Annotated in this window: 195 protein-coding genes, 2 tRNA genes and 2 pseudogenes (2 of these 199 running past the window's edge); 92 read left to right on the top strand and 107 right to left on the bottom strand. The window is 62.9% G+C overall.

What is annotated here, in order from left to right:
• Positions 1-224, bottom strand: the 5' portion of a protein-coding gene (locus CAL12_RS19920; protein WP_086066210.1) for a helix-turn-helix transcriptional regulator. Its footprint begins 673 nt before the window's first position; the window shows 224 of its 897 coding nt (coding positions 1-224); its start codon is at positions 222-224; its stop codon lies off the left edge, out of view.
• Positions 225-352: 128 nt separating this feature from the next.
• Here CAL12_RS19920 and CAL12_RS19925 point away from each other — a divergent pair, with 128 nt between their 5' ends.
• A complete protein-coding gene (locus CAL12_RS19925; RefSeq protein WP_086066211.1) occupies positions 353-1,243 on the top strand; it encodes an SDR family oxidoreductase in 891 nt (296 codons plus the stop codon).
• Between the two features lie 119 nt (positions 1,244-1,362).
• Positions 1,363-2,862, top strand: a complete 1,500-nt coding sequence (locus CAL12_RS19930; protein ID WP_086066212.1) for a catalase — start codon at positions 1,363-1,365, stop codon at positions 2,860-2,862.
• 106 nt (positions 2,863-2,968) lie between these two features.
• Here CAL12_RS19930 and CAL12_RS19935 read toward each other — a convergent pair whose 3' ends face one another.
• Positions 2,969-3,766: an ABC transporter permease gene (locus CAL12_RS19935; protein ID WP_086066213.1), complete on the bottom strand. Its 798-nt coding sequence runs from the start codon at positions 3,764-3,766 to the stop codon at positions 2,969-2,971.
• Positions 3,763-4,362 (bottom strand): ABC transporter ATP-binding protein, encoded by a 600-nt coding sequence (locus tag CAL12_RS19940; RefSeq protein ID WP_086066214.1) that lies wholly within the window; start codon positions 4,360-4,362, stop codon positions 3,763-3,765. Before CAL12_RS19940 ends, CAL12_RS19935 begins: the two co-directional genes overlap by 4 nt.
• A gap of 186 nt (positions 4,363-4,548) precedes the next feature.
• Between CAL12_RS19940 and murJ the strand changes: the two genes are divergently transcribed.
• The gene (gene murJ / locus CAL12_RS19945) at positions 4,549-6,129 is read left to right on the top strand and encodes a murein biosynthesis integral membrane protein MurJ (protein WP_198298273.1); all 1,581 of its coding nucleotides are present in this window, start codon (positions 4,549-4,551) and stop codon (positions 6,127-6,129) included.
• A gap of 25 nt (positions 6,130-6,154) precedes the next feature.
• Here the strand turns inward: murJ and CAL12_RS19950 are convergent, their stop codons facing one another.
• Together CAL12_RS19950 and CAL12_RS19955 are read right to left on the bottom strand one after the other, a co-directional pair.
• Positions 6,155-7,141 carry a Bug family tripartite tricarboxylate transporter substrate binding protein gene (locus tag CAL12_RS19950; RefSeq protein ID WP_086066215.1) on the bottom strand — a complete coding sequence of 329 codons (987 nt, stop codon included), beginning with the start codon at positions 7,139-7,141 and terminating at the stop codon, positions 6,155-6,157.
• A gap of 69 nt (positions 7,142-7,210) precedes the next feature.
• Positions 7,211-10,762 carry an indolepyruvate ferredoxin oxidoreductase family protein gene (locus CAL12_RS19955; protein ID WP_086066216.1) on the bottom strand — a complete coding sequence of 1,184 codons (3,552 nt, stop codon included), beginning with the start codon at positions 10,760-10,762 and terminating at the stop codon, positions 7,211-7,213.
• A gap of 121 nt (positions 10,763-10,883) precedes the next feature.
• On the opposite strand from CAL12_RS19955, the gene CAL12_RS19960 reads away from it, so the two are divergent.
• On the top strand, positions 10,884-11,336 hold the full coding sequence (locus CAL12_RS19960; protein WP_086066217.1) for an Lrp/AsnC family transcriptional regulator: 453 nt from the start codon (positions 10,884-10,886) through the stop codon (positions 11,334-11,336).
• Between the two features lie 48 nt (positions 11,337-11,384).
• Here the strand turns inward: CAL12_RS19960 and CAL12_RS19965 are convergent, their stop codons facing one another.
• The 9 genes from CAL12_RS19965 to CAL12_RS20005 all read right to left on the bottom strand — a co-directional run bounded on the left by CAL12_RS19965 (position 11,385) and on the right by CAL12_RS20005 (position 19,522).
• Entirely contained in the window at positions 11,385-12,107 is a 723-nt protein-coding gene (locus CAL12_RS19965) for a ChrR family anti-sigma-E factor (protein ID WP_086066218.1), read from the bottom strand.
• A 4-nt stretch (positions 12,108-12,111) separates the two neighbouring features.
• Positions 12,112-12,669: a sigma-70 family RNA polymerase sigma factor gene (locus CAL12_RS19970; protein WP_198298274.1), complete on the bottom strand. Its 558-nt coding sequence runs from the start codon at positions 12,667-12,669 to the stop codon at positions 12,112-12,114.
• A 179-nt stretch (positions 12,670-12,848) separates the two neighbouring features.
• Positions 12,849-13,367, bottom strand: coding sequence for a lipocalin family protein (locus tag CAL12_RS19975; protein WP_086066219.1), 519 nt, complete (start codon positions 13,365-13,367; stop codon positions 12,849-12,851).
• A gap of 2 nt (positions 13,368-13,369) precedes the next feature.
• Entirely contained in the window at positions 13,370-14,458 is a 1,089-nt protein-coding gene (locus CAL12_RS19980; protein WP_086066220.1) for an SAM-dependent methyltransferase, read from the bottom strand.
• A 22-nt stretch (positions 14,459-14,480) separates the two neighbouring features.
• Positions 14,481-15,248 (bottom strand): DUF1295 domain-containing protein, encoded by a 768-nt coding sequence (locus CAL12_RS19985; protein WP_086066221.1) that lies wholly within the window; start codon positions 15,246-15,248, stop codon positions 14,481-14,483.
• Complete coding sequence (locus CAL12_RS19990) at positions 15,245-16,519, bottom strand: SAM-dependent methyltransferase (protein ID WP_086066222.1); 1,275 nt, start codon at positions 16,517-16,519, stop codon at positions 15,245-15,247. Before CAL12_RS19990 ends, CAL12_RS19985 begins: the two co-directional genes overlap by 4 nt.
• Positions 16,516-17,301 (bottom strand): DUF1365 domain-containing protein, encoded by a 786-nt coding sequence (locus CAL12_RS19995; RefSeq protein WP_086066223.1) that lies wholly within the window; start codon positions 17,299-17,301, stop codon positions 16,516-16,518. The genes CAL12_RS19990 and CAL12_RS19995 overlap by 4 nt, the downstream gene beginning before the upstream one ends.
• Complete coding sequence (locus tag CAL12_RS20000) at positions 17,298-18,578, bottom strand: NAD(P)/FAD-dependent oxidoreductase (protein ID WP_086066224.1); 1,281 nt, start codon at positions 18,576-18,578, stop codon at positions 17,298-17,300. Before CAL12_RS20000 ends, CAL12_RS19995 begins: the two co-directional genes overlap by 4 nt.
• 2 nt (positions 18,579-18,580) lie before the next feature.
• Positions 18,581-19,522, bottom strand: coding sequence for an acyl-CoA desaturase (locus CAL12_RS20005; RefSeq protein ID WP_086066225.1), 942 nt, complete (start codon positions 19,520-19,522; stop codon positions 18,581-18,583).
• 172 nt (positions 19,523-19,694) lie between these two features.
• On the opposite strand from CAL12_RS20005, the gene CAL12_RS20010 reads away from it, so the two are divergent.
• Complete coding sequence (locus CAL12_RS20010; RefSeq protein WP_086066226.1) at positions 19,695-20,630, top strand: cation diffusion facilitator family transporter; 936 nt, start codon at positions 19,695-19,697, stop codon at positions 20,628-20,630.
• Between the two features lie 106 nt (positions 20,631-20,736).
• Here CAL12_RS20010 and CAL12_RS20015 read toward each other — a convergent pair whose 3' ends face one another.
• Positions 20,737-21,684 carry a Bug family tripartite tricarboxylate transporter substrate binding protein gene (locus CAL12_RS20015; protein WP_232464943.1) on the bottom strand — a complete coding sequence of 316 codons (948 nt, stop codon included), beginning with the start codon at positions 21,682-21,684 and terminating at the stop codon, positions 20,737-20,739.
• A 151-nt stretch (positions 21,685-21,835) separates the two neighbouring features.
• Between CAL12_RS20015 and CAL12_RS20020 the strand changes: the two genes are divergently transcribed.
• Positions 21,836-22,513 carry a GntR family transcriptional regulator gene (locus CAL12_RS20020; RefSeq protein ID WP_086066228.1) on the top strand — a complete coding sequence of 226 codons (678 nt, stop codon included), beginning with the start codon at positions 21,836-21,838 and terminating at the stop codon, positions 22,511-22,513.
• A 57-nt stretch (positions 22,514-22,570) separates the two neighbouring features.
• Here the strand turns inward: CAL12_RS20020 and pdxR are convergent, their stop codons facing one another.
• Positions 22,571-24,037: a MocR-like pyridoxine biosynthesis transcription factor PdxR gene (pdxR, locus tag CAL12_RS20025; RefSeq protein WP_086066229.1), complete on the bottom strand. Its 1,467-nt coding sequence runs from the start codon at positions 24,035-24,037 to the stop codon at positions 22,571-22,573.
• Between the two features lie 190 nt (positions 24,038-24,227).
• Here pdxR and gabT point away from each other — a divergent pair, with 190 nt between their 5' ends.
• The gene (gene gabT / locus CAL12_RS20030) at positions 24,228-25,490 is read left to right on the top strand and encodes a 4-aminobutyrate--2-oxoglutarate transaminase (protein ID WP_086066230.1); all 1,263 of its coding nucleotides are present in this window, start codon (positions 24,228-24,230) and stop codon (positions 25,488-25,490) included.
• A 123-nt stretch (positions 25,491-25,613) separates the two neighbouring features.
• Here the strand turns inward: gabT and CAL12_RS20035 are convergent.
• The 4 genes from CAL12_RS20035 to CAL12_RS20050 form a co-directional block, all read right to left on the bottom strand.
• Positions 25,614-25,698 (bottom strand) — tRNA-Leu (locus CAL12_RS20035).
• Positions 25,699-25,822: 124 nt separating this feature from the next.
• Positions 25,823-26,332, bottom strand: a complete 510-nt coding sequence (gene secG / locus CAL12_RS20040; RefSeq protein ID WP_086066231.1) for a preprotein translocase subunit SecG — start codon at positions 26,330-26,332, stop codon at positions 25,823-25,825.
• 20 nt (positions 26,333-26,352) lie between these two features.
• Positions 26,353-27,147, bottom strand: a complete 795-nt coding sequence (tpiA, locus tag CAL12_RS20045) for a triose-phosphate isomerase (protein ID WP_086066232.1) — start codon at positions 27,145-27,147, stop codon at positions 26,353-26,355.
• A 204-nt stretch (positions 27,148-27,351) separates the two neighbouring features.
• Positions 27,352-28,335, bottom strand: a complete 984-nt coding sequence (locus tag CAL12_RS20050) for an NAD(P)H-quinone oxidoreductase (protein ID WP_086066233.1) — start codon at positions 28,333-28,335, stop codon at positions 27,352-27,354.
• Positions 28,336-28,503: 168 nt separating this feature from the next.
• Between CAL12_RS20050 and CAL12_RS20055 the strand changes: the two genes are divergently transcribed.
• The 3 genes from CAL12_RS20055 to CAL12_RS20065 all read left to right on the top strand — a co-directional run bounded on the left by CAL12_RS20055 (position 28,504) and on the right by CAL12_RS20065 (position 31,836).
• Entirely contained in the window at positions 28,504-28,818 is a 315-nt protein-coding gene (locus CAL12_RS20055; protein ID WP_420042731.1) for a putative signal transducing protein, read from the top strand.
• A gap of 201 nt (positions 28,819-29,019) precedes the next feature.
• Positions 29,020-30,816 (top strand): thiamine pyrophosphate-requiring protein, encoded by a 1,797-nt coding sequence (locus CAL12_RS20060; protein ID WP_086066234.1) that lies wholly within the window; start codon positions 29,020-29,022, stop codon positions 30,814-30,816.
• Between the two features lie 15 nt (positions 30,817-30,831).
• Positions 30,832-31,836 carry an SDR family oxidoreductase gene (locus CAL12_RS20065; RefSeq protein WP_086066235.1) on the top strand — a complete coding sequence of 335 codons (1,005 nt, stop codon included), beginning with the start codon at positions 30,832-30,834 and terminating at the stop codon, positions 31,834-31,836.
• Between the two features lie 18 nt (positions 31,837-31,854).
• On the opposite strand, the gene CAL12_RS20070 is transcribed toward CAL12_RS20065, so the two are convergent.
• The 7 genes from CAL12_RS20070 to CAL12_RS20100 all read right to left on the bottom strand — a co-directional run bounded on the left by CAL12_RS20070 (position 31,855) and on the right by CAL12_RS20100 (position 42,284).
• Positions 31,855-32,838 (bottom strand): dipeptidase, encoded by a 984-nt coding sequence (locus CAL12_RS20070; protein WP_157793039.1) that lies wholly within the window; start codon positions 32,836-32,838, stop codon positions 31,855-31,857.
• Positions 32,831-36,706: a hydantoinase B/oxoprolinase family protein gene (locus CAL12_RS20075; protein WP_086068007.1), complete on the bottom strand. Its 3,876-nt coding sequence runs from the start codon at positions 36,704-36,706 to the stop codon at positions 32,831-32,833. Before CAL12_RS20075 ends, CAL12_RS20070 begins: the two co-directional genes overlap by 8 nt.
• A gap of 49 nt (positions 36,707-36,755) precedes the next feature.
• Entirely contained in the window at positions 36,756-37,610 is an 855-nt protein-coding gene (locus tag CAL12_RS20080) for an ABC transporter ATP-binding protein (protein ID WP_086066237.1), read from the bottom strand.
• Positions 37,597-38,646: an ABC transporter ATP-binding protein gene (locus CAL12_RS20085; protein ID WP_086066238.1), complete on the bottom strand. Its 1,050-nt coding sequence runs from the start codon at positions 38,644-38,646 to the stop codon at positions 37,597-37,599. The genes CAL12_RS20080 and CAL12_RS20085 overlap by 14 nt, the downstream gene beginning before the upstream one ends.
• Before the next feature lie 42 nt (positions 38,647-38,688).
• Complete coding sequence (locus CAL12_RS20090) at positions 38,689-39,588, bottom strand: ABC transporter permease (RefSeq protein ID WP_198298275.1); 900 nt, start codon at positions 39,586-39,588, stop codon at positions 38,689-38,691.
• Positions 39,585-40,592, bottom strand: a complete 1,008-nt coding sequence (locus CAL12_RS20095) for an ABC transporter permease (protein WP_086066239.1) — start codon at positions 40,590-40,592, stop codon at positions 39,585-39,587. Before CAL12_RS20095 ends, CAL12_RS20090 begins: the two co-directional genes overlap by 4 nt.
• A gap of 81 nt (positions 40,593-40,673) precedes the next feature.
• Complete coding sequence (locus CAL12_RS20100; RefSeq protein WP_086066240.1) at positions 40,674-42,284, bottom strand: ABC transporter substrate-binding protein; 1,611 nt, start codon at positions 42,282-42,284, stop codon at positions 40,674-40,676.
• Between the two features lie 202 nt (positions 42,285-42,486).
• On the opposite strand from CAL12_RS20100, the gene CAL12_RS20105 reads away from it, so the two are divergent.
• Positions 42,487-43,473 carry a LysR family transcriptional regulator gene (locus CAL12_RS20105; RefSeq protein ID WP_086066241.1) on the top strand — a complete coding sequence of 329 codons (987 nt, stop codon included), beginning with the start codon at positions 42,487-42,489 and terminating at the stop codon, positions 43,471-43,473.
• 105 nt (positions 43,474-43,578) lie between these two features.
• Positions 43,579-45,048 carry an aspartate ammonia-lyase gene (locus CAL12_RS20110; protein ID WP_086066242.1) on the top strand — a complete coding sequence of 490 codons (1,470 nt, stop codon included), beginning with the start codon at positions 43,579-43,581 and terminating at the stop codon, positions 45,046-45,048.
• 354 nt (positions 45,049-45,402) lie between these two features.
• Here the strand turns inward: CAL12_RS20110 and CAL12_RS20115 are convergent, their stop codons facing one another.
• From CAL12_RS20115 to CAL12_RS20130, 4 genes are all read right to left on the bottom strand, one after another.
• A complete protein-coding gene (locus CAL12_RS20115; RefSeq protein ID WP_086066243.1) occupies positions 45,403-46,932 on the bottom strand; it encodes an aldehyde dehydrogenase in 1,530 nt (509 codons plus the stop codon).
• Between the two features lie 25 nt (positions 46,933-46,957).
• Positions 46,958-47,953, bottom strand: coding sequence for a Bug family tripartite tricarboxylate transporter substrate binding protein (locus tag CAL12_RS20120; protein WP_157793040.1), 996 nt, complete (start codon positions 47,951-47,953; stop codon positions 46,958-46,960).
• 119 nt (positions 47,954-48,072) lie between these two features.
• Positions 48,073-49,737, bottom strand: a complete 1,665-nt coding sequence (locus CAL12_RS20125) for a hydantoinase B/oxoprolinase family protein (protein WP_157793041.1) — start codon at positions 49,735-49,737, stop codon at positions 48,073-48,075.
• Entirely contained in the window at positions 49,737-51,824 is a 2,088-nt protein-coding gene (locus tag CAL12_RS20130; protein ID WP_198298276.1) for a hydantoinase/oxoprolinase family protein, read from the bottom strand. Before CAL12_RS20130 ends, CAL12_RS20125 begins: the two co-directional genes overlap by 1 nt.
• Before the next feature lie 126 nt (positions 51,825-51,950).
• Between CAL12_RS20130 and CAL12_RS20135 the strand changes: the two genes are divergently transcribed.
• The 32 genes from CAL12_RS20135 to CAL12_RS20280 all read left to right on the top strand — a co-directional run bounded on the left by CAL12_RS20135 (position 51,951) and on the right by CAL12_RS20280 (position 83,694).
• On the top strand, positions 51,951-52,982 hold the full coding sequence (locus CAL12_RS20135; protein WP_086066247.1) for a LysR family transcriptional regulator: 1,032 nt from the start codon (positions 51,951-51,953) through the stop codon (positions 52,980-52,982).
• Between the two features lie 65 nt (positions 52,983-53,047).
• A tRNA-Leu gene (locus tag CAL12_RS20140) sits at positions 53,048-53,136 on the top strand.
• A 151-nt stretch (positions 53,137-53,287) separates the two neighbouring features.
• Positions 53,288-54,316 carry a tyrosine-type recombinase/integrase gene (locus CAL12_RS20145; protein WP_086066248.1) on the top strand — a complete coding sequence of 343 codons (1,029 nt, stop codon included), beginning with the start codon at positions 53,288-53,290 and terminating at the stop codon, positions 54,314-54,316.
• A 485-nt stretch (positions 54,317-54,801) separates the two neighbouring features.
• A complete protein-coding gene (locus tag CAL12_RS20150; protein WP_086066249.1) occupies positions 54,802-55,149 on the top strand; it encodes a hypothetical protein in 348 nt (115 codons plus the stop codon).
• Positions 55,150-55,185: 36 nt separating this feature from the next.
• On the top strand, positions 55,186-56,124 hold the full coding sequence (locus tag CAL12_RS20155; RefSeq protein ID WP_086066250.1) for a TcpQ domain-containing protein: 939 nt from the start codon (positions 55,186-55,188) through the stop codon (positions 56,122-56,124).
• Between the two features lie 24 nt (positions 56,125-56,148).
• Complete coding sequence (locus CAL12_RS20160) at positions 56,149-57,861, top strand: type II secretion system protein GspD (protein WP_086066251.1); 1,713 nt, start codon at positions 56,149-56,151, stop codon at positions 57,859-57,861.
• 68 nt (positions 57,862-57,929) lie between these two features.
• Positions 57,930-59,213: a hypothetical protein gene (locus CAL12_RS20165; protein ID WP_157793042.1), complete on the top strand. Its 1,284-nt coding sequence runs from the start codon at positions 57,930-57,932 to the stop codon at positions 59,211-59,213.
• A complete protein-coding gene (locus tag CAL12_RS20170) occupies positions 59,197-59,745 on the top strand; it encodes a hypothetical protein (RefSeq protein ID WP_086066253.1) in 549 nt (182 codons plus the stop codon). Before CAL12_RS20165 ends, CAL12_RS20170 begins: the two co-directional genes overlap by 17 nt.
• The gene (locus tag CAL12_RS20175; RefSeq protein WP_086066254.1) at positions 59,742-61,535 is read left to right on the top strand and encodes an ATPase, T2SS/T4P/T4SS family; all 1,794 of its coding nucleotides are present in this window, start codon (positions 59,742-59,744) and stop codon (positions 61,533-61,535) included. Before CAL12_RS20170 ends, CAL12_RS20175 begins: the two co-directional genes overlap by 4 nt.
• The gene (locus CAL12_RS28125) at positions 61,532-62,632 is read left to right on the top strand and encodes a hypothetical protein (protein WP_157793043.1); all 1,101 of its coding nucleotides are present in this window, start codon (positions 61,532-61,534) and stop codon (positions 62,630-62,632) included. Before CAL12_RS20175 ends, CAL12_RS28125 begins: the two co-directional genes overlap by 4 nt.
• A gap of 89 nt (positions 62,633-62,721) precedes the next feature.
• Positions 62,722-63,351: a type 4 pilus major pilin gene (locus CAL12_RS28130; RefSeq protein WP_157793044.1), complete on the top strand. Its 630-nt coding sequence runs from the start codon at positions 62,722-62,724 to the stop codon at positions 63,349-63,351.
• Positions 63,352-63,496: 145 nt separating this feature from the next.
• On the top strand, positions 63,497-64,714 hold the full coding sequence (locus tag CAL12_RS20185) for a hypothetical protein (protein WP_086066255.1): 1,218 nt from the start codon (positions 63,497-63,499) through the stop codon (positions 64,712-64,714).
• Between the two features lie 112 nt (positions 64,715-64,826).
• On the top strand, positions 64,827-65,612 hold the full coding sequence (locus tag CAL12_RS20190; RefSeq protein WP_157793045.1) for a hypothetical protein: 786 nt from the start codon (positions 64,827-64,829) through the stop codon (positions 65,610-65,612).
• A 15-nt stretch (positions 65,613-65,627) separates the two neighbouring features.
• A complete protein-coding gene (locus CAL12_RS20195) occupies positions 65,628-66,239 on the top strand; it encodes a TrbM/KikA/MpfK family conjugal transfer protein (RefSeq protein WP_232464574.1) in 612 nt (203 codons plus the stop codon).
• A 4-nt stretch (positions 66,240-66,243) separates the two neighbouring features.
• On the top strand, positions 66,244-66,948 hold the full coding sequence (locus CAL12_RS20200; RefSeq protein WP_086066257.1) for a lytic transglycosylase domain-containing protein: 705 nt from the start codon (positions 66,244-66,246) through the stop codon (positions 66,946-66,948).
• A 117-nt stretch (positions 66,949-67,065) separates the two neighbouring features.
• Positions 67,066-67,359: a TrbC/VirB2 family protein gene (locus CAL12_RS20205; protein WP_157793046.1), complete on the top strand. Its 294-nt coding sequence runs from the start codon at positions 67,066-67,068 to the stop codon at positions 67,357-67,359.
• Positions 67,356-67,748, top strand: coding sequence for a type IV secretion system protein VirB3 (locus CAL12_RS20210; protein WP_086066258.1), 393 nt, complete (start codon positions 67,356-67,358; stop codon positions 67,746-67,748). Before CAL12_RS20205 ends, CAL12_RS20210 begins: the two co-directional genes overlap by 4 nt.
• Before the next feature lie 41 nt (positions 67,749-67,789).
• Complete coding sequence (locus tag CAL12_RS20215) at positions 67,790-70,204, top strand: VirB4 family type IV secretion/conjugal transfer ATPase (RefSeq protein ID WP_086066259.1); 2,415 nt, start codon at positions 67,790-67,792, stop codon at positions 70,202-70,204.
• A 1-nt stretch (position 70,205) separates the two neighbouring features.
• Entirely contained in the window at positions 70,206-70,955 is a 750-nt protein-coding gene (locus CAL12_RS20220; protein ID WP_086066260.1) for a type IV secretion system protein, read from the top strand.
• A complete protein-coding gene (locus CAL12_RS20225; RefSeq protein WP_086066261.1) occupies positions 70,955-71,845 on the top strand; it encodes a type IV secretion system protein in 891 nt (296 codons plus the stop codon). The genes CAL12_RS20220 and CAL12_RS20225 overlap by 1 nt, the downstream gene beginning before the upstream one ends.
• 62 nt (positions 71,846-71,907) lie before the next feature.
• Positions 71,908-72,219 carry a hypothetical protein gene (locus CAL12_RS28530; protein WP_232464575.1) on the top strand — a complete coding sequence of 104 codons (312 nt, stop codon included), beginning with the start codon at positions 71,908-71,910 and terminating at the stop codon, positions 72,217-72,219.
• Positions 72,220-72,772: 553 nt separating this feature from the next.
• On the top strand, positions 72,773-75,190 hold the full coding sequence (locus CAL12_RS20230; protein WP_086066262.1) for a restriction endonuclease: 2,418 nt from the start codon (positions 72,773-72,775) through the stop codon (positions 75,188-75,190).
• Between the two features lie 420 nt (positions 75,191-75,610).
• On the top strand, positions 75,611-76,291 hold the full coding sequence (locus CAL12_RS20235; protein ID WP_086066263.1) for a virB8 family protein: 681 nt from the start codon (positions 75,611-75,613) through the stop codon (positions 76,289-76,291).
• A 5-nt stretch (positions 76,292-76,296) separates the two neighbouring features.
• Positions 76,297-76,872, top strand: coding sequence for a hypothetical protein (locus tag CAL12_RS20240; protein ID WP_086066264.1), 576 nt, complete (start codon positions 76,297-76,299; stop codon positions 76,870-76,872).
• Positions 76,869-77,735, top strand: coding sequence for a TrbG/VirB9 family P-type conjugative transfer protein (locus CAL12_RS20245; protein WP_086066265.1), 867 nt, complete (start codon positions 76,869-76,871; stop codon positions 77,733-77,735). The genes CAL12_RS20240 and CAL12_RS20245 overlap by 4 nt, the downstream gene beginning before the upstream one ends.
• Positions 77,732-78,895 (top strand): type IV secretion system protein VirB10, encoded by a 1,164-nt coding sequence (virB10, locus tag CAL12_RS20250; protein WP_086066266.1) that lies wholly within the window; start codon positions 77,732-77,734, stop codon positions 78,893-78,895. Before CAL12_RS20245 ends, virB10 begins: the two co-directional genes overlap by 4 nt.
• A gap of 62 nt (positions 78,896-78,957) precedes the next feature.
• Positions 78,958-79,986 carry a P-type DNA transfer ATPase VirB11 gene (virB11, locus tag CAL12_RS20255; protein WP_086066267.1) on the top strand — a complete coding sequence of 343 codons (1,029 nt, stop codon included), beginning with the start codon at positions 78,958-78,960 and terminating at the stop codon, positions 79,984-79,986.
• Positions 79,987-80,006: 20 nt separating this feature from the next.
• On the top strand, positions 80,007-80,279 hold the full coding sequence (locus CAL12_RS20260; protein WP_086066268.1) for a hypothetical protein: 273 nt from the start codon (positions 80,007-80,009) through the stop codon (positions 80,277-80,279).
• 69 nt (positions 80,280-80,348) lie between these two features.
• Complete coding sequence (locus CAL12_RS20265; protein WP_086066269.1) at positions 80,349-81,395, top strand: helix-turn-helix domain-containing protein; 1,047 nt, start codon at positions 80,349-80,351, stop codon at positions 81,393-81,395.
• A gap of 727 nt (positions 81,396-82,122) precedes the next feature.
• On the top strand, positions 82,123-82,575 hold the full coding sequence (locus tag CAL12_RS20270; protein WP_086066270.1) for a hypothetical protein: 453 nt from the start codon (positions 82,123-82,125) through the stop codon (positions 82,573-82,575).
• 12 nt (positions 82,576-82,587) lie between these two features.
• Entirely contained in the window at positions 82,588-83,295 is a 708-nt protein-coding gene (stbB, locus tag CAL12_RS20275; protein WP_086066271.1) for a StbB family protein, read from the top strand.
• A 9-nt stretch (positions 83,296-83,304) separates the two neighbouring features.
• The gene (locus CAL12_RS20280; RefSeq protein ID WP_086066272.1) at positions 83,305-83,694 is read left to right on the top strand and encodes a hypothetical protein; all 390 of its coding nucleotides are present in this window, start codon (positions 83,305-83,307) and stop codon (positions 83,692-83,694) included.
• Positions 83,695-83,913: 219 nt separating this feature from the next.
• On the opposite strand, the gene CAL12_RS20285 is transcribed toward CAL12_RS20280, so the two are convergent.
• Positions 83,914-84,306 carry a hypothetical protein gene (locus CAL12_RS20285; RefSeq protein ID WP_086066273.1) on the bottom strand — a complete coding sequence of 131 codons (393 nt, stop codon included), beginning with the start codon at positions 84,304-84,306 and terminating at the stop codon, positions 83,914-83,916.
• 120 nt (positions 84,307-84,426) lie between these two features.
• On the opposite strand from CAL12_RS20285, the gene CAL12_RS20290 reads away from it, so the two are divergent.
• Together CAL12_RS20290 and mobF are read left to right on the top strand one after the other, a co-directional pair.
• Entirely contained in the window at positions 84,427-86,130 is a 1,704-nt protein-coding gene (locus CAL12_RS20290; RefSeq protein ID WP_198298278.1) for a type IV secretion system DNA-binding domain-containing protein, read from the top strand.
• A 21-nt stretch (positions 86,131-86,151) separates the two neighbouring features.
• On the top strand, positions 86,152-89,136 hold the full coding sequence (gene mobF / locus CAL12_RS20295; RefSeq protein ID WP_086066274.1) for a MobF family relaxase: 2,985 nt from the start codon (positions 86,152-86,154) through the stop codon (positions 89,134-89,136).
• Between the two features lie 98 nt (positions 89,137-89,234).
• Here mobF and CAL12_RS20300 read toward each other — a convergent pair whose 3' ends face one another.
• From CAL12_RS20300 to CAL12_RS28770, 21 genes and pseudogenes are all read right to left on the bottom strand, one after another.
• Positions 89,235-90,131: a HEPN domain-containing protein gene (locus CAL12_RS20300; protein ID WP_086066275.1), complete on the bottom strand. Its 897-nt coding sequence runs from the start codon at positions 90,129-90,131 to the stop codon at positions 89,235-89,237.
• 30 nt (positions 90,132-90,161) lie between these two features.
• Positions 90,162-91,364, bottom strand: a complete 1,203-nt coding sequence (locus CAL12_RS20305; protein ID WP_198298279.1) for a hypothetical protein — start codon at positions 91,362-91,364, stop codon at positions 90,162-90,164.
• Positions 91,342-94,014, bottom strand: coding sequence for an ATP-binding protein (locus CAL12_RS20310; RefSeq protein ID WP_086066277.1), 2,673 nt, complete (start codon positions 94,012-94,014; stop codon positions 91,342-91,344). Before CAL12_RS20310 ends, CAL12_RS20305 begins: the two co-directional genes overlap by 23 nt.
• A 1,032-nt stretch (positions 94,015-95,046) precedes the next feature.
• Positions 95,047-95,343 (bottom strand): NadS family protein, encoded by a 297-nt coding sequence (gene nadS, locus CAL12_RS20315; protein WP_066671150.1) that lies wholly within the window; start codon positions 95,341-95,343, stop codon positions 95,047-95,049.
• Between the two features lie 2 nt (positions 95,344-95,345).
• The gene (locus tag CAL12_RS20320) at positions 95,346-95,657 is read right to left on the bottom strand and encodes a type II toxin-antitoxin system RelE/ParE family toxin (RefSeq protein ID WP_066671154.1); all 312 of its coding nucleotides are present in this window, start codon (positions 95,655-95,657) and stop codon (positions 95,346-95,348) included.
• 135 nt (positions 95,658-95,792) lie between these two features.
• Positions 95,793-97,763 (bottom strand): ParB/RepB/Spo0J family partition protein, encoded by a 1,971-nt coding sequence (locus CAL12_RS20325; RefSeq protein ID WP_086066278.1) that lies wholly within the window; start codon positions 97,761-97,763, stop codon positions 95,793-95,795.
• A 29-nt stretch (positions 97,764-97,792) separates the two neighbouring features.
• Positions 97,793-97,942 carry a hypothetical protein gene (locus CAL12_RS28325; RefSeq protein WP_198298280.1) on the bottom strand — a complete coding sequence of 50 codons (150 nt, stop codon included), beginning with the start codon at positions 97,940-97,942 and terminating at the stop codon, positions 97,793-97,795.
• Positions 97,943-98,040: 98 nt separating this feature from the next.
• Entirely contained in the window at positions 98,041-98,457 is a 417-nt protein-coding gene (locus tag CAL12_RS20330) for a hypothetical protein (protein WP_086066279.1), read from the bottom strand.
• Positions 98,458-98,531: 74 nt separating this feature from the next.
• A pseudogene (gene ssb, locus CAL12_RS20335) lies at positions 98,532-98,891 on the bottom strand (single-stranded DNA-binding protein); the annotation flags it as partial.
• A gap of 1,004 nt (positions 98,892-99,895) precedes the next feature.
• A complete protein-coding gene (locus tag CAL12_RS20340; RefSeq protein ID WP_086066281.1) occupies positions 99,896-100,150 on the bottom strand; it encodes a hypothetical protein in 255 nt (84 codons plus the stop codon).
• On the bottom strand, positions 100,147-100,794 hold the full coding sequence (locus tag CAL12_RS20345) for a DNA methyltransferase (protein ID WP_086066282.1): 648 nt from the start codon (positions 100,792-100,794) through the stop codon (positions 100,147-100,149). The genes CAL12_RS20340 and CAL12_RS20345 overlap by 4 nt, the downstream gene beginning before the upstream one ends.
• Positions 100,795-101,096: 302 nt before the next feature.
• Positions 101,097-101,978 carry an N-6 DNA methylase gene (locus CAL12_RS20350; RefSeq protein ID WP_086066283.1) on the bottom strand — a complete coding sequence of 294 codons (882 nt, stop codon included), beginning with the start codon at positions 101,976-101,978 and terminating at the stop codon, positions 101,097-101,099.
• Between the two features lie 308 nt (positions 101,979-102,286).
• Entirely contained in the window at positions 102,287-102,610 is a 324-nt protein-coding gene (locus tag CAL12_RS20355) for an antirestriction protein (RefSeq protein ID WP_157793047.1), read from the bottom strand.
• 291 nt (positions 102,611-102,901) lie between these two features.
• Positions 102,902-103,258, bottom strand: a complete 357-nt coding sequence (locus tag CAL12_RS28640; protein WP_082988331.1) for a JAB domain-containing protein — start codon at positions 103,256-103,258, stop codon at positions 102,902-102,904.
• A gap of 1,151 nt (positions 103,259-104,409) precedes the next feature.
• Entirely contained in the window at positions 104,410-105,690 is a 1,281-nt protein-coding gene (locus tag CAL12_RS20370) for a cation:proton antiporter (RefSeq protein ID WP_086066284.1), read from the bottom strand.
• A gap of 221 nt (positions 105,691-105,911) precedes the next feature.
• Positions 105,912-106,328: a PRC-barrel domain-containing protein gene (locus tag CAL12_RS20375; RefSeq protein WP_198298281.1), complete on the bottom strand. Its 417-nt coding sequence runs from the start codon at positions 106,326-106,328 to the stop codon at positions 105,912-105,914.
• A 64-nt stretch (positions 106,329-106,392) separates the two neighbouring features.
• Positions 106,393-106,848 (bottom strand): DUF2934 domain-containing protein, encoded by a 456-nt coding sequence (locus CAL12_RS20380; protein WP_082988332.1) that lies wholly within the window; start codon positions 106,846-106,848, stop codon positions 106,393-106,395.
• A 1,048-nt stretch (positions 106,849-107,896) separates the two neighbouring features.
• Positions 107,897-108,448, bottom strand: a complete 552-nt coding sequence (locus CAL12_RS20390) for a sensor histidine kinase (RefSeq protein ID WP_086066285.1) — start codon at positions 108,446-108,448, stop codon at positions 107,897-107,899.
• A 1-nt stretch (position 108,449) separates the two neighbouring features.
• Positions 108,450-109,040 carry an RsbRD N-terminal domain-containing protein gene (locus CAL12_RS20395; RefSeq protein WP_086066286.1) on the bottom strand — a complete coding sequence of 197 codons (591 nt, stop codon included), beginning with the start codon at positions 109,038-109,040 and terminating at the stop codon, positions 108,450-108,452.
• 767 nt (positions 109,041-109,807) lie between these two features.
• Positions 109,808-110,011, bottom strand: a complete 204-nt coding sequence (locus CAL12_RS20405; protein WP_066672932.1) for a cold-shock protein — start codon at positions 110,009-110,011, stop codon at positions 109,808-109,810.
• A 151-nt stretch (positions 110,012-110,162) separates the two neighbouring features.
• Positions 110,163-110,522 carry a response regulator gene (locus CAL12_RS28770; protein WP_086066288.1) on the bottom strand — a complete coding sequence of 120 codons (360 nt, stop codon included), beginning with the start codon at positions 110,520-110,522 and terminating at the stop codon, positions 110,163-110,165.
• A gap of 750 nt (positions 110,523-111,272) precedes the next feature.
• Between CAL12_RS28770 and CAL12_RS20415 the strand changes: the two genes are divergently transcribed.
• The gene (locus CAL12_RS20415; RefSeq protein WP_086066289.1) at positions 111,273-113,132 is read left to right on the top strand and encodes an AI-2E family transporter; all 1,860 of its coding nucleotides are present in this window, start codon (positions 111,273-111,275) and stop codon (positions 113,130-113,132) included.
• On the opposite strand, the gene CAL12_RS20420 is transcribed toward CAL12_RS20415, so the two are convergent.
• The 12 genes and pseudogenes from CAL12_RS20420 to CAL12_RS20480 form a co-directional block, all read right to left on the bottom strand.
• Positions 113,127-121,619, bottom strand: a complete 8,493-nt coding sequence (locus CAL12_RS20420) for a GH36-type glycosyl hydrolase domain-containing protein (RefSeq protein WP_086066290.1) — start codon at positions 121,617-121,619, stop codon at positions 113,127-113,129. The two genes, CAL12_RS20415 and CAL12_RS20420, sit on opposite strands and share 6 nt — an antisense overlap.
• 714 nt (positions 121,620-122,333) lie before the next feature.
• Positions 122,334-122,480, bottom strand: a pseudogene (locus tag CAL12_RS28540) (integrase core domain-containing protein); the annotation flags it as partial.
• 400 nt (positions 122,481-122,880) lie between these two features.
• The gene (locus CAL12_RS20435) at positions 122,881-123,252 is read right to left on the bottom strand and encodes a DUF7673 family protein (RefSeq protein WP_086066292.1); all 372 of its coding nucleotides are present in this window, start codon (positions 123,250-123,252) and stop codon (positions 122,881-122,883) included.
• Positions 123,253-123,727: 475 nt separating this feature from the next.
• The gene (locus CAL12_RS20440) at positions 123,728-123,928 is read right to left on the bottom strand and encodes a cold-shock protein (RefSeq protein ID WP_086066293.1); all 201 of its coding nucleotides are present in this window, start codon (positions 123,926-123,928) and stop codon (positions 123,728-123,730) included.
• A gap of 117 nt (positions 123,929-124,045) precedes the next feature.
• Positions 124,046-124,645: a TetR/AcrR family transcriptional regulator gene (locus CAL12_RS20445; RefSeq protein ID WP_086066294.1), complete on the bottom strand. Its 600-nt coding sequence runs from the start codon at positions 124,643-124,645 to the stop codon at positions 124,046-124,048.
• 156 nt (positions 124,646-124,801) lie between these two features.
• Positions 124,802-126,094, bottom strand: a complete 1,293-nt coding sequence (locus CAL12_RS20450; RefSeq protein WP_232464577.1) for an MFS transporter — start codon at positions 126,092-126,094, stop codon at positions 124,802-124,804.
• Positions 126,095-126,157: 63 nt separating this feature from the next.
• Complete coding sequence (locus CAL12_RS20455) at positions 126,158-126,550, bottom strand: nuclear transport factor 2 family protein (protein WP_086066295.1); 393 nt, start codon at positions 126,548-126,550, stop codon at positions 126,158-126,160.
• A gap of 217 nt (positions 126,551-126,767) precedes the next feature.
• On the bottom strand, positions 126,768-127,247 hold the full coding sequence (locus CAL12_RS20460; protein WP_086066296.1) for a DUF4437 domain-containing protein: 480 nt from the start codon (positions 127,245-127,247) through the stop codon (positions 126,768-126,770).
• 47 nt (positions 127,248-127,294) lie between these two features.
• Positions 127,295-128,086, bottom strand: coding sequence for a type 1 glutamine amidotransferase domain-containing protein (locus CAL12_RS20465; RefSeq protein WP_086066297.1), 792 nt, complete (start codon positions 128,084-128,086; stop codon positions 127,295-127,297).
• 154 nt (positions 128,087-128,240) lie between these two features.
• On the bottom strand, positions 128,241-128,942 hold the full coding sequence (locus CAL12_RS20470) for an isochorismatase family cysteine hydrolase (RefSeq protein ID WP_157793050.1): 702 nt from the start codon (positions 128,940-128,942) through the stop codon (positions 128,241-128,243).
• 607 nt (positions 128,943-129,549) lie between these two features.
• Entirely contained in the window at positions 129,550-130,218 is a 669-nt protein-coding gene (locus CAL12_RS20475; protein ID WP_086066299.1) for an antibiotic biosynthesis monooxygenase family protein, read from the bottom strand.
• A gap of 14 nt (positions 130,219-130,232) precedes the next feature.
• Positions 130,233-130,625, bottom strand: coding sequence for a RidA family protein (locus tag CAL12_RS20480; RefSeq protein WP_086066300.1), 393 nt, complete (start codon positions 130,623-130,625; stop codon positions 130,233-130,235).
• A gap of 294 nt (positions 130,626-130,919) precedes the next feature.
• On the opposite strand from CAL12_RS20480, the gene CAL12_RS20485 reads away from it, so the two are divergent.
• The 3 genes from CAL12_RS20485 (at position 130,920) to CAL12_RS20495 (ending at position 134,071) form a co-directional block, all read left to right on the top strand.
• Entirely contained in the window at positions 130,920-131,666 is a 747-nt protein-coding gene (locus tag CAL12_RS20485) for an SDR family oxidoreductase (RefSeq protein ID WP_086066301.1), read from the top strand.
• Between the two features lie 108 nt (positions 131,667-131,774).
• The gene (locus tag CAL12_RS20490; protein WP_086066302.1) at positions 131,775-133,307 is read left to right on the top strand and encodes an MFS transporter; all 1,533 of its coding nucleotides are present in this window, start codon (positions 131,775-131,777) and stop codon (positions 133,305-133,307) included.
• Positions 133,308-133,492: 185 nt separating this feature from the next.
• The gene (locus tag CAL12_RS20495) at positions 133,493-134,071 is read left to right on the top strand and encodes a TetR/AcrR family transcriptional regulator (protein ID WP_232464949.1); all 579 of its coding nucleotides are present in this window, start codon (positions 133,493-133,495) and stop codon (positions 134,069-134,071) included.
• A gap of 36 nt (positions 134,072-134,107) precedes the next feature.
• Here CAL12_RS20495 and CAL12_RS20500 read toward each other — a convergent pair whose 3' ends face one another.
• Both CAL12_RS20500 and CAL12_RS20505 read right to left on the bottom strand, forming a co-directional pair.
• Positions 134,108-134,365, bottom strand: coding sequence for a DUF1272 domain-containing protein (locus CAL12_RS20500; RefSeq protein WP_086066304.1), 258 nt, complete (start codon positions 134,363-134,365; stop codon positions 134,108-134,110).
• 71 nt (positions 134,366-134,436) lie between these two features.
• On the bottom strand, positions 134,437-135,567 hold the full coding sequence (locus CAL12_RS20505) for an alkene reductase (protein ID WP_086066305.1): 1,131 nt from the start codon (positions 135,565-135,567) through the stop codon (positions 134,437-134,439).
• 482 nt (positions 135,568-136,049) lie between these two features.
• Between CAL12_RS20505 and CAL12_RS20510 the strand changes: the two genes are divergently transcribed.
• The 5 genes from CAL12_RS20510 (at position 136,050) to CAL12_RS20530 (ending at position 141,585) form a co-directional block, all read left to right on the top strand.
• Entirely contained in the window at positions 136,050-136,964 is a 915-nt protein-coding gene (locus CAL12_RS20510) for a LysR family transcriptional regulator (protein ID WP_157793051.1), read from the top strand.
• A gap of 196 nt (positions 136,965-137,160) precedes the next feature.
• A complete protein-coding gene (locus CAL12_RS20515) occupies positions 137,161-138,129 on the top strand; it encodes a Bug family tripartite tricarboxylate transporter substrate binding protein (RefSeq protein ID WP_086066307.1) in 969 nt (322 codons plus the stop codon).
• Positions 138,130-138,132: 3 nt separating this feature from the next.
• The gene (locus CAL12_RS20520; protein ID WP_086066308.1) at positions 138,133-140,211 is read left to right on the top strand and encodes an acetate--CoA ligase family protein; all 2,079 of its coding nucleotides are present in this window, start codon (positions 138,133-138,135) and stop codon (positions 140,209-140,211) included.
• Complete coding sequence (locus tag CAL12_RS20525; RefSeq protein WP_232464578.1) at positions 140,208-141,008, top strand: enoyl-CoA hydratase/isomerase family protein; 801 nt, start codon at positions 140,208-140,210, stop codon at positions 141,006-141,008. Before CAL12_RS20520 ends, CAL12_RS20525 begins: the two co-directional genes overlap by 4 nt.
• A gap of 55 nt (positions 141,009-141,063) precedes the next feature.
• Complete coding sequence (locus CAL12_RS20530) at positions 141,064-141,585, top strand: gamma carbonic anhydrase family protein (RefSeq protein WP_086068015.1); 522 nt, start codon at positions 141,064-141,066, stop codon at positions 141,583-141,585.
• A 140-nt stretch (positions 141,586-141,725) separates the two neighbouring features.
• Here CAL12_RS20530 and CAL12_RS28135 read toward each other — a convergent pair whose 3' ends face one another.
• From CAL12_RS28135 to CAL12_RS20555, 5 genes are all read right to left on the bottom strand, one after another.
• Complete coding sequence (locus tag CAL12_RS28135) at positions 141,726-142,394, bottom strand: DUF7002 family protein (RefSeq protein ID WP_157793052.1); 669 nt, start codon at positions 142,392-142,394, stop codon at positions 141,726-141,728.
• Between the two features lie 131 nt (positions 142,395-142,525).
• Complete coding sequence (locus CAL12_RS20540) at positions 142,526-143,326, bottom strand: isocitrate lyase/PEP mutase family protein (RefSeq protein WP_086066310.1); 801 nt, start codon at positions 143,324-143,326, stop codon at positions 142,526-142,528.
• 93 nt (positions 143,327-143,419) lie between these two features.
• Complete coding sequence (locus CAL12_RS20545) at positions 143,420-144,889, bottom strand: efflux transporter outer membrane subunit (RefSeq protein ID WP_086066311.1); 1,470 nt, start codon at positions 144,887-144,889, stop codon at positions 143,420-143,422.
• Positions 144,886-148,047: an efflux RND transporter permease subunit gene (locus tag CAL12_RS20550; protein WP_086066312.1), complete on the bottom strand. Its 3,162-nt coding sequence runs from the start codon at positions 148,045-148,047 to the stop codon at positions 144,886-144,888. The genes CAL12_RS20545 and CAL12_RS20550 overlap by 4 nt, the downstream gene beginning before the upstream one ends.
• 14 nt (positions 148,048-148,061) lie before the next feature.
• Complete coding sequence (locus CAL12_RS20555; protein ID WP_086066313.1) at positions 148,062-149,297, bottom strand: efflux RND transporter periplasmic adaptor subunit; 1,236 nt, start codon at positions 149,295-149,297, stop codon at positions 148,062-148,064.
• A 382-nt stretch (positions 149,298-149,679) separates the two neighbouring features.
• Between CAL12_RS20555 and CAL12_RS20560 the strand changes: the two genes are divergently transcribed.
• Together CAL12_RS20560 and CAL12_RS20565 are read left to right on the top strand one after the other, a co-directional pair.
• A complete protein-coding gene (locus CAL12_RS20560) occupies positions 149,680-150,336 on the top strand; it encodes a TetR/AcrR family transcriptional regulator (RefSeq protein ID WP_086066314.1) in 657 nt (218 codons plus the stop codon).
• Positions 150,333-150,854, top strand: a complete 522-nt coding sequence (locus CAL12_RS20565) for a methylated-DNA--[protein]-cysteine S-methyltransferase (RefSeq protein WP_086066315.1) — start codon at positions 150,333-150,335, stop codon at positions 150,852-150,854. Before CAL12_RS20560 ends, CAL12_RS20565 begins: the two co-directional genes overlap by 4 nt.
• Positions 150,855-150,997: 143 nt before the next feature.
• Here the strand turns inward: CAL12_RS20565 and CAL12_RS20570 are convergent, their stop codons facing one another.
• Positions 150,998-152,110 carry a DUF7673 family protein gene (locus tag CAL12_RS20570; RefSeq protein WP_086066316.1) on the bottom strand — a complete coding sequence of 371 codons (1,113 nt, stop codon included), beginning with the start codon at positions 152,108-152,110 and terminating at the stop codon, positions 150,998-151,000.
• Positions 152,107-152,856 carry a ParA family protein gene (locus CAL12_RS20575; RefSeq protein WP_086066317.1) on the bottom strand — a complete coding sequence of 250 codons (750 nt, stop codon included), beginning with the start codon at positions 152,854-152,856 and terminating at the stop codon, positions 152,107-152,109. The genes CAL12_RS20570 and CAL12_RS20575 overlap by 4 nt, the downstream gene beginning before the upstream one ends.
• 482 nt (positions 152,857-153,338) lie before the next feature.
• On the opposite strand from CAL12_RS20575, the gene CAL12_RS20580 reads away from it, so the two are divergent.
• The 3 genes from CAL12_RS20580 (at position 153,339) to CAL12_RS20590 (ending at position 156,117) form a co-directional block, all read left to right on the top strand.
• Entirely contained in the window at positions 153,339-153,716 is a 378-nt protein-coding gene (locus tag CAL12_RS20580) for a hypothetical protein (protein ID WP_232464579.1), read from the top strand.
• Between the two features lie 792 nt (positions 153,717-154,508).
• Positions 154,509-155,792 carry a DUF1173 family protein gene (locus tag CAL12_RS20585; RefSeq protein ID WP_086068016.1) on the top strand — a complete coding sequence of 428 codons (1,284 nt, stop codon included), beginning with the start codon at positions 154,509-154,511 and terminating at the stop codon, positions 155,790-155,792.
• A gap of 52 nt (positions 155,793-155,844) precedes the next feature.
• Positions 155,845-156,117: a helix-turn-helix domain-containing protein gene (locus tag CAL12_RS20590; RefSeq protein ID WP_086066319.1), complete on the top strand. Its 273-nt coding sequence runs from the start codon at positions 155,845-155,847 to the stop codon at positions 156,115-156,117.
• Positions 156,118-156,228: 111 nt separating this feature from the next.
• Here CAL12_RS20590 and CAL12_RS20595 read toward each other — a convergent pair whose 3' ends face one another.
• The 3 genes from CAL12_RS20595 to CAL12_RS20605 all read right to left on the bottom strand — a co-directional run bounded on the left by CAL12_RS20595 (position 156,229) and on the right by CAL12_RS20605 (position 159,155).
• Positions 156,229-157,035 (bottom strand): aspartate dehydrogenase, encoded by an 807-nt coding sequence (locus tag CAL12_RS20595; RefSeq protein WP_086066320.1) that lies wholly within the window; start codon positions 157,033-157,035, stop codon positions 156,229-156,231.
• Between the two features lie 90 nt (positions 157,036-157,125).
• A complete protein-coding gene (locus tag CAL12_RS20600) occupies positions 157,126-158,133 on the bottom strand; it encodes a LysR substrate-binding domain-containing protein (RefSeq protein WP_086066321.1) in 1,008 nt (335 codons plus the stop codon).
• 35 nt (positions 158,134-158,168) lie between these two features.
• Positions 158,169-159,155: a Bug family tripartite tricarboxylate transporter substrate binding protein gene (locus CAL12_RS20605; RefSeq protein WP_086066322.1), complete on the bottom strand. Its 987-nt coding sequence runs from the start codon at positions 159,153-159,155 to the stop codon at positions 158,169-158,171.
• 329 nt (positions 159,156-159,484) lie between these two features.
• Here CAL12_RS20605 and CAL12_RS20615 point away from each other — a divergent pair, with 329 nt between their 5' ends.
• The 4 genes from CAL12_RS20615 (at position 159,485) to CAL12_RS20620 (ending at position 163,242) form a co-directional block, all read left to right on the top strand.
• Positions 159,485-160,372, top strand: a complete 888-nt coding sequence (locus tag CAL12_RS20615; RefSeq protein WP_086066324.1) for a cupin domain-containing protein — start codon at positions 159,485-159,487, stop codon at positions 160,370-160,372.
• 38 nt (positions 160,373-160,410) lie between these two features.
• Entirely contained in the window at positions 160,411-160,773 is a 363-nt protein-coding gene (locus CAL12_RS28140; protein WP_157793053.1) for a hypothetical protein, read from the top strand.
• A 32-nt stretch (positions 160,774-160,805) separates the two neighbouring features.
• The gene (locus tag CAL12_RS28145; protein WP_157793054.1) at positions 160,806-161,249 is read left to right on the top strand and encodes a hypothetical protein; all 444 of its coding nucleotides are present in this window, start codon (positions 160,806-160,808) and stop codon (positions 161,247-161,249) included.
• A gap of 346 nt (positions 161,250-161,595) precedes the next feature.
• Positions 161,596-163,242, top strand: coding sequence for a methyl-accepting chemotaxis protein (locus CAL12_RS20620; RefSeq protein WP_086066325.1), 1,647 nt, complete (start codon positions 161,596-161,598; stop codon positions 163,240-163,242).
• Between the two features lie 29 nt (positions 163,243-163,271).
• Here the strand turns inward: CAL12_RS20620 and nhaA are convergent, their stop codons facing one another.
• On the bottom strand, positions 163,272-164,423 hold the full coding sequence (gene nhaA, locus CAL12_RS20625; protein WP_086066326.1) for a Na+/H+ antiporter NhaA: 1,152 nt from the start codon (positions 164,421-164,423) through the stop codon (positions 163,272-163,274).
• Between the two features lie 157 nt (positions 164,424-164,580).
• Positions 164,581-165,513, bottom strand: coding sequence for a LysR family transcriptional regulator (locus CAL12_RS20630; RefSeq protein WP_086066327.1), 933 nt, complete (start codon positions 165,511-165,513; stop codon positions 164,581-164,583).
• 313 nt (positions 165,514-165,826) lie between these two features.
• On the opposite strand from CAL12_RS20630, the gene CAL12_RS20635 reads away from it, so the two are divergent.
• From CAL12_RS20635 to CAL12_RS20650, 4 genes are all read left to right on the top strand, one after another.
• A complete protein-coding gene (locus tag CAL12_RS20635; RefSeq protein ID WP_086066328.1) occupies positions 165,827-166,822 on the top strand; it encodes an N-carbamoyl-D-amino-acid hydrolase in 996 nt (331 codons plus the stop codon).
• A 99-nt stretch (positions 166,823-166,921) separates the two neighbouring features.
• Positions 166,922-167,956 (top strand): threonine ammonia-lyase, encoded by a 1,035-nt coding sequence (locus tag CAL12_RS20640; protein WP_232464580.1) that lies wholly within the window; start codon positions 166,922-166,924, stop codon positions 167,954-167,956.
• A 129-nt stretch (positions 167,957-168,085) separates the two neighbouring features.
• Positions 168,086-169,069 carry a Bug family tripartite tricarboxylate transporter substrate binding protein gene (locus tag CAL12_RS20645; RefSeq protein ID WP_086066329.1) on the top strand — a complete coding sequence of 328 codons (984 nt, stop codon included), beginning with the start codon at positions 168,086-168,088 and terminating at the stop codon, positions 169,067-169,069.
• 67 nt (positions 169,070-169,136) lie between these two features.
• A complete protein-coding gene (locus tag CAL12_RS20650) occupies positions 169,137-170,612 on the top strand; it encodes an N-acyl-D-amino-acid deacylase family protein (protein ID WP_086066330.1) in 1,476 nt (491 codons plus the stop codon).
• Positions 170,613-170,665: 53 nt separating this feature from the next.
• Here the strand turns inward: CAL12_RS20650 and CAL12_RS20655 are convergent, their stop codons facing one another.
• Positions 170,666-171,493 (bottom strand): oxidoreductase, encoded by an 828-nt coding sequence (locus CAL12_RS20655; RefSeq protein WP_086068018.1) that lies wholly within the window; start codon positions 171,491-171,493, stop codon positions 170,666-170,668.
• Between the two features lie 122 nt (positions 171,494-171,615).
• On the opposite strand from CAL12_RS20655, the gene CAL12_RS20660 reads away from it, so the two are divergent.
• The 4 genes from CAL12_RS20660 (at position 171,616) to CAL12_RS20675 (ending at position 176,551) form a co-directional block, all read left to right on the top strand.
• Positions 171,616-172,548 carry an AraC family transcriptional regulator gene (locus CAL12_RS20660; protein ID WP_198298283.1) on the top strand — a complete coding sequence of 311 codons (933 nt, stop codon included), beginning with the start codon at positions 171,616-171,618 and terminating at the stop codon, positions 172,546-172,548.
• Between the two features lie 133 nt (positions 172,549-172,681).
• Positions 172,682-173,182, top strand: a complete 501-nt coding sequence (locus CAL12_RS20665; protein ID WP_086066332.1) for a (2Fe-2S)-binding protein — start codon at positions 172,682-172,684, stop codon at positions 173,180-173,182.
• Positions 173,169-174,158: an FAD binding domain-containing protein gene (locus CAL12_RS20670; protein ID WP_086066333.1), complete on the top strand. Its 990-nt coding sequence runs from the start codon at positions 173,169-173,171 to the stop codon at positions 174,156-174,158. The genes CAL12_RS20665 and CAL12_RS20670 overlap by 14 nt, the downstream gene beginning before the upstream one ends.
• Positions 174,155-176,551, top strand: a complete 2,397-nt coding sequence (locus CAL12_RS20675; RefSeq protein ID WP_086066334.1) for a xanthine dehydrogenase family protein molybdopterin-binding subunit — start codon at positions 174,155-174,157, stop codon at positions 176,549-176,551. Before CAL12_RS20670 ends, CAL12_RS20675 begins: the two co-directional genes overlap by 4 nt.
• Before the next feature lie 36 nt (positions 176,552-176,587).
• On the opposite strand, the gene CAL12_RS20680 is transcribed toward CAL12_RS20675, so the two are convergent.
• The 3 genes from CAL12_RS20680 to CAL12_RS20690 form a co-directional block, all read right to left on the bottom strand.
• Entirely contained in the window at positions 176,588-177,583 is a 996-nt protein-coding gene (locus CAL12_RS20680; RefSeq protein ID WP_157793055.1) for a Bug family tripartite tricarboxylate transporter substrate binding protein, read from the bottom strand.
• Positions 177,584-177,671: 88 nt separating this feature from the next.
• The gene (locus tag CAL12_RS20685; RefSeq protein WP_086066336.1) at positions 177,672-178,394 is read right to left on the bottom strand and encodes a maleate cis-trans isomerase family protein; all 723 of its coding nucleotides are present in this window, start codon (positions 178,392-178,394) and stop codon (positions 177,672-177,674) included.
• A gap of 54 nt (positions 178,395-178,448) precedes the next feature.
• The gene (locus CAL12_RS20690; RefSeq protein ID WP_157793056.1) at positions 178,449-179,801 is read right to left on the bottom strand and encodes an MmgE/PrpD family protein; all 1,353 of its coding nucleotides are present in this window, start codon (positions 179,799-179,801) and stop codon (positions 178,449-178,451) included.
• Positions 179,802-179,933: 132 nt separating this feature from the next.
• Between CAL12_RS20690 and CAL12_RS20695 the strand changes: the two genes are divergently transcribed.
• Complete coding sequence (locus tag CAL12_RS20695; protein WP_157793057.1) at positions 179,934-180,842, top strand: LysR family transcriptional regulator; 909 nt, start codon at positions 179,934-179,936, stop codon at positions 180,840-180,842.
• A gap of 57 nt (positions 180,843-180,899) precedes the next feature.
• Here the strand turns inward: CAL12_RS20695 and CAL12_RS20700 are convergent, their stop codons facing one another.
• Both CAL12_RS20700 and CAL12_RS20705 read right to left on the bottom strand, forming a co-directional pair.
• Entirely contained in the window at positions 180,900-182,096 is a 1,197-nt protein-coding gene (locus CAL12_RS20700) for an aldo/keto reductase (RefSeq protein WP_086066339.1), read from the bottom strand.
• Positions 182,097-182,203: 107 nt separating this feature from the next.
• Complete coding sequence (locus CAL12_RS20705; RefSeq protein ID WP_086068019.1) at positions 182,204-183,172, bottom strand: LysR substrate-binding domain-containing protein; 969 nt, start codon at positions 183,170-183,172, stop codon at positions 182,204-182,206.
• A gap of 200 nt (positions 183,173-183,372) precedes the next feature.
• Between CAL12_RS20705 and CAL12_RS20710 the strand changes: the two genes are divergently transcribed.
• From CAL12_RS20710 to CAL12_RS20720, 3 genes are read left to right on the top strand one after another with little or no spacing between them, the layout of a single operon-like run.
• Positions 183,373-184,347, top strand: a complete 975-nt coding sequence (locus CAL12_RS20710; RefSeq protein WP_232464581.1) for a Bug family tripartite tricarboxylate transporter substrate binding protein — start codon at positions 183,373-183,375, stop codon at positions 184,345-184,347.
• A gap of 51 nt (positions 184,348-184,398) precedes the next feature.
• Entirely contained in the window at positions 184,399-186,450 is a 2,052-nt protein-coding gene (locus tag CAL12_RS20715) for an alpha/beta hydrolase domain-containing protein (RefSeq protein WP_086066340.1), read from the top strand.
• A gap of 9 nt (positions 186,451-186,459) precedes the next feature.
• On the top strand, positions 186,460-187,473 hold the full coding sequence (locus tag CAL12_RS20720; RefSeq protein ID WP_086066341.1) for an Ldh family oxidoreductase: 1,014 nt from the start codon (positions 186,460-186,462) through the stop codon (positions 187,471-187,473).
• Positions 187,474-187,482: 9 nt separating this feature from the next.
• On the opposite strand, the gene CAL12_RS20725 is transcribed toward CAL12_RS20720, so the two are convergent.
• From CAL12_RS20725 to CAL12_RS20735, 3 genes are read right to left on the bottom strand one after another with little or no spacing between them, the layout of a single operon-like run.
• Positions 187,483-188,256, bottom strand: coding sequence for a pyrroline-5-carboxylate reductase (locus tag CAL12_RS20725; RefSeq protein ID WP_086068021.1), 774 nt, complete (start codon positions 188,254-188,256; stop codon positions 187,483-187,485).
• A 31-nt stretch (positions 188,257-188,287) separates the two neighbouring features.
• The gene (locus tag CAL12_RS20730) at positions 188,288-189,349 is read right to left on the bottom strand and encodes a proline racemase family protein (RefSeq protein ID WP_086066342.1); all 1,062 of its coding nucleotides are present in this window, start codon (positions 189,347-189,349) and stop codon (positions 188,288-188,290) included.
• A 54-nt stretch (positions 189,350-189,403) separates the two neighbouring features.
• Positions 189,404-191,239, bottom strand: a complete 1,836-nt coding sequence (locus CAL12_RS20735; RefSeq protein ID WP_086066343.1) for a gamma-glutamyltransferase family protein — start codon at positions 191,237-191,239, stop codon at positions 189,404-189,406.
• A gap of 107 nt (positions 191,240-191,346) precedes the next feature.
• Here CAL12_RS20735 and CAL12_RS20740 point away from each other — a divergent pair, with 107 nt between their 5' ends.
• The 3 genes from CAL12_RS20740 to CAL12_RS20750 all read left to right on the top strand — a co-directional run bounded on the left by CAL12_RS20740 (position 191,347) and on the right by CAL12_RS20750 (position 194,398).
• Complete coding sequence (locus CAL12_RS20740; RefSeq protein ID WP_086066344.1) at positions 191,347-192,303, top strand: LysR family transcriptional regulator; 957 nt, start codon at positions 191,347-191,349, stop codon at positions 192,301-192,303.
• Between the two features lie 163 nt (positions 192,304-192,466).
• Complete coding sequence (locus tag CAL12_RS20745; RefSeq protein WP_086066345.1) at positions 192,467-193,435, top strand: Bug family tripartite tricarboxylate transporter substrate binding protein; 969 nt, start codon at positions 192,467-192,469, stop codon at positions 193,433-193,435.
• Positions 193,436-193,495: 60 nt separating this feature from the next.
• Complete coding sequence (locus CAL12_RS20750) at positions 193,496-194,398, top strand: dihydrodipicolinate synthase family protein (RefSeq protein WP_086066346.1); 903 nt, start codon at positions 193,496-193,498, stop codon at positions 194,396-194,398.
• 49 nt (positions 194,399-194,447) lie between these two features.
• Here the strand turns inward: CAL12_RS20750 and prpF are convergent, their stop codons facing one another.
• Positions 194,448-195,599 carry a 2-methylaconitate cis-trans isomerase PrpF gene (gene prpF, locus CAL12_RS20755; RefSeq protein WP_086066347.1) on the bottom strand — a complete coding sequence of 384 codons (1,152 nt, stop codon included), beginning with the start codon at positions 195,597-195,599 and terminating at the stop codon, positions 194,448-194,450.
• 123 nt (positions 195,600-195,722) lie between these two features.
• Between prpF and CAL12_RS20760 the strand changes: the two genes are divergently transcribed.
• The 4 genes from CAL12_RS20760 (at position 195,723) to CAL12_RS20775 (ending at position 199,343) form a co-directional block, all read left to right on the top strand.
• Positions 195,723-196,640 (top strand): LysR family transcriptional regulator, encoded by a 918-nt coding sequence (locus CAL12_RS20760; protein ID WP_086066348.1) that lies wholly within the window; start codon positions 195,723-195,725, stop codon positions 196,638-196,640.
• Positions 196,641-196,763: 123 nt separating this feature from the next.
• The gene (locus CAL12_RS20765) at positions 196,764-197,831 is read left to right on the top strand and encodes an aldo/keto reductase (protein WP_086066349.1); all 1,068 of its coding nucleotides are present in this window, start codon (positions 196,764-196,766) and stop codon (positions 197,829-197,831) included.
• A 123-nt stretch (positions 197,832-197,954) separates the two neighbouring features.
• Entirely contained in the window at positions 197,955-198,917 is a 963-nt protein-coding gene (locus CAL12_RS20770; protein ID WP_086066350.1) for a Bug family tripartite tricarboxylate transporter substrate binding protein, read from the top strand.
• 69 nt (positions 198,918-198,986) lie between these two features.
• Positions 198,987-199,343: an EthD domain-containing protein gene (locus tag CAL12_RS20775; protein WP_157793058.1), complete on the top strand. Its 357-nt coding sequence runs from the start codon at positions 198,987-198,989 to the stop codon at positions 199,341-199,343.
• A gap of 93 nt (positions 199,344-199,436) precedes the next feature.
• Here CAL12_RS20775 and CAL12_RS20780 read toward each other — a convergent pair whose 3' ends face one another.
• Together CAL12_RS20780 and CAL12_RS20785 are read right to left on the bottom strand one after the other, a co-directional pair.
• Positions 199,437-200,408: a Bug family tripartite tricarboxylate transporter substrate binding protein gene (locus CAL12_RS20780; RefSeq protein ID WP_086066352.1), complete on the bottom strand. Its 972-nt coding sequence runs from the start codon at positions 200,406-200,408 to the stop codon at positions 199,437-199,439.
• Between the two features lie 60 nt (positions 200,409-200,468).
• On the bottom strand, positions 200,469-201,167 hold the full coding sequence (locus CAL12_RS20785) for a hypothetical protein (protein ID WP_086066353.1): 699 nt from the start codon (positions 201,165-201,167) through the stop codon (positions 200,469-200,471).
• A 134-nt stretch (positions 201,168-201,301) separates the two neighbouring features.
• Here CAL12_RS20785 and CAL12_RS20790 point away from each other — a divergent pair, with 134 nt between their 5' ends.
• The gene (locus CAL12_RS20790) at positions 201,302-202,162 is read left to right on the top strand and encodes an SDR family NAD(P)-dependent oxidoreductase (RefSeq protein ID WP_157793059.1); all 861 of its coding nucleotides are present in this window, start codon (positions 201,302-201,304) and stop codon (positions 202,160-202,162) included.
• Here CAL12_RS20790 and CAL12_RS20795 read toward each other — a convergent pair.
• Together CAL12_RS20795 and CAL12_RS20800 are read right to left on the bottom strand one after the other, a co-directional pair.
• A complete protein-coding gene (locus tag CAL12_RS20795) occupies positions 202,156-203,043 on the bottom strand; it encodes a fumarylacetoacetate hydrolase family protein (RefSeq protein ID WP_086066355.1) in 888 nt (295 codons plus the stop codon). The two genes, CAL12_RS20790 and CAL12_RS20795, sit on opposite strands and share 7 nt — an antisense overlap.
• 3 nt (positions 203,044-203,046) lie before the next feature.
• Positions 203,047-204,126 (bottom strand): cupin domain-containing protein, encoded by a 1,080-nt coding sequence (locus CAL12_RS20800; protein WP_086066356.1) that lies wholly within the window; start codon positions 204,124-204,126, stop codon positions 203,047-203,049.
• A 185-nt stretch (positions 204,127-204,311) separates the two neighbouring features.
• Between CAL12_RS20800 and CAL12_RS20805 the strand changes: the two genes are divergently transcribed.
• A complete protein-coding gene (locus CAL12_RS20805) occupies positions 204,312-205,106 on the top strand; it encodes a FadR/GntR family transcriptional regulator (RefSeq protein WP_086066357.1) in 795 nt (264 codons plus the stop codon).
• Here the strand turns inward: CAL12_RS20805 and CAL12_RS20810 are convergent, their stop codons facing one another.
• From CAL12_RS20810 to CAL12_RS20825, 4 genes are all read right to left on the bottom strand, one after another.
• A complete protein-coding gene (locus CAL12_RS20810) occupies positions 205,107-206,738 on the bottom strand; it encodes an FAD-dependent monooxygenase (protein ID WP_157793060.1) in 1,632 nt (543 codons plus the stop codon). It abuts the gene before it with no gap.
• 10 nt (positions 206,739-206,748) lie between these two features.
• On the bottom strand, positions 206,749-208,176 hold the full coding sequence (locus tag CAL12_RS20815; RefSeq protein ID WP_232464582.1) for an FAD-dependent oxidoreductase: 1,428 nt from the start codon (positions 208,174-208,176) through the stop codon (positions 206,749-206,751).
• Between the two features lie 69 nt (positions 208,177-208,245).
• Positions 208,246-208,443 carry a hypothetical protein gene (locus CAL12_RS20820; RefSeq protein WP_157793061.1) on the bottom strand — a complete coding sequence of 66 codons (198 nt, stop codon included), beginning with the start codon at positions 208,441-208,443 and terminating at the stop codon, positions 208,246-208,248.
• Between the two features lie 122 nt (positions 208,444-208,565).
• The gene (locus CAL12_RS20825; RefSeq protein ID WP_157793062.1) at positions 208,566-209,939 is read right to left on the bottom strand and encodes an MmgE/PrpD family protein; all 1,374 of its coding nucleotides are present in this window, start codon (positions 209,937-209,939) and stop codon (positions 208,566-208,568) included.
• A 175-nt stretch (positions 209,940-210,114) separates the two neighbouring features.
• Here CAL12_RS20825 and CAL12_RS20830 point away from each other — a divergent pair, with 175 nt between their 5' ends.
• Positions 210,115-211,101, top strand: coding sequence for a Bug family tripartite tricarboxylate transporter substrate binding protein (locus tag CAL12_RS20830; RefSeq protein ID WP_086066362.1), 987 nt, complete (start codon positions 210,115-210,117; stop codon positions 211,099-211,101).
• Here CAL12_RS20830 and CAL12_RS20835 read toward each other — a convergent pair.
• On the bottom strand, positions 211,082-211,987 hold the full coding sequence (locus CAL12_RS20835) for a LysR family transcriptional regulator (protein ID WP_086066363.1): 906 nt from the start codon (positions 211,985-211,987) through the stop codon (positions 211,082-211,084). The two genes, CAL12_RS20830 and CAL12_RS20835, sit on opposite strands and share 20 nt — an antisense overlap.
• A 102-nt stretch (positions 211,988-212,089) precedes the next feature.
• Here CAL12_RS20835 and CAL12_RS20840 point away from each other — a divergent pair, with 102 nt between their 5' ends.
• The 4 genes from CAL12_RS20840 to CAL12_RS20855 all read left to right on the top strand — a co-directional run bounded on the left by CAL12_RS20840 (position 212,090) and on the right by CAL12_RS20855 (position 216,489).
• Positions 212,090-213,514, top strand: a complete 1,425-nt coding sequence (locus CAL12_RS20840; protein WP_086066364.1) for a CoA transferase — start codon at positions 212,090-212,092, stop codon at positions 213,512-213,514.
• Between the two features lie 66 nt (positions 213,515-213,580).
• Positions 213,581-214,582, top strand: coding sequence for a Bug family tripartite tricarboxylate transporter substrate binding protein (locus tag CAL12_RS20845; protein ID WP_086066365.1), 1,002 nt, complete (start codon positions 213,581-213,583; stop codon positions 214,580-214,582).
• Between the two features lie 38 nt (positions 214,583-214,620).
• Positions 214,621-215,613, top strand: coding sequence for a Bug family tripartite tricarboxylate transporter substrate binding protein (locus CAL12_RS20850; protein ID WP_086066366.1), 993 nt, complete (start codon positions 214,621-214,623; stop codon positions 215,611-215,613).
• A gap of 72 nt (positions 215,614-215,685) precedes the next feature.
• Positions 215,686-216,489, top strand: coding sequence for an SDR family NAD(P)-dependent oxidoreductase (locus tag CAL12_RS20855; RefSeq protein ID WP_086066367.1), 804 nt, complete (start codon positions 215,686-215,688; stop codon positions 216,487-216,489).
• On the opposite strand, the gene CAL12_RS20860 is transcribed toward CAL12_RS20855, so the two are convergent.
• The 5 genes from CAL12_RS20860 to CAL12_RS20880 all read right to left on the bottom strand — a co-directional run bounded on the left by CAL12_RS20860 (position 216,476) and on the right by CAL12_RS20880 (position 223,529).
• Complete coding sequence (locus CAL12_RS20860; protein ID WP_086066368.1) at positions 216,476-217,393, bottom strand: LysR substrate-binding domain-containing protein; 918 nt, start codon at positions 217,391-217,393, stop codon at positions 216,476-216,478. The two genes, CAL12_RS20855 and CAL12_RS20860, sit on opposite strands and share 14 nt — an antisense overlap.
• A 353-nt stretch (positions 217,394-217,746) precedes the next feature.
• Positions 217,747-219,852 (bottom strand): glycosyl hydrolase family 28-related protein, encoded by a 2,106-nt coding sequence (locus CAL12_RS20865; protein WP_157793063.1) that lies wholly within the window; start codon positions 219,850-219,852, stop codon positions 217,747-217,749.
• A gap of 138 nt (positions 219,853-219,990) precedes the next feature.
• On the bottom strand, positions 219,991-221,091 hold the full coding sequence (locus CAL12_RS20870) for an ornithine cyclodeaminase family protein (RefSeq protein ID WP_086066369.1): 1,101 nt from the start codon (positions 221,089-221,091) through the stop codon (positions 219,991-219,993).
• 64 nt (positions 221,092-221,155) lie between these two features.
• Complete coding sequence (locus tag CAL12_RS20875) at positions 221,156-222,151, bottom strand: Bug family tripartite tricarboxylate transporter substrate binding protein (protein ID WP_157793064.1); 996 nt, start codon at positions 222,149-222,151, stop codon at positions 221,156-221,158.
• Between the two features lie 106 nt (positions 222,152-222,257).
• The gene (locus CAL12_RS20880; protein WP_420042732.1) at positions 222,258-223,529 is read right to left on the bottom strand and encodes an MFS transporter; all 1,272 of its coding nucleotides are present in this window, start codon (positions 223,527-223,529) and stop codon (positions 222,258-222,260) included.
• Positions 223,530-223,634: 105 nt separating this feature from the next.
• On the opposite strand from CAL12_RS20880, the gene CAL12_RS20885 reads away from it, so the two are divergent.
• Positions 223,635-224,591, top strand: a complete 957-nt coding sequence (locus tag CAL12_RS20885) for a LysR family transcriptional regulator (protein WP_086066371.1) — start codon at positions 223,635-223,637, stop codon at positions 224,589-224,591.
• 17 nt (positions 224,592-224,608) lie between these two features.
• On the opposite strand, the gene CAL12_RS20890 is transcribed toward CAL12_RS20885, so the two are convergent.
• Entirely contained in the window at positions 224,609-226,234 is a 1,626-nt protein-coding gene (locus tag CAL12_RS20890) for a glucan biosynthesis protein D (RefSeq protein ID WP_086066372.1), read from the bottom strand.
• A 295-nt stretch (positions 226,235-226,529) separates the two neighbouring features.
• Between CAL12_RS20890 and CAL12_RS20895 the strand changes: the two genes are divergently transcribed.
• Entirely contained in the window at positions 226,530-227,171 is a 642-nt protein-coding gene (locus CAL12_RS20895) for a PIN domain-containing protein (RefSeq protein ID WP_086068024.1), read from the top strand.
• On the opposite strand, the gene CAL12_RS20900 is transcribed toward CAL12_RS20895, so the two are convergent.
• The 3 genes from CAL12_RS20900 to pnp form a co-directional block, all read right to left on the bottom strand.
• Entirely contained in the window at positions 227,119-228,336 is a 1,218-nt protein-coding gene (locus CAL12_RS20900; protein WP_086066373.1) for a threonine ammonia-lyase, read from the bottom strand. The two genes, CAL12_RS20895 and CAL12_RS20900, sit on opposite strands and share 53 nt — an antisense overlap.
• Before the next feature lie 49 nt (positions 228,337-228,385).
• Entirely contained in the window at positions 228,386-229,117 is a 732-nt protein-coding gene (locus CAL12_RS20905) for a hypothetical protein (RefSeq protein WP_086066374.1), read from the bottom strand.
• Between the two features lie 202 nt (positions 229,118-229,319).
• A protein-coding gene (gene pnp / locus CAL12_RS20910; protein ID WP_086066375.1) for a polyribonucleotide nucleotidyltransferase crosses the window boundary here: on the bottom strand, positions 229,320-230,686 show its 3' portion. 799 nt of this gene lie beyond the right edge of the window; only the last 1,367 of its 2,166 coding nucleotides appear in the window; its start codon lies off the right edge, out of view; the stop codon is at positions 229,320-229,322.

The raw sequence follows: 230,686 nt of genomic DNA on the forward strand, positions 1-230,686 counted from the left end.
GTGTACCAGGTCGGGCTGATGTTCGCGCGTTGCGCGACTTCTTCCCGCCGCAGGCCCGGCGTACGCCGGCGGCCGCCGGGGAAACCGAAGGCCGCCGGATCCAGTCTGGCGCGCCGGTCTTTCAGGTACGTGCCCAGCTGATTCGGTGCGATGGCGCGCGACGGCGGGCCCGACGACTCGGGACCCAGAACCGCCGCGCGCAGAAGAGTGCTGTGGATCGACATCCGGTTAGCTTTTATACCCTGATAACACCACTACTTTACCAGGATAACCACAGGGTGCAGGCTATCTCCCTGGGCGCAGTGCCCACCCTCATATCCACCCTCCAGCGATCCACGGGAGACGCTTCACCATGCGTATTTTCATCACCGGCGCCACCGGCTTCATCGGCTCCGCCGTCGTCAGGGAATTGATTTCGGCGAGCCACCAGGTCATTGGCCTCTGCCGCTCCGACAGCAAGGCCGCGGCGCTTGCCGGGGCGGGCGCCACCGTCCATCGCGGGTCGCTCGAAGATGCCGACAGCCTAAGGGCCGGTGCGGCCCGGTCGGACGGCGTCATCCACCTGGCCTTCAATCACGACTTCTCCAGGTACAAGGACAATTGCGAAGACGACCGCCGGGTTATCGACACCCTGGGCGCGGCGCTGGCCGGCACGGCCAAACCGCTGATCGTCACCTCCGGCACCGCGCTGACCCGCACCGAGCCTGGGCACGCCGCGATGGAAGACGACCCCACGGTCAGCTCGTCCGTCATCCCCCGCGCCGCGTCCGAAGAAGCCGCCGCCGCGGTCGCCGCGATGGGCGTCAATGTTTCAATCGTACGATTGCCGCAAGTCCACGACACCGTACGGCAGGGCTTGATCACTTACCTCATCGCCATGGCCCGCGAGCGCGGCAGCCTCGCATATATCGGCGACGGCAGCGCCCGCTGGCCGGCGGCGCATGTCGACGACGTCGCGCGCCTGTATCGACTGGCCCTGGAAAAAGCCGCTCCCGGGGCGAAATACCACGCCGTTGCGGAAGAAGGCGTGGCCATGCGCGATATCGTCGAAACGCTGGGACGCCGCCTGGCGCTGCCGGTCGAAACCGTCGCGCCCGGGGAAGCCGAGGCGCGCTTCGGCTGGCTGGCCCACTTCGTCACGAGGGACCTGGCCGCATCGAGCCAGCAGACGCGACGCATATTGGGGTGGCAACCCACCGGTCCTGGCCTGCTTGCTGATCTCGCGCGCCTGGCCGAAATGTAAGCTTCTCCGTCATTGCATGGCGTCCCGACTCTGTGGCACGCTATCCTGGTGCTCATCCGCTTTCGCGCGTGCCCCGCTTTTCGTGCACGCGCCCAACCGCACAGGGAGAGAAGATCACCATGACCGACAAGCCATTCGATACGTCCGCGCCATCGACCACCACCACGGGCGCGCCCGCGGTCAGCGATCGCAATTCATTGACCGTGGGCCCGGACGGCCCCATCTTGCTGCATGACGTGCACTTTCTCGAACAGATGGCGCACTTCAACCGCGAAAAAACGATAGAACGCCAACCCCACGCCAAGGGATCGGGCGCCTTCGGTGTGTTCGAAACTACCGAGGATGTCTCCCGGTACACCAAGGCCGCCCTGTTCCAGCGCGGCGCCAAGACGGAAATGCTGGCGCGCTTCTCCACGGTGGCCGGCGAACAAGGCAGCCCAGACACCTGGCGCGACGTGCGCGGGTTTTCGCTGAAGTTCTACACGACTGAAGGCAACTACGACCTGGTCGGCAACAACACGCCGGTTTTCTTCGTGCGCGACCCGATGAAGTTCCCGCATTTCATCCGCAGCCAGAAGCGCCTGCCGGACCGCGGGCTGCGCGATAACAACATGCAGTGGGATTTCTGGACCAACAACCCGGAAAGCGCGCACCAGGTCACCTATCTGATGGGTCCGCGCGGCCTGCCCCGCACCTGGCGGCAGATGAACGGCTACGGCTCGCATACCTATATGTGGGTCAATGCGCAGGGCGAGCGTTTCTGGGTGAAGTACCACTTCCATACCCGACAGGGCATGGCTTTCTTCAGCAATGCCGAAGCCGCCACCATGGCCGGCTCCGATGCGGATTTCCATCGGCGCGACCTGTTCGAAGCCATCGAACGCGGGGACTGTCCGTCCTGGGAGCTTTCGGTGCAGATCATGCCCTATGCCGACGCCAAAAACTACCGCATCAACCCCTTCGACCTGACCAAGGTGTGGCCGCACAAGGATTACCCGCTGATCAAGGTCGGCACGATGACCTTGAACCGCAATCCGGTGAACTTCTTCGCCGAAATCGAGCAGGCGGCATTCTCGCCGGGCAACACGGTGCCGGGTATCGGGCTGTCGCCGGACAAGATGCTGCTGGGCCGCGCCTTCGCCTACAACGACGCGCATCGCAACCGCATCGGCGCCAACTTCCACCAGTTGCCTGTGAACCAGCCCAAGGTGCCGGTCAACACCTACATGATCGATGGCCCCATGACCTACCACCATACGGGCGCGGCGCCGGTATATGTCCCCAACAGCGGCGATCGCCCCTGGGCGGATGAAACCGGCAAGGTCGACAACGGCTGGGAAGCGGACGGCGCAATGGTGCGCAGCGCCTATACCTTGCATGCCGAAGACGACGACTTCAGCCAGGCCGGCACCATGGTGCGCGAGGTATTCAGCGACGCCGATCGCACGGCGCTGGTCGATACGGTGTCGGGCAGCCTGTTGGGCGGTGTGCGCGAACCCGTCCTGAGCCGCGCGTTCGACTACTGGAAAAAAATCGACGCGGATGTCGGCGCGCGCATCGAGGAAAAGGTGCGCAAGGGTCAGGCGCCCAAGCCCGCGGAAGGCCAGGGCCAGGGCTGAGCGCGACGGACGCACGGCACGTCGTCAGGGGCGCGTGAGGCGCACTGCGGCGGGTTGGGGCCGCCATCGCCGCCCCAACCCACCGCGGCGTCTGCCGATACCCGCCCTACCTGTCGCGCAAGCGATCCAGCCGCAGCCTGTCGCGACCGTCCGTCAGGCGTTTCATCGCAAGATATCCCGCGCCCATCGCCGCCAGCGCGCTGGCCCCGCACAGCAGGAACATCAGCAGGATCTGGTATTTGGCCGCTTCGACGGGGTCCATGCCCGCCAGTATCTGCCCCGTCATGATCCCCGGCAAGGTGATGATTCCCGCCGCAGACATCTGGTTGATCGTCGGCACTATCCCACGGCGCACGGCCTCGCGGAGCAAGCCGGCAAAGGCCTGGCGCGCCGTCGCGCCCAGCGCCAATCTTGCCTCGATACCCGCGCGCTCGCGCCGCACGCCGGAGAGCACGGTATCCAGGCTCAGGCTCGCGGCGTTCAACACACTGCCCAGGACAATACCGACGAGCGCGATGGAATAGCGCGGGTCGTACCAGGGCGCGGGGCGCAGCGCCGTGTGCAGGATGAACATCGCCGTCACCAGCGTGGCGGTGATCACCGTGATCGCGGCCACGATGCCATTGCCGTGGCGAACGATGCGCTCGCGCGGACGCGCGGCAACTTCACGCGCGGCCAGTGCCATCATCACCAGCAGCACCAGGATGGTCGCCGCAGCCGAGGCATGCGCGAAGACCAGCCGCAGGATGTGGCCCACCAGCAGCAGCTGCACGACCGTCCGCGCCGCGGCCCACAACACCTGTCCATGCAAGGCCAGGCGCAGCCCCAGCGAGATCAGCGCGGCCAACGCCACCAGGCTTGCCGCCAAGGCCAGGTCGGCGGTCGTCAGATAGATCACATTCATGCGCGCCGCTCCAGGCGGCCTTGCTCCATGCGCCAGGAATGGGTCGCCATACGCTCCGCCTGCTCCGCGCTATGCGTGACCAGCAGCACGGCACGGCCATCCTGCAGGCAGCGCCGCATTTCCTGCTCGACCTGCATCGTCGACTGCGCGTCCAGCGATGCCGTGGGCTCGTCCAGCAGCAACACCGACGGCCGCAGCAGCAAGGCCCGTATCAGCCCCAAGCGCTGGCGTTCTCCGGTGGACAGCTCATGCACCATGGCGTCCAGCTTGCCGGCGGCCAGGCCCAGCCGGCTCATTGCCGCGGTCGCGGCCTCCCGGTCGGGAAAGTGCTCGGCGACACGCTCATGCCACCAGCCGGCCTCGGCCTGGCAGTACACGACCTCTCGCCGCCACTGCGGACCTGACATCCGCGAGCGGGGCACGCCGCGCAGGGAGGCCTCGCCGTCGCCAGGGTCCAGATCGGCGATCAGCCGCAGCAGCACGGATTTTCCCGAGCCGGACGGCCCCAGGATGGCGTGGCATTCGCCGGGCTGGCATTTCAGGCTGACGGGCGACAGGCGTGCCGAAGAAAGGCGATCCAGGGTGAGCAAGGACATGGATGGATGATCCCCATGCTGGCAATGTGGGCGATATGGGCGGCGATGATGGCACCGCCGGTGTCGGGTGACGGCGGCCATTGTCGCCGGAGCGGGCTGTCTTCTCCAGGCCCTTCCCGTTGCCGCGTGGCCCACCACGCGATGTGCCCCGTCTTGCTAGAATCAGCGCCTTTCCCGGGCGCATTCATGGCGAAGGACAATAGCGCGCGGCACGCCATCATGGTGGCGGCCGGCATCCTCTGCAGCCGCCTGATGGGCCTGGTCCGTCAGCGGGTGTTCTCCCATTACTTCGGCCTGTCGGACATCGCCGACGCCTTCAGTTCGGCGCTGCGCGTGCCGAACTTCCTGCAGAACCTCTTCGGCGAAGGCGTGCTCTCCGCGTCCTTCATCCCGGTGTACGCGCGCCTGCTTGCCCAGGGCCGGCAGGAAGAAGCCGACCGGGTGGCCGGCGCCGTCGCCGCCGTGCTGTCGCTGGTGATCTCCCTGATCGTATTGGTCGGCATCCTGGCCACGCCGTGGCTCATCTGGGCGGTCGCGCCGGGGTACACGGGAGAAAAGCGCGAGTTCACCATCCTGCTGGTGCGCATCCTGTTTCCCGGCCTGGGGCTGCTGGTGGGCTCGGCATGGTGCCTGGGCATCCTGAACAGCCATCGCAGGTTTTTCCTGTCCTATGCGGCGCCCGTGATCTGGAATCTTTCCATGATCGCGACCATGGTGATCTTCCGGAACTCGAGCCTGCCCGACCTGGCGGTATGGCTGGCATGGGGCACGACGTTCGGCTGCCTGCTGCAGTTCATCATCCAGTTGCCGCCGGTGCTGCGGCTGACGGGCAGGCTGCCTCTGCGGCCGGATGGCGCCAACGCCAACGTGCGCGAGGTGTTTCGCAATTTCGGCTCGGTGGCCATCAGCCGGGGCGTCGTGCAGATCAGCTCCTACGTCGACCAGGCCATCGCGACGCTGCTGGGTCCCGGCGCCATGGCCGCGATGACCACGGCCGCTTCCATCAACATGCTGCCCGTCAGCCTGTTCGGCATGGCGATATCGGCATCCGAATTGCCCGCGATGGCGCGCTCGCTGGGCGACGATGGCGCGACGGACGCCAGGGAAGCCCTGCGCTCCCGCCTGGATCGCGGTATGCGCCGCATTGCATTCTTCGTGGTGCCCTCCGCGATGGCCTTCTTCGTATTGGGCGATGTCATCACGGCGGCGCTGTACCAGTCCGGCCGCTTCACGCATGACGATGCCGTGTTCGTGTGGGCCATCATCGCCGGCTCGGGCGTGGGGCTGCTCGCGTCCACGCTGGGCCGCCTGTATTCGTCCACCTACTACGCCTTGCTGGACCCGCGCACGCCGCTGCGATACGCCCTGGTCCGCCTGCTGCTGACCACCGTGCTGGGCCTCGCCTGCGCCCTGGTGTTGCCAGCGCGACTGGGCATCGCGCCCCAATGGGGCACCGTCGGCCTGACCGCATCGGCCGGCGTCGCGGCCTGGGTGGAGCTGTTCCTGCTACGCCGCACCTTGAATGCGCGGATAGGCGTCACGGGATTGCCACGCGCGCTGCTATTGCAGCTATGGACCGCCGCCGGCCTGTCGGCCGCCGCCGCCTACGCGCTGAAGATCACGCTGGCGTGGCAACAGCCGGTGCTGTTGGGCATCGTCGTGCTGGGCCTTTATGGCGTCCTTTATTTCGCGATGACCTACGTGGCGCGGGTCGACGAATGCCGCAGTTTCATGCAGGCGCTGGGTCGACGCCTGAAGCGGCGCTAGGCTAGGGCCTTCGATGGCCGTTCGCCTATTCCAGCTTGATATTGGCCTCAACCACGACCGTATGCCACTTGTCGATCTCGGCCAGCAGCGCGCGGCTGAAGTCGGCCGGCGAACTTCCCACCGTCTCGATGCCGTCCTCCGCCAGCCGCGCCTTCAGGGCGGGATCCGCCAGCACCTTGGCGATCGCTTCCTGCAAGGTGCGGATGACCGGTTCCGGCGTGCCGCGCGGTGCCAGCACGCCGTGCCACGCTGAAGCCTCATACCCCGGCACGCCCGCCTCGGCGACCGTCGGGACATCGGGCAGCAGCGGCGAGCGCTTCGCCCCCGTGACGGCCAGCGCCTTCACGTTCTTCGCCTGCGCCTGCTTGGACGCGGACGCCGCGTCGCCGAACGTCATATCGACGGTGCCGCCGACCACGTCCAGCAAGGCCGGACCGGCGCCCTTGTACGGGACCGGGTTGATGGAGATCCCCGCCTGCCGCATGAACAGCTCGATCGCCAGGTGCGATGAACTCCCCTGCCCCGCTGTCGACACGGTCAGCGTCCCGGGCTGGCGTTTCGCCAGGGCGATCAGTTCCTTCAAGTCGTTCACCGGCAATTGCTTCTTGACGGCCACGACGTAGGGGTAACGGGTGAGCTGCGTGATCGGCGCGAAGTCCTTGCGCGCATCGTATGGAAGCTTGCTGTACACCGACGGATTGATGGCGTTGGGACCGCTCTGTCCCAGCAGCAGGGTATAGCCATCGGGCTCCGCCTTGGCGACCGCGTCCGTGCCGATGATCCCGCCTGCACCGCCGCGATTGTCGATGATGAAGGCCTGGCCCAGTTGCTCGCCCACTCCCTTGAAGACCAGCCTCGCGACGATGTCGGCGCCACCGCCCGCCGCGAACGGCACGATCACGCGCACCGCGCGATCCGGATACGCGGCGTCGGCGCGTACGCCGGACAGGCTTGCGCAGGCGAACGAAAACAGCGCCAGGGCCAGCGCCCCGCGTCGACGTAGCTGGGTCATTGCTTGTCTCCACCCCGCGGGATGCCGCGCCAGGGCGACTCGCGCAGCTGGCCCCGCAATCGATTTGTTTTATATGGCAGAGGAGACTGTAGGCGCTTTCGTCGGTGGCGTCTCTGTAAACGTATTCCAGAACGTTGAGTTAATTTCAACGTTATGCGCCGCCAGCGCATCGCGATAGCGCGCCACGCTGGCCCGCTTGATGTGGCCATAGCCACGAATCTTTTCCGGCAAGGCGGCGATCTTGACGGCACGATCCAGGTTGTCCGGACTCAAGGTGGCCAGCAAGGATTCGACGACCTCGCGATACTGACGGATCAGCTCGCGTTCCATCCTGCGCTCGCGGGTATGGCCGAAGGGGTCCACCCACGTTCCCCGCAGTCCCTTCATGCGTGCCAACACCTTCATCGCCGACAGCGTCCACGGGCCCAGCGTCATCTTGCGTGGCGATCCGGTCGTGGGATCCTTGCGTGCGAATATCGGCGGCGCCATGTGGAAACGCAATCGGTAGTCCCTGCCCGGCACGCCTTCGAACTGGCCTTCCAGCTGCCGGGTGAAGTCGCCGTTGGTGTACAGGCGCGCGACTTCGTATTCGTCCTTGTAGGCCATCAGCTTGAACAGGTTGCGGGCGACGGCCAGCGCCAGGCGCGGCGACGTTCGCGTGCCCGCGCGTTCGGCCAACTCGCGTTCGCGCGCCGCGACCCGGTCCACGAACGCGCGATACGTGGCGGCATAGCGGGCATCCTGATAAGAGGCCAGTTCCGAGGCGCGCCGCGTCACCGCGGCATCCAGGGTTTCCGGCAGGTTCAGTTGGACCACCGACTCGCGCGGGCGCAGCACGTCCCCCAAGGCCCGCGGCTGGTGCGCGGCCAGGCGGCCGGCGTCGAACGCCGCGCGATTTGAAGCCACTGCCACGCCGTTCAGCTCGATCGCGCGCAACAGCGCCGGGTGCGTCAGGGGCACGTCGCCGCGCTGCCATGCGTAGCCCAGCATGAACACGTTCGCCAGGATGCTGTCGCCGAACAGGGCCAGGGCCGCCGCGCGCGCGTCGATGGCGGCGGTCCTGTCCTCGCCCGCCGCGTGCCGCACCTTGGCGAGCAAAGCCTCGGGCCGCATGGCCGCATCCGGATTCCGCGTGAACTCGGACACGGGCGCGACATAGGTGTTGACCGTCACCCGCGTGGCGCCCCGGCGCAGTGCGCCCAGGGCGTCGGCCGACGTGGACGCCACGAGATCGCAGAGGATGGCCGCGTCCGCCTGCTGCCAGTCCAGGCGCACGGGGCCGGCCGCCATGTGACGCGGCGCCAGGCGGATATGGCTGATTACGGTGCCGCCTTTTTGCGCCAGGCCGGTCAGGTCCAGCACCGACGCGGACAGGCCTTGCAAATGGGCGGCCATGGCGACCAGCGCGCCGATGGTGATGACGCCCGTGCCGCCCACGCCCGCGACGAGCAGGCGATACGGCGCTTCCACGGCCGCGATGGCAGGCATGGGCAAGGCGGCGATCGACGCCTGCAAAGCCTCCCGGTCGCGCGTGGACGCCCCGCTCGCGCGCGGCTTGGCGTCCATGACGGAAACGAAGCTGGGGCAGAACCCGTCCGCGCAGGAATAGTCCTTGTTGCAGCTCGACTGGTCGATCGCGCGCTTGCGGCCGTATGGCGTTTCCAGGGGCACCACGGACAGGCAGTTTGACGTCGAACCGCAATCGCCGCAGCCCTCGCAGACCGCGCTGTTGATCACCATCCGCCGCGGCGGATCCGGAAATTCGTTTTTCTTGCGGCGACGGCGCTTTTCGGCGGCGCAGGTCTGGTCGTGGATCAGCACCGTCACGCCTTTCATTTCACGCAGTTCGCGTTGCAGGGTGTCCAGTTCGCGGCGGTGGTGCACGCTGGCGCCCGCGACGTCCACCCCTTGGTACTTCTCGGGCTCGTCGGTAGTGATGACGATGCGCTCGACACCTTCGCCCCGCAATTGCCGGCAGATCCGCGGCACCGAGAGTGGCCCGTCCACGGGTTGTCCGCCCGTCATCGCCACAGCGTCGTTGAACAGGATCTTGTAGGTCATGGTGGCCTGGGCCGCCACCGCCTGGCGGATGGCCAGATACCCCGAATGGAAATACGTGCCCTCGCCCATGTTCTGGAAAACGTGCGGCGTGTCGATGTAGCGCGACAGGCCGATCCAGTCCGCGCCTTCGCCGCCCATCTGTGTCAGGCCCGCGGTATCGCGGTCCATCCACGCCGCCATGTAATGGCAGCCGACCCCCGACAGGGCCTGGCTGCCTCCCGGGACCTTGGTGGACGTGTTGTGCGGACAGCCGGAGCAGAAGTAAGGACGGCGACGCATGCCGTCGGCTTCGTTGGACAAGGCATCCGGACAGGCGAACGCCGCGGCGTCGATCTTCACCAGCCGATGCGCCGCGCGGGCCAGCCAGGCCGCCAGCTGACCTGCCAGCAGGGACGGACGCAACTGGCCGGCGGAAGGAATCAAGGGTTCGCCATCCAGGCCGGTCCTGCCGGCCACGGTGGGGCGCTCGGCCTGGTTGAACAACAGATCCTTGATCTGCGTCTCGACCACGGTGTTCTTCTCCTCGACCACCAGGATGTGGCCGAGGCCACGCGCGAATTCCTGGAAACGGCCGGCGTCCAGCGGCCAGGCCAGGCCGGGCTTGTAGACGCGCACGGGCGCATCGGGCGCCTGGACGTCGATGCCGAGCCGCGCGAGCGCTTCCATCGTATCCAGATGAGCCTTGCCGACGGTGACGATCCCCACCGTCGCATGGGGCGCCGCGCAGACCAGCTTGTCGATGGAGTGCCGCGCGACGAACGCGCGCACGGCCTTCATGCGCGTATTCATGCGCTTTTCCACAGCCAGCGAAAGGAAATCGCGCGCCGTGTATTCCAGTTCTTCCGCCGGCAATTCCGGATCTTCGGGCATGGAATAGGACGGCGTGGGCGCGGGCAGGAAGGACTGCCCGCTTTCCACTGTCTCCGACACGGCCTTGAACGCCACCCAGGTGCCGGCGTGGCGGGAAAGCGCCCAACCATACAGGCCGAAGGTTTCGTATTCATCCACCGACGCCGGATGCACGATGGGCATCTGCCAGGCGATCAGCGAGGCCTCGCTGGAGTGCGGAATCGACGAGGACGCGGCGGTGTGATCGTCGCCCACCACCACCAGCACGCCGCCGTGGCGCGACGCACCGGCGGCGGTGCCATGGTGCAGCGCATCGCCGGCGCGATCCACGCCCGGGCCTTTGCCGTACCACAGGGAGAAGACGCCATCCACCTTGCGATCGGCGCGCACGCCGGCCTGCTGCGTACCCATGATGACCGTGGCGGCCATGTCCTCGTTGATCGCGGGCAGGAAGCTGATCTGGTTGGCGTCCAGGATTTTCCTGGCTTTCCACATGGCCATATCCACGCCACCCAAAGGCGATCCGCGATATCCCGACGCAAACCCGGCCGTATTCAGTCCCCGCTCGCGGTCCAGCCGGCGCTGCGTCAGCAGCATGCGCAAGAGCGCCTGCGTCCCGGTCAGGAAGACGCGTCCCTCCGTGCGGGTGTAGTTGTCTTCCAAGCGGTAGTCCAGGTCCAGCCCCAGTTCCGCGATCGGTGTACCGTCCATGATTGCTCCTCCTCGCAACATGATAGGAGCGATGGACAGCGGGTTTATTGCGTTATTGGATCGTGCTTTCCCTATAATGCGAAATGAACGTTTCGTTTTAGCCGGAATAATCGGAAAAACCATGGACAAGACCGATGTCGCGATCCTGAAGGCCCTACAGGAAGACGGACGGGCGTCGGCCCAGCAGCTGTCGGACCGGGTCGGCTTGTCGGCCGCGCCGGTGTGGCGGCGCGTCAAGGCGCTGGAATCGGATGGCACGATCGTGGGATACGCCGCGCAGGTCGATCGCACCAAGGTCGGCCTGCACGGCTGCATGTTCGCCCAGATCAGCCTGGAGCGGCATTCCTCGGACACCGTGGAAAACTTCGAACGCACGGTACGCAGCGCACCGGAAATCCTCGAGTGCTATGCCGTCACCGGCGATTCGGATTATCTGCTCAAGATACTGGTCGAAAGCCCGGAAGACTACGACCGCTTCCTGCACCGTTTCCTGTTCAATCTGCCAGGCATCCGGCAGACGCGAACCATCGTGGCCCTGCGCGAAATCAAGCACGAGCAGCGGCTGCCTCTCTAGCGTCCGCCTTGTGGCATAACGATAGACTGGAGCACGCGAGCCAGGGCCTTACATGCCGAACCAGGGCTGGAGCAGCCTCAGCCCCCAGCTCTTGAAACGGATGGGCGCATCGGTGGCGCCCAGGGTGATGCAGATGCCCTCGTCGGTCACGATGGGCTGATGCTCCACGTCGCAGTCCAGATCCGCGATGTCGCCGGCGCGGAAGATGCCGAAGCGGTCCTCGTAGGCGCCGCGCAGCACCAGGCTCAGCTCGGCGCTGCCGTGGCCATGTTCGGGCATGCGCACGCCGGGCGACAGCATCAACAGGAAAAGCCGGCCCTGCGACACGCGCGCCTTGGCCATGCGTACGCCCGGCGCCAGGAAGCGCCATTGCAGGCCGCTGTACCGGGTCCCGAAGTACGGGCGCAGGGCGGCGGGCAGGCAGTCCTCGTCGCCCTGCGCCGGCGCGGCCGCGTAAGCTCCCATGCCCGCGACCTGCCCGGCAACGACATGTCCGGCAACGGCCGGCATCCCCGAACCGTCGGCATCGAGACGTTGCAGCATGGCCGCGCGGGCCTGGGGCTTCAACAAAGAAGCCGCTTCGTCCGGGCTACCCTCGCCCGCCCGCGCTTCCAGCAACGCGCCGCCCACGGCGTCGGCTTGCCGCAGCCGCGCCCGGCAATGCGGACACATCTCCAGATGCGCGCCGACGGCCACCGAGAGGGCCTCGGGCAAGGCGCCGGCGCTGTAGCTGACCAACGTCGCGTCATCCAAGTGATGTTGAGGTTTCATGGCATCAATCCGTCAACAACGTACGTAGTTTCTTGAAGGCCAGGCGGATGCTGGACTTGACCGTCCCCAAGGGCATACTCAGGTCCTCCGCGATCTGGCCGTGGCTCTTCGCCTGGAAATAGCACATCTCGACGATCCTGGCCTGCTGCGCGGGAAGGCTGGCAAGCGCGGCACGCAAGGCCTGTTCCGAGGCTTCCTCTTCCGCGCTGCTGGTATCGGTCGCCTCGAATTCATCCAGGACCACCTGCACCGCCGTCCAGCCTTTTTCGTTCCGGTAGTGGTCGATGTACAGGTTGCGGGTGATCCGGTACAGCCAGGTACTCAACGTCGAGCGCGCGGGATCGTACTGGTCGGCCTTCTGCCACAGCTTGAACAATGCTTCCTGCACCAGCTCCTCGGCCAGGCCGGCCGGCACGCCCAGGCCTTCCAGGTAGCGGCCCAGCCGGGGCGCGTAATAGTCGTAGATACACATGAAGCTGGCACGATCGCGATCGCGCGCGACCGCGCGCACCAGCGGCGCCCAATCCGGCTGCCCGGCACACCCCTGATCGACGTCATCCACTGCGTTTCTCAAACCCGTCGCAAGCTCCGTGATTGCGGTTGTTTCCGCGGCGTCCGCCGCGGGGCCGGCGGCGCGCGCGGAATGCCGTCCGCGCGCGGCATAAACCGGCATCGAGAAGGCGAGCATAGCGGATGCGCACATCGCGCGGTCACCCGAGCGTCGATCAGGCCGTCACGGCGCTACTTCGCGCATTGCTGCGGCACCTTGCGCAGCGGTTCCGTATAGCCCAGCTCGCTCACCCTGCGTACCAGCCCCGCATAGACGTCGTCGGGCAGGCAAGGTACCCGCGCCATGATCCACACATAGTCCCGCTTCGATCGACCGACGATAGTGGTCTGGTAGTTCTCGTCCAGGTACGCGATGACGTACTCCGCCTTGATGGGCCAGACGAACTGCATGCCCCAGACGGCATTGCCGGTATCCGGCGTCACCGTCCCCACCGGATGCATGGTTTCCACCTTGGCGTCGAAGCTGCCGTCCCGATACCGGAAGTCGGTCTGGATCCGGCCGTCCGGCAACAGGCGGTAGCTTTCCACCGCGTCATAGGCATTGCGTTCCGGAAAACTGGGAATATGCGCGATGACATACCAGTCCCCCATGAAGCGGTGCAGGTCCACATGATTGACGGGCGGCATGGGCGTGGGGGTACTGCATCCCGCCAGCAGGCCCGCGATACCGGCACAAAGCGCGCGCAACATGGTCATTCTCCCCGCGGGTGGCTGAACAGGTAATGGCCCACGCCCCATTGCTGGCCATCGTCATAGCCGAACAATTCGGCGCAAGCCATCCAGAACATGCGCCATCGCTGGTGCCACAGGCCCGCGAGCGGCCCGTAAGCGCCAGCCAGCGCCTTCCTGGCCCGGTCGGCACGGGCGTCCTGGTTGGCCAGCCAGTGATTGGCCGTGCGCTGGTAATGCGTCCCGTCCAGGAACCATCTGTCTTCCAATTGCAGGTCGCCCTGGAAATGCAGCAGTGTCGAAGCCGCCGGCATGATGCCGCCCGTGAAGAAATGCCTGCCCATCCAGTTGTCGGCCCCGGCGGTCTCGAACGGATACGCGCGTTCGCGATGGGCGAAGATATGGACGAACAGCTTGCCCGCGGGGTACAGCCATCGGGCGATGTTGGCCATCAGGGCCTGGTAGTTGCGCATGTGCTCGAACATCTCTATCGACACGCAGCGGTCGTAGGCCCCGTGGGGCAGCGACAGCACGTTCACGTCGCAGGTCAGCACACGGACATGCCGCCAGCCCCGCTCGCGGCAACGGGCCTCGATGTGCTGGCGTTGCGTGACGGAATTCGAGACGGCGGTAATGCGCGCGTGCGGAAACTGCTCCGCCATCCATAGCGTCAGCGAGCCCCAGCCACAACCCAGTTCGAGAATATCCTGCCCGTCCGCGAGTTCCGCCCGCTCCGCATAGAGGCGCAACATGGCTTCCTCCGCCTGGTCCAGCGTTTCGTCGCCCGTGGGGTAGTAGCAACTCGAGTACTTCATGCGGGCGCCCAGGCAGAGCTGGAAGAATTCGGTGGGCAGCTCGTAATGCTGGGCGTTCGCGGCATCGGTATGGATGGCGACCGCGCTTTCGCGCAGGCTGGCGATGAGCTGCTGTTCGCGCTCAGTCCAGGCCTCAATGCCGCCCGCATACTCCTGGGCCAGGCGCTGTCCGCAAAGGCGGCGTATGCCCAGGCGCAGGAGCGGATCCGGAACCAGGCCGCGCTCGGCCAGCCCCAGCAGTCCGGGCGCGGGACGATCGGCGGCGAGTTCCGTCGCCTGCAGGGTCGCTGTCGTCATGGCGTGCCTCGTCGTATGGAAATCAGGATTTGGGAAACCAGGGAAAGAAGGCCGGCGTACGGCCCTGGTAATCGCGATAGTCGTCGCCGCGGCTGCGCAGCGCCTGCTTCTCGGTATAGGGCACGCCGCTGATCCAGCGCAGGAATACGAACATCAGCACCGGCCCCAGCCAGGCAAGCCAGGCCAGCGGCGATCCCCAGGCCAGCGCCACATACGCGAACCACTGGCACCATTCGAAGAAGTAATTGGGATGGCGCGAATAGCGCCACAGGCCGTCGCGGCAGGTCCGGCCGCGATTCGCCGGGTCGTCGCGAAATCGGTCCAGCTGGAGGTCGGCGACGATCTCGCCCGCCGCCGCGGCGACCCAGATCAGCAGCGCCAGGACCACCGGCATGCCCGCGGCCGGACTCGCACCGACGGCAAGGAATGGCAGGCAGAACAGACCCACGAGCCCCGCCTGGAACATGAACAAGCCGAAGAACTTTCCCTGGTGGCCATGCCAGTGCTCGCGGAGCGCGCGATAACGGCCGTCCTCTTCCTGCCGCACGCGCCGCCAGATATGCCATGCCAGGCGCGCCGCCCACACGCCGGCCATGACGGCCAGGCAGATCCTGGCGATGCCCGAACCCTGGCCGGTCGCGGCGATCAGCAGCGCGCTGGCCCCCATCCCGAGCGACCAGATGACGTCCACGATCCCCGCATTGCGGTGGCGGGACTGCCAGCGCCATCCCAGGGCCATGGCGACGACCATGCACATGACGATGACCAGCCATTGCTGCGGCGGCGTCATGGCTGCTCCGGTACCCAGCGATCGCCCGCGACGCGCGCCTGGGGATGGGTCAGCAGCAGGTGCGATACGCCGATCGAGCGCTCGCGGAAACCGCCTTCGCAATAGGCCAGGTAGAACTCCCACATGCGGCAAAAGCGCTCGTCGAAGCCCTGAGCCCTGACCAGCGGCAGGTGCGCCAGGAACTGTTGCCGCCAGGCTTGCAAGGTGCGCGCGTACGACAGCCCGAAGTCCTCCAGATGGACCAGCGCCAGGTCACAGGCCCGCGTCTTGGCCCGCAACATGGCCTCGATGGACGGGATGAAGCTGCCGGGAAAGATGTACCGCTTGATGAAATCCACCGACCGCAGGGCCTGCGCATAGCGATGGTCTTCGATCGTGATGGCCTGGACCAGGGCGCGTCCGCGCGGTTGCAGCAGGTCGGAGATCTTGCGGAAGTAACCTTCCAAAAAGCGCGCGCCGACGGCCTCGATCATTTCGATGGAGACCACCTTGTCATATTGGCCCTGCAGGTCGCGATAATCGCGCAGGACCACCTTGACGCGATCCTGCAGGCCGGCTTCGCGCACCCGCGCGACCGCCAGGGCATGCTGCTCCTGCGAGATGGTGGCGGTCGTCACATGGCAGCCGTAATGGCGCGCCGCATGGATGGCGAAGCCGCCCCAGCCACTGCCGATCTCCATGACCTGGTCGCCGGGCTGCAGGTCCAGCTTGCGGCAGATCAGGTCCAGCTTGCGCCTGGACGCGGCTTCCAGCGTATCGTCCGCGCCCTCCCACAGCGCCGAGGAATACATCAGGTCCTGGGAAAGGAACAGTGAAAAGAAATCGTTGCCCAGGTCGTAATGGGCGGCGATGTTGCGGCGGCTGCCCGCGCGCGTGTTGCGGTTGCCGGCATGCCAGGCCTTCAATACCCAGGCGGCCAGCCGCGCCAGCCCCGACTCCATATCGTCCAGCGTGTCGCGGTTGCGCACCAGCAGGCTCACCAGGCCGACCAGGTCGTCGCAGCCCCACATTCCCGCGCCGTAGGCTCCGCCCGCCCCCACGCTGCCGTGCGTGGCAACCAGGCGATAGAACGCCATATCGCCGACAGCCAGGTGGACGGTGGGCTCGCCGTCACCCAGCGTGGTGCTTCCCAGGCAGTCCTGGATCACCAGCCGACCATGGCGCAAGCCCGCCAGCCCGGCGAAAAGGCGCTTGCGCAGCAGGCGATCGACCTTGCCGACGCGGCTCACGGCCGTGATGGCGGCATGATCGGACGATGTCATGGGTTTCATTCGGGTTCTCCGTTCGGCGTGCCGGGGTGGTCGTAGACGGGATTGCGCTTGAGCCACAGGCGCAGCGCCTGCCAATGGATGGCACCGATCACCTGCAGGGTCATCAGCGGGAACCGCCACAGCACGCGGGCGAGCGCCGCGCCATCCAGCGTCCGGCGCCGCAGATACAAGTGGGCGTCGAACTGCGCCCGGTCCTGGTGGCTGACGCGCATGTGCACGCGCAAGTCCTCGGCCGGAGCGGTCAGCGTCCAGTCATAGGCGCAATCCATCGGCATGAAAGGCGACACGTGGAAGCGCTTGTCGAACGCCCAGGTGTAGAACTCTCCGCGCCTGCGGGCGGCGTCGACCGGCAGCACGATGCAATGGCGCTGTTTCCATGGCGTGTTGGTGATCTCGGCGACGATCGCGGCCAGGGTGACGCCGTCGGCCTCATAGCAGTAATAGAAGCTGACGGGGTTGAACACATGGCCGGCGTAGCGAGCGTGGGCCAGCAGCCGGATGGGCCCGGCGGGCACGCTATCCATGGCTTGCCCCAGGCGCGCGCGCACCGCGTCCTTCAGCGACAGGCTCGCGGCGCCGTCCGTCGCCGCACCGTCGAGATAATCGGCGCGCCGCCATTGCGCCAGGTTGGGACGGTCGGTCGACCACAGCCAGCGTCCGCGGAACACCTCGTCGATCTCGTCCAGGTCCAGATAGAGCTGCGCCATGCGGAAATCGAAGGCGTGCATATGCGGCAGATGCCGTTTGTGCATGACCCGGCCTTCATAAAGCGCGCTCTTCATGCCGCCACCTTGGCCGCGGCCGCCGTGGCCTCCGGCCGCGACTGGATTTGCCGTACGACGTCGAGCGCGCTGGCCACGCCGTCCTCATGGAACCCCCACCCCCAATACGCGCCCGCGTACCACGTACGCTGGTGGCCGGAGATGTCCTGCCGGCGAGCCTGCGCGGCCACCGACGCCACGGTGTAGACAGGATGGTGATAGCGCATGCGCGCCAGCACATGCGCCGGATCGATGGCGTCGTCGCGGTTCAAGGTGACGATGAAAGGCAGGCGCGATTCCAGGCCCTGGAGCAGATTCATGCAGTAGCTGACCGAACAGGGCGCGCCTGGATCGGCCGGCACATAGGCGTTCCACGCGGCCCAGGCCTTGCGGCGCCCCGGCAGCACGCGGGCATCGGTGTGCAGCACGACGTCGTTGTCCTGGTAGGCGATCGCTCCCAGGACCTCGCGTTCGGCGGGCGTGGGATCCGCGAGCAGGGCCAGGGCCTGGTCGCTGTGGCAGGCCAATACCACATGGTCGTAGGCGTCGCGCTCGTCGGGCGTCACGACCGTGACCGAATCGGTGTGCCGCACGACGGCGCGGACCGGACACTGCAGACGCACGCGCACGCGCCAGCGCTGCCGCAAGGCCTGGATATAGCTGTTGGAACCGCCCTGGACGACGCGCCACTGCGGCCGCTGGCTCACCTGCAGCATCTGATGGTTGGCCATGAACCGCACCAGGTAGCGGGCGGGAAATTCCAGGATGCGAGCCGCCGGCGATGACCACAGGGCCGACGCCATGGGGATCAGGTGATCGTCCCGGAACGCCGCGCCGTAGCGATGCTGGTGGAGATAATTGCCCAACGTCGGGCCGGGCCCGTCCCCCTGAAGCAAGCCCGGCGCCTCGCGGTAGAAGCGCATGATGTCCCGCACCATGCCCAGGAAGCGCGGCGACACCAGGTTGCGGCGCTGGCAGAACAGCGCATCCAGCGACGTGGCGTTGTATTCGAGGCCGCCGGCCTGCTTGTGGACGGAGAAGCTCATGGTCGTCGGCTGCGACGCCACGCCCAGCTCGTCGAGCATGGCCGTGAAGCGGGGATAGTTCACCGGGTTGTGAACGATGAAGCCGCTGTCCACCGCGTACTGGCGGCCATCCTGTTCGACCGCATGGGTATGCGTATGTCCGCCCAGGTAGTCGTTCGCTTCGTAAAGCGTCACGTCGCAGTCGCGCTGCTGGCCCAGCTTCCAGGCACAGACCATACCCGCGATGCCCGAACCGATGACGGCCACGCGCATGTTCACTCCTTGGCGCGCGCCAGCACCCAGGCCGGCACGGGCTTCAGGTCCCAGATCAGTCCAGCGGCCGCCAGCAGCCGCAGGCCATACCAGGTGATATCGATCTCGCCGGCGCGAAAGCCCTGGCGCGCCGAGCCAGGATAGAAATGATGGTTGTTATGCCAGCCTTCCCCGAAGGTCAGCAGCGCCAGCCACAGGTTGTTGCGGCTGGCGTCCGAGGTATCGTAGCGGCGCTTGCCATAACGGTGCGCCAAGGAGTTGATGGTCACCGTCGCGTGGAATAGCGCCACCGTGGAGATGCAGAAGCCCCATACCAGCATCTGCGGACCATCGGTACCCAGGCCGGGGGCGTAGTGCTCAAGGGCGGCGCCCAGGGCATAGCAGCCCAGCGCCAACACCGCCGGCACGGCGACATCGTAGCGGTCCAGCCAACGCAATTCGGGGAAATTCCTGAGATCGGGCACGCGCTGCATGTCGGTGGCGAAAGCGCGCGGCGTCAGGAACCAGCCCATGTGGCTCCACAGGAAGCCGTGGCGCATGGGCGAATGCAAATCCAGGGCGTCATCCGCATGGCGATGGTGGTGACGATGATGCGCCGCCCACCACAAGGGCCCCCGCTGCGCACAGGCGGCGCCCGCGAGCGCGAACACGAACTGCATGGGCCGCGACGTGCGGAAGGTGCGGTGGGAAAAATAGCGGTGGTAGAAGGCGGTAAGGGCGAACATGCGCAGCGCGTACAGCCCCGCCGCCACCGCCAACGCCACCGGCGATACGCCCGTCCAGAACACCCCCAGGCAGGCCAGGTGCAGTAGCAGGAATGGCAGCGCCCGGGCCACGTCGATACGATCCAGGTCGCCGCCCGGCGCGCCCTGCGCCTGCGTGTCCACCCACCGCCGTATCGACGTGGTCCAGCCACCGATGCCACCTTCCGAGTCCCCGCGCATTATCCTGTCCTGTCCTGTCCAAGCCGTGTCCCTTCATACGGGGCCTGGATGGGTTTGGATCACCTAGGGATAACCCGCAGAAGCGCCGTTCCCGCTTGGGAATGAAATTGGCTGTGCCCCGGAACGGTGACGAGCCCGACCTTATCCCGCCGACCTCATACCCAGGAGACTCATGGCTACCGGCAGCAAGAAAGTCATTTATGTGGCGCTGGCTGGCAACTTGCTCATCGCCCTGACGAAGTTGTTCGCCGCCATGTACACCGGCAGCTCCGCCATGCTGTCCGAAGCGGTCCATTCACTGGTGGACACCGGCAACGGCGGATTCCTGCTGTATGGCATGCGGCAGGCGCGGCGACCGCCCGACAAGCGCTTTCCCTTCGGCCACGGCAAGGAAATCTACTTCTGGAGCTTCATCGTGGCGCTGCTGATCTTCTCGCTCGGCGCCGGCATCTCGATCTACGAAGGCGTCCGGCACTTGCGTGAGCCCGTCCGGATCGAAGACCCCGTCGTCAACTACATCGTGCTCGGACTGAGCATGTTGTTCGAAGGCAGTGCGTGGCTGGTGGCGCTCAAGGAATTCAGGCGGCAAAAGGGCAAGCAGGGGTATCTGGAAGCAGTCGAAGCCGGGAAGGATCCCACGGCATTCGCGGTGCTCCTGGAAGACAGCGCCGCCATGTTGGGCCTGCTGTTCGCACTGGCGGGGCTCACCTTGAGCGAGGTCACCGGCAACATGATGTATGACGGCGCCGCGTCCATCGTCATCGGGGTGATCCTCGCGTCCGTGGCGATATTGCTGGCCCGCGAGACCAAGGGCCTGCTGATCGGCGAAAGCGCCTCGCCGGAGGTGGTGGACGGTGTCCGGGCGCTGATGGAAGAAACCCCTGGCGTCGATCGCGTCAACGAAATCCTGACCATGCATATGGGCCCGGACTACATACTGGTCAACGTCAGCCTGATGCTATCGCCCACTCTGGATCGCGCACAGGCGCATGAGATATTCGACCTGATCGATGCGCGCATCAAGTCGCGCTACCGGCGGGTCAAGCGCGTCTTCATCGAATCCGAAACGCGGCTACAGCGTACGGGCAGCGACCAGCCCTCGAATTAGGCGACCTGAACAAAAAAAGCCCGCAAGGCATTCGTGCTTGCGGGCTTCTGGCCCAGGCGGTTGCCCGCCCTGCCGTGAACGGTGGCTCAGACCTGGAACGCCAAGCTCATTTGTCGACGAAGCCGGCTTGCTCCAGGAGCTTGCGGGTGCGCGGGATTTCCTTGGCGATCAATTCCTTGAAGGATTCGCGGCTTCCACCGTAAGGCTCCGCCCCTGCCTCCGCGAGCTTGGTCCGCAGCTCGCCGCTTTGCAGGGCCTTGTTGATCGCGGCATTCAGTTTGTCCAATATCGGTTCCGGCGTACCGGCCGGGGCCACGATCCCATACCACGGCGCGATGTCATAGCCAGGGTAGCCCTGTTCCGCGATGGTGGGGATGTCCGGCGCCTGATCGGAGCGCTTGGCGGTGGACATACCCAGGGCGACCAGCTTGCCGGACCGTACCTGCGGCAGTCCCGTCATGATCGTGTCGAAGTACAGGCTTACCTGTCCGCCCAGCAGCGCGGGAATGGCTTCGCCGGCCCCTTTGTAGGGCACGTGAAGAATGTCGGTGCCGGTGGCTTGTTTCAGCAGTTCGCCGGCCAGATGGGACGTGGTGCCGGTGCCGAAGGACGCGTATGTCAGCTTGCCCGGGTGGGCGCGCGCGTAAGCCACCATCTCCGGCAGGGTCTTGAACGGCTGCCCGGGCGTGGTCAAAAGGATATTCGGCGTGTAGGCCACCATGGAGACAAGCTCGAACTTGTCAGGATCGTAGCCAAGGTTTTTTTGCGTGAACCGGTTGGTGACGACCGCCGCCGGTCCCCCCATCAACAAGGTGTAGCCATCCGGAGCGGCCCGGGCGACGATGGAGCTTCCGATGGCGGCCGCGGCGCCGGGGTGTGCCTCCACCACGAATGGCTGGCCGAAGTCCCGCGATAGCACCAGCGCGACTTGCCGCGTGATCAGGTCAGTGGCGGATCCCGCCTGGAATGGAACGACGATTTTGACCGGCCGGTCTGGCCAGGAGGCGGGCTGAGCCCATCCGGCATTAGGCAGGACTGACGCGATAGCGAGCATCAGGCCCGATACGGCTTTCTTCATGTGTACCCCTTGCATGTTCGATTGGCGGTTTATCAACGACGCCGCCTATACTAGGAAAAACTGGACAACTGTATAACTGTATCCAGTTTTACCGTTTTTAGCACGAAAACCGCCAGGGTGCGACCACATGGAAAAACTGCTGCTGCCCAGAAGCGCGTTGAACGCGGAAGAGGAGGCGTATCAGCACATACAACGCCAGATCGTGCAGGGAGCCGCGCGGCCCGGCAGCCGCCTCGTCCCGGAGATCATCGCCGGCGAAATCGGTATCAGCCGCACCCCTGTGCGGGTGGCGCTGCGACGCCTGGCCTCCGAAGGTCTGGTCACGATACGCACCAATCGCAGCGCGGTGGTGCGCCGGCTGAATCGCCGCGAAATGCTGGAGGTATTCCAGATACGATCGGTCCTGGAGGGCCTCGCATTGCGCAACGCGATGGAGAACATGGGCCCCGTCCAACTGCACCGCCTCGACGCCATGCTGGATCAACTCGACGGCACCGCGCCCGCGGCCGTGGACCAGACCAGCACCCATCGCGAATTCCACGAGTACCTGTGCGGCTTCTGTCGGCAACCCAGGCTGCAACAGCAGATCGCGGACCTGCACGCGGTGGTGGAGCCCTACATGCGCCTGTGGGCCTCAGAGCCCGGCCGCGTCGCGGTCCGCATGCGAGAGGCGCACCAGGAACTGATCGACGCCATACGCGGCGGCGATCCGGCACATTGCGAAGCGACGATGCGCAAGCACGTGATGGCCACCGTGTCGGCGCTCGCACCGTTTCTGCCGGATGACGACGGGCGCGCTGAGTAGCGCATCGCTATCGGCGCCGCCTGGCCTGCGGAGGGCAGCCCTTGCCTCGCGGCGCATCTATGCCGCATCTATCACGTCGCGGAGCACCGCGAACGACGAAGGGATGCGGGCCTGCGGTACGCATGCATAGCCGAGGATGAGACCTTGGCGCGCGCCGCGCCGCGTAGCGTAATAGCCGCTGAGCGCGCGCACCATGATCCCCGCGGCCGCGGCGCGCCCCGCCACGTCGCTGTCATCGCGTATCCCGGGGAGCGCCAGCACGAGGTGCAGGCCGGCGTCGTCGCCTAGGACCGGAAACCGGTCCCTGTAACTATCCCGGATCGCCGCAAGCAGGGTGTCACGGCGCTGCTGATACAGCGCGCGCATGCGGCGAATATGCGAGGCCAGGTGGCCCTCATCGATGAATTCGCCCAGTGTCGCCTGCGCCATCATCTGGCCTTCCCGGTATAGCTCGGCAATGCCTTTGGCGAACAGCTCGGCGATGGCTTCCGGGACGACCATGTACCCCACGCGCATGCCGGGAAAAAGGACCTTGCTGAAGCTGCTGACGTAGATGACCTGTCCGTCCTGGTCCAGTCCCTGCAAGGACGCCAGAGGGCCGATGCCGTAGCGGAACTCGCTGTCGTAGTCGTCCTCGATGATCCAGCAGCCGTGCATGCGGGCGTACTGCAATAGTGTGCGCCGGCGTTGCAGGCTCATCACGCAACCCAGCGGATACTGGTGTGACGGTGTGCAGATGATAAGGCGTGGCGGACGGCCAAGCTGGCGAGCAGATGGGTTCATGCCTTCGGCATCGACGGCGATCGGCACGGGCTTCAAGCCCGACGACAGCAACAGGGTGCGCACACCCCAGTAGCAGGGGTCTTCGACCCAGACCTCGTCACCGACGTCGCACAGCAGACGGATCGCCAGGTCCACGGATTGGTGGATTCCCGTGGTGACGATGATCTGCTCCGGCGCGCATGTCGCCGCCCGCGATACGCGCAGATAACTGGCGATCGCGCGCCGCAAGGGCGGATACCCGCCGCCCGGCGCGTAGGTCATCAGCTCCTGCCGGCCATGGCGCCAGATCCGGTTTTGCAGCCGGCTCCATATGCGGCTCGGGAACTCCGTGACGTCCGGCACGCCAGGCATGAAGGCGCCCCATTGCGTGCGGGCCACGCTGGCCATTTCGATGGTACGGCGGCCCCGTTCCGATAGCCGCCGCATGCCGCTGGCCGGGCGGCGCAACGGTGCCCGCGCCGGCAGGGATACGGGGGGCCTGGTATCGGCGACATAGGTGCCGCTGCCGGTTCGCGATTCCACATAGCCCTCCACCTGCAACTGCTCGTAGACCTGGATCGCGGTATTGCGCGCGATGGACAAATCCGCGGCCAGTACACGGGAGGCGGGCAGCCGGAGCCCTGGCGCGAGTCGGCCTTCCAGGATGGCTGACTGCAACAGCCGGGCCAGCCGGCGATAGGCCGGTTCGCTCGAAGGCTCCGCCATCTGGGCCTTCAACCATTCGCTCAGCATGGCGTCCAATCGGTGCTCCCTGTTGTCGGTGGAATGGCGGCAGTCGTGCCCTCGCGCCGAAGTGGTTCCATGAACTTTCCAGGAATGGCTCTACCGCCAGGGGCCAATGCGGATGATACTGCATGCCGCATGGCGGCCCGGGTGCCGCGGCTCATCGGCGCCAGCCCTGGCGCCGGCCACTGTCGTACAGGGAACAGAGATGAAGAACGAATCGTTGCAACAGCGGCGCCTGGCAGCATCGCCGCGCGGCATCGGCGTCGCGTGTGACTTCTACGCGGCCAAGGCGCTGAATGCCGAACTGTGGGATGTGGAGGGGCGCCGATACATCGACTTCGCCGCCGGTATCGCCGTCCTGAATACCGGCCATCGCCATCCGCGGGTGACCCGGGCGGTCGCCGCCCAGCTCGAGTGCTTCACGCATACAGCCTACCAGGTCGTTCCCTACGAATCCTATGTCTCCCTGGCCGAACGCATCAATGCGCTGAGTCCTGGCGCGCACGCCAAGAAGACCGCTTTCTTTACCACGGGCGCCGAAGCGGTCGAAAACGCCGTCAAGATCGCGCGCGCAGCCACCGGCCGTCCGGCGGTGATCGCTTTCGGCGGCGCCTTTCACGGCCGGACCTTGCTGACGATGGCGCTGACGGGAAAGGTCGCGCCCTACAAAGTCGGTTTCGGGCCGTTTCCCGCCGATGTCTACCATGTGCCCTTCCCCAACGCCCTGCAGGGCGTCACGCCCGATGACTCGCTGCAAGCCCTGCAGCGCCTGTTCAAATTCGATGTGGAGCCCAGCCGCGTGGCCGCGATCATCATCGAGCCGGTGCAGGGCGAAGGCGGCTTCAACCCCGTGCCCGCGGCGCTCATGCAGGCGCTGCGTACGCTCTGCGACGAGCACGGCATCCTCCTGATCGCGGATGAAGTCCAGACCGGTTTCGCTCGAACGGGGAAACTGTTCGCCATGGAGCATTTCGGCGTGGTCCCCGACATCATGACCTTCGCCAAGAGCCTGGCCGGCGGCTTGCCGCTATCCGGCGTGTGCGGTCGCGCCGAGATCATGGACGCGCCGGCGCCGGGCGGGCTGGGCGGCACCTATGCGGGTAATCCGCTGGCCATCGCGGCAGCGCATGCCGTGCTGGACGTCATTGCCGAAGAAGACCTGGCCGGGCGTGCCCAGGCCTTGGGCGACCGGCTCAAGACGCGCCTGTCCGCCTTGCGTCCGCGGGTCCCGCAGATCGCTGAGATACGAGGTCTGGGAGGCATGGTGGCTGTCGAGTTCAACGACGCGTCCGGCGCGCCGGACGCGGAATTCACAAGTGCATTCCAGCAGCGGGCACTGCGCAGCGGACTGCTGCTACTGACCTGCGGCGTGTATGGCAACGTCGTACGCTTTCTTTTCCCGTTGACGATCGAAGACGCAATATTCGAAGAAGCGCTGGACATCCTGGAAGCGAGCCTGCTGGCCTGATCGAAGGCTGGATCGGTCGGCGGTACCTCGCCTCGGAGGCAACAAAAAACCCGCGGAAGCTGATGCTCATGCGGGTTCGGTACGCTCTGGGACTATCTGGAACTGTACTTTCTGAACAGATCTTGGTGCCGACGGCGAGACTCGAACTCGCACAGCTTTCGCCACTACCCCCTCAAGATAGCGTGTCTACCAATTTCACCACGTCGGCTAGGTTTCGCGACGCACCGGGATCGACTCGGAGCCGGGGCTCCATGCCGCCCATCCGGGGCGTGGAAAGACCGAGATTCTAGCACGCCCGGCGACGTGACGCCGCCGGGCGGATAGCACCAGACTTACTTCGCCGGCGTGGCCGGTTTGACGGGCGCGGCGGGCGTGGCCGGCGCGGCGGGGGCTTGCGGCACAGACGCGTCGGGCTTGGCCGGCGCGGTCTGCGCGGGCGCGGCGCCGCCGGTCGACGGGACGCCGCTGCCGGGCACAGACGCATCGCCCTGCGTGGCCGGGGCCGGCACGGACGCGCCACCCGGAGCCTGAGGCACGGACTTGTCGGCGGGCGCCTGGTAACCCGACATCACGCCCGAATCCAGCGTGGTGGGCTGTTCGACACCCTTGTGGGTGACATAGGCCAGGCCGGCCGTCGTGACGAAGAAGACCACGGCGGCCCATTTGGTGGTCCGCGACAGGAAGTTGGCCGCGCCCGAAGCGCCGAACAGGCTGCCGGCGGAGCCAGTGCCGAAAGCCGAACCCATATCGGCGCCCTTGCCTTGCTGCAGCAGGACCAGAACGATGATGGCCAGTGCCGAAAGCACCTGCACGATCATCAGCGCGGAAAGCATGAAAGACATTACTTGCTCCAGACGGAAACTTAGATTGCGGCTATGCGCAGGAATTCATCGGCCACCAGCGACGCGCCGCCCACCAAGGCGCCGTCGATATCGGGCATGGCGAACAGTTCGGCGGCATTGGCGGCCTTGACGCTGCCGCCGTACAGGATGCGGACCCCGGGCACGCCCAGGCCGCGCAGCGCGACGCGGATGGCGCCGTGCACTTCCTGCGCCTGCTCCGGCGTGGCGGTGCGGCCGGTGCCGATGGCCCAGACCGGTTCGTAGGCCAGCACGACGTGGATCAGGGATTGGGCGCCCAGCGCCAGCACGGGTTCCAGCTGGCGCTCGATCACGCCCAGCGTGTTGCCGCCTTCGCGCTCGGCCAGCGTTTCGCCGACGCAGACGACCGGGGTCAGGCCGGCGGCCAGCGCGGTCTTGGCCTTCTCCGCGACCAGCTCATCCGTTTCGCCGTGCATGGCGCGGCGCTCGGAATGGCCGGCCAGGGCCCAGCGGCAGCCGAAATCCTTCAACATGGCGGCCGAGACTTCGCCGGTATAGGCGCCCTTGTCGTGCACGCTGATGTCCTGCGCGCCCCAGGAAACGGCACTGCCGTCGAGCAGGGCCTGGGTCTGCGCCAAATAGGGAAACGGCACGCAGACGCCAACCTGGCAGGTGCCGGCCCCGGCGCGGGCGCGCAAGGCATCCAGCAGCGCGGCGTTTTCGGCCAGGCTGCCGTGCATTTTCCAGTTGCCCAGGACGAGGCGCGCGCGGGCGGCGCCGGCGGGCGTCTGGCTGGCGGCATCGGCCGGCGTGTCACGGCGATCGTCTGTGCTCATCGTTATGGGCGTCGCGTAATGGGCGTCGCGTTATGGGCGTCGCGGTAGGGTTGGCCGCGCGGGTGACCCGCGCGACGGGATTCAAGGTCAGCCACCGGAAAAATCCGGGTCAAACCCGCGATTGTATCGTGTTTGGCGGCTATCGGGATACTTGACGTCCGTGGGCCGGGGCACGGGCTTGCCCGACGCCCCGGCGGCTGGGCGTCAATGCTGGATGGTCAGGATGATCTTGCCGATCTGTTCGCCCGCTTCCATCATGGCGTGGGCCTTGGCGGCTTCCTCCAGCGAGAAGGTGGCGTGGATGATGGGCTTGATCTTGCCGCTTTCCAGCAGCGGCCAGACGTGCTGGCGCAGGCGGGCGGCGATTTCGCCCTTGAAGTCCACCGGGCGGGGCCGCAGCGTCGAGCCCGTGATGGTCAACCGGCGGCGCATGACCTGTCCGAAATCGACATTGCCGTGGTTGCCGCCCAGCGTGGCGATCAGGACGATGCGGCCTTCGTCGGCCAGGCATTGGATATCGCGGGCGATGTAATCCCCCGCAACCATGTCCAGGATCACGTTGACCCCGGCGCCGCCGGTGGCATCCAGCACTTCCTTCACGAAATCCTGGTCGCGGTAATTGATGCCCTTGGCGGCGCCCAGTTTCTCGATCGCGCGGGCGCGGTCGTCGCTGCCGGCGGTACCGTAGACCTTGTGGCCCATGGCGCTGGCGAGCTGGATGGCCGTGGTGCCGATGCCGCTGGCCCCGCCATGCACCAGCAGGCTTTCGCCGGCGCCCAGATGGCCGCGATCGAAGACGTTGCTCCACACGGTGAAATAGGTTTCCGGCAGGCCGGCGGCTTCGATTTCCGACAGGCCGGCCGGGACGGGCAGGCATTGCTGGACGGGGGCGACACAGTACTCGGCGTAGCCGCCACCCGCGACCAGGGCGCAGACCTTGTCGCCGATGGCATAGCCGCCCATGGCCGCGTCGCCACCGACGATCTCGCCGGCGATTTCCAGCCCGGGCAGGTCGGATGCGCCGCGCGGCGGCGGATAGCTGCCCTTGCGCTGGAAAGTGTCGGGCCGGTTGACGCCGGCCGCGGAGACCTTGATCAATACCTCTCCAGGGCCGGGCTCGGGCGTGGGCCGCTGGACGGGAACGAGCACTTCGGGTCCGCCGGGGCGGGAGATTTCAACGGCGAGCATAAGGCGGGCTCCTGGTTTGTCCTGGACGAAAACTTCGATTATCGCGCCTCGGGCCGCTGATGGTGCAGGGAACGCGCGCCTTCAGCCAGACGGGCGGCATCGGCCGACCCACGCCATGCGGTCGAGCTTGGTCTATCATTCCGACCACTTGTATCGGTTCCCGTTCCCATGATCCGGCTCACGCGCGCGCCTGATTTGCTGATGGCCCAGCACTGGATGAACCTGCTGGCGCAGGCTCGCATCGCCTGCGAGCTGCACAATCAATATCTGACCGGGGCGATCGGCGAGATTCCCGTCGACCAATGCGGACCTGAGATCTGGCTGAAAAACGAACGCGATCTCGAACTGGCCACGCGCATCATCGACGCCAGCTGGCGCGAACCTGGCCAGTCCCTGGCGAACTGGTGTTGTACATCCTGCGGTGAATGGTCGGAAGCGCAATTCACGCTGTGCTGGCAGTGCGGCGCGACACGCGAAGACTGAAGCCCAGCCCCGCCCGAGGCGCGCCTCGCCGCGCGCGCAAGGTCTTCTGCTCATCGTACGCACGCGCACAGGAACAAGGCTTGCGTGGTCCACGCTTCTATCAGGGCGTCGACGGCCAAGGATGAACCGCCGCGCGCCCGCACATGACGCGAACGCACGGCCAATGGATATTCCGGGCGTTCACCTTCCCGGAGCAAGCCCATGTCCACGACCGTCGGAGACTTCATCGTCGAACGTTTGCACGCCTGGGGCGTGCGCCGCATCTACGGCTATCCCGGGGACGGCATCAACGGCGTATTCGGCGCCCTGAGCCGCGCCCAGGGGAAAATCGAATTCATCCAGGCCCGCCACGAGGAAATGGCGGCCTTCATGGCGTCCGCCCATGCCAAGTTCACGGGCGAACTGGGGGTGTGCATCGCCACTTCCGGCCCCGGCGCCTCGCATCTGATCACCGGCATGTATGACGCGCGCATGGACCATATGCCGGTGCTTGCCATTGTCGGCCAGCAGGCGCGCGCCGCGCTGGGCGGCCATTACCAGCAGGAGCTGGATCTGGTGTCCATGTTCAAGGACGTGGCCGCCGGCTTCGTGCAGCAAGCCAGCGTGCCCGCGCAGGTCCGGCATCTGGTGGACCGGGCGATCCGCACCGCCATCGGGCAGAAGCTGGTGACCGCGCTGGTGCTGCCCAACGACCTGCAGGACCTGCCGTATGAGGAGCCCGCGCGCAAGCACGGCACCGTCCACTCCGGCGTCGGTTATCGCGAACCGCGTACCGTGCCCTACCCCGAAGACCTGCGCCGCGCCGCGGAAGTACTGAACGCCGGCAAGAAGGTCGCCATCCTGGTCGGCGCCGGCGCCCTGCATGCCACCGACGAAATCATCGCGGTGGCCGACAGGCTGGGCGCGGGGGTCGCCAAGGCCCTGCTCGGCAAGGCCGCCCTGCCCGACGATCTGCCGTGGGTCACCGGCTCCATCGGCCTGCTGGGCACGGAGCCCAGCTACAAGCTGATGACCGAGTGCGACACGCTGCTGATGATAGGCTCGGGCTTCCCCTACTCCGAATTCATGCCCAAGGAAGGCCAGGCGCGCGGGGTACAGATCGACATCAAGCCCGACATGCTCAGCTTGCGCTATCCCATGGAAGTCAACCTGGTGGGCGACAGCCGGGAGACGCTGCGCGAACTGTTGCCGCTGCTGCAACCCCGCGCCGACAACAAGTGGCGCGAAACCATAGACAAATGGACCACCGATTGGTGGAAGAAGCTGGAGGAACGCGCGCTGGCCGATGCGGAAGGCGGCGTCAATCCGCAGCGCACGATATGGGAGCTGTCGCCGCGCGTTCCCAGCAATGCGATCGTGACCAGCGATTCCGGCTCGGTCGCCAACTGGTATGCGCGTGACCTGAAGGTGCAGCGCGGCATGATGTGCTCGCTGTCCGGCGGACTGGCGTCCATGGGTGCCGCCGTGCCGTATGCCATCGCGGCCAAGTTCGCCTATCCGGAACGTCCCGTCATCGCGCTGGTCGGCGACGGCGCCATGCAGATGAACAATATGGCCGAACTGATCACCGTGGCCAAGTACTGGAAGCAATGGCGCGATCCGCGCTGGATCTGCATGGTCCTCAACAACGGCGACTTGAACCAGGTGACGTGGGAGCAGCGCGTCATGGAAGGCGACCCCAAGTTCGAGGCATCGCAGAACATCCCGTCCGTGCCCTATCACCAGTTCGCCGAGTCCATCGGCCTGCGGGGCATCCTCGTCGATCGCGCCGATGCCATGGGCGCCGCCTGGGACCAGGCCCTGGCTTCGGACCGCCCCGTGGTCATCGAGGTCAAGAGCGACCCCAACGTGCCGCCCCTGCCGCCGCACATCACGATGGCGCAGGCCAAGGCCTTCGCCACCACGCTCATGAAAGGCGACCCCGACCAGGGCCACGTGCTGTTGAACACGGCCAAACAGGTGTTGGGTAGCGTGCTGCCCGGAAACAAGGACAAGTAAACCTGGAGGTCGCCTATGTTCCGACGCACAAATGCCATACACACGGTCGTGATCACCGGCGCCAGCGCCGGCGTGGGCCGCGCCACGGCGCTGGAATTCGCGCGCAGGGGCGCGAACGTCGCGCTGCTGGCGCGCGATGCCGAAGCCCTGGCCGCCGCCGCCGAAGATGTACGCAAGCTGGGCGTGCGCGCCCTTCCCATCCCGGTCGACGTCAGCGACGCCAAGGCCATGCACCACGCGGCCGATCAGGTGGAAGCCGAACTGGGACCGATCGACGTGTGGGTGAACAACGCCATGCTGACGGTGTTCTCGCCTCTTTCCAAGCTGACGCCCGAAGAGTTCGCGCGCGTGACCGAGGTCACCTACCTGGGCCAGGTCTATGGCACGATGGCCGCGCTGCGCCACATGCGTCGGCGCGATCGCGGCACCATCGTGCAAGTGGGTTCGGCCCTGGCCTATCGCGCCATCCCACTGCAATCCGCCTACTGCGGCGCCAAGCACGGCGTGCGCGGCTTCACCGATTCGCTGCGCAGCGAGCTCATGCATGACCGCAGCCGCGTGCACGTGACCATGGTGCAGATGCCGGCGCTGAACACGCCGCAGTTCGACTGGGCGAAGTCGCACGTGCCCTACGCGCCGCAGCCGGTGCCGCCCATCTTCCAGCCCGAGGTCGCGGCGCGCGCCATCGTCTGGGCCGCGCACCATCGCCGTCGCGAGCTCTACGTCGGCATGCCTTCGATCAAGGCCATCGTCGCCAACAAGTTCTTCCCCGGACTGCTGGACTGGTATTTGGCCCGCACCAACTACGAGGCCCAGCGTCGCAAGCCGCTGGCGCCGGCAACGCGGGTGGACAATCTCTGGCGGCCGGTGTCCGGCAGGCACGGCACCCACGGATCGTTCGACGACCAGGCCCAGTCGCATAGCGCCGCGCTGTGGGCGTCGACACACCGGCCGCTCGTGGTCGGCGCCGGCGTGGCCTTGGGCGCCCTGCTGTGGACGCTGTGGAAAAACAGGGATTGAGGCCCCCGCGCCGCCTGCCTATTTCCAGACGGCGCGGGCGATTCTCAGGTAGTTGCCGCCGTAGATGGCGGCGATGTCCCGCTCCGTATAGTTCCGGCGCAGCAGCAGCTCCGTGATCTCCGGCAATTGATGCGGCCCCAGGTAAGCGAACTTGCCGGTGTAGTGCTGCGACGGCCAGAACGCCGGCGCGCGTGCTGGCCCGCCAGGCGCCCAGGTGTAATCCAGCCCGATCGCCACGCTGCCGACACCGATCTGTTCCACCGTCATATCGATGGCCCGCACGAACGCCGCCGATGACGCCTCGGGGTCTCCGAGGAAACGCCCCACCCCCGTCACGCCGACCAGGCCGCCCTGGCGCGCCACCGCCTGTATCTGCTCGGTCGTGATGTTGCGCGGATGATCGGTATGGGCCTTCGGATTGGAATGCGAGAACACCACCGGCTGGCTGGACATCGCGATGATGTCCATGCTTGTGGAATAACTGACGTGGGACAGATCGATCAATATGCCCAGGCGGTTGCACTCGCGGACCAGTTCACGGCCGAAATCGGTCAGGCCGACATCGACATCGTGGCAGCCGCCGCCCGCATCGTTGTTCAGGTTGTAGACGAAGTGGGCCTGCCGCACGCCCAGTCGGTGGTAGAGCGCCAGCATCTCGACCTGGCCCGCCAGGGACACCGCGCCCTCCAGATCGAAGGCCACGGCAAGCTTGCCTTCCTGCCGCGCCCGCAGGATGTCGTCCACGCCGTCTATCATCACGAAGCGCTCCGGCCGCCGCGCCAGCCAGTGCCGATAGGCGGCCAGCACCCGGATGGTGTGCTCCCAGGGGTGAATGTCGAACCCGACATTGATGGACAGGAAGTCGACGCCGACTTCTTCCCAACGCGACAACTGCGACAAGTCCTGGTCGGGCTTGGGCGTGAAGCCGCCGTGGGCGTCCCACACCAGCACATCACGCAGTATTGCGCGGGCGCGCTCGGAAACCGCCACTTGTTCATTCATCGTAGGCAGCCTCCGTTTGTGCCAACCTGGTGTAGCCATAATCGCGTGCGGCACCAGCTTCGCTGACCAGTCCCAACGCGATATCCCGCTCGACCGCGGCACGCGGGCGCTGCGCAGGATCGCCAAACCCCGATCCCCCCGCCAGCACCACTTCCACGATTTCGGAGGATTTGGTCAAGGTCAGCAGGTTGCCCGTCCCGCAATCATGCAACGTCGCACCGGCGGCATCCATCACGCGGCCGGACCCGGGCAGGCCCGGCTTGCCGCCGAACAGCCCGGGCTGCAATACCGTATCGGGGAAGAAGGAGATCAGCGTCTCCAGGCCATCGTCATGCAGCTTGCGCATGCGCACCCGCTGGCCCAGTCCGCCGCGGTACTGCCCGGCTCCGCCCGAATCCGTGACATAGGCCTTTTCCAGGATAAGGACAGGCACGCGCGACTCGAACAGTTCCGTCGACGTATTGGCGGCCGACGTCGGCCAGAGCAGGCCGGACTTGCCATCGCCATTGGCGCTTCCACCCTGCCCGCCTCCGCAGAAGAACATATCGGAATAGGCCTGCATCTCGGCATCCCGCCCGTACACCCGCGGATTGACCGAGATGCCCGTAAAGGCCTGGACCTGCGACGGCACGGCCTGCGCCAGCGCACGGAATACGCTGGGCGCGATGTACCACCCCGTGCGGGTACGCTGGCTGACGGCCGCCGGTCGGCGGCAGTTCAGGATCGAGCCTTCCGGCGCCTTGACGGTGAACGGCCGGTAGCAGCCCGCGTTGCCACGCACCTGCGGCGTCAGGATGCACTTGAGCGGATAGGTAGCCTGTGCCGCCGTGTAATTCAACGTCGAGTTGAAGGCGCCCTGCGCCAGCTGCGGCGGCGCGCCTTCGAAGTCCAACTCGATGGCATCGCCGCGCACGGTCAGCTTGAGCGGAATGCACAGCTCGCCGTCGATGGGATTGGTCCAGGATTCCGCGCTGTAGACCCCATCGGGTATCTTGCGGATGGCGTCGCGCATGGCGCGTTCGGAGCGCCCCTGGACCACGGTTGTCAGGGCCCGCAGGTCTCGCATTCCGTAATCGTCCATGAATGCCAGCAGCCGTTGCGCGCCTATACCGTTGGCGGCCACCAGCGCATGCACGTCGCCCACCACCTGGTCGCTATTGCGCACATTTTGCGCCAGCAATGCGAACAGGGCCGCATTCGGCCTACCGGCCTCGAACAGCTTCATCGGCGGGATCTGCAATCCTTCCTCATAGATTTCCCGCGTGGTGCGCGGATTCTTGGTTCCACCGATATCGGCGACGTGTGCCACCGTGGCGGCAAAACCCACCAGGGCCCGGTCGCGGAAGACCGGCGTAACCACGGCGATATCGAACAGATGGCCGGCGCACAGCCACGGATCGTTGGTGACCAGTACGTCGCCGGGCACCAGGCTTTCCGGGGGATAGGCTTGCAGCAGCGCCTGCACACCGCGCGGGAGCGCCAGATTGAACAGCGGCATCGCGCGTGGCGAGTGAACGATGGGCTCCCCGCGCGGGTCCAGCAATTCGCAGGCGAAATCCTGCGCGTCGGAGATCACCAAGGAGAACGCCGTGCGGCATACGGTGGTCCACATCTCCTCGGCCACCGTCGCCAGCCGCGCCCACATGATCTCGAGCGCGATCGGGTCGGACTCGATCAGGGCGGCCGCTTCCTCCACCGGCATGTCCGGGGTGATACGCTCACCGGCCGTTTTGTAGTCTGCGACCGTGATGCGGATGTTCAGGTTGCCGTCTATCGTCGCGGTGTCGTCCGGACCGATGACGGTCGTGGCTTCGCGCTCCTCGATGATCGCCGGTCCGGGGATGACGTCGCCCGGCGCCGCCGCATAGCGGTCGTACACGCGCGTATCGACGTATCCCGCGCCAAACCACGCCGGCCGCGATCCCTTGACCTTGGCGCCGGTGGCGCCGCCCGCCGCGCCCGACAGGGAAAGCAGCGGCGCCTGCCCACGCAAACGGACGCGGAAATTGATCGCCTCGATGCGAGCGCCGGGAGGTACCGCGGTATAGCGGCTGGAATACGCGGCGGTGAAGGCCTGCCGGATCTCGTCCAGGTCGCTCGCGGTCAGCACATGGGCTGGCAGGTCGACGGAAATGTCATGCGTCTGGCCCACCAGCCGCATGTCCGCGCTGCGCTCCACCACCACCTCTTCAGCCGGCACCCCGGCCTGCATCAGCCGTTCCCGTCCCTCGCGCTCCAACGCGTCCAGGGTCGCGTTCACGCCGTCCGCGTCGAAGCCGGCCGCGAATACGGTCGGATGGGAGCGGACCAGATCGAAGGAAATCGGCGCCGTCAGGAAACCCAGGGCCGACGCCGCCCCGGACGCGGGCGGGATGATGACCTCGCGCACGCCCAGTACGCGCGCCACGTCGCAAGCGTGCGCGGGCCCCGCGCCACCGAAACCGACCATGGCGTAGTGCCGTGGGTCCAGGCCTTTCTCCACCAGGTGCACCCGCGCGGCCGCCGCCATGCTTTCCACGACCACCGTATGGATGCCCCAGGCCACCTCGGGCACGGGCAGGTCCAGGGTGGTCCCAAGGGTCTCGAGCGCGCGCCGCGCGGCGGGCAGGTCCAGCGCCATGCGGCCGCCCAGGAAGTAGCCAGGATCGTAATACCCCAACACCACGTTGGCATCCGTGACCGTGGGCTGGGTCCCGCCCAGGCCGTAGCAGGCGGGGCCGGGATCGGATGCGGCCGACTCCGGACCGACCTTCAGCAGACCGACTTCATCGATGGCGGCGATCGAGCCTCCACCCGCGCCGATCTCGATCAAGTCCACGGTCGGCGTCTTGATCGGTAAACCCGAACCCTTGCCGAAACGGTGCACCCGGCCGGCCTCCAGCATGGGCGCGATGTCCACGCGCTGGTCACGGATGATGCAAGCCTTGGCGGTCGTGCCGCCCATGTCGAAGGCGATGACGTCGCGCTTGTCCGCCAGCGAACCGAACAGCGCGGTCGCCAGTGCCCCGCCGGCGGGGCCGGACTCCAGCAGGCGTATGGGGAAGGTGCGTGCCGTTTCCAGAGAGACCAGGCCGCCCGCGGAATGCATGAGCGATAGCGTGCCGTGAAAGCCGGCGGCCGTCAGGGAGGTTTCCAGCTTGCGCAGGTAGCGATCCATCAGCGGCTGCACGTAAGCATTGGCGCAGGTGGTGACGGCGCGTTCGTATTCGGAGATCTCCGCGACCACCTCGCAGGAAAGCGACACCGCCAGCTGCGGGAATTCCGCGCGGATCAGTTCGCCTACGGCACGCTCGTTGTCCGGATTCCGGTAGGCATTGATGAAGCATACGGCGACCGCTTCCACCCCCTCGGCCACCAGTTGACCGACTTCGCGCCGCACGGCCTCGCGGTCGAGCGCCAGGACGACCTTGCCGGAACGGTCGATACGTTCCGGCACTTCGCGCCGCAGGTCGCGCGGCGCCATCGGATCCGGAAACCCCAGGAACAGGTCGTAGATGTCGTAGCGCTGCTCGCGGCCCATCTCCAGCACGTCGCGGAAGCCCTGCGTCGTCAGCAGGCCCAGCCGCGCGCCCTTGCGCTCGATCACGGCATTGGTGACCAGCGTCGTCCCGTGCACGATTTCGCCCACATCGGCCATGGCGATCCCGGCCTGGTCCACCAGTTCCTTCAGGCCGAGCAACGCCGCTTCCGACGGATCGTGCGGCGTGGTCAACCGCTTGTGCAGCCGCACCGTCCTGCCCGCCGCGTCATACAACACGAAGTCCGTGAAGGTGCCGCCGATATCGAAACCGATGCGCCACGTGTCGCGGCTGACCGCCGAGGGCTGCGCACCGCCCTTGCTCGATTGCTTGGATGTATTTGCTTCCATGATGCCCACTTGCGTAGTCGTCGAATTCAATGCCGCCCGGAAGCGGCGTTCAGGAACGGGGGGCGCCAGCCGCCTCGGTCGCACCGCCCTGCCGCCCATGAAAAGGAGAAGCGTCGGGGTCTATGCCCGGCATGGCGGCCAGGAGCGACCGGGTGTAGGACTCCCGGGGATGATCGAAAATCTGCTGCGTCGGCCCTTCTTCCACCAGCTTGCCGCGATAGAGCAGCGCGACGCGATCGCAGACGTAGCGGATCACGCCCAGGTCGTGCGATATGAACAGGTAGGTCAGCTGTAGCCGGCTCTGCAGGTCCAGCAACAGATTCAGCACCTGGGCCTGCACCGATACGTCCAGCGCGGATGTCGGCTCGTCCAGGATCAGTACCTCGGGCTGGGCGGCCAGGGCGCGCGCAATGCCGATGCGCTGGCGTTGCCCGCCGGAGAATTCGTGCGGAAAGCGGCTGGCGTAGGCCGCGTTCAGGCCCACGAGCTGCAGCAACTCGCGCACGCGATCGGTTTGCTGCCGCGCGTTCAGGCGCAGCTTGTCGCGATGGATGCGCAGCGGCTCGGCGATGATCTCCCCCACCGTCATGCGGGGGTTCAGCGACGCATAGGGGTCCTGGAACACGATCTGCATGCGAGCTCGCAGGTCACGCAGGCCGCCACGCTTCACTTGCGCGACGTCCTGGCCATCGAACAGGATGCGGCCACCCGACAAGGACTCCAGGCCCAATACGCAACGCGTAAGCGTGGTCTTGCCCGAGCCGGATTCACCCACCACGCCAAAGCTCTGGCCTTTCTGTATGGTGAGGCTGACGTCGTCCAGCGCGGTGAAAGGGACCGGCCGTCGGCGCAACAGCGTCCGCGGCGGCGCATAGTGTTTGGTGAGATGCTCAATTTGCAGCATGGGCTGCCTCCAGGGACACGGCCTGCGGGGCCTGAGCCAGCACGCATGCCACTTTCTGACCTTCGCCCACGTGCACGACAGGCGGCAGCGCCGCGACGCATTCCTGCCTGGCATGCGGACAGCGCGGGGCCAGCCGGCAGCCGGATGGGGGATCCAGCAGGTCAGGCACGGTGCCGGGCAGCGCGGCCAGGCCGCCGCGCCGCAGGTCGCGCGTGGGCACGGCGCCCAGCAAGGCCTGCGTGTAAGGATGCCGCGGGTGATGGAATACCTGGCGCGCCGGCCCGGACTCGACGATATTGCCTGCGTACATCACGGCCACATGGGTGCACAGTTGCGCGACCACGCCCAGGTTGTGCGTGATGAAGACCACCGCCAGGTTATGTTCCCGCACCAGGCGATGGATCAAGGCAAGGATCTGCGCCTGTACGGACACGTCCAGCGCCGTGGTGGGTTCGTCGGCGATCAGCAGTTCGGGACGGCCGATCAGGGCCATGGCGATCAGCACGCGCTGGCGCATGCCGCCGGAAAACTGATGCGGGTAATCGTCCACGCGCTTTTCCGGTTCCGGTATGCCGACCATATCCAGCATGCGTATGGCAAGCTTGCGCGCCGCATGCCGCCGCTCGTCGCGATTGGCCGACGCGTCGACGCCCAGTATGGCGGGGTCCTGCGTGCCGGCATGCAAGGCCACGTCCGCCAGCTGGGTCCCCACGCGGAACGCCGGATTCAGGTTGGTCGTGGGATCCTGGAAGATCATGCCCACGCGCCGCCCGCGCAGCGCGCGCATCGTCGACTCCGAAGCCTGCAGCACATCCTGCCCGTCCAGCAGGATGGAGCCATCCATGTAGCGGGCCGGGGGCGACGGTATAAGGCGCGAGACGGACAGGCCGGTCAGCGACTTGCCGCAGCCGGACTCGCCCACCAGGCCCCAGATCTCGCCCCGCTCGACGGACAGGTCGATGCCGTTCAATACATGCGCTTCGCCGGCATACGTGCGCATGCCCAGATGCAGGTTTCGGATATCGAGGAATGCCATATGCAGTGTCGTGTCAGGCTAGGTAAGGGGCGCGGCAGCGGCTCAGCGGCGCGACTTCGGATCGAGCACGTCGCGCAGGCCGTCGCCCAGCAGGTTGAAGCCCAGCACCGCGAAGAAGATGCACAAGCCGGGGAACAAGGCGGTCCACCAGAAGTCCGGCAGGTTGTTGCGCGCCGTGGCCAGCAGCGACCCCCATTCGGGTGTCGGCGGCTTGACGCCGATACCCAGGAAACTCAGCGAGGCGACAGACAGGATCGCGAAACCCATGTCCAGCGACAGCTTGATCAACACGGGCGACATCACGTTGGGCAGCACGTGGCGCCAGAGGATGCGGGCCGGGCTCGCGCCCAGCGCCCTGGCCGCCTGCACGAACATTTCTTCCTTGCGGGCGATGACCTCGCCGCGCACCAATCGCGCATAACCGGGCCACCAGGACAGCGCGATGGCGAAGATGGTGTTGCCCAGGCCGGCGCCCAGCGCGGCCGCGATGGCCATCGCCAGGATCAGCCCCGGCAGGGTCAGGACCAGATCGACCAGCCGCATCAGGATCTCGTCGATCCAACCGCCGGCGAAGCCCGCGATGCCGCCGACCACGATACCGACCAGCGCACCCAGGCACACCACCAGGAAACCCGCCACCAGCGATATCCGCGCGCCCGCCAGCACCAGCGAGAACACGTCCTGGCCGAATTCGTTGGTGCCGAACCAGTGCTGCCACGATGGGGCCTGGAAACGCAGCGCGGTGTGCACCGCCCCCTGCACGTCCTGGGGATAGGGAGCCAGCGCCGGGCCGGCGATCGCGGCCAGGCACAGCAGGCCGATGATGACCAGGCCCGCCCACGACACCCAGCTGCGGTTGAAACGGTAGAAAGCCTGTCTCCAACGGCCCGCCGAGGGTCGGGCCACGCCGGCGTCGCCGGTTGCCATCGTTTGCGTATTCATTCGTACCGCACCTTAGGATTGAACGCGCCGTACAGCAGATCGACGAGCAGGTTCGCAAGGATGAAAAGCATGCCTATCATCAACGTGACGCCGATGACCGGGGTGAAATCCTGCGTCAGGATGGATTTGGTGGCGTACAGGCCGATGCCCGGCCAATCGAATACGGTCTCCACCAGGACGGTGCCGCCCAGCAGCCAGCCCACGTACAGCCCGATCACGGTCAGGGTCGCGGAAAAGGCGTTCTTGGCCACGTACTTGCACAGGATCAGCCGCGGTTTCAGGCCGAGCGCCCTTTCGGTCAGGACGTAGTCCTGCTGCAGCACTTCGATCGTGCTGGCGCGCATCATGCGGGCGATCGAGGCCAGGGGTGACAGCGCGGTCGCCAGCGCGGGCAGCACGAGGTGGCTTACCGCCGTCCAGAACGCCGCGCCGTTCCCGTCAATGAAGGCATCCAGCGTCAGCAAGCCGGTAACGGTGGGCGGCGGATCCATGGTCAAGGGAAACCGCCCCGTCAAGGGTAGCCAGCCGAGCGCGACCGCGAAGCCCAGCTGCAGCAGCAAGCCCAGGAAGAAACGCGGCATCGAGATCGCACCCAGGCAGGCGAAGCGCGTCAGGAAGTCCGGCCACTCGTCGCGATAGACGGCGGCGACCACGCCGGCCGGCACGCCTATCAATACCGCCAGCGTCAGCGCGGCCAGCACCAGCTCCAGCGTGGCGGGCAGGAACAACATCAGGTCGGCCAGCACGGGGCGGCGGGTGAAGATCGATTGCCCCCAGTCGCCACGCAGCAATCCGGTCAGGTAGTGCCAGTACTGGACGTAGACCGGCTGATCGAACCCGAACTCGCGCGACAGCCGCTCGATATCCGCGTGCGTGGCATTGGGCCCGGCCGCCAACGCGATCGGATCACCGGGTAGCAGGCGCCCGATCGCGAACACGAGGACGGTCAGTCCCAGCAGTATCGGGACGATGAGCAAAAGGCGCCGGGCCGTGAATCTCAACATGGTTCTTCTACCGTCATTGGGTGCCCTGGAGCCCAGGGCGCACGCTGCGTGTGGCGGCGTTGGGGTTGTTCCGCGACGTTGTCAGGCGTCGCGAGCCTGCGCGCTGTCCGCCGGCTCGAGCGAGAGCGGCGCCAGGTCGAACGCGCCCGGGCGTATGGGCGTATAGGTAAAGCCTTGCACGCTGCGCCGGAATGCCAGCTTGCGCACGTCGGTCGAAATAAACAGATCGGGCGAGTCGTCCAGCACCCGCCGCTGGAATTCGATGTAGATCTCGTTCCGCCGGGCGGGATCGAGCTCGCTTCTTCCGCGTTCGATCAAGGCGTCGACCGCCGGGTTCGCGTAGGTCGGGTTCGACCAGTTGCCGACACGCGAGGAGTGATAGTGGTTGAAGCTGACGTCGGCCGGATCCGCGTAGTTCACCGATGTGAACATCGAAAAGAAGTCCGGGCATGTTTCAGGGCGCCGCGCCGAGGCCACCAGATCCGGCCACGTCATGGCCCGCACATCCAGCGTGATCCCCAGCTTCTTCAGGCTGTCCAGCAGCACCAGGCACCAGCGCCGCTGCTGCTCATAACCGCTGATGTACGCCGCCCGCAAGGCAAGCGGCTGGCCGCGCGTGTCGATCCTGGCCATGTATTCGTGCGCCCGCTCCAGGTTCATCGCGCGCGGCGGCAGCGACTTGTCGAAGCCGAACATGGCCTGCGGCAGGGGGCCGTACGCCGGACGTGCATACACCGCGACGTCCAGCATGGCCTGGTAGTCCACGGCCCAGCTCACCGCCTTGCGCAGCGCGACGTCGGCCAGCGGGCCGTGCTTCGTGTTCATCCGAAACATGAAGGTCCGCAGTTCGGGCTTGACGACCAGGTTGACGCGGGAACGTCCCTGCAGCGCGGCAATGTCGTCGTTGGACAGGTTGACGGCGATATGCGCGTCGCCTCTCTGCACCATCAGGCGCTGGCTGGCGCTTTCCCGGACGACCTTCAGGATGACGCCGGTGGCGTTGCCTGATTCATCGCGCCAGTCCGTGGCGGTACGCCGCAATTCGTAAAGATTGCCCGATTCGGCGCGGCGCAGCTGGAATGGGCCGGAGCCCGCGAGATGAGCGCGCAGCCAGGTCTGCCCATCGTCATTGCCCTTGTTGGGTTCGACCTGCGCGGGGTTGACGATCCATATCCACGGCAACACCTGCAACAGCGGACCAAAGGGCCGCGCCAGGCGCATACGGACGGTGGTCGCATCCACGGGCTGCACACCGCCCGGTTCGATGATGCCGGCGATCATCCACGCGTTGCCCTTCCTGATCCGCAGCAGTCGCTCGATCGAATATGCCACGGCGTGCGCAGACACGGGCGACCCATCGCTGAAGCGCGCTGCCGGATTGAGCCTGAACACATATTCCAGCCCATCGGCGGACACCTCCCAGGCGCGCGCCAGTTGCGGCACGATGCGCGGCGGGTCGGCTTCGACGCGAACCAGGGCATCGTAGACGTTGCGCAGCAGGAAGGTGGTCGGCTCGTCGGCGTTGGTATGAGGATCCAGGTTATTGATGTCGTTGGCCGTGGCGATGACCAGGACACGGCGGGCCTGTTCCTGTCCGGTCGCGCCGCGACCCGGCATCACACGCGCCACCGCGGCGACGCCGGCCGCGGCCGCCACACCCGTGACGATGGCGCGCCTGCTGATCCTGCCCATATCCCCTGACCTCCGTCGACGACGCGCACCGCGTCGCATCGCCTGTATGTTGTCTCGTCGAGACCGCGTGATTCGGTATGCGAGGCAGTATATCCACCTACAATCTTGATTCGTACACATACCTCCCTAGTATTAGATAAACTTAATATCTGCCATTTCCTCGCGGATGATGTGCTAGGGAAAACACGGACCAGGACGCGCCATGCAAGCAGCCAAACCGGTGGACATGCAGAACCTGCAGATCTTCGTCGCCGCCGCCGAAGAAAGGAATATGTCGAATGCCGCGCGCCGCCTCGGCATCACGCAGTCCGCCGTATCGCAGAGCATCCGCCAGTTGGAAGAACAGTTCGGCGTGGTGCTGTTCAACCGTGAGCGCCGGCCGCTTTCCCTGACCGCCGCGGGCCTGGCCCTGCGCAATCGCAGCCAGGCACTGCTAGCCGACGCCAGCCGCCTCAAGGCCATGGTCATAGAGGCCAGCCGCGGCATCAAGCCGGATCTGCGGGTAGGCCTGGTGGATTCCTTCGCCTCGACCTTCGGCGCGAGCTTCATCCGCGAACTGCTGGACCAGTCGTCCACGCTGTCCGTGCGCAGCGGGCTGTCGCCCTACCATGGCGAGGCCCTGCTGGCGCGGGACTTCGACATCATCCTGACCACCGACGCCATGGACGATTTCGACAATCTGTCGCGCCGGCGCCTGATGTCGGAGCAGTTCCTGGTGATTACGGCGAAGTCCTATCCCGGCGAACTGAACAACATACGCGACCTGAACAAGCTGGCCCAAAGCCTGCCCATCGTGCGCTTCAACCGACAATCGCATCTGGGCATGCAGGTGGACCGTTTCCTGCGCCGCATCGACGCGCGCGTGCCGCACCGCCTGGAGCTGGACGAAGCGGACACCGTGGCGTCCATCGTCGCCGCCGGCATCGGCTGGGCCATCACCACCCCGCTCTGCCTGCTGCAGGGCGAAGGCCATGCCAAGAGCCTGCGCCTGCATTTCCTGGGTGGGAATCCGGGCACACGCTCGCTCTACCTGCTGGGGCGCCGCAACGAGTACGAACAGACGTTCTCGCAGTGCTATCGCATCGCCAGGGATTTGCTGACCGCCGAGCTGCCAAAGCGGCTGGACGCCATCCATCCGCGGCTGCAGGAGCTCGTAAGCATCGACGACGAACAACATTCGCCCGATTAATGGAAGGCATTCGGCTGGCTCATAGTTCTTGCTCCGCGTCGTGTCGGCGGCCCACAGTCCGCCCACGCGCGGGATCGCCCGCCTATCGCAGGAACAGAACGAACGATGAACCAAGCACACCCCGCCATGCGCACCGAACACGATGCCCTGGGCTCCATGCAACTGGCCGACTCGGTGGATTACGGCATCCAGACCGCCCGCGCCGTCGAGAACTTCTCGATCTCGGGTATCACCATCGCCGACATACCGGGCTTCGTCGCCAGCATAGCCACCATCAAGAAAGCCGCGGCACAGGCGAACGAACGCGTGGGCGCGCTGGATGCCCAACGGTCGGCGGCGATCCAGTGGGCGGCCGACGAGGTCCTTCGCGAGCCGGACCCGGCATCTTTCCCAGTGGACATCTATCACGGCGGCGGCGGCACGGCCGCCAATATGAACGTCAATGAAGTGCTGGCGCGGCTGGCCAGCCGGCGCATGGCGGCCGGCGACGAACGCGCGTCTGTCCATCCAAACGACCACGTCAACCTGGGCCAGTCCACCAACGACGTCATTCCGTCGGCAATGAAGATAACCGTGCATGGCTTGCTGGAAGCGCTCGCCACACGCGTCAGTGACTTGTGCAATACGCTGCGCGACAAGGAAAGCGAGTTCGCCGACGTCGTGAAGCTGGGACGCACCTGCCTGCAGGACGCGCTGCCGGTCACGCTGGGGCAGCAGTTCAGCGGGTACCGCAGCGCGCTAGAGCGGCAATTGGCCGAAATCCAGCGGGTGCGCGACCTCTGCCTGGAACTGCCCCTGGGTGGCACGGCGGTCGGCACCGGCTTCGGCGCGGCGCCCGGCTATACCGAAGCCGTCTACGCCAGCCTGCGGACACTGACCGGACGCCATTTCCATCGCGAAGCCAATCTTTTCGACGGCCTGCAGAACGCGGATGTATGGATCGCGATCTCGGCCGCGCTGAAAGGGACGTCCACCGTGCTGAACAAGCTGAGCGCCGATCTGCGCCTGATGTCGTCAGGGCCCCGCGCCGGCCTGGGAGAAATCGAACTGCCGGCGGTACAGCCCGGTTCGTCCATCATGCCGGGCAAGATCAACCCGGTGATTCCGGAGATGGTGATGCAAGTCCATTTTCGCGTCCTCGGTAACGACGCAACCGTTACCCGCGCATGCGAAGGCGAACTGGACCTGAATGTCTGGGAATCGGTAATCATCCATTGCGTCAGCGATTCGATATCGCTGCTGTCCCGCTGCGTACCGCTGCTGGCGGACAGATGCGTCGCGGGCATACGTGCCAACCACCAGGAATGCCTGCGCCACGCGGGAGGATCCCTGGCCCTGTCCACCGTATTGGCTGCCCTGTTCGGCTACGAACGCGCCAGCCAGGTGGCGAAGCAGGCCGCGGCGCAGGACAAGACTATCCAGGAAGTGAGCATCGAACTGGGACTGCTGACGCCCGAAGCCGCGACCCGTTATCTGGACCCGATGCTGCTGACCGCGCCCGAGCGCTTCGACGTGCTTTTCAGCAGGGAGAACGTGCAGGCCATCAACGGCACGTTCACTTGGCGGAAGGTGTGAGATTCGAACTCACGAGGGCCGTGAAGCCCCGCCGGTTTTCCTTGCCCCTATGGCTTTCGCCACCGGATCCGGCCTGGGCGGCCGGATCGTTTGCGGGTCTGGACTTTGCCTTCACCATGGCCCCGCGCGACGCGGGGCTTTAGGTGGGAGCCGTCAAGTCTCTACACGTTATCGATGATCAGCATCATCGATCTTCGCTCGGCGTTACCTCGGAAGCATCCAGGGGCTTCGCCGAATTTGACTCCTTACATCCAACGGGTTTCCCCGTGGGCGCTCGATTGAACAAGACCGGTGCATTCAACCACTCTGCCAACCTTCCACGGGCGGGATTGTATCGGAATCGGCGGACTGGCTCTAGGCGCGTGGATTGAAGGGGTCCTTGATGCCTGCGCCGGTGTCGATCCACACGCTCTTGGTCTCGGTGAACTCGTAGATGGCGTGCAGGCCGTTCTCCCGCCCCATGCCGCTTTCCTTCATGCCGCCGAAGGGCGTGGCCCAGTTGGTGCGCCTGTAGGTATTCACCCACACCGTTCCGGCGCGCAGGCGTGACGCCATCCGGTGCGCACGCTTCACGTCGCGCGTCCAGACGCCGGCTGCCAGGCCGTAGCGGGTGTCGTTGGCGATACGGACGGCTTCGTCCTCATCCTTGAACGGGATCAGGCACAGCACCGGACCGAACACTTCTTCCTGCGCGATCTGCATATCGTTGCGCACGTTGCCGAAGATCGTCGGCTCCATGAAGAATCCGTGCGCCAGGGCCGGATCCTCCGGATGCTTGCCGCCGCACAGCAGTTGGGCGCCCTCCTTCCGGGCGACGTCGATCCAGTGGCGGGTCTTGTCATACTGCGCGCGGCAGGCCAGCGTGCCCATTTCCGTCCCGGGGTCGAGCGGGTCGCCCACCTTGATCTGGCGCGACCGCTCTACCAGGCGCTCGGTGAGGGCATCGTGGATGTCGGCATGGACCAGGGCGCGCGAACCCGCCAGGCAGGTCTGGCCGGTGGCCGCGAAAATTCCCGCGAGCACCCCGTTGACCGCGCCGTCGATGTCGGCGTCTTCGAAGATGATGTTGGGAGACTTGCCGCCCAGTTCCAGCGATACGCGCGCCAAGCGGTCCGCCGCGGCGTGCGCGATCTTCTTGCCCACGGACGTCGACCCGGTGAAGGCGATCTTGTCGACGCCCGGATGCTCGGCCAGGGCCGCGCCCACCTTGCCGTCGCCCGTCACCACGTTGACGACGCCGGGCGGGAAACCCGCGGTCTCGAACATCTCCGCCAGGATCAGCGTCGAAATCGGCGTGATCTCGGAAGGCTTGATGACCACCGTGTTCCCCGCCGCCAGCGCCGGGCACAGCTTCCAGAACAGCAGCGACAGCGGGCTGTTCCAGGGCGTGATCGCGGCGATGACGCCGATGGGCTCGCGTGTCGTGAAATTGAACATGTCCGGCACGCTCAGCGGGATGGTCTCGCCATGCATCATTTCCGCCGCGCCGGCGAAGTAATAGCAGTAAGAGGCCAGCGCACGCGTCTGGCCCAGGACCTCGCGGATCAGCTTGCCGTTCTCCAGCACCTGCACGTTGGCCAGTTCCTGGACGTCGCCTTCGATCAACTGTCCCAGCTTGCGCAGCAGCCGGGCGCGATAGGCCGGCGTGGCCCGCGCCCACTCCCCCTGCTCGAAGGCCTGGCGCGCCGCGGCGACGGCACGGTCCACGTCCTGCGCCGTCGCCGAAGGCGCGCCGGCCCAGGCGGCCGCGGTATAGGGGTCGATGCTGTCGAAGGTGCGCCCATCGGCGCTGTCCATCCAGGCGCCGCCGATCAGCATGCGGTACGCACGGTAGGGACGATCGCGCAGGTTCGGCGCGGGTTTGTTGGAAGCATGTTCAGTCATTCGGCTTGTCTCCTGGGGTGTCGCGTTATTCGACCATGGGGATATTCGCCTTGCGGACGACGTCGCCCCAGTACTGTTTCTGCGCCAGCAGCCATGTCCTGAATTCCTGCGGGCTCTTGCTGACGACGGGCTGCAGGCCCACCGCTTGCAAACGGTCGCCATAGGCCTTGTCGCGGGATATCTCGCCCAGGGCCTTGAACAGCTTGTCGACGATGGCCGGCGGCGTGTTCGGCGGCGCGGCCACGCCCAGCCAGGCGATGGCCTCGAAACCGGGCAGGGTCTCGGACATGGTCGGCACATCCGGGACGGTGGGCGAACGTTCCAGCGTGGTGACCGCCAGCGCGCGCAGCTTGCCGCCCTTGATCTGCCCCAAGGGCGACGGCAGCGAATCGATGAAGAAAGTGACCTGTCCACCCATCACGTCCGCGATCGCGGGGGCCGCGCCCTTGTAGGGTACGTGCAGCAGCTTGGTGCCGGTGGACAGCGCGAACAGCTCGCTGATCAGGTGCGGGCCGCTACCCGGGCCGAACGACCCGTAGGAGATGGCGTTGGGCTTCTCCTTGGCCGCCTTGACCAGGTCGGCGACGGTCTTGTACGGGCTTTCCGCCGAAACCACCATCACATAGGGAAACGAGACGACTTCGGAAATCACCGTGAAGCCGTCGATGGGATCGAAGGGAAAGCTGGGCTTCAGGTTGGGCGAAACGGTGTGCACCGTGGCCGACATCAACAGCAGTGTGTAGCCGTCGGGCTCGGCCCGCGCGACCGCGCTGGAGCCGATCTGCCCGGTGGCGCCGGGCTTGTTCTCGACGATCACCGGCTGGCCCAGCTTGTCGGACAGTTTTTCCGCCAGCGCCCGGCCCACCATGTCCACCGTGCCTGCTGCCGTCCAGGGCACGATGAGCTTGATGGGACGATCCGGATAGGCGGCATGCGCCGGCGTGGTGGCCGCTGCCGCGACCGCGAACGCGCTGGTGGCCAGGATGGCCGAGAAAAAGCTCTTGCAGCTGAAACGCTTCATGTTGCTACTCCCCTTGATGACGTTGTGGTCCTGCATGGCATGTACGCACGACAGCGATGAAAGCGATGAAAGCAAGGAAGGCGGGCCCCGCCGGAGCCCGCCCGTTCATCGTTCGCGCGTCACGCCGCGTAGCCGTAGAACTGCTTCGCATGCTCGGGCGTGATCAGCCCGTTCTTCAAATCCTCCTCCACCCTTTCGCGGCTGCGTTCCTTGGGGTCTCCGTAGCCGCCCCCCCCGGGAATATGGCTGACGATACGATCGCCGGGGCGCAAGGTGATCTGCCTGCCGGCGTCCTTGCTTTCGCCGCGTATGGACAGGAAGCCGCGCGGCGCGCTGCCGCCGCCCAGCACGCCTTCCGGCGGATAGACGAAGCGGCCGCCGCGGAAGCTGGCCAGGACTTCGCCCACCGGCCCGAGATCGCCGTCCAGCAGGCGCAGCACGTATTTCTGACCGAAGCCCCCGCGGAACCGGCCCGGGCCGGCGGAATCTTCCCACAGCGACCGCTCTTCGACGATCATTGGCACTTCGCTTTCGATCACCTCGACGGGCGTGTTGCCCACGTTATAGGGAAATGCGAGGCAGGACACGCCGTCCTTGTTCGCGCGTGCCCCCAGCCCGCCGCTGGACACATTGAATGGCGCAAAATTCTCGCCGTCGCGGCGCTTGCCGAACATGTACTGGCCCCACATCGGCGTCGCCCCCGCGCCGGCGCAGACACGATCGGAAGCCCCGGGGGCCACCGCCTGGTACACGAGATCGGGCAGGAAGGTGCCGATGGCCGTGCGGCCGAACACCGGCGCCGGGAAACGGCAATTCAGGACGCTGCCCTCTTCCGCCACCACGGTGATGGGCCGCAGCGTGCCCTCATTGATCGACACCGGCAGGTTCAGCATGCACAGCACGCCGAAATAGGTATACGCCGACGTATAGGCCAACGTGCAATTGATGGCCGGCTTGACCTGCGCCGACGAGCCGGAAAAATCCACCACGATGCGCCCGTCGCCGATGGTGACGCTGGTCTGGATGATGACCGTCTCGCCGCCGACGATGTCTATCTTCGCTTCGTGCGTGTAGACGCCGGGCTTGAGCCGGTTGATTTCCTCCCGGGTCACCGCTTCGCTGCGCACGACGATCTCGTCGGAAAGCCCTTGAAGATCGTCCCAGCCCATCTCGGCGCAGATATCGCACAGGCGCTCGCCGCCGACGTGGCAAGCCGACACCTGCGCCTGCAGGTCGCCCAGCACCGTCTCGTGCGAGCGCACGTTGGACGCGATGAAGGCCTGCACGTCGTCGTTCAACACGCCGGCGCGGTAGTACTTGAGCATGGGAATGCGCAGGCCTTCCTCGTAGTTGTCGCGGCTTTCCGTGGTGGCGCGGCGTCCGCCGATATCGACGTGGTGGCAGCAGGTCACCACGTAGGCGATGTGCCGGCCGTCATGGAACACCGGCACCATGATGGTGATGTCGTTGTGGTGCCCGCTGCCCGCCCAGGGATCGTTGCCGATGAACACGTCGCCTTCCTGGAAGCTGCCCTTGGGGTAGTGGTCCAGGATATTGCGCAGCATGGTTCCCAGCGGCCCGCACAGGCCCGGCGTGCTGGCCGGGGTCTGCGCCAGCAGCCTGGCATCGGCATCGAAAATCGCGCAACCGAAGTCGCCGATGTCGCGCACCACCGTCGAGAACGACGTCCGCCGCAGTGTCGATCCGAGTTCGCCGACGATGGAAATCAATCTTCGCCACAGCATTTCCAGCGTGACGGGGTCGATCCGGTTATCCGCATTCATTACGCTTCCCCTTGATGCGAGAGTTCGATGATCAGGCTGCCGTGCGCGTCGACGTGGATGCGCGACCCGCTGGGCACGACCGTGGTGGATTCGTTTTCCTCGACGATGGCCGGGCCGGGGAACGGCTGCCCCGGCGCGATTTCGGCGCGCCGGTGCACGCCGAAATCCATCCATTGCCGGGTGCGCGTGCAGAAGGCCCGCCGCGTGCCGATCTTGCCGTCGCCTTCCGCCGCCCGTGTCGCGCCCGTCCCAGAAGCGATGCGCCGCTGCGCGCTCGCGGTGACGCGGAAGTTCATGATCTCCAGCGGCAGGGCCTGGAAGATGCGGCCGTAGAGACGCCGGTAGGTGTCCTCGAAGGATGCGCGGATGGCCGCGAGCACCGCTTCGTGGCCGCCATCCTTGGCGAAGGTCGCCGTTACGTCGTAGCCCTGGCCCAGGTAACGCATGTCCACGCTGTATTCGTATTCCACCTGCTCGGCATTGACGGTGCCCGGCAGCCGTTCCCGGCATTCCTGGAACATCTCGGAAAACACGGCGTCCAGCTTGTCGGCGGACAGGTCCTTGAACAGCATGCGCCGCGACCGTACGGCGGCGTACATCACCGGCGCGACGATCATGCCGAAGGCAGCCGCCACGCCGGCACGAGGCGGGATCAGCACCGTGCGTATCCCCAGGCGGGCCGCCAGGTCGCAGGCATGCACCGGGCCGGCGCCGCCGAAGGCGACCAGCGCGCAGGATTTGGGGTTCTCGCCCTTTTCGCTGACATAGGCCTTGGCCGCCGACGCCATGTTCTCGTTGACGATGGCGTGCACGCCGAACGCGGCTTCTTCGGTCGATATGCCCAGCGGGCTGGCCAGCGTGGCGTCTATCGCGCGTTCCGCCGCCGCCTTGTCCAGCGCCATGCGGCCACCCAGGAAGTGCGCGGGATCCAGATAGCCCAGCACCAGGTCGGCATCCGATACCGTCGGGTCCGTTCCACCCTGCCCGTAGCAGGCCGGGCCGGGCACCGCCGACGCGCTGCGGGGGCCGACCTGCAACGTGCCGACCGGCGTGCGCCGCGCGATGCTGCCGCCGCCGGCGCCGATCTCGATCAGGTCCACCACCGACACCCGCACGGGGATGCCGCTGCCAGGCTTGAAGCGATGCACGTGCGCCACTTCGAAATCGTTGGTCAGGGCCGCGTGGCCGTTCTCGACCAGCGCCAGCTTGGCGGTTGTTCCGCCCATATCGAAGGCCAGCACCTTGTCCAGCTGCGCCAGCCGCGCGAAATGCGCCGCGCCCAGCGTACCGGCCGCCGGCCCGGACTCGATGATCTGCACCGGAAACTCGCGGGCGAAGTCCACCGAATTGATGCCGCCGCTGGACATCATCATCAGCATCTCGCCCTTGAAACCCTTGCCGCGCAGGCGGTCCTGCAGCTTGGACAGATAGCGCGACGCCACCGGCTTGGCGTAGGCGTTCACCACGGTGGTGGTGGTCCGCTCGTATTCCTTCATCTCGGGCAATACGTCGCTGGACAGGCTGATCCGGCAATCCGGCATCATCTCCTGCGCGATCTCGCGCACGCGGCGCTCGTGCGCCGGGTTCCGATACGCGTGCAACAGGCAGACGGCCAGGGATTCGCAACCTTCATCCTTGAGCGCCTGCACGGCCGTGCGCACGCTGGCTTCGTCCAGGCCGGCGACCACCGCGCCGGTGGCGTGCAGCCGCTCGTCCACTTCCATGCGCAGATAGCGCGGCACCAGCGGTTGCGGGTATTCGATCTGCAGATCGTAGGCGTCGAAGCGCTTTTCGCGGCCAATTTCCAGCACGTCCCGAAAACCCCGCGTTGTGATCAGGCCGGTCCTGGCGCCCTTGCGTTCGATCACGGCGTTGATCACGAGCGTGGTGCCGTGCACCATCACGTCCACCGCCGCCATGCCCCCGTCGCGGCCCCCCGCCAGCTCCGCCACGCCCTGCTCGATCGCCCGCGACGGATCGTCTGGCGTGGTCAGCGTCTTGTAGACCCTGATTTCCCCGTCTGTTTCGTTGACCTCCACGAAATCCGTGAAGGTGCCCCCTATATCGCTGCCGATGGTAATCACCACTGTCCTCCTGGCTGGTCTTGCGAGCATCTTAGGGAGGACCCCGACTGCCAGGAATTCTCACATTGCTAAAATCCGCTTAAACGTTTTGTTAATGCGCTGTCGTCGCCGTAAATAGGGACCAGGTTCGTGGACAAGCTGCGCGCGTTGGAATACTTCATAGCCGCGGCGAACGAACGCAGCTTCACCGGCGCGGCCCGCCTGCTGGACGTGAGCGTTCCGGCGGTGGCGCGCCTGGTCGGCGCCCTGGAGCAGAAGCTGGGCGTCGCCCTGTTCGACCGCACGGTCCAAGGGCTTACCCTGACCGCGGATGGCGTCAACTATCTCGATGCCTGCCAGCCGTTGCTGGAACAGCTGAGCGCCGCGGACGAAGCGCTGCGCGGCGGCGCGCTGCGGCCGCGCGGCACGCTGGTGCTGGGCACATCGCCGATCCTTTCCCAGCACTCCATCCTGCCAGCGCTGCCGGAGTTCCATGCCCGCTATCCGGACATCCACATCGACATCCGCAATATCGACCGTGTCACTGCGCCGGAAGCCAGCACCGCGGAAGTCCTGGTGCTGTACGGCTGGCCCAAGCAGCCCGGCATGGTGCACCGCCACCTGGCCGACACGCGACTGTTGATCTGCGCCGCGCCGCAGTATTGGGAGCGGCACGGCGCGCCGCAGTCGCCGCGCGACCTGCAACAGCACCAATGCCTGCTCTTCCGCGACCACGAAGGCACGGTCATCGACTACTGGGAACACGAGCGTGACGGGCACAGCGAAGCGGTGGCCGTGAACGGCTGGCTGGTCAGCAGTCATCGCGACGCCATCCTGGATGCGGTCATCGCCGGCCAGGGCGTCGCGCGCTTCACCGACCTGTCCATCCGCGAGCCCCTGCGGCGCGGGCTGCTGGTGCCCGTGCTGACCGACTGGCAGACGCGCCAGTCGCCGCCCATCAATCTGCTTTACCGATCCAACCAGCGGCGGCTGCCGCGCGTGCGGCTGTTCATCGAGTTCTTGACGGACCTGTTCCAGCGGCTGGAGAACGAACGCACGCCGGACCTCGCGGACAATCTGGCCGCCGAACAACCGCACTGGTATCGCCGGCGTCACAGCCGGGCGTCGGCGACGCCGACAGCGACTTCGAAGCGGTCCTTGCGCGCGGAGCAGGACGCCTAGGCCGGCTGGGCATCGGGGACAGGTACAATCCCGTTCCGGCGCGCGGCCCACGCCGCACGCGCCCTGCCCGAGTGGTGAAATTGGTAGACACAGAGGACTTAAAATCCTCCGGCTTTAATCGGCCGTACCGGTTCGATTCCGGTCTCGGGCACCACTAGGGCTTTCCAGAATTTTCCGCAGTTTAGAAAGGCGCGGAAAATCAAGGAACTAAGTGGAAAGCACCGCATCCGCATCCCACCGGGATTTGTCGTCGGATGCCATGATTTGTACACTGTGCTCCCCATTTTTTACGCACAGCACTCCCCATGGCATCGATAACTCCGCACAAGAACGGTTGGCGCGCGCAAGTCTATGTGGCAGGGGAACGAGACTCCAAAATCCTGCGCACGCAGCGCGAAGCGAAAGCTTGGGCGACGGCAAGGGAAGTGGAACTTCGGCAGCTCAAGGGCGCACCGCCTGGCGACCGGTACACGGTCCGGCAAATGCTTGAGCGCTACGCGAAAGAAGTCAGCGTTCAGAAGCAGGGGGCCCGCGCCGAACAGCTACGGGTCCAGGCTTTCCTCCGCGACTTTCCTTCACTGGCAAGCAAGACTTTGGGAGCGGTGAAGACGCCGGATCTCGCCGCCTGGCGAGATACCCGTCTTCGTGGTTTCATCGCGCCGGATGGGCGGTCGGTCAGGCCGGTGTCCCCTGCCTCGGTACAGCGCGACATCAATTGGTTGCGCAACGCCTTTTCCATCGCGCGGAAAGAATGGCAATGGATGGACCACTATCCGTTCGAGGGGATGCGCATCGCGGCGGATGCACCGCCTCGCACGCGGCGGGTGCACGCCCATGAGGTCAAACGACTCTGTCGGGATCTCGGTTATCGCACCGGGCAAGCACCGCAAACCAAAAGCCAAGAGGTCGCACTGGCATTCCTCGTCGGTTTGCGATCGGCTATGCGGGCGGGAGAAATACTTGACCTCGGCAACGCGACGCTTGACCTCAGCAGGCGGATCGCGAAGGTCAAGCATAAGATGCAATATCTGACCGGGCGGCCGCGCGAGATTCCGCTGACTCGTCACGCGGCTCGCTTGCTGAAGCCTGTCGCGAACCGGGATAAATGCTTCACGATCTCGTCGGCGTCCCTGGATGCACTGTTTCGCAAATCGCGGAACAGGCTGCTGATTGAAGACCTACATTTTCACGACTCGCGTGCAGAAGCGCTGACACGGCTCTCGCGGAAAGTCGATGTCATGACCCTGGCCAAGATAAGCGGCCACAAGGATGTCCGGATACTCCAGGAGGTCTACTACCGAGAGACCTCCGAACAGATCGCTGCGCGGCTCTGAAGCCGAACCGCGCATACTCAAGAATCGGACGACGTTTTCTCGTCGGCTGCTTCGCGCCTGGGCACGCGGCTCGTGGATGCTCCCACGAGACCACGCATTCGGCCAGCCTCTGAAACCCTGACGTAACGACCGCCATTCGCCACGCTCGCCTGGCTCGCCATGCGGGCTGTGCGCCGTGGATCGCGGAAAACTTATGTCACCCCTGGGATACCGCATGGATCCGCTATACGTAGACGGTCCCGCAGGATGCTGCGCGGACGCTCCTTTCGACTTTCCTTCTGCCGCACGCGCGGCGCGACATGCCGCGCGGCTTTGGGCACAGACCGCCCCCCGGACTACAGCGGCTGAATTTCGCGATCAGCGGTTTGACGAACACTGCCGTGGCAGGACCGACTCGGAGAAGGAGCGTCACATCCGTCGTGCGGTCTTCTGCCAAACGTTTGCGGAAGCGGTGGGTCGCATCGTCGTGGATCGGTGCTGACTGCATGCGCCCCTTGCTCGAACGCGCCATCAGCTTTCGCCTTTCGGACGACAAGTATCGGCAATACACCGCCGCCGCTGCGGAAATCGGCCTGCGGCTGTCCGAGTACCTGCGCTTTCGGCTGGACACCGAGGACCATATAGGCGAACAAATAACCCAGCTTCGTCTGGCACTGCTGGACAGGGATGAAAGCGAAACAGATGACGCCGCATTGACGCCGCTGCTGCTGGAGCTCCTGCTGCTCGCCCGCAAGCAAGCTTCTCCCGCCGAACTGCGCGCCGTCCGTCAGGAACTTGATCGCCTCGGCCACGCGCCCTGGACGCCTGAACGGCGCCCTTCCGCCACGGATTGACCGGCCGCAGGCCGTCCGCTTTTACCCGGAGATTTCATGAAAGTCTTTGTCCTGGCTGCCGGCCTGTCGGCGGCCTGCCTACTCTCGGCCTGCGGTTTCGCGCCGCCCAAGCCGCCCATACCCGCCGATTCCCCACGCGTGCCGATCAATCGGGCGGATCCGCGTCTGTACGACGGTGCCCCGCTCGTCGCGCAGTCGTCTCAGGTGGCGCCACCTGCTGCAGTACCAGACAAGGCGACGCCACTGGCACCGAAAGCCCCGACGCCAACGCCAGTGGCTCCGGCCGCTGCCTCGAAAGGCCCGTCGAAGATGGCACAGCCTGAAGTCCAAGCGCCCAAATCGACGGCCTCGCCTGCGATCCCGGTTCCAGTTGCGCCGGCGAAAGCAGAGCCTGTGCCACCCGCGAGCAAGGCGGGCGTGCCGCATACGCCCAGTAAGCCCAACACGCGCACGCCGCAGGAGACTGCCCCACCGCCGCCGGTTGCCAGCAAGGCAGCGTCCTCCGCTAAGCCTGCAACCCCGACGCCAGCCGAAAACCCCGCGGACTCGACTACCAAGACCGGCCCCGACCAAAAAACGTCCGCGCCCGTGTCTTCAGCGGCTGATGCGCCTATTAAGACGGTGGACACCACCGGCGTCGACGCGCTGAAGTTTCCGCCCACGCCGATAGTCGTGAAGCGGATCTGGCGTCTCGGCCCGCAGGACAAGACGGTCCGGCAGGCGCTGGCCCGATGGGCAAAGGACGCCAGCTGGACTTTCGGCCCCGAGCAGTGGGAAGTGGCTTTCGACCTGCCGATCGAGGCGTCGGCCGACTTCCCTGCTGCCTCCTTCGAGGAAGCCACGCAAGCCCTGACGAGCTCGATCGCCCTGACCGATTCCCCGGTGCGACCGTGCTTCTACGCCAACAAGGTGCTTCGGATCATTCCGTTCAACCAAAGCTGCGACCGGACCGCGTCGCCCACGGCTCGTCCGTAGCGCGCGGCCCAGACAGGACACTTCATGACAGTCTTCCGTATCGCCGCCGGCATCCTCGCGCTCTCCGCGCTGGCAGGCTGCTCAGCGCTCCAATCCACGCAGCACATCGCCGACTTCGCCGACGCGCAGGGCGGATCCGGACGCGACGCCGTCAAGCAATTCAAGGAGCAGGCCCAAGACGCCGACCGCGCCAAGGGCCAGGTCGTCGGCCTGCCGTGGATCGCCGGCCGCGCGCAGCCGCTGGCCCGTGACGTGTCGCTTCCCCCGGCGCTGCGCGCCAATGTGAACACCACACTGCTTTTTGCCGGGGGCGCGGTCGACCTCACCACGCTGGCCGACCGGATCCAGGCTGCCACCGGAATCCTGACCCAGGTCGCGCCCGATGCCCTGCTGCCCCGTGACTATTTCCTGCCCCGCCTGGGTGGCGAGAACCCCGTCAACGCATCGGTCGCGACGCCGACGACGACGGATGTTTTGGTGCCGGCACTTGTGCCCATCCCCGAGAGCGATCGCGTCTCGGGTCCCGCCCTGCCCGCCGGCGCGGCACGGGTCAAGATGGATCCGCTGCCCCCCGGCCAGGCGCCGCTTGCCTCGATACTGGATTCCATCGCCTTGCGGCTGGGAGTCTACTGGCGGTACGACTACAAGGTCGGCGCGATCCGCTTCTACCGGACGCAGACGCGCACGTTCTACGTCCGTGCGTTGGGCCTGACCTCGGAATCGAGCCTGGAGCTCGGTCTCACGGGGTCCGGCTCATCGAACAGCTCCAGCGGCCAATTCGCCACCCAAAGCCGCTCCAAGTTCTCCGCGACCGGCCAGGCCAAGCCTGTCGACGCCATCCTGACCAAAGTCAGCCAGTTCCTGACCCGGGCCGGTGTCGTCAAGGCGGGCGACGGCGCCGCCAATAGCATCGTCGTCACCGATACCAAGGATGCGCTTGATCATGTGTCCACCTTCCTGGACCAGGAGAACCGCATCATGTCGCGGCGCGTCCGCCTGGTCTTCGAAGAGATCACCGTCCAACGCGATCACACCTCGCAGGCTGGCATCGACTGGCATCTGATCTACAACAGCCTGGGCCGCGCGAACGCGGCAACGGCCACCGGCGTCGCCACCCAGATGGACAGCGCTCAGGCGCCAGGCAGCGTCGGCGCCACGGTTGGAAGCGGGCCTTTCGCGGGGACGGGCGTGCTGATGAGCGCGCTCTCCCAAATCGGCACGGTGGTGCGTCATACGACCATCCCGATCCTCGCCCGCAACCGCAGGCCAGCCACCTACGCCACCAGCGAGACGTTCAGCTACGTGAAGGACCTGCAGCAGACGCAAAGCACGTCCGACACGTCGGCACCGACCGTCACCGTGACGCAGGACGAGAAGACTGTGGGAACCTTCCTCACCGTCGTCCCCGATGCGCAGGACGATGGCCGCGTCCTGCTGACCATCTCGTACAACGACACGCGGCTGATCGGCGGACTGCAGAAGCAGGAGTTCGGCTCGCCCGATAACCCGTCTTTCATTCAGCAGACAGACATCGGCGGACAGGGCGTGGTCCAGGAAGTCGAACTGCAACCCGGTCTGCCGGCAGTCATCGGCGGCTACGCGCAGTCGGCCGGCAATTCGACCCGGCGCCGCCTGGATGACCGCGCGCCCATCGCTCTGGGCGGCTCGGACTCGGCCGAGAAGAAGGATCTGCTCACGGTGCTGGCCGTGAGCGCCATTCCCGAAGAAGGATTCTGACCGTGGCGCGGCGACAGAACTACCGAATCGTCCCCATCCCCGGGACGCCGAACTCCCTCGTGCTGGGCATGACCTGGCAGACGGTCCTCGGCCAGGACCTGACCGTCGCGGCGATGCGGGCGGCCCGGCAAGCCAGCGCCACGCACTTTACGCAGAGCGGGCCGCGCAGCCCCGCAGTCGGCTTGCTGCTGGCCAGCGGTCGCGAGCGCCGCGCCAAGGCACGCTCCCGCCTGTACTCCGCCGCAGCGGCGTTCGCCCAGATCCAGCGGCACGGGACGCAGATCGCGTACGCCTCTCTGGCCTCCGGTGAGGTCTGGATCGCGGTGGTGGTCGATGGCGTGGTCCAGGCCGGCGGCGACATGGTGCTTGCCGATGTGCCGTCCGCGCGGGAGAAGCTCGATAGCCTGATCCAGCGTTACGGCGAAGTGGTCGTGCATGGCGCCGAGGCCGACGGCGCACAGCCCTTTGCGCTGAATCAACTGGCGACGCAGACCAATCAGCAGTCATCGCTGCGCCGTGCCGCATTTCGGCTCTCGATGGTGCCGCCGGTCTGGTGGGTGGCGCTGGGCCTGCTTCTGGCATATCTTGCCTGGGACGCCGCATCGTCCTGGTGGCAGTCTCGCGCCGCACGCGAGCAGGCACGGCTACATGCCATGCAGGACGCCGTCGACGCCAAGGCGGTGTGGCGCCAGGCGCTCGCCGATTGGTCGCGCAGCGTGCGGATCGACGGCGAATCGGGCCTGGACCAGATCCTGAACAGCATCGCGATGGCTCCCGTCGATCCTGGCCGCTGGCTCCTGATCGAGGTCGACTGCCGGCCCGACACCGGCACCTGCTCGGCCGTCTACCGGCGCACCCGTCTGGCCGACAGTCACTCGCTGAAGGCCGCGCTGCCCACCGGATGGAAGTTCGCCCTGCATGACATCGATACGGCAGTCGTGCAATGGACGTTGCCGGCCGGCGCGGCAAAGCGCCCGGCGACACTGGACCTGAACGCGATACCCAGCGAACAGGAACTGGACGCCACCTGGGTGCCCAGCTGGCAGGCCCTGCGCCCCGCCCTGCAGGACTTCTCGCTGTCGGCGCCGACCGCCGTGAGCGTTCGGCCGCCGAACATCAAGCTGCCCAACGGCCTGGAGCAGCCCATCGACCGGCCTGCATCGATCGCGCTGCCGGCGATGCGCAGCCTTGTCATCAATGCGCCGCTGCGGTCCTTGTACGCCCTGGCTCTCCCTCCGGCCACGGCCCTAGTCCAGCTGCAGGTCCGGCACCAGCCCGACGCGCAGCCGCGGCTCACTACGAGTGAGTTCGCGGTCACCTTGAAAGGAACCCTCTATGTCCAAGCCCGATGAACGCGCGAGCCCGGGCCATCGACCGCGCAGGCCGTTTTCCGTGCTCGCCCTGGTCCTCCTGTACGCCGGGTACGTGCACGCGTCGAACCTGGATGTCCCGCCCGCGCCACCGGCCGCGCCCGAAAGCCGACTCGTCCGGGAGCTACTCGAAGTGGATGCGCAGCGCGCGCTCGACGCCGAAAGGCGCATCCGGCAGGACGCCCGCCCGGTCGCCAACGTCCCGGGACACTTGCCGGCGCCATCCGCTGCGTCCGCGCCAACCGCTTCTGCCTCGCCTACCCCCAATGCGCCGCCGGCCAGCCCCAAGGAAGCACCCATCCCCCGGCTAAAAGGCATCGTCGGCGTGGGCAGGCGCCTCTCCGCCATCGTGACCGCCGATGGCCAGGACACCCTCTACCGCGATGGTCTGGCGGTTCCCTTCGCCGGCAGGGATCCCGGTCTTCGGCTGGTGCGCATCGCCTCGCCCTGCGCCGATTTTCTCGACACGCAGAAACGGTCGCTGGCGATCTGCGTGAATGGAGTCCACAAGTGAAATCCCTGCTACGGAAGTACTTCCCGCTCTTCTTCGATCAGGGCGGCACCGAACACGCCAGCACATTCCTGGCGGAGAGTCCGGCCCGCGTCGTCAGCCAGGATGAAGAAAGGCCCGCGGACGAGCCGGCCGGCGACCTGGGCTCCATGGCGGACCTCGCCGGCATCGACCCGCCCTTTCGGACGCTGAAGGTCGACTGGTCCGGCCCGGATGCGGCGGTGACTGCCTGCGTGGCCGAGCTCGAAGGGCAGCAATACGCGGTGCTCGCCAAGCGCGGCCACCTGGACACGGACATCTTTCGCGCCGTACTCGCGCGCGCCCGGCAGGCCAGCAAGGCCGGCCACCCGATCGCGGTGTATACGGTGGATCCCGTCGTGCTGCTCACCCTCGTGCGCGAACGCATGGACGGCAAGGATCTGGTCGCTTACCACAACGGTTCAGGCGGACGCTCGGCGGTACGCACGGGCTTTCACGACCTGGTCGCCTGGGCTGTGCGTCATCAGGCGGGCGACCTGCATCTGCATATCAACAGCAACAGCGCCATTTCCAAGGTCAGCGCCACTATCGACGGCCAGTACGTGACACCGCCCAATCTGTCCATGCCGACCAAGCGGATGATCGAGATGGTGAGCGTCGCCTGGCAGGATGTGCATGGCGGCAATGGCGTCGTCTTCGACGTGGCCCAGGAGCAGCAAGGCAGGCTGTATGAAGTCGTGGACGATCACAGCTACATGCTGCGCTGGGGCTCGTTTGTCGCTGACACGGGGCCCTCGATCACGCTGCGTATCCTGGACCTCTCGGCGAAGGTGGAGTCCGTCGACCTGCAGCGGCTGGGCTACTTGCCCAGCCAGATCGAGCAGCTCGAGCGCGCCATGCAGAGCAAAGGCGGCGGCGTCGTCATGGGCGGCGTGCCCGGCTCAGGCAAAACCACCACGCTCGGGCAACTGATCTGCGGCCTGCCGGATACGCGCAAGATCATGTCCATCGAGGATCCTGTGGAACTTCGGATCCCCAATGCCCTGCAGGCCAGTATCTCGCGCAGCCTGGACGGGTCGGACAACGCGGCGTACCAGGCGAAGCTGATGGCCCTGAAGCGCTCGTCAGCCAGCGACGTGCTGCTGGGAGAGATCCGCGACAAGCTGAGTGGCCTGGCATTCCAGGACATCATCCAGTCAGGCAGCAACGGCTACACCACGGTCCACGTCGGCAGCGTCATGTCGATTCCGCACCGTCTGGCATCCGTCCAGATCGGCATACCCTGGGATGTGCTGGGCTCGCCCGGGATGCTTAAGCTCCTGTGCTACCAGACGCTGCTCCCCGTCCTGTGCAAATGCGCGCTGCCGTCTGCGGCACTCCTGGAGGGCGCGGCCGACAGCATCGGCATCCACCGCTGCGGGGCCTGGTGGAAGGTCTACCTGGACCGCATCGAGCGCCTGTACGGGATCGGCCAGGACCGGGTCCACATCCGCAACCCGCAGGGCTGCGAACACTGCCGGCGCAAAGGGCTGCCACAACTCTTCGGGTACGCCGGCCGGACCGTGGCGGCCGAGATCTTCGAGCCGGGCATGGATATGGAAGCGCTCCTTGCCATCAAGGCGGGCAATGAACTGAGACTGCACCAGATCTACCGGGCGGCCCGCACCACGCCCTTCGACGATCCCGACATGACGGGCAAGAACGCCATGGAATGCGCGGTCTACAAGATGAGCCTGGGTGTGATTGATCCGCGGGACATCGAGCCGCATTTCGTCACGTTCTCGTCTCTGGACGGCAAGGACCGAACCGAATGAGGATCCCTTTTGCGCTCACCAGGGTGGGCTTTGCCGCCCGGCGCTTCGCCCGGCGCCGCGCCGACTGGTACGAATACCTAGCGGACATGATCGAGGACAGCGAAGGCAAGCGGACCGTCAAGGATATCTTTGCCTCCGATGCGGCGCGCTACGGCGCCCGGACGGCCCGGGGCATCGTCTCTGCGTACTGGGCGCACCGGATCGACGACAGCGGCAACCTGGGTCTGACGTTCGCGGGCACGCTGCCACGCCGGGAAGTCAGCGAGATCGCCGCGATGCAGGAGAAGGGCCATGCGATCTTCGCCGACGGCCTCCGCGACCTGGCAAAGCTGGTCCTGCTCACCGAAAAGCTGCGCTCGATACTGAAATCGACCCTGCTCGTCGCCCTGCTGGCCACAATGCTGCTCTGGCTCGTCGTCATGGTGGTGATGCCCTACTACACCGGCCCGGAACTGCTCGCCGCCTTCCCGGCCATTCCGACCGACCTGTACGGCCCCTTCAGCCGGCTCTTCTTCGGCTCGGCGACCTGGATCGCCGCGAATGCGCCGGCCATCTGGCTCACAACGATAGGGAGTTCGATCCTGTTCGCCCTGTCATTCCCGCATTTCGACGGAAGAGTGCGCCGCTGGCTGGATCGCTGGGGACCGTATCGCCTGTACCGAGATATCCAGGCCATCGCCGTGGTGAGCACTGCGGCCAATGCCGTCAAGCGGCGTTCCGGTGTGGCTGTGCCACTACGCGATGCGCTGCAATCGCAACGCGCGGGTGCGCCCCGATGGCTCGGGCAGCGCCTGCAGGCCATGCTGCTGCGGCTGGAGGACTCCAGGGCGGGCGCCACGGTGTTCGATGTGGGCCTCATGGACCAGGAGCTCTATTGGTACCTGGAGGATCTCACGCGCGCGATCGGCCTGGACGGGGCGCTGCAAAAGACCCGTGCCCGGCTGGAAACGACCATGCTGAAACGAGTCGAATCGCGCGCCGTCGCGCTGCGCTGGGTCCTGCTGCTGGGCTCGGTCTTCGCCCTCTTCGCCATCATGGCCCTGCATTACGCCGTCATCTTCGATCTGCGCAACGCCACCATGCTCAGCGCCTTTTAGGCGCGAGACCGGGTTGTTGCCTTCCTTTGGACCTCGCTGCGGCGGGGTCTTTTCATCGACATGCACATTCACAGGATGGGAGCCCTTACATGAGGCCCACGCAGTCCAAGAATCTCCGCGGGCGCACCCTTGCCCGCCGTCCCTCGAAGTACCATCAACTCGGCTTCCTGTCCCTGGGCGAGGTGGCGCTCGTCCTGGTCATCATCATCATCGCCGCAGTGATCGGCCTGCCTGCCATCAAAGGCATGCTGATCGAGATGCGCGTGCCGGCGGTGGCCGACGAGCTGCAGCGCTTCATGTCCCGCACCCGCGTGCTGGGCGAAGGCGATTCGGTCACGCCCTACGCCGCCGTCAGCAACGAGCAGAACCTCGTCCCCGCGCTGCGGGATTCCTCGGTGTTCAAAGTCACGGACACGACGGTCTCGCACCGCCTGGGCGGCAGTGGCGTGGGAACCGACGGCACGATCTCCCTGGCGCCGGCCGCCCTGGGCGGCGGCGCGATGGGTAGCGCCTTCTCGCTGACGCTCACCAACGTCAACATCAAGGCCTGCCCCGTCCTGGCCTCCACGCTGAACGCGGTATCGGAAACGATGAGCGTGAACGGCACGACCGTCAAAGCCCTGGGGGACAACAACGACACCGGCAGCTACAACCCCGTCACGGCGCAGAATCTGTGCACGAAGGGGGACTCCAACACCTTCGTCTTCGCCACGAGGTAATCCCCGGTGTTCACCAACCAAGGCCCCGTGTGCGGGGCGTTCAGGAGGGCCGGGATTCATGCCGCCTCTACCACCATCCCAATCGCCACCCCCACCGCCATTGCGGCACGCGCGCCCGGCCTCGCATCAACGCGGCTTCGCGCTCATGACGGTCGTCATCGCGATTCTGCTGACCACACTGGCCTCCATCATCGCGGCGGGTCAGATCAAGCGCCGGCTGGATGACGCGGCCGCCGACAATACCGGCCGGTATCTGATGCAGGTCCGGGGCGCGGTCGTCGACCTGCAGGTCAAGTACGAGGCCTGGTTAAACAATGTCGACACCACCGGCGCCCCGGCAGGAATCTACCCTACGCCACCCGACCTCGGCTGGGTCGGTGTGGCCGATGCACAGGTTGCGCGAGGCGGCGTCGCCGATCTTGTGAAGCTGAATCTGCTGCCGGCCAGCACGCAACGCTATCCCGTTTTGGGCGATGTCATCCGCTTCGCCCTGGTGCGCCAGGGAGCGTGTCCGGGCGACACCTGCGAGACCAGTGCCTACGTGTACACCTGCCACCCCATCAGCGACGAGCGGAGCCTGCGGCAGAACGACACCTGCACACCTCCGGCCGGCCGGCGCAGCAAGTTCTCCCCCAGCCTGCTGGGGCAGGTGCTGCTCGCATCGGCCGGATATGGCGGCCACGATGCCCTGGGCGGCGCCAATGTACAGGGACCGCTCCTGAACGCGCCGCGGACCTGGTTCGACTTCGGCACGCAACCGGGCCATGCCGTGCTTGCGGCCGGACTGAACGCGACGCCCTTCAACCAGTTCGTGCGCCATGGCGAGACCCGTCCCGTCACGCTGCACAACACCCTGACCGTGGACCAGACCATCCAGAGCAACAAAGGCTTGCTGCTCAATACCGCCGTCGTCCCGGGCGCGGCGTGCGAGCCGGAGGGGTTGTATGCATCGACGGCCGACAAACTTCTCGCGGTCTGCGTGAACAAGACCTGGTTCTCCGCGACCGACCACACGATCACCGGCGTATTTGGCAACCTGCCCAACAACGCAGCCGTCACGCCACTTGTCTGCCCGCCCGGACTGACCGCTTGGCGCTACGTCTCGCTGCAGGCCGCGGACGTGAAGGTCACGGGCGCCGACGTCAATGTCGCCGGCACTGTGGGCGGCACCATCCAGGGCTCGGGCTCGGTCAACGCGGCGGGGTCGGTCTCGGTCAACGGCTCCTTCGCGGGCAACTTCCAGAACGCGGGATCCAGCTTCGTGCATGTGGCCCAGAGCGTGGCCGTCACTGCCGACCGCGTTGTCATTACCCCTGGCGACCTGAACGCTCGCGCGGCCGTCATCCAAGGCTGCAAGAGCTAGGGTTCCGCCCAGCCACAGGCCACCGCGCGCTACCGCGGCGCCTTTCCCTCCGGAGAAATCAATGAAGCCCGACGCTTTCAGGCGCTGGGGCGCGCTCCTGCTCGCCCTGGCCATGCTGTTCACCTCGATCCACACCGAAGCCGCCAATGCGCCTGCCGGCAATCAGGCGGATGTGCAGCTCAAGACCGACCTGACCCACATGGTGATCCAGATCAACCAAGGGGCGCCGCTGCCGCCGGGTGGTTGCAACGCGGGCTACGCCTGGCACACCGGCTTCGGCGGCTGCCGGCGCGCCGTCGTGCAATCGGAGGCCGGATCCTGCCCCGCAGGCTACATCGGCGGCAGCACGCGATACCGCACCGCCTACATCCTGCAGGCCAACGCCAATGACGTGGCATACGACGCCTGGGGCGCCTGGCAAAGCAGTTGTTCCCGCCCACGCGCCGCCGGCGTGGTGGATACGGTCATCGCCAGCGCACGCGGCAGAGAGAATGGCGACCGGGGCACCGCCTCCAATCTGACGGGCAATATCGCCCAACAGATGCAGGTGGCGCAGGGAACGCTGTTTGGCGTGACGCTGTATCGCCCGACCGCCACCTTGAACTGCATCTATGCGTCAGGCACCACAGAAGGTGGCGGCGACAGCGGCAGTAATCAGATCTGGATGGGGCAGCTTCTATCGCCCGGCGCCTCGATCGACAAAGGAACGCCAGGGCATTGCCTGCTCGGCAACAACGGCCAGACGGCCAAAATCTCCGGCAACTGCGACAGCTCCACAGGCGGCGATAACGATTTCTGCGTGCCAGGCACCCACGTCGTTCGCATCACCTCCGTGACCGACTGCAGCGTCGTCGCGGAAACGGACGGCCGTGCCAACAGCTATGACATCTGCCAGTAAATCAGGAATCCGGCCATGCAAGCCTTTCTGCAACGCCTTATGGCATTCTTCATTCTCACCGTCGTGCCGGGCCTGTATCCCGCTCTGGCGCAGACGCCCGACATGGACGTCGATCTTCTGACCGGCGATACCCGTCTGGCTTGCGAGGCGCTGCTCTGCCTTTCCAGCGGCAAACGGCCCGATGAGTGTGACCCGGCACTGTCCCGATACTTCGGAATCAACAAGAAGAAGCTCTCCGACACCTTGGACGCGCGCCGGGATTTTTTGAAGCAATGTCCGGCATCCAACGACTCGAAGGAAATGAGCGACCTGGTCCAGGCAATCTCGAACGGCGCGGGCCGCTGCGACGCCAAGTACCTGAACTCCGCGCTCGCTGTCAGTACCGGCCATGGCGGCGACTATGGGTCTGGGCCGACGTACATTTCCAACCAGATACCGGGCTACTGCACGCTTTATGTCGGCAACGCTTACACCGATCTCGGCGATACGCTGCCGCGCTACGTCGGCACGCCTGAAGAAGGCGGATATTGGGTGGAAGCCAGGGACTACGACAGCGAACTGACCAAGTACGAGCAGGCGCTGGCCGACCGACAAGCGCAGCAAGAAAGCTCGTCCGGCGGGAATTGATGCGATGGACTTTCCCACGCTCGCCCGCGCCTGCGCGCCGGCCGTCCACATCTCGACGCTGAGCGCCGTGGTCCGGCACGAATCCGGCTTCGATCCGCTGGTGATCGGCGTGAATGCCTCGCCGCACCGAAACATCCGCCCGAAATCCCGCCAGGAAGCAATCAACGTCGTTCGGGATCTGATCCGCCAGGGCGCCAACTTCGACGTCGGCTACGGACAGATCAACGTGCGCAACTGGAAATGGCTGGGAGTCACCCCCGAATCCATCTTCGACCCGTGCACGAATCTGGCCGCTGCCCAGCGGGTTCTCGTCGATTGCTACCAGCGCGCGGCCAGGCAGTACGGGGCCGGCCAGCTGACGCTGTACGCGGCCTTCAGCTGCTACAACACGGGCAACCTGACCGATGGATTCTCCAACGGCTATGTCAGCCAGGTCATTGCCGGCGCGGGACTCCCCGTGCCGCCCATCGCCAGGGTGCCCGTCCCTACTTCTGTACCTGTTCCTGCTCCCGCCGCCGAGACCGGCGTCAAAGACGGCGGGGCGGCGTCGGCCGCGCAGCCCGGGGCATTCGCCTCGCCACGCGCCGACGCCTTCGAAGCGCCTCGGCAGGATGCCTTCGGGAAACCTGCGCCGCGCGTTTTTGGCAGGCCCGTCCCCGCGGGCCGGTCGCAGGCCCCGAGTCCCCCCGGCCAGGTGTTTAGCCGCTAAACACCCCATGCGGCTCCGCTTCGGCACACCGCCGGCGAAAACCGGCTCCGCACCACGTTCCTCCCATCCCGCCGCCGATCCACCATCAGGCGGCTTCCCGCCATGGAGTCCCTTCTCATGCGTTCCTCCACCCTACTGCTTGTTCTGACCGCCGCCCTAACCGTCGCGGCGCTCCTCGGCGCCCCCGCTCCTGCAATGGCCCAGGGCCTGGAGAAAGCGACCAGCGACGCGCAGAACATCAACGACTGGCTCTGGATCATCATCCCCGTCATCTGCCTGTCCGCCGGCGGAATCGTCGGCCTGCTCTACTCGATGGACATCATCCGCAAAGACACCATGTACCAGTGGGTGGGCGGCGTGATCTTCGCGGGCGCCGTTGCCGGCGGCATCATCAAGGTGGTGTTCGGATGAAACGTCCGGCAAACCAGAATCGCCAGGAGCCGCAGCCGCTCGTCGCCGCGTCCTCTGTCCCGGCCAACCATTACCCGCTTTTCAAGGGTGCGACCCGGGTCGCCACCATCAAGGGCGGGGTGCCGACACGCGCCTTCGTCGGCCTGGTCATGCTGGTCGTCATCGTGGCCATGTTCACCCTCTACGGCTGGCTGCTGTTCCCCATCCTCTACCCCGTCATGGCGGTCATCAGCCGGCAGGACGATCGCGCCTTCTGGACGTGGGAACTGTGGCTCAAGACCAAGGCCCTGGCACCAAACAGGCGGTATTGGGGCGCGGTCTCCTACTCTCCTCTTGCCTATAGCCCGCGACGCCCCTGGGCGCGGTGGGCGTCCCAAAGGTACCGATGAAGCCAACCACCTCCCCCACGGCGCCCAGGCACGAACGCGACATGGGTAAGCTCGTACCGTACTCCCGCCATGTCACGCCGACGATCATCGTTACCGAGAACTGGGAGTACCTGTCCGTATGGCGAATTGGCGGACGGACCTTCGAAGGCTACCCGGACGACGAGCTGTGTACCTGGCTCGATGAACTGAACAACATCATCAAAGGCTTTCCGGCCGGATTCGGCATGTGGACGCATCTGGTGCGCCGGCGCGTGCAGGAATACCCGGAAAGCGCCTATCCCGACGCGTTCTCCGAATCGCACGATGCCGCATATCGGCGCACCTTCGTCGGCAAGCCGCCCATGGTCAACGATCTGTACCTGACGGTGATCGTTCGCGCGAACGTCGACCCTGCGCTGCGTATGCTCTCGCGCTTTGAGAAACGCACGGCCAGGGACGTACACGCCTGGCAGTCGCAGGCCATCGAACAGTTGGACGACATCAATCGGAAACTCGCAAGCGCCCTGCGTCGCTATGGTCCCGATCTGCTTTCGATTGTCGAGCGTGATACGACGGACCCAGACCACCCGACAGACGCCACACGCTACACGGGCCGCTTCTCCGAGCCAGCGGAGTTCTTTGGCTTTCTCCTCAACGGCAAGACCGAACCGGTCCCCGCACTCGAGGCAAAGCTGTCCAGCTATCTGCCGGCCGCGCGTCCATTCTTCGCCTCCCCTGGAGACCAGGCGGAAGTGCGGGGCACAAATTGGTCGCGGCGCTTCTGCATGGTCGAGATCCGCGAGTACTGCAACGCCACGAAGCCGGGGCACCTGAACCGGCTGATGAAGCTGCCCTTCGAGTTCGTGCTCACCCAGTCCTTCGGGACTTTGTCACTTTCCGACGGCCTGGCCGCCTTGACCCGGCAGATCAAATGGTTGGAGGACTCCAAGGATTATTCAGAATCCCAGATCGCGGATCTGAAAAAGGCACGCGACCAGCTGCGCGCAGGCGCCTTCGTGATGGGAGATCATCACGCTACCCTGGCCGTATACGGAGAGGACAGTGAAGAGACCCTGCGCAACGCCGCCGATGTAATCAGCACGCTCGCCGACCGCGAAATCATCGGACGCCTGGTGGATCGGGCGCTCATCGCCGCCTTCTATGCGCAGTTGCCCACGAATTGGCGGTGGCGCCCGAGGCCTGCCACCATCACCTCGCAGAACTTCCTGTCGTTCTCATCGCTGCACAACTATTTGTTCGGCAAGCCCAGCGGCAACCCCTGGGGACCCGCGGTCACGATGTTGAAGACCGCCGGCGGCACGCCCTATTACCTGAACTTCCATGCATCGCTGGCCGACGCGGATGAAACGGGAAAGCGGCGCCTGGGCAATACGTCCATCATCGGGCAGTCCGGCACAGGGAAGACGGTCCTGCTGGGTCATCTGCTCACCCAGGCCCGCAAGTTCGGGTACACGGGCGCCGTGTTCGACAAGGACCGCGGGCTGCAGGTCGCCATCATGGCCATGGGCGGCAAGTACTTCCCGCTGCAGCTGGGGCAGCCCACCGGTTGGAACTACCTGCAACTGACTCCCACGCCCAGGAATGTCGCCTTCATGCGCAAGCTCACCGTGCAGCTCGCAGCCGAGGGAGAACAGACCGCGAACCTCACCGAGCAGCGGGAAATCGCGGGCGCCGTGCAAAAGCTCGTGGACTTCATCGACATGAAGGATCGGCGTCTGACCACGCTCTTGCAATTCCTGCCCGCCGCGCCCAGCCGTGACGGCAAGCTTAGTCTGCGGGACAAGCTGGAACGCTGGTGTCACGGGCATGAGAACGGTTGGGTCTTCGACAACCCGCGCGATGAGCTGGACTTGTCCGACGCAGACCTGTTTGGCTTTGACCTGACGGAGTTCCTGGAGCAAGGCGCGATTCGGGATGCCGCGCTCACGTACCTGCTGTACCGCACCCGGCAGATGATCGACGGCCGGCGCTTCGTCTATTGCTTCGACGAGGTCCAGCATCCGCTGAAAGTGCCGTTCTTCCAGGAAATGATGCAGAACGAAAGCCGCACTATCCGGAAAGACAACGGCGTATTCATCTTCGCCACGCAGGAGCCCGACGCGATCCTCGCCAATCCGGTGGGACGGTCGCTCATCCAGCAATCGGCGACCGCGCTGTACCTGGCGAACCCGAAGGGTACGGCCGAGGAATACATCGACGGTTTCAAGCTCACCACGGCCGAATTCAAGATGGTGTGCGAACTGGGTGAGTTCTCTCGGCAATTCGTCGTCAAGCAAGGCGAGTCGACCGTCACCGCGGAACTGGATCTGAGCCTCTGCCCGGAAGCGCTGCTGGTCTTCTCCGGATCGACCGACATGGCGGCTCTCGCCGAGGCCGCTGTGGCCGAGCGTGGTTCCGACCCAAGCCAATGGCTACCCCTATATCTTCAACGCGCCAAAGAGGCGGGGAGAACGTGAAATGCAAGCCACCCTGATCCACCAACGCAAGCGCCTCACGTCATGGCATACGCGCTGCGTCCAAGCCATGATGGTGATTTTCCTAGCCAATGCGGCCTTGCCCGTCCATGCCACAGGGATTCCCACCGTGGACGCGGCGAATCTCGCGCAAAACGCCCTCAATCACATCGAGGACATCGCGAAATACACCGAGCAGATCGCGGTCCTCAAGGACCAGCTCGAAAGCGCCCAGCGGCGCTATGCGGCGATCACTGGCACGCGTAATCTCGGGGAGATCCTGAACGATCCCTCCATCCGCAGCACGTTGCCGAGCGATGTGCAGTCGATTTTGAGGCGGGGAAGCAACAGCCTCGGCTCTCTCGAAAGCTCCACACAGCGCATCTTGAACGAGGAGAGGCTGTCCGGGAACTACATGGTCGACCGGCGGGCGCTGGACCAGCGCGCAGAGGATCTGGCCGTGCGTACCAAGGCGCTGCTTGAATCGGCGCAATCGGGCACAACGGCGCGCCTGCAGCAACTCGACAGCCTTCAGTCGCAGATCAACCTGACCACCGATCCGAAGGCCATCTCGGACCTGCAGGCGAGGCTCCTGGTGGAACAAGCCAACATCCAGGCCGACCAGATGCGGGCCGACGCCCTGAGCCGGCAGTTGCAGGCTGAGAAAGCGCTCATGGAGCAGCAAGCACAGAAGCTCGCCGCGCAGTCCTTCAGCATCGACGCGATCCGTGCGCCGCTACCCGGAGCGCAGTAATGGCACTCGGCGCGGTTCAACTCACAAGCCTGGGCAGTATCGCGCGCTGGATGGATGCTTCGGTGACGTCCATGCTGGAACAGGTCGTCACCCCCATGGTCAGCTCCGTGACTGCCGCCATACTGCCCTTCGTGACCGTATGCCTGTCGATCAGCCTCGTCTGGTTTGGATGGTTGATTGCCACCGGAGCCATTCCCATCCCCGCGATGACAGCTCTGCGGAAAGTCGTCGAAATTGCGGTCATCGTGTCGATTGCCGGTGCGGGCGGGCTGTATCAAACCCGGATCGTCAGCACCTTGCTCGATCTGCCTTCTGCAATTTCCAGCGTCTTCACGAACGGCCCGTCCACACCGTCGCAATTGCTGGATGACGCGGCAAACAATGGCGCTGAGATAAGCACCAAGATCAACGATCGTGCGCCGTCGTTCGTCAGTGACGCCGCACGCGCCCTCGCATTCGTTGTCGTCTCGGTGATTATTACGGTCGTGTCTGCCGTTCTCAGTGCGGTGGGAATCATCGTGCTGGTGACCATCAAGGCCGGCATGGGAATCATTGCCATATTGGGGCCACCCTGCCTGTTGGCCCTTCTATTTGATAAAACCAAAGAATATTTCAGGCACTGGCTGAATCAAGCTCTCTATTACGCCATATATGGCGCGATCTTTATGGTCATATTCAGCATCATCATCGGAATGTTTGGCATGCTGCAGCAGGGACTCCTCGCCACTGCCGGAGCTGATCAGATCAATATCTTCTCGATGTTGACGGCTCTTGTCATCTTCGTAGCAGGCGCGAAGTTTATGCTGGAACAAGTATCGACAATCGCCCAGCAAATTACTGGAGGAAAAGGAGGCGGCTTTTCAGTGCCATTTGTCGGCAGGATCGGCTAAAATAACCACGAATACGGGTGCAGATTTAAACGCGACTTTCCTATTCATAGGAATGGAACCACATGGCCCTCAAGAAAACCAGGATTGTTAATGAAGGTACGCCGGCACAAAGCGTGGGCCTGACAGCGCAGTCTGGTGCCGCAGGCGCGCCGTCCATTTCACCATTTCAATGGATCAGTCTCGCGCGCGCGACTTGGACGTGGATCATGCGACCGCTGTGGAATCTCTGTTTCGTGTTTCCTACGAAAGTGATTCGGTACACCATGTCGAGCAGCCCACCATCAGAGGAAGCAGGTCGCCGACAAGAAGACTGGGACCACACAGAGCGTCGTCGGCGCGACGAAGAGTTCCGTCGCAATTACTCGCGCTGGTAACGTCTAAGGGATATACCATCAAGCAATACTGGGTCGTCGAAAGCTAGTACGACAGCTTCGAAGATTAAGTTAGATCCTGCGCCCGCCACCGTCGGCTGTGGCACTCGCCGCCTAAGCACGGCGAGTTTCAGTCGATTTACTTAACCTTACCCCTTGGCCCGCGAATCAGTAAAGACAGGCCTGACTGACGGCCACTTTCGACTGATTCTGCTAAGAAAAGTCGACCCCAGCGGTCACGCTCGCTTGATCGAAAAATTCGGCCTCACAGATCGGTTCAAGATCGACGATCGCGACCTCGGCAATGGTTAAGTACCCCCGTGAACGGCCTAGAGGTAATAATCATCGAGTTCTCCAACAGAATCGACCCGTTGCCGGCGATCGATTTACGCGAAGCCTACGGCTACTTCTATGCACGGCGGTCATATAGTTGCTCGCAGCGGTGGGCGAGTCTTGGGCTTTTGCTAGCACCGTGGGGCGACGCTGGCAAAACCTCTAGAAAATGCCTGCCGGCAGCATATGATTACATCACGCCAAATCGGTTCAGACATCGAACATGAACGACGACGACAAACGCGATGCAGTAACACTCACCCGACCCGAAAGGATACGTCAGGCTCAAACAGCTGATATGCCATTCGCTCGTGCAAAGGCGACCAACGCCTTGCCGATTGCCGCTGATGGTTTGAAAGGACTCGTCGCGCAATTCATCGGCTCGACGGTCGGGCAGCGGTTCTTCGGGCCCGCTTGGGTGGGCGAGGATGGCGTACCTTGCATAATCTTTATCGCGCACAATTCTGATGCTGTTAAACGCGTCCGTCGCGCCGAAGCATGCGCGGCAGTCGGGTGGAGATGGGATAATTCACCATCGATGTTTTTTTCCTTGACGGTCATGACGCGGGCAGAGAATCCGCGTCCACATGTACGCTGGATTCGCTCCAGCACGGACGCCGTCATGGTGGCTCTTCGCCAGAAGGGCCGTTTCCTCATGACTGTAGCCACACCAGACGGGCAGCATTCGGGCTGGATGGAAGCCGATCTGTACGCGGGCATGAATAGTGACACGCCCTCAAGCAGCGCGATGGACGCTCAGTGGGAATTCCTGACTCCCGGAATCCCACGTTCCAACATTCATGAGCGGTTCGATCCATTTAGCCTCGATGACGTCGTGAGCAGAGATGAGCGGGTCGAGATACCAATATGGCCGGATGCGTCATCAGACGCATGGGCTGAACTGGCGCACAACGGACCATGGGCCGACGATCTTGATGCAAAAGATCGGGCACGCGCTGCATGGGGTCGTCAGGCCCTACGGAACCGTGGACGGGCCGCCGGTTTCGTCCAGGCCATCCTTGATCGCCAGTTGCTTGACGATGTCCGACCTGTCGTGGATTCCGATGGCATGTGGCTAGAGCCCGGACCACTGCAAGAGCGCGCGACTACGCTGGTGAAGCGCGCACCGCTCATCGGTCGCTGGCTTGCCGGAATGGCTGGGCCGGAGCCGAGTGCTCAAGCCTCGTACGAGGCGTGTTTCGCGGTTCTCCAGGACCCTTACTCGCTCTTCTGCTTTCTAGACAAATTTATGCAGATCTTGAATGATGCGGCGGATGACGTACTGGCTGAGGCAGCTAAAGGCATGTTCGAAGCCGCGCTGCTCGATGCTCGAATCACCAGATCAGGTTCTCACCGCCCCTGGATGGCCAACACATCAGGCTACGGTCTCGAGATGAAAGCCGCAGCCATCGACATGGAAGCGCCGCTCGACGACATCGAGGAGCTCTGGCGTTGCGGCCTGGAAATAATGGACTTACTGGATGCCGGCTTGCGACTGACCCCCCACGATTTCCCAGTGCCATTGGGAGTTATCTGCGAGTCATTGCAGAATGTGGTGCTCGAATGCTCTTATGACGAGGCGGAGGGCACTATCCAGAAGATGCTTCGTGAAGCCCAGGAAGCCAGGCAGTGGTCGATCCCGTGGGGCGCTCGCGTCGAGGTGGACTTCGGCCCTTTCGTTGCGACAAGGATATTCGAAAGCAATGGGGAATTCTCCTGTCATTTTCTAGATTCAGCCGATCGATATCACCACGTCGCCATCGGCATCACAGGCGATCCGCCAAGAGCGGCATCAGCACACCTGATTCGTCCACGCGAGGACGACGGCGAGGTCATGTGGAACACTGACGCGGAGCTTAGTCTGAAGCTGATCGCCGCTGCGATCATTCGCGACTTCCTAGTCGTCGAGCAACGAGAACGTCTTTTCAACGTACGTCCGATGCGTCGTCGGATTCGGGGCAGAGACGTGCGAACCGTTATCTATCTTCCTCGGGTGCGTTATTCGACTCCCCACTCCGACCGCTTTTCCGTCGGTGAAACTAGCGCCGGCCGTCCCAAGCATTCAGTTGCACCGCATCTTAGACGAGCAAGCACTGCGTCGGCCGCGCAGCGATTCCTCGCTCAAAGATATGGAATGCATATTCCGGAAGGCTTCACCTTCGTTCGTCCGCACGAGAGGGGTAATGCTGGCGACGATGAGCGGATACGGACGTATCGGAGCAGGTCGGCGTCGCGAATGATCTTCGACGAGGTATCGACCGCCCCGGCCGGATCTCGACCAGCCTGGTTCGACTTCGAAAAGGACTGTCTTCGTCTGTTGACGCTGCGCGGACTGAGGGTCGTCCATCAGTCGGCAAACAGGGATGGCGATGGTGGTGTCGATCTCTATGCTGTAGACGAGGATAGTCAATCGTGGATCGTCCAGTGCAAATGCTGGGCACAGCATCGCACCGTGGGGCCTGAGATTGTGCGCGAACTTTACGGCGCCATCGCGCTCGCGAACAGAGGGGGGACAAAAAGCCGCGGTATCCTGATCACCACGAGCGGGTTCTCGTCAGGGGCTGTTGCGGCTGCGGTCGAGTTCGGCTTCGAGCTTATCAACGGTGAGCAGTTTGCCAATTTTCTGATGGATGGCGTCTAGATGCATCTGTCCACGCTGCCTTTTCAGCAACAACGTGCGCCGTTGATCACTGTCGTGAACGAACGGACCAACTGACGTTACCTGGGCCATGGCGACTCGTCTGATCAATTCGCGCCGACAGTCAATATAGAAATTCGTCGATTCAGCCTGGGTGATCTGCAATAGGCGATCTCACGCACGGATCGACCACCGCAAGCACCGAATAACTCGCCGCCCTGGCGCGGCGAGTTTCGCTTTATCCCCTCCAGCGCAGCATCCGCTGTGCATCCTCCCTTTCTTCCATAGCGCCCATTCTGCCGGCGCTGCCTGTCTTTCCCGGAGAACTCATGAAGGCCGCCCTTCCGGCTGCGCTCGTCGCGGCTCGCCTTTTGTCGTCTGTACGCTCGGGCATTTCGCGCTTTGCAACCAGCGGAGGCGGAGATGTCTGAACTCGATCCCAACCTATCTCTCGACGCCCAGCTAGAACGCTCGCGAGGCGCAGAAAGAGACCTACTCACCGAGCTGCTCTCCTCCCGGCGTACTGCTTGGCGCGTCGCCACCGCTGGCCTCGTCATTGCAGCACTTGCCGCCGGCGCGCTGCTCACCATCTTCCCCCTCAAAACGCCGCCGATCCTGTACGCAGTGCGTGTCGACAACGCCAAAGGACAAATCGACCATATCACCCGCCTGGGAGACGCCCAGGAGGACTACGGCGACCGCATGGATCGCTATTTTCTGCATCAGTACGTGCTCGCCTGCGAAAGCTACGACTGGTACACGATCCAGAACACCTATGACCGCTGCGGGCTCTTCAGCGCCCCGAGCGTGCAGAAGGCGTACTACAAGAAATTCCAGGGCGACGACAGCCTGGACAAGGTCTACGGCAATCACACCCGCGTCGTCATCCACGTCCGGTCGATCACGCTTGGCCCCAAGCAAAGCGCCACGGTGCGCTTCACGCAGACCACAGAGGGCGACAACGCGCCGGCCAAATCGAAGCAGTTCATCGCGACCATTGCGTATCACTACGTCAATACACCGATCTCCGAGAGCGTCGGGCGCGACAACCCCCTTGGCTTTCAAGTCGTGAGCTACACAACCGACATCGAAACCGTGAGGTAACCACCATGGACAAGAACCAAGTCAATGCGCTCGCCCGTCGCCTGGAAACCGCCGATCGGCTGACCAATGCGGAGCGCGTTGCAATCCTGCGCGACATCGAACGGTATGCCCGGCATGACCTCTACGGCGCGGCCAAGCTCTGCAAGGATCACCTGAATGAACGCGCCGACTTGCGGCTGCCCACCGCCGTCATGGCCGCGGAACGTATCGGACGCCATTTCGAGATGCGCACGAACGAAGCACGCCGGCCCGTCGAGCTCTACGGCGAACAGGACAAACAGATCCGGCAACCTGACGATGGCCGCCATTACGAGGGGCCGATCGTCGGCACCACGCCCAATTGTGTCATCCAGCTTGACCGGGACACGGGTGACCTCATCGTACACAACCGTGCTTCACTGGTCCGCGCGTTCGAGTCGACCGAAATCGACAGGTCGCTGACGATCAACTATCCCTTCAAGGCGGTCGGCGGCGTGGGTCTGGTCACCGAAATCGGCCACGGCCATGACAAGGCGCACGAACATCAACTGGCGCGTGGGCACCACCACGCTGCCGAACACGCCATGGAACACGACCGATGAATCGCGCAGTCAAGCTTATCGTCGGGGCGATATGCGCCGTGGCGCTGGGTTCGGCGTGGCAACCTTCCCTGGCGCTGGATCATCCCCACGCCTCGCCCAAGGATTCGCGTATCCGATGGGCGAACTACGACCCCGACAACGTCATCGAAGTGGACACGGCCCTGGGTGTCGCGACGCAGATCGAACTGGCCAAGGACGAACACTACGTCACCCATGCCTTCGGCGACGGGGCAGCCTATGCGTTTCAGCAGATCGGCAACCACCTGCTGCTCAAGCCCATCGTGGAGCAGGCGGACACGAACCTGCTCTACATCACCGACAAACGCAGCTATTCGTTTTCCTTGCGGTACGTGACGCCGTCAGACGAAAAAGCGGAGAAATCCGCCGGCACCAAGGCTGCAAAGAAGCCCAATTCCGAGGGCTTCTTCCGCCTGGTGCTGCGCTATCCGGACGACGAGCAGGCCAGCGAAAAGGTGCGCGACGATAAGACATTCATCGCGCGGGCGTTGGCCAAGACCGAAGGCGCCATAAACTGGACGGACTACACGATGAACGGCGACACGTCGATCGCGCCCGTCAATGCCTGGGACGATGGCGCGCAGACGTGGCTGCGCTTCGCACCTGGCCAGGACCTGCCGGCGGTGTACTTCGTCGACGCCGATGGCCAGGAAGTCATTCCGAACCGGCATATGGCCGACGAACACACCATCGTTCTTCACCGGACCTCGGCGTTATGGCACCTTCGCCTGGGCAACCAGGTCCTGGCGATCCACAACGATTCGCCCATACCAGCCCGCAGCCTGCCCACGCGCACGATCTCTCCTGCGGTGGAGCGGGTTATCCGTGAGGAGCCTGGTCAATGAAATGGTTCAAGCGAAGCAAATCCAGGGGCAAACCCATCGACGCGGTCGCTGCCATCGAGGCCGAACAGGTCGAGGGCCGCGGCCGTCCGGACCTGGAAGGGTCGGCGCGACCGATCGCACCCGGCGCCAAGGCGTTCATGCTGCTTCTTTTCGTCGCCGCGACCATGTTGCTGGGTATCGTCACCTGGCGGGCCATGGCCACACGCGGCGGAGAGGATGCCTCCGCACCCGATGCCGCCCCAAAGGGGAGAATCGAGAACCTGCTGCCTGGCCTGAAACTGTCGCTGCCCAAACCGCCGGCCGCGCCGCCACCGGAAGCCAAACCACCCGAGGCGGTGCCGGCGATGGTCGCGGCCACGCCCGATCCGAAAGGTAGCGTGTCGCTCGCGGCAGTCGCCGGGCCAAAGATCGACGATGTCACGAAACGACGTCTCACCAGTGGCCTGCAAGGTCCGAAGGTAGAAAAGAGCGACTCGGCCAGCCCGCCGTCGGCTGCTCGCCCACAGCAGTCCGACAGCGGTCCGATGGCCGATAAACTCCGACCGCTCAAGCTCGCCGCAGCCAAGGCGTCGCTGCTAGGGAACCGGGACTTCTTGCTTACCCAGGGCACCATGATCGACTGCGCTATGGAGACCAAGCTGGTTAGCGCCCAGGCCGGCATGATCAGTTGCTACGCCACGCACGAAATCCGGTCCACCAATGGCCGCGTCGCCCTGATCGACCCAGGCACGCTCTTTATCGGCTACCAGCAGAGCGTGCTCGCGCACGGGCAGCCACGCATCGGCGTCGTCTGGTCCCGTCTAGAAACCCCCGAGGGCGTAGTCATCAACCTGGATTCGCCAGGCACGGGGGCGCTGGGCGAGGCTGGATTGAACGGGTACATCGACACGCACTTCGCGGAGCGTTTCGGCGGAGCAATCCTGGTAAGCCTCATCAGCGACTTCGGCACCTGGGCCAGTTCGCGCGGCAACAACGACAGCGGCTCGATCCGCTTCGACAGCACGGACGACGCCGCCAAGAACGCCGTGACGACCGTGCTGGACAACTCGATCAACATCCCGCCCACCCTGTACCGCAACCAGGGAGGCCGTGTCGGGATCTTCGCCGCGCGCGACCTGGATTTCAGCTCGGTATACCAGTTACGCGCTGTTCAACAGTAGCACCGCCTTTCTCCTCCACGATAAACGGCCCCCCGGGGTCCGTTTTCAATTCCCTACCGACAATGAACGACATTCATTCCACGCCCGAAGAAGCGCGAGAGTCCAGTCGCGCCCTGGTCGTGCGCCAGATGATGCGGCCCATCGCCGCCTATATGGAAGATGACGAGATCCGCGAGATCACGGTCCCGCGTCCCGGCGTGCTCTTTACCAGACGCAAAGGAGCCTGGTATCAGCACGACGCGCCAGAGCTGACCGTCGACTACCTGAAGGCACTCACCGATGCGATGGCGAGCTTCAATCAGAAGAACTTCACGCCCATCATGTCGCTGAAGCTTCCCGACGGCGAGCGTGCCCAGGTGGCCCAACAGCCAGCCGTTCTGGACGGCAGCTTGTCGCTGAACATCCGTAAGCACAGCTCGGTCGTCAAGACGCTGGACGAGCTCGATGCCGAGGGGGCGTTCCTGGACTGGAAGGACGTGAGTGGCCCGCTGGAGAACGCCGCGGCGTTGAGCGATCAGGACAGGGAGCTGCTGGAGCTGAAAAATAGCCGCAACACCCGCGCCTTCCTGGAAAAGGCAGTCCTTTATTGCCGCAACATGATCATCGGCGGCAAGACCGGATCCGGCAAGACGACGTTCGCCCGCAGCCTGATCGAATGCGTGCCGACGCACGAGCGGATCATCACCATCGAGGACGTACACGAGCTCTTCCTGCCGCGCCATCCGAACCGCGTGCACATGATCTACGGGGCCGACGAAGGGCAGATATCGGCGACCGATTGCATTGCCGCCTGCATGCGTAGCTCGCCCGATCGGATTTTCCTGTCCGAACTGCGCGGCTCGGAAGCCTGGGAATACCTCACGGCGCTCAATACCGGCCACCCGGGCTCGGTGACCACCACGCACGCCAACAGCGCGCGCGACACCTTCGATCGGGTCGCGCTGCTGGTGAAGCAGTCCACCGCGGGCAACCAGATCGACATCGATACGATCCGTCGATTTCTGTACAGCACGCTGGACATCTCGCTTTACTTCGCCCACTACAAGCTGGTCGAGGTCTATTTCAACCCAGGGCGCGCGCTGCTCGCCTGACATCGATGTGGAGCCCACCCATGAGCTCTGGCGCACGACGCTACCGGTCGCGCAATACGCGCGTGAGCGACGCTTACAAGATCATGCAGCAGGTCTACGAACGCTGCCAGGCCGCCGGCGAGTCCCCGCAGACGACGCACCTGGCCATCCAGGCGGCATACCCCTGGGGCGAACGTCGCCGCTGGCCCTACAAGGCGTGGCTCATCGCGCGCCGCGAGTTCTACGAGGCACATGGCCTGCCGCTGCGGGAGCGTCGCTCCATCGCCGAGGTCATCGAGGAGATCGCCTCGTGACCAGCCGGCCCCGCCGGGCCGGTCGGCAGCACCGTTTACCCGGTAAAAGAATTCCACACGAGGGACGCTATGAGCGTTGACGCTTCCAAATGGGCCACACGGGCAGACGTCCAGAAGTCATCGTCCAAGACCGTCCTGATGAGCCTGGCGCACCTGGTGCGCTATGACGCCTCCGATTGGACGGCCTTCGCGTCGATCGAGTACCTGGCCAAGGTCACCCACCTGAATCGCAAAACGGTCATTGAGGCACTCGGCCGGCTGCGCGAGTTGGGCGCTATTGTGGACACCGGCCTGCGTGCCGGCAGCAACCGGAGCTGTGTCGTCTACCGGCTGTGCCCGAATGCCGTGCCCACCCTCGATTTCGGGGCAGCGCCCAGCTATGCCGGTGGCCACCTGCAGGGCCACGCGAACCAGGGCGGTCTCGACCTGGCCGGGGACGACGATCGCGGCGACGTTGGAGGAGGTGGCCAGCCCGCCGATGCGGCGGAAGGCACGCTGCCGTCACAGCCGGCGCCCCTGGCCGACCTCGTGGCGTGCGGCGAAGAATCCGCCGAGATCTGCGATACGCCGGCGTATTCGACCATGGGGCACGCGCCCTCCACGACAGTCACGGAGTCCGTCGGCGCCAGTCACGTCACATCGTCCAATCTCGCCACGGCGACAACGAACGACACTGACGCGTTCCGAGCGACAGCACAGCCTCACCCCAGACGTCAGGCCCCGCACCCTCCACGGGCGTCTCCGTGCGAGCCCGCCGGCGCTGGCGCCACACGACTACCGCAGGGCTGGACGCTTCCCGATCGATGGCGCGCCTGGACGTGCCGCGAACGGCCGCATTGGAGCGACGAGAAGATCGACGCCATTGCCGCGACGTTCAGCGCGTATTGGCGCACCAAAGCTGGCCAGGACGGTTGCTCCGCGAACTGGTTCGAGTCCTGGCGACTATGGGTGTTCCGGGAACGGGGCGACGCCAGACACGGCTGCACACCCTGGCACGGCAGTTGGAGCGGGATCGTGGCGAAGGGGCATTCGCTGGGACTGCACCAGGAGCCTGATGAGCCAGCCCCAAATTTCCGGGCGCGCGTACTTCGCGCGGCGGAGTTGCCACCGAACTGACGGTTATCCACAACCTGGTCCGACGCCTGGCCCAATTATGGGCCTGTACCGAAATCGGGCCTGGCCCGGTTTTCCTCTGCGCCCAGCCCGTTTTTCCAATCGCCTGGCCCGAAAACGGCTCGCCGCCTGGCCCGAAAACGGGACCCTATAGGTTTTTACAGGTTAAAGGGTTTGAGAGAGGGTCGCGCGCGAGACACCGGCCGAAAATCGAAGGCCGATCCGCCTACCCTCCGGTCGCTGCGCTCCCTGCGCCCCGCCGCCTGCGGCGCCGGCCTGGAACCCATAGCTGATGTCCCCCTTCCCACCGGCGCGGTGCGCCGTCGGGCGGGGGAGACGCAGCCCCCCGGCACGATCGGGGCTTGCGCCCCGCCGCGCCCCTCTAGCCGCAGCGTCCTCGCCGTTGGATCGATCATCAGCCGCGGCAGACCGTCCTGGATTGCCCGTGCACACCGTCGTCGCTCCCAAACGCGGGGCGCACTCACCCCTGTCCCACCGGGATAGCAACAGTCCCCCTTCCCGCCGGCGTCGAACGCCGTCGGGCGGTGGAGAGGTAGCCCCCCAAGCGCGGGGGCATGCTGCCCCCCTGGCCGGCCGCTCGAGGCGGCCGCGCTTCCGACCCCCTGGGGAACCGCGAGGGTTCCCCCACGCCCGCAAGCGGGCGCGGCTCCCCCTCCCGTCAACCCCGTCAGCAGCCCGGCAAAGCTGGGCATCTCGTCATGAGAAACCAATGAACACGACGCCTGATCCCTCGCTCCCTTCGCTCGGCGACATCGAGAAGCGCCTTCGTGAGCTCGGCAAGACGCAGCGGCGCGCTCAATTGCGCGCCCTGATGCCTGCCATCGATTCCTTGTCCACCCAAGGCGTGTCCTACGCTGCCATGGCGCACCAGCTGACAGACGCTGGCCTTGCCCTGGCCCCGGAATCGCTGCGTAAAGCGCTGTACCGGTGGCGGCGCCGCAACGCCGGCACAGCCTCCACGCCTGGATCCACCGCGCGGGCGGCGGCCTTGACTCGCGCAGCGTCGCCTGTCCCGCCCATCCAGCCGCATAGCCCGACACCGCTTAGGTCCTATTCGCAAACCGCGCCCCACATCTCCAGTAAAGCCGACCTGGCCAAGCTGCGCGATGCGGACACCATCCCTGATCTGAACGCGCTGGCCGAACTCGGCCGGCGGAAATAGGAGCATTCCCTCATGAAAGTCGCAGTCCTGAATTACTCCGGTTCGGTCGGAAAGACCGTCATCGCCAGCCACCTTCTCGCGCCCAGGATCACCGAGGCACAAATCATTGCGGTCGAATCGACCAATGAAAGCGCGGCCGACCTGGGCCTGACCGTGGAACAGCTGCGCGGCGAGCAATTCGGCCGCCTGTTCCGCAAGCTCCTCATGGCCAGCGCCGCCATCGTCGACGTTGGCGCCTCCAACATCGAGGACTTCCTGGCCGAGCTGGTCAAGTACGACCAGGCGCACCAGGAGATCGATTATTACGTCCTCCCCGTGGTGTCCACCGGCAAGGCGCAGCGGGAAACGATCAAGACCATCCAGGCACTGGCCGCCATCGGCGTACCGGCGGACCGGGTGCGTCTCGTATTCAACCGGGTAGATGCCGACGTGATCGACGAGTTCGCCGCAATGTTTGGCTATGCCCGGCAGGCCGGCGGGTGTGTGGCCAACCCAGAAGTCGCCGTGTTCGAGAACGAGGTTTTCGACCTGCTGGCCAACCGGCGCACGACCATCAAGGAAGTCCTGGCCGACGGCAACGACTACCGTCAGCAACTGCGCGAGGCCGATCGAACTGACACCGCACTCATCTCTCGCCTCAGTGACCTGCATGCGCTCCAGTCGCTGGCACGACCGGTGGACCGGCAGCTGGGCCGTGCCTTCAACGCCCTCTTCCTCTAGAGACCGTCCATGCCTCCCGAGTTGAAGGCCGACCTTCCTCCGCCCCGCAGCAAGTTGGAATTGTTGTACCGGGAAATGCTGGAGAGCTGCGCGCAGGCCACCGAACGCAGCGAAGCGCTCACGGCGCGCCTGGAACAAGTTGCGCAAGCGTGCCAGAGTCTGCCAAGCGCGCTTCGCCAAGCGGCTTCGACAGCTAGCCTGCAGGTCTCCGAGCAGGCGAGTCGCGCCTTGCTGGACTCCGCTCGCACCATCGCCGCCGCCGATCGTGAGCTGCGCAAGACCGCCCATGCGATCTCGGACGGCCCTTCGCGCAATGCATGGCTCACGGCAGGCTGGTGTGCTGCCAGCGCATTTCTTGGGGCCGCCTTAAGCATCGTTCTCGTTTTTGTTATCCGGTAGTCCCCACCCGCGACAAAGGTCCCCAGATGAAAAAGCGCATCACACCACAACCGCAAATCGTGATCATGCAACTCCCGATCCAGCAACACTCGCCAAGAAGAACGCCTTTTAGCGAAATAAGAATTCAGGACGGCCTTACCCGGCAGTTGCTGATCGACGATTTACCCGCCATAACACCGCCACGACCCACCGCCCATTCATCAGGCCGAACGGAGTAACTCACGCTTTGGCAGTGGTATCGAATTTCAAATACTGCGTGAGAGCCACCCTCAGCATCTCTTTCTCGGTGGGTGGTCCGCCTCCCAGATTGCCCAGTCTCGCTGGCTTAAACCGCAGGCGCTTCTCGTCTATCGCTTTAAACGCCCTCACATTTCGAAAAGCATCGCCCACGACCTCTTCAAATCGAATGTCTTCATGGGTCGCAGTGGTCACCATGAAAAAGCAACCGTGCACTTTGACGGTCTCGCTAGATCGCCGTTCAACCACCGTCACAGCGTAGAGATTGGGCATTGATTCGAACACGTTCATCTCGAACGTGTGGCCGTAGTGGGTAATCGACCCATCAGGATTAAAGACGCAGTGAAAAATTACGGCGGTTAATGCTGGTGACACGGGCGGCTCCTTTGCATATTTAAACGGCGGATTTCACCATCGCGGATGATGTCCATTTGTAACACAAACGTCGACACCGTCCCTGTGCCCGCCGAACTCAAAATCTCTTCAAGGATAGGCATGGCACCAGACATACGCCGGCGAATCATCAAGTTCGCCCTGATCTTTTTTCCCCTCGTGGCCTGGTTCGGTGCCGCGCGCTTTCTCTTCGGACTGACCTTCAACCAGATCGACTGGCGCGTCGTATCCGCCTGGCTCCTTGCTACGCCCCACCACTCCGGCCTCATCGCCGCGCCGATCATCGGGCTGCTCCTGGCCATCGCCCTGGCTTTCTCGCTGCGTCGACACGCCAAAAGCGACGGCTACGACGGCGCGGGCTACAAGAAGCACATTCGCGGTACCGAGGTGGTGCCGCTGAAGAAGCTGCGTAAGCTCTGCACCGAACCCCACAAACTGCAGGTCGATATCGCCGGCGTCCCGATGCCCACGAGTGTCGAGAACCTGCACCTGCTGCTGAACGGCGCGACGGGTAGCGGCAAGTCCGTGCTGCTACGCGCACTCGTCTTCTCAGCGCTCAAACGAGGAGACCGGATGATCATCGTCGACCCCAATGGCGACCTATACAGCAAGTTCGGCCGCCCCGATGACGTGATCCTTAATCCCTACGATGCCCGTTCCGAGGGCTGGTCCTTCTTCAACGAGGTCCGGGCGGAATACGACTGGAAGCGCCTGGCACTCTCCGTCGTGCCTTTGGGGGGCGACGCCAACGCCGAAGAATGGAATAGTTTCGGCCGCCTGCTCCTGAGAGAGGCAGCACGTAAGCTGTACGAGCTGGGCACGCCCGATATCCAGGAGCTCTTTCGCTGGTGCACCATCGCCTCCGACAAAGACCTGCGCACCTTCCTGAGCGGCACCTTGGCCGAATCGCTCTTCGCAGGATCGTCCGAAGCCAGCAAGGCGCTCACCAGCGCGCGATTCGTTCTTTCCAATAAGCTTTCCGAGCACATGAGTATGCCGCCCGGCAAGTTCAGCGTCCGTGACTGGATGGACTCGGGCACGGGCAGCATCTTCATCACCTGGCGCGAGGACATGAAGCACGCCATGAAACCCCTGCTCTCCGCCTGGGTCGACGTGTTCTGCTCGCACCTGCTGTCGATGCCCGAAGACCAGGCCCGGCGCTGGTGGCTCACCATCGACGAACTTGCGTCGTTGGAAAAGCTCGCCTCCCTGGAAGACTTCCTGACTAAAGGGCGAAAGAATGGCGGCCGCGCACTGGCCGGCTTGCAGTCGGTCTCACAGCTCGACGACATCTACGGCAAGCAGATGTCGCAGACGCTGCGCGCGAGTTTCCGATCGCTAGTCGTGCTGGGCGGATCCAAAACCGATCCGGAGACCGCGGAAGAAATGTCCAAGGCGCTTGGCGAGCACGAAGTCGCGCGCCCTGAATACACCGACAGTCGGAATCCCGGAAGCTCGCGCAGCACGTCCGAACGCCTCGTACGCTCGACCGAGCGGGTCGTCACCGCGGCTCAGATCCAGGCCCTGCCCGACCTGACGGGCTATGTCGCCTTCGCCGGCGATCGCCCCATCTCGAAATTCCTGCTCACCCCGCAGAACTTCGTCAACCGTCTTCCCGCCTTTGTAGAAGCCAAGCGTGCCGGCGCCCATGGCGCGGCGAACACGCCGGGCGAAGGTCCTCGCGCCTGGAGTATCGACGACTTCCCCGAGGATCCGACCCAGCAGGGTGGGCCCGATGGGAACCAACCTGCGGAGCCAACTCGTGCTGGACGGCTCGCCACCCTCGCCCAAGCAGGCCACCGATAACGCTAAACATCCGAGGCAAGCATGATTTCCCGAAAGATCCTACACAGGCACAGTGCAGGCAAGGCCATGCACTATTACTCCGAACAGAAGGACGACTATTTCAGCCGGGAAGGCGGCGCGGCGCAATGGCAAGGCAAGGCTGCCGCCGCGCTGGGCCTAACGGGCGAGATCGACTCGACGCAGTTCGCTGACGCCATGCGCGGTGATTTCGGGCCCGGGATCCAACTTCCCTATTCGGTGCGCTTGGACTCAAATGCACGCGCAGCCCTCGATCTGACGTTCTCGGCACCGAAGAGTGTCAGCATCCAGGCGCTCGTCGGCAAGGACCCAGCAGTCCTGGCGGCACATGATCAGGCGGTGACGCGAGCGCTGGAGTTTCTGGAAGCCGAAATGGTGCTTGCCCGGCGCAAGGAAAACGGCCGCACGTCGGTCGAACGCACGGGCAATGCCGCGATCGCCAAATGGCGGCATGAGACCTCGCGGCCGTCCCGCGACGCGCTGGCCGACCCGCAGCTGCATACCCACGCCTTGGTAATGAACATTACCCAACGCGCGGACGGAAGCTGGACGGCCATGGGTAACGAGGAGATCTTCCGGTCGCTAAAACTTCTCGACGCCGTGTATCAAGCCGAACTCGCCACGCAGCTCGAGAAGGCCGGGTACGCCTTGCGGCACGAGGGAGGACATTTCGAATTGGCTCACATATCCCGTCAGCAGATCGAGGCGTTTTCCAAGCGGTCGATGACGATCGAAGCCGAACTGGCCCAAATCGGTGAAACGCGGCGTAGTGCCAGCCATGGTGTAAAGCAAACGGTGACGCTGCGCACACGCCAGGCGAAAACGCCAGAAGTGTCGCGTGAATCGCTCCAGGCGGACTGGGAACGACAAGCCGTGGAGATGGATCTAGATCTCATCCCAGAGAAGAAGGAACGCGAAAATTTTTCGGAGCAGGAATTCGGCGGCGAACATGGCCATGGCGAACTGTCACAGCATGACAACACGAAAGGCACGACGGAAGGCGATTCCAGTGTCTCTGGTCGTAGTCCAGAGTCACGCCCCGCCGGAGCGGGATCCAAGTACAGATCGCCAGCCGACCAAGTCCGAGAGCGCATCGCTGCTGAGGCGCTACGCTGGGCGATCAAGCACCTTACAGAGCGTGAATCTGTCACGCGGGAGAAGACTCTCCTGGAGACTACGCTGAACCATTCCCGTGGTACCGGTGTGACCATTGTCGACGTCCAGCGGGCTATCAACACTTTCACAAAGAAAGGACAACTTATCCGCAGCACCCAGCTCTACCGACCTTCAGCACAGCAGGATGGCCAGGTCCTGAGCCGAAATGCCTGGATCCGCTCGCTCATGACCTCGGGAAAAAGCCACAAGGAAGCAGTCAGCGCGATACGGCGCGCGATCGCCCGTCGGGAGCTGGTGCCAGCGGATCCGCATTACACAACCCAGGCCGCGAGAGAGCGCGAAAAGCGCATCCTGCAGATCGAACGGGAGGGGCGGGGCAAGGTCGTGCCGATACTTCTCGCGGACGTTGCGCAGGCATCGCTTGCCGGGCGCTCTCTGAAACCAGGACAGGTTGCGGCAGGAAAGCTGATCCTCAGTACATCCAATCGTGTTGTCGGCGTCCAAGGCCTTGCAGGCACAGGCAAATCGCACATGCTCGACCAGGTGAAGAAAATCGCCGAGGAATCAGGTCATACGGTCCGAGCGGTCGCCTCGTACGGGATGCAGATCCGCGCCCTACGCGATCTGGGTGTAGAAGCGCACACGATTGCATCGGTACTGGAGGCTCGAAACCAGGATCGATTCAAGCTCGATGAAAAGACCGTTCTTGTCGTGGATGAGGCCGGCGTCGTCCCGACCCGTCTCATGGAGCGTTTGCTGCAACGCTCCGAGGCCGCGGGCGCGCGCGTTGTGCTACTCGGAGACACCGGCCAGACAAAGGCCATCGAAGCAGGGCGCCCCTTTCATCAGTTGCAGGACGAAGGTATGGCCACAGCATTGATGGGGGACATTGTTCGGCAAAAGAATCCGCACTTGAAGAAGGCTGTTGAATTTGCTGCCAACGGTAAAGCCGCCGTATCGCTCGGCGTTCTAGATGCAAAGCTTCAAGCAGTGCATCAGATTTCCGACGACAACGAGCGTTATGAAGAGGTCGCGCAGCGCTACGCTGCGTTAACGCCGGAGGAACGCAGAGGAACTCTTATAGTCACGGGAACAAACGACTCACGAAATGCTCTGAACGATGCAGCACACGGAGCATTGGGACTTTCTGGCTGCGGCTTTACGTTCGAGATGCTCACGCGTCGAGATACCACACAAGCCGAGCGCCGGCAGGCCAAGTATTACCACATCGGCGACGTTATCCAACCCGAGCGCAACTACTTGAACGGCACGTTAATGCAGGCCGAGATGTACCGGATCGTCGGCCAGGACGCAACTACAAACCGTCTGACGATCGAACGCATTAAGACCGGCGCGCAGACGTCGTTCAATCCTGCACGCGCAGCCAAGCTATCCGTATACCAGCCAGTAGAGGCGGAGCTTTCCGCCGGCGACTGGGTGCGGATAACCCGCAACGACGCAGCGAGGGACCTGGTTAACGGTGCCCGGCTAGAGGTCGTAGCCGTGACACCTACGTCAGTGACTTTGAAATCCGGTGAACGGACTGTACTGTTGGAAGCCAGATCTGCACCGCTTCACTTGGATCGTGCATACGCCACGACCAGCCACAGCGCCCAGGGCCTGACCGCCGATCGCGTGCTAATGAACGCGGAAAGTTTCAGTCGAACCACGAAGCAGGACGTGTATTACGTGGCATTGTCCAGAGCTCGCTATCAAGTCGAGGTTTACACCGACAATCGCAACAAACTGCCGGGATCCGTGGCGCGGCACGAGGACAAAACCACTGCGCTCGACATTGGCTTGGCGTACTCGAGCGCAGCCCGCGAGGCACGTCAACCCATCAAAGAAAAGCAGGCAGTGTTCGGGGAGTAATAGCAGTCACTGAGCTAAAATAGCGACGACGATCGAACTTGGTTTACTCATCACCATCAATCCCGTCTGTAGTTGATACCTGCGAGATGCCCGGCGGCTCAGCAAGCTTGAGTTGACCCAGCGCCGAAAAGCGCGCTTTCCAGTTCTTCCTTGGAGGGTACAGCTTGATCATCAAGGATCTTTCGAAGAACCCGGGCCAACAGATTGAACGTCTCCAAAAGGTCCTCGGCCTGATGCTTAGGCTTGCCGTGTGCCGCAGCGGACCGCTTGTCATAGAGTTTGGCAATGGCTCGCTGCACTGTGTGACGTGATCGGCCCGGTGGCTCAAGGTAGGCCGCAACCAAAGCTGAGACTCGAAATTTCAACTCGGACGTCGAGGGTGAGAAGAGCGCCTCTAACGCCGACCAAAGAGAAATCAGGGCGAGCGCTGATTTTTGAACGAACTGTCCTCCGTCGATCGCTTCAATCGCGAGGGCGAATTCGGCGCTCTCTTTCTGCAGTCTCAGGCCGGTTCGCCATCGCTCGGCTACCCAGGCCGCTTCGGCGGCCCCTATCTGATGGGAATCACTATCGAGGGGAAAGTAACGGGGCTGGAACTCGTTTGGCCTAAGCCAGCTTTCCCCCTCAGATCGGTCAGCCATAGTTGAAAATGAGTGACTCGCGAAAGCAGGCAGCCTTAGAGCCGGATGCACGCCAAGCCGAAACAGAACGCCAATCATGCGGGCGACATCCGTCTGCGTCCCATAACACGAGTCTAGACCAGCTGGAATCTTGATCTCGGCGTCAATGTCAAACGCAAATCCCCCGCCCAAGGGCTTCCAAGGGCCTGGGTGAGGCTGATCGTACTCGGGCGGCCGCTTAAATGCCATAACGAACGGCGCCATGAGATGAGCATAGGTTCGGCTCAGAAATACGCCATCGCCGAGGTCAAAAAAATCCTGCGCGAGGTCAAGCCCAGACACGCCCGCGTAAAGATCAAATGTACGTTTAGCCACGCCACCTCCAGTTGTTCAACAGGAAATGCGTTATGTCCGCACGAAAGTCAAAATTGATTCGGTGCGCATGCGGCGACCCAGTGGCGCATGCGACTGTGACGGCATTGGCAAATAGCGGCTTCGATCCGGCAGGTCACGCTCCACCTCGCGCACTAACTTCAGACCAACCATACTGCCGGCCCGCGCCACACCAGCAGAGTTTTTTATAAAGCTACCTTTCAAACATGAGTTACCGACTACTAGAACAGCGCGTCCCTTGCTCTTCAGAACTCTCGAGACTTCGGACATCATGCGGTAAACGTCCTCCGCGTAACGTCGAACCATAGCCGCGTGCCTGGCGCTCAAGCTCGACCTACCGCACATATCAGCCCTGATATCGTCGAACAGTGATGCTGTAGAACCCACGTCTGGACCTCTTTCCGCACCAATGCTTTTCGATCGGATCGTCCTGAGGCCCCCAAGACTGTATCCGAGCCAAACCAATGACATCCGATGACCGCGCATGTAGTCGATGGCGTTGAGATAGGGCGGGGAGGTCAGTACTAGATCTACACTTGAATTTGTCAGGTCAAGGGCGCGGGCATCGCCTCTAGCGATCTCGACACCGCCCTCAGGTGGAGATTGTTCTAGGATGCCTTGTAAGCGACGTACAGACCGCTCGAAGCCCGCCCAAACGTCGTAATCTGACTTGAGTGCAACTCTGTGCGGACGACTGTGCGAGGTGTCTCGTGCAAGCGAAGCGCCTTGATCCTTAGTGACGATGATGCGGCTCAAGGCAACACGCAGAATGTCCAGTTCCGCGTCCTGAGTCCGTTTGCCGCGGCCTAGGTCAGCGAGGACGAAAGCGATGCGGCGCAGTACTTCTTGCTGCTGTTCGCCGAACCAGTAAGCGACAAAAGCGCTGGTCTCATCGTCGTCGTCAATCCACGGGAGGTTTACCGTAGCCGGAAGTTCAGCAACTCGTTTCTTAACGGCCCGTAGCCGCCGCTGCAGCTTGTCAACGTCGAACGGTGTATTCCACACGCGTGTCATAAGTACAGCCAGAGGATCGAGGTCCCGTCCTATCGCTACATGACCAAGTGCCGCGGCATGGCGAAGCACTGTGCCGGACCCAGCCATTGGGTCGAGCACACGACTGCCCTCCGGAAGACGACGCAGCGCACGAATGGCGAGTTCCGGCGCCATCCGAGCAGGAAATGGATGTACCGGTTTAATCTCGCTTCGAGTCTGCACCGTCGCCTCCCTCTACGGGCCCGCCGTCATGAAGCTTTTCAAGCTGCGTTGCCACCGCCGCTGCAACTCTGTCAGCGCTTGCGTTGACGACGATCTTATCGTTATCAATACCGACTAGATCTGGGATCAATATCGATAAACCACGGGCTAGGGCAATCACGTCATCCGCAGTAACGGTCACCGCCTTTAGCGTAGTCCTACAAGCGTACGCGAGGGTTCCCGCTGGAAGCACGTCTGGCGTTTGGCCCTTTAGGCTATCCAGAGCCTTCAAAAATATGTCGAGAGTCAGCGGCCGCTTTGTTTGCAACCACGTTTGCAGATCAGCCACCCAAGCCGAAACTTTCGCGGGATCATACAGTTCAAAAATTTCCCTCAGCTTGGTCACGGGAATGGCACCGTGGGCTACCGTATATTCCAGCAACCTACCAAGGTCGGAAGCCATCATCGGAGTCACTTTTTGCTGCTCGCATCTGGTCGCTAGGGCACCATCACTGAACCCTGGCGCGACAACGAGAGCATAGTTTGCTTTATAGCGCTCTCGGTGCTCCACGACGCCGGCCAAATTGATGTTGTTAGTTGCGGCTACTTCATTCTTCGAAGACTTGGCATCAAAAGTAAAGCTATACAGCGGTGGATACGGATTCTCGGCCGTTGGAACTGCGTTGGATGGAGTAGAAAACGCGCTGGCCACACCCTCAGGCTCGCCCGACTTTGCTAGGTCTTGCACCTGAAAGCCGAGGTAGCGGAGCGCATCGGAGAGAACAGCCTCAAGATGTTTGCTGTTTGAGCTGTCGTTTTGCATCTGGAGCAGCAGCTTGGCGATGTACGTACCTGATCGCCGTTGCTGCATTGCGCGAAAGCGAAGCAACCTGTCTCGGTAATCCCTGATCTCCTGCAATGCCGCCGGTGCAACACCTATGTCTAATGCATATACATCGCTGAGCAGATTCACCATCGCGATCGTTCGAAGAAGCTCCTTTTCCGCCTTCGTCCGCGAGTGTTCAGCCACGAATGGATGATCTTTGTTGACAACGATAGTATTGTCGGAGAGACGAAACTTGACGAAGCCCTCGTCGCCGCTGGCTTCGTATTTGACGTCGCTCAATGCATTCTTGATATGTTCAGAGGTGTTAACCCGCCAAGATTGGAGCTTGGCCTCTCGGTCAGGGATACCTGTTTCGTCGAATAGATCCCGGATAGGTGTTTGGCCTTTCAACGCTTCCGTGACGACATTGCGCAATGGGCTAAGTGACATGACGCCTAGCGACTTCACGAGCACATCCCCGCCGTCCGGCATGGTCGTGTTCACGTCAGAGTCGTAATTTGTACGAGCCATGTTAAAGGCGCGACGCAAGAATGCGCGAAAAACCTTTAGCTCACGGCGCTCCTTGAACTTCTCGCGGTCCGTCGTAAGCAGCGTATTTAAGCCATCTGCCCGTATAGCCATCCGAAATCGCGCCCAGGCGGCATGGCTCAAATTCTCTTCGCCAAAGCTTGGGTCATTCTGATTCACCAACCGCCCAAGGACGTTGACATGAAAGCCGTTCGACGAGCCACGATCATCGCTTTTCCCGCCGCTGATCTGGTTCTCAAAAAGGGTAATCGTTCCGGTAACTTGGCCAATGCCAGGAATTTCAACGTATGGGTACGGCTCCCTATGAATTGTCAGGGGTATGGTTGTTTTTTCTATCTCATCTTCGGCGTTCGCCTCCTCCAGGTCGATAGATGTGAAGGTGAGATCCGGTCCGATAGCCCACTGATGCGCGATAGGAGAATCGACCTTCGACGAAGATAGCAGTTCGCCATTGATGCAGATTGCTATCGAACTTCGGAAGGGCAACGCGGCCTGCAGCATTCGACGAAGCACACCCAACTTTAGTTCGCGCCCGGTAGGCTTCAGACCGGAAAGAATAACGAGAGTCCATGTATTTCTGGTCGACTTCGCGAAGACATCGGCCGGCATCCCGAACTCGTCGTCGCCGAGAGCTGCCGCCGGGCGCGGGATTCCCGACTTGATGAGGTTCAGGGTGGTCGGTCCGTCGTATACGCCCTGTAGAGCGGCCTCCACTTCGGCTTCAGTCACTTCATAGACATCGAGCTTCAGGTTACTAATAAGCTTGTCCGTGCCGCCTTCGACATCCTCCTTCTTTTGGTCGACGACATCGTAGTCCATCGTTACGCGCCGAATCTTGCCGTCCGCTGCCTTGCAGATATAGGTGAGCTTGCTGGCCAGGACATAGGTGGCGAGCTTGCCAATTCCGAACTGCCCGATGATCTTTCGTCCGGATTTGACCGGGGTGTTGCGCTTCGGTGAGAAGGCGATGTGCCAGAGCTGCCTCAAACCCTCCTCGTCCATTGATTCGCCATTGTCGAGCACGCTAAGCGTCGCCGACGGGCTAGCCAAATCGGTCGGAATTCGAACGTCGACATAGTCCGCTAACGCATCCCATCCGTTGGAAATAAGCTCCTCAAACGCTTTTTGCGGCGACGAGTACATGAACTCGCTGAAGTGCTCAAGGAAGCGGGTACTGATTTCCACGGGGATAGTGGCAGATTGGTGCCCGATGGTCTCTGGGGACGGCGCCGTCAAGCCTGAACCTAAAACTTGCCTTCCAACAGTGTCTTGCTTTGCGGCTTCTGCTGTAGTCATGTGTCTCTTGTCTTTTTATGGGTTAATGGAGCGATCGCAAAAAAGTGGATAGCTTTGCGTCTTAGTGCGGTTGAACCGTGACGTGGAGGATGAGCTGGGCCTGATGCTAGGCCCTTGATAATGCGGGACAGCGTGGCACCCCTGCCGGTAGCAGCAAGTCATTCCTATCGGCGTCGGGGGACACGTCCTCAGCTCGCTTCCTTGATCCTCGACAACAAGATCTGAACGATACACATTTGAACCCAACGCGATGCCCCTTCCTAGCCGCTTTCCGGGCGCGTATATGCTGGAAATGCCTGGCTTGTTGACCCAGGAAGCATGCTGCCGAAGACGGCCGCGATTTCGCTGGCCGCCGCGACATCCAAGGACGGTGCCTCTGGGGAAGAAATTGCGCTCTCCCTAGAGATATTCGCGTACCCCCGGTGCAGCCACTGGTAGCACAATGTTACCAGAAAGCCGGTGAGAACCTGGCGATGCAAATGAGTTTTGGAGGAGATAGGTCCGCTCATATCCTCCTTTGTCTCGTTTATGACCCGCCGATGTCGCGCTGGGATCCACGCTATGTCCACGTAGCTTCGAAAGTCCCGTTGTCAGCTCCACATCTATGCGCCTGCACCCCGAATGTAAACGCACCATCGGCACGCAAAGCGCGGCTTGGTAGCATCAACGTCGTATAAGAGCCGTTCTTTGTCAGACAAGGATAATTAGCTATCTCGAAAGAAAAAATATATAAAACAGAAACCTACCGCACCCACGAGGGTGCGTCATGTGTGAGGCCCTTAAGGGGGACGACGGCGGCCACGGCGGCGGCGGCCTTAAGGGCCTGGTGAACGTCCGGGGGACGTTCACAGCGTCATCAGGACGGCCCCGCCGGCGCAGCCGGTGGGGTTGGACGCCACACCCCACACCACCGCCTGCCAAAAGCATAGGGCCGCCCGAAAGGCGGCCCTATGCTTTTGAGACTCCCGTCGCGGGAAGCAGCGCTTCAATCAGCCCGGTGGGCGAGCTTGAGCCAGCCCACGCGTGCAGGGTTCACGCCCGCAACGCACGCACGGCGACATCTGGAGCGCTCGCCACGATTTTCAGCAAAGCAACCGCCGGCCCCGTCGGATTGCGATGACCCTGCTCCCAGTTTTGCAGCGTGCGGACGCTGACTTGAATCGCCTCTGCGAATTCCGTTTGAGACAGGTGCGTCTTCTCGCGCGTCGCCTTGACGTCCACCGTCTCGACCTTGAACACACGCGAGGGCTGCATCTTCCCTTTGCGAATAGCCGCCGCTTGCTTCAGGCTGGTCTGCAGTTCGTTAAACAGAGTGTCGTCCTTCTTCATAGTCACAGCTCCTTGACCAGTTCGCACAGCACGGCTATCTCGTCAGGTGTCAGGTTGTCCTTCTTGGATTTCGGGTACGCCACCAGCATGTAAATTTGGTGGTCTTCGCTGAGCCAGTAATAGATGACCCGAATTCCGCCGCTCTTGCCAGTACCTTGCCGACCGTAGCGCACCTTCCGTATGCCGCCGCCGCCTCGGATGAGATCGCCTCGCTCGGGGTTCTCAATCAGCAGCTTTTGCAGCCCGGTATATTCCTCATCCGACAACAACGCGGTAATCAGCTTCGTGAAAACCGGGGTCTCGATAAATTCCATAGGTCAATTATATACGTCATTGACGTAGGTCTCAAGCAATTGAGCCCTACCGATCAGTCCCGCATGAGCAGCCAGGGACCGCGCTCACCGCTGCCGCCCCTCCTGATCACCACGCGGATCTGTTCCCGGCCTAGGCTACTCGTCCTCCTTGGCGTTTTGGTCGGCTGCCGGGGCTTGCAGCGCCTTGGGCAACCAGCCCTTGCCCGCCAGCAGCTGTTCGGCGGCGGCAGCGGCTTCCCCCTTCTTCATCGCCAACAACGGCTTGGCCTCACCCTCGCCCACCGCCTCGGCCACTACGGCGGCGATGCGGTCCTTGGATACATGGCTCAGATACGTCTGTGCCGTGGGCGACCACCACTTGGCCATGTCCAGGCCGACCACGCCGGCAAGGCGATCCAAGTGGCGGGTGTCGGACGAGTGGCTGTAGTCCCGGACGCGGTAGATCGTCGCAGCCAGTAAAGCGCCCAACAAGCCGAGGTTGTCCGCCTGAGCGCGCTCCAACAGCCAGGGCAACACCGCCTGCCGGTCCCCTGGCACATCCCGCGTGTGCAGCTCCATTTCCTTCTGGACCGCTTCCCAGGCTGGTGCGCTTTCCATGCTGGCATCGACGCGTTCCAAGTCTCCGTGGGCACTGCTGGCAGAGAGGGAAAAACTGAGCGTCTGGTAGGCACGACCCATGGGATCGTTGACCTCGGCCAGCAACTGCTCGATGAGTAGGCACAAGGCGAGATTCGGCCGCTGGATGATTTCCGCTTGCAAGGCAATGACGCGCTGGGCTTGCAGCCGGTTCGTCAGCGCCTCGGAATGCACCGGCCGCGTCTTGACGGGCGGCAGGTCTACGGTCGCGGCGTCGCGGCCCGCATCCTGGGCGGTACTGCGGATCTGGGCGGCGACCGCTTCCCGGTCCTCCTGGCGGATCAAACCGCGTGTGGCCCTCAGGTCCCCGTGGTAGTCCAAGTGCAGCATGACGCCAGCCAGCGGCTTCAGGTCGGCCGGATAGTCGTACAGTTTGCTGCGAATCCCCTCGATCTGACCTTCCCAGCTTTCAAGATTGACGCGCAGCTTCGCCAGTTGGGCCTCGTCCGGGTCGTCCGCTTGCAGAAGCTCTCGCACCTTGGCCCGGGCGTCGTCGCGCTTTTTCATGAGCGCGGCCAGCTGTTTGGCCTGGGCCTTGTCCGGTTCCTGGTGAACGCGTTGGATTTCACCGAAGTGCTTGCGCTCGCTGTGCTCGAAGGAAATCTCGTAGTCGATCCAACCCCATCCCTCACCGGCCACGGCCTTGGCAAGCTTGGAACGCTGCATCTTCGTCAGTGCCATGTCGCGCACCCTTTCCGGGTCGTTCAGGTACGCATCGTCCCAGAACAGGTCGCGGCGCACCACGCCGCCTGCCTTTTCGTAAGCGGCGACGGTCACGTAGCGGGCGACCGCACTGTCGCCCCGGATTTCCGTCTCCGCCAACAATTCTCGGATGCGGCTCGGGCGATGGCAGTAGCCTTGCTTGGCCGCTTTCCAGGCGGCTTCCTGGCGGGCGTGATCGGACACCGATGCCAGTGCCTGCATTTCGTCCAGGTCGATCTTGCCCTGGCGGAAGAGGTCCATGAACGTGGGCGACACGCCGCCCAGGGCGAGCAGCTTCTTGACGGCCTTCTCGCTCGCGCCGTGCGCGGCGGCGATGGCGTCAACCGCCCAGCCCTCGGCGCGCAATCGGGCATAGGACTCGTACACGTCGGCGGGGTGCATGGCCTTGCGGGCAACGTTCTCGATGAGACTGGCATGGTGGGCGTGTTCGGCCGGGATGACGAGGCAGGGCACCCCGTAGCCGTCCGGGAAGGCACCTTCTTCGATCAGCAGGCCGATGGCGGCAAAGCGGCGACCGCCCGCGCACACTTCGTAGTAGCCGTCCGCCGTGGCGACGACGACCAGGTTGTGCAGCAACCCGCCGATGGCGGCTATCTGCGCCTTCAATTCCAGAAGCTCGGGGTCGTGCGCCCCTTCGACAGATCGCCGGGCCTGGTACTGCGCGCTCAGCCGCAGTTGCGAATACGCAATGTCGGTGCGAACACCAGCGGCGTGTACAGCGGCGAGTTCTTTGGAATCGAGTTTCATGGCATGTTCTCCTGGATCGAGTTAGCGGGTCAGTGCAACAGGGTGGAAGCGGGGGCCTCGGCCAGCAGCGCGATCAGCGTCGAGAGCTCGCGCATCGTCATGGCGGGAAGCCGGATGGCAATGCCAAGGGCGTGTGCGCGGCGCACGTCGTTGGCCAATCTGATAAAGTCGTGGTTCATCGCAGTTCTCCTTGCAACAGGGTGGGTTGGGATGTGCGCCCCTGTCGGTTGCCGCCGATCAGGGGCGATCTCTTTGGTGGCCAGCGTTGATGGCCGGATTAGTAGCCGAGCCAGTCCAGCAGGACCGCGCCGCGATACAGCGGATGCTTGCCATGGTCGGCAAAGAATTCGTCCGCATCGAGTTGATGGCCGCGAATGTGCTGCATGGCCTGAAAGCGGGTCAGCACGGCGTCGCGGGCGTCACAAAGGTCCCGGAACCCGTGTCGCGGAAGCGGGCCGTACTCGATGAGGTCGGCCAGCAGGTCGATCAGGTCCTGGCGGTATCCCTGCCACGCGACCAGTTCTGACTCCACAGAGAAAGCGATGACGGGAGGACCGTCAAAACCCTTGGCGACAAGTGCACACTGGTGTTCGGCGGCGCTGCGCTCTGTGAAGCGGATGCCTCGGGCGACAAGCGCAGCCTTGGTCTTGTCACATTCGTCGCAGGCGGCGGTGGTGTAGAGAGCGATATGCATGGTTCTGGCTCCAAGTCAGGTCAGAAGGGCAGGTCGTCGTCCTGGGCGGGCGGAGTGTTGTTGTGCGAATCGGTGCCCGCCCCTGCCCTGCCCTGGCGAGCACCGCCGAGCATTTGCATCTGGTCAGCTACTACATCGGTGGCGTAGCGGTCCTGGCCGGTCGCCTTGTCCTGCCACTTACTCGTTTTCAGGTGGCCCTCGATGTACACGGAGAGACCCTTTTTCAGGTACTGCCCGGCGATTTCGGCCAGCCGGTTGAACAGGACGACGCGATGCCATTCGGTTTCTTCGCGGACCTCGCCGGTGCCCTTGTCCGTCCATTGGCTGGTAGTAGCGAGCGAAATCCTGCAGATCGCGCCTCCGTCATCGCCGTAGCGGACCTTCGGATCGCGGCCCAGGTTGCCGACGAGAGTGACCTTGTTGACCGATGCCATGACCCTGCTCCTTGCAGAAGTTGAGATAGACCCAGGTTTGGTGTTGGCCCGCTCGCCCGGGGAAAGCGTGTGAGGCGGCACCCACAGAAAAGAACGAATCCGTTCGCAACGCACGCTTTCAGCGACTTCGATCTGCACGCGCGCATCGCCAAGCTTACGTACGACCGCGCTCACGGGCGCAGTGGGTATGTCGCCACGCGTTTGCATGCGCCAGGTCACCCGCTGACCTTCGTGGAAGTCCGTCACGAGAGCCGGCTGCTTGGCTTGATCTACGGCATTCACGTCGAAATCTCCCGAAAGGTGGTTTGTTGTGCTGACCGGGCCTGAAGATCGTTAGCCCGATCGTGAACGACTGGAATCGCTGGACTTTGTCTTCGCGGTTGTTGCCGCCAGTCCTGTGAGTCGCCGAGCCCGTGCCGATCTGGATTACGAAGAGAGGACTGGAAAGGGGCAGGAGCGGAAGCCGCATGCGGCGCGCGGGCCGAAGGCCGAGCACCGAACGGGTGAGCACCTGGCGAAGCGAACCCCTTGCAGGGAGGAACGCAGTGATACAGTCGGCGATTTCAGGGCTCTGCGACTCACAGGCCAGGCATGCGAGAACAGGGCCAGAGAGGCGCAGTCGTGCCGCGCGGCGAGCGCCTCCACCCGCGCCCCGGCGCGGGTCAATCTCGGCCAAAGGCCGACGGCAAGCGCCAGCGCGCAGCGCCGTCAGGCGCGAAGGCGTGATGGGATGGAAGCCCGCAGGGGCAAGACTGGCGCAGCCAGGCTGGACGCGCAGCGCGACAGCCCGACCCGCCGGCGTTGTCGGCGGGGCACGCCCAGGCCTTCCCCCGACCAACGCCGCCCAGCCCTACACGGGAGCTTCGGCACAAGCACCAGTGCGACAGGCCGGCCACGCAGCGACGGCATCAAGCCCGCAGACGCCGATCGCCAGCAGCCTCTGCCGCTGACACGCGACGCGAAGCGGCATGCGCAGCGCTGTCAAGTGCAAAGACCACTTGAGATCACTTCCCGTCTAGTTCGTCCAGGACCTGGCCAGCCAGTGCGTTGAGGTCGATTTCCAATCCAGCAATGGCTTGCACTTCCTCCAGCGGCAACGATTCGAGGACTCGCACTATGCGGCGCTCGCTCTCACGTGCCGCCAAAAGCGCCCAGGCGCCATAGTTGGCGATGGCAGCCAGGCCGTCGCGATTCTGGCGACCGTAGCCCGTAAGAAAGGCCCGCAAGCCGGCCTCCTTTGCGATTTTGGCCCGGCTCATGCTGCGATCCTCTCCGCGTTGGCGAGTTGAAGCCGCTGCACCGCGGCCTGGTGATACTTCGGATCCATTTCGATGCCGTAGAACCGCCGCCCCGCCCGGCGGGCCGCTACGCACGTCGACCCGGAGCCTGCGAACGGATCCAGCACAATGTCCCTCGGCCGGCTGAAAGCCTCGATCAGCGGCGCCAGGCATTCCACGGGCTTTTGCGTCGGATGGTGCCGGTTGCCGGTGTATTTCCACGGCATCACGTCCGGCAACGGCACTGCCGGTACAGCCGGCTGACCCTTGGCCAGCAAGTAGGCCGATTCGTGCCGATAAGCCAGGAACCGCGCTTTGGACTGGTACTGCTTGGCAAAGACCATATGGCCGACCACGCGAAAGCCCGCGGCGCGCCAAGCGGCAAAGAATCGATCCACGCGATTCCAGCCATAGAACGAAATGCAGAAGGCATCATCGCGCAGGACGCGGAACATCTGCGCGAAGGCCGGCATCAGCCATTCGTCATGCTTGTCATTGGCAATGCTGCGGCCGCTGCGGTCGCGGTAGTTCACCAGGTACGGCGGGTCGGTCAACACGAGATCGACGCAGCGATCAGGCAGGGTGGGAAGAACGGACAGGCAATCGCCCAGGACGACACGGCTCATAGAAGGCCCCTTTGCGTGCAGCAATGGCAGCCGATCTGCATTGCACTGCACGGGGCATGCGGGCGCAGGCCGGGAGGTGCCGGTCAAGGGACGTGGAATACCGCAGTGCGCGCAGCGGACGAGGATATGCCGCGAAAGCCCTTGAAACGCCCGACGCGGCTACAAGGCCGCGCGCCGCGACGGGCGTGTCCGGGGCCGCAAGGCCTGCGACAGTGTGCGCCGTGCAGTGCTTGACGGCCCGCACTGCAGGAAGATCCTGCGCGGCTTGGCCGCGCTCGGTCCCAGTCGGGACCGAAGGAGCGCTAGAAAAGCGTCATCTGGCCGGCCGCCGCCGCCCGTCCGGCCGCCCGCGACATCGCGGGCGATGCGGCCACCTCGCCAGGGCTGGCCGGCAGCACCGCGGCCTCCCCGGCTGGGGTGACAAGCAACGCAAGCGCCGCATCCTCGGTCTCCCGCCGGCGCAAGCGCCCAGTCCACCCGCCCAGGATGTGCGCCGGCGTGTACCACTGCTCCCATTCCTCGACGCCGAGAGCGTTGCCATGGACGACGATCGCCGGAATGTGCAGCAGGGCGAGCTGCAGATACGCCATGTGCACGCAGCGGAGATCGATGTCGATCGCGATCACGTGCATGGCTCGCTGGTAGTTGATCCTGGCGTCGTGAAGCGCGTGGGCGGCGGAGATAATCATGCCGCCGGCGCCGCAAGCCGGCTCCATAAGTCGCAGGAATCCGCGCCGGCCGACTTCACTGGCCAGGTCGTGTTCGTCACCCATGATGATTGCGCCCATGAGGCGCGACACCTCGTAGGGCGTGAAAAACTGACCGGTACCGCTGTTACCCATGTCGAGCATCATGAACGTGCTTCCCAGCACATCGCCAAACTCGCCTGCGGCGACCCGTTGCTCCCAGCACTGCACCAGGTGCGCGAAGGCCTTGGCCAGTTGCTGCAGGTCTTCCTTGTGGTAATGACCTACGATTTCCAGGTAACGCTTTTCGCGCCTTTCGAACTGCGCACGATCGACCGCATTGGCCAGCGCCAAGGCACTCATCTCGGTCCAGTCGGACCAGGTCCGGTCCAGCCCATGGGTTCGGGACAGCTCCCGCAGAATCTCGACGATCGCTTTCTGATGTTCATCGGCGGAGTTGAAGAATCTGCGCTGTTGTGCCTTGCTAGTCTTGGCCATGTATGTTCTCCGGTTGCCAGGGCGGGAATGCCCGGAACTGGAGGACACGGCGCAGCGCAGTGCTCAAGTGTCGAAGACGGCCCCAGGGCCGCAAGCCGCGCGGGCGGAGCCTGCGCGGCGCCGCACTTGAACGCGAGAACGACGTGGCAAACTGACCGGGAATGCAGACCGCCCAAAACGTGTGGCTTGGCAAGGTGGTGTTCGCATGCGGGCCCTGGCCCTGCGGCGCCACTTAGCAGGAGCATCGCAGCAAAGGTCGCCAGCGCCGCCACGAAGAACAATGGCCCGCCGAAGCAGGCCCGCCGCCGTCAGTCGATGGCAGCCAAGATCGCCGAGGCCTCGGCGTGAACGCTGGCGAATTCGCGCAAGGCGCAGTATTTGTCGACCAGGTCGGCGCCTTGCGGACGCTGGCAAAGCTCGCTCAGGGCGAAGAGGGTGGCCACGATACCCGCCGCGTCGGCCGACATCGTGCGATTGCACCAATTCAGCGGCCACACAATGCGCAGCGTGTCATGGCCGGTCGGCGCCATATAGAAACTGCCGGGGATCTCGTAGTAGTGCCAATAGCCGCCGTGGTAGTCCTCGAACAGACGATCGAGCCATCCGTAGACGGCGAGCTCGCCGGTCGGCATCAGACGCTGCCCGAAGTGCTTGGGCAGGAAGTCAGGCGTTCGCTGTGCAGAACGAGGCGAACAGTGGTGGAGATAGCTTGAGCTTGCATCATGTCGTGCTCCTTGATAGTCATCCTGGCCGGTTGGCAGGACGGGAGCACTGGCGCCCTGCGGAACAAGCGCTGGGCGCAAGGGGACGTGGAATAAAAAGCGAGCGACGCGAGCGATTTATGCCGCGAAAGCCCCTTGCGCCTGGCGCGCGCAGGGCAAGGATGCACCCGACCTGTCGCCAGGCCGCGGGCATCGAGTCAATCAGGGCATGAGATGCCGCTCAGCCAGCGACGTGATTGCGTTGCCTGCGACAATGAGGTGATCCGGGAGCGTCACGCCCACCAGCTGCAGCGCAGTCTTCACCTCGCCGGTCGCCGTGACATCAGCGCCGCTGGGCTCCGGGTTTCCGCTCGGATGATTGTGCGCCATGATGATTGCCGCAGCGTTGTGCGCCAGTGCCGCTTTAACAATTTCGCGTAGATGGAGCGGCGCCTGGGCAAGCGTGACGCGAAGAGCTCGTCGTACGCGATGAGTTCGTTCTCGGAAGTGATGTACAGGACGCCAACGACTTCGTGCTACGGCCGGGATGAAGCCAAAACGCAGGAAATCGCACAGAATGGCGTGGAAGGCGGTCCGGGAGCTCTGCGTCGTCGAACCTGGCGCAACACCGGCTTCGCGGCATCTCGATTGCCAGCAGAAGCGCTTCGCTGGCTACGTCCTCTGCGCTATGCTTCGCGTCGATGGCGCGGGCGACCTCGACGAAACTAGCCTGATGTCGAGCGTTGGATCGCCCGTATGCTGTTAAGTCAATTGAAGACTTTTCCGTAATCCGTTCAATTAAATGGGATTGGAGGCTGAAGATGAGAGGCAGAGATGGCAAGGGATTCAATAATCACACTAGATCCGCCCATATCGAGGATACCCGATGGAAGGCGCAGCAAGGTGCAACACGCCGACCACTCGCAATGATCCTGCGGCCCATTTGAGTGCCAGTCCGCCGACGGATCCATCTGGTTTTCCGCCGTCGTTGTCGACTGCCACAGCGCTATCAGCCAGAGAACGCCTAAATGTCACTCAGCGCACGGCGCTGTTCCGATACGTTGACGTAAGCTGACTGACGGCGGCGCCGAGCAACTGCTATACGACTTTGCCCGACATCGTTAGCGTAGGAAAGGCCCACGGGACAAGCCCGGCGAGGCGTGTGGCCTCCGATTGTCAGGACTGGGCGGCTGGGGCTCTTCCCCGGGCACCGGATCACGATGCACATCCAAACCGAGAGAGGAGCCAGATCGGGCTATTTCTTCCTCGATATCAGCCCTAACTCGTACGCGACGGAAAGTGGACAGACCAGCCCTCTTCCCGCGCATTTTCGAAAATTGCTCCTCTAGTCGCTCGAGGGCATCGGTTTCATCTTCTTCCGGCCCCTTGATGTTCCGCGGCCCTTTCGGCGTGGCAGGAGGTTGCTGGCCCGGGGGGCCTCGGGGAGTTGATGGTGGCGGGAAGCGTGTGGGGAAGACCATAATACGCACCTCTTGGATCAGTTCGGCAGGACGCCACTATCCACACTACGCCCGCTTTCGTTGAATACCTAAGGATCAACTGAAACAGATACTCTTCGCCGTCGCATACACACTGCACTTGAGTGACGTGGCGGCTCTCCCTCATCCTGTGCACGACCGCAGAAGTCGCGGCGGATCATTAAAGAGACACCGTGCTTGGCGAAGTAGTCGATGCGCCGCCTGCCAGCAGACTGACTAAACGCGGGCAAATTACCGCCTCATCAGCGGCCTCACTGACGCCCCATGCAGCATGATGGACGCGGCGACCGTGACAAGCGTGATGGTGGCTAACTGCTGTGCCAACGCAGTACTGATGCCATGGCGAATCGCAAAAAGCAGGTAGAAGACTGAGCCGATGCCCCGTATGCCAAACCAAGACATCATTGCAAGTTGATAGCCATCGTGAGAGCTGCCTGCGGTGCCGGCAATGACAGCGACCGGCCTTAGGAGTACAAAGAAGAGCGGGGTGAACCACCATGGCATGGCCTCTGGACTTACATAGGCCAGCATGGCACCAACGAGAAGCACGAGGGTGAGCTCGGCAAGTCTTTCCAATTGCGCGTTGAAGGCATGTACCGCGCGCGTCATGGCGGCACTGGCGTAGTGTGAATGGGCCGCCAATACCTTATCGGCGTGTTCGCCCGTACTCCTCGATATCCCGAGCGGAACGCTTCCGGCGCTAGGCCGCTCCTCCACACGCTGCAGAGCCAGTCCTGCGGCGAACACAGCCAAAAACCCCGATGCAACGCAGATTTGCGCGGCGCCATAGGCCAGGGCCACCAGACCAAGTGAGAGGAATTCATCCAGCCCGACGGCTTGGCGGTGCCGCGTACGCAGGTAGACGACCAGGCGGCCTATCATGGCCCCCAAAATAGCTCCTATGGCCAAGCCTCCTACAGTACCCCAGAGCAGGTCTATCAATACCCAGCGCCACGCGCCGCCACCCAGTTCGTGCTGCCCCAATAAGCCTAACCCAAGCATAACGAATGGGAATGCCGTGCCATCGTTCAAACCGCCTTCGCCGGCAAGGCTAAAGCGCAGGTGATCCGGCTCCGGGCCTCGATCCGTCTTCACACCAGAGGCCAATACTGGATCGGTGGGTGCCAAGATGCCGCCAAGAAGTACGGCTTCCCCTAGCGACATTCCGAGGCCCCATACCCCGACCAGGGCAATCAGCCCTACCGTGAACGCCATGGAGACAAATGCCAAGCGAAGCGGGAGTACCCATCGCCTATCAAAGATCGGGACCCCCATCCGCAAGCCGACGGTGAATAGCGAGATGAGAAGGGCTGCTTCGGCCACCCGCTTCAGAACATCGGCATGCCGAAACAGGTCCGGCGCGATTAATCCGAACCAGCCCGGGCCGAGCGCATAACCCAGGCAGAGGTAGACCATCGCGCTGCTCAGCAAAAACCGGGCGAGTATCGTGCCCACCAAAACCATGGTGATAAGCAACGCGCCCAGCAAAACGAACCAATAGGGGTCTGCCATGGAATAGAACTAGCGGGGCGTTGGTGGGGGTCCTGCGCACCCGCGTCGCGCTCTCGTGCGGCGCCAAAGGTGGCTCAAATGCGTGATCTGGTTCACGCTCATCCACGCAAAAACGCTTGGCGCCCCGCACACTAAAACGGTTTTGCCGAGCCAGCCCATATTAGGGCCGCTGGGAAGTCACCCTCGTTTTTGTTCTCTTCGTGCAGCGCCCACGCCGGTCGTCAGTCCTTGACGTAGCGGAACTCGGGGAGCGCGCGCAGAGTATCCTTGCTCGCTCCGTCCATGCGCAGCCGTTTGTCGTCCACATGAAGCTCTTTAAACGGTACGGCGACCAGTCGATTGCCCACGCCCAAAAAGCCGCCGACCGACAGTATGGCATATGGTTCCTGATTGGCGGGACTGACGATGATGTCGTCCACGGTTCCGATCTTGTCCTTTTCACCGCTCAGAACATCGGACCCCATGAGCTTGGACGCGCGATAGCCCGTCGCCAACTGCACTACGTCAACGCGCTTCTCCGTAATAGATTGCGGTGCACCTTGCGCCAAAATGGTGCCGGAAGGCACCACGGCAACCAAGACGATTGCGAGGGTATACCGCGACGCGGCGAAGATCGAAGAGATGGCGGTCCGCTGCATGATGACTTTCTCCTGGAATGGCAACGCCGCTCGGCAACCGGCATGGAACTTGGCGCCCCACAGTTCATTGTGATTGGAAGTTGGTGATCTGATGCCAATACTGGTCGGCCCCACCTTCGGGACGTCCCGCTTGAACCCACAGCGTATACGCCCGCTCCCGTAAGTGTTCATCAAGAGCTCGGTACCAGAATTCGTCTGCACGACCTTCGGGCCGTTCCGCCTGTTCCCAGAGAAGATACGCTCTTTCTCGAACAGACTGCTCCAACCGTTGCTTCGTTTCCGAATCGGGCGCGATCTCGTCGCCCTCGGGTGCCAATTGACCGCCGCGGCTGATATGTATACGGGCGCTCAGGCTTTCCAATTCAGCGTCTGGAACCAAATGACCGCTTGCAGCGGCCTCCAGCGCTTTCGTCACGTAAGCCGCGTCGTCGGCAGTCTCCCCATGCGTCGCGAGGGTGATGCGATAGGTGTGTAACACCCTACCTGCGTCGTTTAGTACGTCCACAAGCTGTTCTGGCATGATCGGTGTACCTCCGGTTCGCACCCCTCCGCGCCGGCGGGGTGATGACGCACCCACTAACTGCCAAGCGATTTATATTTTGACAACTCGCTTGTAGAATGTTGCGCACCTAGAGAGTGACAAGCAATCCGTATGCCCGCTTCGTTCAGCGAGCGACTTGCCAGCGGCTCGCTGCCGGAACACCTCGGGCCATCGAGGCGTTCGACAGCGACAGTCAAACTGACCGGGCGTCGTACTCCGCAACCGCTCGTCTGAATGCCTCTAAACCGTCCAAAGAGCAGCTCGCCGGTGATGCGTAGGCCCGATTAGCTGATGCAATGGTCAAGTCAAGCCTACCAGCATGTGCGCTAGTGACCTCCCACAAAAATCCTTCGCTGAACGGGGAAAAGTCCATTGTCAGTTTGAATGTCGTCCCCTGTCGCCCTTCCTCGACCAGAATCACGGCTCCTCCGTGCCCGACCAGAACACGGGCAAACCCTTCGCAGCAAGAAGGGCTCCCAGAGTCTTATGATTACATTTAGTACTCAGCGAGACCAAGCGGGAGCGGCGCCAGCAAGCAGGCGCATGGATCGAGGCTATACGATGCTGACCATCAACGTCGACCAGCACCCGCTCTTCAAGGATCACCGGCCGAACGTGGACGAGCGCATGGTCGTGATCCTGCCAGAAGGCCCGTCCGGGAATTGGCAAATTGCGGGCGTAGCAGTAATGTGGGATTTTGGATCATTGCTCCGCCGACCAGTCGGTTGCTGCGCTGGTCGTCAAGACCGCCGGCGCCAATCCTAAGGAATAGGTATGCAGCACCACGATGAGCTCCGTACGATGTGCGCAGACGACCTCGAGGTCATTGCCCAAGCCACGGCCGTACTGCCCCCGGGAGGCAAAATCACATCCGAACTGCTGGAGTATACGAAAACCATCGTCGGCCATTGCGCGAGCATCGGAGATCGCTATCCACATGGGGGGCGGTCAGCCGGCGATGAGATAAGGTCTCGATTCGCGAGACTATAGGTAGCCCTACGCGCGTTCCCTAAACCTCAGCCGACGCCTACGTCGACAAGCGATCCGAAAGCGCTTTGGTCTTGGGAAGCCAGATGCCAAAGCTAACGAGCCCATCGCGACAAACCGCTCGAACATCGCCACCATGCGCTCGAGCGATCTCTTTGGTGATAAACAGCCCGAGTCCTAAACTCGCCCTTTCTTCGGCACGACTGCTATTTGTCGCCCCACGGCGCATCGGCTCAAAAAGCAGCGCCAGTTCCGTATCGGGAATCGCGCTTTCAACAGCGTTTGTCACAGCCAGCTCAACGGTATTGTCCGTCCCCGTGACTTTCACTTGTATGGGACGGGAGGACACACCATACCTAACGGCGTTGGAGACCAGATTACCTAGGGCCTCACGGACGCGCGATTCATCAAACACCCCGCGACAATCTCCGGCAACCTCGAACTCAATGCGTGCGCCTGGATTCGCCGCGCGCAGCATCTCCAGCTCCTCTTCGCATTCTCGGTCCAAGTTCACGATTGACGTCGCCAAGACCATATGGCCATCCAACTTCGCCAGGTTGTAATCAAGCAACGAGCCAAGCAGGCGGCTCATCCTAGCCACGCTCCGCGATATAACCGTCCACGAAACGATGCGTTTCGGGTGGTCCTGTGTGTCGGATAGCCCCGGCGGTCAGCGACACTGCATTCAGTGGACCACGCAGATCGTGCCCAAGCGCTGCCAGGAACAACTCGCGCCGCTTCTCGGTTTCGGCGACGAACGCCCGGACAGACTCCGCAATCGCTTGGTCTATTGCCTCATTGAAGCGCTGAATTTCAGATATGTCGTGCTCGGCAAATGAATGATGTGTGGCCCAGAGCCGTAGTACGCTAGACCGCAGGGCGCGATATTCCGCCAGGACCTGCTCTAGCGACAAGCCAACCTGCGCGCGCTGCAAGCCGTGCTCATCGGCGCCGCTATTTAAGGTAAGGTATCCTGCAGCCGATTCCCCGCGGCTTTTCGCGATACTAGCGCTCTCGGATTGATCCGTCCTGAGGTCAACCGCGATGCTCTGCAAGATCGCTGGAATGTGGTTCCGGAGCAGCGCTTCCTTCGCCGAGGTCAGCGCCGTAAGCGTGCGCGCGAACTCTACAGCCTGCTCCACAATCGCTTCTTTCTCTTCCTCGATGAACTTGGCGAGGTGCATATTCGGTCTCGGGCGCCAGTCGCGGTTTCGTCCCCATCACGCCAAAAGTTTAAAGTAAAAGCGTGTGATTCTCTATGGGACGCTTCCGCCTATGCTCATCCGCCTCTGCGCAAAGCACCACCCCGATAATTACATATCTGGGACGGACCAAGGCGGACGTCGGCTGCTACAGTCGTTGAACCAACACGATGGTGGTACGGTGCTTACCTTACGCGTCCTAATCGTAGACAATGACTGTCTCGTATTGTTCATGATAGTCGAACTGCTTACGGAACTAGGCTTCGAGCCTTGTGGCGTTGACCGTGGCGTTGCGGCGATTGCAGCGCCCGAGTCTAGCGACGCTTTCGACCCCGTGGTGGCTGACGTCGATATGCGTGCGTCGCTCGTCTAGCTGTGTTCGAGGCGGCCCGGAACGGGATGCGAACATGCCCGTTATGTACGTGAGCCGGTATGTATCAAGAAGCTGTCTGCACTGGTGTCCTAAGCCCACCCGCGGGCATCAGAGGGCCGGAATGGCAGAGCTCATATGCGCCAAAGGCCAGCATTGGCACTCTTTCCGACTTAGACCCTATCCACGAGGAGGACTACGGTCCGAGACCGCTAAGAGAACCTAGACGCGAAGCGGTTGGCCAAACACGCCACTACGGAGCGTGCGGAGAAGCTCCCAGCGCACAGCGGCGAACCCCAGCAGTAAGCAAAAAAGCAAAAAAGCCCTCCAAGGAGGGCCTTTTCCGCACCATATACCCGAACTAGTCGGTCATCGGCACTTACAGGGGCGTAATCTTCGTGGCTTGCGGGCCTTTGGCGCCCTGCCCAGCGATGAAGCTTACACGCTGATTTTCTTCGAGCGATTTGTATCCGCCGCCCTGAATCTCGGAGAAGTGAGCGAACAGATCCTTGCCGCCGCTCTCAGGCATGATGAAGCCAAAACCCTTCTCAGCGTTGAACCACTTAACGATACCGGTTTCCATATAGAAATCCTTGATGAGATACGGACGCACGTCCGAAATAGAGACGATCAAGGAGTAAATGGACAATGATGGCGAACTACTTACTCGACACAACCGAACGATCACAACGCTTGAAAATCTATCATCACTATGGGGCCACCACAGCCTTGCGTCAAGCGTTATCTCGATGGGTCGATGAGATCTTATCGAGGAAAGGCTTAAGCACTGCGGCGATCTCCATTGAGCGATAAGGCTTGCGGAGCGTGCCACCAGGCGGCGCACCAGGAGGCGTATCTTGCCTTGAGGCGTAGACGATGCCGATCTCGAGCCTGTCACGCCGAACGGCTCGGGCTAGTTCGACACCTGACTTCCCGTCAAGGCCAATGTCAACCAGCATCACATCGGGTCCATCGCAGTCCAGCAATGCCAGCGCCTCATCCGCGGAAGCAGCGGTAGGAACGGAATGACCCAGCATCCCGACCATCTCAGCTGTAACGCTTCGCACAGTGTCGTCATCGTCGACCAGGAGCACCTCAGAGGCCGTACCGTGCCAGGCTTAGCCATAGAATCCAAAACCCTTTCAAGCTGCGCATGCACCTTCGAGCCACGTTGCCGATGATTCGCCAACTCAAGCGACGGAGCGCCAAACTGCCAGGCAACCTAAATTCAGCAAGGACATGCCCTCATGCAAGCGCTTACGCTCTTCGGGCGTGCGTCCAAATCGCCACTCCTTGTTCGGCGTCGATAGAACACAACCCATACCTACATACGTACGTTATGGCATGGTAGACAGGTCCCCATCCGCTCAGCGGGCAAGGAAGTGCCGTTCACGGCGACGATCTCCAATCCGGCGGACAAACGCCATTGGGCCCCCCCTTCCTTCGCTACCAGCCAGCGGCACTTCTTCTTGACGCACACCGCCAGTTCCTGAATGCTTCTAGCATTAAATCCGGGATTGCCGGCGTACGGGAGCTCCCATCATCTTCGTGAATCATTGCTGGCCGATGCAGGTACGTTCGCCGGCGGCGTGCATCGGGGCATCCAACATAGACGCAAGATAACAAAGGCCGGCTAGGTCAATGCCGGGAGCGCTCTCGGTTTAGCGGCTAAATTCATTTCAACGCCCCCGTCTTCACCTGCTGCGAATACAGACGAGCCACACGATATCTCCACCTTAGGCTTCGGCGTCCAAGATCTGGAACAGCCGTCGATTTACCAACCGTGAACCGTCCGCTCGTAGCGCGCTCAACCATTGGCAATACCACACAGGAATGCGAAATTGATGCCATCCGACTCGCCGCCCCCGGTTGCAAGACTCGGTGCCACAGAAGCCTCTCTTTTAAGAACGTTGACCGGCTTGGTCACAGCCGTCATCGTGATCGCCGGATTGCGTTTCGGAAGGGAACTTTTGATTCCTGTGACGCTCGCGATCTTACTGAGTTTCCTAATAGCGCCATTGGTCGGCCTGCTCAGCCGCGCCAGGTTGGGACGGCATGCGTCCGTACTTCTGTCGGCGCTGATTGGGCTGGGGCTTAGCGTCACTGTTGCCGGAATCATAGGCGCGCAGGTCGGCTCCCTAGCCTCGGAGCTACCGAAATACCAGGCAGCCTTGGAATCAAAGGTCGATCGGTTCCAGGCGGTTGTTATCGGCGGCGCCGACCGACTGATCTCCGGCGCGACCTCCGCGATAAAACGGATAGGAGGCGGCCACGGCTCGGCCGATGTTTCATCCAGCCGTGCTCGTCCGGCCGCGAACGCGGCTCCGAAAGCGACGCAGGCGGACCCTGCCGAGCTCTCGACGCTCAGCTTCGCCCAGCGCCTGGTCGCGCCGATCCTGGGTCCCTTAGAGACACTCGGCATTGCGCTGGTCGTGACTGTATTTATCCTGTTGCAGCGCGAGGACCTGCGAGATCGGCTCATACGGTTGTGCGGCACACGTGACCTGCACCGGACGACCACGGCGCTCGATGAAGCCGCACATCGCCTGAGCCGGTATTTCGTCGCACAGTTCGGGATCAACCTGGGGGCTGGCCTTGTCGTGGCCATCGGCTTATCGATCATCGGTGTTCCTGGCGCAATCCTCCTGGGCGTAATCACTAGCTGCCTCAGATTCGTACCGTATATCGGCGTCTGGATGGCGGCGATACTGGCGCTCGCGCTAGCCGCGACTGGTCCCGACTGGTCCATGCTGTTCTGGACGCTCGGCCTGTTTCTCGCGGTGGATCTGTTGGCGGGACAGGTCATGGAGCCCTGGCTGTATGGCCGCAGCACCGGACTGTCGCCCGTGGCGGTCATCATCGCCGCGATATTTTGGAGTGGGATGTGGGGCCCTGTGGGCCTAATACTGTCGACGCCGCTGACGCTATGCCTGGTCATCCTAGGTAGGCACGTCGAACAATTGCAGTTCTTGGATATCCTGTTCGGCGACAAGCCTCCACTCACCCCGGCGACCACTTTCTACCAACGGTTACTGGCCGACGACCCGGACAGTGCGATAGAACAGGCGGAAGAGCTGTTGAAATCCATGAGCTTGGCGCAGTATTACGATGGCGTCCTGGTGGAGGGACTGCGTCTCGCACGCAACGACGCGCTGCGCGGCGTTATACCACCGGAGCGCCTGACGCGTATGAAGGAAACCCTTGACGATATCCTAGACGGCTGCGTCGAACTCGCACAACCCATACCACCGGCCGGCGCCATCGCTGCACATGCGCGGCCAGATACCGGCGCTCAAGTACTGTGCATCGCGGGACGGGGGATTTTCGATGAGGCATTATCGACCGTGCTGGTGCAGCTGCTGCACAGGGGAGGCATTGCGGCCGGCACGGCGACCTATGCGCGGCACCCGGATACGCTGGCGGGAAATATTGAGATCGGTGCCATCAGCGAGATTTGCATCATCTCGATGGACGCCGAATCGCCACGAGCCTACTTGCGCGTGCTCGTTCATCGCCTGCATGAACGCGCCCCCCTCGCGACCTTGTCCATCGGCTTGGGGGCGACGGAAGCTGGAGACGAAAGAGGCCATTTTCCGCCGGCGATTGGTATCGCAACGCTCGGCGAGTATCTCCGACGTCTCGCGCGGGTTGAGGAGGGGTTGGAACCTAACGCTGCATCGCCAGCCCTTCTTCAACAGTCATAGGGTGACGACAACGCGATGCCGGCCGCCGTCCAGGCGGACCGTTGCAGGTCCCAGTTTCAGAGGTCGGACCTCGCCGTCCACGAGCATGGATGTAACGCCGTGCCCGAGTCCGGTCGAATTCTCCACTCGCAACTCAATCACCGTTCCGGCCACCTGCACGACCGCTTCGAAGCCCTCCCACGCCGCAGGAAAGCACGGCTCGATCTGCAAGGCCATCCCCCTCCGCGTCAGCCCCAGAATGCCCTCGACAGCTGCCCGATACATCCAGCCCGCCGACCCTGTGTACCATGTCCAGCCACCTCGTCCAGTATGGGGCGCCACCGAATACACGTCCGCTGCGACGACGTAAGGCTCCACTCTGTAGCGCCTCATGTCTGCCGGAGCTCGCGTGTGATTGATGGGGTTGAGCATCGAGAACAGCCCGGCGGCCTTGTCGCCTTCTCCTAGCTTTGCATAGGCGAGGACCGCCCACAGCGCTGCGTGCGTATACTGGCCACCATTCTCGCGCAAACCTGGCGGATAGCCCTTGATATATCCCGGGTCGTGGGAAGTTCGGTCGAATGGCGGGGAGAACAGCAGTGCGAGCCCATCGTCGTGGCGCACCAGATGCTGTTCCAGGCTGGCCATGGCGGTCCGAGCACGTTGCGGATCCGCGGCACCCGACAGAACCGACCAAGACTGGGCGATGGAATCAATGCGGCATTCATCACCCGCGGCAGAGCCCAGCCAAGTCCCGTCGTCAAACGTCGCGCGCCGGTACCACTCGCCGTCCCATGCGTGAGCTTCGATGGACTGCACCACCCGATCGGCATGTTTGCGCCATCGCTGGGCACGCACGGGATCGCGCGCCCGAGCTATCGGTTCGAATAAATCCACCGTACGGCGAAATAGCCAACCAAGCCACACGCTTTCACCACGGCCGGCTTGCCCAACCCTGCTCATGCCGTCGTTCCAGTCGCCCGTGCCCATCAAAGGCAATCCCCGCACGCCGGTAAGCGCCATGCATTGGTCGAGGCCGCGCGCGCAGTGCTCGAATAAATCGGCGCTTTCGTCCGATTGCGTCGGTTGGAAGAACGCGTCGTGGTCGCTCGGATCGAGCGCCGGTCCGCGAATGAAGCCGACAAGCTCATCCATGACGGCTTCGTCACCACTGTGCCTGACATAGTGCGCCGCCGCGTATGCCAGCCATACCCGGTCATCCGAGATGCGCGTGCGCACGCCCTTGCCGGATTCCGGCAGCCACCAATGCTGCACATCGCCTTCGACGAATTGTCGGGAAGCTGCTCGCAACAGTTGGCGCCGCCCCAACTCCGGCATCGCAAAAGCCAGTGCCATGCTGTCCTGCAACTGGTCGCGGAAGCCGAATGCCCCACTGGACTGGTAGAACGCCGAACGTGCCCACAGCCGACAGGAAATAGTCTGGTAGAGCAGCCATCCATTGAGCAGGACATCCATGGCGCGATCAGGCGTCTTAACCTTGATTGCGCCTAGGCGATCGGCCCAACCCGACTTAACCTCGTCCAGTACGGCCTCGAGCTTTCGTCGGCGATAACGCAACACAAGCTCGCGTGCGTTCTCGGGTGAGTCGCATTGACCGAGAAAGAACACGACCTCCACGGACGCGCCCGGCTCGATCACCAGGGTGCGCTGTAGAGCGGCACAAGGGTCCAACGCCGCACCGCAGCGTCCAGACAACGTTTCCCCATCCTGCAAGGCCCGCGGCGCGGCAAGGTCGCCATTGTCCCCCAGGAACTCGCGTCGGTCCGCGGTCAGCGCTTCCTGAGTCCCTGCCATGTCCGCGAAAGCGGTTCGTCCCCCGAAGTCCAGGCTCCATGGGTTGGACGCGAACACCGCCCCCGTGGCTTCGTCCCGTGTTGTGACCAGGAACGGAGCCGATGCGCTGCGCGCAGACCCCAACACCCATTCCACGTAAGCTGTAACCGACAGACGGCGCATGCGGGTGGAATGATTGACGAGCGTGAGGCGCGAAATCTTGATAGGATCCTGGGGTGCGACGAATTGAACCAGCGTGCTGGCGATTTCCGCATGCCGATATTCGAAGGCGCTATAGCCGAAGCCGTGGCGGGCCACATACGCTTCCTGTCCGCGCACAGGTAGCGCGGTAGGCGTCCACAACTCGCCGCTCATTTCGTCGCGCAGGTATAGCGCCTCGCCGCACGGATCCAGGACCGGATCGTTCGACCACGGCGTCAGCTGGTTTTCCTTGCTGTTCTCCGCCCAGGTATAGCCGCTGCCCTCCGCGGAAACCTGGAATCCGAATCGGGGATTCGCTATGACGTTGATCCACGGCGCGGGCGTGACGGCACAGCCTTGCAGCTCAACGACGTACTCGCGGCCATCCTGCTCGAAGCCTCCAGTCCCGTTGAAAAACTCGCGCTCTGAGTCCGTTGCGACGGGAGGCGACACTTCGGTGAACTGTTGGGCGGGAAGAGCCGCCGACGCGCGGGGCGACGATTCCACGATGCGTGCAAGCTGATCCGCAACGACCCCATGAGCCGCCCAAAGGACGATGTGGGCGACTGACTGGAAGAGTTCCCGGCCGGCCGGCGTCATGAGATCGGATCGCATCGTGAAGACCGCGCCTTTCGCGAGCTCCGCACCGAATCGCGGTCGCGCCTGGCTGCTGCGGACCGCCGTATCGATGGCATTCTGCAGGTCTTGCACATACGACGAAGCGCGCTCGTTCAAGATCACCAGGTCGACCGCGAGTCGCTTCATGCGCCAATACTCATGCGCCCGCAGCAACTGCCGGACGACCGCCATATCCTCTACGTCGTCGATACACAGAAGCACCATGGGCAAATCACCTGATATGCCATGAGCCCATAGTCCTGACTGGCTCCCTGCCCCACGCATGATCGAAGCGGAGGGCGGCCTGAAGCGTGAATCCGGAAAGATCAGCGCAGCAGCCAGCCGCTGGAAAAGCGCCGCCTCGTCCGAATGCATCTCCAGATGCCGCAATTGCACCTGGGCTTGGGTCCAGGCGAGGGTTTCGGCGCGTTCGAAGCCGCTGCGGTCATGGTGGGTGTCCACGAGGTCGAGGAGTGCAGTACGGCTATCCGCTGCAAGGGTCCAGAACGAGATGCGGGCAGACTGGCCCGGAGGCACCCGCACCCTGTGCCTGATGGAAAAGACGGGATCCAGTACGGTTCCGACAGTATTGGAAAGGGACTCGACGCTGGTATGAGGGGCAGGCCGCCAGTCGTGCGCGCCGCGGTCCAGGAAGCGGGCACGGTCGGTTTCGTACTGAACCGGCGCCAGGGACTCGCCTTCGATCACGGCGAAATGGGCCGCCCAGATTTCGGGCTCCTCGGGAGAGCGTCGCCTGCGCGTAGCGAGCAAAGCGCCATATTCAGGCAGAAACTCGGTTACCACGAACATCTTGGAGAATGCGGGATGGGCGCGATCAGCCACGGGTGCCGCGAGGACCAGCTCCGCGAAGGATGTCAGCTCGATACTGCGTGCGCGGCGGCCGCTGTTGACCAGCGAAACGCGGCGGACTTCGCCGTCGGTTTCACCTGATACCAGTATCTGCATCGTCGTCGTCAGCGACCCATCGCGCCGCGTGAAATCCGCTCGATCCTCGGAGAACTCGATGCGCCACTGCGTGCTCTTGTTGTCCTCGTGGTGCGGGACGGTCGACCACGTCGTTCCGAGCCGCAAATCACGCAAGAATATCCGTGACCCCATTGCGTCGCGCGTCGGATCGGCGTGCCAGCGGGTTATGGCATTATCGCGCCAACGGCTATATCCGCCCCCAGCAGTGGTGAGCATTACCGTGTAACGCCCATTGGACAGCAGGTGCGTATGTGGCGGTCCGGGAGGAAGCTGAAAGTATCGCCGGACATTGTTGCCCGAACGCTCGGCGCGCATTGCAGAGGTTCTCACTTCTTCTGCGCGAGGGTGCGACACCGTCAAATCGCGTGGCACACGTTCCTGCAGTAGCGAATCACAGGCCTGAATCATCGGTTCCTGGTGAAATCGGTCGCGCATGCGGCCATTGTGCACCGCGTTGGCAATGGCGACGATCGTCATGCCCTGGTGGTGGGCCATGAAGCTGCGCACAATGGCGACCTCCTCGTCCTCGCGCAAGCGCGTGGGGGTGAAGTCCAAGGCCTCGTGGAAGCCGAATCGACCCGAGGCGCCTAGTTGCGCAAGGCGTGCAAAATTGACACGCGCGCCTTCCGGATCGATCATTGTCGCCAGGCCCGTGGCGTAGGGTGCGATCACCACATTCTCTGAAAGCCCGCGCTTCAGGCCAAGCCCAGGCACGCCGAAATTGAAATACTGATAGGTGAATTCGATGTCGCGGGCGTTATAGGCGGATTCGGACACGCCCCACGGGATACCCAACTCTGCCGCGTATTGCTGCTGGCGTTTCACGATCAAGCGATTGGTCTGCTCCAGCACGCTTCCCACGGGCGCTCGCAAGACGAGCGAAGGCATGAGGTACTCGAACATCGAGCCGGACCAGGAAATAAGCGCAGAGCCATGGCCAACCGGCGTGAAAGTCCGCCCCAGCCGCAACCAGTGCTTGGAGGGCACATCTCCTTTCGCAATCGCGAAAAGGCTCGCCAACCGGGCTTCCGAGGCGAGCAAGTCATAACAACTCGCGTCCAGCCGGTTTTCCGCCACCGAATACCCGATCGAAAGCAGCTTGCGTTCCGGGTCAAGCAGGAAACCGAACTCCATGGCCACTGCCATCTCCCGCGCTTCCCTCGCGATCGCCAGCAACAGGGCGTCGGTTTCACCTCGATGACGCGATGCATCGACGTCCGCGCGATGCTCCTGAATTGCCGCGGCAAGCGCATCGGTCCAGAACGTCAGGTCAGCTGGCGAGCCGTCGGCTCCCCCCAGCTCCAGCGTGCGCGCGTAGCGACCAGCCTTGGTCGCAAGACGCAACAGCGCGGGCAGCAACGATCGGGTGTCCTGCCGGTCGGACAGCATCACATCCATTTCGTCTAGCGCTTGCGTCAATTGACGCAGCGGATCGTTACCTGCCATGGCCATTTCGGCAATGGTCTCCCGCGCCAAAGCGATCGTATCCTGCAAACCTTGGCGCATGGTTTGCCCGAACGGGCTTTCTCTCCACTCACGGCAGGCATTGCCCAGCGCGATGAGGTGTCCCGCCAGATTGCCACTGTCGACCGAAGATACGTAGGCTGGCGCAAGAACATGCAGTTCATCCGTGGCATACCAGTTCAGGAAGTGTCCGCGGTGGCGTTCGAGCTTGCGCATCGTGGCCAGGGTGCTCTGCAGCCGATCGATTGCCTTTCGCGTCCCGATCCAACCGAAATCGCGTGCCGCCACGATGGACAGCAGGTAGAGCCCCATGTTCGTCGGCGAAGTGCGGCGAGCTAGCACGGGTGTGGGCGTCTCCTGAAAGTTATCGCACGGCAACAGATGATCGTTGCGTGTGACGAAGGTTTCGAAAAATCGCCAGGTGCGCCGCGCCGTCCTTCGCAGCGACAATTCGGTCGACTCGGTGATACGCAGCTGGGACGGGAGCGCGCTCGCACAGCTGATCCACCAAGCGTAAAGAGGTGCGAAGGCCCACAGCAAGAGAAAAGGTGTGACCAGCGGCCATGCAAGCGGATGGATCCAGAGCACCGCGACGCAAGCGAAGATGCCCAGCAACACGCCGGGCCACATCATGCGATACATTCCGGCGACGCCGGATCGGGCGACGCTTGCCGATTGCGCCGCGGTGGTCCATTCGAGCAAATGCCGCCGGCTGACCGCCAGGCGCCAAAGCGTGCGGATAATGGCATCCGCCATTCGCCACGAAGTATCGGGCAGTAGCGTGAACGTCGCGAAGACCTGCTGGCCAGCCTGGGACAGGTCCTGAGCAAATATCGCGGTGCGGTGGCTGAACGCGACTCCCCTGCGACGCGCCGTGGCGAAGCTGAATGGGGATAACAATGCCGGGATTGCCTGGCAAAGCAAGACGAAAAGAGTACCAGTCCATGCCGCATGCAATGGCAAGAGCCACATCGCCGGCAGCGCCAGGAAACCTGCAGGCGCCAGCAGGGACCGTCGCAGATTGTCCGCCATCTTTCCCCGACCTGCGCTGGGCAAGGCACCACTGCGTTTGCGGCGGCCGAATATCCAGGGCAACAATTGCCAATCGCCGCGTGTCCATCGATGCGTGCGGCGGACGGCTACGTCGTAACGCGCCGGAAACTCCTCGATCACTTCCACATCGGATGCCAGTGCCGCCCGCGCGAATATGCCTTCGAAAAGATCGTGGCTCAGCATCGTGTTGTCGGGGACGCGGCCGGCGAGCACTTCTTCGAATGCATCGACGTCATAGATACCCTTGCCGGCGTACGAACCTTCCCCGAATAGATCCTGGTAGACGTCGGACACCGCCGCCGCGTATGGGTCCATGCCCGCAGGACTGGAAAACAGGCGTTGGTAAATGGAACCTTCCCGATGGCGCGGCAGCGATGGCGTCACCCTGGGTTGCAAAATGGCGTGCCCTTCGATGATTCGTCGGCGCTCGGCGTCGAAGCGTGGCCGATTCAACGGATGTGCCATCTTGCCTATCAGCATTTCCGCGACATCACGAGGCAGACGTGTGTCGGCATCGAGCGTAATGACGTAGCGTACGCCGGGCGATAAACGCTGCGACAACCCTTCGATCGGCGTATAGCTCGTGTCCGTGGCGCCGCGCAGCAGTCTGTTCAGCTCGTGCAATTTGCCTCGCTTGCGCTCCCATCCCATCCATACGCCTTCGGGCGGGTTGTAGAGCCGGCGGCGATTCAGGAGCAGGAATCTGCTGCCGGCGGGCGCCGCGCCATGCTTCGAATTCAGATGCGCAATGGCCGAAGCGCCGGCCTGCAGCATCGCCTCGTCACCCGCCATGATCTCGGATTCCGCATCCAGGCCATCTGTGAGCAACGCATACACCAGGTCGCCGCCGGCCCCGGACAGGAACAGGACTTCCAGCTGTTCCACCTGCTCAAGCAACGCGGCTTGGGTGGTGAGAAGTATGGGCACGGCCACCAAAGTCCGGCACTCACCGGGTACGTTGCGAGTCATATCGACCCCTGGCAGTACGGCGGCGCCCAGTTTCCAGGTGACTAAGCGATTCACCAGGGCAGTCGCGAGCTCGGTGGCGGGCAGGAACGCGAGGAGCAGGAACGGCATCGCGCCCATCGTTGTGATTCCCATAACCCAGGCCACCAATCCGGCAAGGGCGAATGAAAGGACAACGATCAGGCCCATGTACCCCAGCATTCCCGACCGCGTCGCCCAACGGTCCAGGCGAAGGCGCAGTGGCGGCCGATATGCGATGCGGACTTCCAAGGCCGTCCTACCCCTGCCGACCAAATAGAAGCCCGGATCGCCACGACGTTCGCGGTCGGAATCACAAGGCTCCGCAAGGGCCGCTGTTGCCATTGCCGAAGCGTTCCGAGCCACTTCGAGCTCACTCATGGACGAGCCACGAGCTAGCTGCTCGATTCCCTTGCGATACAGATCCCGCGTCGCGAAATCCATTTCCGCAAAAGGGCAAGCTTCCCGAAGGCATCTGTCTGTCAGGCTGACGCTTTCAAACCATTCCGCCCAGTCGATGTCGGAGATGAGCCGCATACTCGAAATCACGTTGCGCACGCTGACGTTGGCTGCACCCTGCCATTGCTGCGCCTGCCGCACCACATCTTCAATAGTGGAGCCTTGCGCGTCGAGATGTCCTTGCAGCCAGCTCAAGACTGGCGTTTCCTGCGGATCCAGGTCACGCAAGCGTTTGCTCAGTTGCGCAGCGAATATCTCGGGCAGAGCCGCCGGCATGTGCCTCAAGATATCGATAGTTGGAGCCGCGCTCGAGTCGCCGGCATCCCCCGGATGCAACATGGCATCGGCGATTTTGTCCGCCTCCTGCCGGGCCGCGCGGCCGGCACCAAATTCCTCCGCGAGGCGGCGCAGGTTTTCGACCAACACGATACGCAGAGTGATGGCGATGGCCCACAGCTCGCCGATGGTCAGCGCCTGGACTTCCTGGTATGCAGAAACGAAGCGCCGCAATATTTCCGGGTCGAAGTTGCTGTCCGTATGGGCCACGAACGCCCAGGCGACACCCAGCACTCGTGGATAGCCTTCAAACGGACCGTTGGCAAGCTTAGGAAGCTGCCGGTAATACCCTGGAGGCAAATCCTCGCGAATCTGCCGGATCTGCTCTTCCACTACGTGATAGTTATCAAGTAGCCAATCTGCCGCAGGTTCCACGCTGCGACCCTTCTCGAGTTCCTGTGCGCTCTCACGATAGGCTGACAGAAGAGCGGCGGCGTTGCTGTCCAGGCGTTTGCGCAGCGCCAATACCCGAGACGGCCGACTACTGACCTTCTGGGCTTCTGCCAAGCTGCGCCCATGTTGAGCAAGCCGTTCGGCGCCGAATAGCTCGCTTCTGACCGGCGCTCGGTCATCCCAGCGCGCCGAGTTCTTTATTTTTGCTTTGGTTTTGATTGCTCGCCCCCGGTAGAAGGGCGCGGGCCCGTTGCCGGAACAGGCGCCGGCTTGGGGGGTTGCTTCGGCTTTTTCGCTTCTCGATTGCCGCGGATCTGGCCTTTCGCCATGGTTGTCGCTCCTAATGTTGTCGATCGCAATTAAAAAGCCCTCGATCGAGGGCTTAGTTTTACAGATCGCGAATTCTGATCGGCTCGGAGGCTTTAGCGCCTCCGTCGATAATGAAATTCATGCACCGGCTCCTCGAGGATGTCGAAACGCCACGACTTCCTATTACCCCCCAGCCGTCAAACAGACCGTGGCAGCAGGACCTCAGCATTCCGCAACCGAAGCGCCGAGCGGAGTAGAACCACTTGAAGATGTACGCCTGCATGGTCATTCCTTGGGGTGGAGGGATGCTCCTTCGAGCGGGATTCCAAGGAAAGGACTATGAACGGTAGAGCGCTTGGGCGCAGGACGGAACAGAATCGCGGTACTTGAGTCTTGAAACCAATGTGACCGACATTGGCTAGCCTGTCAAGAACTGGGTTGGTAGCCGGAGTTTTTCTGGTTACCAAACAGCACAGCACACCGCGCGGGACGTCGAAGCTTATGCATACCCACCCCGATCTAAATTCGAGAAATTCGGCGTATGACCCCAACCCCGAATTAGTCCGGATCAGAAGCCTAAATTTCCGACTCATTGGAGACAGCGTTTTGGCCTTCGGCCAAGCGCTAACGCGCGTATTCGGCAGGTGCCTGCCACTTCAGCGCGGAGTGTGGACGATCCTCGTTATAGTACGTCCGCCAGGCATCGATTTTCTCCTTAGCGTCGGCAAATGACAGGGACCTATGGTTGTTCCGGCACTCCTGCTCCCAACGGATGTCCACAGGTCGACCGCCGTGAGCCAAGTGGTCGCCGAAGCCGGTCACGCACAAAGCCATAGGTTCTTAGGCTGCTCCACCTTCATCCATCTAGGCGATCTAGACGACGCGGTTCTGCGCAGGGACGCGCTCAGACGCATACACGCAGTGCACTGGCGTCGAAGCAGGACCGGCATTCGGTGCTGTTCTACCGCTGTGGCCCCGGTGAACACCAACGCTGCTTAATTGAGCGCGACACCAATGCCGAGCAGGTACGACATGGCCCTCACGAACGTTGCCGCCGAACCGATTGCAATTGCGAGAGGAATAGGATGCGAAAGAGGAAGTCTACGAACATGGGATCGCCTCCGATGAGCATCGAGCCAGTGTTTAGCCGCTAAATTCCCATCGACCGGAACTATTCATCGACCAGGTGCGGCCGCCTGCTGGTCACGAGCGACTTGAATGCCGCATGGATCGTGGGGGATAGCGTGCCTGGATACGCTTTCGTCTGGCGAATGAGAGACAGCACGCGCATCATGTCGTCCGCGATTTCGCGATCCACGCTCCACAGGTCCGCGAGATCGAAGCCACCGCAACTGGTCGCGTTCCACCAAGCGAGAAGCAAATCCGCGTCGCGTTTGCTTCGCTCCGTGTATTGGTTCGCAATCCTGATTAGCCGCCAGAGTGCGTCGACGCCTTCCCGGTGCAACGAGGGATCCGCTGGCTCGCTGCGGACCAGTGCGTCCCTGTTGCGCCTGCGTTTCTGCTCCGCTTTCGCGGTAGCCATCCGTCCGGCAAGCGTCCACTCGGCGCCAGAGTCGCTTGAGAACTGCTAGACAGGAGTGCGAGCGCCATGCCACGCTTCCGATTTGATGTTGATCGAACCACTAAATCCTTGCATGAGGCAAGAGAAAGCCTCAGGCGCGTGGTACACCAACGAAATCTGATGGAGCAGAAAGGATCCCCCCACTTTTATCACAGACAAGCTCATCCGGGAGCTCAAGGTGCGCGTGGAATCCAGTGGGAACCACAGCAGGCTGCTAAGTCGCCTACAGGGCGTCCTAGCAGGATGGTAGACCCCGCTCACAGTTGAAAAGGTGCGTTGGAAGGTTCTTTGCAAATCAGGCGCAGCGCCGCTGCGCTCATAGCTTCATGTGCTCTTCACTCGCCGGCCGGCACTTCGATTAGGTTCCACTGAAAAAGCCCTCTTACGAGGGCGCCTTTGGCGCAAGCGGCCGCCCACAGTGCGTCGGCAACAGCGCTCACAGCGGCGTTATCTTCGTCGCCTGAGGGCCCTTGGCGCCTTGACCAGCAATATAGCTAACGCGCTGGTTTTCCTCGAGGAATTTGTAGCCGCCGCCTAGAATCTCGGAGAAATGAGCGAACAACTCCTTACCACCGCCCTCGGGCATGATGAAGCCAAAGCTCTTTTCAGCGTGGAACCACTTAACGACCGATTCCATATAGAAATCCTTGATGAGATACGAATACACGTCCCGAACACAACAGCAGAACGCGGGTCCGCCGGACACTCGCTACAGCTCTTCGGCCGGTATTACATGCGGCTTAGCTCTGCGGGACTAGCGGCTCGCTTTTGCACTGCCGGACTTCGAAGATTGCTTCAGAAGGCGATGGTTCGTCACTTCAAGAACGTGCTTGGAAAGCTTCGGATCTTCCATGAGCCGCGACATCGTTATCGCCCCGATCAACGCCGAGAGCGTGAAGATTGCGTCATCCTGTGCATAGGCACGAGACTTGTCTTCACTCAAGTTCACGGCGATGTCAATGAGTTGCTGCAGGCCCTTATCAATTCCCTCTCGAACAGATGTGTCGGCACGAGCCAGCTCGCTACCCAGCTGGATCACCGGGCATCCCCCCAATACCCCATCCCGAAACTCCGATGTGAGATATCCCTGCAGATACTTCACAAAAGCCGTTGAACCCTTAGAGGCGGCTGACTGAGCTGCTTGGACAAACACATCCATGCTCGCTCCGGCTGCTTCGGCGACCAAGGCTTCCTTGGAAGTGAAGTGGCGGTAGAACGCTCCGTGCGTCAAACCGGCTTCGGCCATTATCTCGGCCACGCCTGTCGCATCGATTCCCTTCTGCTTGAATGCTTGAGCAGCGATTTCGACGATGCGTCTATGAGTTTCGGCCGTCTCAGCCTTCGACTTCTTCATTGATCGGTTCCTGTGAAACTAAACGAGCGGCATCGTCGGCGCCAAGTGCAACGATCCTCGTCCCCTATATTTTAGATGATGACTTTTATCAAAACAAGCCTCTACTATGCGCTCATCGTTCTGTGGCAGAGAATCTCGACTACTGGAGGCCAGCACTCAACTCTTTCTATGGCCGCTTGAGAGATACGCGATGATCGCTAGGACTTCGATCGCTGACGCAGTCAAGAACATCAGTTGATCTGAAAAAACTTCGCGTAGTAGGCCAAACGCCGCCGGGGCGATCGCATAGCCTCCCTGAGAAATAGCAACGATGAGGGCAACAGCGCGGACTGCGTCTTTGCTTGAAAATTCAAGGTTCCCGATCACGGGGGGAACCGAGATTGCATTTCCAACGCCTAGGCCAAAGAGCACAACACCGACTAGCGCGAGAGAAGAATGATTGCCGCGGGCGAGCACCAGCACAATGCATCCCACGGCCTGTACTGCCAGGCTTCCAGATGCGATGGCGCGCCAGTTCGATCTACCAGAGGCTTGGGAGCCAACCACGAGCCGCCCTACGACAGCAGCAACACCGGATGCTCCGGCCGCGAGCCCAGCGCCTTGCCTGCCAAGCGTAGGCGCTAGGACCGACACGAGATGTGCCACAAGACCAGTTTGAGCGAACAGCGCCAACGTCATCCCGACGCACAGCGTCAAGAAACCGCGGTCACGAGATAGTTTGAGCTGAGTGAATGCTGCGGTTTCGCCAATAGGCTCATCGATGAGACGATCAGCGTCGGGGGACCGAATGCTACTTGGATACTGATCAAGATGCTCGGGCGCCGGCTTCAGCACGAAGGCGACCAACGCGCCAAACGTACCGATCATTGCTAACCCTACTACCAGAGTTGCTGCGAGAAAGCCGATCTGATCGATCAAGGCGATCCAAAGCGGAGAGAAAATTACCCCGCCCACACTGCCACCATTGAATGCGATGCCAAGCGCCAAGGGGCGCTTCGCCGCAAACTTAGGAGAAACGATGGCATTCACCGCAACGGCGCCAAGCGCGGACCAGCCGGCGCCAGACAGCAACGCGGCGAAGTAGAGCTCCCATAGCGCGCTTGCCAACGCCCAGCCTAAAAGCCCAAGCGCCATGACGATGCCGCCGGCGATGGTGACGAGTGGCAGCCCGAAGCGGCGATATAAGAGCGGTAGATTCGGGATGAGGATGAGACCAACAAGGAAATGCAGTGTCACGGCGCCTGAAATCAGCGCAATCGGCCAACTCCGTGACTGATGAATAACTTCCAGATAGACGGGCGGGCCATAGAAGCCTGTCCCCCAACCGAAGACCGCGACAAAGAAGGCAACGGCGACGATGCGCCATTCATAGAAATCGAGCTTGGCGCTTGTAGTAGGCGCTACCTCCGTTTTCGGCGAATTGTTCAAGTCAGCATTGCGAATGGTCACGACGATTTCTCCGCTACGGCCACATACCGGACGGGGCCGCCGACGCGGCCCCCGGCGGAGGTATCAATACATCGTGTTGCTGTTCTTCGACGTGTCAGGGATCGGCTCGATGACGTCCCAATGCTCGACCAGCTTGCCGTCCGTCACTCGAAAGATGTCGACCCCGACGTCGCCGTTCGGGCTCACGAGGCCGGTCCAGTGAGCATGAACCGCGACAATGTCACCGTCTGCGATGACGCGCCGAATGTCTCCTTTGGCGTTCGGGAAGGATTTAAGAAAAGAATTGATGTAGGCCCGCAGGCCCTCAACGCCGTCTTCTGCGGCCGGAGTGTGCTGGATATAGGTCTCGCCGACATAGCGTGCGATGGCCCCATCGACATCACCGTCGAAGTGGGCCTCTTTATAAAACGCAATTACGATTTTCTTGTTCTGCTCGGAGATAGTCTCGGTAGTCATGATGATTTCCAACTAGGTTTCGCTATTGATGGTGATAGTTGATGGATGGTGAGTTTGAATGCAATCCAGCGCGGCAATCCGGCAGCGGTGGTCAACCCGCCGTGATATCAAGTCGTGTCAAGCATGCACGCCCCGCGACAGCAACCGCACTGCGCGGCACGGCTGATGATGTCTTGACGATTCTTCTGACAGTGCTCGTTTAGAGGCACTGAGTAGCCTATTCGACTTTGGGCGGAATCTGCGCGTCGAATTTGTTGTCCTGAACGATGTAGATTTCGCATGGTTCCTTGGACACGCATGCCGTCGTATGAGCCTGTTTGCCACGTTGATACCAGTAAGAGCCAGGTCCGAGCTTCTCTGGCTTCTGGCCGGGCTGGTAGTTTTCCAGGTCGCCCTTGATAACAACCGCGTAGTAGTCGTAGGTATGGGTGTGAACCGGACTCTCGAATCCTGGATCGAAGCGGAAGAAAGCACCATGGGCTCCTTTCGTTACATCGCCCCAGACATTGGCAACTTGAATGCCTGTCTTCGGGTTGACACCCCGCGCACCGGTATCGGTGAAGACGTAGTGGCTTGCGGGATTAGAAACCGACGTCCCGCCGTTTGCAGGCGGAAAGGACGCAGGGTCCTGCGCATACGCGGTTGCTACGGACACGAACGCCGCAACTGCAACAGCTGCCAGTGATGTGAACTTCATGATGTTTCTCCTGTTCTGTGCCTACTGAGGCCGTCATCGCAACGTCGTCAAGCCACGGTGCCAAGCATTTCGATGAACTTAGCGGCAAGCTCATGATCCGACATCGGATTCTGAGCTGTCACCAACTCTCGATCGACAACAACAAAAGAGGTGAAGTTCTGCTCAGTGTTGACAACATGGCCGCCAGCAGCTTCCAGCGCATCAGGCATGTTGAAGATGAGTTTCTTGTGGAAGACGTTCTCTTCGGCGAACGCTTCTTCGCTTCGCGAGAAGACCGTCATCTGGTAGCCCGCATATTGCCAGCCCTTGGCCAGCTCACGTGCCTTCAACTTGTCGCCGTCGATCAAAGCGGCGCGAAACTCGCGTGCATTGTCTAGCGATGCCAAAATACCCATCGGCCCGTGGCAGATTGCAGCAGTCGGCTTGTTGTGGGCATGGAAATAACGCAGCACTTCGCCGGCGTCAGGATCTTGCATCACATCGACGACGGGTGCGTGCCCACCTGGGAAAAAGGCACCTGCGAAGCGGTCAAGTCCTTCTTCAATGACTGAGCGAATGGTGCGCACATCATTCATCGACGCATTGTTGTTGAAGAAATCACGAGCACGGGTACGCGCATCGTCATCGTTGGCAAAATAGATCAAAGCGTCGGAATCTTGATCCATATGAGGTTTTTCGCCGGTGGGAGTGGCGAGGATGAAGTCGTATCCCGCAGCGACCAGCGCCATCAAGGGAACCGCGGTTTCGTTCAAAAATTGTCCGATCTTAATTGTGCCGCCGCCTTGCGCTTCGAGTTGCGTAGCGTTCGAACCGATGACAAGAATAGTGCGTTTGCTCATTAGGAGCTCCTGTTGTGAAAATCGGAAATCCTCTCGGAAATCCATTGCTAGAGATGAGATTCGAGACGGGTCCAACTCTGACGAGGTCTGTGCGCCATGGTGGCAGCAGCGACCGTTCTCATGAGGAAACCCGCCTGTGCCGAAGTGAGAAACATCACGCAGCGTTCGGTGTTTGAGCTGCTTCGGCCATCTGTTCGACGGTCCTCTTCGTATCCCAGACAGCATTCGCCATGAAACGCCAGTTGATCATCGCTGCATCCAGGCCAGAGCCTTCTTCGTTTGCAGCAGCGGCGACCGCGTCACGGACCATGACAGTCTGAAATCCGTCACGTATGAGGTTGCGCATGTGATCTTCGAGGCAGAGATTCGCAACAGGACCTGCCATGATCACTGTCTCGATCTTTCGCCGTCGCAGCATATAGGCGAGATCATTTGTCGGAGCGTAGGTGACGTGACGCGACACGACAGTCGTGTTCTCGTCTTCCATGTACTTTCGGAAGCGATCAGGGACGTCTGCACCGCCACCAGGCACGTCATGCATATGAAGCGGACTTTCGCGCGCCACTACGCCGCCATGCAGCGCAAGATCTTCCATAGGGCTCAGATGCGTCTTGCCCTTATGGTCATGAGGAAAGAAATAGTGCGGAGACATGAACACGGGGTAGCCATGCTCCTTGGCAGCCTCAAGTAACGCCTCCAGATTGGCGTTCACGTTGTTCTGCTTCATCAGGTCTTCGATCAGCACGTAATACTTCCCCCCTTCAGTGAGGAAGTCGTTCTGCAGATCGACCAAGACGAGCGCCGTGCGTTCTTTCTCGAGCCTAATTTCGGGCGGGCGATGGGTGAACAAAGTCATTTCGAGGGTCCTTAGCAAGAATTTGAAGTTCTGACCGTTTCCGTGTTTGGTCTATCGAGACACAACAGGATCTGGCGTGCTGTGAATTGAATGAACAGTCAATCTGTCCTAGTGGACGGTCACTACACGCGTCGACCGCCCAAGACGGCCTTGCACATAACGACATCTTCCGATTCGATCGCGATTCTTTAGCTGATGGCAATTCACTAAACGCAATGGTAATACTCATCATCTAAAACTGCAAAGCTTTTTTTGCGCACCAGGGGGATCCCTGTTGCCAGCGACCCCGCCCAGCAGCGGACCACTGCATCCTTCTGCGGATTGATCGCTGCAGGAATGGTGGCTGTGGATAAGAGACATGCTCTGCGGGCTCATCCGATTGACGCGGGGACTTCTTGGGCATGGCGCCGAACGATGCAACGGGCATCACAGACGGCCGCATTAGGCACAGGGCGCGCGCCTCGTGCGGTCTTGTTCGACGCAAAAAACTGCGGGTCACACTCGACCAGGTCGCACACCGCTGGATATCCTCCAGAAGCTGCCGCGAACGGATGCAGAGTGGTGTGGCAGCGATACGTCGAGGATGATGACGTCGCGACGCCGAGACTCATTCGGGAACGTTCGGGTAATACTGCGGCGCCTCTCGGCGATCGAACATGCCATAGTCACGAATGACGCGAACGCGTCGCAAGCGCCCCCCTCGAGGCAACTGGACGTTGCGTTCGAACGCTCGAGCCGCCTCTTCGTTTTTCCACACGGAGAGCAGGACGACGTCGCCGGGCGTAAGCACTGCGTCATACGTGTCCCAGGACGCAAGCCCGGCCGTGTTAGCTTTCAGACCGAACCACGCAGCCGACGCGTCCGAACCAACGGAATTGAGCGAATCAGGATCGCGGCTTGCACTGATCAGTACGATAGCGGTGCCCTCGCCCACTTCGGTCTCGTCCAGGCGCTGCTCCTTGACGCCGTGCTCGGTCGGTGGATGAGAGTCATGCGTGATCTGGCCGACGCGCAGGTGGTAATCCAGCAGGATTTCCGTACGGCCTTTTATCTGGACTACGTGATGACGGGCCCTGGTCCTCCAACGCACCAGCGCCTTTTCATCGCGCCAAGTCGACAGCGACAGGATCCAGCCATCGCGTGTGAGGCTCTTGTAGCGAACGTTGTCGATGAATCCGTCCACTGCTTCGAGCTCTGGTCTGAGCATCTTCGCGCTTGCCAAGTACTCGTCCCACCGGTCAGGCTTCGGGTTCACCTCAAACAACACCGAGAACATGATCGTCTCCTGCTCTATACAGCCGCTATACAGTCGACCTCAATATCGAATCCGCCGCTCCATGCTGGAACATTGATGAAGATCCGCGCTGGCGGATCTTTGGGGAAATAACGTCGATAGACGTCGTTCACTGCGGGGAACATGTCGACGGATGTCACATAGATATTGACTTTGAGGATATCGTCCAACGAGGAACCGGCTGCCTCGACGCACAGCTTCATCTGTTCCAACACAAGTTCTGTCTGGCGCTCGATTGGTCCCAGAAAGATCTGGCCCGTCTCCGGATCAAAGGGAGGTGCCCCCGTCACGTAGATGGTGTCGCCGTGACGGGTCACAGTCGACGTCGGCGCTTTGTAGTTGTCCAAGTACGTTGCCAAAGGTTCAACGCGAATGATCTGTCGTTTCATGGGTGACTTCCAGGATGAGGCAAGGCAGATCGATCGATGACGATGCTGCCTCGGATAACGTCCATCCATGAATTGTCTATCATCTGATAGACGAATGTCCATATCTTCGATTACGATTCCGCCAACCCTCTATCTTTGGGTAGACTCCCAGCGCCGGTGGCGATGTGGGCAGCGAAATCAGGTGGCGAGCCGCCATACCAATCGAGTGCCGCCCGGCGCTTTCTGGGGCGCCGGCGGCAAGGCGCGCGAGCTGATAGAGCGCAAGGTGTTTCGTCAATTTCATCGGAGATCAAAATGAGGATGCAAGACAAGGTTGCTGTCATTACTGGCGGCACATCAGGCATCGGACTGGAGACGGCAAGATTGTTCCAGGCTCACGGGGCACAGCTTGTAATCCTAAGCTCGAGCGAGGACCACCTCGATGCGGCCAGCAAAGAGCTTGGGAATGCAGCTTTAGCCGTTCAAGCAGACATCAGAAGAGTTTCTGATATTGAACGTGCGGCGAAAGAGATCGAGCAGAAATTCGGCCGGGTCGATATCTTGTTTGCAAACGCCGGCGCCAGCACGGTAGCTCCTCTTGAAGCCATCACCGAAGAGTATGTGAACAACAACCTGGCACTCAACTTCAGCGGCACACTGTTCACGATTCAGAAGTTCGCACCGTTGATGCCACAAGGCAGCAGCATTGTCGTTACCACGTCGTTCCTAAACGTGATAGGCATGCCAGGGCTCTCTGTACTGGCCGCCACGAAGGCAGCGGCGCGTTCACTAGTCCGGACCTTAGGTGCGGAACTTGCCCCACGCGGCATCCGCGTTAACGCTGTGAGCCCAGGAGCAGTCTCCACGCCGTTCTATGGCAAGATGGGATTGACGGAGGAACAGCTATCCGGCGTCGCAGCAGCATTGCAGGAGAAAATCCCGTTTAAACGATTCGGAGAAGCCTCAGAGCTTGCCGCGGCAGTGCTCTTCTTCGCGAGCAACGACTCTTCTTACATCACGGGCACCGAATTGGTCGTCGATGGCGGATTGACTCAGCTCTAGGGGAGTCGCAAGATCCTAGGGGTGAGCACTCCAGTACTTTCCCCTAGGACATCTTGCCAGATCGCGAGGCCTCGCTAGAATGCAGCATCTAGATAGCAGCAGGGCTCCATGAGTTCCCAAGCCATCTGCGCTCCACGTAGCGCACCATGGGTACTGGTGGCCACCATCCTTGCTTCGAGTATGGCATTCATCGATAGCACGGTCGTGAATGTGGCATTGCCAGCGTTGCAGCAGTCACTAGGCGCTAGTTTCACCGATCTGCAATGGGTCGTTCAATCCTACGCGCTCATGTTGGCCTCCTTGCTCCTGGTAGGCGGTGCGGCCGGCGACCGCTTCGGACGCAGGCGGATATTCTTGGTCGGCGTCGGTCTTTTCGCACTATCTTCTCTATGGTGCGCATATGCTCAAGGCGTTCCCGAGCTCGTTGTTGCACGGGCTCTGCAAGGTGCCGGTGGAGCACTGCTTGTGCCTGGAAGTCTTTCCATCATCAACGCGTCATTCGATGACGCTTGTCGCGGCCGTGCCATTGGTGTCTGGTCCGGCTCTACATCGATCATGGCAGCGCTCGGACCAGTCCTGGGAGGCTGGCTTGTCCAGTACTTCTCATGGCGAGCTGCATTTCTCATCAATATTCCGCTGGCAGTCGCCGTGATCTACCTATCTGTGCGACATGTGCCGGAAAGTAGAGGTGATGCCTTGCACGGGCGACTAGACTGGGTTGGCTCAGTCTTCGCCACGCTGGGCTTGTTTTGCTTGATATTTGGTCTCACGGAAGCTTCCGCAATGCGCTGGAACAATCTGAACGTTCTCATCGCGCTCGGCCTGGCGGGAGCGTTTCTCGCCGTCTTCCTGACCATAGAGTGGCGCCACCCTGCCCCAATAATGCCGCTATCTCTGTTCAGCTCGATTACGTTTATCGGAACGAATATCGTGACGTTGTTTTTATATGCAGCCTTGGGCGGAGCGCTATTCTTTCTTCCTCTCTATCTTATTCAGGTAGAGGGGTATACAACTACAGCAGCGGGTGCTGCCCTTCTACCCTTCATCTTTCTCATGTTCGTAGTTTCTCCCTGGTCAGGCGGGCTGTACCGCCGGCGCGGCGCTCGCCTGCCATTGGCGTCAGGGACGCTTATCGCTGCGTTTGGGTTCGCTATGCTCGGCATGTCGATGGCGTCCGGTAGCTATTGGACGCGGGTCTTCCCGGCCGTGGTCCTGTTAGGGCTTGGGATGTCCATAGCGGTAGCTCCACTTACGACTGCCGTCATGAGCTCAGTCCCTTCAACGCGCTCTGGTGTGGCATCTGCGATCAACAATGCAGCTTCACGCGTCGGAACATCGCTGGCAATCGCTGTATTCGGTATTGTCATGTCGCACTTGTTCAATTCAATGCTCGAGACGCAAATCGCCCAATTGCATCTCTCGCCCGGAGTCGCAACAAGCATCCTCCAGCAACGATCCCAGCTTGCCGCGATCGTGTTGCCAAAGGGCATGTCAACTGCAGATGCCACAGCTGTACGCGTGGCAATCAATGAAGCATTCATGGTCGGCTATCGGTCGGTAATGACCTTATCCGCTCTGCTTGCTCTATTAGCTTCGATAAGCGCCATCACGTTGATCCAGAAGAGGGCTGCGGACGGATAGGCGATTCGCGATTTGCGCCTCCGATGCCGCCTACGCCGCTTATCTAGCGCATATCGGGATGCCGGCCCGCGCGTCCTTCTCAACACATAGGTTCCTGTTATGCTTCCTTGATACATGCATGTCTAACCTGCACGAAATGCGGAAGGCCCTATCTCGGATTGGATTTTGGAGTGACCGTGAGTGAAATGCCATACACAATAATGGACGCTGCTGAGCGGCGAATGAGAATTGGCGGCTTCAATGGGTTCAGTTTTCGCGACATCGCCGCTGATGTGGGCGTCAAGAGTTCCACGGTCCACTACCATTTTCGAACTAAGGAAGATTTGGCTGCAGCAGTTATTCGCCGATACACCGACAACGCTAGCAGCTCGATCGATGCAGAATTAGCACTGAATCTGAATCCTATAGAAGCATGGGTTCAGCGGTTCCGGCGCACTTTGCACTCGACTGAGCATATGTGCCCTTGTGCGGTGCTGGGTACTGAGACTCGGTCCCTATCCCCAGAGGTGGCAGTTGAGGTACGTCGTTTTTTTAAAATGTGCCATGAAAAGATGGTGGCCGGAGGGCTCAAACCGATAACCGCAGATAAATTGTTGGCGACAATCACTGGCGCACTGGTTGTGGCGGCTGCGACCTATGATTTGGACTCCTACGACCGGGCTACAGCAGATCTCGGCGCACGGTTAGATACTAGCAGTGCCGATGCTTCGCCCTCGCTGACCCGCCGAGCTCGACCAAAAAAAAAGGCCCCTTCAGAATCGTGATTCGCGCTTGATCCTGCAGAGGCACTGAGTCGCTGGTCAATCCCCCGACTCTGCTTGTTCACACGCATCTGGCTTGACAATTCGTTTAATGGAAGCAGGAAATTTTTTCAGCATCTCATCTGACCGCGTGGGACGACGCTTCAGATCGCCCGAGCAATTTGGGCAATATCCGTGCAGCTTAGTAACGGAACAGTGCTGACAGAATGTGCATTCGAAGCTGCATATCAAGGCATCAAGCGCACTCGGCGGCAAATCCTTCCCGCAGCATTCACAGTTGGGCCTAAGGTCTAACATTCTTTCCTCGCTGAAATGGAGAGCCGCGATCGGTCCATCGCATGATGGACGTGATAGCCATGCCATGAGCATTACTTACGCGTTTCGTCATAAAACAAATAGTCCGTATATCCTTTGGCGTCGAAACTGTAGAACGTGTTCCGATCGTAGGGATTCAACGGTATGCCCAACTCAATGCGTCTAGGGAGGTCTGGATTCGCGATGAAATGACGACCGAAGGAGATTAGGCTTGCATAGCCATTTGCGAGCGCATCCTCTGCTGTGTCCGGCTCGAATCCACCGGCAGCGATGAGCGGCCCATTGAATACCTGACTAAGCTCTTTCGCCGCTATTGGGCCTTGATCCGGGATCACCAGATCTGTACCTTTTATGCGAGGTTCAATGAGGTGCAGATAAGCAAGGCCAAAAGCATTGAGGCGTTCCACCACGTGCCGGAAAAGTGCGCGCGGATTGCTATCACCCATACCATTGAAAGTGCCGCTGGGACTGAGCCGTACCCCAACTCGATTAGCGCCCCAGAGGTTGACAAGAACCTCGGTCACCTCAGATAGAAGTCTGGATCGATTGTCGATAGTTCCGCCGTATTGATCGGTCCGTCGATTGCTATTGTCTTGAAGAAATTGATCGATCAAATGCCCATTGGTGGCCATTACTTCGACACCATCGAATCCGGCTAGCTTCGCGTTTATTGCCGCGCTAGCGTATTGCGCCAGGACCTCTGGAATCTCTGCTGTCTCTAGCGCCCTATGGGGTGACGCCTGCTGAAAGCCTTCTGGTGTGTCGACGACATTGCTCGGATCAGCCCAATATGTCGGATCCACCGAAGCACTGACGGGTTGTGCGCCGCCAGTAATTGACGAATGAGAAGTTCGACCTGCATGCCAAAGCTGGGCGAATATGTACCCGCCCTTCGCATGCACCGCCTGCGTGACACGTCTCCATCCTTCGACTTGCGCCTCTGTGTAAAGACCTGGGGCGTGATAATAGCCTCGCCCCGTTTCGGCAATTGCCGTCGCTTCGGTAACGATTAGCCCTCCGTCAGAAGCTCGTTGGCCATAATATTCGGCCATGAGATCACTGGGGATACTGGTCCCTGGGTTGGCACGCAGTCGGCTCAACGGGGGCATCACTATGCGATGCTTTAGGGTGATCGCCCCGATCCGAATTGGCGTGAGAAGTTTCTTTTGAGTTACGAGGCCCATCGAGTTTCCTGAAACTTATTGGAGATAGTTAAGGACCGCCTCCGTCCTTCGACAGACTTTCACCACGGACTTCGCTTACAGCGAACCCGCTCTGATCGGCAAGTGGCAGGAGGAAATTCTATCTACAGGTCTGATGCGCGATGCTATCTTCCAGCGCACGATCCCGTCAACCTCTATCATGTGATAGATGCGTTCCCCCAATCCAGCGCAACATTGCCGTGGCTGTGCGCCGTAACTGAGCGGGCGGGCCCGCCGTCTGTTAGACGCTGTGGGCGGGTAGAGGCGTCCAATCTCCTGCTCGGCGGGACATTGTCGTCATATGCCGCCCTTCAGAGGCCTGAGGCGCAGAGAGGATCAGGGGAACTACGAATTGGCGAACTGTCCAGACAGTTCTATGGTCCGGCTTTGCCTGCGCCGTCTAGTCACGCAGGATTCACTTGCAGCAAGATCGAGCGCGATTTCTGCTTGAAGCGAGAACGCAGATGAATGTAAAGCAGCTCGAAATCGTTGCCCAAATAGCGAAAGGCGGCTCGTTACTTCGAGCTTCTATTTCGCTCGGCTTGGCTCAATCGATTGTGAGCCGCCATCTGACTCAATTGGAGCAGGAATGGGGTAGCCGCCTGTTCGAGAGGACTGGCCGGGGCATGGTACTCACTGAGTTTGGCCAACAACTTCTCCCTCAGATCGAGTCCTTCCTGCAAAGCGCCTATCAGTTAGATAATGCGGTCAAAGCAGCCTCCGTGGTCCCTACCGGCGTCGTGAAAATCGGCGTCGTCCCGTCATTGGCGAACATTATGGTGCCACGCCTGATTGACGATTTGAAGGCTCACACACCTGGGATCAGGCTGTCTTTCGTCGAAGGCCTAAGTGGACTACTGGATGACCTCCTATCAAGTGGCCGTGTCGATCTCGCAATCATCAACAGGTACGGAGCGGACAGCCCTTCATCTGAAGATCTCCTTGGCGAAGTCGAGACATATCTTGTTTGCGACCCACGCCACAAATTCGCGGCGCGACAAACAATTCAGTTTTCCGAGTTGAGTGGGCTTCCTCTTATCTTGCCGTCAGCGGGAAGCGGCTTACGTAGGATACTTGACCAGCTTGGAAAACGCTTGGAGATCCACATCAACGTCCATATGGAAGCCGAGTCGCTATCAGTGATGAAGAAGGTTGCAGCCTCGGGCGCCGCGATGACACTACTTCCTGTCAGTGCAGTTGCGGAAGAAGTGCGGGATGGAGCCCTTTCCATTATTAAACTTATCCAGCCAGACATTCCCAGACGCATAATGCTGGCAACCACGCAGCACCATGGGATTTCCCGCGCCGCCCGAATCGTCGTAGCGCGTCTGCGGTGTCTTGCACCCGAACTGATCGGTCGTGCGTGCTCTGTCGATTAGAGAGTCGATAAGAACTAGACGAATTCTCTCTATCCCAAGCTGTCTGTCGAGACATCACCCGGACCTAGTCCGGGTTTTTTTGCACCATTTTGGGCGACTTGCGGAAATAGGAAAGCTGGATTCCGCTATGCGTTGACAGCGTCAATGCATTTTGCTCAATAGTGACGCACATTCTGAGAACCTTTAGGGGAACCATATGCTCTCTCGTCTCTGGCTAGCCACGGCGCTTTGCGCACTCAGCGTGAGCGGCCTTGCTCATGCCGATTATCCAGACCGTCCGATCACAATGATCGTTCCTTTCCCGCCTGGCGGTCCTACTGATGCTATCGCGCGCCACGTCGGACAGGCTCTTGGTAAGGAGCTGAACACTTCAATTGTGATCGACAATCGGGGGGGGGCCGGAGGCGTGCTCGCGACAAATTTAGCCGCAAACGCCAAGCCGGATGGCTATACGGTTTTCTTCGCGACGACCGGCACCATGACGATCAATCCAGCCCTTTACAAGTCTAGCCTGAAGATTGATCCACTCAAGGCTTTCACCCCAGTAGGGACTGTGGCGTCCGCTGCAAATGTACTTGTAGTCTCGAAGGAAGCCCCCTACAACAGCCTCCAGGACCTGATTGATGCGATCAGAGCGAACCCGAACGTACTGACGTTCGCTTCCAGTGGCAACGGGGGGATTATTCATCTGACGGGCGAGCAATTCAAGAACATGGGTCGATTTCAGATCTCGCACATTCCGTATAAGGGATCGGCTCCGGCCATGACTGACCTTATGAGTCAACGCGTGACGATGATGTTCGACGTCATCTCTGGTTCGATTCCATTGATTCAAGGCGGCAAGCTAAAAGCTCTTGCCGTCACGAGCGACAAGCGGCTACCGATACTGCCTGACGTCCCCACGATGGCCGAAGCGGGCATGCCTGGTTTCGAGACTACCAGCTGGTTTGGCCTGGTCGCGCCGCAGGGGACACCGGAGTCTGCTCTCTCGAAATTGCACGACGTTCTACAACACATTCTGGCCAGCCCCGGCTTCAAATCCCAATTACAGGCGCTGGGCGTCGAGCCGATGCCTGGCAGCCGAAAGGATTTTGATGAACAAATTCAGAAGGACACCTCCAAATGGGCCGACCTGGTACGCAAATCTGGTGCGACGGTTGACTGAATCATGAACGACAACTTCGAATATCTATTCGCGCCCAACTCAGTCGCCATCATAGGCGCCTCGGACAATCCGAACAAAATTGGCGGCCGACCAATACATTTTCTCAGGAAGTATGGGTTCAGGGGCGATGTCTATCCCGTAAATCCCGGTAGACAGATGGTCCAGGGCTATCGGGCATACAGCGATATCTTGGATGTGCCCAGCGTCCCCGACTCAGTAGTCATCGCCGTTGGCACTGATGCTGTGGCGGATCAGGTGGAGCGCTGTGCCCAGATGGGTGTAAGGGCCGCGGTGTTGATGAGTTCGGGCTTTGGCGAGCTGGGCGAAAAGGGCCGCGCACGAGAACGGCGCCTGGTCGAGATCGCCAATGCATCGGGAATGCGGCTCATGGGGCCGAACTGCCAAGGCACGGCGAACTTCTCGAATGGCACGATCCTCAATTTCAGCACTATGTTCACGGACGTGGCCGCCCAAGATGGCCCCATTGGTATCGTGAGCCAGAGCGGTGCTGCAAGTGTGATGCCTTTTGCGCTACTGCGCCAAGCAGGGCTGGGTGTGCGCTACGTCATCGCTACCGGCAACGATGCTGATCTCGGGGCTTGCGCGATGGCAGAAGCGGTCGCGCGCGACGAAGACATCAAGCTCATATTGGTGTATCTCGAACAAATCTCTGAACCGCACCGCCTAGCCTCTGCTGCACGCATCGCGAAAGAACGAGGCGCCTACATCGTAGTGCTAAAGAGTGGGGGCAGTACAAAGGGCGCGTCTGCTGCGGCCTCGCACACTGGGGCTGTTGTGGGGAACGAAGCCGCGATCGATGCTTTCCTTGCTAGATCCGGGATCTGGCGCGCACGTGATATCCAAGATTTTATCTTGGCCGCACCACTCTATCTAAGTGACCGCCCAGTCGGGGCTGGACGCTCAGTTGCGATGAGCCATAGTGGAGCAGTTGCCGTAATGACTGCCGATCTTGCTGAGCGTGAAGGACTTGAACTCGCCGACTTAGCGGACGAAACAAAAACGCGCCTCACAGCCATCCTTCCGGATTTCGGCACGGCGCACAACCCTCTTGACACGACGGCTGCTGTCCTAAGTGATCCTACTATGTTCCCGCGCGTGCTCAGTGCGATCGGCCTGGACTCTCAGGCGGATACGGTGATGGTGAGTGTTCCCATGGCTGGGCCTGGCTACGATCTGGAGACGTTCGCCGACGCCGCGGCAGAGTTTGTACGTACCCAGAATAAGCCTATGGTACTCAGCGCCCCCCAGCCGAATGTTCGGGCCGTCTTCAGCGCGCGCGATATACCAGTCTACGCCACCGAAGCCGACGCGATCCGCGCATTGCAGCAATACACCAAACATCAACAGCTGCGAGCTGCGCTTCGGGAAAGCCGCGTAATCGAACCCATCATGGGCTTGCCACGAGGACTGCAAGACGAGCATCGGAGCCTTTCCTTGATCTCCGACCATGGCGTACCTGTAGTTGAGAATATTCTGTGCAATTCTCCGGACGAGGCAGTGACCGCATTTCATGAACTAGGCAATGTCCCGGTGGTAGTGAAGGGATGCGCGGCATCCATTCCTCACAAGAGCGAGCATGATCTGGTCTATCTGCACATTCGCTCCACAGATGATGCGCGCCGAGCTGCCGAATCATGCTTTGCAGCGCTGAAGGACATGGGCATCACGAAGCCACAAGTCCTGGTTGCGAAGATGGTCAAGGGAGAGCACGAAATTGCTCTAGGCGCGACCGTGGACGCCAAGCTGGGCCCGCTGGTTATGATTGCAGACGGCGGCACGCTCGTGGAACTTCGAAAAGATGCTGTCACGCTACTGGCGCCGTTCACTGCCAAACAAGCGCGCGAAGCGCTTGCCCGTTTGCGCATAGCGCCATTGTTTCAGGGATATCGTGGAAAGCCCCCACTCGACGTTCAAGCATTGGCAGAAGCAGCTGTAGCGCTTGGCGATTTTGCCGCGGGCAGCAGAGAATCGCTGATATCTGTCGACATCAATCCTGTTATGGTAATGCCGTCGGGCGAAGGTGTCCTCGCAGTCGATGCCGTGGTGGAGCTGAATCAATGATGGCAGCTACCGTCACTCAATCCACTACTAAGACCGCTGAGGTCCTGGTGACCAAGATTGACGATATCGGCATTCTGACGCTGAATCGGCCTGCAAGGATGAACGCAATAACGACCTCTTTGCGCAACGAGCTTATTGCGCGGCTAGAGGCATTCAATGCCGATGATTCCGTGGGCGCCATCGTCATCAAGGGAGCAGAAAGCAACGCGTTCTCTTCTGGTCAAGACCTCGAGGAGGCTGCACAGATCGATTGGAAGACCATCATCTCATGGCAGCAAGCTCAAAAGCGAATGTATGACGCTGTTCGTGAGCTCGACAAGCCTTGTGTGATCCAGGTTGATGGCGTATGCGCGGGTGCAGGCTTTCACATTGCATTGCTCGCTGATTGGCGGGTGGCCACGCCGGAGAGCCGCTGGGGCCAGCCAGAGGTCAAAGTGGGCCTGGCAAGCATCACCGGTCCACACTTTATGAGCTTGCATATTGGCAACACTCACAATGTTCAGTTGTCGGTCATGGCCGATCTGATCAGCGGACAGCGCGCTTATGAAATGGGACTGATAAGCGAACTCACATCGCCTGAACTATTGGCGGAAACCGCTATGCGGCAGGCTCGTAAGCTGGCTACGCTGCCCCGCACTGCTGTTCGACTCACCAAGCAACGCCTCCGAGCCGTAAGCCAGCAAGCGTATGACGATGCGTGCGTAGCTGGGATCAGGGCGCAGCTGGAGTGTTTCGAGGCAGGTGAGCCACAAAAGTTGATGTCCGAATTCTTGAAGCGACGCAAGAACCACGCATGAAAATCGCTCGCGGACCTTACCAAAGCCTGCTATGCAGAAGATGAGGAAGAATGATATGACGCTATACCGTTACAAAGATAAGTCGCCGGCCGTCGCGTCGGACGCAATGATCTTCGAGAACGCGGTGGTAATCGGCGACGTTCATATCGCTCGCGGTGCCAGTATTTGGCCAGGCGCGACGATTAGAGCAGACAACGACACCATCATCATCGGCGAGAACTCCAATGTTCAAGAACAGGCCGTCCTGCACGTCGACCCCGGACATCCTCTAGACATCGGCACAAACGTCACAGTTGGCCATCAAGCTGTCGTTCATGGATGCACGATCGGCGACGGTACGCTCATAGGCATAGGTGCGGTCGTCTTGAACGGCGCCAAGATCGGAAAGAACTGTCTGGTAGGCGCCGGTGCCCTGGTCCCTGAGGGCCGTGAGATCCCCGATGGCTCGCTCGTGATCGGCATTGGCAAAGTCGTGCGCGAGCTGTCGGCTGACGAAATCGCCAACCTTCATGCGGGGACCGCCGCCTATGCTGCAAAGAGCCGAACGTTCCTCTTGGACCTCGATCGGATTGAGTGAAGAAAACACACAAAAGAGGCTCATCGACGAGAGGCGTCGCCGACCACCAACAGTGATGCCGTCGCCACCAGTACGCTGAAAGAAAAGACGTCGCTGAAGGAAGCAACGTGTTTGACAATTCGGTACTGTGGCGAGCCAGCTTATTCCAATCTGATAGGCACGAAATCGGGATCGAGATGTGGGAAGGCGTAGTGTCCGATCAGATGTGCAGCGATGTCGAAAACGCCGTCTTTGATGGTAAGTTCTTTAATGCGATCATTCTTGCCGCGCAGCTTTTGCCATTCTCTCAAACTATGATTTTGCGCTGGAGTAAACGTGCTTAGGCCTCGGCGAGCTGGCCGCCGGAGAGTTGAGCCTGTATTGATCGGAGAAAGTTCCACGCGCTCCCAGCAAGCGCGTAATACACTTAACGTATCCAGCATGAGCACGACGCGCTTCACGCCTAGCCTTATGCTTGCCCGCAAATGAACATCGACGCTCTTGTCGTCGACCCAAAAAAATACTCTTTGGTTGAGTAGGCGCAGCCAATCCGCCGGAGTCAATCCATCTTCCAAGCAATTCGCCAAGGCTTTACTGCTCAACGGTAGGTTGTCGGTGAGCCTGGCTTCACCATGGATTGGATGACGGATGATAAGACTTGTAGCACGTCTCTGCGACTCCATAACCGTGCGCCGTTCCAATGAGCTTTCGAATAATGTCAACAGCCTGCTGGTCGAAAGCAACCCATGTTCTCTGATGCTGGTCAGGGCTTCAGGGTAAGTAATGTGATAGAGCCGCGGGTGCTTAGCGGCAAGTTCTTCGGGGGACACAGTAGGTTCTCACGGTCAAAATCCAGAGTCATCGACGCCGGCGCCGACGCTTGAAAGATTTCAGCACAGCGTCCAAGAAGCCAAGCTTCTTGGACGCGCACAGCAAGTTTCTGTACAACAGGGGTCTACTCTCAGGCAAAGAGGCCCTGGAGCTGTGAATAGGCCATGGCGCCCTCCGACACCGTATCGGATCGACCAGTCTTTAGAAAATCCTCGGCCAGTCGCCCTGCGTGCCCCCAAACCGCCTGGGAAATCGCTGAGCCAGCGCTCAGCCGGCGCACTCCTAGCTCACCTAGGTTGGTTGCGTCACCCAAGCCTGGCCAGGCCATAGTGTTCAATGGCAAAGAGATCTGGTCGACAACCGCAGTGATGTGATCGCCTTGTTTGATTCCCGGCAGAAACAATCCATCGGCACCAGCACTCGCATACCGAAGTCCTCGAGCAACAGATTCCTCGACAAGTTTGGAGGGCTCGACTAAATTTGCAAGAAAGACATCCGAGCGCGCGTTGATGAATAGATCTGTGCCGGCTTTGGACGCAGCGTTCCGGATAGCATCGATCTTGAAAGCCAACAGTTCCGGATCGTCCGAGCCATCTTCTATATTGATTCCGACTACACCGACACCGACCAGGCGCATCACATTCTCAGCGACTTTCTTCGGATCGTCCGAGTATCCGTTTTCAACGTCGATGGACAGCGGCGCTTCTAATATCCGCACCATGTTGCTCGCTGCGTGCACCGTTTCCTCGATGGGTAGTAGCCGGCCGTCCGGATAGCCGAGGGACCAAGCCAGGCCTGCACTGGTCGTGGCGATAGCACTTGCGCCAAGGCTCTCAAAGAGGCGAGCACTGGCAGCGTCCCATGCATTTGGCAACCGAAGCGGACTGGTGTTGCGATGCAATTGGCGGAAATTCTCGACAGCATTGGACATTTCGTTCTCCTGAAAAGATGTGTGATGATGCAAGGTCTGTCTCTGTTCGAGTAGCAGATAAAAAAGCGAGAGATTTTGCGCAGATCGGGCCAACTAGTTGATGTTCTTCGCCAAAGCGACTGTCGACTCCCAGCCGCCCCCAAACGCCCGGAACACCCCGACCGCTGCACGAGCTGCATTAGCGCGATTGGCATCGAGTTCGTCACGCGCCGCAAGTAGCTGTCGATCCGCATCAAGCACATCGGTGAGCGTGATCGAACCTGCACGATATGCACGTTCAGAGAGATCCCGTGCTCTGACTAGTGACTCCACCTGGTCCTGCAGCTGCGCCACATGGATCTGAGTTTGGCTCAGGCCGACCAGCGCATTTTCAACATCCTCGGCTGCTCGTAGGACGGACTGCTTATAGACCGCTAGCGCCTCGGCATTCGAACCACGAGCCTGCGCGACCTCGGCATCGACCTTGCCAGAATCGAAGAGCCTCCAGCGCAGTCCCACTCCTCCGGCCGCTTGGAATGCACTTGAGGTAAACAAATGGCCGCTCATGCTATCGAAACCGAGGAGTCCAGACAGGGAAATCTTCGGGTAGTAATCAGAGATCGCGACACCGATTCGTTCGTTGGATGCGGCGAGTCGCCGTTCCGCCGCGATGATGTCAGGCCGTCGCCGTAACAGCTCGACAGGCTCGCTGTCGGCCGGAATCGCGGGAATGCTCGGTATCGCCTTTGCTTGACTTAGATCTTTGGCGTAGGTTCCGGGCTGCACGCCCATAAGAACATCCAGGCGATTCAACTGTTGCTCCAACGCGATTCGTAGTGGAGGCACAGTCGCGCGGGCCGATTTCAACAAGGCCTCAGCCTGCGCCACTTCCAGACCCTGCGCCGCACCCGCGGCGTAGCGGCGCTGAACGAGCTGCAGGAGCTGTTCATCCACTTTTATCTGCTCTTGAGCGATGGCCAGGCGGGCTTGATAACCCCGGACCTGGAGGTATGAGTCGGCGGCATCGGCTGCGACCATCACTCGCGTTCCCGCCTGGTCGGCCTCTGCGGCTGTCGCCTCGGCCTCCGCTGCGGCCGCGCCACGCCGTACACCTCCAAAGAGATCCAGCTCCCAGCTCGCCGCCGGACCTATGGAGACGTCATGCACGTCTCGTTTGAATCCGGGGCTACCGCTCGCGATCGTACCGATGGGCCCACGTAAGCTCTGATGGGTGGCACTAGCTGAGCCGCCGAGATCGACAGTGGGTAGCAGCTGCGCACCAGCGCCAGATGCGACGGCGCGAGCTTGACTCACACGTGCTATCGAAGCGGCCAGATCGAGGTTCTGTGCCAGTGCTCGCTGGATAATCGTCACCAACATCGGGTCATCGAATCCAGTCCACCAACGATCCAGCGCGGGAGCAGAGGATGAGCCCGCTGCGGAGACAAGCGAAGCATTGTGAAACGGCATCAGCTTGGTATCTGGAGCTTTATAGTCCGGACCGACAGCACATCCGGCAAGGATCAAACTAAGCAACAGGCTGCTCAGCGCCATTTTGGGAGCGATTTGAATTGAGCGTTTCATGCTTCTCTCCAGGAATCGGATGCTTTCTTGGTACGGTTGCCGAGCTTGCGAACGATCGTGTAAAGGGCTGGAGTGAATAACAGGCCAAATGCCGTCACGCCTATCATCCCAAAGAACACAGTGGTTCCTAGCGATTGACGCATTTCCGCTCCCGCACCGTGAGCTATTACAAGCGGCGCCACACCCGCGATAAAGGCAAAGGAGGTCATCAAGATCGGGCGCAGCCGCACTTGCGCAGCATGCACTGCCGCATCTTCGGCTTTGACGCCATCCTCTTCTTGCCGCTGTTTGGCGAACTCGACGATCAAGATAGCGTTCTTGGCTGCCAATCCCACCAGCACTACAAAGCCGATTTGAGCGAGGATGTCGATTGGCATGCCGCGGATATTCAGTCCAGCGGCGGCGGCCAACAAACACATCGGCACGATCAACACAATGGCGAGCGGCGTCGTCCAGCTCTCATATTGGGCGGCCAGCACAAGAAACACGAACAAGGCTGAGGCTGCGAAGATCACCAGTGTCGGCGTTCCATGTTGCTTCTGCTGATAAGCCAGGTCGGTCCATTCATATGTGACGCCAGCCGGGAGAACTTCCTTCGCGATCTGTTCCATGCGATCCATCGCGGTGCCCGAGGAGACACCGGGAGCAGCTGCGCCTAGGACCTCAGATGCCGGATGCAGGTTGTAGCGCGGCACCCGATAAGGCGTAGTCTCATCTCTGAACGTCGCAACCGTACCGATAGGCACCATGTCACCGTTAGCATTACGCGCTTTCAGCCGTGCGATGTCTTCTTTGGTCCTACGGAACTCCTCATCGCCCTGAACGAAGACCTGATAGGTGCGCCCTAGATAGTTGAAGTCATTGACATATTGCGAGCCGAGATAAAGCTGCATTGTTGAAAAGACGTCCGTGGTCGTCAAACCAACTTTCTCAGCTTTCAAGCGATCGACATCCGCGAAAACCGATGGCGAGCCCGCGTTGAACAGCGTGAAAACGCCGCCGAATGTCTTGTCTTTGTTTGCCGCGGCAACCAAGGCATTAGTGGCTTGTGCCAAGGCATGAGGTCCCAGGCCAGCACGGTCTTCCAGCATCAGCTTGAATCCGCCGGCGGCACCCAGTCCCTGCACCGCTGGAGGCTGTATGACCGCAACATAAGCGTCTTTGATGACCGACAGTCGCTGGCGCAACGTCTGAACCATTGAGGCAGCCGTCACACCCGGCATATGCTCACCGTAGAGAGAAGGAAGAGAGGTAAATACCGTTCCTACGTTAGGTGCCACGGTGGACGTAGCCACATCGAACCCAGCCGTCGGGGACGTGTGTTTTACGCCTGGGGTATTCAGTGCGATGTCGTTCACTTCGCGCACTACCTTGTCCGTCCGCGCCAAGCTAGAGCCCGGTGGCAGTTGGACAATCACAGCGAGATAACCGATGTCCTGATCCGGGATGAAGCCGGTGGTCATCTGGGACATTTGAAACCCTGTCGCACCGATCAAGCCGACGTAGACCACACCTACCAGCGCTGTCGCCCGTACGAGACGCGCAGTGAGCCGGCCGAACTTTGTGGATAGCCATTCAAAGCCCGAGTTGAAGCGATCGAATGCTGGCTGCACGAAACGCGCGACTCGTCCGCTCGAATGGTGAGCATCCGATTTATGGGCTTTCAACAGGACTGCCGCTAGCGCCGGGCTAAGGGTGAGAGAAACGAAGCAAGATATCAGGGTTGATGCCGCGATAGTGATCGCGAATTGCTTGAAGAACAGCCCCGAGATGCCCGAGATGAACGCGGCCGGTACGAATACGGCACACAGCGTGAGCGCGATAGCGATCAGTGCACCCGATACTTCGTCCATCGTACGATGAGCCGCTTCGCGCGGAGACATACCCAACGCCATATTGCGTTCGATGTTTTCCACCACCACAATCGCGTCGTCTACGACGATCCCCACGGCAAGCACTAGGCCGAAAAGCGAGAGGTTGTTGATCGATGCGTCAAACAAGGCGAGGAAAGTGAATGTGCCGATCAGCGAGATTGGGATGGCTACAACCGGAATGATCGTCGCACGCCAATTCTGCAAGAACACGAACACCACCACTACAACCAGCAGGATCGCCTCCAGGATGGTCTGGATGACTTCCTCGATCGAGTACGTCACAAAATTGGTCGGATCGTAGATTTTGATGTAATCGATGCCCGGCGGGAAACTCTTCTTGAGCTCGGCCATCTTGTCCCACACTGCATGCTGCACCTCAACGACGTTCGCACCCGGCGTGGCGATGACCCACCACGGAGCGGAAACGTTGCGGTCTGCGTAAGCAATGGAGCCATAGTCGGTCGAGCCCAACTCGACGCGCCCAATGTCACTGATCCGAGTGACCCGGCCCTGCTTGTCCGACTTGACGATGACGTTGCCGAATTCTTCAGGCGTTGAGAGGCGACCAAGGGCCTCCACGTTTATCTGATAGGCTGCATCGTTCGCCACAGGAGGCTGGTTGAGGCTACCTGCCGAAACTTGCGCATTTTGGGCGCGAAGGGCCGCCAGAATCTCGTTCGCATTGATGTTGTACGACGCTGCTTTATCCGGATCGACCCAGATTCGCATCGCATACCGCCGCTCACCCAAGGTCCAGAAATCCGCAACCCCAGGTAAGCGAGCAATTTCGTCTCGAACCCCGAGCATGTAGTTGGACATGTATTCGGCGCTACGCGAGCCATCAGGCGAATATATGTGCACACCCAAGAGCAACGCTTGAATCGTCTTCTTGACCTGAACGCCCTGTAATTGCACTTCTTGGGGCAGGCGCGACAGCGTGTCGTCCACTCGACTCCGTGTATGCAGCAGCGCTTTGTCGGGATCTGTGCCGATCTTAAAGATCACTGTGATGGTGAGTTGACCATTGCCGGTCGATTGACTACTGATGTAGTCCATGCTTTCCACGCCGTTGATGGCTTGTTCGAGCGGCGTTGCGACGCTTTTCGCGATCGTCTGCGCAGATGCGCCCGGATAAGACGCCGTGATCTGTATCGTCGGTGGAACTATGTCCGGATATTGAGCGACGGGCAAAAAAAACATCGTCGCCAGGCCGCACAAAGCCACGAAGATGTTGATCACCGTCGCGAACCGAGGACGATCAATGAAGAAATGAGTGAGTTTCATGGTCGAGCTCCGCTTCAGCCTTGGCTCGATGCCAGTTTGATGGCGCCGTCCCGAGGCGCCACTTTTGCGCCAGGAGCTGCCATGGGAATCCCTTCGATGATCACCTTGTCGGTGGGTGAGAGACCGGCCTGGATAACTCGCAATCCGTCACGCAGGTCACCGAGCTGGACATGCTTGGGGACCACCGTGTTATCCGGCCCGAGCGTCAGGACCATTCGCTCGGATTGGTCGGCCAGAACAGCTGAGTCCGGCACCAACAAAGCGGGGACTGCAGCAGAGTAAGGCAGGCGAACACGAGCAAAGGCACCTGGCGTCATGAGTAGATCAGGATTCGAAACCACGGCTCGCGCGTGGATGGTGCCGCTGCTACGATCCAAAGTGTTGTCGAGAAAATTCAGCCTGCCCTCGCGCTCATAGCGCTTCTCATCGCTCAACGAAATCTCGACCTTGTTCTCCAGCTGTGCCTGCCCCTTAGGCTGCGACCGCATAAACCTCATGTAGTCGGCCTCGCTCATGTCGAAATTCAGATAAACGGGGTCTAACGACACCAGCGTGGCCAACAGCGTTGTCGGGCTACTCGCTCCTCGGCTACCAGCCACCAAATTCCCCACGGATACTTGGTGCGTCCCGATCCGACCGGTGAAGGGCGCGGCGATCTTCGTGTGGTCCAGATCAAATTGAGCATCGCGGATGGACGCTTTGGCGGCGTCCACCGAGGCTTGGGCCTCACGCTTTTCAGCAGCTCGCTGATCGACGTTCTGCGCACTGCCCGCATCACCGCGCTGAAGTGTCTGAGCGCGAACCAGTTCTCGTGTGGCGAGCTCTAGACGTGCATTGGCAGTCGCGAGTTGTGCCGTAGCCTGGCTGAGCTTGATCTCGTAGGGAACTGGGTCAATAACAAACAGCACGTCCCCTTTTTTAACGACGTCACCATCCTTGAAACGAATGTCGGTGAGCGTTCCACCGACTTGGGCACGGAGTTCGACCCGGTTTACCGCTGCAAACTGACCGAGGAATCCAAGCCGCGGCTCGATGTTGCGTTGTAACGGCAGCGCAACCGAGACGGTCGGCAGTGCTACAGCGACAGGTGCATTTGCCGCTGATGACTCGGAAAGATGCCAGGCGACGCCAGCCGCCACCAGCGCCGTGAGCGCAACGATCGACGTCGCGCGAAGTCTCTTGCTCTGCTTGGCGGGCCGCACTCGGATGCTGGATGGGAGTTCTACGACCCGCTCGATGCTGTCTTTCATGGTGATCCTCTTTCAATTTGGTGATGTCGACATTGCGTGTTCAAGGAAGACGGTGCTGGCGATACGTCTCTGGATCCTTCGTGCGCTCACGTGCTGTTCAGCCGCAGCCCAACGGTTAGAGTATCGGTTGACGCTATCTGGACGTAATGATGCTTGTCGTACTCTAAAAATGCAATGGTTAGAGTATGGTTTATTACTATCAATGCTGTGTTCCGGTAGAGCCTTCCTATTTCGCGCTGGTTTCTGCCTACAGGACACCGGCTTAGATATCGGCTTGACACTAAACAGCATTTTTTAGATAATTGTGACCATCTAACTGCCAGCGTCATCGTGCAGGGTCGGCCATCGCTGCGCTAAGCAGCCATGGTTACTGGAGCGAGATATGAAGAAGTCGAGAGCTGAAGTAGCTGAAACCCGGAACCGGATCGTCGATTCGGCTTCGCGGTTGTTCAAAAGCCAAGGGATCGAAAGCACCGGGATATCGGAGATCATGGCGGCGGCCGGACTGACTCCCGGTGGGTTTTATCGTCATTTCCCCTCTAAGGAGGCACTGGTCGCGGTGGCCTGTGCTTCCAGCATGGAAGTCTTGGTGGAGTCTGCCGAGACCGCGTCCGAAGGTGGAGCTGAGTCCTTTCTAAGGCACCTGGAAGATTTCCTCTCAGCTGAATACCGAGACGACACGCTGGGAGGCTGCCCATTGGTGGCTATGGGCAGTGAACTGGTGCGTTCCAATCCTGATACGCGCAAGGCGGCATCCGATGGCTTCCAAAAGCTCACGGACATCATCGCCAAGTGGATGCCAGTGGGCGACGCTTCCAAGGCAAAGGACGCCGCGATCTTCACGCTAATTTCGATGATCGGCGCGGTCACGATGTCGCGAGTCGTGGACGATCCCGAACTCTCGAATCGGATCCTGCTCGTGACCAAGGAACGACTTGGTAGCGGTGCGACACCGATCGAGAAGGTGGAACGGCGAAGCGACGAGGGGCCTGCTATCGAGTCAAATCCTTGGATATCCTTAGTGATGGAGGGCTCATGAACACCGTGCGCAAAACAATGCCATCACCCGTGGGGGCGCTCACACTGGTGGCGAGGGCATCCAAACTCGTAGCCATCCTTTGGGAGAACGAACGCCCGGGTCGTGTGCTGCTTGGACCGACGCATGAGGCGAGCGATGATCCAACTCTGCTGGAAGTAGAGAGACAGTTGGAAGAATATTTCTCTGGTCAGCGCTATCGTTTTGACCTCCAGCTGGATTTCGACGGGACCGAGTTTCAGAAGAAGGTCTGGACGGCGTTGCTCGACATTCCTTACGGAGAAACTTGCTCCTATGCAGACATCGCGATGAGAATTGGCAATGCGACTGCCGTTCGGGCTGTCGGCGCAGCCAATGGCCGCAATCCGATCTCGATCATCGCGCCGTGTCACCGCGTAATCGGGTCATCGGGTGCTTTGACGGGCTATGCCGGTGGGCTGGAGGCGAAACAAACTCTGCTCACATTGGAGCGCGCCCGGATAGTCACACAAGCACAGACGAAGCTTGCCTTAGTGGCGTAGCCGCTCTAGGTACGAGGTATCGCCAAGGCGCATTGGTATGCAGCGGTTAGCGGCCGGCTTATGGTTCAGCAGTGGGCAAGTCCAAGTGTCTCCTCGTAGCCGAGAGCCTGTATTTAGCCCATAAATTTCTGCCGGCCGCGCAACTAGTCATCGACAAGGTTAGGCCGCCTGTTAATCACGAGCGACTTGAATGCCGCATGGAGCGTGGGGGATAGCGTGTCTGGATACGCTCTCGTCTGACGGATGAGAGACAGCACGCGCATCATGTCGTCCGCGATCTCGTGGTCCACGCTCCAAAGGTCCGTGAGATCAAAGCCACCGCAACTGGTCGCGTTCCACCACGCGAGAAGAAAATCCGCGACGCGCTTACTTTGCCCCGTGTACTGCTCCGCAATTTTGATTAGCCGCCAGAGTGCGTCGATGCCCTCCTGGCGCATCGCGGGGTCCGCCTGCTCACGACGCACCTGTGCCTCCCTGTCGCGCCTGCGTTGTAGCTCCGCTTGCGCGGAAGCCATCACCTGCGGATCCGATTTGCGCAAAGGCACTGGTTTCGCCTCTTTCGCCCCTCTACGGATATTCTTAACCGCAGTGCGCGTGGGCTTCGCATCAGTCTTGGTCAACAATGCTTCCACCGCTGCAGGTGCGTCGCGGTGGGCGCTGGCGAGCTCGTTGGCCAATGTGACATCCTGGACCTTACCAGTCACCACGGCTTGAGCGACAGGGTCAGGCAGTGAGAGCATGCGAACATGTTGACTCACCCAGGCCTTGGATTTGCCGAGCATTCCGGCGACATCCGTCTGCGTCATGCCTTCGGAGAGCTTGCGCCCGATGAAGTCTGCGATCTCGCGCGCAGTTAAATTCTCGCGCTGAACGTTTTCGATGACTTGGTCGATGTCGTCAAAGTCCGGGTCTACGAATGCCGGAACCTGCGTCAGTCCTGCGACCCCAGCGGCGCGGAAACGGCGGTGCCCATGGTTAATAACAAAATGACCTGGCATGGTGGGATGAGGACGCAGCGAAATCGGCGACTTAATGCCCTTCTTCTTGATCGACGCGGCCAGCTCCTCGATGCTCTCGGCGCTGAATCCGGGGTTCTCATCCGTCCGAGAGTTCCCTTCGTCTTCGTGAATCACGGCCGGATCGATGTAGGCCGGTTCGCCGGCGGTACGTATCGGTGCATCCAGCATGGACGCCAGATCGCCGAGTCCTGCCAGGTCAATGCCAGCGTCACCTTCGGGTTTAGCGGCTAAACTCATTTCGCCACCCCCATCTTGTCGAGGACATGCACGCCGAGCGCGCGCATTTCGGCACCGGCCGCGCGAGCTGAGGTTTTTCGGCTCTTCCAGACTGCCTCCCCCTTTGCCAACGCCTCTGCGACGCTCGTGCGCAGGCCGATGACTACCGGGGCGAGCAGCTTTTCGTTAGTATTTCGAACCGCAGCAAGGTGGCGCACCTGCCTCGGATTGCGGCTATCTACCCGGCTCGGCACGATCCCAAGGAAAGAAAGGCTCGGGTTGTGCTGCCGCGCATTGAGGATGACGCGCATCATCCCCTTGATGCCTTCGATGCTGTAGTCCTCCATCTCCACCGGGCTGATGACCGCATCGGCATTGCGGAGAGCCGTGACCGTCGCGATCCCGATGCTCGCGGGGGTGTCGATCACGCAGAGGTCATAGCCCTGCGCTTCGAAGACCCGCAGATTTACCGGGTAATTCATGAGCGCCTGATCCAGCGGCAGATAGATGACGTTGGCAAGCAAATGGTCGGCCGCGATCAATCCGATCGGATCATCAGACGCTGCTGCCGGCGGCGGCGTGTCGAGGAACAGGGAACTGGCAGGAATGGTCAGCCGGTACCTATCGAGCGTCTTCGACAAGTTGCCGGTATCGAGATCGACGGCCAGGACACGCAGGCCTGCCTCCGCGGCGTGAAATGCGATATGAGCAGCGGTAGCGGTCTTGCCCACTCCGCCTTTGTTCTGTGCAACGACAACGGTTTTCATTGGATGATCCTCTGGAGATCGGAACTTCCTCACCGCCTGGCTCCGGCTATGCCGGTTTAGCGGCTAAACACATGCCGAGCTTCCTAGAAGGCATCGCAGCTGCGGCATGCGAAATGGACGCGCCATTGAGTCAGCGGATAGACTTTTTTCCGCCCGTCTCATTTGCACGCGGTGCGTCTACTGATTCGAAATACTCGTGGAGCGCCTGGACCGTCTGTACACCGGGGTTCCGTACCTCTCCATACCTGATTTTGCGCAGGTGACTAATAGATACCCGGGCCGCGTCCGCGACCGATTGGAGCTCTGCATAGGGCACCGCACGAAGCCGTGCGAGCACACAGGCAAAGAATGAAAGTTCGCTCATGCGAATATTCTAACCCATATATGGGTTGTTGCAACCCACATTTATCCATCAGCGCGCGGCATAGTGCGGTATGGCAAAAAAGGCTAGTGAACTTGTCGCGGCTAACGTGGACCGGCTTATGCGGAAAGCCGGGCTCTCGAATGCCGCCCTGGAAAAGAAAAGTGGTGGCCGGCTGAAGAGGTCCACTGTGGACCGCGTGCGCCGCGCACAGGGAAGCGCCGGTGTCGACAGCATCGCCGAAATTGCGCGCGCCCTAGGTTTTGATCTGTGGCAGGTCTGCGTGCGCGACCTGGTCCCCGAACGCCCACCGGCGCTGGTAGATCCGGCTATCGGCGATGCGGCGGGGCTCTCCGCAGGAGAGCGTGAACTCCTGGCTAAATTTCGATCATTGAGCCCTGCATTCCAACGACTTGTGCTCAACGACCTCGAGCGATACCTTCAAGCGGAATCGCAGAGCGAAGAGAAAAAGGGGGAGCACACCAAGCGCCACGCATAGGAGCGCGCCACAGGTGTGTAAAGCTGCGGGTAAAGCGAAGGTCTACTGCCTTGACATAAATAAGAACGGCACGCGCGGCCCAATATTAAGACCAAATATTTCGAATAAATCAAATAATGTCATTCAGTTCCCTATGCGATCTGGGGCTAAGTCACGCCCTTAACAACCTATATTTGGGTTGACAATGTTTATTTACGGGTTATCATCCTTTCTAACACCCAAATTTGGGTTGGCTCTTTAACACGACGAAACACAACACGTCCCGCGTTCGCTGAGAAGCGCCGCGATCGGGAGATAGCCGCATGCCCTGGACGAAAAAGAAGCGGCAAGAATCAGTGTGCCAAGTGGTGGCCCGTGAAGCCCGTCGATCGAAATAGGTCGGCGTAGTAAATCCGGACAGGTGCAGAGCCTGACAGGCACATTGATCTCGCGAGAGCGACGACTCACCGTGGCAACGCCGTTAAGACGGCCAGCAATCAGGTCGCTCGAATGAAAGCCGAGCAGATACATGCGGGAATCCGACTGCAACGCCTTCACGCGAGCGCCCCAGCAACAGCTTCATGCCTCACGTGGCGAGTAACGTGTCTGGCGAATACCAGGTTCGGAGAACAACGCACCTGTGCCGTGCAAGTCGGCAAGACGCCGCCTGCGTCGCGGTATCTCGCAGGCGGCATCCGAATCGGCGTTCACATCAAAGGCCCGTGTTTAACTGCTAAACACGCCCCGCGGAGCGCACCGATTCGGATGGGCTGTTTAGCAGCTAAACACATGCTTTGCCATTGGGACCTTTCCATGGATCGCAAACTTTACCCAGCGGAGATCTCCGTGGGTGGCGCGAGCCGCGCCTACTCCCCCGAATTCCAGACCGAAGAACAATATGCCGCTTCGTGGAAGCGCGTGCTTGTGCTTTCCCACGGGAAGGCCGAGGTGCGTTGCCTGTGTCCTGGCCTCGGTGAGAAACGCCTCTCGATTCACAGCCGTTCCAATTCGGATCGCTTTCACCTAGCGCGATTCCCCGATACCGGCCCGGAACATAGCGAAGACTGCGTCTATTACGGCGTGGATCCCGGAATGTCAGGGCTCGGCGCCTATCGTCGCGGCGTTGTCCAGGAACTGGATGACGGCAACACGAAAATCAAACTCAAGGTCGGCCTGCAGCAAAGACCGACATCAGCTCCGGAAGACGGCCCGCCGGAGCTGCCAAAAGAACAGAAAGCGTCATCCGTGCGCCGAGGTTCTAGCCAGGCGAGCATGTCGTTGCTTGGCCTGTTGCACTATCTATGGACCCAGGCCGGTTTTAACGTGTGGGCGCCTGCGATGCAGGGCAAGCGGACGCTCGGCGTGCTGCATCACCACCTGCTTCGAGTAGCCACCGCAACGTATGCTGGCCGCGTACGCCTATCCGGCAACCTGCTGATCTCCACGCCGACGGCAACAGGGCGGCAAGCCGACCTGAACAAAGCCAAGGCAATGGAGGCCATGAATCGGCGTCAACGCCTCATTGTGGTCGCGCCCCTGGCCCAGTATCAAGCCGGCATGGAGGAGGCGCAGCGCTTGCCGATTTCGGGCTTTCATGGCATCCCCCATCTCGCGCTTACGCCCGAGGCCTGGGATGTCCTGCAGCGCAAGTTCCGTATCGAGGTCAACGGCTGGATGTCCGGCGAACAGGTCGTGGCGATGGTCCAGACCGATGTACCGACTCCCATGGGCGGCTCGTTGCGCGCACAAGTCAACGACATCGCCCTGATGCTGACGACGCCGCAATGGATCCCAGTCGACTCTGGTTACGAGGCTGCCGCCGCGGCCAGCCTTGTCGCCGAAGGGCGCCGCTTCGACAAACCACTGCGCTTCGATTCAGGGCAAGACCAGGTCTTTCCGGACTTCTGGCTACTGGACGCCGGCGATCCCCTGCCGATGGAGGTGTGGGGCATGTCCGACACCGACTATATCGAGCGCAAGAACGAGAAAACCGCGCACTACGACGAAAAGTACGGCGCGGGTAATTGGTGGCAATGGGATGCAGCCTCCGGCGTCCCACTGCCATCTTTCCCGAGCGCGAGATTGCGGACTGTGTAATGCGCCTCCCGCAGCGCGGCCAATACTGCCGCGCGGTATTCTAGGATTTGCAATGACACTTGATCACAGCGACTCCCTGGCGAATCTTGACGTTGCTTTGCGTGCCGTCGAAATCTACGCGCAACGTCATCCCCGACCGAGCCAAGTGACTATCACCCAGGCGGCTGAAATGCTGGGCCTGAGCCGTCCGACAGTTCGAGCTCTGATGAAAGGCGGTAAGCTTGCCCTGAATGGGTGTGGCCGCATTCCTATCGAGCAAGTTGACCGGCTCTTGGCGCCTAATGGCTCCCCAAAAAATACCCACACCGCGCTGAAAGCCGCATAAACGCTGGACCTACGATTCCGGTCTCGGGCACCACCGACGACTTCCGATCGGAAGCAGCCGGGCCGGCCGACGGTCGGCACCGCGGGATGCGGACGGCCCGCGCCGCCCCTTCTATGTCCCGACGCGCAACGGGCCGTTCAGCTTGCGCAACACCGCCAGCACGCTCTGCGCGGTGATCCGCCCGGTCTTGGGATTTTCCGACGGGATGTTCTGGATCTCCATCGAGAAAGATGCGGAGTCCGAATCAACTTCGACGCGATGGATATTGCGTTCCAGCTTGGGATCGGCCCAGATTTCCAGGGTCGTGCGCTCCGGCCCGATACCGGCCAGCGAGACGCTGACGGCGACGTTCAGGTTGGCGGGAAAGCCAACCGCCGCCTCGCGCGGGGATCCGCGGAATACCAGTGTCGGCTCGGTGATGCCGGAAATGTCGATGCCGTGCGTTTCCAGGTAAGGCGCCCCCAGCAGACCACGCACGGGCTTGCGGGTGATCATGGTGACGGCATGGATCTGGCCTTCCGCCGCGGCCGTCAGGGCGTCCAGCCCCAGGATGGCGCCGGATGGAACAAGTATCTGGCCGTGCTTGGCGCGCGCCAGCTCGATCAGGTCCGGGTGCGACAGCAGCGCGCCCGAACTGAGGACGACGACCTTCTTGCCCGCCTGCAGCATGGGGCGCACCGCTTGCTCGAACACGGCTGCCGGGGCGCATTCCACCACCACGTCGCACAGGGGCTCCAGGCCATCCAGCGTGGTGAACAACGGCGCTTGGCCCTTCCATTCGAAGGCGGCGTGGCGGCGCGGATCGCGCACCGCGACCGCGGCCAGCGAAAGTCCGGGCACCGCACCGGCGTCCAGCGACCTGGCCACCGATTGGCCGATGGCGCCGAAACCGGCGATGCCGACACGAATTCCGTTCATATGCATTCCTGAGTCAAAGTTGGAAAACGACGCGCGCGGAACCAGACCGGCCGATTCGATCCCGCGCAACGATAGGGGAAGAGGGGCGCATCATGAGCCGCGCTCCGGCGCATCGGCGAGGGCGCGTTCGCCGGCCTCTTGCATGGACGCGCGCGCTTCGGCCAGCACCCAGGCGCGAAAAGTCTGGATGGCGGGCCGCTCCAGCGACACGTCCTGCGTCAGCAGGTAGTATTCGCCGGCGCTCTTGACGGGCCACTCGGGCCGGTAGGGCACGACGAGGTCGCCGCGCCCAGGGTAGCCATCGATCAGCACGTCGGGGACCAGCGCGACACCCTTGTGCTCCTGCGCGGCGCGCAATGCAATATAGAAGTGGCCGACGTCCAGGCCCGGCCGGCGCGCCGGCAGCGACGCGCCCTGCGCGCGCAACCAGTCGCGCCAGGCGTTCGGCCGGCTGGCGGTATGGATAAGCTGGAAGGTGGTCAGGTCGGCGAGCGACTCGACGGGACCTCCCTGTTCGTACAGCCGCCGCGACATCACGGGCACCAGCACGTCGTCGAACAGGTAGTCGGCGCAGATGCCATCCCAGCGCTGAACCAGGGTCAGGTCGATTCCGGGCAGCCCGCGCGGATAATGGCGGCCCGCCAGGGGCCCGACGCGGATGGCGATATCGACGCCGTCGGCCTGCATATCCAGCGGACGGATATCGGAAACCACGCGGACTTCGATATGGCGATGCGTGGAGGTGAAAGACGCCAGCCGCGGCATGAGCCAGAGCTGTCCAATGGTCGGGATGGTGCTCACGATCAGCACCTCGTTGCGATCGCGATCCAGCATTTGCCGGGTGGCGTTCTCCAGGTCGGACAGCACGCGGCGGCACGCCTCGAAGTACTGGATGCCGTCGGCCGTGAGCTCCACCTTGCGCGACTGGCGCACGAACAGCTTCTTGCCCAGGTAGGCTTCCAGCTTGCGCACCTGCAGGCTGACCGCGCTTTGCGTCACCGCCAGCTCATCGGCCGCGAGCGTGAAGGAACCATGACGGGCCGCGGCCTCGAACGACCGGACGGACGACAGGGAAGGCAGATTGCGCGTAAAGGCCATCGACAACCTGCTCCACGTCGTTATGGTGTCCGGCGTTATTGCATTTCAATATGGGCGTCCTTGATGACACCCGCCCAGGTCACGTTCTCTTCCTGCACGTAGCGGGTGAACGCCTGCCGGTCCATCGGCAGCGGATCGATGCCCCCCGCGCGGAACTTGGCCTGCAGCTCGGGGGATTTCATCGCGGCGGTCAGCGCGGCACTCAATTTGGCGACGATGGGTTCCGGCGTACCGGCGGCCACGAACAGGCCGAACCAGGTGCTGGCATTGTAGTCGACCCCCAGTTCCTTCAAGGTCGGCACATCGGGCAAGGCGGCCGAGCGCACGTCCGTCGTGATCGCCAAAGGCCGCACGCGACCGGCCTTGACGTTGCCCAGCGTGGTGGGCAGCGGATCCACGAGCAGGGCGATCTGGCCGCCGATCAGGTCGACCGTGGCCGGGGCGCCGCCCTTGTACGGGATATGGCGGAAATGCGTGCCCGCGCGGATGTTCAGCAACTCGGCCTGCATGTGGTGGCTGGTGCCGAAGCCGGCCGAGCCATAGTCCAGCGATCCCGGCTTGGCCTTGTCCGCCGCGACCAGGTCGGCGAACTTCTTGTAGGGCGAATTGGCCGACACGATGATGACGCTGGGCACGGAAGCAATGCCGCCGACCGGGATCAGGTCCTTGGCCGTGTAACCCGCGCTCTTGTACAGGTGCGGCGCCACCGCCATCGTGCTGGCCGCGCCCAGCAACAGGGTATAGCCGTCGGCCGGGCTGTTGAGCGCCGAAACGGTGCCTATCGTTCCGCCGGCGCCCGGCTTGTTCTCGATGACGATGTTGCCTTTCAGCGTCACCGACAGCGCGTTGAACAACTCACGGCCGATGATGTCGTTGATGCCGCCCGCCGGAAAAGGCACGACGGCGCGAACGGGTCGGGACGGATAGTCGTCCTGCGCCCTGGCCGCGCCGGGCAGGACCAGGGCGGAAAGCGCGGCGCACAATCCGATGCCAAGGCCGAGCAATCGCTGGGTGATACGCATATTCTGACTCCGCGGTTGGGCTGGCGCCGGACGGCGGCCAGTAAGCAACGGCGAGTCTAGAAGCCACGACGGCCAGTGACAAACGACTAAAAGACGGCCCAGCGCGAGAAAATCTTATGCACCAGGCTGGACGTGCGCACCATATGGGGGACTGGATTGCCGTCGCGCCCAGCTGCACGGACCGCTTCGTCCAGGCATAACTTCCCCAGGTCTGATGCTTCTACGGGGTTCATAACCTCGGTGCGGAACTGGAATCCCACGGTGGCTACGAATGCGCTCAACCAGCTGATGTCATGGCACATTAGTGCTATTTGGGAGGGGCGAGGATCATGGGGAAAATCGACCTGAGAATATCGCGGAATGAGTTCTTCCGCGATTATTTTGAGCGCAATTTCTATATTCAAGAGATGGCGCTTGCCGCAGACCTGCTGACCCGAACCGACATTGAAAGCCTACTGTACGGGGCCGACCCCTGCGATGGGACGGTACGAATTTTCTTGAACGGTGTAATACCTATAACTGAGTATGCGCGCCCCTACAACGATATAGACGGGCCAAAATACCGGTTCATGGCTGAACGTATCCAGCGCTTGTTCGCGGAGGGCGCAACAATAGTAATGAATCGCGTGGATAACAAGATTTCCTCCGTTGGCACCATATGCGACGAAATAGCAGAGTTCGTTGGCGAACGCGCAGTGGCAAATGCATATATATGTTCCGGCGGTGTTGGTACCTTTGGAAAACACTGGGATACCCATGACGTCTTTGCGATCCAGTTGCACGGGCGAAAACGATGGAGGATATACGGCTCCACACACATACTTCCACTCGCTCACCAGACCAGCAGAGACCACAAGGCGCAATGTCCAATCGTCCCGCTGTTTGATGCGGACATACGCGCAGGAGATCTTATTTATATTCCTCGAGGCTGGTGGCATGAAGCAACTCCCCTGGAGAACCAGATTTCCACTCATATCGCCATCGGAGTTCATACGACCAAATACATCGATTATTTGATCTGGTTCTGTGAAACCGTAGGACCTACGTTAGTGGAATCAAGAGCGAGCATGCAAGACGAAGAAAATTCTGCGCTCCTCACAGCCGCCCTTCTACCCAAAATCACCACGCTCTTACAAAAGAAAGAATACGTGAGAGAGTTCCTCGAACAGCGATTTGTGCAGCCCATGCCGCGAAATTTTCTCGTAGGTAGTGAATAAAGCGGCACCTCTACTAATCGACAGAAGGAGACAAAGCCTTGGCCATCAATAGCATTAATTCGTCCGCAACGTATTTCACGCTCGCGAACGATGCAATCAGCCTCCAACGAGACCGCCGTGACTCCGCCGGCGATCAGGAACTGGTCGTCACATTACCCCCCAACTCCAGCGTTATATCCCGACGGGAAATCAATAACTCAACTACGATCGAGATTACGTGGCCGACGGGTGAGCGCTCGTCATGGAACAGCGGGGAAGCAGTCACCTGCTATATTCTTTCCACAGGCTTTTCCTTGCTAGGAGCGCGGGGCGGTCCCAAACTTTCTGCATTTCTGGGCGTGCTCGCGAGCAAGGGCTGCAGTTACGCATTCCAAGCCGCGAGCCAGGACGGCGACAGCTGATATTGGGCGAACGCCAAATTGAACTGCAAAGCATGTACATGAAGATCTACCGGGAACGCGCTTATGTCTACCTCGGTTTGGTAGGGATCCTTCTGGCCTCCACCGTTCTACCAATCAGGTTTTTGTTCACTGTCGTAGCTGATTCGATCGCTTCTTTCTTTCCAATTGCACTCACGGTTCTGGCGCTATCCCGTGTCCTTCGTCGCGCTCTGGCATCCGAGAACGACGAAAAGCTCCTGGGGATAAGCACCATTAGGTTCTGTGTTGGATTGGGTGTACTCGGGGCAGCGCTCATGGCAACCTACCCTTTTATCGAAAGTGCCTGGCCGCCCCGATTTGGAATGACCATCTGGCTCGCGGATATCGAGATTTATTTATATCATCGCGAGTCGATCAACCGCAGGGCATCTGCAAAGCCTGAAGCGGCTGCTGGATCAAAGCTACTGCAGACTCGTCGCTTTCCACCAAGCGAATAGAACAAGACCACTAACGGCCCGGCTTCGCTTATCCGACCGATAAGCTCGTGGCTGAGCAGGCCGCGCCTGCGCCGATATTGTGGCTAAGCCGCTTCCAATCCGCCACGCCGGCCAGCCGCTACCTTTCTCGCTATTTGTAACGTTCCCTACTGTTGCAAGAAGACAGCCAGAGTCGCCCATTTGTCTCTACAAAGCGACAATAAAGTAAGTCTTTCCTTTCTCTATCAGATAGTTAACGTAGAATCAAAACTACGATGTCGCATCATTATTTGTAATATTTCCACGCTGGAAGCGACATATTTGTATTTATTTGAAATATTTCTATCTGGGCTTGGAGAGGCCGACCATGGACTTCCTATCGAACATCAGAATCGGCACCCGCCTGGCGATCGGCTTCATGCTGGTCCTCGCGCTTTCCATCGGCTCCACCGCATTCGCCCTGATCGAGGCCCGCCATAACGCGGCGGAGACGCGGCTGATGATGGAAAAGCCGTTGACGAAGGAGCGCATCACGGCCGACTGGTACGTCTTCATCTACTCCGCGATCGCGCGCACGGCGATGATCGCGAAAAGTACCGACGGCACCCTGTCCGACGTCTTCGCGGACGTCATCGCGGACAGCGTCAAGCAGGGCGGCGCCTTGCTGAAGAGCCTGGAGGAACTGATCTCCAACGACGAGGAGCGCAAGCTCTACCAGGCGTCGGTGGATGGCCGCAACGCCTACCAGAAAGCGAAGAACGATGTCATGGCCGCGAAGATGGCCGGCGACGCCGCGAAAGCGGACCGCGCGTACACGCAGTCCTTCCTGCCCACGGCCAAGGCCTATCAGGAAAGCGTGCAAGCCTTCCTTGCCTATCAGCGCAAGCAGATCAATGCGATCTCGGCCGACATTGCCGCCGCCAACGAACGCAGCATGGGGTTATTGATGCTGCTCGGCGCCCTGCTCGTCATGCTGGGTGCGGCCTGTGCCGTCGTCATTACGCGCAGCATCACGCGGCCGTTGCGATCGGCGATCGCCGTCGCGAACCGCGCCGCCGAAGGCGACCTGACGGCGCGAATCGCCACCACGTCGAAGGACGAGATCGGCGACCTGATACGGGCGATGGAGACGATGAACCGCGGCTTGAAAGAGATCGTCCGTGACGTCAAGTCCGGCACGGACCTGATCAACAACGCTTCGGCCGAGATCGCCAGCGGCAATCTCGACCTGTCCTCGCGGACCGAGCAGCAGGCCGCATCGCTGGAGGAAACGGCCGCGTCGATGGAAGAACTGACCGCGACCGTCAAGCAGAACGCGGAGAACGCGCGGCAGGCCAACCAGTTGGCCGTCTCCGCTTCCCAGGTGGCCGCCCGCGGCGGCGCGGTCGTCAAGAACATGATCTCGACCATGGGCGCGATAGACGGTTCGTCGCGCAAGATCGTCGACATCATCGGCGTCATCGACGGCATTGCCTTCCAGACGAACATCCTGGCGCTGAACGCGGCGGTCGAAGCGGCACGCGCGGGCGAACAAGGGCGCGGCTTTGCCGTCGTCGCCAGCGAGGTGCGCAATCTGGCACAGCGTTCGGCGTCGGCCGCGAAAGAGATCAAGTCCCTGATCGACGACTCCGTCAGCAATGTGGTCGCGGGCAACAAACTGGTCGCTGAAACCGGCGGCACGATGGATGAAGTGGTCGGCAACATCCGGCAGTTGGCCGAAATGATGAACGAGATCGTGGCGGCCAGCCAGGAACAGAGTACCGGCATCGAACAGGTCAATATCGCGATCAGCCAGATGGACCAGGCCACGCAGCAGAACGCCGCATTGGTCGAACAGGCGGCGGCGGCCTCGCAATCCCTGCGCGACCAGGCCGATACGCTGGGACGCGTCGTCAGCGTATTCAGGATCGATGCGGCGGATACCGGCAACGCCGCCAATGCGTCCTTGGGGATGTCCGGCCATGCGCACACGCTGCTCGCGCGACCGGACGATGCCTACGTAGCCGCTGCCTGAGCCGCACCAGCGGCGGGACCGCTGGGGGGCTAACGCTGCCGACTCAGGTAAGCGTATCCCAGCCCACCGGCAAGCACGGACGCCAGCAGGATTGCCATCTTGGACGCGTTGACCGCGGCAGGATCGGCGGGGAATGCCAGGTTGGCGATGAAAATCGACATCGTGAAACCGATGCCGCCGAGGATGCCGGCGCCCACCACATGCCGCCACCTGATATCGGACGGCAGGCGGCACAGGCCAAGCGCGACCGCCATGAAGCTGAACAGCACAATGCCCAGGGGCTTGCCCACGACGAGGCCGAGCATGATCCCCAGGCTGTTCGAACTCAGCAGCTCCGACGCCCAGCCGGCGCCGATCACGATGCCTGTGTTCGCCAGCGCGAAAAGCGGCAGGATCAGGAAGGTGACCGGCTTGTGCAGGGCATGCTCAAGACGGTGCGATGGCGATTCCGCATCGTCCTGCCTGGCCGAATACGGGATGGCGAAGGCCAGCAGGACCCCGGCGATCGTCGCATGCACGCCGGACTTGAGCATCAGGAACCACATCAGCGCACCGCCGACCAGATACGGCAGCAAGGCCATCACCCGCATCAGGCGATTCATGGCCAGCAGGCCCGCGAACACGGCAAGCGCGCCGAGCAGGTACGGCACCGACAGGTTGGCCGTGTAGAACACTCCTATGACCACGATGGCGCACAGGTCGTCGATCACCGCGAGCGCGGTCAGGAATACCTTGAGCGAAACGGGCACCTTGTTGCCCAGCAGCGCCAACACGCCGAGCGCGAACGCGATGTCCGTCGCCATGGGAATCCCGGCGCCGGCCTGCGTGGGCGTGCCGCCGTTGAGCCCCAGATGGATCGCCGCCGGCACGACGATGCCGCCGATGGCGGCCAGCATGGGCAACAGCGCATTCTTCAGGTCCGACAGCTCGCCGCTATAGAGCTCGCGCTCCAGTTCCAGGCCGATCAGCAGAAAGAACACCGCCATCAGCGCGTCGTTGATCCAATGTTCGATGCTCAGGCCGGCCAGCGGGAAATGCCACAGCGCAAGGTAGGAGGCGCCTAGCGGCGAATTGGCGATGGCAAGCGATGTGACGGTGCACAGTATCAGCACGATGCCACCGGCCTTGCCCGATGCGATGAATTCCTTGAAGGTGTCGGAGATGCGTTGCTCGGTGGGCATTACGCGTCCCCCGGGAAGAATTGATCAGAGAAAGCGGAAACAGCGGTGATGGCAAAGGTGAGGTTCATAACGGTCGCAATGTAGCCGCGTGGCGGCCCGACCAGCGCGTATCCTGTCATGCCGTCGCGGCATGATCACCCTTGGACGGCATTCTAATTCAGGGCGTCGCTGTCGGCGCTTCCTTGATGACCTGCCGCAGGGCCGTTGCGAAGCGGCGGGCCGTCGTCGACAGTGGACTGTTCGCCGCATGAAGCAGCTGTATCTTGTGCGGCAGCACGGGATCCGTGGGACGCAATACGAAGTCTCGCTGGAAGTCGGGGTGATATCCGAAGGACTCGATCAACGCGACGCCCACGCCTTGCCGGACCAGCGCCAGGGCCTCGGGCGTGGCGCGGATTTCGATGTCGGGCTGCAAAGGACTCTCGCCCGAATTCATGAAACGCGCGGCCAGGCGGCCGAAAGGCGTCTCGGCCTCGTAGCCGATCAATAGATGCCCACGCAGATCCTCGGCGCGGATACGCATGCGGGACGCCAGCGGATGGCCATGCGGGATCGCGCAGCCCAGCCAGCCTTCGCCTATCTCTTCCGCGGCGACGCTGGCATTGGCGGGCGGCGACATGGATGCGATGCCGAAATCCGCATGGCCCAGAAGGATATGCGGCAACAGCATATCGAAGGCCAGCGGCCGGTAGCGTATCGTCGTGCCGGGATACTTCTCCCGAAAGCGTTGAATGGTGCGGGGAATCAGCCACTCGCTGAAGCTGGGGCTGCTTACCAGGCTCAGCGTGCCCGTGCCGCCCGCACCCAGGCCCGTGGCCAGGGCGTTGAAACGCCCAACGTGGTCGAAGATGCGCTCGCATTCCGTGAAAAGGCGGCGCGCCTCCGGCGTGGGTTGCAAGCGCCCTTTGACCCGCACGAATAAGGGATACCGCAAGCGGTTCTCGGCGGACGCCAGGATGCGGCTGACGGCCGGCTGCGTGACGAACAGCATGCGGCCGGCCTCGCTCAGCGAGCCGGTCAGCATCACCGCGTGAAAGACCTCGATCTGCCGCAGGCTCAGCGCGGCACCGGGGCGAGCTTGTCCAGCCATGGGTAAACGGAAGCGAATAACAGTCGCGGATTGTAGAGCCCTGCCGCAGTGGCCCGTCCATCGCCGGACACGCATGAGGATTTGCCCAGGTCCTATAACAAAAAGCGCACCCGGGTTTACCCGCGGATTGCAAAGAATGGGGAAAATGTAGCTATCTATCAAAGACTTACGAATCCCAGGGAGCGGGATTGCTGCAGCGCATCAGGGCTAACCCTTGCATTTACAGGGGCGCGGCGCTGTTCCATCCTGCGTGGCGATAACGCGATACCGCGATAACGCCATCAACGCCATAACGCCAAACAGGAACACCCCCATGTCCCGCACCGTCACGGTCGCTGCCGCCCAATTGGGTCCCATCCAGAAATCGGAAGGCCGCGAGGTCGCCGTAGGCCGCATGTTGCGCCTGCTGGAACGCGCCCATCAGCGTGGCGCCGAAGTCGTCGTGTTCCCCGAACTGGCGCTGACGACTTTCTTCCCGCGCTGGTACACGGAGAATCTCGACGACGCCGACCACTGGTACGAACAGAGCCTGCCGTCGCCGGCCACCCAGCCGCTGTTCGATGCGATCCGCCGCTACGGACTGACGATCTACCTGGGCTATGCCGAAATCGCGCATGAAGCGGACGAACAGGGCGTGGTGCGCAAGCGTCGGTTCAACACCTCGGTCATCATCGCGCCCAACGGCGAGGTCATCCTCAAGTACCGCAAGGTCCATCTGCCCGGCCATGCCGAATTCGCCACGCACCGCAAGGTGCAGCATCTGGAAAAGCGGTACTTCGAAGTGGGCAACCTGGGCTTTCCCGTCGTGCGCGCCCCGGTCGGAAGGGCCGGCCTGGACGTCAACCTGGGCATGCTGATCTGCAACGACCGCCGCTGGCCGGAAGCGTGGCGCGTGCTGGGCCTGCAGCAGGTCGAACTGGTCCTGCTGGGCTACAACACGCCGGCCGTGAACCAGGACAATCGCGGCTTCGAGGCGCACCACCTGCGCGTGCTGCATTCGCAGCTCGCCATACAGTCCGGCTGCTACCAGAACGCCTGCTTCGGCGTGGCGGTGGCCAAGGCGGGCAAGGAAGACGGCTTCGAACTCTTCGGCCATTCCATCATCGTCAACCCGCAAGGCGAGATCATCGCCATGGCCACGACCTGGGACGACGAACTGATCGTCGCGGACTGCAATCTGGATATGTGCGAACTGGGACGCACCACGATCTTCAACTTCGAGAAGCATCGCCGGCCGGAGGCCTATGGCCGCATCGTTGAACAGGTCGGCAGCAGCGCGCCACCCGTCTGGAAACCCAGCAAGTCCTGATGGGACGAACTCCCCGCTTGCATCGTCGCGCATGAATGCGCATGAATGCCAGGACCGCACCAAGCCGAAGCAGCGACCCGATTTGACGCCACACCGAACATGGAACTGACCGCCCTTCCCGCCACCATCGAACACGAAATGCTCGGCACCCTGCGTGTGCCCGGCCACGAGGACGTGCTGGCCGCCGCCGAACGCATCCGGCCATATGTACGCCATACGCCGCTGCTGCGTTCGCCCAAGCTCGACGAGCTGGCTGGCGCGCCAGTCTGGCTGAAGCTGGAAAACCTGCAGGTGACCGGGTCCTTCAAGGCCCGCGGCGCCTTCAACGCCCTGCTCAATCTGGACTCCGCACAACGCGCCCGCGGCGTCGTCGCCTATTCGACCGGCAATCATGGCCAGGCCGTCGCGTGGGCCGCGCGTACGCTTGGCATGCCGGCCACCATCGTCATGCCGGTGGATGCGCCGGCCAACAAGGTCGAGAAGGCTCGCCGCCACGGCGCGCGGGTCGTGCAGTACGACCGCGAGCGCGAAAGCCGGGAAACCATAGGCATGCGCCTGCTGGAAGAGACGGGCGCCACGCTGGTGCCGCCGGGCGATCATCCCGACGTGCTGGCCGCCCAAGGGACGCTGGCGCTGGAGGCCTTGCACGATCTGCCGCCGGAAGCGTTGAAGAACCTCGGCCTGTTCGCCACGCCTTGCGGCGGCGGCGGGATGGCCGCCGGCTGCGCGCTGGCCTTGCAGGCCCTGGCGCCACAAGCCCGCCTGGTAGCCGCCGAACCAGCCGGCTACGACGATACCGTGCGCTCGCTGGCCAGCGGCAAGCGCGAGCCGAACGCGCCGGGCGCGAAGACGCTGTGCGATGCGCTGATGGCCGCCATACCGGCCGAACTGCCCTACGCCATCAACGGCCGCCGCCTGGACGCCGCCGTGGCCGTGACCGACGAACAGGTCATCGATGCCATCCGGTTCGCGCTGGAAGAACTGCGCCTGGTGGTCGAGCCGGGCGGCGCGGTCGCCTTGGCCGCCTTGCTGGCCGGCCACATATCCACCCAAGGCAGGGACGCGCTCATCGTCCTGTCGGGCGGCAACATCGACCTGCCGCTGTTGGCGCACATCGCGCAGGAGGCCATTTGAAACCCTGTTCCCGCATTTTCCGTTAAGTCCGTCTCCTCGGTTTTCGCAGCACCTTGTGTTTTACCGGCGCGCCATTCGTTGGGGGCGCGCCACCCAGAATTTCTATAACAGTCCAAGGAAAGATCCATCATGCCGTTCTCGCACTTCCGCCGCATCGCGCGCGTTCTCACCGCCGGCTGCATCGCCGCCGCACTCCCGATCGCCGCCCACGCCGCCTACCCCGAGCGCCCGGTCACCATCATCGTGCCGTTCAACACGGGCACCACGCCGGACATCCTGACCCGCCTGCTGGCGTCCGTGCTCAGCAAGGACACGGGCGGCAGCTTCGTCGTGCAGAACAAGGTGGGCGCCTCGGGCATCATCGGTACCCAATACCTGGCCAACCAGCCGGCCGACGGCTATACCTTGGGCTACGCCAACGTGGCGACGCTGGCCATCAACCAGTCCCTGTATGCCAAGCTGCCTTACGATGCCGACAAGCAGCTCGCGCCCGTGGCCCTGACCGGTTCCGTGCAGAACGTGCTGGCCGTGCGTCCCAGCCTGGGCGTGAAGAGCGTCAGCGAGCTGATCGCGCTGGGCAAGAAGGAGCCAGGCAAGCTGGTCTACGCCTCGGGCGGCAACGGCACCACGGGCCACCTGAGCGCCGCGATGTTCGGCGCGATGGCCGGTGTGCAGATGATGCACGTCCCCTACAAGGGCGGGGTCGAGGCCGACCTGGCCGTGTTGCGGGGTGAAGCCGACCTGGTGTTCGACAACATCTCGTCGATCTCGACATTCATCGACCAGGGCAAGGTCATTCCGCTGGCCGTGACCGGCGCGACACGTGATCCCCTGCTGCCCAACCTGCCCACGCTGGACGAACTCGGCCTGAAGGGCTACCGTGCTGTGGCATGGACGGGTTATGTGGCGCCCGCGGGCGTCGATCCCAAGATCCTGGACTGGCTGAACGCGGCGATCAACAAGGCCCTGGCGGAACCGGAAGTTCAGCAGAAGCTGAAGACCCTGGCCTACGTGCCCACCATCAAGCCGCGCCAGGCGCTGTTCGATCTCGCCCATGAGGAGCGCCCGGTGTGGGCGAAGGTGATCAAGGACGCGAACGTTCACGTGGACTGATCGAACCGCCGCCCCCTTTCAACAATCGACGCCGCAGCCGCGGCGTCGCCCTTTTCCGGATAGAACGATGACCCGTGCAGCCCAGACGCATTACGACACCCTGATCCGCGGCGGCACGATCATCGATGGGTCCGGCGCGCCGCGCTTTACCGCCGACGTGGCCGTCGCCGGCGAGCGCATCGTCGCCATCGGCGAACTTGCCGACGCAACGGCGGACCAGGTCGTCGATGCCAGCGGCATGATCGTCGCCCCGGGCTTCATCGATTCACACACGCACGACGACCGCTACCTGCTGATCAACCCTGGCATGCCGGCCAAGCTCAGCCAGGGAGTGACCACGGTCGTCACGGGCAATTGCGGCCTGAGCCAGGCGCCCTGGCTGCCGGGCAAGCGCAAGGACGTCCCCGCGCCCATCAATCTGCTGAGCACGGATACGGCCGACTTTCCCTACGCCACATTCCGCGCCTACCTGGAAAAGCTGGAGAGCGATCCCGCCGCGGTCAATGCCGCGTGCCTGGTCGGCCATACGTCGCTGCGCGCCGCCGCCATGGACGACCTGGACCGTCCCGCCAATGAAGCCGAAATCGCGCACATGCAGGCACTGCTGCGCGAAGCGATGGAAGCCGGCGCCATCGGCCTGTCCACGGGCACGGCCTACCCCACCGCCATGCCGGCCACTACCGAAGAACTGATGGGCGTGGCGCAAGTGCTGCGCGAGTACGGCGGCATCTACACGAGCCATATCCGCGACGAAGCCGACCAGATCTTCGCCGCGCTGGACGAGGCCTTCGCGGTGGGCGCCGCTGGCGACGCGCCCGTGCTGGTCTCCCACCACAAGCTGATCGGCCCCAGGAACCACGGCCGTTCCGTGCAGACCCTGGCCCATATCGCCGAAGCCGCGACACGCCAGCCCATCCGGCTGGATGCCTACCCCTACGTGGCGGGCTCGACCATCCTGCGCAAGGACCGCCTGGCCGTATCCAGCCGCATCATCGTCACCAAGTCCGAACCGCTGCCGCATTACGCGGGCTGGGACCTGGACAAGATCGCCGAAGACATGGGCGTGACGCAGGAAGCAGCGGTGGACGCCCTGCAGCCGGCGGGCGCGATCTACTTCATCATGGACGAAGCGGACGTCGAACGCATACTTGCCTATCCCGGCACGATGATAGGGTCCGACGGTATTCCGAGCGATCCGGCGCCGCATCCGCGCCTGTGGGGAACCTTCCCACGCGTGCTGGGCTACTACTGCCGCGACATGCAGCTGTTCACGCTGGAAGAAGCCGTGCACAAGATGACCGGGATGACGGCGGGATACTTTCGCCTGCCCGAGCGCGGCCTGCTGAAAGCGGGGCACTACGCCGACATCGTCATCTTCGATGCCGAGACCATCGCCGACACCGCCACCTGGTCATCGCCGACCCGGCAGGCCAAGGGAATCTCCTGCGTGTTCGTCAACGGAGTCGCGGCGTGGTGCGACGGCGCCAGCACGGGAACACGCACCGGCGCCGTCGTGCGACCTATAGGACCGAGTAGCCTTTAGCATCTGCCCGATCCAGGCGCGCATGCCCAACCATAGCCTGCGTGCCGCGACGGCTATGCGAAATCGGTCGACAGCGACAACTGCCGCCAGGATTCGGCCTCGGCCAGCTGCGTCCTGGCGCGATTCACGACGACCTCGTAAGCATCCGAACCCGCAGCAAATCGCAAGGGCGGGTGCGGCGACGCCACCAGGGCCACGATTGCCGCGCCCAGTTTCCGGGGCTCACCCAATTGACGGTGACTCACCGCATCGAGCCCGCGACGTTTCTCCTCGCTGTACTGGACATAGTCGGCGACCTCCAGATCGCCATAGCGCACCGAGCTCGCATCCAGAAAATCCGTCCGGAACTGTCCTGGCTCGACCAGCGTCGTCACGATGCCGAACTGCTTCAGCTCCTGCGCCAAGGCTTCGGACCAGCCTTCTATCGCGAACTTCGACGCGCAATACATCGAAGACCCGCCAAACCCGACAAGCCCGGCGATCGATGTGATGGACACAACGTGGCCGGCACGCTGCGCGCGCATCAACGGAAGCACCGCGCGCGTCACGGCGAAGGTGCCGAACACATTGGTCGAGAACTGGCGTGAAATGGCCTGCTCCGACAATTGCTCGAAGGCGCCCAGCTGGCCATACCCAGCGTTGTTCACGAGCACGTCGATACGTCCGAAGTGGCGCACCGCGTCGGCCACCGCAGCCTCGATGGATTGCGTGTCGGTCATGTCCAGCGGTATCGCCAGGGCCCGGTCCTGACCAGCGAAGCGCCCAAGCAACGAGTCGGCATTACGGCTGGTGAAGACCACCCTGTCGCCGCTGGCCAGCGCGGCGTTGCCGATCTCCAGCCCCAGCCCGCGATTGGCTCCGGTAATGAACCATGTCTTCATGCCAAAATCCAAGAGGAATCGAACGTTCAACAGCTTACCGATGCCGGGCATTGCGCGTTAGCCCATTGCTGCCGGCCTGTTGCCTGATACTCTTGAAAGCAGGCTCGCCAGAAGGAATTGCCATGCAAGACGTGACGACGGAGGAAGATAGCCGGCTGCTGCTCGAGACGGCGCCGATACGCGAGCAGTTGGCGCGCGCCGCAGTGGACCTCATCAGCCCGCATCCCCCCGAGACCCAATTGCTCCCCGGCGTGCACATGTATCATCGCGATACGCCCCTGCCGCCCACGGGCTACTTCTACGAGCCCAGCCTGGCGGTCATACTGAAGGGCAGGAAACGCGTCCAGCTGGGCGAGTCCGTCTTTCTCTACGACGCCTCGCGCTTTCTGCTGACCTCCATGCACCTGCCGACCACGACGGAAGTGCTGGGCGCGAGCGAACAGGATCCCTACGTCTCGGTCCTTATCAAGCTGGACCTGGAAATTGCCCGCGAAGTGCTGGCCGAAATCGAACTGCATGGCGTGGGGGACATCTCGCCGGACTCGGCCATGGCAACCGGACCGGCGACACCCGAGATCTTCGACCTCGTACGCAGGACGCTGGACCTGTGCGCCTATCCGGGAAACCCTGGATACCTGTGGAAGATCCTGCAGCGCGAAATTATCTACAGGCTGCTGGTCGGGCCGATGGGCGCGCGCTTCAGGCAGACGGTCCTGCTCGGCACCCAGAGCAACAAGGTCGCCAAGGCGATCAATTGGTTGAAGGACAACTATGCCCAGGCCATCAAGGTGGAGGAGCTCGCCGCGCTGGCGGGCATGGGCGTCTCCACCTTCCATCATCATTTCCGCGCCATCACGTCCATGAGCCCGCTGCAATACCAGAAGCAGCTGCGCCTGCACGAAGCGAGGCGGCTGTTGTTGATGGAGCAGGCCGACGCCGGGACAGTCGCCTTCCGGGTGGGCTACGAGAGCAGCACGCAGTTCAACCGGGAGTACCGGCGGCAGTTCGGCCAGCCGCCGATACGCGACGTCCGGACCCTGATGTCGGTCTCGTAGCGCGGCTGACCTGGCGCGACAGGATCGGGCAATCATCGCAGAGGATCGGGCTCATTGATCGAGCAAGCCACAACATATAGTCGGTGGGTGACCTGGAATTCCCGCACCCAGGCTCGACTATGTGGGCTCGCACATGACTCAAGCTAAAACCATCACATTGCGGATCAACGGCAGCGACAGGTCGCTGCCGCTGGATCCTCGAACAACCCTGCTCGACGCCCTGCGTGAATACGCCGGACTGACCGGCAGCAAGAAGGGATGCGATCACGGCCAATGTGGCGCCTGTACCGTTCACGTGGACGGACAACGGGTGCTAAGCTGCCTGACCTTTGCCGCGCAGGCAGAAGGGCTGCCGGTCACCACCATTGAAGGACTGGCCGACGCCCCGGATGTCCTGCACGCGATGCAGGCCGCGTTCGTGAAGCACGATGCCTTTCAATGCGGCTATTGCACGCCCGGCCAGATCATGTCGGCCGTGGCCTGCATCCGGGAAGGCCATGCCGGCAGTGCCGACGATATCCGCGAATACATGAGCGGCAATATCTGCCGCTGCGGCGCCTATCCCAATATCGTCGCGGCCATCCAGGACGCGGCCCGCACCCTCGGTGGGGAGGCCGCGCATGCGAAGCTTTGAATACGTCCGGGCCGCCGATGTCGCCGGCGCGGCAGCGCTCAAGGATCGCGGCGCCCGCGTCCTCGCGGGCGGCACCACGCTGGTGGACCTGATGAAATGCAACGTCGAGCGGCCGGCAAGCCTGGTCGACATTACCCGGATCACCGGCCTCGATTACATCGAGGCCGGCGACGAATGGATCCGCATCGGCAGCCTGGCACGCATGAGCGCGGTCGCCGACCATCCGGGGATCAAAGCGGCCGCGCCGGTACTGGCGGAAAGCCTCGCACGCGCGGCGTCCGCCCAGATCCGCAACATGGCGACGATGGGAGGCAATCTGCTGCAGCGCACGCGCTGCCCGTACTTCCGCGACGTGGCGGGCGCTTCGCCGTGCAATAAGCGGGTACCCGGGTCAGGCTGCGCCGCGCTCGACGGCGTCAACCGCAATCATGCGGTGCTGGGCGGCAGCGAGGCCTGTATCGCGGTCTACCCTGGCGACTTCGCCACGGCGCTCGCTGCCTTCGACGGCAGGATCCGCATACAGGGGGGCAAGGAACGGGTGGTCGTCGCCGACGAGTTCTTCAAGACACCGGGCGGTACCCCCGATATCGAGAATAGCCTGATGCCCGGGGAAATCATCACGGCCATCGAGATTCCCGTTACTGCCGCGCTGCGGTACTCCCATTATCTGAAAGTGCGGGATCGGGCCTCCTACGAATTCGCCGCCGCCAGCGCGGCGGTCGGCGTGGAGCTGGAAAGCGACGGCACAACCATCAAGGACGTGCGGGTCGCGCTGGGCGGCGTCGCGACCAAGCCCTGGCGCGCACGTGGGGTCGAAGCCGAGCTGGCAGGCAAGCCGTTCACCGAAAGCGTCATCCGGGCCGCGGCGAACCGGGCCACGGAGGGCGCGGTCGCCAGGCAACACAATACGTACAAAATCACGCTTCTACCGCGAGTCGTCACGCGCGCGCTGCTGGAAGCCAGGAGGGTCGCATGAACCACGGTTTGGATGTCCAGATCAATCGCAGGGAAGTCCTCCAGCTCCTGGCCGCGGGCGCCACATCAGGCGCACTGCCGGCTGTCGCGCTCGCAGCCTCGGCACCCGCGACAGCCGAGGCTGCGTCGGCCGGGCCGGGCGCCGGCGGCGCGCTCGGCGCCGACACCCCGCGGATCGACGGGACGCTGAAGGTCACCGGGCGGGCGCCCTATGCCATCGAACATCAAGTCGAAGGGCTGGCCCACGGCGTCCTGGTGCAGTCCACCATCGCGAGCGGCCGCGTTTCCCGCATGGAGACCAGCAAGGCGCGCGCGGCGCCCGGCGTCCTGGCTGTCTATACGCCGGGCAACGCGCCGCGCATCCTGCCGGCGACTGTCTACACCAAGGGCGGCGCCGCCACCGAAAGCTTTCTGCCGCTGCAGGACGACCGGGTGCTGTGGAACGGGCAGCACATCGCATTCGTGGTCGCGGAAACGCTGGAGCAAGCCACGGAAGCCGCGCACCTCATAGAAGTGGAATACGAAGCGTCCACCGCCGTGCTGGACGCCGCGGACCCGCAGGCCCCCGTGGTGCCCGTCGAGGCCCTGGACGTGAACTGGGGCGACGCCCAGGCCGCGATGCAGCAGGCCGATGTCCGGGTCCACGGCGTCTATACCACGCCACGCGAGTACAACCTTCCCATCGAACTCCATGCCTGCATCGCCGCATGGCATGGGGATGAACTCACGGTGTGGGAGCCCAGCCAGTGGGTTGGTGGCGCCGGGGCCGTCATCGCGGAGTGGATGGGTATCCCGGTGGAGAAAGTCCACGTCGTCTCGCCTTTCATCGGCGGCGGCTTCGGCAGCAAGGTCTCGCCCCATCCACACGTCGCGATCACCTGCGCGGCGGCGCGCGCACTGGGGCGCCCGGTGAAGACCTCCCTGACGCGGCAGCAGACCTTCACGGGCTATGGCGGGCGTCCCAGGACGCACCAGGAACTGACGCTGGCCGCGAAGCGCGACGGCACGCTGGTGGCAATACACCACCGCAGCTGGAATGAAACCGCCATGGAGGATATCCACCAGGAGCCATGCAACGCCGTGACGCCGCTGATGTACGCGGTGCCGAATTTCTCGTCCCGCCACAGCCTGCGGCGCGCGCATACCGTCAATCCCGGATGGTTGCGGGCGCCGGGTGAAAACCCCAGCGCCTATGCGCTGGAAACGGCGATGGATGAGTTGTCGTACGAACTCGGGATCGATCCCCTCGAACTGCGCTTGAAGAACTATGCGGAAATCGACCCCGAAGCCAAGGTGCCATGGACCACGCGCCAGTTGAAGGATGCCTACGCCGCCGGCGCGCAGGCGTTCGGCTGGGAGCGCCGCACACCGCAGCCACGTTCCATGCGCGAAGGACGCGAACTGATCGGCTGGGGCATGGCCACCGGTACCTACCCGGTCCGCCGCACGCCCGGCCAGGCCAGGATCACGCTACGCCAGGATGGCCGGATCGAAGTCCGCAGCGCCGGTGTGGACCTCGGCACCGGCACCTATACGATTCTTTCGCAAACCGTCTCCGACGCCTTGAACGTGCCTCGCGCGCAGATCGACGTCATCCTGGGAGATACTTCGCTGCCGCTCGCGCCGCTGGCCGGTGGTTCGCAATTGGCCAATGTGCTGGTCGGCGCCGTCCACAAGGGCGCCCTCGCGCTGCGCGCGGAACTGCTGCGCATCGCCGCGACGGACGCCCGCTCGCCCCTGCGGCACGCACGGGCAGCGGAACTTGTGCTGGCGGACGGCAAGGTCCTTTCAAGCCGTACGCCGGAAATGGCGATGGAATTCGGGGCCCTGCTTCGCGCCACCGGTCGGGACAAGGTCGACATCGATGCCGATACCTTCGCCGAAGGCTCGGGCCAGCAGGACCGTTACCAGGCCAATCGCACGTTCAAGAAAATGGTATCGCCGACCGAGGGCGGCGTGTCCGCGCATGCCTGGAGCGCGCAGTTCGTCGAAGTGCGCGTGGACGAGGATTTCGGCACGGTGCGCGTGCGCCGCATGGTGGGCGCCTTCGACAGCGGCCGGGTATTCAACCCGAGATTGGCGCGCAGCCAGTGGATGGGCGGAATGATCATGGGCCTGGGTCAGGCCTTGCTGGAAGACGGCGCATTCGACCCGAGGACAGGCCGTGTGGTCAGCGCCAGCCTGGCGGACTACCTGGTCGCCGTCAACGCCGACGTGCCGGACATCACCACAATTTCGGTGGGCGTACCGGACTTGCAAGCCACCGCACTGGGCGGCAAGGCGGTGGGCGAACTTGGGATCGTCGGCGTCGCAGCGGCCATCGGCAATGCCGTCTACCATGCCACCGGCAAACGGGTGCGCGATCTGCCGATCACGATGGAGAAGCTGGTCTGAACCGCCCCGCCCGCGCCGCAGGGCGGCCGGGCGGCATCAGTCCAGCTTCGCGCCGGTCATCCGTACCAGGCTGCCCCAACGCTTGATCTCGGACTCGACGAAGGCGCGGTATCCGGACGGCGGGAAATCGGGCAATTGCATGCCGTACTGCGTCAGTTGCGCGGCCACCGGCGGATCGGCCAACGCGCGGGTCAGCGCCTTCGCCACGGCATCGACGATGTCCGCCGGCGTGCCGGCGGGCGCTGAGAGCCCATTCCAGGATCCCAGCACGAAGTCCTTGTAGCCGAGCTCCGCCATGGTGGGCACGTCAGGCAGCACCGACGAACGCCTGGCGCCGGTCACCCCGAGCGCGCGCACCTTACCGGCGCGGATCTGCGGAATGGCCGTGGTGATGTTGTCGAACTGGAATGCCGTTTCTCCCCCGAGCAAGGCCACCAGCGCGGGCGCATTGCCCTTGAACGGAATATGCAGGGCGTTGATGCCGGTCAGGTGCCGGAAGTACTCGCCGCAAAGATGCAGCGACGACCCGTTACCCCCCGACCCGTAGGCCATCGGGTTGGGCGTGGCGGAACGTTGATGCGCTTCAGCCAGGAATTCCTGGAAGTTCGTCGCCTTCACGGCAGGCCCGACCAACAGAACGTTGGGCAGCGTGCCGATCAAGCCTATGTGATCGAAATCCTTTATGGGATCGTAGGGCAGGCGCGCATACAGGCTCGGCGCGATCGCCTGTGACGCGTTGTTGGACAGCAGCAGCGTGTAGCCGTCGGGCGGCGATTTTGCCGCACGGTCCGAACCTATCGTCCCGCCCGCGCCGGGCAGGTTCTGGATATACATGGACCCGCCCAGGAACTCGCTCATCTTTGCGGTCACGGCGCGCACGATCACGTCGCTGGATCCGCCCGGCGGAAAGGGATTGATTACCTTCACCGGCTGGTCGGGATAGGCCTTCGCGCTGGCGGTCCGGGCGAAAGCGGGCAACAGCACGGCGCCCGCCAGCGCCTGCATGGCCCGGCGACGATTCATAGGGTTCATTCGTGTCTCCCACATTATGGTTTTACATGGTCGGCGAGTGGTGCCTTCCGGATCACCGCCGGCGGGCGCGCCCACATCATGCGGACTGCTATCGGGCGAACAACCTGCCATAGCCGGGCTGCCGGTGGTCGACGCCCGCCGTACGCAAGGCATTCCACATCATGCAGCCTGCCGCCGACACGACAGGTTTCTTCAGATCGTCCTCCAGCTGCTGGATGGCCGGCAAGGTGGGCATCCCGACGCCGCTGAGGAAAATCGCATCGACGTCTTCGCCATCGGCGCGGCGCGCCACCGTATAGGCGCGCTCTGGCGTCTCCTCATAGACGTTGGGGCAATCCCGCAGATGCGCATACCGCACCACGCTGATCCCATGCTGCTCCAGGTGCGCCTTGCCGATCAGGGTGATTTCCTCCGAGTATGGCGTGGCGAGTCCTATACGCTTCACGCCCAGCTCCCGCAACGCCGCCAGCGAGCTGCCGAAGGCGGTGATGAACCGGCAGCCGGTGCTCTTCTCCACACGTGCGGCGATTTCCGCCTCGCGCTCCGAACCGATGGTGTAGCTGGTCGCCGTGTGCGCCATGACGATGACCGCGGGCCGCACCATCGCCAGCAGCCGCGCGCATTCATCCACGCTGGCAGCCTGGCGGCGGTTCCGTTCTTCCTGCCCCCAATGCGTGCCCACGCCTTCGGACGCGTCCATGCGCGTGAAATGCACTGACACGCCCGGCGGCGCCAGGCGTGGCATTTCGACCTCCACCGTGGGGGCGCCGGGCGGCACCATGAACCCGATCTTCGCTCTCCAGCCGTACATCTTCCTCTCCTGTAGATAATGCATTCGACGACCTGGCCGCGGCACGGCGGCTTTCTACGGCGCCGGCGGCCGTAGCAACGCGGTCAGCTCGTTGACGTCCGCGATGGTTTCGAGCTTGCTCACCATGTCGATGATCCGCTCGGCCCGTCCATGGCTGGCAGGCGCCGCGATGCGTCTGAACTTGGTTTCCGTCTTTTCCCGCGACGGCCTCATGGTCTCGCCCTCCGACCCCGTCCTGCGCAGATGTCGGCCATCGATCATGGCGATTTCGACATCAACTTCGTCGCCGCGCTGGCCGTCGCGCACCAGCTCGATCCTGTCGGCCAACGCCAGCACGCCCTCATCGCGCAGTTCTTCGTAGTAGTCGTACTCGTCGATCGGCCGCCCCAGCAGCGCGGCCGCCACGCAGAACCTGGCGGAGATCCTCGCATGCAGGGCGCTGGCGAAAGGCGCGGCATTGTTGAATCCGGGATTGGTGAAGGTCGCATCCGACACAGTGATGCGCACGTGGTCGATGCCACCAGGGTCCAGGCGATGCGCGGTCGCGAGCGCCAGAGCAAGCGCCACGGGTGTCTGCACGAACATGCAGATCGGATATTCCTTGTACACCGTCTCAGCCATCAACAGCCGGTCGCCGAGGCCAGCCACAGCCAGATGCGCGTCTTCAGCGCTATTGGCCATGGCCTTGTAGAAGCCGGCTTCGCCTTCGAACGCGAGCGGCGACGCGGTGGCGCCCGCGGCCGCCAGCATGACGGCGCAGGTACCATTACGCGCCGCCATGCCGACGTTGAGCTTGACGTCCATCGTGCCCGTCAGGAAGCCGGCGCCGAAGCCGCCCGCGAACACGCCCGCACACCCCAATGCGTCACGCGTACGGCTTGCATCCAGGCCCAGGACCCGGGCAGCCGCGGCAGCGGCGCCGATGGCCCCCGCCACGCCGGTGGCGCGAAAACGCGGCAACATGCCCGGACCGCCGATATAGGCACGCGCGACAATCTCGTAGCCGGCAACCATCGCCGCCAGCACGTCGCGTCCGCCGCGGCGGTGCTCTTCGGCATATGCGAGCGTGGCCGGGACCACGACGGCCCCCGGATGCGATTTGTACAGGACGTCGTCCTGTGTCCGGCCATTGATCAGGGTGGCGTTCACGAACGCAGCGTCAGGCATGGCGAAACCGCCGGCATGTCCGATGATGGTCGCGCGGCCGCCCCCCGGCGCCGCCAGCGCCATGGCCACCGTCGGCACCGGAAGCTGCGTGGCGGGAATGGAAGTTGCCAGGCAGTCCAGCAGGCGTTCCTTCGCGAGCTCGACGACCGCCGCGGGCAGGTCCTCGAAACGCAGGCCACTCGAGAAGCCGGCCCAGCGGCCGCTGACGCTTTGCATGGAATCATCGGGCATGATCGCCATCGCTGTCTCCGTTGTGTTGATCTTGTAGCCGCTAAGGTAGGAGACCCCCATTCCGTTGACAATCCGGCGCCGCGCAAACTACCTTTTCGATTTCTGAAAAGATAAAGGCCGCGCTTGGACACCATCGCCTGCATGCAGCTATTCGCCCGTTCGGTCCAACTGGGCAGCTTCTCGGCCGCGGCCCGCCAGGCGGGTATCGCACCGGCCAGCGTTTTCCGCGCGGTGAATGCACTGGAAGATTCGATCGGCGCCAAGCTGCTGAACCGCACCAGCCGGCGGCTGTCGCTGACGGAGGCGGGCGCGCTCTACTACGAGCGGCTGCAATCCATCCTGAGCGCGATGGACGATCTGAAGGCCGACATCGGGCAATTGCAGGCGACGCCGAAAGGCACGCTACGCGTCCTGTCGCGCGTCGCCTTCGGCAACAAGCACCTCGCACCCGTCCTGCCCGAGTTCCTGCTCAGGCACGGCAGCTTGCGCGTGGAGCTGATACTCTCCGACCACCCCACCGATCTCGTCGCGGAGAAAATCGACGTCGCGATCCTTTGGGGCGACGTCACCAGCCCTTCCCTGGTCAGGCGCAAGCTGGTGTCCAGCCCGCGCACGGTCTGCGCCAGCCCACGCTACCTGGACAAATATGGCCGTCCGCAACGCCCCGCGGACGTAGCCGCACACAACTGCCTGACCTTCCGCTCGGACGTTCCGCGTCCGGCGTGGCGCTTCATCAAGGACGGGGAATTGACCGAAATAGCGGTGTCGGGAAGCCTGCGCTCCGACGGCAGCGAAGTGCTGCGGGAAGGCGCATTGAGGCACCTGGGCATCGTCCTGCTGCCGACATGGATGGTCGGCCCGGACCTGGCTGCGGGGCGCCTGGTACCGCTGCTCGCGGACTACCAGGCCAGCGCCTTCGGCTTCGATGACGATGTGTGCATCGTGACGCACAAGGCTCGCCATCGTTCCCTGAAGGTGCAGCTCTTCATCGAGTTCTGCCTGCAGCATTTTCGAGCGCGCACCAACTGGGCATCGTTGACGAACGATTGACAATTGATGCGCGCGCCGGGCGGCGACCAGCCGACCGCTGCAGGCCGCCCCGGCCTATCAGCCCGCTTTGCCCCCTTGCGGCACCGGCGCGTTCTGCTCGATCAGGCCTTGCCTTTTCAGCTCGTCCCAGAAGGCGGCGGGAACGGTGTCCTTCATCGAGCTGGCGTTCGCCAGCGCCTGCGCTTCGGTATGGGCGCCGACGATCAGCGCCAGCGCCACATCGGGCGCCGCGGAAAACTGCAGCGCCGCCGTCCGCAGGTCGACGCCGAACTGGCTGGCCACCGCGCGCAGGCGGTCGCGCTTGGCGATATGCTCGCGCGGGATGTTCCAGCGGTTGGCGCCGTAGTTGTAGCGGGCGCTCCCCGAGATGAAGCCCGCATTCAGCGACGATCCGACGACAAATCCCACCCCGTGCTCGCGCGCCAGCGGGAACACATTGTTCAGGGCGTTGGCGTGGTCGATCAAGGAATACTGCGACGCCAGCAGGCACACGTCAGGATCGGACTCGCGGATCACGCGCATGATCGGGTCTGGCGTATTCACGCCTATACCCCAGGCCTTGATCATGCCTTCATCGCGCATGCGCGACAGCGCGGGGAATGCCCCTTTCAACGCGACCTCGAATTCCTCCGTCCAGGGTTTGGGCAGCAACTTGTTGTCGGGGGAGACATCGTGGACGAACAGGATATCGATATAGTCGATGCCCAGGCGCTGGAGGCTGTCCTCCACCGAACGGCGCACGCCGTCGGCGGTGTAGTCGAACACCACGTTGTTCGGTGAGTCGCTGAAAGGGAAATTTTCCCTGCCGTTATTCCTGGGCGATGCCTTCAGCAGCTTGCCGACCTTGGTCGAGATCAGATAACTGTCCCGCGGCTTGTTGTGCAGGAACATCCCGTACCGACGTTCCGCGCTGCCCAGTCCGTACCAGGGCGAGACATCGAAGTAGCGCACGCCGGCATCCCAGGATGCCTGCAGCGTCTTGTGGGCATCCATGTCCGTCACCACTTCGAATTCGCTGCCTATCGGCACTCCGCCCAGGCCGAAACGATACTCGGGCTTGAAGATCTCGTGCCCCCGGCCCCGCCGCGTGGCGGTCGCCGCGGTCGGCGTTTCGCGCGGTTTGTCACCGCTCGCGCTCGATGGCGGACCATCATTGGCGGCCGCCGCGACGGCCATGGACGGCAGGACGCTGGATCCCGCCATGGCCACGGTTTGAGCAAGGAAATCACGTCGACGATTAGGTTCGACAGACATCGGTCTACTCCTGTCGGAAGATGAAAGGGAAATGCGCGCGGGCATCGCGACCGCGCGCCGCGCCGTACCAGACGCTTCCATCCTACCGATAAAGGTATGACCTTTTGTTATTTATTCTCGCCGACGGCAACGCCCTTGGCCGGCGCCGTCACTACCGGCCTGACCCCCTGCCAAGCACCGGTGCTGATCAGCTCGGACATGAGCGCCAACAGAGTCTGCCCGACGATCTGGCAGGTGCGGCTCATGGACGCACTATGTGACATGCACAGTGACATGCGCCTGAACAGCGGCGTGGGCGCGAGCGATCTCAGCACGAAGTCGTTCGCTTCGTCGGTACCCCAACCCCGGGTGGCCGACCAGGGCTGCAGCGCATAGCCGATGCCGGCGGCCACCGCCGCCAGCGAAATGCTGGTCGACGCCGTTTCCGCGACCAGGCGCAAGGGCAATCCGCCGCGCGCCAGCGCCTGTTCGTACAGCACCCGGACCGAGTTGGGAAAGCCGGGCAGCACCAGGGGCAGCTCGACCAGCTCCTCCATGGATATAGGTCCGCGGCCAGGATGATCCGATCTGGCCACCAGCATGATTTCCTCGTCCAGCACGTGCGTGATGTGCATGCCGGCATGCGGGCGGACCTCCACGCAGATGCCCAGGTCGGCCTTCTGCGCGGCGACCGCTTCCGCCAGTTCCGCGGTGGATCGCTCGACCAGCTTAAGGCGCACGCCGGGATAGCGCATGGCGACCGCCCGCATCAGCGGGATGGCAAGCACGCGCGATGTGCTGGTGGGCAAGCCTACCGTCACCTGGCCGGCGGGCGTATCGCGTTGCGCCTTCACGGCGGCGCGCGTTTCATCCACTTGCCGCAGCACCGTCTTGGCGTGCCGATACAGCACCTCGCCCGCCTCCGTCGCCTGTACGCCGTTATGCCGGCGCAGGAACAGCGCCGTTCCCAGTTCGTTCTCCAGGTTGGCGACGTGTTGGCTCAAGGATGGCTGCGCGACGTGCAGCGCCTGGGCTGCCGACGAAATACTGCCGAGCTCCACGATCTGGATGTAATAACGCAGTTGGCGTAGGTCCATATTCCCCTCGTCGCAGCGCGCGCCGGCGCTGAAAAACACGCGATGCAGGACATCGCCGATTCCATCGTTAATTCCTATGGCCCCATCGTTATTGCATATTTGTGACGGCTTGCAGGCATCCCTAGAATCATCGCGGGCAGCCGCCGCGGCATCGGCCTGACGCGCGGCGCCACACGGAAATGAACACACAAGGGGAATCGATGATGTTCGTACGTCTTGCCGCCAACGTCGCGGCGGGCCTGGTGGTGTCGCTCGCCGCCGCCCAGGCCCACGCCGCTTACCCGACGGGCCCGATCCGGCTCATCGTTCCGCAATCCGCCGGATCGGGCGTGGACTCGGTCGCCCGCATACTCAGCGACAGGATGTCGCAAACCCTCGGACAATCCGTGGTGGTGGAGAACAAGCCCGGCGCCAATGGCGTGATCGCCACGGCATACGTCGCCAAGGCCAAGCCCGATGGCTACACCCTGCTCCTGAGCGGTTCGTCGCCCATGACCCTGAATCCGGGGCTCTACAAGCATCTGCCCTACGACCCGATCAAGGACTTCACCTACATCGCCGGGGTGGCCGAAAATCCTTTCGTGCTCGTGGCGAGCAAGGCCAGCGGCCTGAAATCCTTCGCCGAATTGAAGAAGGCGGCGACGGAGCATCCCGGGCGCTACACCTTCGCCAGCGCGGGTATCGGCAATTCCACTCACCTCGCCACGGAGATGGTGGCCTACAAAACCGGGATCAAGCTGATGCACGTCCCGTTCAACGGCTCCGGCCCCGCGTTCAGCTCGGTGATCGGCGGCCAGACAGACCTGATGTCCAGCGTGGTCGGGCCGGCGCTGCCGCAGCTCCAGGCCGGCGCCGCCACGCCCCTGCTGATCATCGGCGCCGGCGCCATACCCGAACTGCCCGGCGTGCCCAGCGCCCGCGACGAGGGCCTGGACCTGCCCACGTTGCCGACCTGGACTGCCGTGGTCGGCCCGGCCGGCATGGATCCGGCCGTGGTCAAGGTCATCGAGAAAGCGGTGCAGGACGCGCAGCAGGACAGCCGGCTGCAGGCCCAGTTCAAGGCGCAGTATCTGTCGATCTACCGCATCGCCGGCCCCGCCCTGACCGAAAGCATCAAGAACGACATCAAGGTGTGGACCGGATTGATCCATGAATTCGGCATCAAGGCCGAATGACGGGGACGAGCCGCGCCGCCTCTTTACGCCAACCCTGTACTGGACCTGTGCATGCCCTCCTCCTTGCGGTACATCCTTAACGATAGGCAACTTTTCGCGGCCGGACACGAATTCGCGGACACCGGCGCCTATGAACTGCTGAGCGGACGGATCGAGTTCCTGGCCGATCCGCACGCGCCGGACCTCGCCCATGTCGTGGACCTGGACAAGGCGGACCGCGACGCGAACGGACAGGTGGCATACCGCGCGGATTTCCAGTTGCTCAAGCCCCGCGACATGGCGCGGGGCAACGGCCGGCTCTTCTTCGATTACGGCAATCGCGGCAACAAGCGCGCGCTGCAGTTCTTCAACGATGCGCCGCCGGTCAACCTGCCAGCCACGCTGGTGCACGCCGGCAACGGCTTCCTGATGCGGCGCGGCTATACGGTCGCGTGGCTGGGCTGGCAGGGAGACCTGCTGCCAGGCGGAGGCCGCCTGCTCCTGGATGCGCCGATCGCGACCGACGGCGGCAAGCCCATCGTCGGCTGGGTGCGGACAGAGTTCGTGCCGACGCGTGCGGGCACTTACGTCTATCCCTTGTCCAGCCTGGCATCGACGCGCAGCTATCCGACATCCGACCTCGATACCCGGCACGCCATGCTGACGCGGCGCCGCTACGCGCACTCCCGTCGCCACGACATACCCGCAGACGCCTGGGCCTATGCGCGATTGGAGAACGGCACGGGCGTGGACAGCCAGGGCGACGAACAAGCCATCATCGCCTCCCGGCACCATATCCTGCTGCACGCAGGCTTCGAACCGGGCTGGATCTACGAGCTCTGCTACCGCGCCCAGGACCCGCTCGTGCTCGGGCTGGGCCACGTCGCAGTACGCGATTTCGTCAGCTTCCTGAAGTACGACGACGTGGACCGGGCCGGTCAACCCAACCCGCTGGGCCAGGGCGGCTCGCGTCCGGCCAAGGCCTACGCCTGGGGCCGCTCGCAGACCGGCCGCTGCATCCGCGATTTCGTCCACGGCGGATTCAATGCCGATGCGCGCAACCGGCGCGTCTTCGACGGCGTCATGCCCCATGTCGCCGGCGCCGGCAAGATGTGGATGAACCAGCGCTTCGCCAACGTGACCCTGCTTCCGGGCCAGCACTACGAAAACCACGACACGCCGGCCGACCGCTTTCCGTTTTCGTACGCCGCCTGCACGGACGTGCACAGCGGCCGCACGGACGCCATACTCAAGCGGCCGGACACCGACCCGCTGGTCATCCACACCGACAGCTCGTCGGAATACTGGCATCGTCGGGCCAGCCTGGCGCACACGGATACCGAGGGCCAGGACCTGGCGCAGCCGGATACCGTCCGCATGTATATGTGGTCGTCCTCCCAGCATTTCAGCGCGCCGGGAGCCATGCGTCCCAGCGCGGGCCTGAGCACGAACTACCAGAACTGCGTGTCGACGTCCTTCTTCTTTCGCGCGCTGCTGGACTGCATGGACGCATGGGCAACGCACGGCACGCCGCCGCCCCCCAGCCGCATACCGACGCGCGCCGACGGCACGCTTTGTGACTACGAGACCTGGAAGACGCAGTTCCCCGCGATCCCGGGCCAGATGATCCCGGGCTCTCCCAGCACCCTGGAGCTTGTCGATTTCGGGCCTGACGTGGATCACGGCGACGTGTATCCGCAACCACGCGTGCTCCCGGGCCGGTCCTACCCGACCCTGGTGCCCGCGGTGGACCATGATGGCCTGGACCTGGCCGGAGTGCGCGCGCCCGCCGTGCAGGCGCCACTGGGTACCTATACCGGCTGGAGCATGCGCAGGCGCGAATTCGGCAACGGCGCCATGCTGGGGACCACCGGCAGCTACATCCCCCTGCCCGAGACGCCGGACGAACGGCGCTTGACGGGCGACCCTCGTTCCTCCATCCTGAGCCGCTTTGGAAGCGCCCAGGGCTATCGCGACGCGATCGCGCAAGCGGCAGGGCGATTGGTCGAACAACGGTTCATGTTGCAGGAAGATCTGCCGCGTGCGGTCGAAGAAGCGGGCATATGGGGCCGCCCTCGCCACGACACCCGGCTTGCCGCCTGCGAGGTCATGGACCAGGAATAAGGCGCCACGATGGACGATACGGTTCACCTGTCCCTGGAAGATGTCTACAAGCTGTCCTTCGATGTACTGACAAGTCGCGGTTTCTCCAGCCCACACGCGGCGGCGATCGCCGAAACGGTCACCGCCGGCCAGCGCGACGCCTGCCATTCGCATGGGCTGTATCGCCTGTTCATGTGCGTGGACACCATGCGGGCCGGCCGGGTGGATCCCGCCGCCGTGCCGGAAATCTCGCACCCGGCGCCGGCCATCGTCCAGGCCGACGCCAGGCGCGGCTTCTCGCTGCTGGCTTTTAGAGAAGGGCTGCCGCATCTCGCCGAAAAGGCGCATCGGCATGGAATCGCCGCCATGGCGATCAACGACTGCTTCCATTTCTCGGCCTTGTGGCCAGAAGTCGAAGCGATCGCTGCCCATGGCCTTGCGGCCATCGCCATGACGCCCAGCCACAGCTGGGTGGCGCCGGCCGGCGGCACCCAACCGGTCTTCGGCACCAACCCCTTCGCATTTGCCTGGCCGCGCGCGGGCAAGAATCCCTACGTGTTCGACTTCGCGACCAGCATGGTCGCGCGCGGCGAAATCGAGTTGCATCGCCGCGCGGGGCGCCCCATTCCGGAAGGCTGGGCGCTCGACAAGGAAGGCCGCCCCACCACGGACCCGGCCCAGGCACTGGACGGCGCGATGCTGACCTTCGGCTCGTACAAGGGGTCGGCGCTGTCGACGATGATAGAACTGCTGGCCGGCCCGCTGATCGGTGACCTGACCAGCCTGCAGTCCCGCGCCTTCGACGCCGGTGCGGTCGCCACGCCTTTCCATGGCGAACTGCTCATTGCGCTGGATCCCGCACTGTTGGGACGCGGCAGGACGGACCAGAACGAAGCCGCCGCGGAGGCGCTGTTCGACGCCATCGTGGGCCAGGGCGCCCGCTTGCCCTCGCAGCGCCGTTTCGAAGCCAGGAAGGAAAGCATCGCGCATGGCGTCTGGGTCAGCCGGTCGCTGTACGACGACATCCGCAAGCTCGCCGCCTGAACAGGCGGCTCAAGCCTTGCGTATCCGCTGCAATATGCGGTCGAGCGCCGGCCCGACCGCGTCGAAGGCGCCCTGCGCGGCCAGGTCCTGGATCACCTGTTCGTTCAGTCCGCCCCGTGTGGAAAACTCCTTGGCCAGCTCCGCGAACGGCGTATCGGTGTCCCGGGCGACGGCGCTCAAGCCGGAATAGAACGATGCCAGGTAGGCGCGGGTGGTGGCGGCTTCGACGCCTTGGGCCTGCAGCCACTCGTCCTGGGTGTGCAACATGGTGAAGAAGCTTCCCATGAGCGCCGTCGCGGCAAACAGCACGTCGAATGCGGCTTCATCCGCGACTTCCAGGCCCAGGCCCACCTGGTCGAACAGGCGCGCGGCCAGCGGGTCCGCCGGATGGATGATGGTCGTCCCCAGGCCGCGCGCCACCATGGGCAGCGGCGCCAGGCGGGTGATACGGGCCACGCCCGGCAGCAGCGTCGCGAGCCGGTCCATCCTGAACGTCGCGATGAAGCTCAGTACATGGTGGCGCCGCGCGAAACGCAGGCCGGCCAGCACGTCCAGCGCGATCTGCGGACGCACGGCCAGGCAGACGACATCGCAGGCATCCAGCACTTCCTGGTTGTCGGCCGCCACGCGCACAAAGGAGTAGCGCGCGGCCAGCCGCGCTGCCGTCTCGGCATTGCGCGGCGACACCACGACCTGGGCTGGCCTGGCGGGGGAAGCCGCGAGCCCCTGTATCACCGCCTCGGTGATGCTGCCGGTGCCGATGAAGCCGATTCGTTCAAGCATCTTGGAATCCTTGTCCCGCGACATGATCGTTTCACTTCCGCGATTTGATGAGCTTGTCATCCACCGCTTCCTGCCAGGTATCCGCCAGCGTGAAACCCAGCGGAAAGGGATCGCTCGGATCGACGCCGAACTGGGTGATCCCCGTGATCCAGGCCTGCCCCGCCACGGTCGAACCGATCGCGGGGTAATCGCCCACCATGGTCGTCGACGTGATGCGGGACTCGAATTCCGTGCCGATGATGGACTCGTGTATGAAGGTTTCGCCCACGGCGATCTGCCCTTTGGCATGCATCACGGCCAGGCGGGCCGACGTGCCGGTGCCGCAGGGCGATCGGTCGCAGCGTCCGGGCGACACGACGACCGCGTTGCGCGCCCGCAGCACGCCTGCCTCGCGGCGAAGCGGCAGGACGAATTCCGTCTGGGTGATGCCCTTGATATGGGGGTTCAGAGGGTGTGGCGAAGGCAGCTGTTCGGCCGCCGCGGCCTTGATGCGCTGGCCCAGTTCGCAGATGTCCCGCGCTTCGTCGGGCGTCAGGCCAAAGCCGAGCGCGGCGGCATCGACGATGACGTACGTCATGCCGCCGAAGCCCACGTCCACCTTCAGGCTGCCGGTACCGGGCACTTCGACCATCCGGTCCAGGTGGTTCGCGAAGGCCGGCTGATTGGTGAACTCGACGCTGGTCACCTTGCCATCGGCGCACTTGCAGCGCACCAGGATCAGGCCGGCGGGAGACTCCAGCATGATCTCCGTCATGGGTTCGGTCATGGGCAATATGCCGGTCTCCAGCAGCACCGTCGCCACGCATATCGTGTTCGACCCCGACATCGCCGGGTACTCCATGGACTCGGCGATGATGTACCCCATGCGCGCACGCGGGTCCGTGGCCGGCAGCACGAAGTTGACGCTCTGGTTGGGGCCGCCCCTGGGCTCGAACAGGCAGATACGCCTGAGATCGTCGCGGTGCTCCTCGAAGTACACCATCTTGTCGAACACGGTCTGGCCGGGCACGTCGATGACGCCGCCCGTCACCACATGGCCGATCTCCCCCGCCGCATGGCAGTTCACCATGGTCAAAGTCTTGTTCCAACGCATCCGTACTGCTCCTTCGATATCCGCCCGCGCGTCTTGCCGATCGCCCCGTGACGATCAACGTCCCACCGCGTAGCCCTGCATGCCGCGCGGATTCGCCGCCGCCTTCAGCAACCTGCGCCCGCCGGGAAGCATTTCCTGGGTGCAGGCGGTGATCCGGCCTTCCGACCAGGACGGCCCGACTGTGACGTCATGCCCGGCCGCGCGCAGGGCTTCGATCGTCGCGGGCGGGAAGCGGTCTTCCAGTATCAGCCTGTTCAACTTCACCGGTCGCGGCCAGAACGACGTCACGAAATGCTCGATGTGCCAGGCGGGGCAGTCGATCGCTTCCTGCAGGTTCATCCCCTGCATGTGGCGGATCAGGAACGCCACCGTCCATTGATCCTGCTGGTCGCCTCCCGGCGTGCCGAAGCACATGTACGGCTTGCCTCCGCGCAACGCCAATCCCGGCGACAGCGTCGTGGTCGGCCGCTTGCGTGGCTGCAGCGACCCCGCCAGGCCATCGTCCAGCCATGCCATCTGCATCCGGGTGGTTATCGAGAAGCCAAGCTCAGGGATGGTCGGGCTGGCCGCCAGCCAGCCGCCCGAGGGCGTCGCCGACACCATGTTGCCATGCCGGTCGATCACATCCAGATGGCAGGTATCGCCGACGAAGATTTCATCGTCGGCCCAGCGGTCCAGCGGCGGCAGCTGAGCGAATGTCGGTTCGCCCACGCCATAGCGCACATCCGCGTCGCGCAGCGTGCGTTCGGCGATGCCCAGATCCGGCAGCCTGGGCATTGCACCCCCCGGCGATCCAGGCCGGATCTCCCTGCTGGCGACGGCGTTGACCAGCGCCGCCCGGTCGCGGGCGTATGCAGTGCCGAGCAGATCACCCACCGGGACCGAAACGAATTCGGGATCGCCATACCAGGCCAGCCGGTCCGCGAACGCAAGTTTCGCCGCCTCGGCGATCGTGTGGACGAAAGGCGCCGACAAGGGGTCATGGCGTTCCGCCTTCAGCTCGCGCAGCATGGCAAGCTGTTGCAGATGCACCGCGCCTTGAGACCAGGTGCCGCATTTGGCGACGGTGTAGTCGCCGTAGTCCACGGTCAGCGGCTCTTCGTAGCTTGCGCGCCACTCCGCCAGGTCGGATTTGCGCAACAGGCCCTGGTTTCTTTCCCCCGTGGTGTCCCAGATTCGCTCCTCGCGATAGAAACGATCGATCGCGTCGGCCACGAAACCGCGATACCAGGCGTCCAGCGCGGCGTCGATGCGTCCCGTCCTGTCGCCCCCTTTCGTCCCGGCAAGCACCAGAATGCGGGTATAGGTCGCGGCGATGGCCGTGGACCGCATCAGGCGGTCGGGCCGCGGCACCTTGCCGCCCGGCAGCCAGGCTTGCCCGGACGTCGTCCACTCGTCGCGAAACAGCGGCGACACCGCCAATATGGAGGCCGAGACCCTGGGTACGATAGGGAAGCCATCGCGAGCGTATTCGATGGCCGGCGCCAGCACGTCCGCCAGCTCCCAGGTGCCATAGTCGCGCAGCAGCGTCAGCCACGCGCCGAACGCGCCGGGTACCGCCGCCGGCAGCAAGCCGATGCCCGGTATCTGGCTGAGCCCCATGCGGCGGAAATAGTCGGTGGTGGCCAATGCGGGGGCGCCGCCCTGGCCGCACAGGCTGCACATGCGCTTTTCGTCCTCGCTCCAGAAAAGCAGCGGGACCTCGCCGCCCGGACCGTTCAGGTGCGGTTCGACGATCTGCAGCACGAATCCGCCCGCCACCGCCGCGTCGAACGCATTGCCGCCACGCTCCAGCACGCTCATGGCGGTCTGCGAGGCAAGCCAATGGGTACTGGCGACCACGCCGTTCGTACCCCTGATCTCCGGCCGCGTGGTGAAGGCATCCGACATTACGAGACTCTTATCTATCGATGGGACATCTACGATAGTGGGCTGGTTATTACCCATCATCGGATCTTCTCATTGTGGGATAAGCTAGCGCTTATAGGAGCGTAGCCATGGACCCCAGCGCACTCAACTTCGTGCGGCGCCTGAAAATCCGCCATTTTTCCGTGCTGATCGCGATCGCGGAGCACGGCTCCGTCACGCGCGCCGCGGACGCCCTGGGTATTTCGCAGTCGGCGCTGACGCAGACGCTGGCCGAGGTCGAGAACATCTTCGGCAGCCCGCTGTTTTCGCGCACCTCGCGCGGTGTCGTCCCGACCGAACTGGGCAACATGGCTCTGTCGCGTTCGCGCCGTTTTCTCCAGGACGTGGAGTTCTGGGAGCGCGAAGTACAGGCCATGAGCTCCGGCTATCGCACCCATCTCAACCTGGGCGTGGTTCCTCATCTTTCCAGCGCCTTGCTCGCCCGCACCGTCCGTACGCTGGTCCAGCAGGTCAACCTGAGCCTGACCCTGCATCGCGGCAATACCCGCCAGTTGCTCAAGCTGCTGCGCGAGCGCAAGGTCGACTGCGTGGTCGGCAGGCTACCGCCGGACGACGACCTGGTCGGGTTGAGCCATCGGCTACTGTACGAGCAGCGTCCGGCGCTGGTGGCCCACCCCGCGCTGGCCGCGCGCCTGGGCAAGCGGGACGTGCAGCTCAAGGACCTGTCGAGCGCACGCTGGCTGCTGCCCTTGCCCGATACGCCCACGCGCCAGCGCCTGAACGAGGAGTTCCGCAAGCACAAGCTGGTGCCCCCCGCCCCGATCATCGAGACCGAATCGTCCGAAGTCATCGAGGAGATGATCGCCAGCGACGACGGCATGGTCTCCATCGTGCCGGAAGACGTGGCCAACGATTTCCGCGTGCGCGGCCGCGTCGCCACGCTGGACCTGCGGCTGCAGTGGATGCTGCCCGCCATCCACATCATCTCCGAGGCGCGTGACCAGCCCCTGCCCGCCGAGGAGCACCTGGCCGCCAGCCTCGTCCGGCTACGCAACGAAATGAACGCCGCCACGGCGGAGCCATAAGCTGCGCCTAATCGCGCGATCAAAAAAACCGGTTCCCCGCCGGTGTCACATTCCTAACATGAAGGACATGCGATCGGCTTTGTACTACGCATGACTCGACGCGGCGCGGATGCGGCCCCCGCCGGCCAGTGTCGCGCGAGTGGAAACACACAAGGGGAATACCATGAAGACAGCCGGATTGAAGCGGCTGGTCGGCCTATGGCTGACCGTACTGACACCTGCCCTGGCGCATGCCGCGTGGCCCGAGAAGCCCGTCACCCTCATCGTGCCGGCGGCCCCCGGCGGATCGACGGATATCCTGGCCCGCGAACTGGCGGCCGACCTGTCGCAGGTCTACGGGCAAACCTTCCTGGTGGAAAACCGCTCCGGCGCGGGCGGCAACATCGGCACCGGCATCGTGGCGAAGGCCAAACCGGACGGCTACACGCTGCTGATCGGCGCCATGACCAACCACGTCGTCAATCCCACACTGATTCCGTCGACGCCATTCAAGGGCGTCGACGATTTCACCCCCATCGCCTACCTGGCCAATGTCCTGACGACCGTGGTGGTGAATCCCAGCCTTCCCGTGCACAACATCAAGGAGCTGGTCGCCTACGCCAAGGAACATCCGGGCAAGATCGACTACGCGACCGGCGGCACCGGCAGCACCAACCACATCGGCGTGCTGCTGCTGGAACGGCTGGCGGGCATCAAGATGGCGCACGTGCCTTACCGCAGCGGGGCCCCGGCCATCATGTCGACGGTCAGCGGTGAAACGAAGCTGAACATCAGCGCCGGCACCCAGACCCTGCCCCACGTCAGGGCCGGCCGACTGCGGCTGCTTGCCGTAACGGAAGGCCAACGCTCGGAGCTGTTGCCCGATACGCCCACGGTAGGCGAAACCGTCCCAGGCTACGAGATGACCATCTGGTACGGCGCCTTCGGCCCCAAGGGCACGCCGCCCGACATCGTGGCCAGCCTGAACGCTGCCATGAACAAGACCTTCATGAAGCCGGACATCAAGAAACGCATGCTGGACATGGGCGTGGTACCGGTCGAGATGACGCCCGACCAGTTCGGCGAGGTCCTGCGGCGCGACGATGCGAAGTATTCCAAGCTGATCAAGGAGCTTGGCATTACCGTCGAGTGATCCGGACCGGCGCGGACGCACTTCCGCGCCATCCCCCATATCGTTTAAAGGAGCATGTCAATGTCGATACGTTGGAAAGGGGTCTTCCCCGCCGTTACCACCAAGCTCAAGCCGGACTACACGCTGGACGTCCCCGCGATCGGCGCGGGCCTGGAACGCCTGCTGGAAAACGGCGTCAGCGGCGTGGTGATGATGGGCATGGTGGGCGAGAACGCCCAGCTTTCACCGGACGAAAAGATCACCGTCCTGAAGACCGCCAAGGAAGTGATCAAGGGCCGCGTCCCCATCATCTCCGGCCTGGCGGAAACCAGCACGGAACGTGCGGTTGCCTACGCGCGCGAAGCGGAGCGGATAGGCGTCGACGGGCTGATGGTGTTTCCCGCGTTGACCTACAAATCCGACGCGCGCGAAACGATTGCCTTCTACAAGACCGTCGCCCAGGCGTCCGGGCTGTCGATCCTGCTGTACAACAACCCGCGTGGCTATGGCGTCGACCTGGTGCCCGACGTCATCGCCGAGCTGCTGGCCGAACCCACCATCGAGGCCATCAAGGAAGAATCGTACGACACCACGCGCGTCACCGATCTGGTCTCGCGCTTTGGCGACCGGCTCGCCGTCGTCTGCGGCGTGGACGACCTGATCGTCGAAAGCGTCGCGCTCGGCGCCCAGGCCTGGGTGTCCGGCATGGCCAACGCGCTGCCCAGGCAGTCGGTGGAGCTGCTCAACCTTGCGCTGGAAAACGACTTCGCACGCGCGCGCAAGCTGTATGGCGCGCTGATCCCGCTCTTCCATCTCGATACGGTGGTCAAGCTGGTCCAGCATATCAAGCTGGCGGAGAACATCGTGTCGGGCTCGGCGGAAACCGTGAAACCGCCGCGGCTGAACCTGGAAGGCGCGGAGCGGGAGAAGACCGTCGCCATCGTCAGGAAGACGCTCGCCGATCTGAAGGCGCTGGGTTATTGACCGCGGTCGGACGACGTGGCGCCACGAAGGCGCCGCCAGCCCACCGCGGTCAAGCCTCCTGTGGCACGAACACGTCTCCCGCCATGAGCCGCCTTGCCGAGCGGCTCAGCGAGACGCAGGATACGACCCAGTCTCCACCACGCTTTTCGCACTGCGCGCCGACGCGCAAGGTACCGGAAGGATGGCCGAAGACGATCGGCGCGCCTGGCGCGCCGATCGACACCCTGCTTACGATCGTGCCCGGGACCGCGGCGGCGGCGGCCAATGCGATAGCGCCCGTTCCCGTCATCGCATGATGCAGCTTGTTCATGGACACGATACGGGCGACCAGGTTCACATCCTCACGCCTGACCACCCGGCCGTCCGACGCCACATAGGTGTCCGGCGCGGCGACGAACGCGATCTTCGGCGTCGCGGGACGCAGCAGGCTCACATCATCCCCCGCCTCGGCCAGTCCCATCATGATCGCGGCCTTGCACCTGATTTCTTCGAGACGATCGAGGAGCGCGACATCGCTGTTGACGTCGTCCTGCATTTCGGTGCCGGTCAAGCCCAAGGCCGTTGCGGCGACGAACACCGTGGGATTCCCGGCATTGATGAGGGTTGCTTCGACCCAGCTGCCATCGGACAGGGCCACGGTATCCAACCTGGATCCCGAAGGAAACATGGCGCCGCCCGCGGCATCGCCGGGATCGAGAAACTCCAGCGGGATCTCGGCGGCGGGAAAAGCGACGCCATCCAGATAGAAGGATCCGAGTTCCTGCACTTCACCCTGGTCTATCGGGACATGGGCATGGATACGCTTGCCGATGTTCGCCTGCCAGATACGCACGAGCGCGGTACCCGAGTCCGTGGCGCGCAAGAGCCCGGAATGCAGGGCAAACGGCCCGACGGCCGCGGTCAGGTTGCCGCAGTTTCCGCTCCAGTCTATGACACGTCGATCCACCGACACCTGGCCGAAGAGATAGTCCACATCGCAGTCCGCACGCTGGGACTTCGATATCACCACGACCTTGCTGGTACTCGACGTCGCGCCACCCATGCCGTCGATCTGTTTGCCATAAGGGTCGGGACTTCCCATAATCCGCAAAAGTGTCCGGTCGCGTGCGTCGGGTTCGGCGGGGAGCGCGGAACCCAGGAAGAAGACGCCCTTGCTGGTGCCACCCCGCATATAGACCGCCGGTACTCGAAGTTGCTTCATTTCTCGTTGCCTCTCACAGTGCCCCTGACGGCACGCGTACGTTAACATACTATGGTATTACCATTTACCTAAAATTGGACAGGCGTCCCATCATGGGGTCAGCCGGCAGAACAGGAACCAACCGTGGAACTGAGGCAGTTGCGCCACTTCATTGCGGTGGCCGAAGAAGCGAATTTCACCCGGGCGGCGGACCGCTGCCATATTGTGCAATCCGCGCTATCCACGTCCATCCGGCTATTGGAAGAGGAGCTGAAGGCCAAACTCTTCCTGCGTAACACCCGGCAGGTGAGCCTGACCGCCGCGGGCGCGGCGTTTCTCCAGCGAACCCGCCAGGCGCTGGATATCCTGGACCAGGCGGTGATGGATCTGGCCGACGTCCAGGCCATGCGCAAAGGCAGGCTTTCCATCGGTACGGTGCAAAGCCTGCCTCCCTTCCTCAACCTCCCTGAGCTCCTCGCCCGGTTCTACCGCGACCATCCGGAGATCGAAGTCAAATTGATCCAGGGCGCCGCACCGGACCTGAACGAGAAAATTGCATCAAGGGCATTGGACCTGGCGATCATACCGATCGAGGAACGCGGCGATAAGCTCGCGGCACATGTCGTCGCGTGTGACGACATGGTGCTCGCATGCTCCCGCTCGCACGCACTGGCGTCCAGGAAATCGATAGGATTGAAGCAGTTGACGACCGAGCCCTTCGTCGATTTCGTCGCCGGCCAAGGGACCCGGCGATTGGTAGACCGCGCGTTCGCTGAGGCCGGCCTGGCGCGACGGGTGGCCCTGGAAGTCGCCGACCTCGACACCCTGATCGACTTCATTCGCCAGGGCATGGGTGTGGGTCTGCTGCCGGCGGCGATAGTGGGCAGGCACGGCGGCAGCTTGGCCAGCATTCCACTGAAAGGCAAGGAGCTTTGCTGGGAACTCGTCGTCACCCATATCCGGTCGTCCGGACCGCGGCAGGCCGACGCGCTCGACGTCGCGCCTGCGACCTTCCTGCAGGCGTTGCTGTCCACCACGGCTATCTACGCCGTAGATGAGTGACATCGAAAACTTCAACTTAAAAACCCGGCGGCAAGCTGCGAAAGTTGAGGGAACGGCACGGCGCTCATCCGGGGGGCCCGCATCGGCATACCCGTGCCATTCAACCCAATGAAGGAGCTTGATATGAAGTATCTCCCGCTCGGTAAATCCGGCTTGATGGTGTCCCAATACGTGCTGGGAACGCTGACGTTTTCCGGCACCAATGGCTTCGAAGCATTGGGGGGCATCGGCGTGGCGCAGGCCAGGCGCTTTATCGACATGGCCCTGGACGCCGGCGTCAATGCCTTCGATACCGCCAATCTCTATTCCAAGGGCGACGCCGAGAAAGTGCTCGGGGAAGCGCTGGCCGGCCGCCGGGACCAGGTTCTGGTTTTCAGCAAGGGACGATCCGCGATGACCGATGGCCCGAACGGCGGCGGCGCGTCTCGCGGCCATCTGGTCGGACAGCTGGACGCGACGCTGAAACGCCTGCGAACCGACTACCTGGACCTGTATTTCGTCCATCAATGGGACGGTGTCACGCCCATCGAGGAAACCGTCGAAACGATGTCAGGATTCGTCAAGAGCGGGAAAATCCGCTATTGGGGATTTTCGAACTACAGCGGTTGGGCCATCGCGAAGACGGCCATGGTGGCGCAATCGCCTGGATTCGTGCCGCCGGTTGCGCACCAGATCTACTACACGCCGGAGGCGCGCGAAGCCGAATATGAATTGATCACCGCTGGCAGTGAGTTCGGGATCGCCTCGATGATCTGGAGTCCCCTCGGACAAGGCCTGTTCGGCGGCAAGGCCAGGCGCGACGGCGCCATGCCGGCAGGCACTCGCCAGGCGGCCGAGGGATGGCGTGAACCTTACGTGACGGACTGGGACCGCTACGCCGACGTCCTCGCCGCGATCGAGGCCGTCGCGGCGGAAACCGGACGCTCCGTGCCCCAGGTGACGCTGGCCTGGCTGCGGGAACGCCCCGGCGTCGGCCCCATCGTCATTGGCGCACGCGATGAACGGCAACTCTCGGACAACCTCGCGTCAGATTCCCTGCAGCTTTCCGCCGAGCAGACGGCGCGCATAGAAAAGCCGGGCCGCCCCCGCGCCATCTATCCCTTTTGGCATCGGGCCATGTGGGCCATGGACCGGCCTTCATCCGCCGAGCGCTCTTACCTTGAGGGCTACCGGGACAGCATCGGTCTATGACACTCAGGATGTCGGACGCGCGCCGGTGATGACTCCGGTGCGCCGGCCGTTTGCGCCGTTGCCGCAAGCACCTGGCTGATATATAGTCCTATGGTCATACCATAATACTATATAGGAGACATCATGATCAGGCTCACAGCTATCGGCGTCGCGCTCGCGGTCATTTCCGCCGGCGCGGGCGCGCAGGAGTATCCCACCCACCCCGTGACGATCATCGTCCCGTTCGCCGCCGGCGGAGGCACGGATCAATCCGCCCGGCTCGCGGCGCAATTGCTCACCAAATCCTTGCACCAGACCTTCGTCGTCGAAAACAAGGCGGGGGCCGGCGGCATGATAGGCCTGGGCCAGTTGGCCAGGGCCAAGCCCGATGGCTATACCCTTGGATGGGCTGGCAATAGCCCACTTACCATCGCGCCCTATCTGCAGAAGAGTCCCCCATACGATCCCGCGACGGCGTTCACGCCTGTAAGCCTGGCAGGATTGTCGTCATCGGTCCTGCTCGCGCGCCCAGGGCTGGACGTACGCAACCTCCAGGCCTTCGTCGCGAAGGCGAAAGCGCAACCTGGCTCGATATCGTTCGGCACCAGCGGCATCGGCACATCGACCCACCTGCTCGGGGAACTGCTGAAATCCGAGACGAAGACCGATCTGCTGCACGTCCCCTACAAGAGCGACGCGGAGTGCATCTCGGCCTTGCTGGGCGGTCAGGTCGATGTTGCATGGGTCTCGGCGCAGATCGCCATTCCACAGGTGAGCGGCGGCAAGCTGATCGGCCTGGTGGTGTCGGGCGACGCCCGCGAGCCTGCCATGCCTGGCGTGCCCACCGTGAAAGAGGCAGGCGTGCCGAACATGCAGGTGCCGATCTTCTTTGGCCTGGTCGGCCCGGCCAAGTTATCGCAGGACGTTGTCGACAAACTCGCCGCTGCGATGGCGACCGTGGCGCGCGACGAGGAGTACCGGAACGCGTTGGCGTCGATGGGCCTGCACGCGGCCGCTTCGTCTCCGGCACAGTTTTCCACGCTGCTCGAGAGCCATCGAACCCGCTGGTCGACGCTGATCAGGCAATTGAATATCAGCGGCCAGTAGAAGCCGTTCCCCTGTCACGCGGCGCGTCGGCAGCCGCCGCCTTCCCACCCTGTTGAAATGGAGGTACCCATGGTCAAACATATCAGCTTGATCCACCGTCACCCGGGCGAGTCCGTCGCGGATTTCCGCGCCTATTGGCTCGATGTGCACTCGCAACTGGTCAAGGGCGTCCTGCCCGGACTTCGCAAGTATGTCGCCAACTTTCCTGTCGACGTGTCGCACGCCGAACCGCTCGCCAGCGGTCGGCAACTATCCTGCGACGCGATCGTCGAATTGCACTTCGACAGCCTGGATGCGCTCAAGGCCGCGATCCGCTCGCCGGGTTGGCAGAGCGAAAAGCGCAAGGCCAGCAGCGCCAGGCTGATAGACCTATCCCTGAATCAGTACATGATCGCGGACGAAGTGCCGATAGCCTTGGACGCTTGAAGAATCAAGGTGGCCCGCATCCGGTGCGGGCCATCGCGCGCGGTGCTGGACCGTGTCGTACCAGGGGGACGCCCTGGTTGTCAGCGCGCGGCCTCACTGGCTCAGGTTCAATGCCTTGACCGTCTTTTCATAGCTGGCCCGCTCTTGGCCCAGGAAGGTCTTGACCTTGCCGATATCCGCATCGTCGGGCTTGACGTCCGCGCCGAACTCTTTCATCCGGTTGACGAAGGCCGGATCGTTCATCACCGCCTTGACCGCCGAATTTAACACCTCGCGGTTCTGCGCCGGAATCTCGCGCGGCGCGAATACCCCGAACCAGGCTGAGATATCGAAGCCCGCGACACCCTGCTCCTGCATGGTCGGAATCGACGGAAAGTTCGGCGATCGTTCGAGGCTCAAGGTCGCCAGCGGACGCAGCCGTCCATCCGCGACGGGGCCCTTGCCATCGATACCGGCGATCGTGTACCACTGCACGTCGCCGGCGGCCATCGCGATCAATATGTCTGGCGTACCCTTGTAAGGGATGTGCTGGAACTGGGTACCGGCCTGCAAGTTCACGGTTTCGCTGGCCACATGCGTGACCGAGCCGATGCCAGGCGACGCGAAGTTGTCCTTCTTCGTGGCCTTGCCGGCAACAACCAGGTCATTCAGGCTCTTCCACGGAGAGCCCGACGGCACCACCAGCAGCAGCGGTGTGTGCGCGACGATGCCAATCGGCTCGAGGTCTTCCATCTTGTAGCGAACCGCCTTGTTCACCAGCGGGATGAGCGTAATCGGGCCGGACACCGTAAACAGCAACGTGTATCCCTCAGGATTGGACCTCGCCACGTTTTGCACGCCAAGCGCGCCTCCCGCGCCGGCCAGGTTTTCGACGATCACCGGCTGCCCGAGCTTGTCGCTCATGCCCCGGGCCACCATCCTGCCCAGTGTGTCCGTCGACCCGCCAGGGGGGAATGGAATGATGAAACGAATGGGCTTGTCCGGAAAAGCACCCTGTGCGGCGCCCGCCAGACAGGTGGCCGCCGCGAATGCCGCCAGGGCAGCGAACAGTTTTGGAAATTTCATGCGTGTCTCCCAACAGAATCTTTTAATGGAGGGACCGGGGCCTGTGCAGCCCGCGGCCCCTTATCGCGTCGCGCCGACGGCCCCGCTGCGGACCATCTCTTCGTGGGTCAGCACATGGGACAGCCCATAGAAGTCAAGGATCACCCCAGGCCGCGCGCCATGCGATACCAGGCTTTCCTCGCCGAGCAAGCCCCGGCCCAGGTCCCGCAGCATGGCCTCGTCCCATCCTTCGACCAGCAGGATCCAATCCGACTCGACGGAACCCGCGCCATGCGCGCAGATGCGCTCCTCTTCGGTCATGGGTCTTTCGATGGACCGGTCGCGCGCCAGGAAATGCGCGCCCACCCGGCCCTCGCTGGATGCGAATTCGCTCGATACCGTCTCCAGCAACCAGGCTCTGAGCACCTCTTCCCGCCCCGCCGCGGGCGAGAAACGCACCGTCATGGCCCGTGAACCGGTGCCCAATCCCGTACTGGCCACCACTTCGCAAAGCGTGCGGCTGGCGTAGTCGGCCAGCGGACGGAATTTCTGCGTCCACGGCGTGGGGTTGTTCAGCTTGTCGATATATTCGCCCTGGACCGTAACGGACTTGTCAGCCACCTCGTACAAGGCGAAGGCGGAGGGCGACCCTTCATCCAATGCGTTCAGTCGACGCCCGCGCAGGAAACCCTTGGTGCTCACGCGTTCGAGCAGATGCTCGTAGGAATGGAACCTGCAATGCTCCTCACGGTATTCCGGCGGATAGTTGCTGTAGATCACGACGGCTGTTTTTCCTAGCAATGGCAATTTTCTACTCCTTGGTGATATGCGCTTGGTCCGGTCTATGCACACGTACCCGCTTTGTCGAATAATAATGTAGTATGGTCCAACCATACAAATGAGTTTTGACAGGAGTGGGGAGCGGCATGCAACTGGATCATGTAAGCGCGATCGTGACCGGCGCGGCGGGCGGAATCGGTCGAGCATTGGTGCGCGCATTGCTGGAAAGTGGCGCCAACGTGCTCGCCAACGATATCGACGACGCGCGGCTTCATGGCTTGAGGGATTCGATGGCGAGCGATCATCATGTCCGCCTGAGGCTGCTGCGCGCGGACCTGGCCGACCCGGGTTCGCCGCCGCGCTTGCTGGATGCAGCGGAACAGGCATTCGGCCGAGCCAATACGCTCATCAATAGTTCCGGCCTCGGGCGCGCCATATATACCAGGGATCTGCTGACCGCCCCCCCGCCCGTCTGGGACATCGACTTCTCCGCCTGGCAAAGCATGTTCGACGCCAATACGATGAGCCCCATACGCCTGATCAACGCCGCGGTCCGGCGCTTCCGCGTCTCTGGATGGGGCCGGATCGTCACCATTACCACCAGCCTTGACCATATGCTCGCCCATGGCTCGGGACCATACGGTCCATCGAAAGCTGCCCTGGAGGCATACACGTCGATTCTCGCACGTGAATTGAACGGCTCCGGGGTTACCGCGAACGTCCTGGTGCCCGGTGGCACCGTGGACACACCCATGGTGCCGGACATTCCCAACCTCGCTCGCGAATCGCTGCTTTCGCCCGAAGTCATGGTTTCCCCTCTGCGCTGGTTGCTGTCCAAGGCCGCCGATAACGTCACCTGCAGGCGCATCCGCGCGAATCTGTGGGACACGGGCTTGCCCCCGGAAGTGGCCTACCGGTCGGCATCCGCCCCGGCGGGATGGTGGGATCTGGCGGCGGGGCAGCAGCGGCGCCCCAGCCAGCCGGCCAATCAATAAGGACGTGGTGCGACCGCTTCGCGCTCGCGCACCTTCACCGACATTTCCCCGACTTGGTCGATCGCGATACGGACGGTATCGCCGCTTGCCATTGGTCCCACGCCTTCCGGCGTCCCGGTCGCGATCACGTCGCCCGGGCGCAACGTCAGCACCGAAGAGATCATTTCGATCAACTCAGGGATGCCGACGATCAGATCCGAGGTGTTGGCATCCTGGCGCAGGTCTTCATTGACCCAGAGGCGATTCCGCAGTTTCCCCGGATCGGATATCTCGTCCGCCGTCACCAGGTAGGGGCCGAGGGGCGTAAAGGTATCGAAGGACTTGCGCATCGTGCGTTCTTCTTCGCCCGAACCTTTTTCGATACGCATCGTTCCGTCTATGAGGCAGGCATACCCGAAGACGTAATCGAGCGCGCTGGCCCGCGGGACGTCGCGGGCCGTCCTGCCGATGATGACGGCAAGCTCGGACTCGTGGTCGAAGCGCCTGCTCGAGCCTTTCGGCAGCCAGACCGTACCGCCTGCGCCCACCACGCTGGACGGTGCCTTCAGGAAAAAGCCCTGCTCCCGCGCGCTCCGGCCGCCGGTCGTGACCGAGCGGTCGCCCAGCTCGCCGATGTGCTTACGGTAATTGGCCGGCGCGGCGAAGATGTGCGGCGGCGTTGGGTTGGCGGCGAGCAGCTGCACGTCGGCAAGACGGTGCATGGGTGCGCTGGCCGCGGCCTGCTCAAGCATTGCCTTGCATTCCGTCCAGTTCTCGATGAGCCAGTTGACGCGTTGCCCCGGCAATCGCGCGAGGAAATCCGGCAACGCGCCGGTGACGTTCGCTATGCCGGCATCGGTAACAACGCCCACCTGGAAATCGTTGAAGGAAGCGATCTTCATTTATCAGTTGCCCTTGGAGACGGAAACAGGTTCGTGCGCGACTTCTTCGCGGTAATAGCCGAGCTTTTGCATGACCGGGAAGTCATTGACCTGGAACAGCACCGCATCGCCATTGCCTGCATTGGCGTGCGAGTGCCACGCCCACGGCTTGATCGTCAGGAAATCACCCTGCTGCCAGTCGTACACGACGCCCTCGACGACCGTTCGGCCCGTGCCCGAGACGACGTAATAGAGCTTGCTTCCCGTATGACGGCGCGCGACGCCCTGGAAACCAGCGCGCAGCCGCTGCAGCCGCATGTCCATCGTCCGCATGGCCGGGCCGCCGTTGACGGGATTGCGATATTCCTGGATCAGGTCGTCGGCCGGATCGCTGCCCAGCACGGCGATACGGTCCAGCGATTCGAGCGCCATCGCGCGCGGGTAGACCAATAGCGGATTCTCGCCCGTCCCTGTCGGCTCGACCGCCGGCGGCATCATCAGGGCGTTTCCGAATAGACGTTCGGACCGGTCCGGCACGGGCAGCACCGGTTGCTGTTCCGAAACATGCGCTTCGAAGAAACTGGCATGCAGCATCTGCATCACGGACACGTCGAGGATGTCTAGCCATACCATCGGTTGATCCCCATGGTATTCATGGTCGTGCCAGCACATCGACGGCGTAAGAACCAGGTCGCCCTCGTTCATCACATAGCGCTCGCCATCGACGGTGGTCGTGGCGCCGCCGCCTTTCATGATGAACCGGAAGGCATTCGCGGTATGCCGGTGCGCGGCGGCGATTTCACCGGGCAGGATCACCTGGATCGACGCCCAGAACGTGTGCGTCGTGCCATAAGGCAGCCCGGGATTGGCCAGCCGCAGCGTGCGGCGCTGACCGCCCGAACCTATGTCGAGCTCGGACCCCAGGCGCTGGAGCAAGGGTTGCAGGTCGGCCCATCGCCAATGCACGGTCTGGGTGCTCGACTTCGGCTCGCGGGTGAATACGGGCGGATCGTCCGGCTGGTGCACCCGGCAATTGAATTTCGCCAGCTCGGCCTTGAGGTCCTGGCGCGCCCGCGCGTCCTGCATGCTTGTCTCTTCACTCATTCCATCGCTCCGTCTCCAGGCCTGCCTGTCCAGCACTCCGCAACGCCTGTCGAGTTGATAAACCAAACGACGATAATACATCATATGGTCGTACCTTATTGTTGGTATAATCTCCCATGGCTGCGAAGTACGACATGTGCTACTAGTGGCATTTCCATATTGGAATCGCTTTGGAACCCAGGACGATGAGTAAAGCTATGAAGGCGGCGCGTAGAGCGCCGGCCGTGGCGGAAGAGGCGAGCGGGCCTTCCTTCGCACCGATAAAGACCAAGCGCGCCTTCGAACAGGTCTGCGACCAGATCCGCCGCGAAATCGCCATGGGCAGGCTGAAACCTGGGGATCGCCTTCCGCCGGAACGCGAATTCGGGGAGCAGCTCGGGGTCAGCCGCACCGCCGTCCGTGAAGCCTTGCGCAGCCTGGAAAACGCCGGCTTGGTGTATTGCCAGCAGGGCATGGGCGGTGGCGCATTCATCTGCCAGCGGGACTCAGGCATCGTGACGCAGGCCGTCAGCGATATGGTGATGCTCGGCCAGGTGCCCTGGGACGACGTTACCGAAGCGCGGATCATGTTGACCGAGCAGGCAATCCGCCTGGCGTGCGAGCGGGGAACGGAAGAAGACTTCCTCGCGCTGGAGCAGGATATCGATCACATCGAGGAACTGACCGCGCGCGGCGACTTCAGCCGACGCACCAGCTACATCACGGAGTTCTACCGGCTGCTGGCACTGGCCACTCACAATCTGGTCCTGCTCATGCTGCTGGAGTCGCTGTCCGAGCTCAGCCGCGCGCTGCTGGCCAAGGTCGATCCCGTGCCTAAAAGCGACGTCATCGCCGTCAGGCGCCTGGTGGTCAAGCATATCCGCGCGCGCAATGCCGACGCCGCCGTCACAGCGATGGGTGCGCACCTGCGGCGGCTGGATCAGTATCTGCGCAGCGAATCGAAGAAGGAGTCGCCCCGGCGCACCCGTGCCCGCTCATAGCTATTGGCCCGCCACACCGCGCATCAGTCCGACAGGGTCCTGGGGCACGGTCCCGGACCGCCAGGCGACATGACCGTCCGGCCGCACCAGCACCAGCGGCTCCTGGTAGGCCGCCAGTACGCCTTCGTGCTTCATCTCATGAACGACGAGCGGCACACCGGCCTCCTGCGCCGCCCGGGCCATGGTGGAAGCCTCGTCGCGCCGACTTGCGGCCGCCATCAACACGAATCCCTTGCCGAATAGATCCAGGCTGGAGACGCCTTCCGCAAGCCACACATGCGGCGCCCTGCATCCTGGCCGGGTCGTCGGTCGGTAGTTGACCGCGTCCAGAAATTCCCGTTCCACCTGCTCGGGGGTCTCCGGCTCGTTGTAGACGACGACGGGGGAATCCATATAGCGGTTACCCAGGTGCATGTTCTTGGAGAACCACTCCTTGCGCAGGCCGTCGCCGAGTGCCTTGCCGACGGATGCCCTGGCCTCGTCGCCCGCGGGACCATCCGCGAAGATCATGGCGGTATGCGGCACCTTCTGCATGACCTCCAGATTGCTGGTCGAGAAGCGCGTGATCCGGTGCGCGACGGGTCGGCGCTCGACCTCGTAGGATTCGAGTAGCGATTCGCCGCCCCAGCCTTCCAGGCAGGCGGCCAATTTCCACGAAAGGTCCACCGCATCGCCGATGCCGGTATTCATGCCGAGGCCACCGGTTGGGGAGGTCAGGTGGCAAGCATCGCCGCAGATGAAAACCCGCCCGCGCCGGTAGCTGTCGGCGACCTGTTCGATACGGGTCCACCGCAGGACGCTCAACAATTCCAGATCGAAGGGCTTGCCCACGGCACGGTAGGCGAACTGCTTGAGCTGTTCGTCCGTATAGTCGTGCCGCTCCCTTGCGTTGCCGATGATGGACATACGCCACTGGTCATTGCCGTTGATCGCGACGATGGTCGCCCACACGCCGGCGTCCCCCACGAACATGTAGCGGTAGCCTGGCGCCTTGTCATGCAGGCCGTTGAAGTCCGCGCACCTGAAAATGACGTTGGTCGTATGGGTCAGGACGCCCTTGCCTTGCATGCCTATGCCCAGTTGCTCTCGCACCGTGCTGCGGCCCCCGTCGCAGCCCACCAGGTACTTCGTGCGGTACGCGCTGACCTGGCCTGTCCGCAGATCCTGCACATCGGACGTCACGCCGTCCGCATCCTGCTGGAATGAAAGCAGCCGATGGCCATACCGCAATTCGACACCAGGCTGCGACGCGGCAAAGCGCTGCAGGACCGGGTCGAACATATTCTGCGGGCACCGTTCGCGCTTCTGCGGGCTTTCTGGCGGAGGCCGGTCATCCGCCATGGCGGGCATGGCCTGCCTGCCCAGTTCGTAGCCGTTCAGGGCCGTCAGGTAGACATTGTCCTGAGGGTAACGGCGGTTGTAGGCGCTGGATTCGACATCATTGACGATACCCCAACGCCGGCAGAACTCCATGGTCCGTATACCGACGCCATCCATTTTCGCCTGGACGATCCTGCCGTCCCCCTGCTCCAGGAGCACCGCCCTGCGTCCGCGCCAGCCGAGATCTCCTGCCAACGACAAACCGACCGGCCCACCCCCCACGACGAGAACTTCCGCTTCCATGATGTTCATCCATCCATCCTCACGCCGCATCCGCGCCGACCGCCTGGTTTTTGCGCTGATGCGCGATATGCTGGCCGGCTCGCATGCCGGTAGTCGCCGCCTTGGCCAATCCGCCGAGATAGCCGACGCTGCGGCCACCTTCCAATCCGCCGGTGGACCCACCCGCGGCGTACAGTCCGGGGAACACCGAGCCATCGCCGCGCATGGCACGGCCCCATTCGTCAATTGCGATGCCGCCCATGGTGTAGGTGATGCCCGCGCATACCGGCACTGCATAGAAGGGGCCGGTGTTGATGGCATAAGGGCGGTACGCGTGCGCACTGCGCGGCGGATCGAGCGATTCCAGGCCGCCCGAGCCGATGGCGGCGTTATAGCCTGCCACCGTCTCCATCAACGTCTCCGCCGGCAAGCCGAGCCGCTGGGCGAGTTCGCCCAGCGTGGCTGCCCTGACGATGGTTCCGCCGCACTTCTCCATGTGCGGATTCGGCGGCAGGAACCGGGACGAGCCTGGGCCATCCCACAGGGGCTGGTCGAATATGACCGTCGCCGACAGTGGATCCTCCATGGCCGCGATCCCGTTGGCGATGTACACGCCGCCGCGGCCTTCGTCCAGGAAGCGCTTCCCCTGGCGGTCGACCACGATCGCCGACGTGGCGATATTGTCCATCCAGGGAAGCGGCCACAGCTTGTCGTTGGTCAGCGCGTCCCGGTTCATCACGTGGCCATAGAAGCCGACCAGCTCGGTGAGCTGGGCGCCCGCGGCCCTGGCCATGCGCAGTCCGTCACCATGACCGGACTTTGCGTTACGCTGCAACAGCTTCTCCGGCGCCGGTGAAATTCCTTCGCGCAGGATCGCCGGATCGCACTGGTAACCGCCGTCGGCGATCACGACGGTAGCGGCCCGAACCTCGAAAGCATCGTCGCCCCGGCTGCCCCGCAGGCCGACGCATCGGCCGTTTTCCACCACGAGTTCCGTGGCCCGATGGCCACGCAGGATGGCCCCGCCGAACTTCGCCAATTCGGCGCCAAGCGTGCGCAACAGCACATCGCCGCCTCGCCCTTTCCAATCGGAGCCGACCCGTTGTAGCGAAGGCGGGGAGAGCACGAAATTGTGATGTGCTTCAGCGCCGCCCTTGATGAAGCGGATGCCATGCGACTGCAGCCACCTGACCGCGCGTTTGGTGTCCACGGCCATGGCACGCGCCAACGCCGGGTTCACGCTGCCTTCGGTCGCGCCCAGGATTTTCTGTTCCAGCACGCTCTCGTCGGACAGGATGTCCGTCAGGCAGATATGGAAGGCACCGCCTGTCATGCGCGAGTTGCACAGATAGTCCTCTGCTTCATCGCGCTCCAGCACAATCACCTTCAAGCCGTTTTCCGCCGCCATCAGCGCCGCGGACAAGCCCGCCAGTCCGCCACCCACCACGCATACGTCACTCTCGATCATGTCCACCCGCTTTCCTTTTCTCGCCGATTGATATTCCATCCACGCGCCCGCGCCCGGGTTGCCCAACGCCTATCGAGGCATCAAGGTCTCGGCAACCAACTCGATGAGCTCGACCAGTACGCGCATCACGCAGTACGTAGCCGCCGCGAGTACGGCCGCGATGACGTACACATCCACCATGCCGGTGCGGTAGGCCACCCATGAGCCTATGAGTAGTACGCCCAATGTCGCCAGCACCACCACGGCATTCTTCTTTCGTATCAACACCCGTATCAGCGGAAACGGGGCCTGGGACTCTGTCGTTGCCGTATCGTCGTACACGGTGCCTCCCTATCGATTGACTGTTGCTTCCCGGCGAGACCTCGCCGTCCACGGACACTGCCGAGCGCCTATTCGTGCACCTCGCGCGGAAAGGCGCGCACGATCCAGCCGGTGTCCCGCGCCCCCGGCAGCGCCTCCAGGCGCCCGGTATAGGCCTCGACGTCGAATTCCGGATAGACCGGTGTGCAAAGCCTGCGCAGCTTCTGCCATACTTCGTCCGAGGTGATCGGTTTGCGCGGCGACCCCTTCGGCGCCTGGTTCTCCCTCTGCACGAGCAGCCTGCCATCGGCGTCGAAGAGATCGACCCTGGATTGGTGATAATGGCTGTACTCCGGCGCCTCGCACAGTTCTATTCCCGTCATCAGTCCGCTGACGCCGCCCGTCAGGAAGCGCTGGTATTCGTCGCTGTGGACAGGCTGGATGATGTCCTCACCCAGCAACGCCAGCGCAAGACAGTACTGGCTGTGGAATCGTGCTTCGTTGGCGGTGGCGGGCGGCCTGGATTTGGACACTGCCGGAATGATGTAGGAAGGCATATGCACCCGTATCCGGGCGACCTGGTCGACGGGCAGGCCCTCCTGTCGCAAGGCGACGAGCGAGTCGATCGCGGAATGCATGTAGCCGCAGCATGCGTGCAGCTTGCGCCGGGCCGACTCCAGATACCATATATCCCTGCGGGTAAGCGGCTCCGTATCGTAGGAACGAGCGACAGTCCGCAGGTAGCCCATGGGCCCCTCCAGGATCCGCACCGGCCCGGTGATGCCATGCAGCGCCTGCATGGCGCCGACGATGCCGGCCGCCGCCGGCATGGAGCCGAACAACAGGGGCTTGGCGCTGCCGCCATCGCCGAAGATCACTTCCGCCGGACACCAGCCGGCCTGGGCCAGCGCATTCGCCATGGCATGCAGGGTATGCTCGGCATCCAGTCCAAGCAGCTTCGCGCAGGCCGCGGCCGCACCCGCCGAGCCTGCCGGTCCCACCGAAACCATGCCGACCTCGGTGTAGGGTTTCATCGTGGGATAGAACGCTGAATAGATGCGGGACGTGACCTCGATGCCGGCGACCAGCGCCGCGATCAGCTCACGTCCCGTGGCGCTCACGGCCTCGGCCATCGCGAGGGCCGCGGCCACATTGCCTATGCCCGAATGGCCGCACGTCAGGTCGTTGAGCTCGTGGATATCTCCCATGTAGGCATTGACGCGCGCCGCTCCCTCGGGCGGCAGATCCACCGCGCTGCCGACAACCCCGACGTCTCCAACCCCGCGACGCTGCCGCTCAGAGCGCATCAGCGCCCGGATTTCCGGCGCGCGCGCCCCGCTCACCATGCAAGCGACCGTATCGGCGACGGTCAGGATGGCTTGTCCGGTCACGGACGGCGGTATCCGCGCGTAATCGATGCAGTGAGCGTAATCCGCCAGTTCCTCAAGCAAGGCGCGGTCCATTCCAAGTCTCCTATTCGTTGTAGGACATATGGTCATACCTTTCAAAGAAATTAGCAAGGTTTATGCAGAATCGGGAATTCCCTAGGAGCGGCGGCCTATCGGTATAATGGTATGATGTTATACCTTTATTCGAGGATTCCCGTGAGAGGAGCCCCGACGGTCAAAAGGAGACAAAATGAAATTCGGACAATTACTGAAGTCCCTCTCGTTGGGCATGGCGATGATCTCGCCCACCTTCGCTTCCGTGGCCATGGCCGCGTTCCCGGACAAGCCCATAAAAATCGTCCTGCCCTTCCCGCCGGGTGGCTCCACTGACATCGTCGGCCGCGCGCTTGCCAAACAGATGAGTGAGCGGCTGCATCAGTCGGTCATCGTGGAGAACATGCCCGGGGCGGCGGGAACGATAGGCGTGCAGAACGTCGTCCGTTCGCCACCCGAAGGCTACACACTGGTCTTCACGATTTCCGGGCCCATCACGCTGCTGCCGCAGGTCAACAAGAATGTCCGGTACACGATGAATGATCTCCAGCCGGTGGGCATCGTCCTGAAATCGCCACTCCTGCTCGTCGTGCCTGCCGCTTCGCCGTTCAAGTCCCTGGGCGACCTGCTGGCGGCCGGCAAGGGCGGACAGAAGACGGTGCCCGCTTTCGGCTCGTCAGGCGTCGGGGCGATTTCGCATGTTGCCGGCGAGATGGTGAATATCAAGGCGGGCACCCGGTTCCTGAACATCCCGTACAAGGGAACGACCGAGACCCTGCAAGCCTTGTATTCCGGCGATGTGCAATGGGCGCTTATCACCGGCGTCGACGGCAAGGGACCCATCGCCGATGGGCGGCTGCGCCCGCTGGCATCCCTGAGCCAGGCTCGCTCGCCGACCTACCCCGCCATTCCGACCATGCAGGAACAAGGCGTGCCAGGCATGAATATCGATACCTGGTACGGTCTTTTCGCGCCCCGGAATATCCCACCCGCGAATCTGGAACTGCTCAACCGCACACTGATCGCCATTGGCAAGGATCCCACGTTCGCCGCGGCTGCCGCGAATCTTGGCGGCGATGTACCGACCGAGGACCCATCGCCCAGTGCGATCGGATCCATGCTTGCCAGGGAATATGCGGAGTATGGCGCCACCATCAGATCGCTCAACCTGACGCTGGAGTGATGGCACGCGCAACATCCAGCAGCGCGTGCAGCGCCGGGTTCGAGTCGTTCTCGCGCCAGGCGAGCGATACCTCCTGGTCGAGATACGGCGTCTGGTCGGAGATCGGCACGTAGCTGACCTTGGGGTGGATCAGCGACGTCAGGTTGCCCGATACCAGCGCGACCGACAGCCCCGCCGCGATCAGGCAGATGACGCTGGCGACCTGCGAACACTCCTGTTCGATGCTCGGATAGAAACCCGCCGCGCCGCAGACCGCGATCAGCTGCGCGTGCGCGGCGGGCACTTTCTCGCGGGAGAACGAGACGAAGGACTCGCCCGCCAACTGCCGCAGGGCGATGCGCTTGCGGCGGGCCAAGGGGTGGCTGGCCGATAGCGCGACCACCAGCCTGTCGCGTTGGTAGGCCCGGGTCCGTATCTGCGGCGCGGCGACCGGCAGCGGCGTGCGCAGCATGCCGACATCCAGGGCGCGTCCCTGGATCTGCTCCAGTTGGTCCTTGGTCGTCATCTCCACGACGCGCAACAGCACCTGCGGAAACTCCTGCCGGAACCGGTTGATCAGTTCCGGCATGAAGCCGTAGCCCACGCTGCCGATGAAGCCTATGCTCAATTGTCCGGTTTCCCCGCTGCTGGCGCCGCGGGTGCGCTGTATCGCCACCTCTTCGTAGCGCAGCCATTGATAGGCTTCTTCCAGGAACACGGTCCCGGCCGGCGTCAGGGCCACCGAGCGCTTGTTGCGGACGAACAGCGGCGTGCCGAGGTGGGCTTCCAGCTTCTGTATCGCCTGGCTCAGCGGCGACTGCGCGATGCCGGCGCGCAGCGCGGCACGCCCGTAGTGCAGCTCCTCCGCGACCGCGATGAATTGCCGCAGCACCCGGCTGTTGATCATTAAGATAGATCCTATCTCACAGGACTATAAATTATATGTTGGACGTGGATTTTCCGGCTTTATAGACTGCCCTTCCTTATTCGAAGAACGAGGAGCGCCGTCATGCCAGTGTCCCCTGACCCATCCCAACGCGCCTGCCAGGCCATCGCGGACCTGCTCGGCGCGCAGCGGCCCTGGGACGAACCGCCCGCCGCGAGGCTGCGCTTTCATGGCGACGCGCCGGTCTTCGATACGCCGCACGCGCTCACCCTGTCTGCCGGCGCGGCGATCGGCGCCTATGCATTGACCGTGGAGAAATGGTGGCAACTCGCCACCGGGCAGCGCCAGACGGTGGCCATCGACTGGATGCAGGCCGCGGCATCCCTGAACCCAGGCCACTTCCAGACCCAGAACGGCTACAGCCTCCCCGCGCTGTCGCTGCTGACCGAGCTCAAGGCCGACTTCTACCGAACCGCGGACCAGCGCTGGTTCTTTCCCATCGGCTCCTATCCACACCTGCGCGACGGCGTGCTGGAACTGCTGGACTGCGCCAACACCCCTGCCGCGCTGGGCCGCGCCATTGGTCGCTGGAAGGCCGACGACCTCGAAACGGCCTTCGAGGAAAAGCGCCTGCCCGGCGTCTATGCCCGTAGCACCGAGGAGTGGCTGCGGCATCCTCAAGGCGCCCTGCTGGCACGGCAACCGGTCATCGAGATCACCCGGATCGCCGACAGCGAACCCGAAGCGCCCAGGCCCGGCGCCAGGCCCTTGTCGGCGCTGCGGGTCCTGGACCTGGGCCACGTCATTGCCGGTCCGGTCGTCGCCCGGTCGCTGGCCGAACAGGGAGCCGAGGTCCTGCGCATCACCCCGCCGATGAACCAGGACCCTTTCCGGCAGACGATAGATACGAATATCGGCAAGCGCTCGGCCTTCCTCGACCTGACGCAGGCGGCGGACCTGCGACGCGCGCGCGAACTGATCGGCGGCGCCGACGTGGTCGTGCAATCGTGGCGCCCCGGCACCCTGGCGCGGCGCGGCGTGGGCGCCGAGGAAGCCGCCGCCATACGCCCCGGCGTGATCTACGTCAGCGTGAGCGCTTTCGGCGACAGCGGACCCTGGGCCGAACGCGGGGGCTTCGAACAGCTGGGCCAGACCGTCACCGGTATCGCGATCAGCGAAGGCGTGGCGGGCGGCAAGCCGCGCGTGGTGCCCACATATCTGCTGAACGACTACTTGACCGGCTATCTGGGCGCCGCTGGCGTCATGCTGGCACTGATGCGGCGCGCCGCGGAAGGCGGCAGCTACCATGTCAAGGTATCGCTGACGCGCACGTCGATGTGGGTGCAAAGCCTGGGCCTGGAAACGGAACACAGGCCGCGCGAAGAGCGGCGGCATTTCGCCGAAGGCCTGCTGCCGCTGCTGGAGACGCGTACATCGGCGTATGGCGTGCTGCAACAGCTACCACCCGTGGCGCAGCTTTCCCGCACGCGCGCATATTGGGAGCTGCCCCCAGCCCCCAATGGCGCCCACCCCGCCGCCTGGCAGTAGCATCCGAACCGTACGACCAGACGAGGCCAACAGCCTCGCACGACATTCATAACAAGGAGACAGAGCATGAGAAGAAGGACGCTACGCGCGACCAGCAGGGCCGCCGCCGGGCTGGCAGTGATCGCGCTCGCCGCCGGGGCGCAGCCCGCGCGCGCCGACGCCCCCTATCCCAGCAAGCCCATCACGCTGCTGATCGGCTTCGCGCCGGGCGGCCCGACCGACGCCATCGGTCGTGTCCTGTTCAAGCGCGTCTCCGAAATCCTGAACACGCCCGTCATCATCGAGAATCGGCCGGGCGCGGGCGGCAACATCGGTACGCAGGAATTGACCCGCGTCAAGCCGGACGGCTACACCTTGCTGTACGGCACCTCTTCGCTGACCACCGCGCCCGCCTTGTTCAACCGCGCCGACCTCGATCCCACCAAGGCCTTCGACGTCGCCGGATGCTCGGTGTCCGTGCCGCTCATCCTGCTGGTCGCCAAGAACGATCCGTCCGCCAACGCGGAAGATTTCTACAAGGCGGTCAAGGGCAATCCGGCGAAGTACTTCCAGGGTTCATCGGGCAATGGCTCGATCGACCACCTGGTGTCCATGGACATCGCGGGCAGGCTGGGCCTGAAGTTCCAGCATGTGCCGTACAAGGGCAACGGCCCGGCGCTGGCGGACCTCGCCGGCGGCAATGTCAATTTCATGTATTCCGGCTCGTTCAACAGCGCCCTGCCCATCATCAAGGCAGGGAAGGTCAAGGCCCTGGCCGTGACGTCCGGCCACCGGTCGCAGGCCTTGCCGGATATCCCCTCGCTCAGTGAAAGCGTGCCCGGACTGCGCGGCTTCGACGCCGGAACCTGGCAGGTGCTGGCCGCCCCCAAAGGCACGCCGCCCGCGGTGCTGGCGAAGCTGAACGACGCGATGCAAGCCGCGATGAAGGATCCCAAGGTCAAGGAGAGCCTGGACTTCCAGGGCGCCGAGCCGATGAACATGGACCAGAAGCAGTGCAATGCCTACATCGGCAAGGAATACGAGCGCTGGTCAGGCACCATCAAGCGGCTGGGCCTGAAGTCCGAATAATCCAGAACAATCCATAAAAACAGACACCGGAGACAACCATGCACAAGCCACTCAAGCGCAGGCTGGTGGCCGGCCTCGGCCTGGCAGCCGCCCTTTCCGTCGTTGCCGTCCTTCCCGTCGCCGCGCAGGCGGCGGATAGCTTTCCGGACAAGCCCATACATCTCATCGTTCCTTTCCCCCCGGGCGGAGGAACCGACACCCTGGCGCGGGTGCTGGCCGAACGCATCGGCACGGAACTGAAGACCAACGTCATCGTCGAAAACCGGCCAGGCGCCGGCACGGTCGTCGGCAGCGACTACGTCGCGCGCAGCGATCCCAACGGCTACACCATCCTGCTCAACACGTCCGCCCACGCCATCAACGACACGCTGGTGCCCAAGCTTCCCTACGATACCGAAAAGGCCTTCGCGCCCATCGCCATCGTCGGGCAGGCGCCGAACGTCGTGGTGGTCCGGCCGGACAGTCCGTTCAAGACCGTGGGCGACATCGCCGCCTACGCCAAGGCGCATCCGGGCAAGCTGACCTTCGGATCGTCGGGCAATGGCACCGCGGTGCACCTGGCGGCGGAACTGTTCGAGGAAATGGCGCACGTCACGTTGACGCACGTGCCCTACAAGGGCGCCAGCCCGGCGATGACCGACCTGGTCGGTGGCCAGATCGATATGTTCTTCGGCACCGCGGGCGCCGTCACCCCGCTGGTGAAAGCCGGCAAGCTGCGGGCGATCGCCATCACCAGCACGGAGCGGTCACCCTACTGGCCCGGCATCCCCACGATCGCGGAGACCTATCCGGGTTACACCGCCGATGTCTGGTACGCATTGTTCGCAGCCGCTGGAACCCCGCCTGCGGTGATAAGCAGTTTGAATCGCGCCGCCATCGCCGCCACGCAGTCCGAGATGTTCAGGCAGCGCATGGGTAGCGAAGGCGTCACTAACAAACCCAATACGCCCGACGATCTCGCCCGCCTGGTCCATGAAGAGATCGCGCGTTGGCGCAAGGTCATCAAGGACGGGAATGTATCCATGGGCTGATCCCTCGCCGGGAACGCTGCCGCAAGAACCGCGGCCGCAGGCTCACGTAATCCGCATCGGAAAGGAAATGCCATGAATGACAAGGGAAGGCTCGCCGGCAAGGTCGGCATCATCGTCGGCGGCGGGCAGCAGCCGGGCGGGACGATAGGCAATGGACGCGCGGTAGCCGAACGCTTCGCCGCCGAGGGCGCCACGCTGTTGATCGTCGACATCAACCCGGAGTGGGCCGACGATACGCTGCAAGCCGTCACCCGGCTCGGCGCGCGTGCGTCGACCCTGCAAGCCGACATCACCAGGGAGGAAGACTGCCGCGCAATCGCCCAGGCCTGCGTCGAACGCTACCAGCGCATCGACATTCTGCATAACAACGTGGGACGCTCCACGGGCGACCGCCGCACCACGGAGCTGGACGTCGCCGCGTGGGACGCCATCATGGATATGAACCTGAAGGGCATGTTCATGACCTGCAAGCATGTGCTGCCCACGATGATCGCCCAGAAATCGGGCTGCATCATCAACGTGTCGTCCACGGCGTCGCTCGCCGCGCGGCCCACGGTGACCTACAAGACCAGCAAGGGCGCGGTCAATGCGCTGACCCAGCACCTGGCGATGGAAAACGCGCCGCACGGCATCCGCGCGAACGCCCTGCTCCCCGGCCTGATCGACACGCCCATGGCCATCGAGCGGCGGGCACGCGAGCGGGGCGTGCCGCGCGAGCAGGTCCGCGCGGAGCGGGATGCGCTGGTCCCCATGGGCCGCATGGGCACCGCGCAAGACGTCGCCAATGCCGCGCTTTTCCTGGCGTCCGACGAAGCGCAATACATCACCGGCGTGCTGCTGCCGGTCGACGGCGGCCTGCTGGTCAAGCGCGGTTGATTCCTGGCTGACGCGTCTCCAGCAATGCCAGCACGCGCGGCAGCAGGGGCAGCGTATTCGCCGGATTCCACACCGCCGAATATTCTGCCAGCACCGTGGCGCCGTCCATCTGCTTGAACACCACGCCCGGCACGCCGGCACGCGCGAACGAACGCGGCACCAGCGACACGCCGCGCCCCATTGCCACCAGGCTGACCACCGATACCAGGTGCCTGGCATAGTGGACGATGCGCGGGCTGAAGCCGGCGCCCATGCAGGTCGCGATGGTCAGGTCATGGAAGCTCGGGCCGCTTTGCCGCGGGATCGCGATGAAGGCGTCCTCCGCCAGGTCGGCCAGGCGTATCCTGCGGCGCCGCGCCAGGGGATGCCCGGCTTCGAGGGCCACGACCAGTTCCACGCGCCCCACCGGAATGGACATCATGCGACTCATCCCCTGCGATATCTGGGCGAAGCCGATGTCGATTCGATCCTGCTCCAGCGCATGGATCTGCTCCGACGAGCCCATTTCTTCCCAGACGGTTTCCAGGCCGGGCATCTTGCGTTCCAGGCCCAGGATGACCTCGCGTATATCCATGAACAGCACGGCGGCGACGAAGCCCACGCGTATCCTGCCGGCATTACCCTGCTCGGCGCGCTGCACGGCGCGGATGGAAAGCTCGGTCTGCGTCAGCAGACGCCGCGCTTCCTCGACCATTACGGTCCCGGCGATGGTCAGCCGGACCCGACGCTGGTTCCGGTCAAACAGCGTCACGCCCAGGCGCTCTTCCATCTGCTGGATGGCCTTGGTCAGCGGCGGCTGCGACATGAACAGCCGCTCCGCCGCGCGGCCGTAGTGCAATTCTTCGGCCAGCGCGAGAAACATGCGCAGGGACCGGGGGTCCATCGACTGGAGATCGAAATTCATGAACGCGGGCTGCGGATGATGCGGCTGGGATGCAGGTGCAAAGCCACGCCCATCGATCCTTGGGCAGAACCTCAAATGCAGTACTACTCAAATCATTGCGATTGCTTGGAAATATTCAATAGCTTAAGCAGAATTGCTGCGTGGAACAATAAGCACCGAGTCAACCTCGTTGACGAAGCGCATCACTGCTTTGGCAACCGGGTAGGCTGCGCCCTTTCGCATTCATCACACTCGCGTTCCGGGCACCGGCGTCGTGAACATACCAAACACTCGTTCGTGGCCTCCCCACGGAGAGCCGCGGCGCCGATCCAGGCCCGCCGCCCACCCTGGGCCATTCCAGAGAATTCGGCTCATTATCCAATTGCTTCTATCGCAAGAAACGTCGCGCTACCAGCTGCCAGATTCAAAGTGCCCCCAGAGTTCTGGAATACCTGGCAAGTGATGGTGTCTCCCTGGGATACCGCTAATACACTAGAAGACGTGTTAACGATGGTCGGGCCGCTGCTTGATGCACCTACCGCCATGCCTGCCATTCCCAGTTCAATAACACCGTTCCGATACATGAATAGCTGCCGCGTTCCCGTCACGTTGGCGACAAACTGAGCCCCCGCGGAAACCCGTATCAAATTCACGCCCTTCGGGATGACGATCGCGCCACCCGCGACAATCGCCCCCATGGTATTGATGGACATATTGGTGATTGACATTGGGGTAAGCGTGCCATTAGGGATCGATTGGCTGGCTGCGGAAAGCGGCGCTATCGCCCGGGTTCCCAGCATGGTGAGGTTCGTGACAGCCGCTCCGGCGCTCACGAAGTCTACGGTCGAGAATGCGGCATCGTGAAAAAGCTCCTTGTGGCAATTGATCGTACCCGCCCCCGTCAGAATCAAGGATCGATCTCCCCCAGCTGCAGGATAGGCGCTCCCGCCCAGGATCTTAAAGTCAATGGGGCGATTGTCTGCAGGGTATGCCCCCAAGAAGCTGCCATACGCACCCGTCGCTGATGTCGAATTGCCGATGGTGTAGCAACTGATGAAAGCCAACCCATGTATGTCTTGGCACGCGCTTGGGAGTGAGCCTGCGGAGACATTGCCTGTGGTTAGCCGCCAAGCATCCGCACCATTATTCTCCGCCCCACATCCGATGAAGCTAACGCCCTGGACGTTGGACACTGCATATCCCACCGTCCCGTTCGTGTCCGAACCGCAGTCCAGGAAATTCGAATAGACCATTCCATTTATCAGGAAGCCTACCCCCGCGCTGTTGCTGGAGTAGCACCGTCGCGCGCTAAGAGAAGTAATGAATCCATTCAAGGCAAAATTCGCGGCGCCAGAGCCCCACACCCACAAATCAGTGAGGTCACACATCCAGCTATTGGTGTTGCTCAATCCGTTGCGGCCAGAACCTTGAATGCGCAGATTACTAATGGACGCGAATGTCGTACCGCCACCCCCACCAGGAGTGAGGCCCACGCCTAATACCAAGCCGTCGCGCTTTGCCGAATTGATCGAAAGATCTCGGACGACCACATGCGCGCCACTATCGAAGGTGACAGCGTCGGTGTTGGGAGCGGACGACGAGAAATCCAACGTCGTGGCGACGGGACCATCCCCATAAATAACGACGTTGTGCAACTGGTCGAAGGCGCTAAACGCCAGCGTGGCCGTGAGCTTATACACGCCTGCCGGGATGTATAAAGCACCACCGCGCTGTGTCACCTGTGGCTGGAGGAAAGCTATCGCAGCATGGAACGCTGCTGTATCGTCTGTAATGCCATCGCCTTTGGCACCGAAGTCTTTCACGCAGATGCTGTCGTCCAACTTAGCGCGACCATCTCGGGCCACGGCGCCAAGTGCCTCTCGCATATATGACAGTTTCGAGAAAGCGATTCCCGCAGCCGCTGCCACGGAGGCATTCACCACAGACCCGCTGGACGGTACGCCTATGGCCACCGTAGTGCCGCCTTTGACGTCGATCTTCGACACCCCCGACGGGATGGGGTCAGTGAACGTCAGGGTGAAGTCATCCAACAATGCGATCTGGCCGTCACCTTGGTAAATTCCGTCGAAGAAGACCCATATGTTTTCAATGCTGCCAAAAACAGCGGGCAATGTCAGAGTCGTAGTGACTCCTGGCGTAAAGTCCGAGCCCGATGAGAATGTAGCGTCGATCATGTCTCCGGTAACACCAGCATTGGCATCTTCCGTGAGCTGATCCCAGATCAAATTTCCGGATTGATCATAGACCACCTGGCGGTAAGATCCCGCCCCCCAAATCACGGCCTCTCCCCTGGAGTCCAGGGTAACCGGATTGCTGTTCAGGACCGTCTGGTTCGGGTCCCCATAAGTGTTCTTCTTCGTGTTCGTATTCGGCACATAGAAATAGACCTGTCCGCCGGCCAGCGGATCACCACTATTATTTGTGAAGTACTGTTTTCCATTGGGGAGTAGGCTCGCCATGTCGATTCCCTTATCCGTTACGAAGAAGGGAAAGTGTAGTGAATCGTCAAAGGAATGGCCTGCAATGGATGCCGATCGAGCGAGGCGGTCCGGACGACAATCCTTGTCTTCGCAAGATGGTCCAACCCTGCGCAAGCTTCAATTGCGGATGTCCTGGATGAACCACTCCAGCGGCAGCTCCTGCCCCAGTCCCTGTTCTTTCGCCTTCCGGTACACCACTCCTCCGACGGAGGAAAACTGCACGCCCCAGTTGCCGACCGTGTAGTAGAAGGTGATCTGATCGTCGCGCATGCGGCCTGGCACCTTGCCGGAAATCACGTCGGTATAGACCGGCCAATCCTGCGTGGGCAGCCGGGATTTCTTCGGCTTGGGCAGGCGCTGCTGTTCCTCGGCGGTACCGGCCACGTAAGCGCCCGGACTGCCGGAGATGCCTTTGCGGAAGCGTTCGGTCTCCGGCATGGGCAATTCTTCCTTGCCCTGCTGCACGGCGACGTCGAAGCGTCGGATGATGGACGCATCGATCTCGCGCGGCGTGAGCACCACCACGTGCATGCCGGGCTCCAGCCATTCCGCTTCGAGCACCGGGCTCATGCTGTCGGTGCAGGTCGCGACGATGTCCGCGCCGCGCACCGCGTCGCGAGGCGTGTCCACGGGGATGATCTCCACGCCGAATTGTTCGGCGCACTCGCGGGCATAGCGTTCGCGGTTGTCGCGATTCCGGCTGTAGACGCGTACGCGGCGGATATCGCGCACGGCAAGGATCGCTTCCAGAAAGGTACGGGCCATGCCGCCGGACCCGATGATGCCCAGCTCCCGCGCGTTCTCGCGCGACAGCAGGCGCGTGCCGATGCCGGCCGCGCCGCCCACCCGCATATGCTGCAGATGGCCATCGTTCATCAGCGCCAGGGGTTGGCCGTTGCCGGTGCTGAACAGGAACACCAGGCCGCACCAGGTGCCGGGTTCGATGCAGAATTTCTGCTCGCTGCCGCCAGCGCCTTCGTCGCGCGGCCAGACCAGGATGTCCGACTTCAATCGCACCGCCAGGATGCCGTCGCTGGTGCCATCCACCGTGCCCCAACGGTAATAGCCGTCGTCACGGTCGCAGGGCACGTACATATCGATGCGCGGCCGGCCGATGGCCGCGCCGGTGAGCAGGCCGGCGAAGGCACGTTCCTGCGCCTCGATGCATTCGCGCATGGTCAGCACTTTCGCGACCACTTCATTGTTGATCAGAAGCATGTTGACTCCACGATGTCGCTGCGATGTCGCTGCCACGGCCGCTGTGATCCGCCGCGGCAATCGCCTATTGCGGCTGGATACCGGATTTGCGTATGACGTCACCCCAGCGCTGGCTTTCGGCGCGTATGAAATCCCTGAACTGCTCCGGCGTGGATCCGATGGGATCCGCGCCTTCGTCGACCAGCATCTTGTGGACGGCCGGCGCGTGCACGAACTTGACGATTTCGCGGTTGAGCTTGTCGATGACGGGCCTGGGCGTGCCCTTGGGCGCCAGCACCCCGTACCAGACACTGGACGCATAACCCGGGACGGTTTCCGCCACGGTGGGGACATCCGGCAGGGCCGGATTGCGCTGTGGGGTGGTCACGGCCACGGCGCGCAGTTGATGGTTCTTGACGAAAGCCAGGCCGGCCGTCATATCGGCGAAGGTCATGGTGACCTCGCCCGTCATGACGGCCTGGATGGCCGGCGCGGTGCCCTTGTACGGCACGTGCAGCATGTCCGCGCCAGACAGCACCTTCAGCAACTGGGCGGAAAGATGCGCGGTGCCGCCCAACCCCGATGATGAAAACGTCAGCTTGCCGGGTTCCTTGCGCGCCAGGTCCAGCAGGTCCTTGACGCTGTGGATAGGCGAGTCGTTCTTGACCAGCAGCACGGCCGGCACGTCGGCGATCAGGCTGACGGGTTCCAGGTCCTGCTGCGGGTCGTAGTTCAGTTTCTTCATCAGGTATGGCGCCACCACCAGGGGCGAAGGCGAATCCAGGATCAGGGTATAGCCATCAGGCGGCGCCGTCGTCAGGGACTGCGTACCCACCACACCCCCGGCGCCCGGCCGGTTTTCCACCACCACGGACACCCCCAGCTCCCGGGTCAGGTTCTGCGCCACCATCCGCGCCATGATGTCGACCCCACCGCCCGGCTCGTAGGGAGAAATCATCCTTATGGGCCGATTGGGATAGGCGCCGCCGGACGCGGTCTCGGCGTGGGCGGCACAGTACGGGCCCAGAGCCAGGACGACACTCATCGCGGCATACAGGACCAGGCGGCAAGGCAGCTTCATATCGTTGTCTCCGATCACCTTGGGGCAGACCGGTGTCTGTCGACCCGGCCATGTTCTGCTTCTTAGTATGCTACGGTATACCATCTTTGGTACAGCGGCAATGGCCTCAATGGCGCATCGGTCGGGCCCGCGGGAGCGATGCGGGAACCGCCGGGCCATCACGCCGACCGGGCTTGAACCCATGGGTATTCGCTCCCCAGGCGATGAAGCAAGCAATCGTCAATACCAGCAGCCCCACCCAGGGTAAAGACCCCGCACCGTCGGATGCGAGCAGCATCCCGCCGATAACCCCGCTACCCGCGAACGACAGATTGAATACCGTCACCAGAATGGACTGCGCCACGTCGGCCGCGTCGCCCGCTGCATCGGCCAACGCGGTCTGCAACAAGGTTGGCGCGCCACCAAAGCTCATTCCCCAGATCGCCACACTGGCGCATATCGCCCAAAGCGGCATTCCTCCCACGCAGAATGCAAACGCAACCAAGGCAAAGGCGCCCAATCCGGTCAGCACCAGGAAGCGCAACCATCGGTCAACCAGCGAACCGACGAGCCATATACCCGTTACGGCAGACACGCCGAAGATCAGCAATATGGCGTCCAGATGGCCGGCCTGCCCCATGGATGCCAGCAAGGGGGCGATGTAGGTATAGAGAACGTAATGCGGCAGGATCCACGTCGTAACGACCAGGAGCACCGCCAGCACGCCGGGAATGGCAAGGACTTGTCGCAGAGGCCAACGGCTGTCGGCCGCATGGCCTGGGTAGTCGGGAACCTCCCGGAAAACCCAGGCCATCAACCCCAGGGTCATGACCGACATGATGGCGAACACGCCGCGCCAGCCGATCATGTTTCCGAGCCAGGCACTCAACGGAACACCGACCGATAACGCCAAAGGGATGCCGAACATTGCCACCGCGAGCGCGCGCCCCTGCATCGACGGCGCAACCATGCGGCGTGCATAGGGTGCCAGGAGACTCCAGGCCAGCCCCGTGGCAAGCCCCGCCACGAACCGCGTAAACAGTGTCAGCGCATAGTGCGAGGACGCCGCCGTTATTGCATTGCAGACAAAAAATACCGCAAGCACCAGCAGCAGCACATGCCGCCGCCGCCATCGATTCGTCACCGCGGTCAAAGGGATGGCCGCTATGCCCGAACCGAGCGCACAACTCGTGACGAGCTGACCGGCCCACGCCTCGCTTACGTGAAATCCTTGTGCAACCTGCGGAAGCAGGCCTGCCGGCACCGTTTCATTCGCCGTGGCGATAAAGCTTGCCATCGTCAACGCCAGCAACCCTGCCATGGGCAGCCGCCCAACGTCGGCGCGAGGCTGGATCGCCTCCGCAACCGTACCGCCACGCTCGTCCATCGTATCGTTCATTCTCGCCTCGCTTTCCGCGCAATATCGCGAGGCATGAGTTTGGCCGGCACATGCGGATTTGATAATTGAGCTAGTATTTGAATCAGATTCAAATCCACATGAAGAATGGCAACTGATCGATTAGGGGACATGCGCCTGTTCGTTGCGGCGGCGGCGCTTGGCAGCCTTTCCGCCGCCGGCCGCAAGCTCGGCCTCTCTCCAGCGGCGGCAAGCGCCCGCCTGTCCAAGCTGGAGGTTGCGCTTCGAACAAAGCTGATCGATCGCAGTACCCGGCAGCTGCGCCTGACCGAGGAGGGCCGGCTCTACCACCGGCATTGCGCCGTTGCGCTGCAGGCGATCGATGACGCCGAAGATGCGCTCCACGCGAGCCACGCTGTCGTACGCGGGAAAATCCGTATCTCGGCATCAGCCGATTTCGGCCGCCATCTGCTCAATGAATGGCTGGAAGAATTCGCCAGTACGCAAGCGGAACTGAAGATCGCCCTGACACTGACCGACTCGCTATCGGATCTGCTGCAGGATGACGTGGATTTTGCGATCCGGTTCGGCAAGCCGGACAGCGACACCTTGGTCGCTCGCAAGCTCGCCCCCAACTGGCGGGTGCTATGCGCGTCCCCTGCATATCTCGCCAGGCAGGGCGTGCCGCGTACCCCGGCAGACCTGGCCGCACATCGGTTCGTGGTCCTCGTCACGGCAGCCGGGCCGCTGAACGAATTTCGATTCGCGGCGACAGGCAAGCAGAGAATCCATACCGTCGCGATGGAAAACGCGTGGGAAACCAACGATGGCGCATTGGCCCGCGCATGGACGCTGGCGGGGCATGGCATTGCCCGCAAAACCATCTGGGATGCGGCGCAGGATATACGCGCCGGCACGCTGAAGGCGGTCTTGCCCGACTTCATCGAAAACGAGGCGGGGGTCTATGCCGTATTCCACAGGAATCGGTACATGACGCCCCGCGTGCGGGCATTGCTGGATTTCCTGATAGACCGGTTCCAGCACGCATCCAGCGATATGCTCGCAGGCCTCCCTTCACCTTCGGCAGCGGTCAATAAGGATTGACGCTGCCGGCGTGCGCGTCAGGGATACCGCCGTTTCTCCGGAGGCGGCGGGAAATACTGATACAGCCACGTCTCGCTGAGCACCTGCTTGTCGCTGATGCGCCGGATGAAGCCGCGCATTTCCACGGGCGCCGTGCTGTCGTCGGTCGGATACCAATCGAACATAGCGCGGAAGCCCTCGACCTCCGGGTGCAGCGCGAAGATCTGGAAGTCCTGCGCGCGCCCGTGCGACACCGTGATCACGGATTCCAGGCGCTCGTTCTTGTCCATGCCTTGCAGCGGTCCGCCGATGAAATCGATGGCAAATCGCCGCGCCCAGACATTGGGATAATGCTCGCCCGGCGCCCAGCCTTCCGTGAAGCCGCCCATGCCCGTGCGCGTGGCCAACACCCGCGCAAGCGTGGGCTGCACCGGCGCCAGCGCGGCCCAATGCAGCTTGTAGCCATAATGCAGCGACTGTCCGGCCTTGACGGGCTCCTTGGGATTCCAGAACGCCACGATGTTGTCCAGCGTTTCCCCAGTGGTCGGCAATTCCATCAGGTTGATGGCGCCATCGCCCCATGCGGTCGTCGGCTCCACCCACAGGCTGGGGCGGCGGCTGTACCAGTCCACCGTATCCTGATAGGACTTGAAGTCATGGTCCGTCTGCAGCAGCCCAAAGCCGCGCGGATTGTTGTCCAGGTACGTATTGAACTGGATGTGCTCAGGATTGTTCAGCGGCCGGCAGACCCATTCGCCATTGCCACGCCACATCGACAGACGGTCCGAATCGTGGATCTTGGGGTGGATGGTGTCGCACATCCGGCGCTCGTTGGTGCCGCAGCTGAACATGCTGGTCATGGGCGCGATGCCCAGTTGCTTGATGTCCTGGCGCGCGGTCAGGTGCGCGTCGATATCCATGATGACGCGATCGGCCAGGCAATTGATATCGAAGCGATAGGCGCCGGTGATGCTGGGCGCATCCAGCAAGGCATACAGTACGAAGCGCGTGGCATCCTGCGCCGGCGTCTCGAACCAGAACTCGATGAAATCGGGGAATTCCTCGACGGTGCCCGCATAGGTGTTCACCGCCACGCCGCGCGCCGACAAGCCGTATTGTCCAGTGTTGTCCACGGCACGGAAATAGCTGGCGCCCAGGAAGGAGACGATGTCGTACTTGTCGATATTCGGCTGCTTGAACACCTTCAGCCCCGAAAACCCCAGGTCGCCCTTGAGCTGGCCGACATCCACACCGGTGCTCTGGTAATTGAACAGCTCCGGCCGGAAGTGCACCTCTTTCGCGATGCGGGTGCCGGGCTCGATGCTGTGCATGCGCACCGGCGTACGGAAGCCCATGCCGACGTGGAAGAACTGCACGTCCAGCTGGCCCTTGCGCCCCCAAAGGGAATGCGCGGCGTCGTACTGGATGGCATTGAACTGCTGCGGGGTCAGGTTGGCCAGGGTCGGCGGCAGGACTTCACGGGTGTCCACATAAGGCGTGGTCGCCAGTTTGCTGGCGCGCTCCTGCAATCCTTCGAAACTGAAGGGTTTGGCTTCGCCGTCGGCAATGTCCGCGACAGCGCGCGAGGCAAGCAGGAAGGAGGCTGGCAAACCCGTGCAGGCCGCCAAGGCCGCGGAGGCTTTGAGCAGTGAACGTCGGTGCATGGAAACCTATCGAAAAACGGAGCCAAAGAAATGGCGTGGCCGGAACCGCGCCACGCCCGTGCAGGCACATTGAACCATAGGTTCCCGGCGATTCCGACAGCCCGGCAGCGCCGAAGACAGCTTACGTGTCGAGAAGTCACGAACCGACACGGTCAGAAAGAAACCCGGATTGCGGCTACGATATCGGCCGACCCGCAACGCCGCTCCCGCTCGCCTCGTGCCTTCATCTCCAGCCCCCTTTCGCGCCACCACCGCCAGCCCGCCGCCCTTCGTCGTCCTGGACGCCTGCGTCCTGATGTCGTCCATCCTGCGCGGCCTGCTGTTGCGCCTGGCGCGCGACGGCGTCTTCCTGCCGGTGTGGAGCGCGCGCATCGGCGAGGAATGGATCCGCAACGCCGCGCGGCTCTGGAAAGTGCCCCCCGCGGACGTGGCCGCGCTGTGGGAGGACATGCAGCGCGAATTCCCCGGCGCCGACGCAGGCGACGTACAGGCCTACGAAGCCGGGCTGCGCTACAGCGACCCCAAGGACCACCACGTGATCGCCGCCGGCCTGGCGAAACGGGCGCGCTGCGGGCACCAGCAAGCGCCCGCGGTGTTGGTGGTGACCTGGAACATGAAAGACTTCAACCGCTCGGAAATGCGCCGGCTGGGAACCGACGCCTGCGACCCCGACCGCCTGCTATCGCAGTGGTGGCCGGCGTCGCGCGATGCGCTGCTGCGGGCGCTGCAAGGCACGGCCGCCGACGTGGCGGCGGTCGGCAGGCAGCCGGAGCCGCTGTCCGTTACCTTGCATCGCGAGCGCCTGTACCGGCTGCGCGGCCTGGTGGAGCGGGACGGCAGCTTCGACGACCCGGCGCGGCGCGATGGTGACGTCGACGGTGACGTCAATGATCGTGATTGCTCGCCGCGAATCCCACTGCATTCAGGCGTTCGATGACTTCCACGATGTGCTCCGGGCCGCGCGTCTGCAGCACGAAGTCGACTTCCACATTGCGTACCGGCAAGGCGGTGAACGCGCGTTGGTGATGCACTTCGGTGATGTTGGCATGGGCGTCGGCAATGACCGCCGTGGCATGCGCCAACGCCCCCGGCAGGTCGCGCAGGTCGACACGGATGCGTGCCAGCCGGCCGGCGCGCACCATGCCGCGCTCGATCAGTTCGCCCAGCATCAGCGGATCGATGTTGCCGCCCGTCAAGACCAGGCCGACGCGCTTGCCGCGGAAACAGGCATCGCCCTGTGCCTGGTCACGCAGCATGGCGGCCAGGCCGGCGGCGCCCGCGCCTTCCACCACGGTCTTTTCGATTTCCAGCAACACCACGATGGCATGCTCGATATCGCCTTCGCTGACGAGTTCGATGCGCGACACATGGCGGGCGACGATCTCCTGGGTCAGCTGGCCGGGCGACTTCACGGCGATACCTTCGGCGATGGTGTATTGGCCGTAAGGCAGCGTCAACCCGCGCGTCGCTTCGTACATGGAAGGAAAGCGCTCGGTCTGCACGCCGACGATCTCGATATCCGGCTTGATCGCCTTGGCGGCCACGGCGATACCGGAAATCATGCCGCCCCCGCCTATGGGTACGACCAGCGTGTCCAGGTCCGGCCGCGCCTCCAGCATTTCCAGCGCGATCGTGCCCTGGCCGGCAATGACGTAAGGATCGTCGTAGGGATGGATCATGGTCAGCCCGCGTTCCTGCGCCAGCACGTAACCGTGGGCCTTGGCGTCGTCGAAGGTGTCGCCCGCCAGCACCACTTCCGCGCCGAAGCGGCGGGTATTGGCGACCTTGACCGTGGGGGTGAAGCGCGGCATGACGATGACCGCCGGTATGCCCATGCGCTGCGCGTGATACGCCACCCCCTGCGCGTGGTTCCCGGCCGACACGGCGATGACGCCGCGCGCGCGCTCGATGGCGTCCAGGTTCAGCATCCGGTTCAGCGCGCCGCGCTCCTTGAAGGAAGCGGTGAACTGCAGGTTTTCGAACTTCAGCCAGACTTCGGCGCCGAGCATGTCGGACAAGGTGCGGGAATGCGAAAACGGCGTGTTCAGCACCTGTCCCTGCAGACGCAGGTGCGCGGATTGGATGGCGGACAGGTCGATCACGCTATGCTCCTGATGGATCGGCCGCGCCGGCGCGGCACCGGCCGATGCCCTAGCGCACCGGCAGAAAATTGAAGAACAGCAGGCCCTGGGCGTAATTGATGCCGACACGCCGGCCGTTTTCCCCCAGCAAATTGGCGATCAGGTCCAGCCTGCCGATGATCGCGCCGAACTCGCGCTCGAAACTGAGATTGGTCGCGGTCGGACTGATCTCGTTCGCCAGCAACAAGGGCTGCCCGGCACCATCTCGCCGGCTGGCCAGCAGCCACGCGGCGGCCTCGACGTTACGAGCCGCATTGTAGACGCGCTGGCCATCCAGCACATCAGACACATAGAAGCGCGTTTTTCCGTTGTGCGAAGCGATGACGGTATCTGCCAGGCCATAGATGAAGGCGGTGACCCGGTCGCCCTGGAAGCCGGGATCCAGCGAAACCGCCAGCACCTGGATATCCCGCAGGCCGGACAGCGGCGCGGGCGGCGTCCGGTTGTCTATCAGGCCATGCAGCCGCGCCATTGCCGCGGCCTGGTTCGCCATGCCGCCCTTGCGCCATTCGCGCGGATTGCGCCGGTAAAGCTTGTCGGCCAGGGAATACAGGCTGTTCAGGTTGTCGCGCATTTCCAGCGTGACGGTACGGTTGAAGTCCGTCTGCATGAACTGGTCGGCGGACATGGATTCCCCGTCCGGCCGGCGGCCGTCGCGCGAGGGCGATTGCGGAGACATGCAGGCCGCGAGCATGCTGCTCGCCACCAATATCGCCAAGGCCCCGCGCCCCCGCCTTTTCATGCCATATATGCCCGTTTGCCCGATGTAGCCGCGTGAATTGTGTCATGCAGTGCGATGCGCGCGACGCCGCCCGCCGGCGCGCCGCGCATGCACTTTACCGTACCTTGAAAGAAAAACGGCGCCTTGCGGCGCCGTTTCCCGGGTAAACCATCCGTCGGAACCGGCAGTCCGCTCTTGCCGAGCGGACGCCTGTTCCCGCCGCTTACTGCTGCGGCTCGGACTGCGGCACGCCTTCGGCGGCCTCGCCCTGCGGAGCTTGCTGCGCTTCGATGCCGCCGATCGCCTTGATGGACAGGCGCAGGCGGCCCTTGTCGTCGGCCTCGATGACCTTGACGCGGACGTTCTGGCCGACCTTCAGCACATCGTTGATGTTGGCGATGCGGTAGTTGGCGATTTCCGAGATGTGCAGCAGGCCGTCGCGGCCCGGCAGCACCTGCACGATGGCGCCGAAATCCAGCAGGCGCAGCACGCTGCCTTCGTAGACCTGGCCGACTTCGACGTCGGCCGTCAGTTCGACGATGCGGCGCTGCGCTTCCTTGGCCTGGCTTTCGTCGACGCTGGCGATCACGATGGTGCCGTCATCGGAGATGTCGATCTGCGTGCCGGTTTCCTCGGTCAGGGCGCGTATGGTGGCGCCGCCCTTGCCGATGACGTCTCGGATCTTCTCGGGGTTGATCTTGATCGTCAGCATGCGCGGCGCGAAGGCCGACAGCTCGCCACGCGAGGCGCTCAGGGCGTCACGCATATTGGCCAGGATGTGCAGGCGGCCTTCGCGGGCCTGGGCCAGCGCCACCTGCATGATTTCCTTGGTGATGCCCTGGATCTTGATATCCATCTGCAGCGCGGTCACGCCCTGCTGGGTACCGGCCACCTTGAAGTCCATGTCGCCCAGGTGATCTTCATCGCCCAGGATGTCGGTCAACACGGCGAACTTGCCGTCTTCCAGGATCAGGCCCATGGCCACGCCGGCCACGTGATCCTTGATCGGCACGCCGGCGTCCATCATGGCCAGCGAACCGCCGCATACGGACGCCATCGACGACGAACCGTTGGATTCCGTGATTTCGGAGACCAGGCGGATGGTGTACTGGAAATCTTCCGGCGCGGGCAGCAGCTTCAGCAAGGCGCGCTTGGCCAAGCGGCCGTGGCCGATTTCGCGGCGCTTGGGCACACCGATGCGGCCGGTTTCGCCGGTGGCGAAGGGCGGCATGTTGTAGTGCAGCATGAAGCGGTCGCGATATTCGCCCATCAGGGCATCGATGATCTGCTCGTCCTGCTTGGTGCCCAGCGTGGCGACGACCAGCGCCTGCGTTTCACCGCGGGTGAACAGCGCGCTGCCGTGGGCGCGCGGCAGCACGCCCAGGCGGATGCTGATCGGACGCACGGTGCGGGTGTCGCGCCCGTCGATACGCGGCTCGCCGTTCAGGATCTGGCCGCGGACGATGCGCGCTTCCAGGTCGAACAGGATGTTGTCGACCGCGACGGAGTCGGGCTGGCCGGCGCCGGTTTCGGCGGCACGCGCGGCCACCTGGGTCTGCACGTCGGCGTAGACTTCACGCAGCTTGGTGG

The organism is Bordetella genomosp. 8, from assembly GCF_002119685.1.
Classification (GTDB): domain Bacteria; phylum Pseudomonadota; class Gammaproteobacteria; order Burkholderiales; family Burkholderiaceae_B; genus Bordetella_C.

Bases quoted from the DNA above. Each gene is read 5' to 3' on its own strand.
- CAL12_RS20675 (WP_086066334.1), top strand. From the start codon at position 174,155: ATGAACCACGGTTTGGATGTCCAGATCAATCGCAGGGAAGTCCTCCAG.
- CAL12_RS20370 (WP_086066284.1), bottom strand. From the start codon at position 105,690: ATGGCAGACCCCTATTGGTTCGTTTTGCTGGGCGCGTTGCTTATCACC.
- CAL12_RS19950 (WP_086066215.1), bottom strand. From the start codon at position 7,141: ATGACCCAGCTACGTCGACGCGGGGCGCTGGCCCTGGCGCTGTTTTCG.
- CAL12_RS20280 (WP_086066272.1), top strand. From the start codon at position 83,305: ATGCCTCCCGAGTTGAAGGCCGACCTTCCTCCGCCCCGCAGCAAGTTG.
- CAL12_RS20340 (WP_086066281.1), bottom strand. From the start codon at position 100,150: ATGAGCCGGGCCAAAATCGCAAAGGAGGCCGGCTTGCGGGCCTTTCTT.
- CAL12_RS28130 (WP_157793044.1), top strand. From the start codon at position 62,722: ATGAGGCCCACGCAGTCCAAGAATCTCCGCGGGCGCACCCTTGCCCGC.
- CAL12_RS20710 (WP_232464581.1), top strand. From the start codon at position 183,373: ATGATGTTCGTACGTCTTGCCGCCAACGTCGCGGCGGGCCTGGTGGTG.
- CAL12_RS20090 (WP_198298275.1), bottom strand. From the start codon at position 39,588: ATGAATACGCAAACGATGGCAACCGGCGACGCCGGCGTGGCCCGACCC.
- CAL12_RS20290 (WP_198298278.1), top strand. From the start codon at position 84,427: ATGGCACCAGACATACGCCGGCGAATCATCAAGTTCGCCCTGATCTTT.
- CAL12_RS19935 (WP_086066213.1), bottom strand. From the start codon at position 3,766: ATGAATGTGATCTATCTGACGACCGCCGACCTGGCCTTGGCGGCAAGC.
- CAL12_RS20800 (WP_086066356.1), bottom strand. From the start codon at position 204,126: ATGAGTGAAGAGACAAGCATGCAGGACGCGCGGGCGCGCCAGGACCTC.
- tpiA (WP_086066232.1), bottom strand. From the start codon at position 27,147: ATGAGCACAGACGATCGCCGTGACACGCCGGCCGATGCCGCCAGCCAG.
- CAL12_RS20525 (WP_232464578.1), top strand. From the start codon at position 140,208: ATGATGGCAGCTACCGTCACTCAATCCACTACTAAGACCGCTGAGGTC.
- CAL12_RS20270 (WP_086066270.1), top strand. From the start codon at position 82,123: ATGAACACGACGCCTGATCCCTCGCTCCCTTCGCTCGGCGACATCGAG.
- CAL12_RS20835 (WP_086066363.1), bottom strand. From the start codon at position 211,987: ATGATCAACAGCCGGGTGCTGCGGCAATTCATCGCGGTCGCGGAGGAG.
- CAL12_RS19980 (WP_086066220.1), bottom strand. From the start codon at position 14,458: ATGACGACAGCGACCCTGCAGGCGACGGAACTCGCCGCCGATCGTCCC.
- CAL12_RS20120 (WP_157793040.1), bottom strand. From the start codon at position 47,953: ATGAAGCGTTTCAGCTGCAAGAGCTTTTTCTCGGCCATCCTGGCCACC.
- CAL12_RS20860 (WP_086066368.1), bottom strand. From the start codon at position 217,393: ATGAATTTCGATCTCCAGTCGATGGACCCCCGGTCCCTGCGCATGTTT.
- CAL12_RS20345 (WP_086066282.1), bottom strand. From the start codon at position 100,794: ATGAGCCGTGTCGTCCTGGGCGATTGCCTGTCCGTTCTTCCCACCCTG.
- CAL12_RS28325 (WP_198298280.1), bottom strand. From the start codon at position 97,942: ATGAACCACGACTTTATCAGATTGGCCAACGACGTGCGCCGCGCACAC.
- CAL12_RS20375 (WP_198298281.1), bottom strand. From the start codon at position 106,328: ATGCAGCGGACCGCCATCTCTTCGATCTTCGCCGCGTCGCGGTATACC.
- CAL12_RS20160 (WP_086066251.1), top strand. From the start codon at position 56,149: ATGACAGTCTTCCGTATCGCCGCCGGCATCCTCGCGCTCTCCGCGCTG.
- CAL12_RS20775 (WP_157793058.1), top strand. From the start codon at position 198,987: ATGGTCAAACATATCAGCTTGATCCACCGTCACCCGGGCGAGTCCGTC.
- CAL12_RS19985 (WP_086066221.1), bottom strand. From the start codon at position 15,248: ATGACGCCGCCGCAGCAATGGCTGGTCATCGTCATGTGCATGGTCGTC.
- CAL12_RS20600 (WP_086066321.1), bottom strand. From the start codon at position 158,133: ATGGCCTTTACGCGCAATCTGCCTTCCCTGTCGTCCGTCCGGTCGTTC.
- CAL12_RS19930 (WP_086066212.1), top strand. From the start codon at position 1,363: ATGACCGACAAGCCATTCGATACGTCCGCGCCATCGACCACCACCACG.
- CAL12_RS20740 (WP_086066344.1), top strand. From the start codon at position 191,347: ATGGACCCCAGCGCACTCAACTTCGTGCGGCGCCTGAAAATCCGCCAT.
- CAL12_RS20165 (WP_157793042.1), top strand. From the start codon at position 57,930: ATGACCTGGCAGACGGTCCTCGGCCAGGACCTGACCGTCGCGGCGATG.
- CAL12_RS20580 (WP_232464579.1), top strand. From the start codon at position 153,339: ATGCGGAAAGCCGGGCTCTCGAATGCCGCCCTGGAAAAGAAAAGTGGT.
- CAL12_RS20075 (WP_086068007.1), bottom strand. From the start codon at position 36,706: ATGGAAGCAAATACATCCAAGCAATCGAGCAAGGGCGGTGCGCAGCCC.
- CAL12_RS20685 (WP_086066336.1), bottom strand. From the start codon at position 178,394: ATGTACGGCTGGAGAGCGAAGATCGGGTTCATGGTGCCGCCCGGCGCC.
- CAL12_RS20885 (WP_086066371.1), top strand. From the start codon at position 223,635: ATGGCAACTGATCGATTAGGGGACATGCGCCTGTTCGTTGCGGCGGCG.
- CAL12_RS20050 (WP_086066233.1), bottom strand. From the start codon at position 28,335: ATGCTCGCCGTTGAAATCTCCCGCCCCGGCGGACCCGAAGTGCTCGTT.
- CAL12_RS20010 (WP_086066226.1), top strand. From the start codon at position 19,695: ATGGCTACCGGCAGCAAGAAAGTCATTTATGTGGCGCTGGCTGGCAAC.
- CAL12_RS20095 (WP_086066239.1), bottom strand. From the start codon at position 40,592: ATGTTGAGATTCACGGCCCGGCGCCTTTTGCTCATCGTCCCGATACTG.
- CAL12_RS20575 (WP_086066317.1), bottom strand. From the start codon at position 152,856: ATGAAAACCGTTGTCGTTGCACAGAACAAAGGCGGAGTGGGCAAGACC.
- CAL12_RS20690 (WP_157793056.1), bottom strand. From the start codon at position 179,801: ATGGCGATCATGCCCGATGATTCCATGCAAAGCGTCAGCGGCCGCTGG.
- CAL12_RS20850 (WP_086066366.1), top strand. From the start codon at position 214,621: ATGCACAAGCCACTCAAGCGCAGGCTGGTGGCCGGCCTCGGCCTGGCA.
- CAL12_RS20445 (WP_086066294.1), bottom strand. From the start codon at position 124,645: ATGAAGAAGTCGAAGGCTGAGACGGCCGAAACTCATAGACGCATCGTC.
- CAL12_RS20500 (WP_086066304.1), bottom strand. From the start codon at position 134,365: ATGTTAGACCTTAGGCCCAACTGTGAATGCTGCGGGAAGGATTTGCCG.
- CAL12_RS20630 (WP_086066327.1), bottom strand. From the start codon at position 165,513: ATGGCTGGACAAGCTCGCCCCGGTGCCGCGCTGAGCCTGCGGCAGATC.
- CAL12_RS20730 (WP_086066342.1), bottom strand. From the start codon at position 189,349: ATGCGTTGGAACAAGACTTTGACCATGGTGAACTGCCATGCGGCGGGG.
- CAL12_RS20000 (WP_086066224.1), bottom strand. From the start codon at position 18,578: ATGCGCGTGGCCGTCATCGGTTCGGGCATCGCGGGTATGGTCTGTGCC.
- CAL12_RS20570 (WP_086066316.1), bottom strand. From the start codon at position 152,110: ATGAGTTTAGCCGCTAAACCCGAAGGTGACGCTGGCATTGACCTGGCA.
- CAL12_RS20735 (WP_086066343.1), bottom strand. From the start codon at position 191,239: ATGTCGGATGCCTTCACCACGCGGCCGGAGATCAGGGGTACGAACGGC.
- CAL12_RS20605 (WP_086066322.1), bottom strand. From the start codon at position 159,155: ATGCGTATCACCCAGCGATTGCTCGGCCTTGGCATCGGATTGTGCGCC.
- CAL12_RS20150 (WP_086066249.1), top strand. From the start codon at position 54,802: ATGCGCCCCTTGCTCGAACGCGCCATCAGCTTTCGCCTTTCGGACGAC.
- CAL12_RS19975 (WP_086066219.1), bottom strand. From the start codon at position 13,367: ATGTTGCGCGCGCTTTGTGCCGGTATCGCGGGCCTGCTGGCGGGATGC.
- CAL12_RS20395 (WP_086066286.1), bottom strand. From the start codon at position 109,040: ATGCACCTCGCCAAGTTCATCGAGGAAGAGAAAGAAGCGATTGTGGAG.
- CAL12_RS20700 (WP_086066339.1), bottom strand. From the start codon at position 182,096: ATGTCTGTCGAACCTAATCGTCGACGTGATTTCCTTGCTCAAACCGTG.
- CAL12_RS20780 (WP_086066352.1), bottom strand. From the start codon at position 200,408: ATGAAATTTCCAAAACTGTTCGCTGCCCTGGCGGCATTCGCGGCGGCC.
- CAL12_RS20470 (WP_157793050.1), bottom strand. From the start codon at position 128,942: ATGACTTTGTTCACCCATCGCCCGCCCGAAATTAGGCTCGAGAAAGAA.
- CAL12_RS20870 (WP_086066369.1), bottom strand. From the start codon at position 221,091: ATGCTTCTGATCAACAATGAAGTGGTCGCGAAAGTGCTGACCATGCGC.
- stbB (WP_086066271.1), top strand. From the start codon at position 82,588: ATGAAAGTCGCAGTCCTGAATTACTCCGGTTCGGTCGGAAAGACCGTC.
- CAL12_RS19995 (WP_086066223.1), bottom strand. From the start codon at position 17,301: ATGAAGAGCGCGCTTTATGAAGGCCGGGTCATGCACAAACGGCATCTG.
- CAL12_RS20215 (WP_086066259.1), top strand. From the start codon at position 67,790: ATGGGTAAGCTCGTACCGTACTCCCGCCATGTCACGCCGACGATCATC.
- CAL12_RS20185 (WP_086066255.1), top strand. From the start codon at position 63,497: ATGACGGTCGTCATCGCGATTCTGCTGACCACACTGGCCTCCATCATC.
- CAL12_RS20590 (WP_086066319.1), top strand. From the start codon at position 155,845: ATGACACTTGATCACAGCGACTCCCTGGCGAATCTTGACGTTGCTTTG.
- CAL12_RS20810 (WP_157793060.1), bottom strand. From the start codon at position 206,738: ATGAACATCATGGAAGCGGAAGTTCTCGTCGTGGGGGGTGGGCCGGTC.
- CAL12_RS20635 (WP_086066328.1), top strand. From the start codon at position 165,827: ATGTCCCGCACCGTCACGGTCGCTGCCGCCCAATTGGGTCCCATCCAG.
- CAL12_RS20240 (WP_086066264.1), top strand. From the start codon at position 76,297: ATGGACAAGAACCAAGTCAATGCGCTCGCCCGTCGCCTGGAAACCGCC.
- CAL12_RS20560 (WP_086066314.1), top strand. From the start codon at position 149,680: ATGAAGAAGTCGAGAGCTGAAGTAGCTGAAACCCGGAACCGGATCGTC.
- CAL12_RS20905 (WP_086066374.1), bottom strand. From the start codon at position 229,117: ATGAAAAGGCGGGGGCGCGGGGCCTTGGCGATATTGGTGGCGAGCAGC.
- CAL12_RS20260 (WP_086066268.1), top strand. From the start codon at position 80,007: ATGAGCTCTGGCGCACGACGCTACCGGTCGCGCAATACGCGCGTGAGC.
- CAL12_RS20200 (WP_086066257.1), top strand. From the start codon at position 66,244: ATGGACTTTCCCACGCTCGCCCGCGCCTGCGCGCCGGCCGTCCACATC.
- secG (WP_086066231.1), bottom strand. From the start codon at position 26,332: ATGTCTTTCATGCTTTCCGCGCTGATGATCGTGCAGGTGCTTTCGGCA.
- nadS (WP_066671150.1), bottom strand. From the start codon at position 95,343: ATGAAGAAGGACGACACTCTGTTTAACGAACTGCAGACCAGCCTGAAG.
- CAL12_RS20405 (WP_066672932.1), bottom strand. From the start codon at position 110,011: ATGGAAACCGGTATCGTTAAGTGGTTCAACGCTGAGAAGGGTTTTGGC.
- CAL12_RS20745 (WP_086066345.1), top strand. From the start codon at position 192,467: ATGAAGACAGCCGGATTGAAGCGGCTGGTCGGCCTATGGCTGACCGTA.
- CAL12_RS20110 (WP_086066242.1), top strand. From the start codon at position 43,579: ATGAACCAAGCACACCCCGCCATGCGCACCGAACACGATGCCCTGGGC.
- CAL12_RS20100 (WP_086066240.1), bottom strand. From the start codon at position 42,284: ATGGGCAGGATCAGCAGGCGCGCCATCGTCACGGGTGTGGCGGCCGCG.
- CAL12_RS20145 (WP_086066248.1), top strand. From the start codon at position 53,288: ATGGCATCGATAACTCCGCACAAGAACGGTTGGCGCGCGCAAGTCTAT.
- CAL12_RS20880 (WP_420042732.1), bottom strand. From the start codon at position 223,529: ATGAACGATACGATGGACGAGCGTGGCGGTACGGTTGCGGAGGCGATC.
- CAL12_RS20545 (WP_086066311.1), bottom strand. From the start codon at position 144,889: ATGAAACGCTCAATTCAAATCGCTCCCAAAATGGCGCTGAGCAGCCTG.
- CAL12_RS20220 (WP_086066260.1), top strand. From the start codon at position 70,206: ATGCAAGCCACCCTGATCCACCAACGCAAGCGCCTCACGTCATGGCAT.
- CAL12_RS20670 (WP_086066333.1), top strand. From the start codon at position 173,169: ATGCGAAGCTTTGAATACGTCCGGGCCGCCGATGTCGCCGGCGCGGCA.
- CAL12_RS19955 (WP_086066216.1), bottom strand. From the start codon at position 10,762: ATGGACGGTACACCGATCGCGGAACTGGGGCTGGACCTGGACTACCGC.
- CAL12_RS20715 (WP_086066340.1), top strand. From the start codon at position 184,399: ATGCCCTCCTCCTTGCGGTACATCCTTAACGATAGGCAACTTTTCGCG.
- virB10 (WP_086066266.1), top strand. From the start codon at position 77,732: ATGAAATGGTTCAAGCGAAGCAAATCCAGGGGCAAACCCATCGACGCG.
- CAL12_RS20190 (WP_157793045.1), top strand. From the start codon at position 64,827: ATGCTGTTCACCTCGATCCACACCGAAGCCGCCAATGCGCCTGCCGGC.
- virB11 (WP_086066267.1), top strand. From the start codon at position 78,958: ATGAACGACATTCATTCCACGCCCGAAGAAGCGCGAGAGTCCAGTCGC.
- CAL12_RS28145 (WP_157793054.1), top strand. From the start codon at position 160,806: ATGTACATGAAGATCTACCGGGAACGCGCTTATGTCTACCTCGGTTTG.
- CAL12_RS20680 (WP_157793055.1), bottom strand. From the start codon at position 177,583: ATGAACCCTATGAATCGTCGCCGGGCCATGCAGGCGCTGGCGGGCGCC.
- CAL12_RS20815 (WP_232464582.1), bottom strand. From the start codon at position 208,176: ATGATCGAGAGTGACGTATGCGTGGTGGGTGGCGGACTGGCGGGCTTG.
- CAL12_RS20515 (WP_086066307.1), top strand. From the start codon at position 137,161: ATGCTCTCTCGTCTCTGGCTAGCCACGGCGCTTTGCGCACTCAGCGTG.
- CAL12_RS19960 (WP_086066217.1), top strand. From the start codon at position 10,884: ATGGACAAGACCGATGTCGCGATCCTGAAGGCCCTACAGGAAGACGGA.
- CAL12_RS20615 (WP_086066324.1), top strand. From the start codon at position 159,485: ATGGGGAAAATCGACCTGAGAATATCGCGGAATGAGTTCTTCCGCGAT.
- CAL12_RS19940 (WP_086066214.1), bottom strand. From the start codon at position 4,362: ATGTCCTTGCTCACCCTGGATCGCCTTTCTTCGGCACGCCTGTCGCCC.
- CAL12_RS20355 (WP_157793047.1), bottom strand. From the start codon at position 102,610: ATGCCGACCGGCGAGCTCGCCGTCTACGGATGGCTCGATCGTCTGTTC.
- CAL12_RS20795 (WP_086066355.1), bottom strand. From the start codon at position 203,043: ATGAAGATCGCTTCCTTCAACGATTTCCAGGTGGGCGTTGTTACCGAT.
- CAL12_RS20125 (WP_157793041.1), bottom strand. From the start codon at position 49,737: ATGAATGCGGATAACCGGATCGACCCCGTCACGCTGGAAATGCTGTGG.
- CAL12_RS20155 (WP_086066250.1), top strand. From the start codon at position 55,186: ATGAAAGTCTTTGTCCTGGCTGCCGGCCTGTCGGCGGCCTGCCTACTC.
- CAL12_RS20485 (WP_086066301.1), top strand. From the start codon at position 130,920: ATGAGGATGCAAGACAAGGTTGCTGTCATTACTGGCGGCACATCAGGC.
- gabT (WP_086066230.1), top strand. From the start codon at position 24,228: ATGAAGAACGAATCGTTGCAACAGCGGCGCCTGGCAGCATCGCCGCGC.
- CAL12_RS20725 (WP_086068021.1), bottom strand. From the start codon at position 188,256: ATGCTTGAACGAATCGGCTTCATCGGCACCGGCAGCATCACCGAGGCG.
- CAL12_RS20055 (WP_420042731.1), top strand. From the start codon at position 28,504: ATGATCCGGCTCACGCGCGCGCCTGATTTGCTGATGGCCCAGCACTGG.
- CAL12_RS20490 (WP_086066302.1), top strand. From the start codon at position 131,775: ATGAGTTCCCAAGCCATCTGCGCTCCACGTAGCGCACCATGGGTACTG.
- CAL12_RS20890 (WP_086066372.1), bottom strand. From the start codon at position 226,234: ATGCACCGACGTTCACTGCTCAAAGCCTCCGCGGCCTTGGCGGCCTGC.
- CAL12_RS20640 (WP_232464580.1), top strand. From the start codon at position 166,922: ATGGAACTGACCGCCCTTCCCGCCACCATCGAACACGAAATGCTCGGC.
- CAL12_RS20455 (WP_086066295.1), bottom strand. From the start codon at position 126,550: ATGACTACCGAGACTATCTCCGAGCAGAACAAGAAAATCGTAATTGCG.
- CAL12_RS20415 (WP_086066289.1), top strand. From the start codon at position 111,273: ATGCCATCCGACTCGCCGCCCCCGGTTGCAAGACTCGGTGCCACAGAA.
- CAL12_RS20555 (WP_086066313.1), bottom strand. From the start codon at position 149,297: ATGAAAGACAGCATCGAGCGGGTCGTAGAACTCCCATCCAGCATCCGA.
- CAL12_RS20245 (WP_086066265.1), top strand. From the start codon at position 76,869: ATGAATCGCGCAGTCAAGCTTATCGTCGGGGCGATATGCGCCGTGGCG.
- CAL12_RS20665 (WP_086066332.1), top strand. From the start codon at position 172,682: ATGACTCAAGCTAAAACCATCACATTGCGGATCAACGGCAGCGACAGG.
- CAL12_RS20265 (WP_086066269.1), top strand. From the start codon at position 80,349: ATGAGCGTTGACGCTTCCAAATGGGCCACACGGGCAGACGTCCAGAAG.
- CAL12_RS20655 (WP_086068018.1), bottom strand. From the start codon at position 171,493: ATGAAGACATGGTTCATTACCGGAGCCAATCGCGGGCTGGGGCTGGAG.
- prpF (WP_086066347.1), bottom strand. From the start codon at position 195,599: ATGAAGCAACTTCGAGTACCGGCGGTCTATATGCGGGGTGGCACCAGC.
- CAL12_RS20350 (WP_086066283.1), bottom strand. From the start codon at position 101,978: ATGGCCAAGACTAGCAAGGCACAACAGCGCAGATTCTTCAACTCCGCC.
- CAL12_RS20475 (WP_086066299.1), bottom strand. From the start codon at position 130,218: ATGTTCTCGGTGTTGTTTGAGGTGAACCCGAAGCCTGACCGGTGGGAC.
- CAL12_RS20750 (WP_086066346.1), top strand. From the start codon at position 193,496: ATGTCGATACGTTGGAAAGGGGTCTTCCCCGCCGTTACCACCAAGCTC.
- CAL12_RS20875 (WP_157793064.1), bottom strand. From the start codon at position 222,151: ATGAAGCTGCCTTGCCGCCTGGTCCTGTATGCCGCGATGAGTGTCGTC.
- CAL12_RS20060 (WP_086066234.1), top strand. From the start codon at position 29,020: ATGTCCACGACCGTCGGAGACTTCATCGTCGAACGTTTGCACGCCTGG.
- CAL12_RS20565 (WP_086066315.1), top strand. From the start codon at position 150,333: ATGAACACCGTGCGCAAAACAATGCCATCACCCGTGGGGGCGCTCACA.
- CAL12_RS19990 (WP_086066222.1), bottom strand. From the start codon at position 16,519: ATGAAACCCATGACATCGTCCGATCATGCCGCCATCACGGCCGTGAGC.
- CAL12_RS20720 (WP_086066341.1), top strand. From the start codon at position 186,460: ATGGACGATACGGTTCACCTGTCCCTGGAAGATGTCTACAAGCTGTCC.
- CAL12_RS20865 (WP_157793063.1), bottom strand. From the start codon at position 219,852: ATGGCGAGCCTACTCCCCAATGGAAAACAGTACTTCACAAATAATAGT.
- CAL12_RS20705 (WP_086068019.1), bottom strand. From the start codon at position 183,172: ATGGACCTACGCCAACTGCGTTATTACATCCAGATCGTGGAGCTCGGC.
- CAL12_RS20480 (WP_086066300.1), bottom strand. From the start codon at position 130,625: ATGAAACGACAGATCATTCGCGTTGAACCTTTGGCAACGTACTTGGAC.
- CAL12_RS20115 (WP_086066243.1), bottom strand. From the start codon at position 46,932: ATGACTGAACATGCTTCCAACAAACCCGCGCCGAACCTGCGCGATCGT.
- CAL12_RS20530 (WP_086068015.1), top strand. From the start codon at position 141,064: ATGACGCTATACCGTTACAAAGATAAGTCGCCGGCCGTCGCGTCGGAC.
- CAL12_RS20325 (WP_086066278.1), bottom strand. From the start codon at position 97,763: ATGAAACTCGATTCCAAAGAACTCGCCGCTGTACACGCCGCTGGTGTT.
- CAL12_RS20070 (WP_157793039.1), bottom strand. From the start codon at position 32,838: ATGAATGAACAAGTGGCGGTTTCCGAGCGCGCCCGCGCAATACTGCGT.
- CAL12_RS20080 (WP_086066237.1), bottom strand. From the start codon at position 37,610: ATGCTGCAAATTGAGCATCTCACCAAACACTATGCGCCGCCGCGGACG.
- CAL12_RS20540 (WP_086066310.1), bottom strand. From the start codon at position 143,326: ATGTCCAATGCTGTCGAGAATTTCCGCCAATTGCATCGCAACACCAGT.
- CAL12_RS20845 (WP_086066365.1), top strand. From the start codon at position 213,581: ATGAGAAGAAGGACGCTACGCGCGACCAGCAGGGCCGCCGCCGGGCTG.
- CAL12_RS20765 (WP_086066349.1), top strand. From the start codon at position 196,764: ATGAAGTATCTCCCGCTCGGTAAATCCGGCTTGATGGTGTCCCAATAC.
- CAL12_RS28530 (WP_232464575.1), top strand. From the start codon at position 71,908: ATGGCCCTCAAGAAAACCAGGATTGTTAATGAAGGTACGCCGGCACAA.
- CAL12_RS20465 (WP_086066297.1), bottom strand. From the start codon at position 128,086: ATGAGCAAACGCACTATTCTTGTCATCGGTTCGAACGCTACGCAACTC.
- CAL12_RS20805 (WP_086066357.1), top strand. From the start codon at position 204,312: ATGAGTAAAGCTATGAAGGCGGCGCGTAGAGCGCCGGCCGTGGCGGAA.
- CAL12_RS20310 (WP_086066277.1), bottom strand. From the start codon at position 94,014: ATGACTACAGCAGAAGCCGCAAAGCAAGACACTGTTGGAAGGCAAGTT.
- CAL12_RS20550 (WP_086066312.1), bottom strand. From the start codon at position 148,047: ATGAAACTCACTCATTTCTTCATTGATCGTCCTCGGTTCGCGACGGTG.
- CAL12_RS20650 (WP_086066330.1), top strand. From the start codon at position 169,137: ATGACCCGTGCAGCCCAGACGCATTACGACACCCTGATCCGCGGCGGC.
- CAL12_RS20230 (WP_086066262.1), top strand. From the start codon at position 72,773: ATGAACGACGACGACAAACGCGATGCAGTAACACTCACCCGACCCGAA.
- CAL12_RS20825 (WP_157793062.1), bottom strand. From the start codon at position 209,939: ATGGACCGCGCCTTGCTTGAGGAACTGGCGGATTACGCTCACTGCATC.
- CAL12_RS20660 (WP_198298283.1), top strand. From the start codon at position 171,616: ATGCAAGACGTGACGACGGAGGAAGATAGCCGGCTGCTGCTCGAGACG.
- CAL12_RS20020 (WP_086066228.1), top strand. From the start codon at position 21,836: ATGGAAAAACTGCTGCTGCCCAGAAGCGCGTTGAACGCGGAAGAGGAG.
- CAL12_RS20320 (WP_066671154.1), bottom strand. From the start codon at position 95,657: ATGGAATTTATCGAGACCCCGGTTTTCACGAAGCTGATTACCGCGTTG.
- CAL12_RS20105 (WP_086066241.1), top strand. From the start codon at position 42,487: ATGCAAGCAGCCAAACCGGTGGACATGCAGAACCTGCAGATCTTCGTC.
- CAL12_RS19925 (WP_086066211.1), top strand. From the start codon at position 353: ATGCGTATTTTCATCACCGGCGCCACCGGCTTCATCGGCTCCGCCGTC.
- CAL12_RS20205 (WP_157793046.1), top strand. From the start codon at position 67,066: ATGCGTTCCTCCACCCTACTGCTTGTTCTGACCGCCGCCCTAACCGTC.
- CAL12_RS20435 (WP_086066292.1), bottom strand. From the start codon at position 123,252: ATGGCTACCGCGAAAGCGGAGCAGAAACGCAGGCGCAACAGGGACGCA.
- CAL12_RS20440 (WP_086066293.1), bottom strand. From the start codon at position 123,928: ATGGAATCGGTCGTTAAGTGGTTCCACGCTGAAAAGAGCTTTGGCTTC.
- CAL12_RS20085 (WP_086066238.1), bottom strand. From the start codon at position 38,646: ATGGCATTCCTCGATATCCGAAACCTGCATCTGGGCATGCGCACGTAT.
- CAL12_RS20065 (WP_086066235.1), top strand. From the start codon at position 30,832: ATGTTCCGACGCACAAATGCCATACACACGGTCGTGATCACCGGCGCC.
- CAL12_RS20210 (WP_086066258.1), top strand. From the start codon at position 67,356: ATGAAACGTCCGGCAAACCAGAATCGCCAGGAGCCGCAGCCGCTCGTC.
- CAL12_RS20380 (WP_082988332.1), bottom strand. From the start codon at position 106,848: ATGCCAGAACAGCTTGTGGACGTACTAAACGACGCAGGTAGGGTGTTA.
- CAL12_RS20005 (WP_086066225.1), bottom strand. From the start codon at position 19,522: ATGCGCGGGGACTCGGAAGGTGGCATCGGTGGCTGGACCACGTCGATA.
- CAL12_RS20830 (WP_086066362.1), top strand. From the start codon at position 210,115: ATGAAATTCGGACAATTACTGAAGTCCCTCTCGTTGGGCATGGCGATG.
- CAL12_RS28125 (WP_157793043.1), top strand. From the start codon at position 61,532: ATGAGGATCCCTTTTGCGCTCACCAGGGTGGGCTTTGCCGCCCGGCGC.
- CAL12_RS20695 (WP_157793057.1), top strand. From the start codon at position 179,934: ATGCAGCTATTCGCCCGTTCGGTCCAACTGGGCAGCTTCTCGGCCGCG.
- CAL12_RS20510 (WP_157793051.1), top strand. From the start codon at position 136,050: ATGAATGTAAAGCAGCTCGAAATCGTTGCCCAAATAGCGAAAGGCGGC.
- CAL12_RS20195 (WP_232464574.1), top strand. From the start codon at position 65,628: ATGCAAGCCTTTCTGCAACGCCTTATGGCATTCTTCATTCTCACCGTC.
- CAL12_RS20330 (WP_086066279.1), bottom strand. From the start codon at position 98,457: ATGCATATCGCTCTCTACACCACCGCCGCCTGCGACGAATGTGACAAG.
- CAL12_RS20015 (WP_232464943.1), bottom strand. From the start codon at position 21,684: ATGCTCGCTATCGCGTCAGTCCTGCCTAATGCCGGATGGGCTCAGCCC.
- CAL12_RS20460 (WP_086066296.1), bottom strand. From the start codon at position 127,247: ATGAAGTTCACATCACTGGCAGCTGTTGCAGTTGCGGCGTTCGTGTCC.
- CAL12_RS20620 (WP_086066325.1), top strand. From the start codon at position 161,596: ATGGACTTCCTATCGAACATCAGAATCGGCACCCGCCTGGCGATCGGC.
- CAL12_RS20170 (WP_086066253.1), top strand. From the start codon at position 59,197: ATGTCCAAGCCCGATGAACGCGCGAGCCCGGGCCATCGACCGCGCAGG.
- CAL12_RS20770 (WP_086066350.1), top strand. From the start codon at position 197,955: ATGATCAGGCTCACAGCTATCGGCGTCGCGCTCGCGGTCATTTCCGCC.
- CAL12_RS20225 (WP_086066261.1), top strand. From the start codon at position 70,955: ATGGCACTCGGCGCGGTTCAACTCACAAGCCTGGGCAGTATCGCGCGC.
- CAL12_RS20390 (WP_086066285.1), bottom strand. From the start codon at position 108,448: ATGAGCCGCCTGCTTGGCTCGTTGCTTGATTACAACCTGGCGAAGTTG.
- CAL12_RS20235 (WP_086066263.1), top strand. From the start codon at position 75,611: ATGTCTGAACTCGATCCCAACCTATCTCTCGACGCCCAGCTAGAACGC.
- CAL12_RS20585 (WP_086068016.1), top strand. From the start codon at position 154,509: ATGGATCGCAAACTTTACCCAGCGGAGATCTCCGTGGGTGGCGCGAGC.
- CAL12_RS20645 (WP_086066329.1), top strand. From the start codon at position 168,086: ATGCCGTTCTCGCACTTCCGCCGCATCGCGCGCGTTCTCACCGCCGGC.
- mobF (WP_086066274.1), top strand. From the start codon at position 86,152: ATGATTTCCCGAAAGATCCTACACAGGCACAGTGCAGGCAAGGCCATG.
- CAL12_RS20520 (WP_086066308.1), top strand. From the start codon at position 138,133: ATGAACGACAACTTCGAATATCTATTCGCGCCCAACTCAGTCGCCATC.
- murJ (WP_198298273.1), top strand. From the start codon at position 4,549: ATGGCGAAGGACAATAGCGCGCGGCACGCCATCATGGTGGCGGCCGGC.
- CAL12_RS20495 (WP_232464949.1), top strand. From the start codon at position 133,493: ATGCCATACACAATAATGGACGCTGCTGAGCGGCGAATGAGAATTGGC.
- CAL12_RS19965 (WP_086066218.1), bottom strand. From the start codon at position 12,107: ATGAAACCTCAACATCACTTGGATGACGCGACGTTGGTCAGCTACAGC.
- nhaA (WP_086066326.1), bottom strand. From the start codon at position 164,423: ATGCCCACCGAGCAACGCATCTCCGACACCTTCAAGGAATTCATCGCA.
- CAL12_RS20505 (WP_086066305.1), bottom strand. From the start codon at position 135,567: ATGGGCCTCGTAACTCAAAAGAAACTTCTCACGCCAATTCGGATCGGG.
- CAL12_RS20855 (WP_086066367.1), top strand. From the start codon at position 215,686: ATGAATGACAAGGGAAGGCTCGCCGGCAAGGTCGGCATCATCGTCGGC.
- CAL12_RS20595 (WP_086066320.1), bottom strand. From the start codon at position 157,035: ATGAACGGAATTCGTGTCGGCATCGCCGGTTTCGGCGCCATCGGCCAA.
- CAL12_RS20840 (WP_086066364.1), top strand. From the start codon at position 212,090: ATGCCAGTGTCCCCTGACCCATCCCAACGCGCCTGCCAGGCCATCGCG.
- CAL12_RS20895 (WP_086068024.1), top strand. From the start codon at position 226,530: ATGTCGTCCATCCTGCGCGGCCTGCTGTTGCGCCTGGCGCGCGACGGC.